Consider the following 163025-nt stretch of genomic DNA (forward strand, 5'->3'; position numbering starts at 1 on the left):
AAGCTTAGGTCCTATTCCCGTTACACTAGTTAATAGGTCAAAGGCATTTCTAGTTTCACTGTCTTTAAAACCATATAAAGTTGCAGCATCTTCTCTAAGAACAAGCCTAATATTTATAAAAACTTCTTCGTTTTTAAAAAAAGTGTGAAGCTCTCTTGAAATCATATTTACTATATAACCAATGCCATTGGCTTCAAGTACTAAATAACCTCTGTCAGTTGAGTGTACCCTTCCCTTTAAAAATTCTATCATTATATCATCCTAAAACTTTCTTTAAACTTAATAGAACTACCATGAGTAATTGCAACAGCTAGAGCGTCTGCCACATCGTCAGGTTTTGGAACTTCCTTTAAATTTAAAATCATCTTAACCATTTCTTGAACTTGTGTCTTTGTAGCTCTTCCATAACCCACAAGTGCTTGCTTAACTTGAAGTGGCGTGTACTCATATAAACCTGCACCACTTTTTTTAGCAGATAAAACTTCAACACCACGAGCCTGGGCAACAGTTATAGCCGTCTTAACATTTTTGTTGAAAAATAATTCTTCAAAAGCTATATCTTCAGGCTTATACTTTTCTATTAAATCATTCATTTCCATATAAATGGAATTTAATCTATCGGGAAGCGGAACTTTTGCCATAGTTGTTATGGCACCATAATCCAAAACTTTATAAGAATTGCCCTTGAGTTCTAAAATTCCATAACCAACTATTGCTATTCCAGGGTCAATGCCCATTATTACCAAATCATCACCACTTTAAAAAGGATAGTATAAAACTATCCTTACTTGTATCTCTTTAAAACTCTATCATTAACTCCATCCCAAAGACCGTTTCTAAAAATCCTAAAGCCATCTATGTATAGAAACTTAGAAATCTTATTGTTTAGAGTCTCAATTTCCTGTTCAGTCAAATAGGAATCCACTTCCTTAATTTTAACATTGTCATCTTCGCTCTTAAAAATAAGTTGCATGTCAAGATGATTGTTAATATTATTTATTTTATCGTTAAGTAATCTTTTCCTAACATCTGAAAGTGTACTTTTTATAAAAATCCTAATTTGCCTATCTTTTCTAATATCCTTAAAAATTAACTTCTTAAAAGACAAAACTTCTTCATTTTTAAATTCGTATTGAAAAAGTTTATTCCTGTTGTAAAGTTCATCAATAGTTAAATACTTTAGGGTTATTATTTCCAATAAATTAATGTGTTTCTTAGAGTTGAAACCAAGCCTATAGCCTTCCAAATATAAATAGAGCTCTAATCTATTGATGTCATCATGAATTAAGCAAGAAAGATTGCGAGCAATAAGCTCAATTCCTTCCTTTTGCCTATAAATTTTAATTATATCTTTTCTCAAATTTTCAAGAGTTACATACCTTGGATATATATTTTCAATTGATTCATAAACATTGTATAAATTTAAAAGAATGTTTATGCTATCCAAGTCACCCTTAAACAAGAAATTTGCAATTAGGTATTTTTTTATATCTTTAAAGGCAGGGCTTTTAAAATTTTCTTGATTTAATTTTTGTGCCAAATCCATAAAAAAATCCTCCGGTTTCGTATAAAAATATTATACTATATATTCCGGAGGATTTGTATCCAATTTGTAATTTTTTTACATTTTATAATAATTTTATTTTATTTTCTTTACAAAAGTTTAAACTTTTTTCGTCCCAAACTCCAACTTGTACTTCTCCTATGTGGCTCTTTTCAAGGAAAAACATACAAATTCTAGATTGACCAATACCTCCACCTATTGTATAAGGAAGTTTTGCATTTAAAACATCTTGATGATATTTTAACTTAAATCTGTCAGTGGTATTTGCAAGTTCACATTGAGTTTTTAAAGATTCTTCATCAACGCGGATGCCCATACTAGAAACTTCTAGAGAATTTCCCAAAACTTCATCCCAAAATAAGATGTCGCCATTTAAATTCCAATCGTCATAATCAGGACTTCTGTGGTCGTGAGGTTCTCCTGAATTTAAATCTGCACCAATTCCCATGATGAAAACTGCACCCTTGTCCTTGCAAATTAATTTTTCTCTTTCTTTTGAAGTCTTTCCTGGATATAAGTCTTCAAGTTCTTGTGAAGTTATAAAAAATATTTCATCTGGTAATTTTTTTGAAAGAATGTAAGGATAAGTTTGGTTAATATATTCTTCGCATCTTCTAAATACAGAATAAATTTCCTTAACAGTTAAATAAAGATATTCCTTATTTCTGTCACTTTTATCTATTATTTTTTCCCAGTCCCATTGATCAACATAGGAAGAATGAATTTCATCAAGCTCTTCTTCAGCTCTAATGGCATTCATATCAGCGTAAATTCCTTCATACATATTGAAGTTGTATTCCTTAAGAGCGTTTCTCTTCCACTTTGCAAGAGACTGAACAATTTCAACATTAATTCCATATTGTCTCAAATCAAAATCAACTGCTTTTTCGCCATTTAAATTGTCATTAAGACCAGTTTCAGGTCTAACAAAAAGAGGTGCTGAAACTCTTTGCAAGTTTAAAGTGTTTGCCAAATCTCTTTGAAAGTAATCCTTTACAGACTTAATTGCAATTTGTGTTTCTCTAAGGTCTAGTTTTGTAGCGCTAGAATTATTTCTCATCTTTTTCCTCCATAATTATAAAAATCTTTCACCCCTGAGAGTGAAAGAATTTTGTTTCTTAAATAAATTGTATATCAAATTCTCCATTATATTCAAGTATTGATTCAATAACAAGAATAGAAATATTTGTTGATAAATTTAAAGCAAAATTTAAATCATTGTCAAAACTGTGATTTGAATCTTTATATTCCTCTATAACTTTTATCAAGTAAGCCTTTACTTTTTTTTCAAGTTTTATATCAGAATTTTCAAAAAAGTTTATATCTTCACATGAAATGACATTTCTAAAATTTTCTTCTAAAAATTTATTTTCTCTGGCATATAAAGCTAAATCTTGCTCATATCTAACATGCTTTCTCAAATTTTCAATAAAAGTCATTCTATAAGCATGAGGATAACAGACAAAATCACATAGGTAATGCATAATTATGCCAAGCTTTTTGCTCATGTAATTTATAAATAGTTTGCTTTCGTTGCCTTCAGAATAGGAGTATCTGGAAAAATAAATAAGCTTACTTATTTCCCTTGCTATAAAATCTCCTGATTCGTCAAAGTAATGTCTTTTTGTCTTGTAATAAGGCAAAACATCAGGTGCAATGGAGCCCCAAAGCATTTTATCTAAATTTAAATTGACATTATATTTTTCTTTAATTCTATCGTGAACAATTTTAGCCACGATTTTATGTGTATCTGGTAAAATCTTAAACACATCCTAATAAAATTATAGTTAATTACTCTTTAATTTTATACTTAATATTTTAAATTGTCAATATTTTAGTTAGTTTTCTCTAATTCTTTTGAAATTATATCCCAAATATTTTGAGTCTCAAATCCAAGTCTCCAAGATCCAACACCTGCTAGATTATATTTGTTAACAAGAGAAACTTTTTTCTCTAAAGAATTTGCATCCTCTATCCAAATTTTATAAGTTGCTCCATTTTCTTGGTATTCCACATAATTTTGTTGTGAATCTTTATCCCAAGTTGGATTTAATCCCTTTGATGCAATTATATTGGCAACTTCTGTCATTGATATTGTCTTTGAAGTAACTTTTCCATTTGAATCTTTCCAAAGTCTCGTATAAAGAGGCACGCCTAGGATCATTTTTCTATTAGGAACATTTCTAAATAAAACATTAATGCTGCCTTCTACCCATTTATATTGAGCAACTGAACCCGCTTCATCAGATGAACCCCAATGTTGGTCATAAGCCATGACAACTACATAATCAGAAATTTCTGCCAAAGCTTTTCTGTCATAAGGTTCTTTAGTAACATCAGAAGAAATTTGTGGAGTTACATCAACTGTAAGTATAAAATCTTCTCCAGCACTTTTTCTAAACTCACTAACAAAAGCAGTAATATTATCTCTGTCTTCTGTTTTTGTATGTTCAAAGTCGATGTTTATTCCCTTCATATTGTATTTTCTACAAAGTTCAAGAGTTTTATCGATAATTTTTTTGCGAGTATTTTCATTTGATAGAGCCTCATGAGTTATCTCTGGGTCAAAGGAATTGTCCAAATAAGCCCATACTTCAATTCCTAAATCATTGTATTTCTTAATGTAATTTAAATTTCCCCTATCAATCATGTCTCCATTGCCATTTCTAATGGAAAACCAAGTAGGAATTATTACATCAAGCCCTTTTATAGCTTTTATTTGCTCAACTTTTTCATCAGAATGTTCAGCATAAGTATAGTCCCAGGTTAAATTAATTGGACTCTTTGATACATTTTTTGTTGAAGATGCTAAAGTGAATTTTTCAAAATTATTGTCAACATCGCTTTTTAAAACATAGCCAGCATATCCTTCAGGCATTCTAACAATATAGTACTTACCTTTTTCACCATAAACAAATAATTCTTGCCCTTCAGGAAGTTTTTTTATAATTGGACTTCTGCGAGAATTATCTTCTCTTAACAAAGTTTCTTTACTTGTCTTTGTTAAGTCATATTCCTTATTTCTATAGTCTAAAAGTAAAAGTCTTATATCTTTATTGTATCTCAAGCTTACATTATAGTCGTAGATAAAGGCTTCTATTGGAAGCATTATCTTGCCATTTTTTTCAATAACTGGTGCTCTTAAATCTATAGTACCACTGTTGAATTTTGCTTGATATTCATTTAATTTTAAAATTTTATTTGCGTGTTCGTTATTAATCTTTACTTCTCCACTTGCTTTATCATAAGAAATATTTTCATCAAGATATTTTTTTATGTAGTCAAGAGATAGGTAAATCATTCCATCTTCAATGGAAAAGTCTTCTTTATCGATATCCTTATCTTCTGTTATGAAGTTAAATTTATCGTATTTAGTTGAAATTTTAGTAGTTCCTCTATTTTCAACAAATAAAAAAGCGCCTGCTGCCAAAATAATAATTAATAAAATTCCAAAAAAAATCTTTTTCATATAATCACTCCTCTAATTTATTTGCTCAAAATAAAAGATACTAAAAATAGGACTTAAAGTCCCACTCTTAGTAATTAGTTTTTTCTTTAACTTTTGCAGCCTTACCTTGTCTATCTCTAAGATAGTAAAGTTTAGCACGTCTAACGCTACCTTTTCTTGTAACAACAAGATCGGCAATTCTAGGTGAATTAAGAAGGAAAGTTCTTTCAACACCAATACCATAAGAAATTCTTCTTACTGTAAAAGTTTTTCTAGAGCTTTTTCCTTGAATCTTTATGACAGTTCCATCAAAAACTTGAATTCTTTGTCTTTCGCCTTCAATAATCTTGTAGTGAACACTTACAGTATCCCCAACATTAAATTTAGGTAAATTTTCATTTATTTGTTCATCTTCAATAGCTTTAATATAATCCATTGTCTTTACCTCCTTCCAGTAAATCTTTCAATATATCTTTTTCTTCATCATTTAAATTTTTATTTTTTAATAAATCTGGCCTTTTCTGTAAAGTGTTTTTAATAGACTCTCTAAGTCTATACTTTCTAATTTTTTCATGATCTCCACTTAAAAGAATGTCAGGAACTTCAAGTCCTCTAAATTCTTTTGGTCTAGTGTACTGTGGATGTTCCAAAAGTCCATTATAGTGCGACTCATCTTTAAAAGATTCATCACTTGAAAGAACACCGTCAATTAGTCTTGCGACACCATCAATAATTACCATAGATGCCAACTCTCCACCAGTTAAAACATAGTCACCAATGGAAATTTCTTCATCTACATAATTTTCAATGACTCTATTGTCAATACCTTCGTAGTGACCATTTAAAAGTATTATGTGTTCTTCATTTTTAAGTTCTTTTAGTTTATCCTGAGTTAAAACTTTGCCCTGTGGTGACATGTAAAAAACTTTAGAATTTTCATCCTTTACAGATTCTATTGCCTCTACTATTGGTTTTATTTGCATTAGCATACCTGGCCCACCGCCATAGGGATAGTCGTCAACTTGTAGGTATTTATTGATTGCGAAATCTCTTATATCTACAGTTTCAAGTTCTAATTTTCCTTCGCCGATAGCCCTTCCAACAATAGAAAAATCTCTAATCTGATTTATGAATTCGGGAAATAATGTTAAAATACTTATTTTCACAAAATCATTCCTTCTATTAATTTGATAGTTATTGTTGAATCTATTTTTTTAATAAATTCCTTAACTGCAGGTATTTGATAAATACTTTTATCATCACTTTCAATTATAAAAATATCATTAGCAGGATACTCCACTACATCTTTAAGTACGCCAATATAATTGTTTTCAGTGTCATAGACTTTTTTTCCAATTATATCAGATACATAGTATTGATCTTCCTTTAAGGCTAACCTATCTTCATCTTTAATATAAATTTTACTTCCCTTTAAACTTAGGACAAGATTTATATCTTCAAAGCCTTCAAAAGTGATATATACAAAATCATTTACTCTAACTTTTTTAATAAAAAATTCTCGTAAATCATCGCCAATTAAGACGCTCTTTAACTTAGAAAATCTCTTTTTATCAAAAGTATAAGGCTCAACTTTAAGTTCACCCTTAATACCATGAGTATTTATAATTTTACCAATGCATGTAATTGAATCTTTAATATTCTTCAATTTCCAAATTAACCTTTACATCTTCTTTTAGTGAAACAGCTTTTAAGATTGCTCTTATTGCCTTGGCAATTCTACCTTGTTTGCCAATAACTTTTCCCATATCATTTGATGCAACTTTAAGAGTAATATCAATTGAATCATCATTCTTAGTCATTGTCACATCAACTGAAGAAGGGTCGTCAACTAAAGATTTAGCAATATATTCAATTAATTCAACCATTTTGGTCCTCCAAACATACTGTTATTCAGTAGCTTCTGATTCACTTTTTTCTGCTGTAACTTGTGAGCTCTTTTCAGTGTTATATACTGAATTTTCTCTGAAAAGTCTGTCAACTGTATCAGTAGGTTTTGCACCGTTTTTAATCCAGTTGTTAGCTTTTTCTGAATCTACAACAACTTCCTTAGGAGCTGTAAGTGGGTTGTAATAACCAATCTCCTCGATGAATTTTCCATCTCTAGGACTTCTAGAGTCTGCTACAACTATTCTATAAAAGGGTTTTTTCTTTGTACCCATTCTTCTAAGTCTAATTTTAACTGCCAAATTATTCACCTCCACAATAAAATTTATATATTAAAATATATAAGCTAGGTTAAAAGGAAAAAGGTAATTTAAATTTTCTCTTTCCCATATTTTTGGACATGTTTCCAAATTGTTTCATCATCTTTCTCATGTCCTTAAACTGTTTTATAAGTTTATTTACATCTGCTGGACTAGTTCCAGAACCCTGTGCAATTCTCTTCCTTCTGGAAGAATCTATAATTTCAGGTTTTTGTCTTTCCTTTTTTGTCATAGAAAGAATCATTGCTTCAACTTTTGCAAATTCATTATCAGGCATGCTAATACCCTTTAGAGCCTTACTATTCATGCCAGGAATCATTCCTATAATATCTTCTAGGGGACCCATATTTTTCATTTGTTGCATTTGGTCCAAGAAATCTTCAAAAGTAAAAGTTGATTTTCTAAGTTTCTCTTCAAGTTCTCTTGCCTTTTTATCATCAACCGCTGACTGTGCTTTTTCAATTAAGGAGAGCACATCTCCCATGCCAAGTATTCTTGAAGCCATTCTGTCTGGGTGGAAGACTTCAATATTATCCATCTTTTCTCCGCTGGCAATAAATTTTATAGGAACATCAGTAACTGATCTAATAGATAGAGCAGCACCACCTCTTGCATCACCATCAAGTTTAGTAAGTATTACACCCGTTAGCTTTAACATATCGTCAAAAGTATCGGCAACATTTACTGCATCTTGACCAGTCATTGCATCAAGGACAAGAAGAACTTCAGAAGGTTCAAGTGCCTCGTGAATATCTTGAAGCTCCTTCATAAGTTTTTCATCAATGTGAAGTCTACCAGCTGTATCTATGATTACTACATCATTTCCATTTTTCTTTGCGTGCTCAAGAGCAGCCTTAGATATATCCACTGGGGAAATTTTATCTCCCATAGTAAAGACAGGTGTATCAACAGACTTCCCAACAACTTGAAGTTGTTTTATCGCTGCTGGTCTATAAACATCACAAGCAACTAAAAGAGGCCTTTTTCCATCTTTTTTTAATCTATTGGCAAGCTTACCACTTGTAGTAGTTTTACCTGCACCTTGAAGACCACACATCATTATAACAGTTGGCTTCTTTGAAAAGTCAATTTTAACTTCACTAGTTCCCATTAAATTTGTGAGTTCTTCATTAACAATTTTAATAACTTGTTGGCCTGGAGTAAGAGATTCTAAAACTTCTTTTCCCAAAGCTCTTTCTTTAACTGTCTTTACAAAGTCTTTAACAACTTTGAAGTTTACATCAGCCTCAAGAAGTGCAAGTTTTACTTCACGCATAGCTGCGTCAATATCTTTTTCGGATAATTTACCTTTGCCTGTTAGTCTTTGCAAAGTATTTTGCAATTTATCGGATAAACTTTCGAATACCAAAAATCCACCTCCTAGTCAAAAAGTATTTTTCTAAGTTCTTTAACTTTCAAATTATTTTGATTTAAAGATTCTTTTTCCATACTTTCTAATATAGTTTCAATTTTTTTTCTTTTTATTTCTTTATTCTCTTCTTCTTTTTTAGCATTTTTTATTAGTTCAAGTTTTTTTTCAAAGTCTTCTAAATTATTTTCTGCCCTTTTTAAGTTGTCAAAGACTGCTTGCTTTGAGATGCTTAGTTCTGATGATATCTCATTTATTGTGCAGTCATAGACATAATACATATAGGCAGCTTTCTTTTGCTTTTCTGATAGAAGATTTCCATAAAAATCAAGTAAGCTGTTCATCCTAAAAAATTTTTCATTCATTTTTATCACCATTTTTCTAGCAAGGTCAACCTTTTTACTTGACCTTTATTATTGTAGCTAATACTTCCCAATAAGTCAACAAATTTTTTATTTTTTTTATCATTTTTTTTATTAAGTAAAATTGCAATAAAAAAGTAGGATTTCTCCTACTTTAAAAATTTAATAAATTTTATCCAAATATTGTTTCTAAGAAGGTGTCAATATTAAAATCTTGAAGATCCTCTATTCCTTCACCAACTCCGATTAATTTAATTGGTATTCCAAGTTCAGATTGTAGGGCAATTACAACTCCACCCTTAGCAGTTCCATCGAGTTTTGTAAGAGCAATTGCAGAAATGTCTGTAACTTCTTTAAAAGTTTTTGCCTGATTAATTGCGTTTTGACCAGTTGTTGAATCGAGAACCAACAAATTTTCGCGATTAGCTTCAGGATATTTTTGAGTAATAATTCTATTTATTTTTTCAAGTTCCTTCATTAGATTTGACTTGTTGTGAAGTCTTCCTGCAGTATCAACAATTAATACATCAGTATTTCTTGCCTTTGCAGCTTCAATTGCATCGAAGACAACCGCTGCCGGATCAGATCCTTCGTCGTGACTAATTACATCGACATTTGCCCTATTTCCCCATTCTTTTAATTGGTCAATAGCAGCAGCTCTAAAAGTATCTGCTGCACAAACTAAAACTGACTTGTTTTCATTTTTAAACCTTTGTGAAAGCTTTCCAATAGTTGTAGTTTTTCCTACGCCATTAACTCCCACTACCAAAATAATTACTGGTGGCTCTGAATTAATTTTTGTGTTTAATTCTGGGTTCATTAATTTTTTTGCTTCTTGCAACAATAAAGGTTTAACTTCTTTGGGGTCATTAACCTTTTCTCTTATAATAGTTTCTCGCAAATTGTCAATTAACTTCATTGTAGTTTCCATTCCCACATCTGCAGAAACTAAAATATCTTCAAGGTCTTCTAACATCTCATCGTCAATTTTTACATAAGCTCCAAGAACAGTGTTGATTTTTATGCCGACTTCTTTTCTTGTTTTGTCGAGACCATCCTTTAGTCTTTGAAAAAGTGAAGCTTTTTTTGGCTCTTCTGTTATTTCTTCAAGCTCTTCTTCGAGAATTTCGCTATTTTCTTCTAAATCACTTTTTTCTATTTCTTCTTCAATTACTTCCTTATCTTGTAATTCTTCATTAGTGTCTTCTATTTCTTCTGAAGTTTTTACTTCTTCTTTAGATAATTCTCCAGTTTCTTCAACTTTTTCAAACTTTTCATGGATTTCTTCTAAATCTTTTTCTTCTGTCTTCTTTTCTATTGCTTCTTCAATTACTTCCTTAGCTTGAAATTTTTCATTAGTGTCTTCTATTTTTTCAGAAGCTTCTAAATCTTCTTCTGATAGATTTCCTTCTTCTGAAACTTTTTCTAACTTTTCATGAATTTCTTCAATTTCTTTTTTTTCTTTTTCTTCAGAAATTTCTTCTTTAACTTCTTGAAGTTCTTCCTTAACTTCATCTTCTTTTTTCTTAAATTTATCCTTTAACCATTCAAACATTTTATTCTCCTAATCCTTTAACTTTACAGAGTACAATTTACTAATTCCCTTTTCTTCCATTGTAACACCATACATAGTCTTTGCAATTTCCATTGTAAGCTTCCTATGAGTAATTATAATAAACTGAATTCCCTCTAAAGTTAGAAGGTAGTCAGCATATCTTTTAATATTGGCATCATCAAGAGCTGCATCTATTTCGTCTAGGATACAAAAAGAAGCAGGTCTATATTTTAATAGTGCAAACAAAAGTGCCACAGCAGTAAGTGATTTTTCTCCACCTGATAAAAGTGAAAGAGCTTGAAGTCTCTTGCCTGGAGGAGAAGCCTTAATCTCTATTCCAGAATTTAATAAATCTCCTTCAATGCTTATTTCTGCACGACCACCATTAAATAAAATCTTAAAGATTTCTGCAAAATTCCCTGAGATTTCATCCATGGCTTCTTTGAATATTTTTTTCATTTCAAGGTCTAACTTACTTAAAATTGACTTAATTTCTTCCTTTGATTTAATTAAGTCGTCTCTTTGTGAGCTATAGAAGTCAAGCCTTTCCTTTACAAGTTTATATTCTTCAATGGAAGAAAGATTAACTTCTCCATAATCTCTCACCTTTTTTTTCAGCCTTTTAATTGAACTTTCCTTGATGTCATTGAGATTATCGTCAATGTATTTGTGAAAGTCTTCTATGTTATACTCATCGTTTAGCCTAATACTTTCATTAGATATTTTGCCTTTGTTCATATCAATTTTTAAATTGATTTTCTCTATTTCAGAGTTTATTATTAGTGATTTTTCCTTTAATTCACTTAATTTATCTTTGTTATTTAAGAATATTTTATTCTTTTCTTCTAAAAGACTTTTGAATTCATTAATGGAAATTTTTAAATTTTCAATAGATGAACATAAGTCCTCTAATTTAATTTTATTTTCATCATTAAAGCTTGTTTTATTGTTAATGTTAAGACTGGTGTCCTCTAAAGAAATTTTATTAGCCTTCAATTTTTCTTCAATATTTTGAATTTCATTTTTTATTCTTTCAGATTCTCTATTGTTATAAAAAAGTTTTTCGCGATTTTCTCTCTCCAATAGCTGGATTTCAATTCTTTCACTCTTTAAAGCTTCAATTGATTTTGATAATTCAGACAATTTTTCTCCGCTATCCACTTCTTTAAGTAGATCTTCTAAAAGTTTATTTTTATTTTCAATTTCTAAAGTATTTTTTTCTAAGTTTGAAGAGTCAACTTTGATGTTTTCTTCTAATTCATCTCTTTCTCTTTCATATTTACTTAAATAATTTGTATTTAAATCTCTGTCATTTTTGTTTTTATAAATATTTTTTTCAATATCAGAAATTTTCATTTTATAAGAGTTTTGTCTTTCGGTAAAATCTCTTGAAAAATTCTCTAAATCAAAGATTTCTTTTTCTATTTTGCTTTTATCCTGGCTAAGATTTTTTATCTCAGTATTAGTTTCCTTAGCTTTATTTTGAAGTTCATTTATTTCATTTTTACGCAAAATAAAACTGCTGCTTAAATTATTTAAGCTTCCGCCAGTAATTGCTCCTGAAGGATTAAATACCTCGCCCTTTAATGTTACAACTTTTAATTTGTGCTTTTTTGATATGCGACTTGCATTTTTAAAGTTATCAGCAATAATAACTCTTCCAAGTAAATTGTAAAAAATCCCGCTAAATACTTCGTCAAATTCAATTAAATCACAGGCTATTCCAATTATCCCATCTTCAGAATTTATTTTTACCTTGCTTCCCTTAACTCTATCAAGGGGCAAAAAGGTCGCTCTGCCCATTTTATTGTCTTCAAGAATTTTTAACATGTCTGATGTTTCCTTAGTTGAGGACACAATTATGTTTTGAGCCATGGAACCTAGAGCCACTGAAATTGCTCTTTCATATTTTTTCTCTACGGAAAACTTTTCTGCAACTGGTCCAAATAATGACTCTTTAAAGACATTATGCTTTGAAGAAAAATTCATAAAGGACTTTACAGTTCTGTTGTAGCCTTCATAATTTGACTCCATATTTTCAAGTATTTTTAATTTAGCCAAGATTTCATTTAAAGAATTTTTCTTTGAAATCAACTGATTTTCAAGATTTTTATTATTTTCATCTAGTTTTTTTAGTTTTTCCTCAGTTTTTTGAAAGTCTAATTCTTCTTTTTTAAGTAAGTCATTTAATCTATCTATTTCCTTAGAATCAGTATCAATAATTTTCACAAATTCAGCTTCATTATTTTTTAGACTTTCAATACTTTTCTCTAAACTGAGCTTTCTATTATTTTTTTCTTCAATAATATCCTTTAAGGTTTCATTTTTAAAATTAATATTTTCTATTTCATTTTTTATTTTATTTTTATTTTCAAAATTTAAATTGCCAATTTCTTCTAATTTTTTAAACTCTTCTTCAAGATTTTCAATAATTTTATTCTTGTCTTCTAATTTTTTTAGAATTCCATTTTTTGATTGTCTAAGCATTTCTTGATCCGTAGCAAGATTTTCTAAGTTTTTATTATTTAAAACTATGTTTTCTTTGAGAGATAAATTTTCAAATTCAATCCTCTCTGAATCTTTTTTTAGCGAATTTATCTTTTCACTTTGAAGATTAAGTTCTAAATTTATTTTGTCATATTCATCTTTTTGGCTATTTAAATTCTCATTGGCTTCATTATTTTTATCAGAAATATTAGAAATTTCACCTTCTAATGCTTCTAATTCATTATATAAATTATTGCGTTCTAGAGTAATTTTATCAGAATCTATTTTTAAATTTTCTGAAGTCTCTTCCAATTTTTTTATTTCTTCTTCTTTATTTTTTATCTCTTTACAGGAAAAATTGATGTCATTAATCTTTAAAACTTCAAAATCCTTTAGGTAAGCTTCAGCTTTTTCTGCTTGAGCCTTGAGATTTTCTTCTTGAAGAACTATTTCTGATAAAATATCTTCAATTCTTACTAAATTCTCTTCTGTCTTTAAAAGTTTATTAGTAGATTGAACTTTTTTGTACTTGTATTTTGAAATCCCTGCAGCCTCTTCAAAAATATTTCTCCTGTCCTCTGGCTTTGAACTTAAAACAGATTCAATTTTTCCTTGTCCAATTACAGAATAACCATCTTTTCCAATACCAGTATCCATAAAAAGTTCTTTGATGTCTTTGAGCCTGCACTTCTTATTGTTTATCAAAAATTCACTTTCAAGAGACCTATACATCCTTCTAGTTACAGAAACTTCATTATAAGGAAGATTTAGAGATTTGTCGCTGTTGTCAAAGACAATTGTAACTTCAGCAAGCCCCAAGGGTCTTTTGGCATCAGTTCCAGAAAAAATTACATCTTCCATCTTATTTCCACGAAGATTTTTCACTGAAGTTTCGCCAAGCACCCAGGTAATAGCATCAGTAATATTACTCTTTCCACTTCCATTGGGACCCACTATTGCCGTAGTAGTTTCATCTAATTCAATTTTTGTTCTATTTGCAAAGGACTTAAATCCCTGCATAGTAACGGATTTTAAAAACATCTACTCACCTATAATAATCCCTTATGTCCATAAGCTCACTAAATTTAGCTTGAATTTCAACTTGAAAACTTCCTAAATCTTTCTCTATCAATTTTATTTTTGAAATACCCAATTCTTTTATAATCTCGTTTTTATTTATTGATTTTTGCCCGCTAATATTTGAAATATTTTTCCCAATGGCAAAAATTAAAATTTCATGACTTATATTTTTTGATTTTTTAAAATAATTTAAAATACCAGTCTTAAAATAATATGCCTCAACTAACTGCCTGTAGGCTGGATGAAAGGCTCCTGCAACTACATCTTTATCATAGTTTATATTTTCTGTTGGTTGAAGTCCAACTCTTATTACATTAATGTCATTTTTATAATAAATATCAAGTATGTCTGCAACAAATTTAATAGAAGACTCTAAATCTAAGGCCTTGTACTTTCCAGCTATCAAGTTTTTATAAAGAGCAGTTTCCTTTATTACAAGGGTTGGATAAATCCTCACACAATCGGGTTTTAGTTTTACAAATTCCCTTGCTGTATAAATAGACTTGTCAATATTATCTCCTGGCAGTCCTACCATTTGTTGAAGCCCCAGTGAAAATCCATAATCCTTAATTTCTTCTGCAGACTTATAAACTGATGTTGCATTGTGCCCCCTATTGGAAAGCCTTAAAACCTCTTCATCTAGGCTTTGCACTCCCAGTTCAATTATATCAACGCCATATTTTTTCAAATTTTTTAAAATTTCATGGTCAATGGCATCTGGTCTTGTGGAGAGTCTAATAAATTTTACTAAGCCTTTTTCCTTATATCTATAGGCAACTTCTAAAAATTCACTCTGCTTATCTATAGGTATGGCTGTAAAACTTCCGCCATAGAAGGCAACTTCAACGATGTCCTTTCTTTTAAAATAAGAAAGATATTCCAAAATAGTATTTTCCACATCACTATTTGAAATATCTGTAGACATTCCCGTAATTTTTCTTTGGTTACAAAAAACACAATCATTGGGGCAACCATAGTGAGGAATGAAAATTGGTATAATATTTCTTTTAGACAATTTCCCCTCTCCTTTTAAATGCATCCTTGGCAGCCTCTTGTTGAGAGTCCTTCTTTGTTTTTCCCTTTCCACTTCCAACTAAAACTTCATCTAAATATAATTCAGTGAAGAAAGTCTTGTCGTTGTCGGGACCTTCTTCTCTAACTAATTTATATTCAGCTTTTTTGCCAGATTTTTGCACCAGCTCTTGAAATTTAGTTTTGAAATCAATATTAAATAACTTGTAGCCATCCTTTTCTAAAAAACTTTGAAATAAATCTAAAATAATTTTTTTGACGTTTTTGAAATTCGAATCTAAATAAATTGCTCCAAATAAAGCTTCAAGAGCATCAGCAGAAGTGGACTCTCTATTTTTTCCACCACTTTTTATTTCTCCCTTGCCAAACTTTATGTATTCGCCAAGATTTAACTTTTTGGAAATAAAAAATAAAACTTTCTCATTTACAGATTCTGCTCTCATCTTAGTTAGGGAGCCTTCATTGTCTTCTGGAAAATTTTTATAAAAATATTCTCCAATTACAAGACCAAGGACTGCATCGCCAAGATATTCCAGCCTTTCATTGCTCTCAAAGCTCTTCATATCATTCTCGTTGACAAAAGAGCTGTGAGTTAAGGCTTTTTCTAAAAGATCTCTCTTTTTAAAATTATAATTTAATTTTTTTTCAAGATTTTTTAGATTATCCATAGGCATGAAATCACTGATCCAAATCTTCTACATAGTCAATAACATCGCCAATAGTTTTTAATTTTTCCAGATCTTCTTCAGAAACTTCAGTCTCAAATTCTTCTTCAATAGTCATAACTAGTTCAACAAGTTCAATTGAATCAGCATTTAAGTCATCTTGAAAGTTCATATCTTCTGTAAGTTCACTTACATCCATGTTAAATTGTTCTGCAATAATTTCTAGAATTCTTTCTTTCATTTTCCTTCCACCTTATCTTTAATTTTTTTAACTATATTAGATTCTACTATACTTATAGCATATTTTGCAGCATTTTTTATTGCTCTTTTATCTGAATTTCCATGAGCCTTTATAATATTTCCGTCAATACCCAAAAGAATTGTGCCACCAACCTCCTTGGCATCTAAATTTTTAAATTTAGTCATTAAAAATTTACTAAAAGCACCTTTGCTTTCATTATCAAGTTCAGACTTTTCGATACTATTTAAAACATTTTTTACAGCAAATTCAACTACACCTTCAATTGACTTTAGTAAAATATTTCCATCAAAGCCATCACAGACAAGAAGGTCAACATCGTTATTCATTATGTCTCTTGCTTCAATATTTCCAGAAAAATTTATATTGCTATCTTTAAGGACCTTATATGTTTCTTTAGAAAGAGAGTTTCCCTTGCCTTCTTCACTACCTACATTTAATAAACCAACCTTTGGAGAATCTATTTTATAATATTCTTTAAGAAAAACTTCACCAAGAGTTGCGAACTCTAATAGGAGTTCTGGATTTGTGTCCATATTAGCACCAGAGTCAATTACCATAGTGTTTGATTTCATGCCAGGAATAGTTATAGGTAAAACTGCTCTTTTTATTCCCTTAATTCTTCCAACTATAAATAAGCCACCTGCTAAAAGTGCTCCCGTACTTCCTGCAGAAATTAAGGCGTCGCCTTTCTTTTCTTTTAATAAAGTCATAGCAATGACAATTGAAGAATCCTTTTTGCGTCTAAGTGCAAAGGCAGGGTCTTCATTGTTCTCAATATTTTCCTTTGCATCAACTATTTCAACTTTGTCTTTATTGTAGTCTAGTTCTTGTAGATTTTCTTTTATGAAATCTTCTCTTCCAACTAGAATAATATCTGTATCAAATTCATTAGAAGCTTCGATTGCTCCCTTAATAATTTCGGATTTATTATCTCCACCATTTATATCAAAAATTAATTTCATTTTGACCTCCAGTAATAATTTTAATATTATATCAAAAAATTAAAAAAATCAATGATTAAGGCATAAGTCTAATATCAACTTATAAAAAGTTTAACACATATAAAATAAAATTTACACAAAAAACTCGCCCAAGTTTCCTTGAGCGAGTCCAAATAATTATAAAATATATATTGAGTTACTTTCTTATATTATTCTTCTTCAGAAAGAGTTACATAGCTTGCGTATCTTTCTTTAGCATTTTCTTCTGCAACTTCATAAAGTTTTTCAGCTCTTTCAGGGAATAATTTCTTAAGTGAAGTGTATCTAACTTCTCCATCAAGGAAGTCTCTGAAAGGTTTTGTAGGTTCTTTAGAATCTAAGATGAATGGATTCTTTCCTTCAGCCTTAAGTTCAGGGTTGAATCTGTATAGGTGCCAATAGCCAGTTTCTACAGCTTTCTTTTCTTCTTCAACTGAGAAGCCCATACCTACTCTAATGCCGTGGTTGATACATGGTGCGTAAGCAATTACTAGTGATGGTCCATCATAAGCTTCTGCCTCTTTAATTGCCTTGAATGCTTGATTTTTGTCAGCACCTAGAGCAATTTGTGCAACATATACATAACCATAAGTTGTAGCCATAAGGCCTAAATCTTTCTTTTTAGTTAACTTACCAGCTGCTGCGAATTGTGCAATTGCTGCTGTTGGAGTTGACTTAGAAGCTTGGCCACCTGTATTAGAATATACCTCAGTATCAAGAACAAGAACATTGATGTTTTCACCAGATGCAAGAACATGGTCAAGTCCACCGTAACCGATGTCGTATGCCCAACCGTCTCCACCGATAATCCATTGACTCTTCTTGATTAGGAATCTTTCAAGACCTTTTAGAGTATCAATGATTTCATCTGCCTTGTCGTTGCCGAATTTTTTATCAAGAACTTTTAGAACTTTAGCACTTGCAGCCTTAGATGACTTGTAATCTTCTTTACCTTCAATCCAAGCATTAAATGCTTCATTAGCATCCTTATCTACATTAAGTTCAACAAATTCTTTCATTAGATTTTCAATTCTATTTCTAGTTTGTTCTTGAGATACTGCCATACCATAACCGTATTCAGCATTATCTTCGAATAATGAGTTAGCCCATGATGGTCCATTGCCACAGTCATCTGTGCAATATGGCATAGATGGTGCAGAACCGCCCCAAATTGATGAACAACCAGTTGCGTTAGCAATACTCATTCTATCTCCAAATAATTGTGTAACAAGTTTTACATATGGAGTTTCTCCACAACCTGCACAAGCTCCAGAGAATTCAAGATATGGAGTTTGGAATTGAGAGTTCTTGAAGTTGTTTGGCTCAATATTTTCTTCTTTAGATTTAATATGTTCAGAAGCATATTCCCAGTTAGAAGCTTGTACATCAATTTCATTTTCGAATGGTGACATAACAAGAGCTTTTTGTTTAGCTGGACATACTTGAGCACAGTTTCCACAACCAGTACAATCTAGTGGTGAAATTTGAATTCTATATTCATAATCTTCAAGTCCCTTGCCATTAGCTTTTTTAGTTTCAAATCCTTCAGGTGCATTAGCCTTTTCGTCTTTGTCAACTAAGAAAGGTCTAATAACAGCGTGAGGACATACTAGTGAACATTGGTTACATTGGATACAGTTTTCAATCTTCCAGTGAGGAACATTTACAGCTATACCTCTCTTTTCGTAACGGCTTGTTCCAGATGGGAATGTTCCATCAGGCATATCAACAAAAGTAGAAACTGGAAGATCGTTACCTTCTTGTCTATTCATTGGAATAAGAATGTTGTTGATAAAGTCAGGTGCTCCACTGATCTTGAAGTCCTTAGTAGTATCAGCATTTTTCCAAGAATCTTTTACTTCTACTTTTTTAAGTGCGCCAATTCCTTGATCTACAGCTGCGTAATTCATCTTTACAATATCGTCGCCCTTAGCGCCATAATCTTTTACAATAGCTTCTTTTAGAAGTTTAACAGCTTCTTCAATTGGAAGTACTTGAGAAAGATTAAAGAATGCAGCTTGCATTACCATGTTAGTTCTTCCGCCAAGTCCAACTTCAGCAGCTATTTTTGTAGCGTTAATTGTGTAGAATTCAATTTCATTGTCTGCAATATATTTCTTCATATAACCTGGAAGATGTTCTTCAAGTTCTTCTTCATTCCAAATAGTATTTAGTAAGAACTTTCCACCCTTTTTAAGTCCTCTCAATAGGTCATAAGAATATACATAGGATTGTTTTGAACAAGAAATAAAATCAGTTTCAGTTAATAGGTAAGTTGAAGTGATTCTGTTTTTTCCAAATCTCAAGTGAGACATTGTAACTCCACCAGATTTTTTGGAGTCATAGTCAAAGTATCCTTGAGCATACATATCAGTGTTATCACCAATAATTTTAATCGCTGATTTGTTTGCACCAACTGTACCGTCAGAACCAAATCCCCAGAATTTACATCTAATTGTTCCTTCAGGTTCTGTTGTGATTTCTTTTTTAATTGGAAGTGATTTATGAGTTACATCATCAATGATACCAATTGTGAAGTCATTTTTAGGTTCAGCTTCTTTAAGATTATCAAATACAGAAAGAATATCATTTGGGTTAGTGTCTTTAGAACCTAGTCCATAAATACCACCAACAATAAGTGGTTTTTTGTCAGATTCATAGAAGGCATCTCTTACATCTAAGTAAAGAGGTTGTCCTACCGCTCCCTTTTCCTTAGTTCTATCAAGAACTGCAATTCTTTCAACAGTTTCAGGAATTGCTTCCATTAAGTGTTTAATAGAGAAAGGTCTGTATAGGTGAACTTTAATAAGTCCTGTCTTTTCTCCCTTTGCATTTAGATAATCTACAACTTCTTCGATTGTTTCGGTTACAGAGCCCATTGCTACTATAATATCAGTTGCATCTTTAGCTCCATAATAGTTAAATAAGTTGTATTCTCTTCCAGTTAATTTAGAAATATCTTTCATGTAATCTTCAGTAATACCAACGATATCTGTGTAGTATTTATTTGAAGCTTCGATTTCTTGGAAGTAAATATCAGGGTTTTGAGCAGTACCTCTAACTTGTGGTCCATTTGGATTTAAAGCTCTTTCTTTAAAAGCTTTAATTGCATCATGATCAACAAGTTTTGCTAGGTCGTCGTAATTAAGTACTTCAATTTTTTGAACTTCGTGAGATGTTCTAAATCCATCAAAGAAGTGAACAAAAGGAACTCTACCTTTAATTGCAGATAAGTGAGCAACACCAGCTAAGTCCATTGCTTCTTGAACAGAACCTGATGCAAGAAGTGCAAATCCTGATGCTCTAGCAGCCATAACGTCTTGGTGGTCACCAAAGATTGATAGTGCGTGAGATGCTAATGCTCTAGCTGCAACATGGAATACTCCTGGAAGTAATTCCCCAGCTATCTTATACATGTTAGGTAGCATAAGTAATAAACCTTGAGACGCTGTGTAAGTTGATGTAAGTGAACCAGCTTGTAGTGCACCATGAACAGCTCCAGCAGCTCCTCCTTCTGATTGTAACTCCTTAACCAATACTTCTTGTCCGAAAATGTTTTTTCTTCCATGAGAAGCCCAAGCATCAATGTGCTCAGCCATTGGAGATGACGGAGTTATAGGGTAAATACAAGCAACGTCAGAGAACGCATAAGCGACGTGAGCGGCTGCTTCATTACCATCCATTGTTTTAAATGTTTTAGCCATATCTTCCTCCTATTATTAATAATATAAATATAAACTAACCATACTGTTTATATTATAGAACTTTGTTTAAAAAATTTCAATAATATTGTTAATAAAATGACTTTAAATATTTGAAAACAGCGAATTATGAAAGATGTTTCATAATGTGGAATTATATTTTTTTTGTAAATTTTTTGTTAATCATTTATAAAAATAAATAAAAGAGCACTTACTTGTGCTCTTATAATTTTTATTTTAATTTTTTTAACATTCTCTCGTTAAGAGCAGAAGCCGGATTGTAACCCAATTCCTTTTGCTTATAATTTTTTGTAGCTACTTCGATAATAAGTGCAGTATGTCTTCCTGGTTTTACTGGTATGTCAAACTTAACTACATCTATGCCTAGAATGTTTTCATAGATATTGTCAAGGCCAAGTCTTTCATATTCCTTGGACTCATCCCAATCTTCTAAGTTTACTACGATTTCTATTGCCTTTTCTTCCATGACAAAACCAACACCAAACATTTTTTGAATGTCAATAATTCCTACTCCCCTAATTTCCATAAAATATTTTGTAATATCAGGTGACTTTCCTATTAATTTTTTGTCAATATTTTTTATAATTACTGAATCGTCAGAGATGAGCCTTGCTCCATTGGAAATTAAATCAAGAGCTGTTTCACTCTTTCCTATTCCGCTTCTTCCTGTTATTAAGACGCCAATACCAGAGATGTCGAGTAAAACTCCGTGCATTCTAGTAGTTGGTGCTAAAGCTACATCAACAAAGGAAATTATTTTGCTAAAAATTTTTGAAGTAGTATCCGAACTTCTTATTACAGTGACATTATATTTTTCAGCTAAATATTTTGCTTGAGGAAAAATCATGTTATTTCTTGAAAATACAACTACTGGTATGTTGTACTTAAATAATTTTTCTAAAGTTGAAAATTTTTCCTCGTCATTCAATGAATTTATATAGTGCCACTCTTGTGTGCCAATAAGCTGTATTCTATCTTTGACAAATTTTGCATAATAGCCACAAAGTTGAAGTCCTGGTCTATTTATGTCGCTACTTTTTATTTCTATCTCATTGTAATCAGTTGACTTGTGAATAATTTCAAAATTTAATTCTTCTACTAAATATTTTAATTTAACTCCCATTATTTGCTCTCCTAAAATGTTCATAAAGTGACTCTGCACTTTTTTCGTTCATTGATTCAACTTCCATAAGCTCCTTAATGCTTGCTTTTTTTATTTTGTCAATGGATTTAAAGTGCTTCAACAAATTTTCCTTTCGCTTTGGTCCTATTAATTTTATATCGTCAAGCTCTGACTTAAACATTGTTTTGGACCTGAGATTTCTATGATAATTTATTGCAAACCTGTGAGCTTCTTCTTGGATCTTGTAAATCATTTTATAGGCTCTAGAATTTAAATCCACATTAAATTCTTCATTTTTGTAAATAATGCCACGAGTTCTGTGAAAGTCATCTTTGACAAGTCCGCAAATTTCAATATTTAACTTTAATTTATCGAGAATTTCCTTTGCTGCATTTACTTGACCCTTGCCACCATCCATCATTATAAGGTCTGGAAAATTTGAAAAGGAAGAATTTTTATCTTCTTTCTTTTCTTCTACTCCCCTTTTAAATCTTCTTTCTATGACTTCCTTTAAACTGGAATAATCGTCTGGTCCTATAACACTTTTTATTCTAAATTTTCTGTAGTCACTCTTTTTTGCATCTCCATCTTCAAATACAACCATAGACCCAACAGATTCAACACCTGAAATATTTGAAATGTCATAGGCTTCTATTCGCCTTGGTCTTTTATTTAAGCCAATTAAATCTTTTATCTCTTCTAGTGCCAACCTATTTGATTCAGCACGCTTTTTGTACTTATCGCCATACTTTTCAATCATGTCAAGGGCATTTCTCTTGACCATCCTAATTAATTCTTTTTTGTCGCCCTTTACTGGAACAGTGATTGTAACTTTATTGCCTCTCTTTTCACTTAGCCAATCTTCTAGCACCTTAATATCCATGGGCTTTTCTTCTATAATAATTTCCTTTGGAATATAAGATGCACCAATATAAAATTGTTTTAAAAATGAAGAAAAAATTTCCTCGTAGCTGTCATTGTAGTAATCCCTTATCATATAATGCTCTCTGCCAATAATTTTTCCATTTCTGAAAAAGAAAATTTGAATGAGAACTTCGTCTATTCCCTTGGCAAGGGCGATGATGTCTTTGTCATCGCGAGCTTCAGGGTCACTTATAAGTTGTCTTTCCTTTAAGTATTCTAAATTTTTAATTCTGTCGCGAAGGTCGGCTGCATTTTCATAGTCAAGATTTCTTGAGTAATCCATCATTTTTTCATGAAGCTTATCAATTAATTTGTTGTCAGAACTTGAAAGAAAACTTAAAACTTCATCTACCATTACATTGTAATCTTCGTCTTTTACATTTCCTATGCAGGGTCCCATGCATTTTCCAATGTAATAATTTAAACAAGGTCTATAGTTTTTTTCTTCAACATTTTCTAAATTCAAATTGCAGGTCCTTAGAGGGTAAAGTCTCTCAAAGGTTTCGATTGATTCATTTACTGCAAAGACATCAGGATAGGGCCCAAAATATTTTGCCCCATCCTTTAAAATCCTTCTTGTCTTCATGACTCTAGGAAATCTCTCGTTGACCTTTACCTTTATGTAAGGATACTGCTTGTCGTCACGCAAAAGAATATTGTATTTTGGGAGATTGTCCTTGATTAAATTGGACTCAAGGACAAGGGACTCCACTTCATTTTCTACAATAATATACTCAAAATCATGAATTTTTGAGACCATGCTGGCAACTTTTTTGGAAGACTTTCCATAAGAGCCAAAGTACTGTCTCACTCTCTTTCTAAGAGACTTGGCTTTACCAACATAAATTATCTCATCTAATTCATTTTTCATTATATAAACCCCAGGTTTATCTGGAAGCTTATCAAGCCTTTCTCTTAAATCTAACAATTATCTACTAACCTCTTTCGTTGCTTCTCTTAAATAATCTAAAACCTCTCCATGTAAATGTGGACTTAACTTATCAAAAACTTCTCTGTGGTAAGAATTTAAAACCTCTATCTGCCTATCTGTAAGTAAATTTACATCAATTGCATCAAGTTCAAAGGGACAAAAAGAAATTGTCTTAAATCTATTAAATACTGAGTCATGAGTTTCGCAGTCAAAGACTACCCTCATGATGTTTTCAATTCTTATGCCATGCTTATTTTCTTTGTAGACACCAGGTTCATTGGATACAATCATGTTTTCCTCCATCCTGACAGCAGGGTCTCTTGGAGAAATTCTGTGTGGTCCTTCGTGAACTGAAAGGACAAAGCCAATTCCGTGACCTGTACCGCACTTGTAGTCCATCCTGTCTTGCCACAAAGCATATCTGGCAATGCCATCTAATGCTAAATCATAAGTTCTCTTTAAAAATACAGCGTCCATTAAATCTATGTGACTCTTTAAAGTCATTGTGTAGTCGTGAATTTCTTCTTCTGTTAGTTCTCCCATGGCAATGGTTCTAGTGATGTCTGTGGTACCAGAATAGTATTGCCCACCTGAATCCACAAGATAAAATCCCCTTTGCTCAATTACAGCTTGGTCCTCTTCTCTGGCATGGTAGTGCATCATGGCTGCATTTTTTCCATAGGCAGAAATCGTATCAAAGGAATTTGAAATGTAAAGTGGATCTTCTGCACGCATAGAGTCAAGCATCATAGCTGCATCATATTCGCCAATTTTATTTTTTGCATTTTTCTTTAACCAATAGATAAACTTAAATAAAATTGCTCCATCCCTTATATAAGTATCTTCAAGATTTTTTATTTCAATTTCATTTTTTATTGCCTTTAAATTTTCTGAAATATTATTGCCAAAAATTATTTCATTTTTTTGGCAGATGCCCTTATAAATTTTTTCGTTAATTGAGTTTGGATCTAGATAAATTTTTTTATCTTTATAAGATTTTAAATAAGCATAAAATTCTGAGTAATTTTTTACTTCAACAAAATCTGCAATTTCTCTTTCAATCTTTTTAGTCTTTTCTCTGTCAGTAAATAAAATTACCTTTTTAGCTTCTATAATCATAAAGGAAATTAGAACTGGCGTATCCTTTATGTCCATGCCACGAATATTAAGAGTCCAGGCAATGTCCACAAGTGAAGAGACTATTGTCATGTCAGCTTTTTTATCCCTTAAAATTTTTCTAATTTCAGAAACTTTTTCTGTTGCAGACTTTCCTGCATACTTATCATCAAGCAAAAAAGCATCTTCACTTGGTAGAGGATACCTATTTTTCCAAAGGTCAGTAATTAAATCAGCATCAACAATTTTTACATTTTTCTCCTTTAATTTCTCTTCCAAAGATGAAAAAATTTGGTGAGAAAAATATTCTGCATTTAAACCAAGAGTCATGCCTTCTTTTATATTCTCGCTAATCCAATCACTGTAGTTTAAAACTCCAACTTGACCTTCTTTTTGAAGTTCAAAGCCAAATTCTTTAATTTCTTTTGCAGCTTGTATAAAATACCTGCCATCAGTCCAAAGATATGCCTCATCTCTTGTAATGACAGCAGTCCCCTGTGAACCAGTAAAGCCTGTGACAAATTCCCTTTCTTTGTAGTAATCAGGTAGGTATTCAGATCCATGGGGGTCCTTTGATGGGATAATATAAAAATCTATATTTTTTTCTCTCATTATATTTCTAATTTCATTTAAAATCACAAAATCACATCCTAAGTCATATATTATCACAAGGATAAATTTGAGCAAAGAAAAAAGTCCGGTGAAATAATTTTCCACTGAACTTTCTTGTCTTTATAAATTTTTTTATTTTATTAAACTTTTTCCGTCAATTAAATTAATAAATTTTTCATTGCCCTTAATTGGCAAATAAATTTCATCTTTTTTAAATTTTAATTGAACATATTTATTACCAAAAATATTAATATTTTTAAAATCCACAATATCCTTTATTTTATAAACTCTATTGTTAAAAATAATTTCCTCATCTTTTATTACAATTCTCTTGATCATTAAATCAAGGAAAACAAAACTAATTATTAATAAAAGACAACTTTTCAAAAAATTTTCATATGACATTAGTAGTGCTAATAATTCGTGAGAAATATCTTCATTGTTATTTTCTGCAAATTTTAGAACTATAGCTCTAATTTGTGAAAATAAAAATTTAAAAAAGTTCATTTTATAGCCATCTCTTAAAACATCAAATAGACAGCCCATAAATTTCATAGCAAAGTAAAGCCATATTAAAAGGCAAAATAATGCAAAAAACAAATAAAGTGGATTTAGATTGTTGTAAATTTTATCTTTATTAAATTTTTTCCTTCTCGTATTTGCTCTAAAATTTAAAAGCAAAATCATAAAGCAAATAAAAATAATAAATTCCATTATTTCGCCTCTTCTTATATCTATGAACTTAATTATTAAATAAAAAATTTATTCAAAATCACTTGATTCTCCGTAAAAAGTTATTGCATAGGATTCCTTTTCAAATTTAATTACTTTATCCTCTGATATGGCAAAATAAAAAGTCTTTCCATTTAAGAATATATATTTGTTAAAGTCATTGTCCTCTAGTTTGTATATCCTCTTGTCCTCATCTTCTTTAAAATTACCTTTCTCTATAAGACTTCCATTACAAAAGATATAATAGACCTTTTTCTCAGTATCAAAGGACAATGAATAAAAATCTTTATTAAAACACACATAAGTTCCTCTCAAGAGGGGAACCACTGGATTTTGTAGTTTTTGCTGGAAAATAATTGTAGAACACAAGAGAATAATATTAAGAACAATTGAAATTTTGAAAAGTAAGTTTTTTTTATTCATTAGAAAAATCCCCCTTTTTATTTTAGCAATTAGCTTATTATTACTTTATCAAATTATATAATTGACGTTTTATTTATTCGATTTCTTACCTTTTTCTTAATCAATCATAACAGTTTTTTCAACCTTATTATATAAAAATACTTTATCTTTATAAATCGTTAAAAAGTCCGGAGCAATGATTTCCCACCGAACTTTCTTATTTTTCAATTTTCTTATTTTTTTGATTCAGTATAAATTTGCGTAGGTCCATCGGCAGCGCCGATCATTTCCAATTCGCCATCTCGAGTCATTTTTTTCCACTCATCTTGTGAAATTTTTCTATTGATTAACTTTTCCGTTTGACTTTTTGTCAATCCTCGATTCTCTTTTGCAATTGTATTATTTACGAAAAACCCTGCAAAAAATGACAAACAAATAAGAAAAATAGCTAAAACTTTCTTCAAAATATCACCTCCCTTTATGGAATTCTTGCACTTGTTGTTATGCTAAATTGACTACTTTCTCCCATAATATTTTTAAAATAAAAAGTAATATACAATACCCCACCATGTGTAACTAATATATACAAAAAATATTAGTAGTAATATCAATATACTTTTAATTATAAAAGCTTGATTATTCTTGGAATTTTTCTTACTAACATAAAAATCTATAGTTTTATATCCACCAAATAAAATAGGTATATTAATTATAATGCACATTAAATTTAGATAACTGTTTATAAATTTATCAGAACCTAAAAAGTCAATATTATATTTTTTGCCTAAGAATTTAAGACTAGCAAATAATATTAAACTTATTATTGAAATTCCATACATAAATCTTTTTTTATTGGTACGTCTATTTAATAAATAAACTAAAATTAAGTATATTATTATACTTATTATATATATTAAAAGCTGTTTTGTCCTCAACTTGTATCTCCTTTAAATGATTAATAAATAAGTTTACACTTTCTTACCTATTAACTTTGAAATATAATTAATATTTTATTTTTTATTATTTATAAGTTTTTTAATCCTCTCGCCATAAACTTATATTAATTTTATAAGTTATAGGTTTTACTGATTGATTTAATATAGTCACTATATAATTAGATCCACGATCAAGTCTAATTTTTAAATTCTTTCCCTCATTAAATCTTGATTCATATATTTTTTCGCCATTTTCCACTATAAGCACAGTATAATCTATCCCTTTTTTAGAATGCATCTCACTTGTTTTAATTGTAAAGCCCTTTTGATCTTCCTCGTAAAAGGACTGGAAATTAAATTTATAATCTATATGTTCAAAGGCTGGTATTATTTCTTTTTTCTTTACATATTTTTCGCCAACATCATTTACTAATATTTCATCTAAATCTAAGTTTTTATACTCTTCATCTGTTATTTCTTCCACTCTATTGTCTACCTTTACATAAACTTCTTTTATTCCCTCTGTATCCGATATTACTTCATTTTCATCTACCTCTATGGCATTGGTAAATACTGGTATATACAAGAATAATAAAAATATTAAAGTAAAGGTTCCTGACAGCGTCTTTTTCCAATTTTTCATGGTCAACATCCTTTCCTTAGTTGGGCTTAAATTTAAGACAAATTTATCATTTTGCCTTTCCACTAATTTAAGCATTGACTGGCAATAATTTTTCCTATTTTCTAGGCTATCTCCTATTTTTTCTATAACTATTTTGTCACAGTTTATCTCTATATCTTTCTCAAAATATTGTAAGCTAAGTATTAAAAAGGGATTGTACCAATAAAGGCATATTATTAAATTTTTTAAGTGACTTAATAAAATATGATATCTTTCTATATGCACTAGCTCATGAGTTAATACATGGTCTAATAAATCCCAGTCTTTTAAAATGCTTTTTTGTAAAATTATTTTGGGTCTAAATATTCCATAAGTTATAGGAGTGTCTAATTCATCATTTATATAAATTTTTACTTCTCTTTTTATATTAAATTTTTTTAGAGAATTATTTAAATGAGTCCTGTCCTTTAGTTCAAGAGAATTACTTAAGGCTTTTTTAAATTTTATAAATTGATATAGCGTATAGATAATGACTAAGCTTGATCCCACTATCCTATTAAATCGTGATATTGATGGGAACTTATCGGTTATGTAAATTGCTGCTTGATTTATCAGAATTGAGGGTGCGAAAATTGTCTTTATAAATTTTGAAGCTTCATAGGTTTTTACACTAAATAAAATATCTTTTGGAAATATTAAATATACTAAAAGAAGAGTCCATAATATAATATTTGCTCCCTTAGTGCTTTTTAAGTTTAATCTCCTTCTAAAGAGTAAAATCAAAATTAATATTATAATTGACTTTAAACTTTTATAAAGGACTACTGAACTGGCTACACCTATTCTCATTTTTCTTCCTTATCAAAATCTTTAAGAAGATTTTTTATCTCTTGAACTTCTTCTTCGCTTATTTTTTTGTCCTTTAAAAAGGTCCTGCAAATACTTATAAAGGATCCTTGAAATAATTTGTCTATGGCTTCTTCCCTTTGTTTTTGCAAGGCTTCTTCTCTTGTTACTATGGGTTTTATTGTGTACTTAGGATACCTTCTTGTTATTGCACCCTTTTCTAAAAGCCTGCCAAAAAATGTGTAGCAAGATGTCTTGCCCAAGTCATATTTTTTCTTTAATACTTTGGATAATTCTAGGGCTTGGATTTCTCCATTTTCATCTAGACACTCACCGTCCCACAAAACTTCCATTACCATAAGTTCTCCATTTGATAGTTCCATTTTCTCACCTCTTGTTTTTTTATTATTGTTAATATTTATATTTTCATCTTGAGTATATGCTATCGCTTTAGCTTTGTCAAGTTAAAGAAAAAAGTCCGGTGAAATAATTTTCAACCGAACTTTCTTCTGCATTGTATTTTAAAATCCTTTTAAGCTTATTATTTTAAATCCTATAGAATTTTATTTTAAAATTCTATCCTAACCTTAAATAAATCTCCGTCAATTTCTATGTCAAAGCTTGCACCGTGAGCTCTCACAAAGGATGAGGCTATTGATAGTCCAAGCCCTGAGCCTGATGTTGTCCTTGACTTTTCTCCACGAGTAAATCTTTCCATAAGTTCTTCTGCAGAAATGTTAAGTGGATACTTGGAAATATTTTTAATAGTTAGTTTTACTCCATCTTCTTCAATTAAATCAACATAAACTCTTGAGTTTTCTAGGGCATATTTAGAGATATTTGAGAATAAGTTGTCTAAAACTCTTGAGAATTTTTGTCCATCAATGTTAAGCATTACTTTATCTTCAGGAAGATTTGAAATTATCTCAATATTATTTTCTTTAATTTTATCTTCCCACTCGCCTATTGACTGTTGAACAAGAGAATTAAAGTCAAGCTCTTGCCTATCTAGTTCAATATTATTTGATGTCGCCTTTGAAACTTCAAATAAGTCTTCTATTAGGACCTTTAACTTGTTGGACTTTTCATTTATTATTTTCGAATACTCCTTAACTTCATCTTCTGTATTATCATCTTTTGATAAGAGATCAGAATAATTAATTATAGATGTCAATGGAGTCTTTAAGTCGTGGCTTACATTTGTAATGAGTTCTGTCTTTAATCTTTCAGATTTAACTGCATCTTCAATGGCAAGGTCTAGGTTCTCTCCAATATTGTTAAAGTTGTCGACTATGCCATCATAAAGGCCACCCTTTTTTTCAATGTTCTTTTTATAATTTCCCTTAACAATTTCACTGGACTCCCTGGAGATTCTCGCCACTTCATTTATATTTTTCATCAATATATAATAAATGAATATGCCAAATAATATCATTGGAATTACTATTCCTTCAAGAGCAGAGGAATATAATGATGCAAAGAAGAGGAATACTATAAACAGCACAAAACAAATTCCAAAATAAACTAGAGTGAATTTAATTTTTGCATTTTTAATATTTTTATTTTCTTCATCTATATTTGAAAATTCTGAAATAGCACCAGTAAAAATTCTATAAATTAATGAATTTTTAAGAAGATAATTTTCTGTATTCTTGTTAAATATGCTCTTTAATAAAATTACCAAATAATTTACTGTTAGTGAAACAATTACAAGACCAATTAAATATAAGAAATAGAAAATATACAAATTACTGTAAATTTGATTCATGCTTGATATTCCTGCAGCAGAAAAAGCAAATATTACAAATAGAATAATCACAAGTTCTATTGGGAGTTTGAAAACTTTCCTCAAGCTTTCGCTGCCGTCAACTTTTTCCATATTCATAAATATTCCAAGAAGAAGAGATAATATTGCAACTATTAATACGCTTACTCCAATTTGCACAAAAACTTGGTCCTTAAATACATCTCTTTCAATATCTTTAAAAACTTCATCGTCTAATGATGTGTAATAAGCAAACTTTAGATTTTTAACATTATTATTACTATTTAATTTACTAAAGGTTTCATTTAGAGCCCCTTTAAAAGACTTGTCGATAAAATTATAGTCACTATCCATAAGTCTTTTACTTTTTTGAACTTTATCAATCACTATACTATCATCAATTACCGAACCAGTAATCAAAAAGTCATTATTTCCCATTTCAATTTCTAGGGGATCAAATTCGTTTTTTTCATATTCATTAGTTAGGTAAAAAGTTTTATATTCAGATTTTATTTCTGGTTGGTCTATCATGCCTTCATCCAAATAAAGTTTTGGGTCAAGTCCCTTTTCTTTTAGGGCATCTTTTTTCTTTTGAGCTTCTATTACTCCTCTATCTGTAACAACATTTCCGTTTTTGTCAAAATATTTTAACTTATAAGACTTTATAGCATAGTTAAATTCTTTATAATTACTATAAAAATCATCATTGTCATTTACTGACATATTTAGAGTGTTATAAATCCTATTTTCTGTCATATTTCTTTTATAAGATGAATCAGGATTCTTAGAAAAGAAAAACGATCCTGCCAAAAGTGATACTAGGGAAATTGCTAAAATTATTAAAGTATAATTGGATAATTTGTAAGAATTTTTTTTCATTATTTTCGCCTCAAATCTTCAAATTTGTATCCAAGTCCCCACTGTACCTTTAGGTACATTGGCTTCTTTGGATTTACTTCGATTTTTTCTCTTATTCGCCTAATGTGAACTGTAACAGTCTTTGCCTCCATGGCTGGCTCATTCCACACGCTCTCGTAAATTTCTTCAATGGAAAAAACTCTGTTGGGATTTCTCATGAGTAGCTCCAAAATTTTAAACTCAATAGATGTTAGGGCAACTGGTTTATCTTCAACATAGGCAATTTTCTGAGATAAATCTAATTTAACACTGCCTATCTCTATAAAGTTTCTGTCATTCTTTAAATCGTAGGCATAAAATCTTCTCAAATTGCTCTTAACACGAGCTATGAGCTCCATTGGATTGAAGGGCTTTTGAATATAATCATCAGCGCCAATATTTAGTCCGAAAATTTTGTCAGTGTCCTCTGATTTTGCAGATAAAATAATTATTGGGACTACAGAAATTTCTCTAAGCTTAATAATAGCCTCTTCTCCAGATAAATTTGGCATCATGAGGTCCATTATTATGAGGTCAATTTTTTCATTTTTAAAAATTTCTAGGGCTTCAAGTCCATCATAGGCGTAAAAAATATTAAAATTTTCATTTTTTAGATAAATTCCAATTGACCTTGCAATTTCCTTGTCATCCTCAGCAATTAAAATATTGTATTTATCCATTACATCCCTCCTCTGCCATTATAATAGCAAATAATAATTACAAAAAAGTCTACAAAATTCTTACAAATTTCTTAAATTCTAATTTTAAAATTTTTCTAGTATTAAAAACCTTGCAAAGTAAATTGCTATAAGCGATAAAATTATGCTAATTAAGGCGTAAAAAATTGAAAGGTTTAAATTCCCATTCTTTTCTAAATTAAATATTTCAAAGGCAAAAGTTGAGAAAGTAGTAAAACCTCCGCAGAATCCAACCTTTAAAAATAAAATTAATCTAGGATCCAATTTATTTTTCTCAGCGTAAAAGGCAATTATTGCTAGGAAAAAAGCTCCCACTACATTAATTATAAGGGTGGCAAGGGGAAAATCTCCACCACTATTTATCTTGTTACTTAAAAAATATCTGAGACTAGAACCCAATGCCCCACCTAGGGCTACAAATAAATACATTTTTTGCTCCTTTCTATTATTGTATGACAAATGCTTATGTGCTAAAATCATTTTGTTATAATTATATTAAAAAAGGAGTTTATTGTGAAGGAATACAATGTAATGAAACTTGAATACGAAGTTGATGACAAGCCTAATTTTTTAAAATCCTCCCTACTTGGATTTCAAAATATTTTGACTGCCTTTAGTGGAATTATTGCAGTTCCACTTAGTATTGCTGCTATAGCTGGCACAAATGTTGCCGAGACTTCTGTGCTTATCTCTGCTGCCCTACTTGCCTCTGGTATCTGTTCTTTTATTCAAACCAAGGGCATATTTAAGGGCAACGCCAAGGTTGGTATAGGGCTTCCAACAATTATGGGAACAGACTTTGGCTTTGTGCCACCTGCCAATGCTGTTATTAATACCATGGGCGGCGGACTTGCAGGTTATTTTGGTGCAACTATAATGGGTGCCCTTTTAGAATTGATCTTAAGCTTTTTTATTAAGCCCCTTCTTAGATTTTTCCCAGAAGTTGTAACAGGTACTGTTATTACCCTAATTGGAATTACAATGATGCCCGTTGCCTTTGACTGGGTTGGAGGAGGTTATGGTGCAGAAAATTATGGCGACCCACTCTTTATTGGGATTGCTGTCTTCACTTTCCTACTTATAATTTTTATAAATCACTATGGCAGAGGTTTTGTAACGACGGCATCAGTTTTTTTAGCCATGATTATTTCCTACATTATTTGTATTCCACTACATCTTGTAGATTTTTCACAAGTTGCAGCAGCTCCTTGGATAAGGATACCAGAAATTTTTCCCTTTGGAGTTAAATTTGATTTAAAATTTGTAGTTCCCTTTATTGCAGGCTATCTTGTAACAATAATTGAAACTGTAGGAGTTATGAAAACTTTAGGGACAGTATGCGAAGTAGACTTATCTGATGCTGACATTGCAAGTGGTGTCAGAGCTGATGCCATTGGATCAATGCTCTCTCCAGTCTTTGGTTCAGGTGCAGCTCAAACCTTCAGCCAAAATGTTGGGCTAATTCCACTTACTAAGTGTGCTTCAAAAAAGGTCGCTCTTTATTCTTCCTTTATCTTGATTATTATGAGTTTATGCCCTAAATTTGCAACTTTAGTTTCCATTATGCCTACACCAATTCTTGGTGGAGCTGGAATTCTTATGTTTGGTACAATTATAGGCTCTGGTATGCAAGCTCTTAGCAAGGCAAAATTTTCTACAAAAAATATTATGATAATCGCTGGTGGAATTGGTGTAGGAATTGGAATAACTATGAAACCAGATATAGTGGCAAAACTTCCAAGCTTAATAGCAGCTCTTTTCTCATCAGGTATCTCTGGTGGAACTATTGTAGCTGTATTATTAAACATTTTACTTGTAGACAAGGAATATTAAAATTAAACTGCTCTTGGAGCAGTTTTTTTATGCAAAAAATTTTCTAAAGCCATTTACTGTGCTATAATGTTAAAAGAAATTCTCTTTTGAAAGGATAATAAGATGAAGGATTTTTTGACAAGACCAGCTTGGATTGAAATTAATTTAGATAATTTTGAAAACAATATTAAAGAAATAAAAAGTATAATTACTCCAGGAACAGAAATTATGAGCGTTGTTAAAAGTGACGCCTATAGACTTGGTGCCATTCCCCTTTCCTATGTGTCAAGGGAACTTGGCATAAAGTTTTACGGTGTTGCAACTTTAAGTGAAGCTTTGAGATTTAAAAAAGAGTTCCCAGACACTTCTATTTTAATTCTTGGTTACACACCTGCTCATCTCTTTGAAGATGCAGTAAAAAATGAAATCACCCTAACTATTTATACCCTTGAAGATGCTCTAAAATTAGATGAGCTTGCAAGGGACTTAGGCAAAAAAGCTAAGATTCACCTTGCCGTTGACAGTGGAATGTCACGAATTGGTTTTATTCCTGGTGAAAATTCCTTAAAAGAAGTTAAAAAAATTTTTGAGCTTGAAAATATTTTTGTTGAAGGAATTTTTTCTCACTTTGCTGCCAGTGAATCCGATCCAGAATTTACAAAAAGACAATTTACAACTTTTACAAATTTTATAAAAGAAATTGAAGATCTTGGCTACAAATTTACATACAAACATATTGCAAATTCTTCTTCTGTTTTATATCACAGAGAATACGATTTAAATATGGTAAGACCTGGAATAATACAATTTGGATATACAGATAGTGAAAAGCTCCCTGAAGAATTTGGACTAAAGGAATTTCTTTCAATTAAGGCGCAAATTGCAGCTATAAGAGAAGTAAAATCTGGCGAAACTGTTGGCTATGAAAGATTTTATAAGTGCGACAAAGACACTAAGGTTGTCACTCTTCCCCTTGGATATGCCGATGCTTTTCCAAGAATTTTGTCAGAAAAAATTGAAGTTTTAATTAATGGAAAGAGATGCAAACAAATTGGCTTAATATGTATGGACCAAATGATGGTTGATGCCACTGGAGTGGATTGTAAAATTGGCGACGAAGTTGTATTAGTTGGAAGGCAAGGAGAAGAAGAGATAAAAATTAGAGATATTTGTCACTTTTCTGGCGACTGCGAAACTTCCTTTATCACACACTTTAATAGAAGGCTTCCAAAATATTATTACAGACATGGCGAACTTGTCCATGTAAGCAAAATGGATTAAAATTTATAAATTTCAAAAAAAATTAACCCCAAAACTATAAAAGTTTTCGGGGTTTTTTCATTAAAAAGAGAGCACAAAGCTCTCTTTTATTCTTCTTCAATTCTTTCTTCTGCTTCAGGTTTTTCACTTTCTTCTGAATCTAATTTTTCTTTTACTGCATAATATTCTTTGAATATTACATCTTCCAATTCTTTTCTTGCTTCGGCATTGATAGGGTGAGCAATGTCTCTGTATTCTCCATTAGATAGTCTTCTGCTTGGCATTGCTAAAAATAAAGATTCATTTCCTTCTATTATTTTTATATCATGAAGCACAAATTCATTATTAAAGGTTACAGATACTATTGCTTTAAGCTTTCCTTCTGTTGGTAATTTGCGAAGTCTTACATCAGTTATGTTCATACAAGTATCCCTCTCTTTCTTTACCATATTATAGCACAACTCTGGTGCATAATAAATAAATTAATTAAATTATTTTTTATAATTTATTTAAATGGGGCCTTATTATTTCTTTCTTTATAAAAATTTGTGTTATAATTAAAAAGAATTGGAGGAAGTAAATTGTTTGAAATTAATATAGATAATAGTAAGTATAAAAATATATTTTTCATAGGAATTGGCGGCATTAGTATGTCAGCCCTTGCAGAACTCATGCTTTATAAGGGCTATAAGGTTTATGGAAGCGATAGAATGCCTTCTATTAACACTGAAAAACTAGAAAAAAATGGTGCCACAATTTACTATGAACACAAGAAAGAACATATTAAAAACATGGATCTTGTAATTTTTACTGATGCAATTTCCTTTGACAACGAAGAATACATGGAAGCAGTTAAAGAAAAAATTGACTTAGTAGATAGGGCAACTTTTTTAGGCGCAATTATGAAAAATTATAAAAAATCAATTGCAGTTTCAGGAACGCACGGCAAGACAACTACAACTTCCATGATAACTGAAATAATTAAAGATTTAGACTTAAATCCAACTATTATGCTTGGCGGTCAATTAAAGGACATTGACGGAAACATTAAAATTGGCGACGAAAATTTATTTTTAACTGAAGCTTGCGAGTACAAGGCAAATATTTTAAAGTACTTCCCTACTACAGAAATTATTTTAAATATTGACGAAGACCACTTAGATTATTTTGACAACATCGACCACATAATAAGAACTTTTAAGGGTTATGTGGACAATCTACATCAAGATGATTATGTTATTTTAAATGTTGACGACGAAAATGTTGACACCCTATTTCCAATTGATAACTGCAAGGTCTTTACTTTTGGCATAAAAAATAATGCAGACTTAAGGGCAGAAAATATAGATTTTTCAGAAGATGGTTTCCCTACTTATGATTTATATTTAAAGGGCAAAAAATTATGTCATGTTGAGCTTTCTGTTCTTGGAAGACACAATGTTTTAAATTCTCTTGCTGCTATTGCTGCAACTTATGTTAATAATATTCCAATTGAAGATGCAGTGGTTGCACTTAAATCTTATAAAGGTGTGGAAAGAAGACTTGAAGAAAAGGGTTATTACAAGGGCACAAAAATTATGGACGACTATGCTCATCACCCAACAGAAATAAAATCATCAATTCACGCAATTAAAAATGCCTGCAAGGGAAAACTCTATACAATTTTTCAACCTCACACTTACACAAGGACTAAGCTTTTATTAGATGCCTTTGCCAATTCCTTTGACGAGTCTGATGTAATTATAATCACAGATATTTATGCTGCTCGTGAAAAAGATTATGGCGACATTCACTCCAAAACTTTAAGAGATGCCATTTCAGACCACAGAGACAATGCTTTTTACATTTCTGGCTTTGATGATATTGTAAAATTCATCAAGGAAAATATAAAAAAGGACGATGTAGTTGTAACAATGGGTGCTGGCGATGTCTATAAAATTGGAGAAATGATTTTAGAAAAATAATTTTATTAATAATGGAACTCTCAAAAGGAGTTCCTTTTTTATTGCAAAAAAAAGATCTCCCTAAGGAGACCTCTCTTAAATAAATTAGTTAAATAAATTTGTAGTATTTTCTTTTGCATTATTGGTAGTGCTTACATTTCCCTTATTTTTTTCTGCATTAGAATTATTTGCATTTGCATTTTTATTTTTATTGGCATTTGCATTGGAATTCACATTTTGAGAATTATTTGTATTCTTTTTATTATTTTGTCCCTTTTGTGAATTGTTATTTACTGCATTTTTTTCATCAAGAGCTGGTGTCATGTCAGTCTTATTCTCTACTTTTTTATCTTCAAAAGAAGAAATTTCAATTATGCGACTTTCATTAATGTAATTAACAACCATATCTAAATTTTCTGCAATAAATCTAATTGGCACGAAAGTCCTGTCGCCCTTAATTATGGCAGCTTGGTCAATATTTACATCTTTTCCATCGATTTTTATAGTTTTTGAATCAATTGGTAGCACAATAGTTTTTCCCTTACTATTGACAGTGACAAGTCTATTGTCATTATCCCAATTTACTTCTCCACCAATGGCTTCCACGATAAATCTTAGTGGCACTAAAGTTCTATCATTCTTGATAAAAGGTTTAGCATCCATTTTTTTGCCTTGGCCATTTATGCTGTAGTTCACATCATTAATTTTCATCTTAATTAACTTTGTATTTTCATCATAAAGTGATAGAGTTGAAGTCTTGTCGCCAAGCTTAGCAATTATTTTTGGATTTCTTCCATAATCTTCTATATTAATATTAAAAGTATTTGGGTCCACACTTGCTGTCATGTCTTCAAAGGAATAATTTATAACTCTTGGTGAAATTTTTATTTTTCTGCCATTGTATTCGCCCTTAGAATCAAGACTTAAAGTCATTCCTCTTTTGATAATTTTATTTTTTGTGTCAATATTAAATTTAGTGTAGGCTGAAAGGTCTGCAACATTAATTTCTTTATTAATATTTTCGCCCTTATCAGTAATTACAGATAAATTATATTTACCTGGTGAAAGAGAAAGATAGGACAAGCCATTTAAAATATTTGCTCCATTAGAATTATCAGTCACTGTATAAGTTCTATTTTTTATGTCAATTGGATTTAAAAATTCATCCCATCCTGATTTTAATTTTAAATTAAGTTGCTCTCCTACAATTGTATTTAAATCACTTTCGAATTTTACATCAGAAATTATGCCAGTATTAGTAGTTGTGTTGAAAACACCAAGTCCATTGACAACTTTTCTTTCGCCAGCATTTCTTTCTGGATTAGTAACTCTTGTTCTCTTTAAATCTCCTAAATTTCTAACTGCCATGGCAGTGGAACCGCCACCATCTAAATTCATCGCCTTATATGCACCAAGGTCCAACATAAACTGAGACAACTCATTTAGTGAAAGGCCAGGAGATCTATTAGTCCTACCTTCAGCAGAAACAATGTAGACAGTTTTTCCATCTTGGCTAATACCAACAGCAGTTCTTGCTCTAACTCCGCCAATTGAATTGACATCCTTAGTGTATTTTTTTATAGCACCATTTTCTACAAGAAGGGCGTGACCGCCAATCATCATTTTCCAATTTCTATTGGGTTCGATGTTTGTATTAATTTGAAGTTTGTCGCCAACTTTTACATTGGCACGCATAAATCTTTCAGAGCCACCGCTAACTTGTAAGATTTTCTTTCCTTCAGGAATTTTCATGTCTATATTTTTTCTGTAGACAATTTGCTCAACTACATTGTCCTCTGATAAAAGAACTTCGCCAGCAGTTTTATCTCCCCTAGATTTTGAAGCCCAGAAAGAATTATACATTTGAATTTTTGATTCATGAGAATATTCCTTAGATGGTTGGTACCAATAGAAGGTCTTATTTAGTCCATCAATTGGATAAGATTTCCCATTGGGAGCAGTTACGCTTCCTACAAATTTTGTGCTGTCAATAAAGGCAGTGTTATTTTCATCAATTCCAAAGGACCAAATATCTGTTAAAACTGCAGGAGATGACTTCATATCTCCATCAATTATAGATGCACCTAGTGGCACACCTTGTAGTTGCATTGTAAAGAAATCTCCATTTACAAGAGCAACAGCATTAGTTCTGTCAGCCATTTGAGAAACAGTTGCCTTATTTGTATAAGTTCCTCCACCTGCAACCGTATTAATTTTTATATGTGGATTATTTAAATCAACTGTAACTACATTTGTCTGTGCATTCTTTTTATCTCTAGAGACTTCATACTTGTACCTTACAACACCTGGAGCAATTGGCTCCTTAAATAATAATTTATTGGCTGCAAAGACATTAGATGTAATAGTCATTAAAAATAAAAGCATTACAAGACTAATTCTTTTTTTATTCATTTCATCAACCTCGCTTACATAAAAAGTATAAAGGAATAAAAGTATTTTCTCAAAGAATTTTTTCATTTGTAACAAAAACTTAATCATAAATCTAATTTTTAGGAAAATTTCTACAAAAAAATATCCTGCCTTAAGCAAGATATTTTATCATTTATTCAATTTACTTTTTTAAAATTTCATCAAAAACTTTAGTAAATTCCCTCATGTCATCTAAACTTGTGTCACCCATGTGTCCAACTCTGAAAGTTTTATCAGCCATAGGTCCATAACCATTGGAAATTACCATTCCTCTATCAAGAAATTCTTGATTTAACTTTTTGAATTCTAAATTTTTTGTATTTTTTACACAAGTAATTGTTGGTGACAAATACTTTTCATCGCCAAAAACTTCAAAATTTTTGTTTGCCCAAGCCTTGAAATAATTTGACATCTCTAAGTGTCTCTTAAATCTATTTTCAAGTCCCTCATCATTTACTATATAGTCAAGTTGATACTCTGCTGCAACCATATTAGAGATAGCAGGAGTTGATGGGTATTGGTATTCATGTTCCTTAGAATAATTATAAAGAAGTAGTAAGTCTAAATAGTGACCTCTGTTTTCTACAGTCTTTGCCTTTTCTACAGCCTTTTCAGAGAAAGATGCAAAGCTAAGACCTGGCACAAGACCTAAACACTTTTGCGAAGATGTAATAGCAATGTCTATTCCATATTTATCCTGATCAATTGGAGTACCTCCAGCTGAACTTACTGTATCAAGAGCCCAAATAATATCTGGATGTTTCTCAATTACTCCTTTAAGTTCAGAAAGGCCATTTAAGATACCAGATGATGTTTCGTTGTGAGTGATCCCAACAAAATCATATTCCTTTTTCTTTAAAAGATCTTCCAATTTATTTGGATCAGTAGCTTCCCCTGGCTCAGCCTTTAAAATGTCTGTCTCAATTCCATTTTCAAGACCAAGTCTTTGCCAAAGCTCACCAAAGGAGCCTAAAGAACAAATCAAAGCCCTCTTCTTTGTGCAAGACTTAATAGCACCTTCCATAAGTCCAGTGCCTGATGATGTTGAAGTTAAAATATATTCCTTAGTTCCAAAAACTTTTTGCATATTTATAAAAATTGACTTTTGAATTTCTGATGCGTCCTTAGTTCTGTGTCCTATAACAGGTTTTTCAAATTGTTTTAAAACTTCACTGCGAACTGACACAGGACCGGGTAAAAATAGCTTCATTTTTATTCCCCCTATCTATGCTAAAATAATAATATAAAATTTTAGTATAGTCAAATAAAAAAACTTTGTAAGCTTGCAAATAATTATTTTGTTTACATTCGCTTTACTAGTTTTACTAATTAAATTATTATTATATTTATTCAATCAATAAAAGAACTCTGCCCATGACAGAGTTCTTAAAATCAATATTTTATTTTGGCAAAAATCATTTTTCCTGCTGAAGTTTGAAGTGCACTTGTTACAATTACATTTACACTTTCGCCAATGAGTTCCTTTCCATTTTCAACGACAATCATAGTACCGTCGTCAAGATAGCCAAGACCTTGATTTTGTTCCTTGCCTTCCTTTACCAGTAAAATTTTCATCTCTTCGCCTGGAAGATAAAGTGGCTTAACTGCATTTGCAAGTTCATTGACATTTAAAACAGTTAGGTTTTGAACCTTTGCAACTTTGTTTAAGTTGTAATCATTTGTGACAATTTTGCCACCTATATCACTGGCAAGTTTTAAAAGTTTTGAATCAACTTCAGGAATTTCTTCAATTTTTCCCTTATAAATTATAACTTCAACATTTTTTAGTTCTTGAATTTCTGCTACAGTATCAAGACCACGCCTACCCCTGTTTCTCTTTAGGGAATCGGCAGAATCTGCAATGTGTTGAAGCTCTTCTAATACAAATACTGGAACTACAAGAGGTCCTTCAATAAAACCTATCTTTGCAATATCAAGTATTCTTCCGTCTATAATAACAGAAGTATCTAAGACTTTTGGAACGCCTTCACGAGCTTTAATATTTTCCTTTGGCTTTGCTGTTCTCTTAGCTGCCAAAGAAGTTAAATCTCTAACTTTTTCTGAAATAGTGTCCTTGTTTGACATTCCAATATTTAAACCTAAGTAACCAAGCATACCATAAAGTAAAATTGAAATTACAGAACCCACATAGGGAATTGGTATCTTGTAAATAGGTTGTGAAATTAAAAATGCTATTATAAGACCAAGAATAAGTCCCACAGCACCCAGTATTACCTCTGTAAAAGATTTTGTTTGGATTTCTCTTTCCCAAAAAGCCAAAAGATCCTCCAAAGTCCTAAAGGCCTTTGGTGAAAGTATAAAAAATATAAGTGCAAATAAAAGTACAATAATGACAGTAACAACTGTCACAATTTTTTGGCTTCCAATACCCTTTACAAATTTCATGTCTGATAATAGAGACACGATGAAAATACCGAATAGTGCACCTATTAAAGTGAATAGCACCTTAAAAATTTTGGACACAATTTTTCGGTTCTTACTAATAAAAATCCCTCCTTAACCAAAAATGGCATGATCAACTAATTTTGAAATTTCTTCCACTTTTTTATCAAAAACAAGAGCCATCTCTGAAATTATGATTTGTCTTGCTTCTGTCAATATTTTTCTCTCTCCTGTTGAAAGAGATTTTTTTCTGTCTAAATTTTCTAGACATTTTATCACATCGGCTATTTCTGTTAAATCGCCAGATTTTATTTTTTCCAAATTAAATCTATATCTTCTATTCCAATTTTTTGGCATAGTAATCTCTTTGTCTGAAGAAAGTGTTTCTAGGACATCTTCCATAGTCTTTGAATCAGAAATTTTTCTAACTCCAACTTCTTCAGCATTTTTAACAGGCACCATAACTTTAAGTTCGTTTATAGGTAGTCTCATTATGTAGTATTTGTGCACATTACCAAGGATTTCTCTCTCTTCTATTGCAACAATTTCGCCTGCTCCGTGCATAGGATATACAATTTTATCGCCAATATTAAACATATTTTACCTCCTATTGTCCCTATTATTAGTATAGCAGAGAATTTAAAAAAAGTAAAAACATTTTAATATACCATAGTTTATTGTTTTATGCAAAGATTTTTTATTGGTTTTTATTTTTATTTTATTTGGTTATTTACTAAAGTATAGAATTCTATTGTGATAAATAATTAAGTTTTATGTGAAATTTTTGTTGTATATTAATTAAAACCCTCTAACTATAAAGCTAGAGGGCAATAATTATATTTAAGTCAAATTATTTCTTGTTAGTTCTTCTCCAAATGTTCATTTTTTCTGCTTCTTTAATTAGTTCTTCTCTAAATTCTGGTGCAGCAAGATTAATTATTCCTTCAGCTCTTTGCCAAGTTGACTTACCCTTGCAGTTGAACTTTCCATATTCTGTTACAAGCCAGTGTGTGTTTGGTCTTGCAGCTGTAATTGCTGAGAAAGTTTCAAAATTTGGAACAATTCTTGATTCTTCCTTTCCAGTCTTCTTGTTCATAAATTTAGAAGATAGACAAATAAAGGATTTACCACCCTTAGATAAATAAGCTCCAAGTACAAAGTCAAGTTGTCCGCCTGCTCCTGAGATGTGACGAGATCCAGAAGATTCTGAAGAAACTTGTCCAAATAAATCTATATTAACGGCATTGTTAATTGAAACAAAATTATCTATTTGTGAGATTATACGAGCATCATTAGTATAAGAAACTGGAGCAGCCATTGCATCTGCATTAAAGTTTAAATATTCGTACATATCCTTTGAGCCAGCAGCAAAGCCATAAACTTGTCTAAATCTGTCTAAATTTTTCTTTGCTCCAGTGATTTTACCCTTTTTAGCCATATCTACAAAGGCATCTACATACATTTCTGTGTGAACACCAAGGTCCTTTAAGTCAGAATCTGCAATAAGAGAACCAACTGCATTTGGCATTCCACCAATTCCAAGTTGAAGAGTTGCTCCATTAGGAATTTCTTCTACAATTAGTTCGGCAACTTTCTTGTCAACTTCTCCAAAGCTTCCCTTAGGAAGAGCTGCAATTTCTGGATTTTCTCCTTCTACAATATAGTCAACATCTTTAATATTTATTTCGTGTTCAAAACCGCCAAGGCAAGTTGGCATATTTTCATTTATTTCAATAATTACTTTATCAGCAACTTCTGTAACTGCCCTAAGGTGAGATGCATTAAGTCCAAAGTTGAAGTTACCATGTTTATCCATTGGAGGAGTAACAATTACTGCTATATCAACTTTACAGTTTTCTCTATACCATCTAGGTAATTCAGAATATCTTAGTGGAGCGTAAAATCCACCAGGTGTCTTGTTTATTCTATTTCTATCAGGTCCACCTGCGTGCCAAGAATTCCATACAACTTTTTGTCCTTCAGGGTCTTTTTTAAATACTTCTGGTTCCCAAAGAAGTACGCCACCTCTTAAATAAATTTCATTTAATTCATCAAGCCTATTTGCAAGAGCCTTGTCAAAGGCAACAGGTGTACTTCCAGCCCATGCGTAGTCAATCCACATATTGTCTCTTACCATAGCTGCAGCTTCTTTAGCTGAAATTAATTTTTTTTGATAGTCCTTAGAATAATCCATAATTCCTCCTTAAAATTTTAAATAATCCTTATAGTTCCTATGAGATCTAATAAATTTAATATAATTTAAAAATTCTTCCATTATAATCTTATTTTTTTCATCATTAATCTCAATATTTATTTTCTTTTTACCCCTTAAGTCAAAAATATATGCAGATTTTACTTTAACTTTATATAATTTTTCATAAATTGCTGAATAAAGTATTAATTGATTCTCGTAAGATGACTTTATATAGTCTAGGTCCATGTCGCTAGTCTTTAAATCAACTATATAATAGTCTCCGTCAATTTTTATCACCTGGTCAATAAAACCCTTTACTAAAAATCCCTCCAAGTCGTAATAAAATAATAATTCCTTATCAATTATATTTTTCTCTTCCATTTCCAGATAGTTTAGTGAAAGTTCTCTTGAAATATTTAACTTATCCTCATTAATTTCTTCTTCGTAATATTCAAAAATTTCTTTTAAAAATTCATCAATATTATCTTTATTAGCATCTTTATTACTGTGAATTTGTGCAAATAAGTGAACTATGCTTCCAAGCCTTTTTGGATCCATGACTTGAATCTTACCCTGACCTAAGGTGTACTCGTCTATTCCTAAAAAATATTTTTTATAGAAATCTATGGGGCTTCTCTTGAAATTTAAAAAATCAGTGACAGTGTAATATTCTCTAATTCTATTTTCAAAATTATAATCTAAATCAAGTTCACTATAACTTTTTGCAGAAATTTCTTTTTCAATTTCATCAGATAATTCATATTCCTTAATTTTTATTTTCTTGTCTAGTAAATCAAAATAGGAATCACTTTTGTATTTCTTATAATTTCCATAGAGGATGAGCTCCTTCTTTGCCCTTGTCATAGCAACATATAAAACTCTCTTCTCCTCTTCCATATCTACAGCTCTTAGTTTCTCATTAATAGTTCTATACCTGTAGTCAGAAAAATCAGATTTAAGGGCAAGTCCAAGCTCTCTATCAACTATAATTCTTTTATTTTGTCCTAATTTTTTGCCCCTGTCCATGTGAGATATAATAACTACATCAAATTCTAAGCCCTTAGACTTGTGTATAGTTAAAAGATTTATTCCTTCTTCTAAATCATCAAAGCTCAAAGTCAAAATATATTTTTCAAAAGACCTATAATCTTTATCCTTGTCTTCTAAATAATCTCTTGCTCTTTCTTTAAATTTATACAAATATTCCCAGTCAATTTTCTTGAGAGTCTTTAAATCATAAAAATAATTCATAATTTCTTCTATCATTTCATCAAAAAGAAGAAGCTTTGATTCTTCCTTTAATTTATTAAGGAATTTTATAAATTTATTTATATTTGCATCATCACACTTCAAATCAAGAAGAGCTGAAACATTATCAAGACCTAAATTTAAAATTTTAACTAAATCTTTAAAATTGAAATTTAAAATTGGTGAATTAAAAAGAGCAAGTGTATTTAAAAAATCTTCTGGACTATAAATTGTAGAGAGAATATTTTTCGTAACTTTTAAAACTTCGATTTCTTCTAAGCTTCTCTCGCCCTTATTAAAGGAAATATTTCTAAGAGATAGGATTCTACTTATTTCATCAATTTGCGCATTGCTCCTAGATAAAATAGCAACTTCCTTTTCCTCGAATTTTTTTAATAGGTCTAAAACTAAATCTGCAATTTCATTATTATCTTCAGCGTCATACTTATATACATCGCCGCCACTTTCAAAATCGAAGTCCATTTCTTCGTAGGACTCAATTAGGTTTTCAAAGGTGGAATTGATGAAATTAATAATTTTTCCATCACTTCTATAATTTTTATTCATTACAAGGGAAATACCGCGATTCTTTATTTTATTAGAAAAGTTAAAATAACTCTTTAAGTCTGTCCCTCTAAAGGCATAAATGGACTGTTTTGGGTCGCCAACTATAAATAAGTTTGAATCTACAAAGGTATTTATAATTTCATTTTGAATTTCATTTGTATCTTGATATTCGTCAACTAATATGTATGAATACCTTTCTTTGAGACTCTTATTAAATTTATCATCACTTAGAATCAAATGAGTGTAAGAGATAATGTCGTCGTAATCCAGTGCCTTAAGTTCTCTCTTTTCCTTTGAATAATTTTTATCAAGTTCTTTTAAAATTTCAATAATAACTTGGTAATATTCCTTATTTTTTATTTCAAGATTTTTCTTTAAGTCATGAATTAAATCTACAATATTTTCAATTTTATCCTCGTACTTACTTGCGGAACCAAGATTTTCTTCTATTGAATTTAAGGCTTCAAGATCAAGCCTTTCAGTATTTTTAATTTCATCAATGTTTTCATCATAAAAATTTTTAAACTTACTTCCGCTAACTTTTCTAAAATCATCTAAAAGTAAAAATAATTCATCGGAATTTTTGCTGGACTTATTAAAATTTAAGCTCTTATTTAAAATATCTGAAAAATCTAAATCTTTATTTCGAAAATCTAAGTATAAATCTCTAAATACTTTTCTCTCCTCAAAGGGATTAGTCTTAAAGTCAATTAAATATCTTTGAAATTCTTCACTTGTAATATTATTTAAAGATACTTTGACAGCATTTTCTAGCATCTCCCCTGCTTTGCCATCATCTAAAATAGAGAAATTTGGATTTATTCCAATTAAATAAGAATAATTTTTTACAATTTCAAGGGCAAAAGAGTGAATAGTCATGATATTTAAATTTTTTTCTTCAAAGTCGATATTCTCATCTACAAGCTCCTTAGAAATTCTTCCCAGCATTTCTTCTGCAGCTTTTTTTGTAAAAGTTATAGCCAAAATTTTCTTTGGATCATGATTATTTTTAACTATATTTATGAATCTACTGGTAAGGACTCTAGTTTTTCCCGTACCTGCTCCTGCCATTAAAGTGACATCTTTATCTATTGAAGTCACAGCTTCAAGTTGGACTTTATTTAACTTCATAAAAACTCCATAAAAAAATCCCGCTAAGGGGATTAATTAAATATTGCTTCTGCAAGAGACAATATGAACTTACTATCAACTTTATAATAAATTTCAGTTCCATTTCTATCGCTATTTAGAACTCCAGCTCTCTTTAACTTGCCAAGATGAGATGAAACTGTTGGTTGAGGTATATTAAATTTCTCTTGTAATGAGCCAACATTACACGGACCATTGTCAATTAAATTTTTAATAATTTTAAGCCTAACGGGATGTGCCATTACTTTTAAAACTTCAGCTGTCTTTTCTAAATTATCAATTTTATTTTTCACTTCAAACCTCCAAATATGTATGTATTTTTATTTATTTATTTTTAATTTATTTACTATATTTAGATTATATAATTTTAACAACTTTGTCAATAGTTTTTTTATAATTCTTAATTATAAAAATATTTCTAATACCATAAATTAGCAAAAATTAATTGGATTTTATAAAAGTTAAAATATATCATCTTTATTTTTTTATTTATTTCATAATATATTAAAAGTAAATAAAGTTACAGCCTTTTAATATTTATCTTTCTTAATGGATAAAATACTTTCTCAAAATTTCCTCATAAAAAAACTCCCATAATAATTATTATTATGAGAGATCTATAAAAATTATTTACTTATCTTTACACTTCTTGTTGAAGATTCCCAATCTACCTTTGCACCTAAAATTTCTGAAATAGCCCTTAGTGGAACAAAAGTCCTTGAATCCTTAATTACTGCTGGAGAATCAATTGCAATTTTCTTTCCATTGGCATTTATTTCCTTATCTCCAATAACAAGACTTGCCTTGTTATCTCCAACAATAACAGTTTTTGTGTCAGCCTTCCAGTCAACCTTTTCGCCAAGAGCCTCAGAGATAAACCTTAGGGGAACCATTGTCCTTCCATTTTCAATGTATGCTGGAGTCTCAGGTTTGATTTCCTTGTCTGAAACGAAAATTTTAATCTCAGACTTAGCTAAAGATTTTTCAGACTTTAGGTCCTTTTTGCTTGCAGGTTTAGAATCCTTAGCTTCCATGGTCTTTGCATTAGCCCAGTCAAACTTTAGGTAAGCCTTTTGTTCTCCTGAACCCTTTCCACCACCAGCAATAGCATCCATAGCATCAACCCAAACTGCAACAAGAATTTGGTCTTCCTTTGGACTTGTTCTTACAAACTCGTGCTTCTTTATATATTCACCATTAATAGGGCTTTGCTTAGTTTCAACTCTCTTAGAGTCCTTATCGCCATCATAGATAAATAAATTTGTAAGTTCACCTTCCATATTCATAAATTCCATCTTCTTTAGAAAAATATTGTAAATAAATTTACCATCTTTTTCTTCAACTTGAGCAACTTGCTTTAAAGAAGGGTTGCCCATAGACTCCTTATCTGGTTCGCCATACTTAACTAATTTTACTGGTACTTCATATGAACTTGCAGCAAAAATAGAATTAGGTAATAAAACTAATACTAACAATAGTGATAAAATAATTTTTTTCATATTACACCTCATTTTTATATAAAGGGACTCTTAATTTAAAAGTCCCTTTAAATTTTTAAACTTAATTATGATCAATGTTGTAAAGAACTTGTGCAACTTGTGCCCTAGTAAATTGAGATTTTGGTGCGAAGCTTCCATCGCCCATGCCACTTACTACTCCAAGTCTTGCCATTTCCTTTACAGAATCCTTAGCCCAACTTTGAATCTTTTCTTCATCTTTAAAGCCATTAGTATTGCCTTTGGCATTGAGATTCTTGCCTGAAACCTTTAAGAACTTAGTCATCATTACAGCCATTTCTTCTCTTGTTAGTTCTTTATCAGGTGCAAAGTTTCCTTGACCTACTCCTGATACTATTCCAACTTTGTTTGCCCATGTGATGTATGGACTGTAATACATTCCTGACTTAACATCTTTGAAGTTTTGATCCTTGTAGTCATTTACATTGACATTTAACATTCTTCCTAGAACACTTACAAATTGTCCCCTTGTTATAGATTTGTTAGGACCAAATTCTGTATTGCTTAGGCCTGCAAAGTATCCCTTGCTTACAACATAATCAATTGCAGTCTTAGCCCAGTGGCCGCTTATGTCTGTAAAGTTATTTGATGCATTGTTATTTTGTGCTACTTGTGGTGCTTGCTTTTGTTGATTTTGTTGATTTTGATTTTGTTGGTTTTGGTTATTGTTGTTTCCACCAACTCTACCTACTTCTCTTGCATTGTTCCAGTTAAAGGATAGGATTGCCTTTTGTTCATTTACGGCAATTTGATCCATTACATCAACTTTAACGCTGACATTTACCTTGTCATATTTGCCATTCATAACCCATGACCATACATTTCCAGATGATTGTTCTGCTAAATATTTATTACCATCATGAATAAATAGATGAGTTAAATTACCAACAAGTTTTTGTCCATTAAATTCTCTTTCAAGAGGATTAAATTGAACGCTATACCTGAATTGACCATTCCTTTCCTCTACTCTTGCTATGTGGTTTATTGCTCCATTTGCCATAGAGTATCCATCTTGATAAGCGTGAAGAACTTCTACAGGTACCTCATATTGGATTGTTACTGGTCCATTGTTTTTATTGCTTTGGTTGTTTTGATTGTTTTGATTGTTTTGGTTGTTGTTATAAACTCCCCATGACGAATTGTTATTCCAACCTTGCTTGTTGTTACCATAACTTCCCCATGAAGAATTGTTGTTTCCCCATCCAGAGTTGTTGCCCCAGCCTTGGTTGTTGTTGCCCCAGCCTTGGTTATTGTTCCCCCAAGCTTGGTTGTTATTGCCCCAAGAACTATTATTGTTTTGCTTATTCATGCTACCTTTATTGTTAATAACTGCATTATTTAGGGCTTGTGTAGCACTTAATATTTCTTCTCTTGATGCGTATGGGTTATTAGCAATTGCACCTGCCCTTGCCATAGCTGCTACTAAGTTGGAGTCAGCTCCCTTACTCATAGATGCACTTGCACTTGCCATTGCAGATCCTAGTGCAGATCTTTCTATAGCTAAGTTTTGGAAGGAATATCCTGGAGTGCTTGGGTTACTTGGGTTGCTTGGGTTGCTTGGGTTAGATTGGCTGTCATCTCCCCATCCAGTCCATTCTTTTGCTTTAGACCCTGTTATTTTCAATTTTGCATTTTGTTCAGCTCCACCTAGTTTAGCCATAGCATCTACACTTACACGACAATAAATTTCTCCATCTTGAGTTTTAAACTTAGGATCTATTTCAAATTTGAATAAAGATGGAAATTCTTTTTCTTCATTTCCTAGTCCCTTATCTCTTTTATTCTCAATTATTGTAGATTCTATTTTTTCAGACTTAAAATCATTTTCTTTGTATGTCCAGAATTGTAATAAATGGCCACGCATACCCATAAAATCAAGACCCTTTAATTTTATTGTCATATAAGTCTTGCCATTTTCTTCTGTGATTTTTGCCTTTTGGACTAGGGCGCCATTGCCCATCGAAGCCTTGTCCTCATGTGAATGCCATAGTGCAATTGGTACTTCTAATTCCTTTACTTGTTTTGGTTCTACTGTTTCAGATTTATTAAACTCATCTATTGCTCCTTCTAATGTTTTTAATGCATTATTTATCTTTTCTTGATTTGCATTAGTATCATCTTTAACATTTTGTGCTTTTGCAATAGCTCCTTGTAGTTTTTTATAATCTTCTTCTGAATGCTTACCTTTTTCTATAGTTTTAGCATTCTCTATTGCCTCAGTTAATTTATCTTTATTAATTTCTTCAATTTTTTCTTCTAAAACCTTTTTGTTGATATCAAAATTATATATATCAAGCACTGGATCTACAAATCCTTCTTCAAGGTCAAAATCATCAGGATTTAATATAACTTCGGCATCGCCAGATGTTACCTTAATGCTTCTAGCGTTAAGTAAACTTATTTCTTCGTCAAGTTCAGTAGTAGCCAAAGGCACATCTTTAAGTTCTAATTTTGTTATCCTACTTGTATAAGTATTATTACTATTTTCTACTGTAAAATTCTTTTCCTCTAATATTTCAGCATCCTTTATTGTTCCATCAGATGACTTATATTGAATAGGCTTAGATTTATCAATTTTTACAATACCAGTTTCATAGTCTTTTCCATTTTCTTTTATTTTTTCTGGCCAATATAGGATTAAATCGGCTTTGTTTTCCTTTATTTGTAAATCATATATTGGAATGACTGCTATTTGACTATTAAAAGCTATCTCATCTTTTTTTCCTTGTAATAATTCATCATTATATTGTTCTCTTGTGTACTTAATTTTATTATTTCCCCATAATTTATTTAAGTCTTTGTCATCTTTTATTATTGGTAAAACCTTATATTTCCCACTTATTAGGTTTAACTTTTCTAATTGCATATCTTCCCATCTCATAAGAAGATTGAAATGTTCAAGTTGTTGACCCATTGCATCTACTTGCACTTTGAAAAGTTTTTGAGATTCATAATTTGTCGAACCATCTTGATATTCTAATGGTATTTCATAAATTTCAGGAAAACTATGTTCTATTCCACCGATGTTTTCAGAAAAATATCTTTTTAAGTTCTTTGGATTATTTAAGTAAATTTCATTTGCAGTATAGATTCTTGGCATTCTCATGAAATTATTAAAATCTTCTACGGAATTATATGTCCATAGTTGCTTAAGATGTCCTGTTATTACCTGTCCACCTGTATAAGCAGGGTCTGATAAGGTCATGGCCTTAAATTTTATTCTTAATTTAAGAGAGCCATCTTGTTCAACAATTAACTTGCCTTTATCCTCCACGGCACCCGCTGCCATAGAATATTTCCCAGGAGAGTTATCATATCTTATGGATAAGGGAATGCTGTATGTTCCAGGAAGTAAACCGTCAGGTATTGGCTTAGGCCAACCTTGAAAGATATATATTCTAAACTTGTCATGTTTACTCTTATAATAATTTACCGGTTCAAGGCTAAAACTTATTGAATATTTCCTTCCATCATGGCTTGATTTATAATCTTGTATTACGTAAAATCCTTTTCCTTGTTCGTCATAACTTCTTTTTTTATTTAATTTTTTAGGTTCACTCCATGAATTAGTGGATTCGTTATACGCTGATAGATACATTTCAACTTGTTCAGGCCAAATATTATACATACTTCCGTCATCTATTCCAGAACTATTTATAATAAAATTACCATAAACGCTGTACCCAACTTTATTCATTAAGTCTAATTCATAGGCATTCCATTGAGGCTCATCATGATGATTAGAAGCAGCTTCAGACTTGTGCTTTTCTCTAAATTCTTTAAAATTTTCATCATCATCAGAAATTTTTTTCCCTGACATTTTTAATCTACTTTCATCAAATTGCGGATGAGTTGCCGTTGCATCGGTAGATACATCTTTCCCTTGAGACCATCTTTTATATACTTCTGGATGAATTTCAAAGTGTGCTCTCTTATCTCCAGTAATTGGAATTTCAGCAGAATGTTCTGCTGCTAATACATTAGAACCACTTGTGAATAAAAATATCATTAAAAATAAAATAAAACTTATACTTTTTTTCAATTTATTTTCCTTTCTTTTTTTATATAGTTAATAGATGTATAGGTCTATTCGCTATACATCTATTACTATTCACAATAAACATCTTTTGAATTGTAAATTTTCAAGGATTAGTTATTTATAATAATTTATTTTACAAAAAATCTTGCATTAGGATTCATCATAGCTGCACCAATTTTTCCTAAAAATCCAGAGTCAGCTAGGTTAGTTGTAAATTTTATCCTAAAGTAATTTTTATAATCTTTTACTTTTTCATCTACAGATAAATCAGATTTTAATATAGTAAATTTAAATCCTTCAGGCACAGTCTTATTTTTATTATTTACAGCTTCTTTAGAACCAAAAGTTTCCACTTTAATTTCCTTGCCCTTTATTACAGGTGTAATACTTGTACAATCTGCTTTATATACATTGTTAAGCATTTCTTTACTAACTGGCTTTGTATATAAAGTTATTTCGTAGCTGTCGCCCTTATCTTCCACTTTTGATAAATCTTTATTAAATGCATCATCAGCCATAGAAAGTTTTGCTTCTTTTCTGTGATAAATTGCAAAATCAGCAACTGTCCTTACGGATCTATCAGAATATTTAAATCCATAAAGTTCTGAATCAGAGTAGTCTATAGTTTCTTTAATTTGCTCCTTTATGGCTTCTAGATTCATTTCTTGAGCAAATGTAAAAGTTGGAACCAACATCATTAATACTAATAGTAATAAACTAATTTTCTTTAAATATTTCATATTATTTATCCTTTCTTTATATTATTTATCTTTGCATAACTAATCCTTATAAAGCTATAAACGTACTTTCCTAATCCCACCCAAACACCCACTAATTTTTATAAATTAATTAATTTTTCAAAGAAGTATCTTGCTGCTCCTTCTAGTTCTTCTTCGCTTGCCTCTCTTGATGCAAGGCTTGTTTCTATCATTTTTTCTTTTATCTTTTTTGGAACTACTAGTCCTGTAATTCCTCTTAATTTTTCTATCATCTTGGGGTCTACTAGGCCTGGGCATATGTATTGTCCCAAGGAGTCCCTGTCTATTAAAAGATTCTCTAAGTTTTTTATCACCTTCCTTCCATGTTCTGAGTCTGGCATTGCTCCCAATGTCGCAAATAAGCCAAGTTTTTTATTTTTGATGGTCTTTAAGAATTTTAGGGTCTTGGTCTCTAAGGTCCCTCTATCTATCCAAGCACCCAAAAGTATAAAGTCAAATTGTTCTACTTGGGGTGCATCTCTTATGTCTTTTATTGTCATTTGTTGTTTATCTTTTAAGACTTCATAAATTTTTTCTGCCATCCTCTTGGTGTTTCCCGTCTTTGATGAATAAATTATTAGTCCTTTCACTTTTCCTCCTTAGTCTTCTGCAAATACATATTTTTTATTTTCTATATCTATTATTTTTAGTTTTGTGTCGTAGATCTTACTTATATTTTCTCCTGTCAAGACTTGGCTTGCCTTTCCTTGAAATTCGATTTTCCCCTTTATCATTCCTACTATGGTGTCCGAATACTCTAGGGACTGGTTGATGTCATGAAGGACCATGATTATTGTCTTTCCTAGATTTTTATTCAAATTTTTTATTAGTTTTAAAATTTCTATTTGGTATTTGATATCTAAGTAGGTTGTGGGTTCGTCTAAGAGAAGTATCTCGCTATCTTGTGCAATCGCCATGGCTATCCACGCCCTTTGGACTTGTCCACCTGATAGGGAATTGACTCTCTCTTTTCTTATTTCTTCTAAGCCACAAACTTCTATTGCCTCGTTTATTTTGTTTTTGTCTTCTATGCTTGGCTTCTGCATAAAGCCAACATATGGATTTCTTCCATAGGCAACAAGTTCTTCAACTTTAATGTCGCCTGCTATTTGATTTTTTTGTCTAACTATGGCAACTTTTTTTGCAAATTCTTTTCTCTCTATATTTTTTATGTTTTTGCCATCAAGACTTATAAAACCCATTTTCGGTTTTTCTACTCTTGTTATTAGTTTTAAAAGTGTTGACTTGCCACAGCCATTGGCACCTAGGAGGGTTGTAATCTTATTTTTTTCTATTTTTAGATTTAAGTCTTTTATAACCATGTTCTTGTCATAGGCGAAAAATAAGTGATTAATTTCCATAATTTTTCCCTCCTACTTTTAATAGGCCTATAAAGAATATTCCGCCCACTACTGTCATTACTACTGATGGTTTTATTTCGTAAGGGTAGGCTATCACTCTTCCCAAGGTATCTGATAGGAGGAGGGTTATTGCTCCCAGTATCATGGAATAGGGTATTAGGTTCTTGTGGTTTGAGCCAAGAATTATCCTTCCTATGTGCGGCACCACTAGGCCTAAGAATCCTATTACTCCAACTATGGCTGTGGATACTGATGCTAGTATTATTCCTATTAGGGCTAGGATAAATCTATCTCTATTTACATTTACTCCCAAGGCTTGTGCTGTTTGATCTTCCAGTTGAAGTAGGTTAGCTGTCCTTATTGTGAAGAGTGCTATTATTAGAAATAGGATTCCGTAAATTGCCATAATTTTTACATCTGCCCAAGTTTTTTGTGCTACATTGCCTTCGATTATTGATTGAACATTTGTGAGGTTGCCCCCCATCATGGATTTTATGCCTTCGTTTACTCCCATAAGTGTCATGTTGAGTGCCACACCTACAAGGATTAATTTTATTGGGTTGGATCCTCCGTTCCAGGCTAGCGAATATATTAAGAGGTAGGCGAGGAGTCCTCCCACAACTGAAAAAATTGGGCTAAAGGCATATAGGCCAGGGAATAATATCATTACAAGGCTTGCTGATAGACTAGCTGCTGATGATATACCTATTATGCCTGGATCTGTTAGAGGGTTTTGCATTACTGCTTGTAGGAGAACTCCTGATGTTGCAAGAGCCGCCCCAGCTAGTATTGATATTATTATTCTTGGAAACCTAAGGTCATATATTGTCGCTACGTCGGGATCATATTCTATGAACAAGCCTCTTAGCAATTTCCCAAAGGTCATTTCTATGGAGCCTGTTTTTGCTGAATAGAGGATGATTCCTATTAGGATAAGGATTGATATGGTGTAAACTAGGATGATTTTATTTTTCTTCATTTGTCTTATCACCTGTATTTCCTACTTCATTTGAGACTTTTCCATAGAAGAGTTTGTCTAAGTCATTTAAGGCTTCCTTGTAATTAAATTTCGCACTCATGCCAAATTTTTTGTAGTCAAGATCGTAAACCTTGCCTTCCTTAACTGCCCTAAAGTGTTTCCAAATGTCATTTTCTGCAAAGTCTTTTTTAAACATAGCCATTACTTGATCTGGTAGGGCATGGGCTGTTCTAAGTATCATGTCTGGGTCTTTTTTCAGCATATCTTCTGTGTTTATTGTTATGAATTGTTGGTCTGTCCCTTCATATACATTTTCTGCACCTGCAAGTTTTACAAGGCTTCCTGCATAGGAGTTTTCTGTTGCTACTACATAGGACCCTGGCAAACCCATTAAGATTAATACTCTAGGTGCTTTTTTGTCCTTGTGTTTTTCTCTATAGTCGTCTATAAATTTTTTGTATTCATCAATTAAGTCTTTGGCTTCTTTTTTTCTGTTAAGTAATTTCCCAAGATCCTCTATTGACTTATACATTCCATCTGTGTTGTTTAGGTTCAAAAATCCATAGTCAAGGTCTGCTGCCTTGTACTTTGGGAGTAGGTCTGAAATTAAAGACACTGGTGAAAAAACATAGTCTGGATTTATTTGTTTTAATTTTTCAATGTCTGGCGTCATTGCCATCCCTACCTTAGGAACATTCTTATATCTTTCTGGCATTGGATCGATTTCTGAGTCTGGTACTGCAACTAGGTCTATGTTTAATTTTTCCATTATATAAACTGTTGCCATTGATGTTGCTGCTATTCTCAGTTCGCCATTATTTTCTTTCTTGCCAGATTTTTGACTCACGCAAGATGTTAATAATAGACTTGCTAGAAGTATGGCTAGAATCTTTTTTATTCTATTCATAGATGTTTCTCCTTTTTTCTTCTAATTCATCTTCTACTTTTTTCTTGTAGTTATATGATAGAAGGGCTAGTATGACAAATCCTCCTGTTAATATTACAAAGAGTCCTATTAAGCCATAAATAAAAGCCAAGGTTATTTTGCCTAATTTTGTCTTAGATGTTTCTTTTTCATCTTGGTCATCTGAATAATATAATTTTTTAATTATTGGAGAATCCTTTGTTAAAAGTCCATGGTCATAACCTAAATCACCAGCAGAAAATTTTGAGTTAACTGGTTTTTGTTCTATTTTTTCTCCTTGGTTAGAAGCTTGTAAAACTTCTCCAACTTGTTCGTCATTTTCTAGTGGTTTTAAATTGCTTAGGTTAGGTGTATTGTTCTTTGTTTTTGTTTTAGGAATGTTTACTTGTGCCTGAGGGGCTTCCACTGCTACTTCTTGTTTATTAGTATTTCTTGATGAACTATTTTGAAGTGTTGCAAAGTCAGTGTTACCATTAACCAGATCTGATATTGTGTAGTAAAATATTACATCCCTTCCCATGGGCCCTACAAAAAATGTTGCCCTTACGATTACATTTTTGCTTGGTATCTCAAATCTGTAATCTCGTGTTTCTGCTGTCTTTCCTGTAACTTCTGCTGGTACTGAATAGAAACTATTGTCGCCATAATTTTGGACTGCGAAGGTTTCATTTTTTATATAGTTGGCTAGGTTATAACGGACTGACAAAAATATTCTTCCATCATCTGTTGTTTCTACCAAAGCTTGTGGACATACTACATTTTCTGTCATACCCTGTCCTATTCCTGGATTGTTACCTGGGTCTTCTATGACTCCTGTAACTGGATGGATATAGTATGGCGTTGTCTTTGCTATTTCTTGTGAATAGGCAAAGGTAACATTTATTAGACTTGCAAAAATGAGAGTCATAAGGCAAAGGCTATTTATTATTTTTTTCATTATCTTTTAGCCCTCCTATAAACATCATTTCATCTTTCATATCTTTTACTTCTTGCAAATTTTTTCTAATTACAACAAAGGCTATTGCATTTAATCCTATGAATATTAGTAGTATTAAAATAATAATGCCCTTTGATTCTTTTTCTTCAATTTCTTGTCCCTCTACCCCATTCTCTTTATCTTTATTTTGATTGGAGGATGATCCCTTGTTTTCTTGACTTGTAATTTTATTTTGTAGTGATCCTATAGAAGGTGGGCTTGTGTTTTGTGTTGTTGAACTAACTTGTGGTCCTTCTACTGGCATAGGGGATGAGGAATTTGAAGAGCTTGATATTTTTTGATTCTGTGGTTTTTTAACTGTCGCCATAAAGGCCTTTGCTTTTTCTTCCTTTGAACTACTAGTGTTTGTGCTTATATTGCTTAATGTAGGCAAATTTTTATTATCTAAGGTTTTATTTACTTGCACACCTGCACTAGCACTTTTTACAAGTATGAAGTTTGCTGAATCTTTTGTTTTAAATTCAATGTAGTCTCCATTGACTTTGTAATTTATCTTCTTTTTTTCTCCATTATTTACTTCATAAAGACTTAATTTGTCTTGTCCTTTGAATTTTAAAAGAGGTAATTTTAAATCAAATTCTTTATTTGCATAAATCTTTTTTCTCTTTGCTTGAATGCTTTCTTCCTTGCCTGTTATTTCATCTAGGGACCCTAAAAACTCAATCTTAAAAACATTCACTTGATCTAACTTATCAAAGTCCTTGGTGTAGTCTTCTGCTCCTTTCCCAGATAACTTATTACCATAAAAATAAAACTCTTCTTCAAAGGTGTCTGGTCCGTAGTTGACTATCAAGTTTTTATTTTGGACTTCTCCAGCTTCCTTTGAATTAAATTCTGGCTTCTTTGGTCCTTCTTTAAACTTCTTTATTAAAGTTGCTTCACTTTCATTTATTTTTTTTATTTTGTCAAAGTCTAATTTTATTCTCGCCCTTATTGGTTCGTCACCCATGGGCTCTACCTTTGGATCTACATAAACCTTTGTCATTTCATCCATATTAATTAGGTTTGTCTTAAATACTCTTGGCCTCTTGTCCTTTTCCTTAGGTACTTCTAGGTCATAGCAACCTGCTTCTGCCCTGTGATAAATTCCATCTTCCTTTTGGAAATATATATTTACTAAGGACGCTGTTATGGACATATATTCCATCTTGTCTGATCCTATGTATAAATTTGCTTCTTTATTATCTACTTCTATCTCGGCTCTTTGTATGAGGGCCTTGTTGCCCATACTAGGCTTTTCTTCTATGGCATGCCATAACTTAATTGGAATTTCATAGTAGCCATCTTCTAAATTTATTTCTTCTTTCTCTGGTGTGCTTTCATTGTCCGCAAATACAAAATTTGTTAAGAATAGTAAAGATAATAAAAATACTAGAGATATGTAAATTTTTTTATTTTTCATTATAAAGACCCCTTGTTATCAATTTATATTACTCAGGTAATTATATTACTTATCAATAAAATAAACTATAATAAATTCACGGAATTTTTGTTAACTCTGATTTACTTGCAGAAAAAATTTTATAAATATATTATTTTAATTTTTGTAATAAAAATAAACCCTAGTCCTTGACTAGAGTTTAAAATCTTTTTATCTATTTTACGGTGTAAAAATTTAAGTATTTAACTTAAACAAAGGTTAACTATGAATAAAAAATTTGCTTTTTTTTCATGAATTGTTATTCCCATTTGAGATTTAATTTTTAAAATCAAGGATGCTTCTAAAATTATTCCATCTGATGTTGACCAGTAATCAATTAAATTAAGAGGAATCTTAAAAATCCTGTCCTTAGAATTTATTTCTATTTCTTCTCCATCATCAAAATAAAATAGCTTTGTAGCAATTGCTTTTTTAATGTAACCTTGATAAGCCTTCTTTATTGCCTTAGCAGAAAGCTCTATATAGGCTTCTTCTCCAATTATCAAATATGCGTTATCATCAAAGCCCATAAGTGCCATTGAATTATCTACAAAGGAGTTTTTGCTATCTTCAGAAATTTTTTTTATTGAAAAATTAATTTCATGCCTTCCCTTTTCTAAATATTGGGAAATATCTTGGACCTTCTCTCTCCCCTTAATATCTTTAGCTAAAATCATACTTTTGTATCTTTTTTCTAGTGCCTCTTGGTAAGGAATAAGTCTCTTTGACAATATTTCAAGACTGATACTTTTAGCAAGATTATCGTCAATACCCAAAAATTTTTGTATTACAAAAAAATTCTTTTCAAGATTTTCATTATAAAATTCTGAAAGCTCCTGTCCTATTTTTGTCAACTTATACTCATTATCGTCTTTGTATAGAATGCCTGTAAGAATCATTTTATCTAGAATTTTTTTTGAGTTAGGCCGAGAACAACTAAAGAATTGACTTGCTTCTGTGATGGTCTTCCTTCCTTCATGATTTTTTATAAATAATAAATATTCAATTTGTATTTTTGTTATATCCAAATTTATCATTGAATTATGACTCCATTTCTCTCTTTACTTCTACTATTCTGTCACAAATCCTAAGAGAACTATCACGGTGAGATGAAATTATAATATTTTTATTTTTTCTCTCATTATATAGGGACTTTAAAATTATCCCTTCGTTTAATGCATCTATGTTAGCCGTTGGTTCATCAAGTAGATATAGCTTTGATTTTCTTAAAAAGATTCTTGCTAAAGCCAGCCTTTGAGCTTGTCCAGTGGAGATTTCATTATTTTCCTTTACTATCTCTGTGTCCAACCTCTTATCAAGTGTCATTATGAAATCATAAATATTTGCCTTCTTGCAAGCTTCTATTAATTCATCTTCACTTGCATCTTTTTTTGCAATTTTCAAGTTATCTCTAATGCTTCCTCTAAATAAATGGGTTTCTTGACTTAAGTAAGAAATGTTCTCTCTTAAATTTAATGTATTCAAGTCTTTTATGTTTTTTTCATTTAGGCAAATCTTACCACTCTTTGTATCGTAAAATCTCATCATTAATTTTATTAGTGTCGACTTGCCACAACCACTTTTTCCTTTAAGGCCTATTATCTCATTTAACTGAGCTTTAAAGTTAAAATCATTAATGAGTTTTGTTTCATCATAAGAAAAATTCACTTTCTCAAGACATATATTTTCATAATCAATTTCTTCTCCCTCGTAATTTATCGGTGTAAGGGGATCTTCTTCTAAAAGTTCCATGACTCTATTGCCACAGGCAAAGGTCAAAACTAAGTTATTTGCAAGAGATGAAAGGGCGCTTGTTGGTCCAAAAGAGGAAATGAAAACTCCCAAGGGGAATAATAAGCTACTAAGATCTAGGATAGAATTCTTGTAAAGATTAAAAGCTGCCAAAGTAAAAATTAAGTCTCCAAGTATTATGGTAAAAGATGTGAGGGCAAAATTACTAGATGACTTTTCTGTAAGAACCTTGGTAGACCTATTTAGCTTATTTGCTTCAAATTCAATCTCCTTATACCTATCTTCAAAATAAGAAAAATTAACAATTTCTTTTATTCCCTTAAAGCTTTCCAGGATTAGAGAATTTAAACTTGATATATTCTTCCTCTGCTTTCGTCCAATTTCTCCAGCAGATTTTTCTGTGATAATTGGGATAATTATAGCTAATATCAAGTGAAAAGTTAGAAGTATCCAAGAATAAATTGGATTAAATCTCCATAAAAGTATAAATAAAAATAAAGTGTGAACTAGGGCTATACAGACAGGTGAAATTGTGTGTGCGTAAAAGACCTCTAGTAGTTCTATATCTGATGTAATAATAGAAATTAATTCTCCCTTATTTTTCCCATTCATCTTGGCTGGTCCCAAGGATCTTAGTTTTTTGAAAATTTTGTCTCTTAATATTGCTAAAATTTTGAAGGCTATATAGTGATTTAAAAGCTGCTCTAAGTACTTAAATATTGCCCTTAGTATAGCTAAAGTAAATAAGATTCCAATTATTAATTTTAAATTTGCAGTTTGATTTAAAATTAGTTTACTTAGGTAGAACAAGCCTAATGATGGCAATAAAGTCGCAAATATGTGTCCACTTGCACCAAAAAATATGGCAAAAAACATTTGTAACTTCAGATCATCCACAAGGGATAGGAGTTTCCCTATTAAATTTTTATATTCAATTAATTTCTTCATTTAAACCCCACATTTCTAGTTCCCTTTGGTATCTATAAATACCAGAAAATAATTCTCCCTTACTTATTTCTTCAAAACTTCCTTCTTCAGCAACTTTCTTATTGTCAAGATAGTAAATATAATCTGCCTGAAGGACTGTATTGAGTCTATGAGTAATAAGAATTATGGTCATTTTTTCTTTTAATTTTTGTATAAGATTTAAAATCAAATCTTCTGATTCCTTATCTATATTTGAAATGGACTCATCTAAAATTAAAATCTTTGGTTCTTTCAAAAGTACCCTTCCTATTGCAAGCCTTTGTTTTTGTCCACCTGATAAGTTATTACCAGCACTTTCTAGGATGCTATCTAATCCGCCTATATTTTTAAAGTAGGAATACAGACCAACTTCTTCTAAAACTTCTATTAACTTATCATCATCTGCATTTTTATTTGCAATTTTAAGATTATATCTAAGGCTTTCCTTAAAGAAGTAAGGGTTATTGTCTACTAACATTATATTTTCATTTAAAGAATCATTTGAAATTTCACTTAAGCCATTGTAAAGTATTTCTCCATCATAATTCCTTTGAAATCCTGCAACTAATTTTGCAAGAGTAGACTTTCCACAACCACTTTCTCCTACTATAGCTGTTATTTTTTTAGATTTAATCTTCATATTTAAGTCTTTTAAAATTTCCTTTTCTCCGTAAGAAAAACTTAAATTTTTTACTTCTAAATCTACTTTCTCATCCTTTAGTACATCTTCAAAATCTTCTATACTTTCTATTTCTAAAATTTTAAAGAGAGAATTAGCTGCTGTAATCCCATTCATTGCCACATGAAAAAGTGCCCCTAGCCTTCTTAAGGGTAAGAAAAATTCTTGACTTAATAGTATAAAAGAAAAGGCTGCAAAGACAGAAAGCTGACCCTTGGAATAATAATAGATGGATAAGATAATTCCCAAGGCTGATCCTGCATAAGAAATTAAGTCTAAGACCGTAATATTATTTAGTTGCATCATGAGAAGCTTCATGGTTTTGACCCTAAAGTCTTCTGCCTTCTCATTTAGTAGGTCATTGTAATCTTCATCTGCATTAAAAACTTCTAAACTTGTTAAGCCATATAGGAAGTCTATAAAAACTTCTGACAGATTTGTATATGATTTCCAATAAGTTTTTACAACTTTTTTTGCAAGTTTTTGTACCATCATTATTGCAAGAGGTATTAGTGGTATTAATAAAAGCATTATTATTGCAATTTTGAAATCTAAAAAAGAAAGTATAAAAAATAAAATTAGAGGTCCTATTAAGGAAAATAGAAGTTGCGGCAATAGAGCAGAGTAAAATAAGTTGAGTTGTTCTATTCCCTCTACACCTAAATTTATAACTTCCGAAATAGAAATTTTGCTTCCATACTCCATCTTAAAAGAAAAAACCTTCTTAATTAGTCTTTCTCTTAAGGTGTTTTTAATCCTATAGGAAGCCTTGTAAGATATACTAGCTTCTATTTTTATTAAGAAAATATTTAGTCCAATTATTAGGAGCATAAATAAAATAAATTTGCTCCCACTAAAGCTTGAACTAATTAAAGCTTCTATAGACTTGCCTATTAAAAAAATCATGGCAACATTAGTTGTCATTTGTATAATTTTTATAAGTAAAAGCTTTAAAATTTGTATTTTCTCGCTCTTTAACTCATTAAATAATTTTTTGTTAAACATTTCTACTCCTTGATAGTCTTAATCTTAAAAATAAAATATATGTAGTGAAAAATTAACACTAATAAAAGTGTAATTCTCGCATGTAAGTTGTTCACTAAACAAAATGATATGCCAAGAAAAATAGTGATAGTCATAAGAATCTTTATCTTTCTCTCTTTTGTCATTCCACTCTTATTTTTTATTGGCTCAATATTATCCTTGTATAATTTAGTAGAAATAAAATACTCATTAAATTTTTTTGAACTTCTGGAAAAGCAATATGTTGCCAGTAACAAAAAGGGAGTTGCAGGTAATAAAGGCAAATATATACCAAATATTCCAATCCCCAAAAAAATAAATCCAAATATTAAAAATAAAATTTTCAATTATATCCTCCTTAATTTTGATTTTTGTATTTTTCAAAATAAATACTAACAAAGAAATTTTTATAAGTAAACAATATTGATATCGAATATCATTTTGTTTTTATTAAATATATTCATTTTTTTGTGATATATGTTGATTTATAGGGACTAGACCCTTGTTAACTACAGTTAATTTTTTATATAATTCAAGCCAAAAAAATAAGGCCCTGGTTTCCCAGAGCCCTACTTTAATTAAATTACATTTTTTCTATTGCAATTTTAATGTCGTGACCATTTAGGTTTTCTACTTCTGCATCAACATCAGCCTTTACTAATTCTTTTGCCAAGGTTTCTGTCTTTATAAATTCTTCTTCAGAAGCAAGAGCCTTTTCTACTTCTTCGTCAGACTTATAAGTTATCTTAATATTGTCTAAGATGTCTAAATCTTTTTTCTTTCTAAGTTGTTGAATCTTTGATACAAACTCTCTTACATATCCTTCATTTAGAAGTTCATCGTTTAGTTCAGTGTCTAAGATTACGAAAAGATTATTTTCCATAACCACATCAAAGCCTTCTTTTGCACTGATTTTTACTTCAACATAATCTTTTTTAATTTCAGTTTCTTCTCCACCGATTTCAAGCTTTACATCGCCATCATTTAATTTAGCAAGAAGTTCTTTTGCATCAGTTTCTCTTAAATATTTTCCAAAATCTTTAACCTTTGATCCTAAAATACTTCCGCAAACTCTAAAGTTTGGTTTAAGTTCAAATTCCATATATTCAGAAAGATTTTCTTCGAAGTCAACATCTTTTACATTTAGTTCTTCCTTCATTAAATCAGTTAAATCGCCAATAATTTCCTTGTACTTGCCGTCGATTATAACCTTTGAAAGTGGTTGTCTAACCTTGATTTTAGCTTCTTCTCTTGATGCCCTTCCTAGTGTTACAAGATCTCTTACTAAATCCATTTTTTCTTCAACCTTGTCGTTAATCATATTTTCGTCATAAGTTGGATAGTCTGTCAAGTGAACAGATTCTTCATCAGTTAGTGACTTAAATAATTCTTCTGAAATAAATGGAACTATTGGTGCAATTAATTTTGTAACGCCAAGTAAAACTTCGTAAGTTGTCTTATAAACTGCAAGCTTAGTGTTGTCCTTATCTGTTTTCCAAAATCTTCTTCTATTTCTTCTGATATACCAGTTAGAAACATCTTCTATTACAAATTCTTGGATTTCTCTTACAACCTTTGTAAGTTCAAAGACTTCCATGTCTTCTCTTACAGTTTTTACAAGTCTATTGTATTTTGAAAGTAACCATTTGTCGATTTCTTCTAAATCATCATAGCTTACCTTGTGATCTCTTGGGTCAATGTTATCTGTATTGGCATATAGACTAAAGAAGTTGTAAGTGTTTCTTAGTGACCTAAAGAATTTTGATTCAATTTCACGAAGTCCATCTTCGTCAAATTTTGTTGGAGTCCATGGTGGTGATACATAAAGTAGATACCACCTAACAACATCGGCACCATACTTGTCAAAGAGCTCAAAAGGTGCAACTGTGTTTCCTCTTGACTTTGACATCTTCTTTCCTTCTTTGTCTAGTATAAGGTCATTTACAAGAACATTTTTATAAGGACTTTTGCCAGTCATATAAGTTGAAATTGCAAGAAGTGAATAGAACCAACCTCTAGTTTGGTCAATACCTTCAGAAATAAAGTCAGCTGGGAATAATTCATCAAAGTTGTCCTTATTTTCAAATGGATAATGCCATTGAGCAAAAGGCATTGCTCCAGAGTCAAACCAAACGTCAATTACATCAGGTTCTCTTGTCATTTCTTTGCCACACTTAGGACATTTTAGGTGAATGTCATCTACATAAGGTCTGTGAAGTTCCACATCAGCTGGCACATCTTCAACAGCCTTATTTCTAAGATCTTCAATTGAGCCAACTGACTCAGTGTGACCACATTCACATCTCCAAATTGGAAGTGGTGTTCCCCAATATCTTGATCTTGAAATTGCCCAGTCATTTAAATTTTCTAGCCAGTTGCCAAATCTCTTTTCACCAACAAAGTCTGGGAACCAATTTACACCATTGTTGTTTTCAATTAATTTATCCTTAAACTTTGTAACTTCAATGTACCATGATGGATGAGCGTAATAAATTAATGGAGTGTGACATCTCCAGCAGTGTGGATAGTTGTGAACTACTTTTTGTTTTGAGAACATCAAGTCATTGTCCATTAAATAGTGAAGTACATCGTGGTCTGCATCAATTACAAATTGACCCTTCCAAGGTGTGTCTGTAAATTTACCTTCTTCATCAACTGGTTTTAACATTGGAAGGTCGTAACCCCTAGCAGTTTGGTAGTCATCTTCACCAAAGGCAGGTGCAATGTGAACAATTCCAGTACCATCTTCAGTTGTTACATAGTCAGCACAGATTACATAAAAGGCCTTCTTGTCTGGTTCTAAGAATTTAAGAAGTTGTTCATATTCCATGTACTCTAAATCTTTTCCAAGGAATTCTTCTATAACTTCAAATTCATCATCTTTAAATACAGCCTTAGCAAGTGGTTTAGCAAGATAATAAATATTGCCATCAGCGTGTTTTACTTTTATATATTCAACCTTTGGATTGACAGCAAGGGCAACATTTGATGGAAGAGTCCAAGGAGTAGTTGTCCATGCCAAGAAATATTCATTTTCTTTGTCCTTTAATTTAAATTTACAAGTTGCAGTAGTTGTCTTAATTTCTTCATAACCTTGTGCAACTTCGTGAGATGCAAGACCAGTTCCGCATCTTGGGCAGTAAGGAACTATTTTATGTCCTTCATAAATTAGTCCATCTTTAAACATCTTGTCTAGTATATGCCAAACTGATTCAATATAAGTATTTTCAAGAGTGATGTATGGGTGGTCTAAGTCGATAAGATAGCCCATTCTCCTAGTAAGTGTTCTCCATTCTTTTTCGTATTCAAAAACAGATTCCTTACATTTTTTGTTAAAATCTTCAACTCCATAGGACTCTATATCTTGCTTGTTATGAAGACCAAGTTTCTTTTCTACTTCAATTTCTACAGGAAGACCATGTGTATCCCAGCCTGCTTTTCTCTTAACCTTATATCCAAGCATTGTATGATATCTGCAAGTTAAGTCCTTTAAAGTTCTAGCCATGACATGGTGAATGCCTGGCTTACCATTTGCAGTTGGAGGTCCTTCGTAAAAGATATAACTTTCACCATCTTCTCTCGATTCTACAGATTTGTGTAAAAGGTCGATTTTATCCCAAAATTTTGAGATTTCTTCTTCCCTTACACTAACCTTATCCTTAGATAATTCTTTAAAATTTTTCATCTAAAACTCCTTATTCTTCCTAAATTTTTATAAAAAAAGTCCCCTCTCAAATGAGAAGGGACGAACTAGCCGCGGTACCACCCTAATTATAGGTAACTATCACTTAATTTTTTAACGCAAATACGCAAAGGCTTTTGACCTTTGAGCTCCGAGGTGATCTATAAATTTCTAAAACACAGTTTCGCACCAGACAACTGCTCTCTTAGTTTCTTAAAACTTACCGTCCTCATCAAAGCTTATATAAAATTGTCAATTGTTTGGTTTTTAAACATTTTAATGATGTTTGATTGCATCATAGCAAGTGTAGTGTGGAATTTGCAGTTTTTTACATCACTAACTTTGTTTTTGTTACAAAAGTTATCACCTTGCAAGCACCTATTGATAACAATAGGACCATCTACTGCTACAAGTACATCGTACAGTGTTACCTCTTCTTTTGGTTTTTTCAGATAGTATCCACCCTTAGAACCTCTTTTTGCATCAGTTATTCCTGCCAAATTTAATTTTCTAAGTATTCTAAGAGTAAATCTCTTTGTAACGCCTTCACTTTCAGCAATTTGTGGCGCTCCAACTACTTTACCCTCGTTCTTAGCAAGATAACTTACAATCCTAAAGGCATAATCTGTTTCTTGTGTTATTCTCATATCATCACCTATTGCGAATATTATATCAGATTTGTTTACTTTTTGAAATACTTATCTTGTTTTTTTCTCAATTTCACTATTTCTGCAGCCTCATTTAAGGACAAATCTTCATAAGTGAGAAGGCTTCCCTTTTTAATGTCTTTATTTGCATAGGCACCTTCAGTTACAATTCCTATTGGCACATGATTTCCCTCTACTTGTGCTTTTTTTGTTTCAAGAGTTCCAAAAATCATTTCTCCGCCAATAGAATCAAGTTTCTCGCCTTTTTTTATATCTCTTTTAGCAACTGCCACTGTTTCTGCATAGGGTTCTCCCATTGGTGCAATAGATGCATCTCTTAGGACAACAGCCTTTATTATAGAGACAATAGTCTCAATGCTAGTCAAGTGATAAGGTCTATATATTGTATAAGTTGGTCCTTGACCCATAGAAAGATATTTCATTTCTTCATCTATAATATTAGATTTTGCTTTTACAACAGCAAAGACTCCTGGAGCAATTCCTGTAGCAAAATCTACAACTCCGTAGGAATTTAAAATCCCGCCATCTTCTTTTAATTTGTAGTCATCTGCGATTTTCTTTGGACTAGTTTCTACAAAGTGGCATCCTCTAATGTCTGGCACAAAACCAAGGGCATTACATACAGAATTAAGTTCAATCATAGTATTAGTTCCATCAACAAAAGATGTGAGCATTCTTGGATTGATTCCCTTTTTTTCTGCAGCTTCCTTTAAACTTTCTGGACTTGCATAATTATTTAATTCATTATTTTTTCCCTTGCCAAGGACTAAAACATCAAAGCCACAATTTTTTGCAAATTCATAAATTTCTACAATTGCACCAGGTTCGTCACCCTTAGTTCCAGAGTAGACTAGTCCCTTTTCATCAGCCATAACCTTAAGAATTGGACCAACTGTAGCATCCATTTCCACATTTAGGCTTACTATATCAACACCATTTTCTATTGCAGCAAGAGATAATTTTGTTCCCGTTTCTGTGTCGCCTGTGCAATCTACTAGGCAATCTACAAGAGTCGCCGCAATTAAATTATTAGTAGTAGCTATATATTTTTTTTCTTTTAAAAGTTTTTTTGCATCTTCCAAATCATCTGTAAAGGCACAATCTCTTTCATCTATATTTGCTGAATCTATTGCATTTTTAAGTGTAACTTTATTTCTTGATGAAAAAACTATGGGATAAAAATTTTCATTTTGACTTAACAATGTAAATAGCGATGTGCCCATTATACCTGAGCCCACTATTCCAACAGAAATATTCCCATATTCCTTTAATTTTTTCTGTAAGTAAAACATTCTTCCTCCAAATTTTTATGAGTGATTAAAATTTTTTTACGCCAAAATTATTTTAATCTGAATTAACTTCTATTGCAAATATTTTGTTAGTTTTTTGCACTTAGGATTTTGCCAAGTCTAAAACCAGAGGCAAAGGCAAAGTGCAAATTATAACCTCCACAGTCTCCATCAATATTAAGTGCTTCGCCAATAATATATAAATTCTCATATTTTTTTGTTGAGTAGTCATGACAATTTATTTGGCTTAAATCCACACCGCCTCTTGTCACTTGAGAATTTTTAAAACCTGTTGTGCCAATTACCTTAAAGCGAGACTTCAATAAAATTTCTATGATTTTTTGAAAATCTGTCATAGAAATCATATTCATGGCAATTTTTTTGTCTAAATTTAAATAATCAAGGATGTAGTGAATAAACTTTTTATCTACAATTCCCATTAAATATTCTTCAAGAGAAAAATCTGGGAACATATAGTATCTGCTGTAAAGCATATCTGATGTCTTTTCATCTACATTATTTATAAGGGGAACTTCAATAAAGTTATCTTCAGAAATATTTACAGACAAGTCTAAAATTGGTGGCCCACTTATCCCATAATTGGTAAATAAAATTTCTCCCCTTCTTCTATCGATTTCTTTATTTCCCTTAAATAATTTTGCCTCTCCAAGGACCTTTGTGCCACTTAAATGTTTAAGGTACTTGGATTCTAATTTTACTTGAGTGAGAGCTGGCTTTAAGTCTGTTATCTTTAAGCCAAGTTTTTTTAGAATTTCAAAACTTCTCCCATCAGAGCCACTGGCTGGCATGGACTTTCCACCAAAGGCAGCTATGATTACATCAGCCTTAATTGTTTCACTATCAGTAATTACATCAAAGCCACTTTTGTTTTTTTTGATTTCTTTTACTTCAGTGCCAGTCCTAATGTCGATGCCTTTTTTTTCTAGCCAGTAGATTAAAATATTTAGGACAGAATTTGCTTTTAAGGTAAGAGGATAGACCCTATTGCCATCTGTGGTGGACTCAAGCCCCAAGACCTTAAAATAGTTTATCAAGTCTTCGTTGGAAAAATCCTTTAATGTCTCTTTCACAAAATCTTTTGAAGAATAATTTTCTTCTGACAAAACTAAATTTGTATAATTGCATCTGCCATTTCCTGTAGCCAAGAGTTTTTTTCCAATTCTTTCGTTTTTTTCTAATAATATTACCTTGTTATTTTCATTTTTTGCATTTATGGCAGCAACCATACCTGCTGGTCCTGCACCAATAATTATTATATTCATAGTATCACAGATAAATTATATCCTAAAATTATAGAAATTTACAATAATTTAGAAAAAAGTATGCTATAATATCAAAGAAATTTGGAGGAATTATGAAAAATAAAATTTATATAACAGGACATAAAAATCCTGACACTGATAGTATATGTTCCGCCATCGCCCTTGCAGAATTAAAAACAAAAATGGGCGAAGATGCTGAGGCAATTAGACTAGGAAACTTAAATAAAGAAACTGAATTTGTACTTAAACATTTTGACGTTCAAAAGCCAAGACTAAAGACTTCTATAAAGCCTCAAGTAAGAGATATAGAAATTGACGCTGCCTATTGCGTCAATCCAAGTCTTTCAATGGCATCAGCAATGGAATTGATTCAAAAAAACAATATCAATTCCTTGCCCGTTGTAGACGATGACGACAACTTAATTGGAATCGTAAGTCTATCTAACATTGCAGCAACTTATATGGAAATTTGGGACGACTCAATTATTGGAAGAAGTAATACAAGCTTTGAAAATATTTTAGATGTGCTTAGAGGAAAGGTCCTCTATCTTCCAGAAAATCCAAGAAAATTATCTGGCAAAATGGCAGTCAAAGCTATAAAAAATCAAGATTTAATTAATGAAGGTGACATTGTAATAGTTGGAGATGATGTAAAGGACCAAGAATCAGTAATAAAAAAGGGCATCTCCCTATTAATTTTAACTATTTCAAGTAAACTTGACGATAAACTTTTAGAGCTTGCCAAGGAAAATAATGTTGCCGTAATCTCAACTGGTCTTTCAACTTTTATGGTTGCAAGAATTTTGCCGCAAGCAGTTCCCGTTGAATATGTAATGACAAGAGATGACTTAGTTGTCTTTCACAAGGACGACTTAATCGACGATGTCAGAGAAAAAATGGCACAATCAAGATTTAGGTCTTATCCAGTTCTCGACAACAAGAATAAAGTAATTGGAAATATTTCCCGTTACCACTTAATTTCAAATTTGAGAAAAAAAATAATTTTAGTTGACCACAACGAAAGGAACCAATCCATTGACGATATTGATTCTGCAGAAATTGTGCAAATCGTAGACCATCACAGAGTTGCAAATATTTCTACATCATCACCAATATATTTTAGAAACGAACCTGTGGGCTCAACTGCCACTATAGTTTCAAAGATGTTTTTTGAAAATGGCATAAAACCATCTCGCGAAGTTGCAGGCCTTCTCTGTGCAGCAATTATTTCTGACACACTTTTATTTAGGTCTCCTACTTCAACTGCTACAGACAAATATGTTCTTAACAAAATGAAAAAAATTGCAGCTATTGATGTAGAAGAATTTGCCATGGAAATGTTTAAGGCAGGTACAAGTCTCGAAGGTAGAAAACCTGATGAACTTTTAAAATCTGATGTTAAAAACTTTTCAATTGAAGGAGTAAATGTTAGAGTCTGCCAAATTTTTACTATGGACTTGGAAAGCACTGTCTCTGTAGAAAAAGATTTAAAGGAAGCCATGGAACACTTCATAGAAACTTCTGATGCCGAAACTTTTGTCCTTATGATTACAGATATTTTTAAAGAAGTTTCAGAAATAATTTTAGCAGGAAGTTATAAAGAAGCTATTGCAAGAAAATTTGATAAAGAACTTGTTGACGACAAGTTTTTATCAGAAGGGCTTCTCTCAAGAAAAAAACAACTCCTTCCAAAAGTAAGCGCTGCAATTTCAGAAGAACTTTCATAATTTTAAATCAAAAAATAAGAGCCTATCAATTTGATAGACTCTTTTTTTATTTAGATCAGTCTCACTGACAGCCGCAAGAATTTTCATCTTCCTTATCAGGCTGGCAACTACAATCGTGGTTATGCTCATGGTGGTGGTCATGATGATGGGCTTCTTCCTTCTCATCATCTTCCCCATCCTCTATATAGACATTTAATTCCTTTATGCCATAGACTTTTTCTAGCTCTTCAGAAAAGGCTACTACAGATTTTTCGTCAAAGCCATAGAGATAAACTTCACTGCCATAATTTAAAATTTCTAGTTTTAAAATTCCATCGTCATAAAGGCTTATGCCCATAAAGTTTAGGGCAGACTCTCCAAGTAAATTTTCTAAAATCATTTTTTTGAAGTCGTCATCTACTATTCCTTGAAAAATATATTCATAGCCATCTTCATCTGAATAAACTGCAAATTCTTCAACTAATTTTTTTGATTTATTATCATCTTTTAAAATTTTTATTTGATAGGAATCGCATTTATTTAAATATATTTTCAAAATATCAGAAATTGGTCTAAGGTCAATTTTATCGTCGATAAAGACATCATTCTCAAAATTTATATAATACAAAAAATCACTCCTACTTAGTCAAAAGATAAAATTCGATATAGGCATCATCAAGATTATCTTCACTTCCAAAATAAATATTTGTAAATAAAACTTTATATCCATCTTTATTTATTTCTAAATCTTCAGGGGCAATGCGCTCCTTAGTCTTCTTCAGAAGTTTTAAGTTGTCTCGAAGTTTAGCCATGTCGATAGTTAAAATTATTTTGTAATCACTTTTTGATTTTTTATAAATTTTTATTTCTTTTTTATCTTTTTCAAATTTATAGTTTCCTGAAGTTACAACATCGTCAAGAGAATAAACATAAATTAAATGTTTGTAGCCTTCAATATCAATATCAAATCCAAGCTCGCTGTCCTTAGACAAATTATCAGTGTAAGAATAGCCAAGATAATTTTTGTTTTCAATAATATTGGAGAAGCCAAAAAGTTTTGTAAAGCTGTCTTCATTTAGCTTAAAATCCTTTGGCATATAGGAAAGTTTGTCCACCTTATCTGTCCTTACCATGTAGCTTACTATGTCCACAATTTGATTTTTTGCCTCAGTTCCAATATTAATATTTGGCTTTATTTCTTCTCCTTCAATCATCTTATTGTCCATTAGAAGTTTTTCAAATCTAGAATTTTGTGACCTAATACTTAGACTTATTGCTGAAGCTGGTCCAAGACCTGTGATTAAAATTATAACAGACAAAAATATTGGAATACTTATATTTGAATTGTCTCTGTAAAAAATATAGTAAATTAGAGAAAGTAAAATCCATACTCCTGCTGCAATTACTATATATCTATTTTCTGTCATTCCATATTCTTTGATTCTCAAATAAATGGCAAAAAACATCATTCCCAGTAGTGGAAAAAGCGTAAAAGGAAAGACAATTTTAAAATTATTTATAATTTTAATGCTATTTACTCTGGAAAGGAAAAATAAATATACAACTGAAAAACTTGCAAACCAAATAACTAAATTTACAATTAAATTATTTGGAATTTGCCAAAGAACTAAAATTTTTACAAAATAAGCAAGTAAAACTAGAGTATAAATAAATACAATTGGAGTAATTATATAGACTAAGAGAATTTTAAAAGCCTTAGGATATTTGTAGTCTGTGAAGGAATCTCTCACCTTTGGAAAATCAGAGAAGAATGTCACCACATTAAATAAAATAAAGGAAACAATTGCAACTCTCAAATAAACTGAAGATGGGAAATTAAATTTAAATAAGCTGTTAAGAGCAAAAATAATTCCACTTATGCCAACAAAGACAATAAAGCTATAAATATTTGAAATTATAAAGGCCCTCAAAATCTTTGCAACATAGACAACAAAATCCTTGTGATAATTAAATTTTCCCACAAATGATGTGCCAACTACTAAGGCTGCAATTAGTGCAAAATATATAAAATTATTGTCATATAATGACAAGACTTCCTTTTCTTGGTATACAAGCTCATAAACCCCATATAAAATTGGAATAGTTATTATATAAGATAGTATTTTAAATAAATTATTATTTTTTAAATTTTTTAGGTCGTAATAATTTCTAAGCCCTTCATTAAATAATTTGATAAAGGCGTAGAGAAAAATTCCAAAAACAAAAACTAGTCCTAGACTCATCATCTTGTTATTATATGCTTCTGCGTATTCATCAAAAGTTGACAAGATTAAAAATACTGTGGCAAGTGTTGCAGAAATTATTGTAAATGGAAATCTTTTAAAGGTGTTTTTAATACTATTAAAATTAAGTAAAGTGTAATTAAAAATTCTCATTACTACCTCCCTATTTTAATAATATATCAATCCTATGGAATTTTAAAGTAATTGGCTTAAATCTTTATCTTTGTATCCACTTTGACATATTTATTTTCTAAATACGACTTTTCCTTCAGATATTGTATAAAGAACCTCGCCCTTTAAAGTCTTATTTGCAAAGGGACTATTAGATGATTTTGATTTAAATTTTTCAATTTTATATTCACTTTCAAGGTCAATTATAGCCAAATCTGCAAGCTTACCTACTGCAATTTCTCCGCCTTCAAGTCCATAAATTTTTGCTGGATTTGTACTCATCACTTCAATTAATTTCATGAGAGAAATTTCTCCACTTAAGACTAAATTTTCATAGCAAATTGAAAAAGATGTCTCTAGTCCAATAATTCCTGATGGCGCTTTCGTCAATTCTTTTTCTTTTTCTTCAGGGCTGTGAGGAGCATGGTCTGTCGCAATAATTTCTATGGTGCCTTCCTTTATTCCCTCGATAATTCTCAACCTATCTTCTTCACTTCTTAGTGGTGGATTCATCTTTGCAAGAGTTCCATATTTTAAAAGAGCAGAATCATTTAAGGCAAGGTGATGTGGCGTAACCTCTGCAAAAATATTTGCCCCCATGGATTTTCCAAATTTAACAAGATCAACTCCAAGTCCAGTAGAAATATGCTGAATGGAAATCTTGGCTCCCGTATAAATTGCCATGGCAACATCTCTTGCTATAAAGGATGTCTCGGCAATAGTTGGCGAACCGTAAATATTTAATTTTTCAGAAACTTCTGAATGGTTTATTCCATTTTGTTCAATTAAATTTGGGTCTTCTTCGTGAAAAGAAATTATAGCCCCTAATTTTTTTGCACGATTCATGGCATCTACTATTAATTTAGAATTTCTATTGGGGATTCCATCGTCTGTAAAAGCTACTGCTCCGGTCTTAAAATTTTCTTCCATGTCAACAAGTTCTAGGTCACCAAAGTTTTTTGTAAGGGCTGAAACTGTAAATACTTTTAGAGGAAGATCTCGCGCCTTTTTGTAGTGGTCAATAATTTTTTCCTTGTCGTCAATTTTTGGGCTAGTGTTTGCCATTTGCACAACACTTGTAAAACCTCCAGCTATGGCAGCCTGACTTCCACTTTCTAAATCTTCCTTATAGGTTTGACCAGGGTCTCTAAAGTGAACATGAACATCAATAAGACCTGGAACAAGGACTTTTCCCCTAGCATCAATTATTTCTTCGTGGGGAAATTTTGTTTCATCAATATTTTTTTCTATTTCACTTACAATTCCCTTTTCAATTCTTATATCTAAAATTTCATCAGTTTTTGAAAGAGGATCTATTATTCTTCCGCCTTTTATAATCATATTTTCTCCTATTAAAATAAATTTATCCTAAAAAAGACGAGGAAACCCTCGCCTTTTAAAAAATTTAATTATTCTTCTTCGCTATCTTCTTTGTCTTCGTCATAGATTTCTAAATCATCAAAGTCAAAATCATCATCGTATAAATCAAAATCCATGTCTTCATTTTCATAAACATAATCTTCTAAATCTGAAAGGTCTTCTTCAATGATGTCAACATAATCTTCGATTTCTTCACGAGATTCTCTCATTTCATCAATAACATCGCTTAAGATATCTACAAGTTCAGATATAATTTTACCTTCATTAGTAGTTGTGTCCAAATCATATCCATCACAAAGTCCTTGTAAATATGATATTCTCTTTAATAAATATTCCATAGTACCTCCAAATTAAACTCTAGACATATATTCGCCATCTCTTGTGTCAATTCTTATAATGTCGCCTGTATTAATGAAAAGTGGTACATTAAGAGTGTAACCTGTTTCTACAGTTGCAGGTTTAGAGCCACCACTTGATGTATCTCCTTTGACACCTGGTTCAGTTTCTGTAACTTCTAGTTCTACAAAGTTTTGAGGTGTAACTCTAAATGGCTTGCCCTTGTAGAAGTTAATAGTTGCCATATCATTTTCTTTCATGAAATTAAGAGCGTCTTCAACCATGTCTTTTTCTAGTGGAATTTGTTCGTAAGTTTCTTGATCCATGAAGTAATAAAGTGCTCCATCAGAATATAAATATTGCATTTCTTTATTTTCAATTACAACTTTTTCAAATTTTTCTGATGGGTTAAAAGTTGTGTCTTTAATACCACCAGTAAGTACTGATTTAATTTTACTTCTTACAAAAGCTGCACCCTTACCTGGTTTAACGTGTTGAAAGTCTAATACAACCCAAACATCTCCGTCCCATTCAAATGTAAGTCCTTTTCTTAAATCTCCTGCAGTTATCATATTTTCCTCCATATTAAGTATTGTCTTCTAAATCATAATAGTTAAGTGAAATTGGCTGAAATTTTATATAATCAGGTAGCACTGAACTAAAATCTCTTAAGACTAGTGGATGATATTTAACAGCTATACTAGGATTTTTATCGTATAAATCAATTAAATATCCCTCTAATTTGCAATTATTAGAAATTTGCGCATTATTATTTACAATAATTATACCAGATATTGCATTATCATTAAACAAAACTTTGTCATTTAATAATAAAATTTGATTATTTATATCTGTTTCTATCTTTAGGCTACCACTTTTTTGAATAATTGCCTTCACACCTTCTAAAGAATAAAGTGGATTTCTCTTTATAATTTTTTCACCAGTCTTTTCATCTAAGTCTTCTACTTCTTCAAAAATAAATTTTTTGCCCTTCTCTTCTCCGTAAATAAAATCGCCATCTAAGTCTATAACTTTTTTGCCAGGCATAGACCAATTATTATCTTCAAAAGAATTTTTTAACTTTTCTAAATCATCTTTATTAATTTTTCCAGAATTTAAAATTCCATCCTCCTCTTTATAAATTTTATTTACAAAATTCGCCCTAATCCTTGCCCCAGCCAGTGAATTTTTATACTTCACTACTGTATTTAATTCTGCAAAATCAAAATAATTATTATACTTATCCAAAAAATCTTCATTGGATATTTTAAGCTTCTCTACTTTTGTATCCTTAGGCAAAGATTTTGCTATCAAATTTTTTGAATATTTTTCTGATAATATAAAATCTTTTAAGTCTTGATTAAAGTTTTCTTCAGAAATCTTCATGTTTAAAACAGATTCTGCTGCGTATTTTGACTGGATTCTCTCTACTCTATGTAAATTTATATAGGATGTATTTGCTGTGTAAGAATAAATAAAATAAAAGAAGAGAGCAAGTAGTGAAATTAAAATTATTGTGAAAATATAAATATAGCCTTCTTCTCTCTTATTCATAGAACTGTATCCTCTTCGCAATTTTAAAATTTATTTTATCAAGGTCATTATAATTTATATAAACCTTAAAATAATTTCCCTCATCACTTATTTTAAAAGCCACAATACTTTCTGTTAAAGCATTCTTTCCCTTTGCATGAAGCTTATCAAATTTTTTGAGTTTATTCTCTGTTGAGGCAAATCTATATAATTTTCCATTCATTTTGCCGTAATTTATATAAATATACTTTCCTTGAAATTTCTTTATAAAATAAATTTTTCCGTCAATATTTGTGTAGTAATCAGAACTTTCGATTTCGTCCTTGATATACTCAAGGGCATATGACAAGTCTGAATTTACATTTTGATTTATATAAGTTTTGTTGAGAGCCTTTTGAGAAATACCAAGAATAGAAGTAAGTACCATGGCTATAATTAAAAGCATGGCAATAGAAAGGACAAGCTCAATTAGTGAATAGCCCTTCTCTTGGGAGGTAAACCTCCATTTTAATTTCTTCATCACTATCTCGCCTCTTTCCACTGACAATTACATGATTTAAATTTCCTTCACTATTTTTTGTCACATCAATAATAAAATCTTGATTCTCCCCTTCTCCACTGTCAAAGTTTATATTTAAATCCCTATTGTTGTATGACTCACCAATTATTTCTTCCATTTTTGAATTTACAGCATAAATTAAAAGTTCTCTTTCCTTCAAATGATTTTGATTTTCCAAAAGAGTAATAATATTGGGCATAATTACAGAGGCTATTAGACCAATAAGAGCTATGGAAAATAAGACTTCAATCATTAAATGTCCCTTATTTTTAGTTTTTAAGTTCATAATAATTCACCTTGCCAGTGACAGGCTCCACTGTGATTTTAATTGATTTTTTATCCCCTATGGAGTAAATAATTGTGCCTGCAGAATTATTGCTAGCCACATAGGAGGGCTTGCCGCCACTTGTAAAATTAATATTTCTAACATTAGTTGACTTTAGCCTAAGTAATTTATTAAATTTTACAGTCTTAGTTTTGTCGCCAAAAATCATTTTGTAGCCATCATTTTCTATTTTTATACTAGTTTTACAATTATTCACTTGAGCGTAATTTTTTAGAAACTTTATATCTAGAGCCAGACTTTTAATTTCTTCCCTGGCTTCGATTTTGTCGCGAACATTAAAATTAATCATGCCTATAGACAAAAGGATCATTGTAATTGCAAGAGTTATAACTAGTTCGATTAAGGTAAAGCCTTTAAATGTCTTCATTATAGTCAACTTCTTTTACAAAAAAGAATAGGTCTTTATTATTTTTTGGCACTAAATAAACATGGCTGATGTTTTCTGCAAATAAATTTATCCTAAACCACTCACCCTGATATATGCTTCCTTTGTAAGGAATTATTTCTCCCTTAAGATTTACAAGTCCAATTTCTTTACAAGAATCATAGGGGAATAAAATGGAAAGAGAAATTTCCTGGCAATTTTTTTCCACTCCAAGTTTTATGTCGTCGTAAATATTTTCTGCCTTTGCATAAAAGGATGTGATGCCAGATTCGCTATAATAATTTGTCCTAATGCTGTCATCAACTAAAAATTTATTTTCCTTGGCATTTTTATTTTCAAAATCTAAATCATCAAAAATACTTTCAGCCTTATCTTTAGACTTATTATTTGAATTGTCATTTAAATCATCAAAAATTGATAAGGATACTTCCTGACCCTTTATTTTACTGTTCTTTTTTTCACTTGCTTTTGCAGAAACTTTTTCTGTTGCTGGAGCTTTACTAGGATTTATGGCTTTTGTATTTGTAATTTTTTGAACCTTGTTATTTTTTACTTCCTTAGCCCTCGTGTTTTTTATTTCTTCTGCCTTATTATTTTTATCTTCTTTAGGATTTAAAGTCTCTCCACTAGGATCTACATTATTTGTCTTATCTTCTTTATTTTCGTTAAAGTAAGCTTCCTTTAGATCTGAATAATAAATTGCCTTTGATGGTTTTTCTGCCTTAAATCTATATGTAAAAGTATTTTCGTCTCTTCTATTTAACTCAATATTTGAATATCCGTAATAATTTGTGAAGGTAGAAATTTTATTTATGTCGCTATTTTCAATTTTTCCAGAAATTGCAAGAGTTTCTATGTCAGTCTGCCCTTCCTTGGTAAAATTATCTCTATTTAAATTATTTTCAGCAGAAATTTTATCAATATTTTCCTTAGAAAAATCTTTAAGTCCACTGTACTTGTTGTCTTGCTCTTCACTTTTAAGGCTCTCGTTAAAGTCAACTTCTGAGACCTTTTGTGCCTCAGCTCTTATGAGAAAATTATAAAATAAAAATTCTATAAATAACAAAATTAAAACTACAAATAAAATCTTTTCTCGATTTGAAAATCGCCTATAACCAATTTTTTTGCTAAAAATATCAAATATATCCATTTAATTTTTCCTCTACAAATTCTGCCAACTTCTCATGAAGCCTTTCGTTTGGATGTATTCCATCTATTAAATCATCTTCAATGTAATTTTCTTTAGCATAGTCATAAAATGAAATGACTTTATAATCCTTGGCATTTTCTTTTAAAACTTTGTCAAGATTTTCTATATTTTTGTTCACTGAATTAAAGTTAATAAAACTTTCATAGGCCTCGTCTAAATTTTTAAAAGATGTGGGATAAGGTGTGATGACAATAATTTTGCCGCCTAAGCTCTTTAATTTTTCTATGATTTTATTTATATTTTTTGTGACATAGTCAAGAGATCTTCCGTTATAAAAATCGTTTAAGCCTATGAGAAGAAAATATAAATCATAAGTCATCAAATTATTTATTGCATATAGAACTTCATCAGTGGTTAAACCATTTACCCCGTAGTTGTCAATATCATAACCTTTTCCCTGCAAATAATAAATTAGAGATTTTCCTCCAACTAAATATCCTTCAAATATGGAGTCTCCAAGGGCACAAATTCTCATAAAACCTCCTAAATAAGTCCTTCTTCCAAGAAACTAAAATACTTATTATCTCCTATGATTATGTGGTCTAAAATATCAATTCCAATTATCTTTGATGCCTGAACTAATGTGTTAGTAAGGTCAATATCCTCCTTTGATGGCTTTGGATCCCCTGTTGGGTGATTATGTAACAAAATAATTGTGTGAGCATTATCAGAAATTGCAGCCCTAAAAACCTCTCTGGCATGAACGAGAGTCATGTTTATAGTTCCCTTAGAAATTTCTCTCACAAAATTAATTTCTTTTTTTGTATTTAAGGTTATAATCCTAAAATGTTCTTCTTCTAAGACGCTCATGTCGCTTAAAACATAGTTTGCAGCAACCGATGGCGATGTAACCCTAATTTTTGAATCATAAGAACTGACAGAAAGTCGCATGCCCAATTGCACAGCTGCAATTATCATGGCTGCCTTGGCTTCTCCAATGCCTTCCACTTGCATTAAGTTGGCAAAAGTTGCATTTTTAAGACTATTTAAACCGTTCCTATCATTTTCTGATTTTAAACTTCTAAGAACTTTATTTGCTGTATCAATGGCTGAATGGCCACTCTTGGACCCGGTCCTTATAATAAGAGCTAAAAGTTCAGCATTGGAGAGATAATTTGGTCCAAACTTTAAAAGTTTTTCCTGAGGTCTTTCCTCCTCTGGCATCTCCTTAATAGTGTATCTTTCAATTTCTCTTTCTTTCATAAAATCACCACAAGCTTAAATTAAATAATCTCACTAAATCTCTATTTATCTTTCCTATTGGAAGCCCTACAATATTAAAATAGTCTCCCTCTATTTTTTCAACTAAGAGAGACCCCTTGCCCTGGATTCCATAGGCACCAGCTTTGTCCTTGTATTCAAGAGTGTCCAAATATTTTTCTATTTCATCATCACTTAAATCATAAAATTTTACAGAAGATTCTTCGTAGTTTAGGTATTTAATTTTTTGAGATAATTTAAAAATTGCGTAGCCTGTAAAGACTCTGTGAGTCCTTCCTCTTAGGATTTTTATCATTTCTCTTGCATCTTCGCGATCCTTTGGCTTGCCAAGAAGCCTTCCCTCAAGTTCAACCAAGGTGTCTGCAGCTAAAACAATGGCATCTTCATTATCCCTTGCCACTGCTATTCCCTTCTCAAAGGCAAGTGCCATGACAGTAGTCCAGGGCGAATAAGAATCGTCCTTTTTCTCATTAATATCTTTCGAAACTACCTTAAAATCTATAAAATGCGATAAAATTTCTCTCCTTCTTGGAGAATTTGATGCCAAAATAATATTTTCCATTTCAAGCCCTCTCCTTTGATATATTTGTGTTGTCAACTATATAAATTGAAGCAAGTCCAACAAAAAATCCTGTGAAAATCCCTAAAATAACAAGCAGTGGTAGATAGGCAAGTATTGCCGTAGTCTTCATGATGTAGGATGCAACTAAAACTTGTCCTAAATTGTGAAAAAATGAGCCAATTTCACTTATTCCAATTAAAGATAAATATTTTCTCAAAAATTTATGAGAAATAATCATGGCAAGTGAACTTAAAATAGCGCCGCCCATGGAAAAAAAGAAGCTAGACACAGCGCCAGTGACCAGTGCCAAGATAACAGTCTTAAAAATTGAGACAAAAAAGCCCTCCTTATATCCAATGGCAACTATAGTTACAAGAACAACAATATTTGATAGACCTAGCCTAGCACCTGGAATGGCAACTGGAAGTGGAATTACACTTTCAAAGAGACCAAGGACAATTCCTAAGGCGCTAAGTAGAGATAAATAAATTAATTTTCTATTATTTCTCATTTTATTATCAAATCCAAACTATCATGGTTCTTTTTGTCAGAGACAATTTTTACCATGACTCTATTAGGTAGGCAGATGATTGAATCTCCAGGAATAGAAATTTTCCCCATCTTCATGCAAATTTTATCCTTGCAATTAGATTCATGCATGTGCACCTCACCCTTTTCAATTATTACTTCATTCTTACCGTAAACAGTATTTATATCGATTTTTTCATCTGTCTTTTTAGTTAAGGGAACTTCTTTATATATTTTCCCGTCCACAGTTATAACAACTTTTTTTGAAATATTTGCATCTTCCTTGGGAAGTTTGTTTGTAAAAAAATAAATTAAAAAAGAAAGAATAACTATTAAAATAATAACTAAAATATCAGCTTTTTTTAACTTTTTCATAATTTTATTATAGCACAAGATGAAGCTTATTTTTTCAATTAAATTTTATTATAGTTTAACTTTAACTTTCTTAAAAATTGCAATAAAAAACTCTATAATATTCTAGACATAAATCTAAAATGTTATAGAGTAAATTTACATAAAAAAAGCGAGACCTAAGTCTCACTTTATTATTCAGCTTCTGCAATAATTTCTTTGCCTGCATAGTGTCCACAAGAAGGACAAACTCTATGAGGTAATTTCATTTCATGGCAGTTAGGACATTCAACTACTGTTGCTTTATTTAATCTGTAAGAAGATGCTCTTCTCTTATTCTTTCTTTGTTTTGAAGTTTTTCTCTTAGGTACGGCCATTTCTACACCTCCTCATCTTTAAATAAATCTAATAACTTTCCAAATCTTGGATCCACTGTCTCTTCTGGTGATTCTTCTTCCTGACAATCACAAGGACCTTCGTTTAAGTTCTTGCCACAATGAGAGCAAAGTCCCTTGCAATCTTCGCTGCACAAATTTTTACCAGAAATTGAAGTAACAATTTGTGAGAAAATAATCTCTGAAAGATCTACTGAATCATCAATAATTTTAAAATATTCGTCTACAGAATCTTCATCATATAAACTTGTATCTTTAAAATTGTAAGCAATGTAAGATGTCTCTTTTTCCTTTATAAACTCTTTGAGGCATCTGTCACAGACTGCTTTGAACTTGTAGGAAATATCAAGACAAAGTTCTAATTCCCCTGTCAAATCATGAATATATCCCTTGTACTCTATTGGATAGATGAGATTTAGATCTTCTAAACTCAAATCCGTGTCATTTTCCTTTAAGCTGCCCTGAAAGTCAAGCCTAACATCATCAGATGACAAAAAAGTACTAAGATCTAATTTCATATACTCACCTCAAAAATACATACAAATCATTATAACTTTTTATTTTTCAAATGTCAACAAAAATCTTGAAAATTATGCCTCAACAAGTGCCTTTGTATCTCTTGCAATCATAAGCTCTTCATTAGTTGGGATTACAAAAATCTTAATAGAAGAATCGTCAGCAGAAATAAGTTTGTCTTCTCCTCTGACATTATTTCTTTCTGTGTCTATTTTAAGTCCAAGAGATTTTAAGCCATTAACTATTGATTCTCTCATTTCAATTGAGTTTTCGCCAACGCCTGCAGTAAATACAATTGCATCAACATGGTCAAGTTCAGTCATGTAAGAACCAATGTAGCCACGAACTCTTTTTTCGAAGATATCAAGGGCAAGTTTTGCTCTCTTGTTTCCTTCATCTCTAGCTGCTTCAATATCTCTAAAGTCACTAGATACTCCAGAAATTCCTAGTACACCAGATTTTTTATTGATTAAAGTGTTAATTTCATCAGTAGAAAGATTTTCTTTTTCCATTAAGAATGGAAGAATAGCTGGGTCTAAATCACCACATCTAGTTCCCATTGCAATTCCTTCAAGTGGAGTGAAGCCCATGGAAGTGTCAATGGATTTACCATTTTTAACTGCACAGATACTTGAACCATTGCCAAGGTGACAAGTGATTAAGTTAACTTCATTTACATCTTTTCCTAGCATTTCTGCAGCTCTATTAGTGATGTATTTGTGAGAAGTTCCGTGGAAACCAAATCTTCTGATTTTATATTTTTCATAGTATTCGTATGGAAGTGCATAGATGTAGCTTTCAGCTGGCATAGTTTGGTGGAAAGCTGTATCAAATACTGCAACTTGTTTAACATTAGGAAGAAGTCTTTGGCAAGCCTTGATTCCCATAATGTTTGGTGGATTGTGAAGAGGAGCTATTTCAACATTATCTTCAATTCCCTTTAAAACTTTTTCGTCGATTATAACAGATTGAGCAAAGTCTTCGCCACCGTGTACAACTCTGTGACCTACTGCATCAATTTCATCAAGAGATTTAATTGCACCGTATTCTTCATTTGTTAGGGATTCCATTACAAGTTCAAGAGCTCTCTTGTGGTCTTGCATTGGAGTTTCAATAGTTTTCTTTTCCTTTCCTATTGTCTCGTGTTTAATTCTTGAACCTTCAATTCCAATTCTTTCAACTAAACCCTTTGCCATCAATTCTTCAGTTTCCATATCAATTAGTTGATATTTTAGAGAAGAAGATCCGCAATTAATTACTAATATCTTCATGTTTCCTCCTCATGTTTTTTAAATTTATTAAATATAGTATAATAACTAATAATAAGTTTATAACAGATGTAAACATTAGTCAATAATTGGAGATTTAAAATATGAAAATTGCTTCTATAATTGCGGAGTATAATCCCTTCCATAGGGGTCACGCCTATCAGATTCAAAAAATAAAAAGTGAATACTCAGATTTTATTGTAGTCATTATGTCGGGAAATTTTGTCCAAAGGGGCGAACCTGCCATAATAAATAAATTTGAAAGGGCAAAGATAGCAGTAGATAATGGAGCAAGTCTCGTCCTAGAGCTTCCCCTTTACTATGCAACATCTAATGCAGAAATATTTGCTCGTGGCGGCATTACTATTTTAAATTCTATGGGAATTATTGATAGACTTTACTTTGGAAGTGAAGATGACGCATCTACTTTAAAAAATTTGTCAGAAAAAATTTATAAAAATTTAGATAATGAGAAAATAAAAAAATATTTAGCAGAGGGCAATTCTTATATAAAATCTCGCGAACTTGCCATGGATTTTTTAAGTCAAAAAGAAAAGGAAGTTTTAAAAAAACCAAATAACATTTTAGGCTTGGAATACATCAAAAACTTAGAAAAGTTAAATTCAAAAATAGAAGCCCACTCTATGGCGAGAAAAAATGTAAATCACAAGGACGATTTTGCCCTTGAAGGCTTTGCATCAGCATCACACATAAGAAGCCTTGCCTATAGGGGCGAAGATGTATCAAGCTTTTTGCCAGGCTATGACTTAGTGGTGGAAAATAAATTAGAAGATTATTTTGAAATCTTTAAATACAAAATGCTTGCAGGGAAAATAAATTTCACCGACTACTTTGACTATGAAGTTGGACTAGAAAATAGGATTATAGAAAATTTAGACTCCAAAAACTTTGAAGAACTAATAGAAAAAGTCCACTCAAAAAGGCACAGCAAGTCAAGAATAAAAAGATTAATCTTAGAAATTCTCTTAGACATAAAAAAAGATTCCATAAAAAAATCCTTTGAAGCTCCCTACACAAGAGTCCTTGCCTGCGACGAAAGAGGCATAGAAATCTTAAAAAAATCAAAAAATAAAAATAAAATTTATTCCTTTAAAAGCTTTTATGACAAATCAACTGGCATTACAAAAGAGATGCTTGATAAAGAAATCTTGGCAAGTGACCTCTACAATATAAAATCTGGAAAAATAAAGACAGACTTCACAAGAGAAGTCTATAAAAAATTATAAAATTATAAAAATCATTTTTTTAATTAAAGGCAAAAAGAAACTCTCATCCTAAGAAATTCTAAAATGGAAATCCTAGAATGAGAGATTTTTATTAGTCTTTAGTCTCACTTATTGACTTTTCATAAATATTTGTAAATTCTTTCATATCCTTGTTTCTCACGACTTCTGCTGGCACATCGTGGACGCTAATAGAACCTCCCCATGACTCAGCTTCCCCATCAGGCTTTTTATTTTCCTCTGGAATTAAAATAATAGAATATTTAGTCACCTTTAAAGAAGTTTTGTACATAATTTTTTGCAAATCGCAAAGAATATCTAAGCACTTTTCAAGGCTTGGCTTTTTAACATAAGCAAAAGCCTGAGCATTTACATCTTCCTTAAAATTATTAAAATCAAATTTTTGGTCTAGAAGAAGTTTTTCTTCAAGATCATCATTAACTGTTGTCAAAGAAATTTCATAAGGGAAATTATATTTTTTCTCAAGGCTTTTACCATAATCCCTTAATTCGTCAGAAAGTCTTATCCATGTGTTAAATAAAATGGAGTCGTAAGTATCTGCCTTTATCCCGCCAAAAGAATCAAAACCCAAATAAAACTTAGTGTCTTCGCTGTTTTTGTCGCGGAGCCTAACAATATAGTAGCCGTCCTTAAAATTATAATAGGCCCTGTCGCGATTTAGGTCCAAGTCCTTGTAGTTGGCTTCAATATATTTAGTGGCAGACTTTTCCGCCATAAGTCTTGAAATAGGATTGCCAAAAAATGCTAAACAAATGAAGGCAAAAATAATAGCTAAGAAAATAAATAAGCCAAGAAAAAATTTACTAAGCTTACCCTTACTCATAACAAAACCCTCCTTTATTGGAATTTATTATATAATAACACAGAATAAAAATCCACCGGCGTAGCCGGTGGTTTTGCTTATGCGGTCCAAAGGACCTTTATTACTAGCTGCTCATCAAGGGCGCCTGTGGTTTACCACTCGCAAGTTTTACTTGCTAACCCCTGAAGGGGTCTGTGTTATCCATTGTTATTTGACCACTTAATTCATCTTCTTTAAGTTGATTTTGTATATATTCTTTTATTGCTTTTGTATTCTTGCCTGCTGTGTCTACATAATATCCTCTACACCAGAATTGTCTTCCTCTATATTTGTATTTTAGACTTCCCCATTTTTCATATATCATTATGCTACTTTTTCCTTTTAAAAATCCCATAAAACTTGATATGCTCAATTTTGGGAGAATCTCTAGTAACATGTGCACATGATCTGGACATACTTCTGCTTATATTATATTTACTTCTTTCCAACTGCATAGTTCCCTAAAAATTGCTCCTATCTCTAATCTTTTACTTCCGTAAAATACTTTTCTTCTGTATTTTGGTGCAAATACTATATGATATTTACAATTCCATTTTGTGTGTGATAAACTATGCGTATGATTTAAATTCAAAAAAAACCTCCTGTTAATTTGTGTTTTGGTAAACCACAAATTTATTTTAACACGGAGGTATTTTTTTATTTGTTTTTCATCGCTAAAGCTAAATTGAACCCCCGGTCCAACCGGGGGTATTCTAATTACAAAAACCACCGGCTACGCGGTGGATTTTTATTCATGCTAAAGCGTACAAAAATAAGCTCAGCAGCTGATGTTAAAGACATTGCTGTCTGAGCTTATTTTGTTTTATTTGAGAATGTTTTATGGATCATATAATGATCATCAAGCTTCGATATTTATTTATAAATACAACTTCCTGCTACACTCTATTATCATCTGCAATCAACTATATTCCAATTTAAGAAGGCGTTCTTAGATTTTATGTATGTAGATTCTTGCACCGCTAAACATAGTAATTTACTTGGGCGGCTCATACCAACATAAACGCACTTACGACTACGTTCTACATCTGCTCCTTTACCTAATGTTCCAACTCCTAAATATGGCAATACACGTTTTATATCTGATGAACGATTTTTCTCGGTTTCCACATATAATGTTGCATCATGAGTTTCACCCTTAACACCATGAACTGTATCAAATACAATTTTTCTCTTGTAAACTTCATCAAAAATAATATTATCCTGTGACTTACAATCAGTCTTTAGAATTAATTTATCCATATAAAAAGAAGGAATTTTTGAAAACACATCCGTTTCATTGCATTCTTTACCTATAATTTCATTTGCTAAGTCAACTATTGCATAATTTATTTCATCAACATTACAATTTCGCATTATAGATAACTTAACCAAACAATCCGTATATAAATCATAATACTTATCAAGAAGAATCTTTCTTATAGAGATTATCGTATATTTAGAATCTGATTCAGAATCAATTATTCCCATAAACTCAAACAGTTTACATAAAATTATTCGAACTTCTTTTTCGACTAAATAGAGTTTCCCTTTTTCTAATTCGTTCGCAATCATATAAATATGATTCCAATATCTATTCAAATTTCTTATATTTTGTTTCGAATCAAATCCATCCCAATAATCTCCAATTTTCAATCCTTTTAATTCTTCACGTTTTACGAGACCTATAACTTTATAGACACCATTTGAATCATATAAATTGTATTGATTTAGTACATTAATAAATGACTCAATAACTTTATTCCTTGAATCATCATTAAAAACAATCAACGTTGGGATATATTTCAAGAACCCCTTTGATGATTTTATTTCTCGATTACCGGTTCTTAGATTTACCAAAAAATCAGCAATTTCTTGTCCATATCTATTAGAACAGAACATTTCAATACAATCTTCATCTGGAATCCATCCTATTTCTTGACTATTTTCAGAACTATATATAGCCTGATCAGGATCTCCTATATGAATTACACAAGTTTTGTTTTTATCAAACAGCTTATTCAAAACTTTTCGTTGTAATAAATCGCAATCCTGATATTCATCTACAAATACATATTGAAATCTTTGAGAAAATAAGTCTGTATATTGTGATGACAAATTCGAAATTGCTTCCGTTGCATATTTATAAGCGTCAGAATAAGTAATGATTCCTTCCTCTTTTAATAATGATTCTTTTGCTTGAATATATTGACTTGCAGAAGCAGAATTTTTCCCTGCAATAGCTCGATTTTGCCCTCTAACAAACAACCCATCATTATCAAAATATAAATTTTGAATATAGTCTACTTGTGTACCAACATTATTAGAACCATTTTTAACTTTATACTTTATGAAATAACGTAAGCTCTGATACGGGGACGTCCTACGTTTATCACTCCAAATCAAATTATAAAAATAATTTGCATATGTGCTATCATCAACCACTTGTATAGAAGTTTTTGTTATATTCCTTAAATATGGCTTTGTAACATATTGATCAATGAAAGATTGTATTGTTCCAACATAATTTGGATAGCTCATTAGCTTATCAGCATATCTATTTAATTTTGTTTTTATTTCATTAACCGCAACGTTTGTATGTGATAAAACGCATACCCCTATTCCGTCTGGAAAAGGCATTCTTTCAGCTAATATCTTGAGCTTTGCTAAAAGGACGGTTGTTTTACCACTCCCTGGACAAGCCACAATTTCAGATGAGTTCCAACAACGAATGACATTTATCGCATCTTCAGGAAAATAACATGATTTAGGAAGCAAAACTTTTTCTACATCTTTTATTTCATCGTCCGAGATATACATATCACCCATTCAATCATCATTCCTTTCCTTAATCACCATTATTAACTGAATATTTTATAGCATCCACTAAGTATTTAAGATAAGGATCATCTATGATTTTTTTCTTTAATGTTTGTTTTTTAATGCTATCAATTTCATGTTGGTATAAATCAAGATCAAACATATCTAATTCTGTAATACCTTCAGGAGAAATGGAAATACTTATTTTTATCAATGCTGCGAAGCATTGAGCAACAATTGCCTTTAAACCACTCTTACCTGAACCATCTAACATCAACTGGTACATTTCATATGCTTTCTTTGAAGGAGATAGCCCCTCCCATTTCTTTTGATCATTCGCAATCTCTTTTTCGATTTCCACTATCTTCTCTTTTGTAAGTGCATATTTATCACTATTTTTTATTTTTTTGCCACAGCGAATTGCTCTATGAAATACATCTTGAAGACAACTTAATGCCAAACAATATTCTAATGTCCATCTCGGTGTAATATAACCTCGTACAGAACCCTTAGTATATATGCTTTCTTTTCTGACTACCGTTTCTTTTGATTCTTCAATTTTTTCATCAAAAAACTCTTCTCCACCTTCATTTTTATATTCAGGTTTAATATCACAATCGGTAATAACTGATATAGGAACATTGATATTTTCGCCATTATTTCTTAAAAAAATCCTGGAAAATCTTAAAAAAGCCGTACTTCCCACATTTACTATAGAAACACCATGTTTTTCAAGTGGACAATCTATAACTTCAGCTAAAACAGGGAGCAAAAGATTTTCAGCATCGCCTTCAACCATTAAAATTCCTCTTGCAAAAAATAAGTTTGCTTTAGTAGCATCTAAAAATCTTTGTAAAAACAAATAATCTCCTTTTTCCAATTTAGTATTCTCGTATGACATATCGTAACCTGTTTTATTTTTAAGTAATATCACATTTTTTAGATTTATTTTTGAAGCAAGAATTGTACTATGAGTAGATATGATAATTTGTGTACCTGTTCTATCATATTCTTTCTGTAAATAATCTATTAATCTAAGTTGGGCTTGTGGATGCAGATGAGCTTCTAATTCTTCAATTAGAGCTAATCTTAATCCTCCCGAAGTGTCAGAATTTAACAACAATAACTCAGCTGCAATAAATAATAAATTCAGTTCTCCTAATCCCGGATTTATTTCTGAAACAACTAATGAAAGGCTCTCTAATATTTTTTTTAATTGAATATCAGCAACTTTTACCTGTGCTTCCGATGCAGTATCAGGAACATTGAAAGATGATAAACTATTTTTTATATTATTCAAAACAATTTTACCTTCTTCTTTAGTAAAATAGTATTCTATATCCTGATTAGCTTTTAAAAGAATGTCTTTTAGTTTATGTTCTTCCTTGTTAACAAATAAAGAATGCCCTGATAATATCTGTGCTAATCTTGAGTTTCTACCAGATCTCATTTCTCGTTCGGCATCTCTTAGTGGTTTTAAATACACGGTTTTAAGTAATTCTTTTGCTTTTCCGTCTAAAACAATACCGTCTTCAAGAGAACCTACTCTTAATTCAGAGTAGATTCTATTCTTATCTTTATATGCACGATAACAGAGATGCATAGAATAATTAGTTTTCTCTCCACAATGTTCAAAACATAAATATTCAATAAAGTTTTTTGCCTCATTTTGAGAAAAACTATCAATTACACATTTGACTCTAAATTCATTTACCTCATTTCCATTTTCATCTACATAAAAATCTTCATCTGTTGGGCGAACATATTCATTGCTCTGAGTAAGAAGAACAAGTTTAAGTGAATCAATAATAGCTGTTTTTCCCGAATCATTCTCGCCAATAAGAGCATTTAAACCTTTATGAAACGAAACTGACAACCCCGGCAAATCACCTTCCGACTTAAACTGTCTAAAATTGTAGAGCTCCAATTTTGAAACAATCATATGACTCCTCCTTCTATATGTTTTTTTAAGACGATTGATGTTTTACATTTCTATTTGTTCATATTGAACTCTATTATCAATTAAGTATTTAAAACTAGAATTCAAGCGTACTTCATCGTGTGAAATCAATACATAGCTCCAAGGCTTTCCTTCGTTTTCAGCATTCCATTCAGAAACGGCTTTGCAATATTCTTTTGCAGCCTTTGCTTTTTCAATGACATCTTTACTCTTAAGCTCATTACTTGCTTTTGTTTCGACCATAAAAATGCCCTCAGTAGTTTCTACAATGAAGTCAGGTTCATATCTACTCATACCACCCGGACCGTAATAAATATTAAACTGTTTTGGTGAAGGTCTCATCCATTTATCTACCGCAGTATCGTTTTCAAGTACGATTGCAAATCTACGTTCTGTATCACTATCAAATTTATATAATGTGTGACAAGCTTTCTTAAAGCCATTAAATACTTTCGAACGAACTTCACTTGCTGGCATAGTTGCTCTTAAATCGTATATTTCATCAGATTTAATTTTTCCACCAAAACCAGTTTCAATACGAGAGAATGGTCGCATTTCTGTAGCACGATATTTAACTTCATTCGTATAGAAATGCTGCATCATTTGAGCATAAATTAAATCAGCAATAGTTGTTTGACGCTGATACATAACCTCTACTGCATCTTCTTCTGATAAGTATGTACAGAAATGAGCCTTTGCTTCACCTACAAGTTTATAAAGTAAGTCAGCACAAGGTGAATAATCTACATTCTCATGGACGATGATATGTCTTACTATCTCGTTCTCAGCTGAATCCACTCTTGTTGTTGCTGCAATCTCAGGAGTATGTTCAAAAGTTTCTCCTCCTTCTCGAAGTTCAGTACCAAGCATAGCTTGACTTGATGGATGCCAATTCATGTTCCTTGTTTCCAAATCAAAATCCACAAAACCTCGTTTTACTTCATTAAAAGGCTGAACAACAGTTTGTGGTATCGGAATAACACAATTAGTTAACGCTTGAACACAGGTTTCAATTGCTTTTTCAACAACTGATGTTAATGTTTTCGGTTGCAAGTTCATATGTGGGAATTGCCTGATGGTTTCTGCCACAACAGTCTTATGAATAGCTTCTCGTATTTCCGGATCTTTCACAGCATTAAAAGTTTTAATCTGGCGATTTAACTCTGTAACACTCTTTGAAGTATATGAAGCAACAAACTGGGCAACTTCTTTTACCTGTTCTTCGACTTTTGTTCTTTCCTGTTCTGTAGTAGCTGCATAGGTAGGTGTTTCCATCAATGTAAAAGCTAATTGTTCTGTAAAACTTACATCTTCAACAATTTTGTCGTAAGTTGTAGGCATTTCAATTGTTTCTTTTGGACCTTCTGTTTGTGGATCAGTTTCGTCAATATAATATATTTTTCTAACAAGCGATTCCGGATCATTTGCTAAATTTATAATAGCTTCATATTTATCATGGCTCACAATAGATAGACGGTCAACTTGGTCAACACCAGTGCGTTCACCATATGGAAGACGAAGTCCACGTCCAATTGTTTGTTCAGTTAAAGTCTCAGAGGCTGATGCACGCAATGGGATAATAGTATAAAGGTTTGTTACATCCCAACCTTCTTTTAGCATATTAACATGGATAACAATTTCAATCTTATTCTCTGGATTTTCTAACGACAACAGCTGTTCAATGTTTTCGTCTTTTTCAGCACCTCGCTGTGCAGAGTTGATTTCCATAACTTTATCTGCATAGTAACCATTAAAGAAATCATTTGATTTTATATACTTCATTATTTCCTTAGAATGGTCAGTATCTCTAGCAACCACTAGAACAAAAGGCTTTACAACAGGTTTATTGAATGTACGAGCGTAAATTTCAAGCTTACTCTTAGTATCTTCATGCAAGCGAAGACCATCATTTAATTTCTCATGGTCAAGCTGTTCTGCTGTATATTCTTCTGGTCTAAAATCCTTACGAGTAAAGACAGCTGGAACTTTAACATATTTTTCATCATTCAATGCATGAGCAAGAGAATATTCGTAAATAACATTTTTAAATGGTATTTTCTTTGAACCTTTTTGAATCTGTGGTGTTGCTGTCAGTTCCACACCAAGAATAGGACGAAGTTCATTGATAACATCAAAGCTCTTGTCTGCATGATAGTGATGACTTTCATCCATGAATATACATAAATCAGGAAGAAATTTAAGATATGAAAAAAAAGATTCACCAAGCACTTCGCTTAATCTTTTAATTCTTGCAGGTTGTCCAGCTTTTACTTTACTATCTGAGTTCAGCTTTGAAATATTAAATACATTGATTGTAACATCATTAACAAATGACTTTATTTGTCTGAACTCATCATAGTTTTCACCATCTACAATACGTGGTGGAACAACAAATAAATCCAATCCTTTAAATACATACTTAGGATTCGATGGGTTTCCAAGGTCTGCCTTTAATTTTCTATAAATTGTAAGATTTGGTGCCATTACAAAAAAGTTTTTAATACCTTTTTCATAGCGAAGATATGCAATACAAGCACCCATAAGTCTTGTTTTACCAATCCCTGTCGCTAAAGCAAAACATACAGAAGGAAAATCTCTTTCAAAAGAACCTAGTGTTTTAAAATACTCTTGAGCGTTTCTTAAATCATCTGCATAAAAGTCTGAAGCCATCATCGACGCTTTGTCATGAAGAAACTTATCTTTCTTTTCAAGGGTTGGAAGTGCATTATATCCTTCTTTATTTTCTGCAATAATTTGCTGCATTGTTGTAGGATTTTTTTGCAAGCTGATAATATCACATAATTTCGCAAAGTAATCTAAGCTCTGCTCCTGTGGCGGACGCAGAGCAAGAACATTACTTATATACTTAGAATGATAAGTATAATATCTTTCGGTATAGGATTCTTTAATCATCTTCCCATTCCTCCTCATCAATTATTGGAATATCAACAACATTAAGGTTATAGTTATCTACTCCATATTCACATTTATCAAGGACAGATTGTGGAATCTTTTTCACTTGAATATTATCATAACGTTTATCAAGTCCAATATCAAAAGCCGGAGCACAAATAAGTAGCGTTTCCATCATTCCCAAGTCTGAATAAATGCTATCAAGCATCTTTGAATCCATATAATTTGTAGTTACATAGATATAGCTTTTGTCTTGACTATAACCTTGTTTCCAAAATACATCTGGATCAGGTGAGTAATTATATCCATTCAATTTTGCAATAGCTGCTATGAGCATATTTAAGTTATACTTACTTGAAATGACAGGATTACCGTATTTGTCTTTTTCAATAAGAGAAGGAGCAAGTTCATAAAACTTATATCCTCCACCACCTTGCCAATTCACATCTTTAGTAATACCACCATTATCTGTTCCATCAATCACAGCATTTAAACGTGGTATGCAATGTGTATAACAATGTTCTCCTAGCTCTATTCCAATCCATTTCCTATTTAATTTATGTGCTGTTGCCGATGTCGTTCCGGAACCCAAGAATGAATCTAGTACAATATCTCCGTCAACAGACAACATTTCTATAATTCTACCCACTAAACTTTCTGGTTTTTTACCATTAGGGAATTGGACATTACCCTCTTTTGTAAGGTTATTGTATTGAATATCATCCCAAAGATTACCTGAATTATCTAATTTATAGATAAGTTTACCATCGGTATCTACTACATCTTTAAGCCAAGCAACAAGGTTATTGTCTTTGTAGTAAAATCGAGTAAGTTTACCAGCATTTTTCCCTTTAATTGGCGTATACTCAATACTAAACATGCCTTTACCACCAAATTCTTCGGTTTCTTCTATTACTTTCGTTCTAATAGATGTCTGTGCATTCGTAGTTCTAAGTATTTTTTCAATATAAGAATAATAAGCCTTTTTTGTATTACCATCAAATTCGTCTTTGGCTATTTGATTAACTGACACAAATTCAAAATTTTCATGTTTGTAAAGCTTAATCATATCGCCATTTCCAGCTGGAAATTCTTTAACAAAGTCTCCATCATCTATTCTTTTAAGTACAGTTGTATATTTCCAACTTTTTCCTTGATCCTCATAACTTTGGATATAATCCATAAGCTCTTGCTTTTTCTGTGGAACAACATTGAGTTTAAATGACTCCAAATCTTTTGCGTAAAGAAGTATATATTCAACATTGTCTTGAAGGCTTTTTCCAAGGTTACTACCACTAACTCCCGCTACTTTTGTTTTAACAGAGATAGTATTAATATGATTTTTTCTTGTAAACACTTCATCCATCAAAACTTTTAAATAAGCCATTTCAACATTATCAATTTGTACACAAATTGCACCCTCTGGAGCTAGAAGATTTTTTAATATTTCCAAACGAGACTTCATCAACTTCAGCCAAATAGAGTGTTCTAAATTATCATCATAATGTTCAAAAGCTGCACCAGTATTATAGGGCGGATCTATATAAATACATTTTACTTTCCCTGTATATTGTTGTTCCAATGCTTTTAAAGCAAGTAAATTATCTCCATGAATGAGCATATTTTCCGTATTAGGATCTCCATAATCTTTTGAAGGCTCATGAAGTAATATACGAGGTTCTACAGCCGGTTCTTTGCCTTTTCCAATCCAAGTAATTTCTAATTTTTGCATTTGAAATTCCTCCGTTATTTAATCTTAAAACCAATGGTCATGATATGAGTAATTATACTATTACCTTTTAATTTCTCACGAATTTCATCTTGTAATCGTTCATTCATTTCATCAATTTCATCTTCACGCTTATTGATGTCACGTTCCATTGATCTACGTTTTTTCTTCATTTTTTCAAGTTCATCTTTTATTTCAAGCATTTCCGAAAGTGGTAAATTTGTGCTTGCTCTGAACTCTTTATTTTTTTCAGTAATGGCTTTTTTTAATTCTTTAAGTTCACGTTTAAGACCTTCTTTTAAATCTTCGCTATAAGCATCTAACTTATCACATTCTTCCAAATAATATTTTTTATTATTTTCTTCAACCTGATGCTGTTGATAAGCAATAAGCTCCTGTCTAAATCTAATGAAGCTATCAGATTCCGCCTGACAATCACCGACAACAGTTCCACGAAGTTCCATCATGGAATTGATAAGTTCTTCATCAAGCAAAGTTCCATCATCACATTTAACAGTAAATATCAAATGTTCTTCTTCTCCTATACCCTCATAGGATACTTTGTCAATTGACAACATGCCTTTTAATCCAATATGTGAATCAAAAAAAACTATATGCCTATTCTTATTACCAGAGTAATCAAACTCAATCGTTACCGGAGAAAGCTCAGTTTTATTTGCTTCATCTAACCAATCTGAATATAATTTATCATCTTTTCTAAGAAATATATCTCCCGATGTTTCTGCTGATTTCCAATCAAGATTGTATGTTTTAAAATTGCCATCGTTATCTACACGGAAACGAAGTTGATCAAGTGGCTCAACTCTTTTTGCTCCATGCATAAGGAAAAAGTAATAAAGCCAACGAGTATATTTATCCATACTAGTAACTGTACTTGTTTGACAATCTTTAAGTTTCGCAGCTACATCCTCATCAAAATTTTCTAAAATTGTTTGACGAGCTTGTGTCATTTTTTCATTAATTACTTCAGACATTTCTTCTTGCAATTCATCAAATTCTTTAGTGATTTCATCAGATGTTTTACATTTTTGATAGATACTAGCAATACGTTTTTCAAAGTCTACACCTGATTCAATAGATCCAAGAATTTCATCAGAAGAACCAAACACGCCACTAAACAATCTGAATTTTTGATCGAGCAATTGATATACCCTTACATCAGCTGCATTTTTTCTATTAAGGAAGTTAATAACTACAACATCATTTTTCTGACCATATCTATGGCAACGACCAATTCGCTGTTCTATTCTCTGTGGATTCCATGGAAGGTCATAGTTTACAAGTAAACTACAAAATTGAAGATTTATACCTTCAGCTGCTGCTTCTGTCCCAATTAAAATACTTGCTCTATCTCTAAATTCTTCAACAACAGCTGCCTTAATATCAGCGGTTCGAGAGCCTGAAACTCTTCCGTCGTTTTTATGACGTTCTTTCCATTCGTTAAGGATTCTTTTTGAATCAGCGTCACTATTAGAACCATTAAGGAAAACAATCTGACCCTCATATCCATTGTTTGATAACAGATTGTATAAATAATCTTGTGTTCTTCTTGATTCTGTAAAAATAACAGCTTTTCTTTGTCCGCCAAGTTTTTCTGTTTCATCAAAACCTTTATGTAATGCTGTTAGAAGATTTTCACCCTTAGAGTTTTCAGTAATGCTTTGTGCCAACTTAGCATACTCTTCAAGCTGTGCAAGTTCCTGCATGATACCTTCACGTTCTAGAATCAATTCAGCAGTTACATTTTCTTCATCATCAAGTGAATCTTTTAATTCATCAATAGTATCGTAATCTTCAATATCCAATTCGCTTTCAACGCCTATCAAAAAATTGTTCAATCTTTCAATTAACGAATTAAGTGTTCCAGAAATTGCAAATGAAGAAGAAGCTAATAGTTTTCTAAGAACCATAGTGATAAGTGTACGCTGACCTTCTGGAAGTGCGTATAATTTATCAGTCTGCAAATAATCAGAAATAAAGTTATATAATTTTTCTTCATCAACTGAAGGTGTGTACTCTTGCAAAATTGGAATTCTATTTGTGTATCGGACATATTCTGTTACTTGTGAACGGAGTGTTCGTTGACAAAACGAATGCAATCTTTTCTTTAAGTTACGATTACGAATTTCCGTATTATTAACTGTAACATACATTTCTCTAAATGTTTTTGAATCTCCAAAAACATGATCATCAATAATACTTACTAAGCCATATAACTCCATAAGATTATTTTGTAATGGTGTAGCTGTTAACAACAATTTCTTTTTACCGTTTAAAGCGCTCTTGAGTCTATTACCGGTAACATTACTTGTTTTGTACACATTTCTAAGGCGGTGAGCTTCATCCATGATTACCAAATCCCAATTTACTGCTTTTAATTCAGCCGCCTTTCGAGATGCGAAATCATAAGAACAAATAACTACCTTATTAGAAACTTCAAATGGATTTATTGAATCATTTTTCCTAAGTCGATTAAATTCTTTTGACTCCATCAGAATAGAATCAATGTAAAATTTATCTTCAAGTTCCTGTCTCCACTGCATTCTAAGAGACGCAGGTACAATTAGAATTATTCGCCTTTTTCTTTCTGCCCAATACTGTGATAATACAAGACCTGCTTCAATAGTCTTTCCAAGTCCAACTTCATCAGCTAAAATAACACCATTACTTAATGGTGATTTTACAGCAAACATTGCAGCATCTACTTGGTGTGGGTTTAAGTCAACTTTTACACCAGACATAGCTGAAGCTATAGATTCAAAACTTGACTGTGGTCTTTTTAATTGAATTTGTTCAGCAAAATATCTTGATTGATGTGGAGTATAATTAACCATAAATTCATTTCACTCCTTTATTCGTCTTCTGTTATCTCTAAAATATCTGAAACATCACACTTCAATGCAATACATATTTTTTCGATAATATCCATATTTACATTTTCGTTTTTCCCGAGTTTAGTTATAGATGCAGCACTAATTCCCGCAAGAGACTGCAAATCTTTTTTCTTCATATCTTTATCAATTAATAACTTCCAAAGTTTCTTATATGTAACTGCCATCTTATCCACCTCTCGAAACATTATCTTTATTTTTTCATTTCTATTCACTATTTTAGCATATTATTTTTCTATTTTCAATTGTTATTCCTTTAATAGAAGTAATATTCTTGTGAACGCTCGATTTAATTATGATGACATATCTAATCGTGTTTATAAATACCCTTTCACAAACTGGCAAGCAGTGTAAACCAATAGTGGTTTACTGTTTTTTCAACTTTCCGCTTTCGCAGAAACTTTCAAAATTGCTTGTTGGGGAATACCCCAATCCCCTTAAAACACCAACTTTCAGTCGGTAGCTACGCATTCATTCTGAACGCTTTTACTTTTTTACAAAAAGAAATTTAGCAGGACTCACGCTAATGAATCCTGCCTATTTTTATCGAGAAGTTCTTTCTCTCTCTTCTGTTTTTTCTTCCATATCTAGGATTTTTTCCAGGATTTTCTTTTCTTCACAAACTTCTAAAAAAATTTTATATAAATTATGGCAAATTAAATTACAAGCAAGGCTGGAATCATTTTTTATTGTGTTTACAAAGTGTCTAACTGCCATTTCATCTTCTGGATCATAACAAAAAATTCTTATGTTTACTTCATTGCTCAATCCTTTGCCAGTTAAAAACTCTTCGTCTCCAAGTAAACTTTTTAATCTATCTAGTTTTTCATTTATTTTACTCATTTATATCATCCTTGTTCAAAATAATTAAAGGCTGGTAAACAAATAGCATCTCCATTTTCTATTATCTTGTCCCTTAATTTATAATCTAATAGGACTAAATTTAATCTACTAGACTTGTTGTTATCTATGTAATCATTTTCTCTTAACAAACTTCCAAGCACAGATCTTAGTTTTTTAAAAGTTTCATCGCTCCACTTAGATACTTTTTTATTTTGTTCCTTTAATCTTGTTAGAAATATATTTATATCTGAAGAGCTATAGGAATAGTTGAGAGTTCGATATTTTTCACCAATTATTGTAACCATAAATTCCCATATTAATCTTGAATCTTTCATAAAGGCATAAAGGCATATTTGTTTAGAAACTTCTGTAGGTCTTTCTGCTATCCATTTTATTAGATCATCGTCTTCTAAAGAATTTAATCTTCTTAGACATGCTCTTGATCTAATTTTTAGACTTCTATTAGTTGGATACTGATATAAGTTTTCGTGAAATATTTTTTCTATAATTTCCTCATCACTTAGCCCCTCTGATTTTAATTTAGCTGTAACCTTCATTTCATAATACATAAAGGGCTCTCTAGTAATTGAAGCTATGTACTCTTTATTTCTATCCATGATTGGCTCCTTTTTATTCAAAATTTTTATTAAAAATTCATAATTAAATCTAAGTTCTCATAGTAAATTATACTATAACTTTGCCAATTGTTTAATTAGATTTTGTAGTATGTTTTTCTAATAATTATATTGAGTCTTATTAAATAATAAAATTATTAGCACTTATTGTTTTTATTTCCATTCAATCCTAATTTCTTTATTCTGCTTTTTTATATGTTTTTATATTTTTTGAACTTGTGTTTCTCGCTCAAATGTTCTACAATATAGTTAAATAAACTTGTGTTTAAATATATTTTTATTTCTTTTTAGGAGGTGGCTTATGGGTTTTATTGATTATTCTTTGGAGCCAAGGTCTGATATTGCTTTTGTGGATATTAAGTCATTCTACGCCAGTGTGGAGTGCGTCAAGAGAAAGCTTAACCCTCTAACTACTTCTCTTTGCGTCATGAGTAGGTCTGAAAATTCTAGTGGTTTAATCCTAGCCAGCTCTCCCCTCTTTAAAAGGGTTTTTGGCAAGAATAATGTTGGCAGAGCCAGGGACCTTCCCTTTGATATTGAGACTCGGAAGTTTAGTTTTGAAAAGGCTAGACATCAAAATGTTGATATCACTAAGTCTTATATTGATTATATTGAGAAGTGGGCGAAGAACACTCTCATCGTGCCGCCAAGGATGGCTCTTTATATCGAGGAAAATTTAAAAATTCAAAGGGTTTTTCAAAATTATGCTGCCAAGGAAGAGATTCTCCCCTACTCTATTGATGAGGGCTTTATCGACCTCACTAAGAGCCTTTCTTATTTTGTCCCCAACAAAAGTATTTCTCGTCGCGACAAGCTGGACCTTGTGTCTTCCATGATTCAAAGGGAAACTTGGGAGTCCATGGGTCTTTATTCTACTGTGGGCATGAGTAATGCCAATCCTCTTCTCGCCAAGCTTGCCCTTGACAATGAGGCGAAAAAGACTAGGACTATGCGTGCCAATTGGTCCTACGAAGATGTGGAGACTAAGCTTTGGGGGATTAATGAGCTCACAGATTTTTGGGGCATTGGGTCGAGGATGAAGAAGAGGTTAAATGATCTCTATATTTTTTCTGTCAAGGACCTTGCCAATTACAATCCTGATATTTTAAAGAAGGAACTTGGCGTCATTGGTCTTCAGCTTTGGTTTCATGCCAATGGTGTTGATGAGTCCAAGGTTACTCTGCCCTACAAGCCTAAGTCCAAGGGCCTTGGCAATTCTCAAGTTCTTCCTCGCGACTATTCTAGTCAATATGAAATTGAAATTGTTTTATGTGAAATTGCTGAGCAGGTCGCCATTAGAATCAGAAGAATCAAGAAGAAGGCTACTGTTATTTCTATTCATGTTGGTTTTTCTTACAGTGAGAATAAAAAATCCATCAACGCTAGGAGGACTATTTCTCCAAGTCAGTCCACTCGAGTTTTGTGTGGCGAGGTTTTGAAGCTTTTCCGTGAAAGGTATAAGGGCGGCGCTGTGAGAAATCTTAGCGTTACTTATGATAATTTAGTGGACGAGTCTTCTACGATTTTTAATTTTTTTGATGATTATAGGAAAATTGAGCGTGAGGAAAATCTCGACAAGGCTATTGATTCTATTCGCGATAGGTTTGGTTTTACTTCTGTTCAAAGGGCGACTTGTCTTTTGGAAGGCTCTCGCGTTATTGAAAGAAGTAATTTAATTGGCGGTCACTGTGGCGGCATGGACGGCGCTATTTGATTTGTGAGGTGATTTTATGGTTGATAGGTCTTATTTGCCCTATAAGTCTGCAAGGGCTTATGTGGACAGGGGCATGGCAAAGTGGATGGGATTTTTTATTTCTGAACACACTTCTGCCCTTTCCCACATGGGCGATGTCATTGACCTTTCTGAAGAGATGAGCCGCGATGATATTGTTCTCGCTCTTAGTCAAGTTTATGTAAATGGGCTTTCTGTTCTGGTCTACACAAGGCTTAGGCTAGAGCCCTTTGTAGGTAAGGTCAATGAAATTTTTCAGGGAAGTATTTATTTATGTGGAGATGAAGGTCTTATTATTTCTTTTGGAGATATTATTAAGATTATTCTTTTGGAGGAAGTATGAAGGATTTAGAAAAAAGTTGTATTCAGTTTGATTATTTCTCTAGCAATTATAAGCGTTTTGAGGAAGATTTTTATAGGTTTGCCACTATTAACATTCCTCTAACTTTTTTAACTGATGATCTCTTGCTGCACATGGTTTCTACTGGGCACAATTATTTTAGACTCAATGCAAAAAATTCTGTGGACGAGAGGGACCATTATTTTGTTTTCAAAAAATTAAATAACAAGGATAATATTTATATCAGCCAATTTGAGTATCTTGGAAATTTATCTACTGCCGAATTTTTTAATTTGTATTTTGGCAAATAGTTTTCAGCCCTTGGCTGATTTTTTTTGCAATTTTTTTACATAAAAATTTCTGTTAGAGATTTACTCCCCAACAGACATTTTAGAGCCAATAAATTTTATATTTATACATAAAAAAAGAGACTCGAATCAAGGAGTCTCGAAAATATTTAACATATTGCCAATATTTGACATAAATCCTATTTTACATAAACAAAAAATTTGGCTATATCAAATGATATAGCCAAACTGAATATCCACACCGCTTTGGTATTATTGGTTAGCGGATTTTTCTTTAACTTCTCTAATTTTTGCCATAGATTCAATAATAGAATCTGCAAGAGCTTCCATGTCATTTTCGTTAGCTTTGTTAAGAGCAGAGTTAAGTGTAACTCTTTCAGGAAGAACGTCGAACATCTTAAGATTTTCGTCAATGTATTCTTCAATCTTATCGCCAACTGTACAAGCCCAAGTACCATTTTCAATGATACCAACTGTTCTGTTTTGAACATTAAGAGCTTCAAGATCCATTAAGAAGTTCTTCATTACAGGATAAATACCTAAGTTGTAAGTTACTGATGCAATTACAATGTGAGAGTATTTAAATGTGTCTGCAATTAGATAAGACATGTGAGTGTTACTTACATCGTGAACTACTACATTAGTCATTCCCTTGTCACAAAGTCTTGATGCAAGGGCTTGTGCAGCTCTTTCAGTATTTCCATACATTGATGCGTAAACAATCATTACGCCTTCTTCTTCTGGTTCGTATCTTGACCATTTGTCATATTTTCCAATGAACCAACCAAGATTATCTCTCCAAACTGGTCCGTGAAGTGGACAAATCATTTTAATGTCAACAGTTGATGCTTTTTTAAGAACATCTTGTACAAATGGTCCATATTTTCCTACGATATTAGTTAAATATCTTCTTGCACTGTCAAGGTAATCTCTTTCGAAATTAACTTCGTCAGCAAATAGTTTTCCATCAAGTGTTCCGAAAGTACCAAAGGCATCAGCAGCAAATAGTACTCCGTCAGTTGTATCAAAAGATACAAGAACTTCTGGCCAGTGAACCATTGGTGCTTCTAAGAATACAAATTCGTGTTTACCAAAGGAAATTGTGTCTCCTTCAGCAACTATCATTGATTGTTCTTCATTTACATGGAATCCATATTGACGCATGAATTCAAAGCCTTGTTCACTTGCAATAACCTTAACATCAGGATATCTTAAAGTGATTTCATCAATAGCAGCTGCATGGTCTGGTTCTAAGTGGTGGATTACAAGATAATCAAGATCTTCTCCATCAAGAACTTCAGAAACATTTTCTAAATAATCTTTTACAATTGACCAGTCAACTGTATCGAATAATACATTTTTTTCGTCTTTTAATAAATATGAATTATATGTTACTCCTTCAGGAATAGGAAATATATTTTCAAATAATTCTAGTCTATGATCATTGCCACCAACATAGTAAAGATCATCTGTAACTTTTCTAACAGTATACATTATATCCTCCTTTATTTTCTATCAGAAGGGAAATCAGCTTCAATGAAGTTTTGCTTCTCTTCTTGACATTCTGGACAAGTCCAGTCATCTGGTAATTTATCGAAATCTGTACCAGGATCAATTTCACCTTCTGGATCTCCATAGTTTGGATCATATTCATATCCGCATCCTGGACATACCATAACTTTATAATTTGGAGCTAATTTTCTAGGTTTAGATCTTCTAACTTTCTTCATTGGAGGTGCTTGTTCTTTTTCACCAGTTCCAAGAGCTTCTGCAAGAAGTGGCATAATTTCGAACATATCTCCAACAATACCATAGTCACAGTTCTTGAAGATTGGAGCACCTGCATTTTTGTTGATTGCAACAATTGTTGATGCGTTTTTAATACCCTTTAAGTGTTGGCTTGCTCCAGAAATACCACATGCAATGTATAGGTTGCCATTGAATTTTTGTCCAGACATACCAACGTATCTTTCAAGTGGTACAAGTTTTAATGTTTCAGCAACTGGTCTTGAAGAACCTAGTGCAGCGCCTGCAGCGTGAGCAAGTTCTCTTGCAAGATCCATGTTTTCTTCTCCGCCAATTCCTTTACCAACTGAAACAACCCTTTCAGCATCGTAAACAGGAGTGTCTATATCAATTCCAACAGAGAAATCATATCCATCTTTCTTTAAGTTTTTAACTAAAATGTCAACAGCTTCTTTTGCTGTGTCAGCTTTAATTATTTCTCTCTTTCTATCTCCAGTGATAGGACCTGCCTTCTTATCTATTGCAGCAGCTCTACCTTTCTTCTTAGGAGCCTTTCCTACAAGGTGACTTGCAACTACTACTCTTTGGATTTCAGAAGTACCTTCGTAGATAGTAGTAATCTTAGCATCTCTGAAGAATCTTTCTACATCCATTCCCTTTAGGTATCCGTTACCTCCGTGGATTTGAAGAGCTTCATTTACAACCCACATTGCAACTTCAGATGCAACAGTTTTTGCCATTGCAGCTTCCATTGAATAATTTTCATGATTTTGTTTCATTTCAGCAGCTGAATAAATCATAAGTCTTGCAGCTCTAATCTTAGTAGCCATATCTGCAAGCTTGAATGCAACAGCTTGTTGTTGAGCAATTGGTCTACCAAATTGGATTCTTTCTTTTGCATAAGAAAGTGCAGCTTCGAAAGCACCTTGTGCAATACCAAGAGCTTGTGATGCAATACCAATTCTACCACCGTCAAGAGTTTGCATTGCAATTCTAAATCCTTGACCTTCTTTACCAAGTAAGTTTTCCTTTGGAATCTTAACATTGTTAAATTGAAGTTCAGCAGTAGTTGAAGATCTAATACCTAATTTGTCATAGTGATCTCCGAAAGTAAATCCTTCCCAACCTTTTTCTACTATGAAAGCAGAAATTCCGTGAGTACCTATACCTGGTGTAGTAACTGCATATACAACATAAGTATCTGCAGCAGGAGCATTAGTAATAAAGATTTTATTACCATTTAAAATATAATAATCGCCATCAAGTACAGCAGTTGTTTCTGTGCCGCCAGCATCAGAGCCTGCATTAGGTTCTGTTAAACCAAAAGCTCCAAGTTTTTTACCTTGTGCAAGTGGTTTTAAATATTTTTCTTTTTGTTCCTTTGTACCAAAAGCTTGGATAGGATAAGAACCTAGTGATGTATGTGCTGATAAAACAACGCCGACACCTGCATCAACTCTTGATAATTCTTCAACAGCGATAGCATAAGAAATAACATCCTTACCTGCGCCACCTTCTTCTTCAGGATAAGGTAGACCCATCCAACCGTTTTCGCCAATTTTCTTAATGATTTCTTCTGGAAATTCATTGTTTTGATCAAGTCCAAATGATAATGGCTTAATTTCTGCTTCTGCAAACTCTCTAATAGCTTTACGAAGAGCTTCATGTTCAGCAGTAGTCTTATACAAATTTGACATATTTTCCTCCTTTTTAAATTAAAGAATACTTGAAATATTTTTCACTTTAATTGTGAAAAACAAAAGATACACCAAAGCGGTATACAATAATTAAAGTATACAACAACTTACCTAAAGTGTCAAAACATTTTCATCAAATTTGAGTTAAAATTTTTAAAATTTTTTTCTCGAATTATTATATTCTTTGACTAGATTATATATACCCCTTTTTAGTAAATAAAACATTAAATTAGTTAATTTTAATAATTTATTGTAAAATAATTTTTTTGCTATAAAATATAAAGTTAATAAGACTAAAATCATTAAAAAAGGAGGAAAAAATGAATTTAGAAAATTTATTAGAATGGAGACGAAGCTATAGGAAGTTTGACGAAACTAGGTTAATTTCAAAGAATGATATTGATGAAATTTTATCTTCTATTAAATTTTCATCTTGCGCCAACAACAGACAGTACCTTAGATTTATTTCTGTTGAAAGTAAAGAAAAGGTTTTAGAAATTTTCGAAAACACAAGATGGGCTGCTTCCCTACCTAACAATATGGGAAAACCCAAAGAAGGCGAAAGACCAGTTTATTTTATTGCTATTTTAAGTGACGATGACAAAAAGCTTAGGTTTAACGGCATTGATGAGGGTCTAGTTATTTCTAATTTAACTCTTACCGCTGCAGAAAAAGGTATTGGCTCTTGCATTATTGGAAGTGTAAACGACAAAAAAATGCGTGAGATTTTAAATTATGAGGACAATTATTCCTGCGAAGTAGTAATTGCCTTTGGCTATCCAAAGGTTAAGTCAACTATAAAGGAAATAGAAATAGGTGAAGACCAGTCTTATTATTTAGACGAAGATGGCAACTACATAGTGCCAAAGTATAAATTAAAGGACATCCTTAGGAGAATATAATGACAAAAGAAAAATTTAGCGAAAAATTAAAGAAGAAGGCAAAATTATATTTTATTGACGCTCTTGGCGCCATGGCATTTGGTCTTTTTGCCACCCTACTTGTAGGCACAATTTTAAATACTATTGGCAAAAGTTTTAACATTGCCTTTTTGACAGATGTGCTTTGGCCCTTGGCTCAAAAGGCTACAGGACCTGCCATAGCAGTAGCTATTGCAACGGCAATGTATGCACCAAGTCTTGTGGTCTATGCTGCAACTGTTGTGGGTATTGCAGGCAATGAACTTGGCGGACCTATGGGGGTTTACATTGCAACAATTTTTGCTGTTGAATTTGGAAAACTTGTTAGCAGAAAAACAAAAATCGACATCATAATCACTCCTGCTGTTACAGTTTTAGTTGGTGTCTTTATAGCAAACTTCGTTGGACCATACATAGGTGCCTTTATGAACCTTCTCGGTGCAATTATTATTAATGCTACAGATAAGGCTCCTTTCTTTATGGGAATTATTGTATCAGTTATTGTTGGAATAGTTTTAACTCTTCCAATTTCGTCTGCTGCCCTCTGCATGATGCTTTCCCTTTCATCTCTAGCTGGTGGAGCTGCAACTATTGGCTGTTGTTGTCAAATGGTTGGCTTTGCAGTAATTTCTTATAGGGACAATAAAATGGAAGGACTTGTGGCACAAGGTCTTGGTACTTCTATGCTACAGATGCCAAATATTGTGAGAAAGCCAATAATTATTATTCCGCCAATTATTTCATCTGCAATCTTAGGACCAGTTTCTACTATGGTTTTTAAACTTGAAAACACACCACTAGGCTCTGGCATGGGCACAAGTGGACTTGTTGGACAAATCTCTACCTTCACAGCAATGCCAGATGTCCCCTTCATGAAACTTCTTGGCATAGTTTTACTAATGCACATAATCTTGCCAGCACTTGTAACCTTTGCAATTTATGAAATATTTTACCGCAAGGGACTAATCCAAGAAGGCGACATGAAATTATATTTTAAATAAAAATTACGAGCTCAAGGCTCGTTTTTTTTTGCAAAAAAATTGGCTCATCAACTTGATGAACCAAAATTTTTTATGAAATATAAAGATAAAAGGCAATAAAGTGAATTATTGATGCTGCTAGGACAAAGAAGTGCCAAATTATATGATTGTATTTGAACTTCTTTGACTTGTAAAAATAAGTCCCTGCAGTGTATACAACTCCACCTAAGACTAATAGAAGCATAAACTTCCAAGTTGTGTTTGCTACAATTGGCTTAATTAAAAATACAGAAAGCCAACCCATGGCAATATAAATAATAACAGAAATAGTCTTTAACTTGTCATAATTTTTGTATGTAGCAATTTTAAAAACTGTACCAAAGAGAGCTATTGCCCAAATTAATATTATAAAAAATAATCTAAATCTTCCCCTTGTAAGTAAAAGTATAATTGGCGTAAAACTTCCTGCTATAAAATAATAAATGGAAACATGGTCGAAAATCCTAAGAATTTTCTTTACCTTTTCCTTTTGAACTGCGTGATAAATTGTGCTCATTAAAAATAAAAAAATGAAACATCCACCATAAATAGAAAAGGCAACTGTTTTTAAGACATCACCACTATTCACACTTGGAATAATTAGCATCAATAGAAAAATAATTCCAAGTAAAACTCCTAGGGCGTGACTAATTGCATTTGCCATTTCTATTCTAAAAAATTCTCTAGAATTTGTTTTTGATAACATATCTTCACTCCTTTTGCCAATTATACAACTTTTAATGTTTTTGGTAAATAACTTTTTAGCCCTTTAAACTAAAAAAAAGATGGGCATTACCCATCTTAATTTAAAAAAATTATGCTCTTACATCATCAAATTCGCTTGATTCAAGTTTTTTCTCAACATAGGAACAAGTTCCCTTTATTTTTTTATTTTCACTTCTTGCATCTTCTACAAGTTTTTTTACAAGCTCACCTGCAAGACCTTGTCCACCAAATTCTGGCTTAACAATTGTGTGTTGGGCATCTATTACATTGCCCTCTTCAACATATTGTAAAATTCCCTTGTAGTTAAACTCGTCATCGCCTATATAATAACAGTTTCTACCTTTTTTAACTTCCATAATGACCCCCTCAAATTAGTATTACTTTTGTAATACCCAAATTTTAGGATTTGTCACATTATTTTATTTTTTCGATTATTCTATACTTAGTGTCAAAACCTTCAGAAGTTCCTGTAAAGGATGAATCTTCTTTAGAGAGTTCAGACATAGTGTCAACAATTTCTTTAAACTCAGGAAGTTCTTGTGTCTTCTTGTCTAGTTCATCAATTCCCTTTTGTTTAAATTCTTCTAATTTTTCTGCAAAAATTTTCATGTTGTCGCCTATTAAAACTCCGCCATCTTTTAATTCAATAGCTCCAGAGTTTAAGTCGATGATTCCGTCATCTAACTTCTTAATTCCATCTCTCAAAGGAACTACACCTTCAGTCTTAAGTCTTGGAAAATCTTTAAATAATACAGACTTGTCGCGAAATTCTAATAGTCCCTCAGTAAGTTCATTTGCTCCTGAATTTAGTTTAGGTGAATTTGAGTCAAGCTCAGTAATTGCATCTGTAAATTTATTTACTGCATCCTCACTCTTTTCTGTTCCTTCTCTTAATTTTGATGAGCCGTCCTTTAATTTTCCTGCTGCATCATCAAGTTTGACAAGAGAATCTGAGAGCTTCATTAGTTGTGAAGTGTCTAGTTTTGATGCTGCTTCTGACATAGCCTTTTCAAGAGCAGAATTAATTTGGTTTGCTCCATTAGAAAGTTCTGTTGTTCCACCTTTTAACTCTTCAAGGCCTGCAGGAAGTTGACTTGCTCCAGCATTTATTTGTTCTGATGCTTGTGCAAGTTGATTCATTCCACCTTTTAACTCATCTAGACCTTTTAATTTGTCAGTCATACCTGTTAAAGCTTTTAATCCTTGGAGATCAGCTCCAACTTTTTTTGCTGATCCACCAATACTTTGTGCATTTTCTCCAATATTACCTGCAGTTTGACCTAAATTTGCTGCCGCACCCTGTAATATTCCAATAGCTTGTTGAGCTGCAGGGTCCTCACTTTGACTTAGGATGGCTATAGCTTTTCCAATTTCAGCAGCTGATGCTCCAATGAACTTTGAATTTCCACCAATAGCCAGTGCCTTTGCACCAATATCTTGAAGATTATCTTCAACATTAATATTTCCAAGTCCTGATAGATCTGGCGCCTTCATGGCTTGAACTTCATTATTTAAGGCTTGAAAATTAGAATTAAATTCACTTTCACCTGCTGCAAGTTTATTTGCACCTTCATAAGCCTTTGCTGCTCCTGCCTCAAGTTTTTGGGCGCCGGCAGAAAGCTGTCCTATTCCAGATTTTAATTCTGCCAACTTCTTTAAAGCTTCTTCCTTCATTTCGTCAATCTTACTTAATTTACTTGAACCTTCTCTTAATTGTACTGTGGCATCCTTTAACTTTCCAAGTCCATTGTCTAGTTCAACTGAACCATCGTGAAGTTTTTTGGCTCCATCTTTCATTTCTCCAGTTTTTTCATTCATCTTGCCCACTGCAGAAGTGTAGTCGCTAATTCCAGAAGTTAATTTGCTACCACCTTCATACATTTCTTCTGCTGCACCTGGAATTGGCTCAACCTTTTCAATTACTTCGTCTATTTTTTCTTCGAAGTCTCCAGATTTATCGTAAAGCTCCTTGGAACCATCCTTAAGTTTAACAGTTCCATCGCCAAGTTCACTTAGACCATCATTTAATTTGCCTTGGGCTTCAGATAGTTTTGTAGAAGCGTCAACTAATTTTTGTGAATTGTCTTCAAGCTCTCTAACGCCGTCACGAAGCTTGTCAATTGTCTCTAAATCTGCTTCGTTTTGGAATAACTCATTAGAAATTACCACATAAGCTTCCACAGGATCGTAATCTTTTACATCCATTTCAACCACTGCTTCACTTCTAAATTCTTCCATTTGCCTATCTTCTAAAATACTTTCAAAGTTTCCTCTAAGACCTGGAGTCAATACTGAAGTTACAACTTCATTTTTGCCATCCTTTGCGATTTTTGCATCATCAGACTCAATGTTTGATGCAACTTCTTGTGGGAAGGATAGGGCTGCTATAACTGTATAAGGTGCATAGACCTTAGTTTTTTTGCCAGCAATGTTCTTTATAACATACTTATTGTTTTCAGTTGAAATAACTAATTTAAGGTGGCCAGACTTGCCCTTTAATTCACTATTTTCCATTTTTTCGCCGTCAAGATAATAATCAATTTTTACATCAATTGGAATATTTTCTTCACTTTTGCCTTGGTAGTAAATGTCCTTTACATTTTCATCCCAATAAATATAACCATTTTTATTTTCAACTTCTTCATCAGTCTTCAAATTTTTAACATTTTTTAAATTGGACTTGTCCTTGCCCTTAATATTTTCTTCTGAATTTAACCAAACTGAAACAGTTTTATCTTTAATGTTGTCATTTTCTTTTAAGACATAAACAGTTTCACTCTTATTTATGACTTCTGATGCAGCAAAAGCTGTGTTTGTCAAAATCATTGAAGATAATACAACTGTTATTACACCTTTTTGAACTTTTTTATTCATATTCTTCTCCTTAAAATAATATTAATCTAAACCCTTAGTAGTTTTCTTTATCAGTGGAAAACTTACAGAAATAATTGCTGGCAATAATAGTATGATTACGCACATACTTATAATTGCACCCCTAGCTAAAAATGTACAAATTGTCGATACAATTTCCATTTTTGAATAAATACCTACACCAATTGTGGCTGCCATAAAGGAAAGTGCAGATGTAACAATTGATTTAGAAGTTTCTTTTACAGACACTTTAAGAGAACCATCTACATCCTTTGACTTTTTATATTCTGCCAAAAATCTATCTGTCATTAAAATTGAGTAGTCAATAGTAGATCCAAGCTGTATTACCCCAATTATTATTGAAGTTATAAAAGGAATAGTGTGATTTAAATAAAATGGGATTCCCATATTTATTTGGATTGCAAGTTCAATTGCTCCAATTAAAACTATTGGTATTCCAATTGACTTAAACACAAGAGCAATAATTAAAAATACAACAGCAATTGAAATTATATTTACAATTTGAAAGTCTCTATCTGAAATAACTGTTAAATCATCTGTTAAAACTGCTTCTCCAGTTAAATATCCCTCATCGTCATATTTATTTATAAGACTTTTCATTTCACTAACTTGTTTTTTAACTTCAGGCGATGCAGTTTGATACTTAGAATTTGCCATGATCATCTGATAACCATTTTTTGAAAAGTTATCTTGAAGTTTTTCAGGCAAAAATTCACTTGGGATAGTGTATCCTGTGACAGAACTTGCACTTAAGACAGAATTTATTCCGTCTACGCCCTTTATATCGCTTATAAGACCATCTAAGTCTGAATTTGAAAGATCATCTTTAACAACAATAAAATGAGTACTTGCCATATCATAATCTTTTTTCATTTTATTTAAAGCTACTATTGAATCTAAATCCTGTGGAAGGGATCTGTCCAAATTGTAATAAAGTTTTGTATTTACTGAACCAAAAATTGCTGGAATAAAAAGCAATACAAAAGCTAAAAACAAAGTCTTTTTGTGCTTTATAGTAAATTCAGATAATTTATTAAATTCCGGAAGCATGACTTTGTGATTGTATTTATTGACTAACTTTTCCACAACAAGTAACATTGCTGGAAGAACTGTAACTGTTGCTATTAAACCTATTAAAACTCCCTTACTCATTACAAGACCAATGTCTTTTCCTAGACCAAGTCTCATAAAAATTAAAACTATAAAACCAGCAAAAGTTGTAAGTGATGATGCAAATAAGGAAGAAATAGTTTCTTGAACTGCCTTATCCATAGCATCATTTTTATTGTCAAAGTTTTTCTTTTCTTCAACATATCTGTGATACAAAAATATTGAATAGTCCATAGTAACAGCAAGTTGTAAAACAGCCGCTATAGCTTTTGTTATATAGGATATCTCACCTAAAAATACATTGGATCCAAAATTATACAAAACTGCATAACCAATAGTTAGCATAAAGACAAAGGGTACAATAGTAGATTCATTTGTTAGAGATAAAATAATTAATCCCAAAACTACGGCAAGAGCAACATAGATTGGTGTTTCTTTGTCGATTAAATCCTTCGTATCCTTTACAAGAGATGAAATTCCACTTAAATATTTTTGATTTGATTCTATTTTTCTAATTTCATCTATAGCATTCATTGTCTTTAAAGAAGATGATGAATCGCTAAACTTTACAATCATTAAAGTAGAGTCTTCTGCATAGAAAACATCTTTTATCTCGTCAGGCAAAAATTCACTGGGAATCATATCTCCAACAGTTGATGATTTAGAAATCACATCTTCTACTCCATCAATTTCTAGAATTTTCTCTCTCAAAACTTCTGCTTCATGGTCAGTTCCCTCAAGAATTAACATTCCTGTTGCAGCATTTTTAAAATCTTTATCCAAAATCTCTTGACCCTGGGTTGACTTTAAATCTTTAGGCAAATAAGACAAAATATCATAATTAACTTTAGTAAGTTTATAGCCTAGTAATGAAGGAATTAGAAGTAAGGTCATGACAAAAAGCACAAATTTGGGCTTGTGAGAAATAAATTTTGTAAATTTTTTCATCCAACCACTACCTAAATATCCTATCTACAATTTTATAAAGAACTGGTTTCATATCTTCTAAACTTAGAATTGAATCTTCCATTAATGCCGATTCGCAAGTAGAAAGCACAATATTAATTGAAAGAGATAAAATAAATAATTTTTCTTGATCAGATAAAATTGCTGGGAATAAATCTTCAAATTTATTTAAAATAAAATTAAGAGAATTTTCCGCCTCTTTAAATCTATTGTCATTTTCAACTTTTGCATAAAGAGCCCAATTTAAATTATTTGAAATAATTTTTAACTCTAATGGATTTTTTATTAAGTGATCAATTATATAATCAAAAAAGGAAATCAACCTCTTTTTAGAATCCTCACCTTTACACTTAGCTTCGGCACTAACAATTAATTCTGTCATAATATCTAAAACAATTTTTTCTTCAAGATCTTTTTTGTCCCTGAAGTAGAGATAAAAAGTTCCAAGTCCTAAATTCGTTCTATTCATTATATCCCTAATTGAAGTTGCCTCTATTCCCTTTTCTTCAAAAGAAGAAAGAGCAGCAATAGTGATTTTCTTTTCTTTTTCTTTTTTTCTTTCTTCAGACTTTATCATATATACTCCTTACTTTTGAACATTGTTCATCTTCGTAAAAATATGATAACTCTTTTGTGAACAAAGTTCAACTTTTTTTTATTTTTATTTAAAAAAGACTTTGCATTACACAAAGTCTAAAATTATAAATTTTATTCAATTTAAAAAATAATCAAAAGCAAAAATAACAATTTAGCTTATTTTTCTCCACAAATAATTTCTTTATAAGATTTTTTATCAGTGTCTCCTTCTGTGGAAATACAAAGCACAACAGAATCTTTATCTAGACCAATTTTTTCTCTATAATTTCTTAAACTATCATCAGTCATAAGGCTATAAACTATACCACTTGTTACAGCACCAGATTCTCCAGAAATAATTTTTTTATCATCAGAAATATTATTAGCCAAAACTCTCATTCCAATTTTAGTAAAAATATCATCAACTGACAAAAAATAATCGGCATAAGATTCTAAAATTGGCCATCCAATTGTTACAGGTTCACCACAATTTAGTCCAGCCATTATTGAATCTAAATCACCTTTAACAAAATGAAGCTTTCCGTCATTTGCATCAGCAGTTCTATAGAGACAATTTGCCTTATTTGGTTCAACAATTATAATTTTTGGAGGATTGTCCTTCATCACATTTCTAAAAAAAGCAGTAACAGATGCTGCCATAGAACCAACTCCTGCTTGTAAGAAAATATAACTAGGAAAAATTCCTTTTTCCCTAAAATCATTATAAACTTCATAAGCCATTGTCATATAGCCCTTCATAATATTTCTTGGAACATCAGTATAGCCTTCCCAAGAAGTATCTTGAATTAAGACTCCCTTATTTTCTTCAGCAAATTTTGCAGCTAGCCTCACACAGTCATCATAATTTACTTCCATAATATTTGCATCAGAATTTTCTCTTCTAATATTTTCTAGTCTCTCAAGAGAACTACCCTTTGGCATAAAAACTTTTGATTTTTGACCAAGTTTATTAGCTGTCCATGCAACAGCACGTCCATGATTTCCATCAGTTGCTGTAGAAAAAATTATATCGCCAAGTTTTTTTCTTGTTTCACCCGAAGTAATTTCATCAAAAGTAAATTTATTTTCATCTAAGCCAATTTTCTCTCTTATAAAATTAGCAATTGCATAACTTGCGCCAAGAACCTTAAAAGCATTTAAGCCAAATCTATAAGACTCATCTTTTACAAAAAAATTTTTAAGTCCAATTTCTTTAGCCAAATTTTTCAGATCTACTAGGGGAGTCTTTTCGTAAATATCAAAAGACTTGTGAAAATTATTTACAGTTTTTGCCGATTCATAATCAAAATCAGAAATATCTGCCTTAGACTTTTTATTTTTAACATATGTTAAATTAAATTTTTCCATGTCCCACCTGCTTTCATCTTATGATATTAGCTTATCATTTTAATAATGTAAAAGATATGTTTTTATTATTTTGATTTTTTATTGTATAATCTATTTTGATAATTTAAATCTTGGAGGAAAGATGAAGAGAAAAATTTTAATTTTAATTTTAATTGCTTGCCTTGCTCTTATTACATCAGCCTGTGCAAAAAATAATTTAGTAAATAAAAACATTGATGAAACCGAAAAAATTGTTGAAGAAAAAATTGGAGAGCCAAAAATTTCTAATTTAAATGATGAAAAGACTTTAGATTTTGTTAAAAATTCCCTTGATGGAAGTGTGAATAGCCAAAGCCTTGAAAAGTTTATTAATCTTGTAAGAGATTATAACAAAGGCATTTCAAAAGACTTGCTTATTGGCGATTTTAAAAGTTTATCTAATATAAATACTGACACAGGAAAAATTATTGATGAGAGAAGTAAGGTCAAACACGAATTTCCTGACACAAATTGTAGAATTAATTCCTTTTTACTCTTAAAAGATGGAATGAAATTTAATACAGATAAAAAAATTGATGACGATTTTCTTTTTATGGACGAAGAAGCCATAAAAAATTCAAATTTATTTACTGATGAGGAATTTAAAAATTTTAAAAGTTTATTTTCAAGAGTTGCCACAAATAGTAGCAAAAATTCAAGGGATCAAGGTGAAGTCATGGCAAAATTCTTATCAAATTTTACCTTTTCAGAAAAAGTTAAGATGATTTCTGTAGTTCTTCACGACAATTTAGACGGCGATTATCTTTTTATTGGTCATGTTGGAGTTCTTCTTCCCCTTGAAAAAGGATATTTGTTTATAGAAAAAATATCCTTTGAAGAGCCCTATCAGGCAATAAAATTTCCTAATAAAGAATCCTGCTACAAGTACTTAAAGAAAAAGTTTGAGGACTACAAGGACCCCAATGTAGCGCCACCCTTTATCATGGAAAATAATGAGTATATAGATATTTAATTCCAATTTTCATTTAAAATTCTTTGTAGTTTTAAGCAAGAAAATTATTTTTAGAAAACATTAATTATAACTCTATAAAACGCAAAAAAATTGCCCAAGTATTCTTGAGCAATTTTTTATTTTTATGAAGTTTTGAAATTATGATCAATTTAATTTTCTACAGCTTCTTTACTTTTGCCACCATTAATTCTATCTTCTCTCATCTTCAACCTATTAGCTTCAAGTTCTCTCTTTCTTTCGAAAGCGTGAAGAATAAGTGCAAGAGTTACAACGCCGTAAGAGATAAATGTTCTGAAATATTCACCCATCATGGCATCTCCTGTCATTACTCTTCCTGCTTGTGGAAGAACGATAAACATCAAGTGGAATAGTGCAGTACCTAAGATTACATTTGGAATAGATGCCTTAGATACAGATGCACCACCTACAAGGATTGATGCTGCAGCATAAAGTGCTGCTTGGTCTTGACCTGCATAAGTTGCAAGTGTACCAATGTTTTGAAGATAAATAATTTGTCCGTAGCAAGCAAGTACAGTAGACATTACTATTGATGCAATTCTGATTTTATCAGAGTTCATACCTGCGTTGGAAGATACAAATTGATCTTGTCCTACTGCCTTCATGTCGTGACCAAGTTTAGTGTTTCTAAACCATACGATAAATAAGCAAAGTAGAGCAATAATTATAATTGTAACTACTGGCACATCAAATAAGATTTGATGCTTTGCAGTAATAGGAATATTAATTCTGAATTTTAAAATATTGTCAAAACCTTGAGCAGATGCAAGGGTAATGGAGTTTTTAATACCATAACCAGCTGATAATACCATGGCTCTTGTTCTCATTGGAATTAAAGTTCCGCAGAAGTACAATAGGAAAAGCATGTACCAACCTAGAATAAAGAAGGCAAGCATCATTGACGTAATCATTTCTCTTCCTCTAGCTCTATTTAAAACTCTTCCTGAAAATTGTCCAAGTAAAACTGCAATTGGAGTACCAATAAGAGCGGCTATTAAAAGTCCAGTTGCTCCAGTAAAGCCCCAATCTTGTGCAAAAATTATTCCAATTTGTCCTGCCATTGCTCCTAGTGGAATACCAAAGTTGATACCCATACCAGCAATAATCGGTATGATAAGAGAAAGTACTAAAAATGTATTTCTTACCATTCTCTTGGAAAGTTCATTTGTTATATAAGATAGTGGTGGTTTAGCTATTATAAGTCCTGCCACAACTATGATTATAAACAAAATAGGAACCATAAATCTGTATAAAAATTCTTTAAAATTAAATTTCTTATTCATCTTTACTCCTCCTTGTTAGTGCGTAAATTATCATTCCATTTGTGATTATCATTCTTAATATTTCTGAAATATCAATATTTAATGCACCATTTATTACAGTAGGAGTAAGTGTAATTACACCTTGGAATAAAAATGTACCAATTATAACATTTGGAATTGATGCCTTGTTAATACTTGCACCACCAATTAATAGTGCTGCTACTGTTTGGAATGTAAAGGAAAGTGGTGCTTGGTAAAGTTGTATAAAACCATAGGATTGTTGATAAATAACAATACCAATGGCAGCAATAACTGTTGAAAGAATTACAGAAACAAGTCTTACTCTGTTAATGTGAATACCAGCAGCCTTTGCATATTCTGAGTTAGAACCTACAGCTGTCATTGCAGTACCAGTTTTTGTCTTGAAAAATGCCCATACAATAAATGCCATAAGTGCAAATAATAAAAACATGCCCACAGGAATTTTAACGCCAAGTATATTAATACTTAAAAAGTTATTTAATACACCAACAGTTACCTTTGTTCCATCTTCCAAAATTCTTGACTTCATCCAATAATCTGCAACTGGAATTTGTTGGGATAGCCCCTTTCCTCCATAACTTAAAACAGATACTGGATTCTTGTAAGGAAGAATTAAGTAGGCAATACACATAAAAGCTGTGAAAGAATATCCAACATAAGTTGCAATAAGCATTTCATCGCCCTTAATTCTATTTAAAAGTAATCCGTAGAAAAATCCAAATACAACTGCTATAAGAGATGCAAATAGCATTGCTATGAAAATTCCCTTAAAACCTGTAAAACCAAATTCAATTGAAGTTACCCCACCAAGAATACCTGCTACAACTCCAATTGGGATACCAAAGTTAAGTCCACAACCAGATTGTACCATTGGCACAAGGGATAAAACTAAAACTGAAAACATACCAAATCTTGAAAGAACATTGTCAATAGAATCCACTAAGGAAACACCAGCCATTGGAGCTGCAATAAAAAGAATTAATAAGAAAACTCCAATGATAAGTCGTGGAATTCCAATTCTGTTAATTAAACTTTTCTTTTTAGTCATTTACAGCCTCCACTTCTCCACTCATTAGAAGTCCAAATTCTGTTGCTTCAGCATCTGCTGGTAAAATACCTGCGATTTTTCCTTCGCAAATAACAGCAATTCTATTACATATACTTCTAAGTTCTTCAAGCTCTGATGAAACCATGACAATAGTTGTATTGTCCTTTTCATTGCTTTCTTTCAAGGCATCAAGTACTAGTTCCTTTGCACCTATATCAATTCCTCTAGTAGGCTCAGAAACAAATAGAAGTTCTGGTTCCATGGCAAAAGCTTTGGCAAGACAAATCTTTTGTTGGTTACCACCAGATAAATTTCCTGCCTTTTGTTCTGGTCCAGTTGTCTTTATGTGAAGAGATTCAATGTATTCATTAGATAGCTCTTTCATCTTAGCTTCATCTCTAAACTTAAATCCAAGAACTCTTTTTATAAATTTTTCTTGAACTTGCATAGCATTAAAAGCTATATTCCAGAAAATTGGCTCTTCCAATAAAAGACCTACACCTCTTCTGTCTTCTGAAACAAAGGCAATTTTATTCTTTAAAATATCTAAAGTATTGCCAAGTTTTAATTCCTTGCCATTATAAATTAGCTTGCCACCTACAGGATAAGTGCCCAAAATTCCATTTGGAATACCAAGCTTACCTTGACCAGCAAGTCCAGCAATACCTAAAATTTCTCCTCTGATAACAGAAAGACTTACATCATAGACAGCTTCTCCAGGCATATCAACCCAGAGATCTTCGATTTCAAGAATGTGGTCATTTTCATCTAAATTCTTATCCACCTTCTCTACAGCTATCTTATTTGATTCATCATCTCTACCAACCATCCATTTAGCAATTTGTTCGATTGATAGATTTTCATTCTTTTTGTCTTCAATTATTTCACCATCTCTAAGGACAACTACTTGATCACATACGCTTATGATTTCACGGAGTCTATGAGTGATGAAAATAATAGAAATGCCAAGATCTGCAAGAGTCCTAAGTGAAGCAATAAGGTTATTGGCCTCAGTTTCTGTAAGTACAGCAGTTGGCTCATCCATAATTATTAACTTAACATCTTTTCTTGTCATTTCCCTAGCAATTTCAATAAATTGCTTGTGACCAACAGGCATTTCGGAAACTAAAGCACCAGTATCAATGCTAACTTCCAAAGTGTCAAGAGACTTGCCTGCTATTCTAATATTTTCTTTAGCATCTATACTCTCTAGTTTTTTACCAAAAATTTTAGAAATTACAGAGGAATTTGTCTTCTCCATATCGAGAGTAATATTTTCTGCAACTGTAAATCCAGGGATTAAACTAAATTCTTGATGTACCATGCCTATGCCTGCATTTAAGGCGTCAATTGGGTTTTTGAAGTCAATTAATTTTCCGTCAAAATAAATTTCACCGTTATAACCGCCTGTGTCTTTAATAACTTCCATTCCGAAAATTATATTCATAAGAGTGGACTTACCAGCACCATTTTCACCAACAAGTCCCAAAATTTCTCCCTTTTGAAGATTGAAATTAACATCCTTTAAGACGGCGTTTTCGCCAAAACTCTTGCTGACATTCTTGACTTCAAGTAAACTGTTTGTCAACAAAATCCCTCCATCTTCTTAAAATAAAATTAAAATCAACGGTAGCCCGTTGACTTTAATTTCTTTTATAAAATAATTATTTAGCTTGTCCTTCAGCTTTTTCTTGAGCTGCTTCAATAGCATCTAAATCAACATTAAGATTTAAATATTTTTCAGGAACTTTAATCTTATCCATACCTAGGTAACCTTTACCATATACATAAGTGTCTTGAGATAGTAAGAAGTGATTTGCCTTAGTTTCTCCAGAAGCTCTATCTATATAGTTTTCAACCATCCATTTAGCACCTTCAGTGTATTTTTCAATAGAAGATACGATTTGTTCTTGGTTAAGAAGTTCGCCTTGTCCCTTTAGAACATCCATTACATGATCAAGAGCACCAAGAGTTAGTGAATAACCTAGTGAATAAGCCCAAGTACCCATTCTCTTGTCGCCGCCTTTTTCAATAACAGCTTTTTCAACAGCAGCGTTGATTGCTTGCCAATCTCCTGCCATATCTTTAATATCAACTGAGAATGCCTTTGGATAACCCATGATTGGAGATGGTAAATCTTGTTCTACAAAGATAGCTCCACCAGCTGCAACACCTCTAAGAAGTGGTTCAGTATGTGCATCGTTTGTACAGAAGAAAGCTGTGTCTTTACCATACTTATCGATCCAAGGTTGAATATTTTCAGCTACATATTGTTGTGCTCCTGGGATACCAATATCAGTTGTTGGATCAGGTGCGTTAAGTGAAATAAATTCAAGTCCTAGGTCCTTACAAGCTTCTTCCATGATAGCTCTTCTAAGGGCTAAAAGTTCAATAGACATGTGTCTAGGGAAAGTGATGTGAGCAAATTTAGTTGCTCCCATTTCCTTAGCTGCAGCAATAATTCTGTAACCTCTGGAAACATTATCAGCATCCATTACTAGGTCAGCTGCTTTTTCTACCATTACTGTATCTTCTTGTGCAACTAAGTTAACAAGAATGATATCAGGTCTTTTTTCTCTAATTTGATTAAAGGCTGCTACAGTTCCTGGAACTGATTGATTTACAATTACAGCTTTCATTAGAGGGTCATCTGCCATAGCTACAATCTTTGAAATTGTAGTTTCTTGTTCAGCTTCAAATCTGTCTGGATAAGTGTCGTGTTTAATAATTCCGCCTTCATCAGCAGAACCATAAAGTTCAATAGCTTTTTGAGCAGCACGGAACTCATCTTCACCTTGTGATACTGTACCAGTTATAATTCCAATGTGGAATTCTTCGCCATCTTTAAGAGTTTCAAATTTAGCTTTTACGCCATCATCTTTAACTTCAGTTGAAGTGCTGGCTTCTTTGCTTTCCTCTTTTTTAGCTCCATTGTCAACTTTTTGACAACCGCTAAAAGCGATAACTGCTAATAATAGCATCATAATACCCATAAACCTTTTAAATTTTACATTCATTTTTTACACCTCTTCTAATTTATTTAATATTGGTTTATAAATTAAAGAGATTTTATCACATTAAATAGCAAAGGTCAATGTTATTCTCAATATATGAACATACAAAGAAATTTTTTAAATACAAAAATTTTACTTAATATTTACACAAAGTAAAATTTAATTTTGATATATTTCTGACAAATAATCTTTTGAAAAAATACAAGTTTTTGATAATATTTTTCAACAATTTAAATAGAGAATTTTTAAAATACTAATTATTACATAATATAAATAGTGATGTTAAAAAGATAATACTTTTTTCTTTTTTTCCTTTACATCAATAAATAATCTTGCAAAAAAAAAGTCTGAGCTATTTGTGCTCAGACCTTGATATAGGTTAAAATAATAGTTTTTTTAAAAACTTGTGAAAAAATTATATTTGACTTTTCTTAAATTTAGGAAAATATTTTTCTAACAAAATCAAGACTATTATATTAAACTTACTATCATAGAAATTTTAACTTGTAAGTGTAAAAATCAATTTAAATGCAAATTTAAAACGCTTTCACCTTTTCTTGTTTAAAAAATAAAAATTAAAAAATTAAAAATTTTTTCTTATGTAAAAATTTAAGATAATTACATATTCTATTAATTTAAAGTATAATTTTATTTTCCTCTATCTTCAAAAAATAAAATTATAAAAGAAATTGTTAGGAAAGCTGCTGCAATTAGTATGGACTTAATTCCAAAAAAATCTGATGTAATGTAGCCAAGAGCTGCGCCCATGCCAAAAATTACAATTACTTTATAATATTTTTTTGATTTTTCAAGATATTCCCTATCTCTTGTTATGTGGTACTTGGAAAGATTTTCTGTGGCGCTCCTAAGATTTCCTATACACATTGTAGTTGCAAAGTTTAGTCCATAAATTTTCTTAAAGGAATAAACTTGCATAGCACAGGAAAAAGAGAGAAGAGCATTGGCGAGATTGTTTAAATTTTCAGGAATAAATGCAACAATTACCATAATAATTATTTCAAAGGCAACTATGTATTGACGCCAATGTAGAATTTTCTTTTCGATAGCATATTCAAAACGAACTGCAACATATACGCCAAAAGCAAAGGCTATGACAGGTATTAAATATGAAATTGATGCCTTAAAATTTAAGTCAACAATATTCTTGAAGAGAAGTACAATGTTTCCTGTCTGTGCATTTGCAAAGACCTTCCCCCTCATTAGATAGGAGTAAGCATCTTGAAAGCCACCTGCAATTGTTATAAAAAATAAAACTAAAAAGGTCTCGTGCAAATTTTCATAGGTTTTTATTTTCAAATTAATCACCTCTTATAGTTTAATACAAAAATTTTTTTCTGCAAGAAAAAAAGATGCTATGAATTTCTATCACAGCATCCTAAATATTTTTATTTTATTTCGTGCCAATATCTTTTCTAAAGTAGGCGCCATCAAAATTTATTTTTGCTACATTTTCGTAGGCTTTTTTTCGAGCTTCCTCTAAGTTTTTTCCTAAAGCTGTCACTGATAAGACTCTGCCTCCATTAGTGTAGATAGCATCAGATTTTTTTGTCCCATTGTGGAAAACTATTATGTCACTATCTACATCATCAAGTCCAGAAATTTCTTTGCCCTTTTCATAGGAACCTGGATAGCCACCTGAACACATAATAACTGTTAGGCAAGTTTCATCCTTCCACTTGATGTCATCTTCTTCAAGTTTTCCATCAATTGTCTTATTTAAAAGTTCAAATAAGTCACAGTCAAGTCTTGGCATTAGGACTTCTGTCTCTGGATCGCCAAAGCGCACATTAAATTCCAAAACCTTTGGCTTGTCTTCTTCAATCATAAATCCTATAAATAAAATTCCTGAGTAAGATAATTTTTCTTTATCTAGTCCATCTTCTATTTGCCTATATATTACTTGAAGGTTTTTTTCCAGTTCAGGACTTGCAGCTACTGGTGAATAAGTTCCTACTCCGCCAGTGTTTGGGCCCTTGTCGCCATCATAAATTTGCTTGTGGTCCTTGGCTCTTTCCAGTGGAAATAATTTGTTGTCTGATACAAGGCAAAGTACAGAAGCTTCTTCTCCTGTCAAAAATTCTTCGATGACTACAGTACTTCCTTCGTCGCCAAAAATTCTATCCTTAAAAATTTTATGAAGAGCGTCCTTTGCTTCGTCTAAGTTTTGACAAATTATTACGCCCTTACCTAGACAAAGTCCGTCAGCTTTTACAACAAGTGGATAAGAAAATTCCCTTAGACCTTCAATTGCCTCATCATAACTCTCAAAACTTCTATATTTTGCAGTTGGAATTGAATATTTTTCCAAAAATTTCTTTGTAAATTCCTTTGACTTTTCAAATCTTGCACAGTCTTTGTTTGGTCCAAAAACTTTTAATCCCTTTTCTTTAAAGGCATCTACTATTCCCATGCAAAGTGGATCTTCTGGACCGACTACTGTTAAATCAATTTTTTCTTCATGGGCAAACTTTAAAAGTCCATGAATATCCTTTGGGTCAAGGTCGAGATTTTCGCAAAAATCTTCTGTGCCACCATTGCCCCTTGCCATGAATATTTTATCAACGCTTTTACTTTCACTAAGTTTCCATGCAAGTGCGTGTTCTCTTCCGCCATTTCCAATTACAAGTACTTTCATTTATCCTCCTAGTGTCTAAAATGTCTTATATTAGTAAAGACAAGACAAATATCATGTTCATTTGCATAATCAATAACTTCTTGATCCTTTACAGAGCCGCCCGGCTGAACTATTACATCAATGCCAGCCTTATAAAGAAGTTCAATAGTATCTCTAAAGAAAAATCCATCAGATGCAAGAACTGCTCCCTTTGCCTTTTCTCCAGCCCTATCAATTGCTTCTTCTACAGCCCAAGCTCTCTTTGTTTCACCTTGACCAAGGGCAAGAGTTCCGCCATTTTTTGCAATGACAACTGAATTTGAGAAAGTTGTCTTGCAGCAAGTAAAGGCAAATTTTAATTCCTCAAGTTCTTTTTCACTTGGTTTTCTATTAGATACAAAGGAAAGCTTTTCTTCATCCCAAACTATGTCGTCTGAATCTTGGATGATAATTCCGTTTAAAACTTGCTTAAATCTCTTTCCACCTTCATAAAGTCTTTGGAATTCAGGAATTTCTACAAGCCTTATATTTTTCTTTTGAGTCAAAATTTCAAAAGCTTCCTTAGAAAAACTTGGTGCCACAACAATTTCAAGGAAAATCTTTGAAAGGTGTTCTGCAGTTTTTCCGTCAACTTCTCTATTAAGGGCAATGATTCCACCAAAAATTGATTCGTCGTCACATTCATAGGCCTTAAGGAAAGCTTCTTCCAGATTTTCACCTGTACCAATTCCACATGGGTCAGTGTGTTTAATTGCAACTGCAGCTGGCTTTTCAAAATTTACAACTGCATTAAGGGCAGAATACATATCATTTAAGTTGTTGTAGGAAATTTGTTTTCCATGAAGAACCTTATATTCAACCTTATCTGGTGTGTAAGAATCTTCATAAAAAGCTGCCTTTTGATGTGGGTTCTCACCATATCTCAATTCTTCAACAAGTTTAAAGCTCTTGTTAATATATTTAGGAAATTCTTCAGGAAGTCTCTTTAAGAAATAATTTGAAATGACAGCATCATAGTGAGCTGTGTAGTTAAAGGCCTTCTTTGCAAGATATTCTTTAAATTCTAAATTATCTCCCTCTAAATTATTAAGTACATGGCTATAATCACTTGGATCAGTTACAATAAAAACATCTCTATAATTTTTGGCAGCAGCCCTAATCATAGATGGACCACCGATATCTATGTTTTCAATCATAGTTTCGTGTTGAGCCTTTTCAAGTAGCTTTTCTTCAAAAGGATAGAGATTATTTACAACCATATCAATTGGTATAATTTCTTCATCCTTTAAAGTTTCCATGTGTTCTTTTATGTCGCGTCTAGCAAGGATTCCGCCGTGAATTTTTGGATTAAGTGTTTTAACTCTTCCATCTAAAATTTCTGGAAAACCTGTTACGCTATCCACAGATATTATATCAATTCCTGCATCCTTTAACTTTTTGAACGTTCCGCCAGTAGAAATGATTTCCCAATTTCTATTTGCAAGTTCCTTTGCAAATTCAACAATTCCTTCTTTGTCAAAAACTGAAATAAGTGCTCTCATACTAACCTCCAATCACAACTTTTCCATTAACAACTTTTAACTTATCTTCGCAAAAATATTTTACAGAAAGAGGCAAAATTTCGTGCTCAATCTTTAAGACCTTTGCTTGAAGTTCTTCAGGAGTTTCGTCTCCCACTTCAGTAATTTTTTGCATGATAATAGGACCTTCATCTGCACCTTCATTTACAAAATGAGTAGTGGCACCAGTGTATTTTACACCTTTTTTGATGACGGCCTCATGAACCTTTAATCCATAATAACCCCTGCCACAAAAGGCAGGGATTAATGATGGATGAATATTTATTATTTTATTTTCATAAATTTTAGTAATTTTTTCTGGCAAGATTTTTAAATATCCTGCGAGAACAATTAAGTCAATTTTATTTTCAGATAAAGTGCTTATAAGTTTTTCGTCGTCTTTTATTACAAGGCCCTTTATGCCTGCATTTTTTGCACGAGTAAGTCCATAAGCATCTTCTCTATTAGAAATGACAATTTTTATATTTCCATTGATATAATTATTTTTTGTATTGTCAATGATGGCTTGAAGATTTGTGCCACCACCTGAAATTAAAACTGCAATATTTTTAGAAGCTAAGTTCAATTTTATCTTCTCCAGCTACAACTTTTCCAAGTTCATAAAGCTTTAAGTCGCTATCTTTAAAGAAATCAAGGACTTTATCTCTATCATCTTCTTTAACAACAAAAGTAAGTCCAACTCCCATGTTAAAAGTAGAATACATATCTTTATCTTTAAGATCTGCCCACTTCTTTAGAAGTTTAAAAATTTCTGGAGTTTCTACAACAGATACGTCAACTTTTGCACAAAGTCCATCTGGAATCATTCTTGGAATGTTTTCGTAAAAACCGCCGCCAGTTATGTGGCTCATGCCCTTGATGTCAACAACTTTTAGTAGTTCGAGAATTTCCTTTACATAAATTCTAGTTGGCTTTAAAAGTTCTTCTCCAAGTGTTGAGTCTAGTTCATCAAATTTTTCGCTTAAATCAAATTTGCAGTGGTCAAAAACAATTTTTCTTACAAGAGAATATCCATTGGAGTGAATTCCATTAGAAGAAAGTCCAAAAATTAGGTCTCCCTCTTTTATGCCTGAGCCGTCAATAATTTTATCTTTATCAACAATACCAACTGCAAAGCCTGCAAGGTCATATTGGTCTTCTTGATAAACTCCTGGCATTTCTGCAGTTTCCCCACCAATAAGTGAAGCAGAAGACTGAATACAACCTTCAGCAACACCCTTTACGATTTCTTCCATTTTTTCAGGAACTAATTTGCCTGTAGCAATGTAGTCCAGGAAGAAAAGTGGTCTTGCACCTTGACACAAAATGTCATTTACACACATAGCAACACAGTCAATACCAATAGTATCGTGCTTGTTAAGCTTGTGAGCCAAAATAACCTTTGTGCCAACTCCATCAGTTCCACTTACAAGAACTGGATTCTTAATTTCACTTAAATCTAAATTGAAAAGACCTGAAAAACCGCCAAGGGATGATAAAACATCCTTTGACTGAGTTTTCGCAACAATACTTTTAATTAATTCAACTTCTCTTTGACCGGCATCAACATCTACGCCTGCGTCCTTATAATTAATTGCCATCTCCGCTCCTTTTATCCTTCGTAAACATAATCGGTGTTTGCAATTTTTTCTGACATGTCAGATCTAAATTTCTTTAACTTTTCCTTTAAATTATCATTGGAAATAGCTAAAATTTCTGCTGCTAAAATTGCAGCATTTTCTCCACCATTTATTGCAACAGTAGCAACTGGTACTCCGCTTGGCATTTGAACAGTGGAAAGAAGTGCATCAAGTCCGTCAAGAGTAGAACTCTTAACAGGAACTCCAATGACTGGTCTAGTTGTAAGAGCTGCAATTACACCACCAAGGTGAGCAGCTTTTCCTGCAATTGAGATGAAAACTTGGCTTTCATCTTCAGCATTTTTAACATATTCTTGCAACTGATTTAAGGCTCTGTGAGCAGAAATTACTTTGGCGTCATACTCAATTCCAAATTCCATTAATTTTGCAACGATTTTATCTGCAATTTCTCTGTCAGAAATTGAACCCATAATAATTGATACTCTCATTTTTACTCCTTAAATATTTAAATATTTTGAAACATCAAGTGGTTTTACATATTCGCCATCTTTATAAGCTCTCATGTTTCCACCACTAACTTCGTCAATTAATACGATTTCGTCAGAACCTTCAAGTCTACCATATTCAAATTTGATATCGTAAAGATCAAGTCCACTTTCAGCTAAAATATCTTTAACAACTTTAGCAATTTTCTTATTCATTTCAACAATCTTGTCATAATCTTCAACTTTTAAAATACCTAGAACAGCAAGACCTTCTCTTGTAATTAGAGGATCATCTCTTCCATCATCCTTTAATGTTATTTCTGTATATTCAGGAAGATCTTGACCTTCTTCAACATATAGACCATATCTCTTGTAGAAAGAACCTACTGCTTTGAATCTTGTAATAACTTCAAGACCCTTACCAAAAACTTTTGCTCTTTTTACTTCCATTAAATTATTATCAACATCTGCAGAAATGTAGTGAGTGTTAATACCAGCTTCTTTAATTCTTTCGAAGAAGTATTTTGTAACTTTTAAGCACTCTTTTCCTGCACCTTCAATACTACCAGCTACTTGGTTTCCACCAGTATCAAAAACTCCGTCAGTTCCTGTCATATCATCCTTAAATTGTAGATAACATCTTCCATTTTCTTCTAAAACATTCTTAGTTTTTCCTTGGTAAATAGTCTTCATAATTTCCTCCAGTAAAATAAAATAAAGCCCAAAGAGGCAGATTTTGTAAAACCTACCCCTCTGGGCTTTTTTCCCTAAGGTGTGATACTTAAAAAAGTACCCGTGCCGCTCGGTCCTTGGCAAAGCCCGGATCCCTAGGCACACTTTCACTCAAAATATGAGCCTCTTAGATATTATCAATTTAATATTTAATTGTCAATAGTTTTTCAAAACTAATTAAGCTACTGACACCTTTTAATGTAACAAATAGAATTGCCTTAATTTTAATGAAAAACTGTATATTTTATAAAAATTTTGAGTAATATAATTGTAAAAAAGATTTTTGCAAGCTTTTTATTAGGTAAGAAATTTTGCTAGAGAAAAATATAAATATATACAATATTTTTAGGCATCACAAAAAAAACTCCCAGAAATTAAATCCTAGGAGTTTTTTAGAGTAAATTTTACTAAGTTTATTTTATGTCTTTTAAAGTTATTGACCTTTCAAGATTATTCCACTCAATATTTTGTTCCATTCCATCTTCTGTATTTCCATTAGTAAGATTAAAGGCTTTGGAAATATTTGTAAGAGGAAGAAGAATTCTATCATTTACAATTTTAACCTTTGCATAAAGTTCTTCCTTCTCTCCATTTACTTCTATTTCTGATGAATCGATATAAACTTTAACTAATCTTCCTTCCTTAATGAATGTAGCAAGCCTTGCATCTTCATCCCACTTAACTTCTGCTCCCAAAATTTCAGCAATTACTCTCATAGGAAGAAGTGTCCTGTCATTTTCAATTATTGGTGCCACATCAATTTTTATTTCATTGTCGTCACTTCCACTAATAACTAGATAGAAATCTTTGTTAATAAAGAACTTGTATTGCTTTTCATGAATATTTTTATTTTTCTTTTCTTCAATAGATTTTTTCTCTTGAGTAAAACTTCTTATTACTGGATAATTTTTTTCCCTGTGATCTCTAAAAATTAAATTATCAAAGTTTTCATTATTTAAATGAGCATTATCTTCGATTCTTGTCCAAGGAATTTCAATCTTATCATTACCTTTATTTTCATCTTCTTGATAATCAAACTCAATCACCTGTACTGTGCCTGAAACTTCATTTGCCACTAAGACTAGAGGTTTACCCGTTGGAGAGTCCTCTTTTTCTATGGCACAAAGACCTTCAGGTCCAATATTTCCTCTTTCTTCAAGTCCAACTTCTTCTCCATCTTCTACAGACTTCACAAAAATTCTGTTGTTAAAATAATCTTTATAAACTGGATTTGTTGGGTCTGTGATGTCGTAAATCATAATGCCAGAAATTCTTTCAAGACCGATTATTGCATAAGTCTTATCTTTTATTTTTAGGACTTCAACATTTTCTGGTTCAGGACCCTTTTTATTTGACCTTGCATCTAATTCATCTGGACCTTTATCCTCGTCGTTACTTGTATTAAAGAAATCAGGAAATTTTCTCGCTGTGATTTTTTCAAAGTCTGAGCCAGAGTTGTAAACTCTTGTCAAATCACTTGCATCATAAATTGAAAAAGATCTGCCACCTAGAAGATAAATTTTATTTTCGTCTAGTCCATCCGTCTTATCATTATCGAGGTATTCAGTTTTCTTGTCAGCCTTTTTGTCAAACTTTTTAGATTTTGTGTTTTCGTATTTATTTTTCTTTTTGCCCCATTCCCTTGCATCGCCTTCATTGGCAGTTAATATATAATCTTTTCCATTCTTTGATAGAAAGGCAATTCCATCTGGCATTGGAGTTCCTAGGAAATTATCATTTTTTATGTCAATTTTTGCATTTTTACCCTTTCCCCTAACTGCATCTATTTCATTGCCCTCTGCACTGTGATCAATAAAGCCAAGACCCTTTACATAATTAATATTTCCACTTTCAATATCAATTGAAGCTATGGCATTATTTTCTTGAAGTGATACAAAAGCAGTCTTATTATCATCAGAAATAGCAATATATTCTGGCTCAAGGTCTTCTACTGGATTTGAATCTTTCTTTAAAAGAAGACCGTCTTTTAAAGCTTTATCTCTAGTAATATTAAATTCAACTTTATTTGTACTTTTACCTTCAACATTAATAATTGTTACGCTGCCCTTGGGGTCAATTCCATTATCATAACCTTCTCTTGGCTCACCTTCATCTGCAGATAAAACATACCTTCCGTCCTTATTGAAGGTTACCATGTCTGGTTGAACTCCACACTCATAAGCTTCCTTATAATTTCCATCTTTATCTAGTATTACTATGTGACCATTATTTTTGTAATCTTCATCTTGCACTGCAACAGCAAGAAGTTTTTTTTCATCGGAATAAGAAACTGAGGTCATATCTCCTACATTTATATCTTGACCTTTTAAGACATCTCCTATATTTATTCTCTTCTTACACTCTGTACTTCCATCACTATTAATTTTTACAAGGTCAATGCTTTGTGTCACACCACTTACTACATAAAAAATTTTATCATCTTTATTGTAAGTCACAATTTCAGCAACTCCACCATCTGCATTTGCTCTTCCCACTGAATAAGAAGAAAGCTCTCTTACAAATCCTCTGTCGCTATCATTTTTTTGATAAGTTTCTGCAGCAAAGGCAGGTACAAATAAGGACATACATGTTAGAGAAATAAGTCCTAACTTTAAAATAATTTTTTTCATAAATGCCTCCAATACTAATACCTAAATGGTATAAGAGAAATGTATAAAGTTTTATAAAAGATAGTAAATTATTAGTAAAAAAACTTCTAGGATGTGCCTAGAAGTCCAATATTAATTTATGAATTTTTATTTTTTAAAAATTTTTAATAATTTGCCAAAGAAAGATTCTTCTTTCTTTTCTTTATTTACAACTTTTTCTTTTTCTTCAACTATTTTTTCGACCTTACTTTTTGCAGCAAAATTTTTCTCTTCAGCTTCCATTACAAAATATTTTTGAGACGAAAATTCTTCCTCATCTTTTTTTATTTTTTCGTATTCACCACTGCTATTCATAAGTCTTTCACTGACATTGTCCTCCATTTGGACTTGCAAATATTTTAAAATTCTTTCTTTAATTTCTGAATCTAGGATTGGGGTAGCTATTTCCACCCTGTTCTCTGTATTTCTAGTCATCAAGTCTGCTGAAGAAATATACATCACTGGATTTTCTTTTCCAAAGACATATACCCTTGGATGTTCCAAGAACCTTCCAACGATTGATCTAATCCTTATGTTTTCGCTTTGACCTTTAATGCCAGGAAGTAGACAAGAAATTCCCCTGATTATTAAATCTACTTTGACTCCCTTTTGTGAAGCTTCGATAAATTTATCGATAAAGTCCTTATCAGTTAGGGAATTAAATTTGCAGAGGATGTATCCATCTTCCCCTTTTGCAATTTCGCTTTCCACATGATGCATTAAGCCAGTCTTTAATGTAGTTGGGGACTGCAAGAGGTGCATATACTTGCCGTCTAGATTTCCTATGGACATATTTTTGAAAAAGTCTGTAGCATCAAGACCAATCTCTGGGCTTGCAGTCATTAGTGAAAAGTCAGTGTATTGTTTTGCAGTTGACTCGTTATAATTTCCTGTGCCAATTTGTGTGATGTAAGTCAAATTTTCTGTCTTAGGATTCCTAAAGGTTATTAGGCAAATTTTTGAGTGCATCTTGTACTTGTTAAAGCCATAAATAATATTGCAGCCTTCTTCATAGAGTATATTGGCATAATTTATATTTGATTCTTCATCAAACCTTGCCTTTAATTCTACAAAAACTGTAACTTCCTTGCCATTCTGTGCCGCTTCTGTCAAGTATCTTACAACTTTTGAATTTTTTGCAAGCCTATAAATTGTAATTTTTATAGATTTACAGTCAGGATCATTGGCTGCTTCCTTTAATAGGCTTAAAAAAGTATCCATGCTTTCATAAGGATAGGATAAAATTCTATCTTTATGCCTTACATCATCAATAACACTTATCGTAAAGTCAGCTGGATTAAATTGAATAAAATCTTCATACAAGAGTTTAGACTTTATTGCCTGTGGAATTTCATCAATTAAGCTAAAAACATATTTCATATTGAGAGGTGACTCAAGAGGAAAGTAAGCATCTTCAGTCAGTTCAATTTTTTCTAGCAAAAAGCTGAGAGCCTGCTTGGAAAGCTTTCCTTCTGATTCAAGTCTTACAACATTAAGTCTCTTTCTCTTCTTTAATATGCTCTTCATGTATTCTGTGTAGTCGTCAAACTCTTCCCAAGTGTCTCTGTCATCGACAAAGTCAGTGTTTCTAGTTGCCTTAATTATGTTCTTTGATAAAATTTTATATTCTTTAAAAATTTGATCAATTTGATTTAAAATAATTTCTTCCATCAAAATATATTCTACATTTTCACCAGGAAGAAGTAAGTATTTTGGATAAGTATTCCTTACAGGAACTATTCCAAAGACCTTTTCTTTGTTCTTTTCAAGATGAGCAAAGGCATATAACTTAGTGTTTTCTAAAAAAGGAAAGGGATGATTTAAGTCAACAATTTGAGGAGACACCAATTGGTCAATTCTCTTCATGTAAAAATCTTCCACAAACTTTTTTTGCTCTAAATTTAAATCACTGTATTTTAACTTTTTGATGTTGGACTTTTCTAAACTTTCGCTTACATTTTTAAAAATTTCATCTTTTTCTCTGTACATTTCTGGCAAGGCCTTTAAAATTGCATTAATTTGCTCTTCTGCACTCATGCCAGTTTTGTTGTCTTTAACCTCTTTTTTTAGAGAAGAGAGATCGTGAAGAGAGCCCACCCTCACCATGAAAAATTCATCTAAATTTGAAACAAAAATGCTGACGAATTTTAATTTTTCAAGGTCTGGTACCCTTTCTTCAGTTGCTTCCAATAAAACTCTCTCGTTAAATCTGAGCCAGGACAGCTCTCTATTTTGAAAATAAGATTTCATTATTACCTTCCAATACTTTATAAATTAAATAACCTTCTCTAAGACCATTGTCAGAAACTTGGATTTCATTTATTCCAAGTTTTTCCATTACAGTTTTTAAAATAATGATGCCAGGTATTAAGGTGTGTATTCGGGCAGGATTAATCCTAATAATGGACCTAATAGTCTCAGTGTTCCTATCATTAATTAGATCAAGGAGCTTGTAGATATCCTTTAGAGTAAAATGTTCTTCATCTGAAGACCACAAATCTGCAATTACCTTACCAGTTGTTCTTATAGTTCCACCTATTCCTATTAACTTATTTGATTTAGCAGAAAAATGTGAAGAATTAATTTCTCTTATTACAGCCTTTTCAATTGAACGAATTTCACTTTTCTTTGGCAAAATTCTTGATACATTTTCTCCAAAAAGAAGCAGTGAGCCTGTCTTTAAGTTGATAAACTCTTGAGGTCCATCTACTTCGAAATAAACTATTTCTGTGCTGGCACCACCAATATCAATAGTAACTCCTCTATCTACTCTAATTTCACTTCTTATGCCCACATTGCCAAGGAAGGCTTCGTCAACTTGCTCCAAGACATCAATGTCAATATCTAAATCCTTTTTTACTTCTTCTAGGACTTCTTCAGTGTTTTCCAAATTTCTAAGTGAAGCCGTTGCAAAGGGCGAAAAAGTGTCCACATTTAGTTCTAGGACAATATTTTTTATGCTGGAAAGAGTCTTAATAAGTTTTTTTATTCCCTTGCCAGAAAGCTCGCCATCGTGCACATAACTTATAAGTCCTGCAGTGTACTTCTTGTTTAAAACCTTTTTAAAGTTTTTGCTATTTTCTTTAATATCAAAGACAATAAGCCTTATTGTATTTGAACCTATATCTACTATTGCGTGTCTCATAAATCCCCTCTCAAATATCTTAATCTTAGATTGTAAAATTTTTGTAAAATTAATTTTTATTGTATGTAAATTTTCTTAATTTAATTATATCCACTTTTTTGTCTTTTAAAAAGTAAAAAACACGGCATAAGCCGTGTTATCAATATATAAATCTTTTCAGTTCTTCCACTGCCAGTCTGTTGCCACAAATTATGCCTCCCTGTCTCTCACAGTTTACTTCTTCGCCATGCATATTTATGACAAGACCACCTGCTTCTCTAACTATTAAGCTGCCAGCAGCATAGTCCCAAAGATTTAGGGCATCATCAATAAAGGCATCGTACCTGCCGCAAGCTGCATAACACATCTCTAAGGCAGCAGTCCCAAGCCTTCTTATGCCATTGGTCCTATCAAAAATAAACCTAAGCATTTCAAAGGTCTCATCGGAACGATTCACCCTGCCTCCTCCAGTGCCAGCTCCAATTAAGGTGTCAGAAAAATTTTTATCGCAAGAAACTTTTATTTCCTCTCCATTTAATTTTGCACCTTGACCCTTAATTGCAGAGAAAAATTCATCTCTAAAGGGATCATAAATTGCTCCAATTACTATTTCAAAATTTACCACAAGAGCAAGGCTTATAACAGAGTGATTAAAGCCGTGGACTAAATTTGTTGTGCCATCTACGGGGTCCAAGACCCAGGTGTATTCCTTTAAGTCTTCACTGGACTTGTCCTTTTCTTCTGCCAGAAGGTTGGAGCCTTCAATTAAATTTAAAAGATTTTTTTCTAAAAATTCTTGCACTTCAAAATCAACTTCAGTGACGAAATCATTTCTGCCCTTCATTTCAAAATTATTTTTTGGGTCCAAGTCAAAGAAAATTTTCGATGCCTCTTTCATTAATTTTTCAATTTTTTCTAATATTTTAGGATAATTTAGCATAAATCCTCCAACTATTTAATTGATTTTATTTCCTTAAATAGGTCTCCCTCTTCTCTAATAATACTTTCACTGCCAAAGGCTGCTAGATAATTTTTCTTCATGGCTTCATTAAATATTTTTCCATAGGAATTTAATTTTTCTACCTTAGTTTCCAAGGCTTCCTTTTTAGATTTTTCTATATCTTCTGTTTTGAGACCAGTTATAAATCTTGATAAATTTATATCTCCAATTTGTTCTGGTGATAGGAGTGGGTCAAAGGCATTCATAGAGCCGATGATAAAGTCCTTTAAGTCGACCTCTGACATTTTTAAATTCTCTACAAATTTTCCTATGCTGTCATAAACTTCTACAGTGTTTTTCAAATTTGGGTCTCTGTAAGAGTAGGTTGCCATGTCGCCATTTCTTCCAATGGTAATACCTGCACCGTAGGCTCCTCCCTTTGCCCTAATTTCGTTGTGAAGGTAGGATGAATTTAATATGTTGGCAAGAACTGTAAGGTCTCCTGTGTATTTTATGCCCAGTTCTTCAAGGTCGTAGCCCTTTGACACATAGACTACATTGGAAGTTGTGTAGAATCCCTCATTTTTATTGTCACTTTTAAATTTATATGGGCAAGGCTTTACATTCTTAACTTTTAATTTTTCTATATAATTTTTTAAGTCATACTTAATTTTATTTAAGTCAGAAATATTCCCCGTTGTTGAAATTATTAGATTATCTCTTACAAATAATTTCTTATAAATTTTTTCAGATTCGTTTTCAAATTCTTTCCATCTGTCTTCAAAGTTTTCCACTAAATCTCTCATGAAGTCATAATAATCAAGTCCCCCTAGGTGAGATTGGAGGTCTGCAACCCTTGAGTAGTATGATTTTAAAATTGAAATTATAAATTGATGTCCATTTTGTAACATTGTGGACTCAACTCTTGACTTCAACATGTTTAAAAGTTCCTTAATTCTCTTTTTTGAATCAAGAATTGAATTATTCATTATTTCCTCAACTATTTCAAGGCCTCTCTTTACATTATCTGCAGTAGATTTCATCTTGATGTTCATTCTAAGAGAATATTTTTCCTTGTCCTTTGAGTCAACATAGACAGTTGGATTAAAGGTAATGCCACCTGTTGATTTATAAATTTCGTTATTTAATTTTTCGTAAGAATAATTTTTCGTGTCAATTAGTCCGATTAAGGATAGAAGAAGAGACATTGTTTCAATTTCATCTTTTTCAATAAAAGAAATATCGTGAGAAATTGTTGTGTAGACAATGCCATTTGTCTCTTGATTAGACTTTAAGTAAAAGACATCTCCAATTTTATCTTCTTCCAATTCATAGTCTGTGACTTTTTCGTCAATGTCAGAAAGTTCAAGAGATGGAATAGTCTTTTTTGCTTCAAGAGAGTCTTCTTGGCTTTGATATTTTTCTAGCTCAAGGCTTTTTTTAATGACTTCTTCCCTTTCTTCCTTAGTCATTTTTTCCTTTAAAGATTTTAGTTTTTCCCTTAATTCTTTTTCTTCTCTTTCATTTTTATCAAGTTCAGGTCTTGCTGATAAATTTACAGAATAATTGTTGTCGATTAACTTTTCCTTGATGTAATTTTCCACGAACTTGTCATCAAGTTTTTCCTTAACTTCAGATAAAACATCGTTGTAATACAAGGCGTCAAGTGGTGACTGGTCGTAAAGCCATGAGTTTAGGGCCCTTATATAATAAATTATTGCCTTTTGTGTGCCGCCGCCTTCTCTAAAGATAAATTCAAATTTATTTAAAGTTGCTTCAAGTAAATCTCTGTCGATTCCATTTTTTACTAAATCTCTTAAAGTTTCCTCTAAAATTTTTAAAAATTCATCTTTTTTATCTGCGTCAGTGTTTTTTAGAACAATGGAAAGGTCAAGTGGAAGTGAAGATGAAGTTTCTGAATAGACATCTTCTGCAAGTCCTGCTTCAAGGATTGCCTTTTTAAGTGGTCCAGCTTGAGCATCAATTAAAAGTTCAGCCAATAAATCGCGCATGAAGACATCCATCTTTGAATCAGCATAGCCAATAGTCCAGCCCTTGGAAAGATAGTCGATTTTTTCCTTCATCTCTTCCTTTGATGCAGAAAAAGTTATCTCAACATCCTCAGTTGCCTTTAATTCATCATTTAAAATTATTTTTGAATTTATTTCTTGTCTATCAAAGTCAGCTAAATAATTTTTGTCTATGAAATCAAGAGCTTCTTCCATATTTTGATTTCCGTAAAGGTAGATGTAAGAATTTGATGGATGATAATATTTTTTGTGATAATTTTTAAATTCTTCATAGGAAAGGCTTGGAATAAGTTTTGGATCGCCACCAGAGTCCACACCATAGGATGAATTTTCGTGTAGATTAAATATCATGGCATCAGATACAATATTTTCTGATGAAGAATAAACTCCCTTCATTTCGTTATAGACAACGCCATTGTATTTTAACTCATCATCTTCACTTTTTAAATCGTAATGCCATCCTTCTTGTAGAAATATTTTTTCTTCTTCATAGATGCTTGGATAAAAAACTGCATCTAAATAGACATCCATTAAGTTATAAAAGTCCTTTTCATTTCTACTTGATACAGGATAAATTGTCTTGTCTGGAAAAGTCATGGCATTTAAAAAAGTTTGTAGTGATGACTTTATTAAATCCATAAAGGGCTCTTTAGTCTTAAACTTTCTTGAACCAGAAAGTACGCAGTGTTCAACAATGTGACAAACTCCATTGCCCCTTTCAGGTGGTGTCCTAAAACCAATACCAAAGGCCTTGTTCTCGTCATTATTTTCCAGTGTCAACACTTTTGCGCCAGTTTTTATATGAGAATAGACTTTGCAATTTGATGCAACTTCGTCTATATATTTTTCTTCGATTAATTTATAATTTTTCAAGTTAATCCCTCCAGTCCTTATTATACTTGTAAAAAAACAATTTAACAAATTGAATTAAGTCTTGTAAAAATTGGGTAAAACTAAAAAGAGGTGAGATTATGTCAAGAAAAGATGACATCAAAAAACTAGCTATTGCAGCTGCAACAATTTCTGCTGCCATTTTTGCTGCAAAAAAAGTTTCCGATGATGAAGTAAAAGTCTTAATGCCTAATCGCGATGAAAACTCAAAAGCTTACTTACTTGGCGACGGCTTTGGAAATTTAGCCCTTGCCTACGCCCTTATAAATCATGCAAACTTAGAGCCACTTAATATAAATATTTACACTAAAAACTTTAATGAATTTGTAAAAATAAAGGAAGGCGAAAATAATTATCCAACCTTTGACAATAGATTTTCAGAATTTAATTTTAAAAACACCTATGAGGTTTTGAAAAATATTTTAGATGAAGGTGAGGTAAATAAAATCTCTGAAAAAATTGCAAAAAAAGAAAAGCCCATGCTTTTAGACTTGTCATTAAATAAATTTTCTAAAGTTTTAGAAGTTGATGAAGCAAGCAAAAAGAAATTATACAAGCTAATGCTAGCTCCCATGAACTTAGATGATAAAACTTCCCTTGAACAATATTTTTTATTCACTGACTTTTTAAATTCAAATTTATTTTATTATTTGGCTAGCATCTACAACCTAAAATCAACTTCTCCTAGTCATGAATTAAAGGAAGCTTTATTAGATTTTATAGGCTCAGAATCTTATTTTGATATGGATACAGATAGAATTTATAAATTTTTAAGGGACTATTTAATTGAGCTTGGCGTAAACTTTTATGACGAGTATAAGTTTATAGACTTCAATGCTAAAGATAATTATGTAGATAAACTAACTTTTGAAAAGAATGAGCAAGTTGAAGAAGTTTTAACTGATTTAAAGGACATTATTTCCATTGAATCTCCAACTTATCTGTCAAATTTGGCACTGGGAAACACAACAAAGATTCCAGAGAAAATTTTATCTAGCTATATTTCAAAAAATAATTTTTCTTCACAAAATATTTACAAGGAAATCCAAGGAAAGACCACTGACTCTTCAATTTTATTTGTCAATTTAGAATTTTCTGATGACTCCTTTATAAAGAAGTTAAAGAAAAATTTGCAAGATAATGATTTTTTCATCTTCAAAGTAAAGTCTGGCATCTCTGCAAAAATTATTGGCAATGAGGTCATTTTAAAAATTTTAAATCCAAATAAAAATTCCATTTTCGTAGGTGATGCCTTTAAGGCTTTAAATGGCGAGGATTTCTTCTTCGAAGTAATTAAAATGTTTAACTTAGAAGAGAATTACGCAGATTTAAGATTTAATTTAAAAAATGTAGGCATTTCAGTTTTTGAAAACTACAAAAAAATCCCTGGAGAAAGTTACAAGAGAAATGTAAATAAAATTTGCAATTTATTCTTCATCTCTTCAAAAAATTCTGACTTTGGAGAACTTTATTCTGTAGAAAAACTAGTGCAAGAGGGCATAAAAAATGCCCACGACATCATGGGCATTGACCACTTAGAAGTTTTTGAAAATAATCTTTCTAAGATGGAAATTTTAAAATTTATAAATAATTTATAAAGAGTGCAGAGATGCACTTTTTATTTTTTTGCAAAATTACTTTAAACCTAAGTTAGGATTTGCAAAATTTTCTTCATCGACTTTTCCTGCCATATATTCGTAATAAGCAGCTGATGCAATCATGGCTGCATTGTCCGTGCAAAGTTTAAGTTCAGGATAGGAAATTTTTATATTTTCTTCTCTTCCCCTTTCTTCAAAGGCCTCTCTAATTCTTGAGTTGGCAGAAACTCCGCCGCAGAGAACAATTTTATCCATATCCTTTTCCCTTGCAAGTCTAAAGGATTTTTCAAGAAGGACATCAACTACTGCCTCTTGGAAGGACTTGCACACATCTTCTGTGACAATTTTTTCGCCACGAAGCCTTGTGCTATTCAAATAATTTAGGACGGCTGTCTTAAGTCCGCTAAAGGAAAAATTGTAATTGTCTTCCTTAATCATAACTCTTGGAAATTCTATAGTCTCTTTTCCATTTTTTGCAAGAGCATCAATTAGTGGCCCTCCTGGATAGGCAAGTCCAAGGGATCTTGCAACCTTATCAAAGGCTTCTCCCACTGCATCGTCAACAGTTCTTCCATGAAGCCTAAAGTCAACATAGTCCTTAACTTCAATTAAATAAGTGTGACCACCAGAAATAATTAGGCCAATAAAGGGCGGCTCTAAATCCTTAAAGGAAATATAATTGGCACATACATGACCAACTATGTGGTTAACTCCAACAAAGGGCTTGCCTGTAGCAAGTGCAAGAGCCTTCCCTGCACTAAGTCCAACTAAAAGTGCACCAATAAGACCTGGTCCCTTTGTAGCTGCAATAATATCTATATCTTCTAGCTTTACGCCCGCCTGGTCAAGTCCTTCCTTTAAGACTGTATTTATAGCCTCAACATGTTGTCTTGATGCAATTTCAGGCACAACTCCGCCAAATTTTTTGTGAGTGTCAATTTGGGATGCAATTACATTTGAATAAACTTCGCGACCATCTTTCACGACGGCAACTGAAGTTTCATCGCATGATGATTCCACTGCCAAAACTTTCATCTCATCACTCCCTCCACATTATATAGGCATCTCTGTCAATGCCGTAATAATTTTTTCTAATTCCTGATATTTTAAAATTATATTTTCTGTATAAATTAATTGCAATTTTATTTTTCTCTGCAACTTCTAAAGTTATTTTTAATTTCTCCTCGTCTGCTTTTTTTGTCAAAAAATCAAAAAGGTCAAGAGAAATTTTTTGTCCCCTGTATTCACTTCTCACAGCAACATTTGCTATGTGAATCTCATCGAAGACTATCATGTAGCTTATGTAGCCTACTATGATTCCATCGACTTCAGTTATTACTATGTCCTGCAAGTCATCATTGATAATGGAATTTTCTATGGCATTTTTTGACCAAGGAAAGTCGAAGTTTGCTGCTTCAATTTCATAGATTCCATCTACATCATTTTTATTTGCCAGTTTCGTTATTCTTTTCATATTGTGCTTCTGCCTGAGAAATTTTCAAATAATTAGGAACTAAATTAAAGGCGTCCATAGGACCATTTTTTTTGTAATCTATTAGACCCAGCCTTGCAATGTTTGAGCCCCTCATTGCCTTATTTTTTGACAATTTGCCATTACTAATTTCTCCAATAAATTTATCTCCATCAAGTCCTGCAATAGTTATTTCTTGGTATTTTTTGAGTTCATCTTTGAATTTTTCAAAGGATAAAATTTCATCTTCAAATAGAACCTCTGGCTCATCCTCATTTTTTATTATTGAAGCATATACATTGCCACGCCTTGCATCAACTATTGTTGACACAATGCCATAATCTGACATGGAATTTGCAAGAAGAGATGAAACTCCAATTACATCTACATCAAGGGCAAAAGCCATGACCTTGGCTATAGTAATGCCAATTCTTAAACCTGTAAAAGACCCTGGACCTAGACCCACAGCAATTAAATCTATGTCTTCTAGGGTAAATTCAAATTTTTTAAAAATTTCATGAATCATATCTGTTACAGATTCAGAGTGGGCCACGCGACCTGTTAAATTGTAATCGCAAAGGACTTCCTCGTCTTCAATAAGTCCTATTGCCGTTGTCTTTGTAGAAGTGTCAATTCCCAAAACTTTCATTTAATTTCTCCTTCAGCCTTTCAAATCTATTGCCAATAAAAATAATTTCAAGCTCTCTAGTTTCTCCACTTGATGAAATATTTATCTCAATATATTCCTCTGGAAGAGCCTCCTTAATTTTTTCTGCCCATTCCACTATTGTCACGCCATCAGAATAAAAGTATTCATCAAAGCCAAGATAAGCCACATCAACTTTGTCGTCAAGGCGATAGGTATCAATGTGATAGAGGTTAATCTTGCCATAGTATTCATTAACTATGGTAAAAGTTGGGCTAGTTACATAATCATCAATGCCAAGTCCAAGGGCAATGCTCTTCGTGAGAGTAGTCTTTCCTGCTCCCAAGTCTCCGTTGAGGCAAAGAACATCTCCTGACCTTAGGTTTTCTCCCAAAAACCTTCCAAATTTTTCTGTTTCTTTTAAATTATTTAACTTTATCATTGAGATCCTCAAATACATTTTCAGAATATTCAAAGGGAACTTTTTCTGACTTTTCTTCTGCGGGATGACCTATGCCAATTATACATTCCACATCAAACTTGTCCTCTAAGTCAAAAAATTTGTGTAAAAATTCTTGAGCAGAAATTCCTGATTCATGTCTTGCATCAACTACATTAGCCCAAGTTGCACCAAGATCTAAGTCAGCTGCGGCAAGTAAAATAAAAGTTGCAGCTATAGATGCATCTTGATGGTTGGTATTTGCTGCAATTTCTTTGTCTGTAACGACAGCAATGGCAAGATTTGCATTTGCAAGAAACTTAGCCGAATTTTTCTTAAAGTTAGAAAGTTCTTCTAGCCTTTTTTTATCTCGAATTACAATATACCTCACTGGATTTCTATTTTTTGCCGTTGGGGCATGAAGTGCAATAGTTAAAATTTCCCTTAAGTCCTCATCAGAAACTTTTTCGTCAGTAAATTTTCTTATACTTCTTCTCTTTTCAACTAATTCTAAAAGCATATTATCACCTCAAAACATTATAACACATGTTAATTTCAAAATTAAAATTTTGCAAGAAAAAAGAGGGACTAGCCCTCTTTAACTATTCTTTATACAAGCTTTCTTCATAATCTGGTCCATAGCTATCAAATTCTATAGCTTCCTTTTCTTCTGTCACAAGGTCCTTATACCAAGTTGGAAAATCAGTGGCTTCATCATAAACCATCTTTTGCCAATCTTCATCAGTAAGTCTTTCCTTATTTAAAAATTCGTAGTAAGAGAAGGTTGCTCCCCTACCCATGTAAAGTTTTCCTTCATGAGGATAGATTACAAAAATTTCCATTGGCTTGCCTGTTCCAATGCTAAATATTTCATCCTTAGGAAGACCAACGCTATTTTCTACAACTCTCATTAAGTCAACTACTACTGGCATCCTCCTGTCAGTTGCATTTTGGATTTCATACCAATTAGAAATTTGATTTTCGTCAGAAGACTCCACGAAGTCAACCATTAGACTTTCCATTTCTCCGCCAATATATAATAAGTATGATATTTCTTCTCCTGTTAGCGGCTCGTTTTGAAGTTCCTTAATAGAAAAGTCTCTAAACTTCACTACCATAGCTTGGAACTTATTTATTTTTTCTTCATACTTTTCACTTAACATTTGACGATCCTTTAAATTGACCTTTGTAAATTCAAGTAGCCAATTTAATTTTTCGTAAAGCTCAACATTTGGTTCCACATAGGATTTTGGAATTTCTACATCTCCTCCGCCACCCATTTCTGCCATGACAGCCTTGCCATAGAGGACAGTGTCATGTTTTAATTCTGCAAAAGAACCGAGAGCTGATACTAAATCTTTTCTTTCCCAGGCATCATTTCTCATAAACATAGGATAGCCTTCCCCAAATTTTTGGTCATAGGACTTTAACATCCATAGCCAGCCACGATACATATTCTTTTGCCAATCTAAGTCTTCCATTTTTTTCACAGTAGAAATATTTTCTTCTGTCCTTTCCTTGTACTTATCCCAGTGAGAATTATAAGGATCTTCCTTTTGAATTTCCAATGCCTTTTCATTACCAAAGGCAGTCATAAGGTCAAGACCAGAATAAATTGGTCTATCAGATGGCTTGTCATCCCTTGCTATGTCAACTACATTTTGCATAAGGACGCTATCCATAACGGCTCTTTGTGGCATAAATCTAAAAGACTTGCCCAAAAAACCAGCAACTTGTGGGTCTGGATACTCACTTAAAACTTTATAGGCACTACTTAAATTTTTCTCATCATCTAATTTATTGATGTCAAAATCTTTTCCGTAGACTCCATAAAGCGTCCTTGCATACTCTCTTATAGAAAGGTCATCAGCAGATTCAACTAAGAAGTCAATTGGCTCAACTAAATCTTCCCAAGTCTTTAAAATTTCAGGATTTTTATAAATTGAGTGAGTTAAAAGTAGTCCTTGCAAAATACTGTCTTCATCAGGCTTATCATCCTTATCAATAAATAGTCCAACTTGACCAAAGTACATTGTGCCTGAAAAATATTTTTTTAATTCTTCGCTGCGAGTGTAGTGTCCTCTTGGTTTTAGTTGTGAAAAGTCAACGTCCCTTCCACTTATAACAGATTTAGTGACTCCCTCTTGAGATACATTTTTCATTTCTTCGTCAAGAAGAGTCTTTGCTTCTTCTGGCAAATTTTCAGGCTCTTCTCCCAAAAGTTTTAGTCCACTAGCAATAAAGGCAACATTTTTTATTTGTATGTCCCTTAACCTTTCATTTTTTATTTCATTAAAAAGATTTATATTTTCAGCAAGTAATTTTTTATTTAGGTCAATAGATTTTGGATAGAGTTCATCTTTTTCCAAATTTCTCAAAAATCCATCATAAAAAATGTGGAAGATATGAGTTACTGAATCAGTTGTCACAAAACTTGCTAAGTTTTTATACTCGTTGTCTTCATAAATTTGGTGAATTTGGTCAAATTCATAGTTCCATGGTTCTTCCATGTACTCATTGTCTTCTAAATTTTTTGGCTTAGTAATTACAAAGCCATTTTTTAAAAGCATTTCTTTTTGTTTTTCTGTAAATTTTCCAAATTTAGAAAAATTTACAACATTGGAAAAATCTTCAGCTACTTTATAATCTTTCACACTTGGCCTAAAGTCAGAAAGCTTATAGTCAATGTATGTAGTTTTATTTTCCATTTCATCTAAAAATTTTGTATCCTTAAGTTCAATTTTTGCCGCTTCCTTTTCTGGCAAGTTCACTTTATTATTTTTACATCCTGTTAAAAGCGAAAGCCCTATAAGTGAAGCAATAATTATTTTTTTCCTTACTTCCATTTAATTTCATCTCCCTCTAAATATAATTCTCTCTCCCTGCCAGCTATTTCAACTTTTTTCTCCTTATCTAAAAACTTTGGCTCTTCCTTTAAAATCATGCTGCCGTGGTTTCTTTGAAAGGCGAAGTTAGTCCAGTCGTAGACGCCAAATAGAAAATTTCCATCAATATTTTTCTCGATTGAAATAATTTCGTCATAAGAGTCGCCATCAATATCGCACAAATTAAAATCCCTAATAGGATTATAGAGTCTCGAAATTCTAAGTTTTGGCTTTAACTTTCTATTTTTAAAGTCAATATTGTATAAGAAACATCTCTTTGCAAACTTTGGGTCAAAGGGCGTCTTTTTGTAAACGCCAAGTGCAAGCTCCATCTCACCTCCATCAACATTGCATAAATCAACTTTCCAAGGTTTAAGTTCCTCTACATCAATAATAAATTCATTGCCCTTAGCCTTTATTTTTAAATCCCTGCCAAATTTATGGTCCTGAGAAATAATTTCTGCACTTACATCATTAATCTCTATCCTATCTAAAACTATGTCCTTAGAGCAGGCAGACAAAAAAATTAATAATAAAAATATGTACTTCATGTCTTTATTATACCCCAGTAGATATTTTTTAATAAATAATTACTGGTCTTGATTAGTTTATCCTAATGCCTTAAAATAAATCGAGAGGTGTAAAATGAAATTATTAGAAGATAGAATTATAAATGATGGAAGAATTTTAGATGGAAATATAGTAAAGGTAGATTCATTTTTAAATCACCAACTTGACATAAAATTTTTGGATAAGCTTGCTGAAGAAATGGCATCTTATTTTAAAGATAAAAAGATAAATAAAATCCTAACAATTGAAGCAAGTGGCATTGCCCTTGCCACTGTTGCATCAAAACATTTTGACGATGCCATGGTTGTCTTTTGCAAAAAGCAAAAAACTTTAAATATTGGAAATGACGTATATGAATCAAAGGTTGAATCCTTCACTACAAAGAAAAATTATACAATTACAGTTTCTAAAAGATTTTTGTCTCCTGAAGACAACTTGCTTATAATTGATGACTTCTTGGCTGAGGGAAATGCCCTAAAGGGACTAATTGATGTTGCAAATCAAGCAGGGGCAACTATATCCGGAGTATCTGTTGCCATAGAAAAGGGCTTCCAAGAAGGCGGCAAAATTATTAGGGATATGGGCTACGATTTACTTTCCCTTGCCATTATTGATTCAATTGAAGATGGAAAAATAAGCTTTAGATAAATTTTTAAATTTTAAAAAAATTTTATGAAAAAAATTGCCGAGAAGATTTCTTCTCGGCTTTTATAATTTTATTAATTTTTATTTTCAAATTTAAAATTATTTATTGGCAATTTCTATTAGTGAAGACTTTAAGTTTTCTTCAATCTTTCTTAGCTCAAGTGATGCTTCTTCACGCTTCTTGTGGCCTTCAAGCTGAATTTGACGAACTTCATTTAGAGCTGATATAAGTTGGTCATTGGTGTGCTTAATTGTGTCTATGTCAACTATTCCTCTTTCAGAAAGTCTTGCAGTGTCAACTGTAGTTTGCTTTAGGGTCTCTGCATTCTTCTTTAAAAGTTTATTAGTTAAATCAGTTACTTCCTTGGTGCTCTTGGCAGCTTCCTTAGAATGATTTGCACCTAGGGCAATTACCATTTGAGACTTCCAAAGTGGAATGGTATTTACAATTGTTGATTGGATTTTTTCAACCATAACTGTGTTTGAAGATTGGACCATTCTAATTTGTGGCGCCATTTGAATTGAAACCATTCTAGTTAAGTCCAAATCGTGAAGCTTCTTTTCAAACCTACTAATCATATTTACATAATCATTTGCCACTTGTGCATCTACAGGTAGGTTTGTCTCTTGTGCCCTTGCTTGAAGTTTTGGAAGTTCAACATTTGTGGCTTCTTCCAATTTTTTTCTGCCTGCAAGTATGTACATGCTGAGTTCCTTATAATAATTTTCATTTAGCTCATACATTTGGTCTAGCATGGCAATGTCTTTCATTAAAGTTACTTGATGATCTTCAAGTGTCTTTATAATGTTATTTACATTTTTTTCTGCAGAATCATATTTAGTCTTTAAAGAAGTGACATTATTAAGTTGCTTTTTGAAAAATCCAACTAATTTGTTGTCATCTTCATCTACATCAAAGCTCTTTAATTCATTTACCACGCCAGAAAGCAAGTTTCCAACTTCGCCAAGGTCTTTAGTCTTGACACTTTCAAGAGTCTTTTCTGAAAAGTTAGAAATTTTTCTCTGTGCACCAACTCCATATTGGAGGACTATATTTGAATTTGTTATGTCAATGGTCTTTGCAAACTCTTCAACTTGTTTTTCTTCTTCAGGACTTAATCTCACTTCGTTTTTTTCGTCAACTAATTTTATTTCATGCACTTCATTATCCTTATTTAGATCCTCGAAATCATCTGTTAGGGATAATTTTATTTCTTTATCCATTTTATTTTCCTCCTAAATTAAAGTCTTCTTTGTCTAAAAGTCCTTCTTGTCTAAGCATTGATTTTAAAACGCTCATGTCACTTGATAAGTCCATAATTTTTTCTTGGTAAATATTATCTAACATTTTCATAAATCCATCATTTACTAAATCCATAGTTTGCTCCATTGATTTTAAAGATGATTTTACTGAATCTGTTGGTTTTTCACTTAGGTCGATGTAATTATCCATGAGTTTTACTGTAGTTGGCAAGTAAAAATTTATGACCTTGTCTAAATCCTTTGCTGTATTTGGATTTTCCTTTAAAAGTTCAAAAATTTTTCCAACTATTTGTAAAAATTCACTTATCTTACTTTTCATTGGCTCTCTAAGTTTTGGAGTCATTTCTGTTAAAGTTGTAACATCTCTTTTTGCCTTAGCTGAATATTCTTCTACAAGAGCACTGTTTTCCTTTTCCTCTAACTCCTCATACCTTTCTTTGGGGTCCCGAAGCATTTCTTCCTTGTAGAGCTTATAGGTATTGGAGTCTAGTATAAAAAGTTCTCCATTTTCCACGATGCGAGCTTGTCTATAATAATCCTTTTCAATCATATTTAAGAGGTCATTTATTGTAAAATCTATAGGCTTTGCAGTTATAGCTGCAAGGTCTGCTGTTGGAATTACAGTGTTATTTCCAATTTCACGATTGTACTTTCTAAACCTAATTATTTGATTCTTATCTTTTTTTACTCTGTAATTTATATAGAAAGAAATAACAAGGGCAGGTAGAACCCAAAAAATTAAAGCTGGGAGATCTTCTCTTATAGACCCGTAAGTATCAAACATATCCATGAGAAAACCAAATAAAGCAAAAATATGTCCCACTATTGAGACTTTTGCGACAAAGCCCCAAGTCTTAACTCTATCTACAGTTTTTGGCTTTTGATTTATAATTCTGTCATCACTTTGCACGCTATAGGGCAAATTTCTCTTGTTTTTATTTATAAATTTGCTAATAGAAGACTTTGTAACATCAATAGCCGTGTCAATTCCCTCGCCTATTAAATCGCCAATCTCTTTAAAATTCTCTTCTCTAAAAGCAGTATTAATTCTTTCTTCAAAATTTTTTTCATTTTCGCTTTTTCTCATAATTCACCTCAAAAACCTATGACAATACCTCCGATGTCTGCGTATCCAGAAGATAGACCATTTGTATGTCTAATGTGAACTATTACTCCATCATAAAGTTCTTCAATTTTTTCCTTCATTTTTTCTGCACGTTCTTTGTTCTTGACATAGGAAATTGTAACAAGATTTGGTGTGCCTGCTTTGCATTCAGTACCTATAGCCTTTATCATTTTATCTAAAGATTTTTTTATACCTCTATTGATCTCAAATAGTTCAATATCTCCATCCCTTGAAATCATAATAGGTCTAATATTTAAGACATTGGCAATAAGACCTGCAGACTTTTTTATTCTTCCATTTTTTATTAAATTTTTCATGCTTTCAAGGACAAACATAGTTGTAGATTTGTTGACTTCACTTTCAATGGCAGGTACAACTTCTTCAAAGCTTTTATCCTTAACTAAATCTAAAAGTTTTAAGACAACTCTTGTGTGCCCAGCTGAAGCAGCCTTTGTGTCAATTACATGAATTTTTATGTCTTTAAACTTTTCCCTTGCTTCCTGTTCTGCAATTTTGGCAGAATTGTAAGATCCAGATAATTTTGAGGAAATTGTAAGAATATACAGGTCCTTGTCGGAATTTTCTTCAATAATTTTTAAATAATCATAGGGAGATGGACAAGCTGTCTTAATTGCATTTTCTGTCTTTTCCATTTTATCCAAATAGTCTTCCATGTTTAAATTGTCATCATCTTCATACTCAACGCCATCAATTGCAATTTTAAAGGGTACATACTCAATTCCCAATTCTTTTACTTCTTCTTTTGATAAATCACAACTTGTGTCTGATATTATTTTGTACATTATATGCTCCTAATTCAATTTTTCTTCAATAATTTTTACTAGTTTATCAGCATCTTGTGAAAGTTTATTTCTGTCTTCTCCTTCAATCATCACACGAACAAGAGCTTCTGTACCAGATGGTCTAATTACAACTCTTCCACTTCCGTGATAAGCTTCTTCCACTTCTTTTATTGCCTTAATTATATCAGGAAATTCTTGGAATTTATTTTTTAAATCATCGCGAACCCTTGCATTTTTTAAAACTTGTGGATAGTCCTTCATAAGACCATTTAATTCTGACAATTTTTTGCCAGTTTTTTTCATGATTTCCAAAAGATGTATCCCCGTTGCAAGTCCGTCACCAGTTGTATTGTAGTCAAGGAAGATGACATGACCAGATTGTTCTGCACCAATTATATAGTCCTCCTTTAACATCCTTTCCAAAATGTATCTGTCGCCAACTTTTGTCTCGATAAAGTCCACGTCTATGCTTTCAAGATATTTTTTGAGGCCCATATTTGACATTATAGTACCTACAGCTGCATTATTATTAAGTTTATTATTTTCCTTTAAATAAGTTGCAACAATTGCCAAGATGTGGTCTCCATCGACAACTTTTCCCTCTTCGTCAACGGCAATAATCCTGTCAGCATCTCCGTCAAAACTCATGCCAATATTAGATTTATCTTTTTTTACAAGTTCTTCAATTAATTTTGGGTTTGTTGAGCCGCACTTGTCGTTAATATTTTTGCCGTTGGGCTCATTATTTATAATTTTTACCCTTGCTCCATAAGATTTTAAGACTTCTTCTGCTATAAAGGATTGAGCGCCATTTCCTGCATCTACTGCAACTTCAAATTCCTCAAATCTCTCATCAGTTAGTCCCTTTAAGTAAGAAATATATTTTTCTGTAAATTCATGAGACCTATTTACTCTTCCCACTTGGTCTCCCGTTACATCTTTATAAATTTTTGTTGTGGAAAGAACTTTTTCTTCAATGTCATCTTCCACACTGTCGTCAAGTTTAAGCCCCTGACTGGAGAAAAATTTTATGCCATTGTATTCGTAGGGATTATGTGAGGCAGAAATAGAAACTCCACAAAGGTAGTCACCAGTCCTAGTGAGGTATGCAACTCCTGGTGTAGGAATTACTCCAGCCACATCTACATCAAGTCCAAGGCTCATAAAACCTGCAATAAGAGCAGATTCTACTAAGTCGCCTGAAAGTCTTGTGTCTCTTCCAACTAAAACTTTTCCCTTTTTGTTTTTTGTAAGTACAAAGGCAGCTGCCCTTCCAATATCGTAGCATAGTTTTGGAGTTAGTTTTTGATTGGCAATGCCACGAACTCCGTCTGTTCCAAATAATCTTGTCATTTTATCACCTGTAATTTTTATCTATATAATCTATTAAGTAATCTCTCTTGTTTTTCTCTGGGTCATCTAAAACTAAATTTTCAAGATCTTTTAAAATTTTTCCAATAATCTTGCCTTCGCTAAAACCCAAAGCTTTAATGTCATTTCCATTTATCTCTAAAAACTTTTCAGTTTTCATTTCTTTTTCGTCTAATAATTCTTTTACCCTATTTTTTCTCTTTATAATAAAGCTTGCATCTCTATCAATTCTAGTGCACTTGCAATCGGCAATTAAAAGGTCGTAGAGGTCCAATACATTATCTCTTCCCACTCTTTTTATCTGCCTTCTCAGTGCCTTATCTGTCATTTCGCTGTGAACTTTCATGTGGTCTAGAATTAAAATTTTTACCTTATCAATAATTTTGTTGGAAACTCTGTATCTCTTTAAAATTTCAGAAACTAAATCTGCTCCCAAAACTTCGTGACCGTAAAAGTGTCCCCTGCCATCTTCCCCAATGGAAAGTGTGTCAACCTTTGATATGTCGTGAAAAAGTGCCGCAAGTCTAAGAGCTAAGTCCGGTTTTACTTCGTCCATTACACAAACTAAGTGGTCAAAGAGTGTTTTGTCGTGGTAGGGAGAAAATTGTGAAAATCCTACTGTCCTCTTAAGCTCTGGAAAAATTACATCGAGAACTCCTGTCTCATCCATTAAAAGTAAATAGTAAGAAGGTCTTTCTGATGTTATCATCTTTGAAAACTCATCAAAAATTCTCTCTGGAGAAATTTTTTTGAGAAGTTTTCTTTCAAAGGAAATTGCATCGAAAAGTTCATCTTCAATGTATAAGTTGAGCCTTCCTGCAAACCTAATTGCCCTCAAAATCCTTATGGCATCTTCTCTAATTCTTTCCGCGGGATTTCCCACTGCCCTTAAAATTTTATCATCTAAATCTTTTTTTCCGCCAAAGGGATCATAAAGCTTTCCACTTGAATCCATAGCCATGGCATTTATTGTGAAGTCTCGCCTCTTTAAATCTTCTCTTAAGCTTTTTGAAAAAGTTACATTTTCTGGCTTTCTAAAATTTAAATACTTGCCATCAATCCTAAAAGTCGTGACTTCATAAAGAGTTTCACCAATGAGAACGCCAACTGTGCCAAATTCTAAGCCAACTAATACAGTTTTAAAATCTTTAAAAACTCTTTTAATTTCCTTAGGCTCAGCAGAAGTTGTTATGTCATAATCGTGTGGATGAAGGCCCAAAAGTTTGTCCCTGACGCAACCTCCTACAATGTAGGCGTCAAAACCTTCTTCCTTTAGTTTATTTAAAATAAATAGCACTTCTTTTGGCATTCTATCACCCTTTTTATTATATCATATTGTCCTTAATTTAAAATTATATAATTATTCTTCAGCTTATTTATGGTATAATGAACTAAATTGGAGGTAGCTATGAAAAAATTATTAATTGTTTTAATATCTTTTACTTTGGCACTTAGCCTAGCAGGCTGTGGTAAAAAAAGTGCTAAGGCAGAAAAAACAAATGACGCAAAAATATCTTCTGTTGCTGTAGAAAAAGAAGCTAGCGAAGAAGAAATTACTACATCAAACTTTGACAAGGAAGCTGTTAATGAACTGATTAAAAACTCTGATTACATATCAAGAGTTAGAATTTCAACTTCAACAGCAGAAGGCATGAACACTTCTTTTTTAAAGGACTATAAGGGCGACTTATCACAAATAGAAGTAAGCCTTCCTAAGACTCTAACACCAAACAAGGAATACATTGTCTTCTTTAAGGACGATGACAAGGGCGAAGTTTCTCCTACAGAAAGAGATGGAGCTTTTATTGAACTTCAAGGCGACAAGGATTCTAACTTAATTTATATTGAAAAGCAATTTGACCCAAATTCTTACACATCTTCAGTGAAAAGTAAATAAGGAGGAAGAATAAAATGAAAAAATTTAAATCACTTATATTCTCACTAGTAATCTTAATTTTTATTAGCGCAAATGTATTTGCAGCTAGAACTCCAGTAATTGAGTACAATGGAAAAATTATTAAATCAGACGTTTCACCCTTTATTCAAAATGAGAGAACCATGGTTCCCCTTAGATTTATTTCTGAAACACTAGGTTATGAGGTAGGCTGGAATAATGATGCAAGGCTTGCCACTGTTAAGGGCAAAGACACTTCTATTGAATTAAAAATTGATTCAAAAAAGGCAAAGGTCAATGGAAAAGATCTTGAACTTGATGCACCTGCTATGATAAAAAGTGACCGCACTTTTGTTCCCCTAAGATTTGTTGCTGAAAACTTAAAAGCTGAAGTTAAGTGGGACAATGACAACTTTAAAGTAATTATTAAAGACTTAGCAAAGTCTTCAATATTAAGTTTATCTTCTGATGAAGAAGTTTATGTAAAGGAAATTAAAAATTTGCAAAATGATTTGACTAAATCTATTGTCAATTTAAAATCAAGCTTCTTTGAAAATGCAGCTAAGCTTTCTGATGCAGACTTAAATGCTGCCTATGACAGAGCAGATTCTGAAATTAGAAATATTGTAGATAAGATTAAAAATATGAATGTGCCAGATAAATTTAAAAATTCTCACGATTACACTGTAAGGGCAAGCCAAAAGGCCCTAGAAATTTTGCCTGGCCTTAAGGAATCTATTATGACTAAAAATGAAGATTCTGCCAAAAAATTTATTATTGAACTAAATGATTTCCAAGTTAAGATGCAAGAAGCTAAGGATGCCTTTGAGGCAGGTCTAAAGGGTCAAACTTATAACCCACAAAAGGACATCCAAGTTTACAACGACGAAAAGAAAAAACAAGACAGCACAAATAATTTATTGCAAGATGAAACTTTAAAAAATATTTTTAAGAAAATCTAATTTTTTTATAAGTTTATTTCATAATTAAGACAAGAAAAATCCCCTCATATTGAGGGGAAATTTTTTGTCCTTTTTTATCAAATTAAATATTTTTAATTTTTCAAACTTGCAGCTCTCTTTAAATAGCCTCTGTTGTATTTATCTTCGCCTTGTTCCATATTTCTCTTAGCTTGTGAAAGCATTAGTTTAATTCTGTTAAATTGATTTACTTCTGATGCTGATGCGTCATAGTCAATTGGAATAATATTTGCCCTTTCGTAGGAATTTCTTATTGCCTTTATGACGCCCTTGCCTGTGATGTGATTTGGAAGACATCCAAAGGGTTGGACGCAGACAATATTTTCCACGCCTGACTCAATTAATTCCACCATTTCGCCAGTCAAAAGCCATCCTTCACCATATTGGTTGCCAAGGTCAACATACTTTTCTGCATAGTCAATTATCTCTTCAATTTTTTCAGGAACTATAAACCTTGTAGGTTCAAGTGCCAATCTAATATGCTTTCTGTAGGATTCAATGTAGGAAATTCCCATTTCACATACAAAGGCAGTAAGTCTTGACTTTGAAAGTTTATCAGCCTTTGCCCTTGCGTTCTTAAAGGAGTACATCATAAAGTCTGTCAAATCAGGAATAACAACTTCTGCCCCTTCCTTTTCAAGAAGTTCTGCCACATGATTATTGGCAGCTGGGTCATACTTAACTAGGATTTCTCCAACTATTCCAACTTTTGGCTTCTTTTCCTTTGTTATTTCAAGTCTATTAAATTCTCCAATCATCTTGTTAATGTTGGATATAAAAGTTTTCTTGCTGTAATTTAAGTCTTCTGATGTTGTAATGTCAATCCATCTGTCTCGCAAAATATTTGCTGAACCCTTTATAACTTCATAAGGTCTTGTTGCTTGAGTAAGTCTCATAATGAGGTCAGCGTAAAGCATTCCTTGAATTAATTTTCTGCCAATTCTAACTAATTGTTTTTTATCAAATTCAAAACCTGTGTGCTTTTCAATTCCTTGGAAGGATAAGCCAATTACTGGCACATGACCGTAACCTGCATCCTTTAGTGCCTTTCTAATAAAGCCAACATAGTTTGAAGCCCTGCAAGCACCACCAGTTTGACTCATGAGAAGAGCCAGGCGATTTGTGTCATATTTGCCAGACTTTACTGCATCCATAAATTGTCCTACTACAAAAATTGAAGGATAACAAGCGTCGTTATTTACATATTTTAAGCCTTCATTTACAACTTTATGACCAGAATCTTTTAGGAGTTCAATGTTTATCCCCTCATGTCTTAGGATTGGCTCAAAAATGCTGAAGTGAAGAGGAGACATTTGCGGCATTAATATTGTGTAGTCTTCCTTCATTTCCTTTGTGAACATTACTGGATCATCGTCTAGTAGTCCTTCAAGTTCAGCGTCAATTTTTTCAAATTCTCTCTTTTCTGCTGCTTCAATTAAGGATCTAATTCTAATCTTTACGGCACCTAAATTTGAAACTTCATCAATTTTTAGGGCTGTATAAATTTTGTTGTAGGACTCTAAGATATGTTGAACTTGGTCAGTTGTAACTGCATCAATTCCGCAGCCAAAGGAGTTAAGTTGAACAAGTTCTAAGTTTTCATGTTCGCCCACAAATTTTGCCGCCCTGTAAAGTCTTGAGTGATAATTCCATTGATCTAGGACTCTAAGTCTAGAGTCGATTTCAACATTTCTTGCAATTCCATCTTCAGAAATTACAGCTAGGCCTAGGCTTGTAATAAGTTCTGGTATGCCGTGATTTATTTCTGGGTCAATGTGATAAGGTCTACCTGATAAAACTATTGCCCTTTGATTTTTTTTAGTCACTTCTTCTAAGATCCTGTTGCCTTCATTTAAGACATCAAGTCTATACCTATCTTGCTCTTCATAGGCTGCACGGACAGCTTTTTTAACTTCGTCTTTAGGTATGAAGTCGAAGACATCGGAAAGTCTCTTTTCAAGTTTTTTTCTGTCGTCAAAGGAAATAAAGGGATTCATAAACTTTACTTTTCCATCAATTATGGCATCCACATTGTTCTTTATAACTTCAGAATAACCTGCCACCACAGGACAGTTTAATGTATTGTCTGCCCTTTCAAATTGTCTTTCTTCATAAAAGACTGCTGGGTAAAATATAAAGTCAAGTCCCTTTTCTATTAGGTCTTCTATATGACCATGAGAAATTTTTGCAGGATAGCAGGCAGTTTCGCTGGTTATTGTCTCTATTCCCTTTTCGTAAATTTCTCTTGATGATTTACTTGAAAGGATTACTGAATATCCAAGCTCTGTGAAAAATGTATGCCAGAAGGGATAATTTTCATAAATATTTAGAACTCTAGGTATGCCAACTATGCCACGCTTTGCTTCCCTTTCTGGAAGTGATTTGTAGTCAAAGACTCTTTCATATTTGTAGCGGAACATATTTGGCAGTTCCTCTTCTTTATTTCTTACGCGACCTGCTCCCTTTTCACACCTATTTCCTGTGATGTATCTCTTTCCATTGGGAAATACATTTACAGAAAGGGCACAATTATTTGTGCATTGTCTACAATTTGTTGAAATAGATTTATATTCAAATTTTTCTAATTCTTCCTCAGATATTAAATTAGATTTACCTGTAGATTTTTCTTTTGAAATAAGTGCCATTCCAAGTGCACCCATAAGGCCTGCAATGTCAGGTCTTGTAACATCAACGCCAGTTAAATTTTCAAAAGCTCTTAAGACTGCATCAGACAAAAAAGTTCCACCTTGAACTACTATATGTTCGCCCAAGTCCTTAGGATCTCTAATTTTTATTACCTTTTGAATGGCATTTCTAATTACAGAGTAGGCAAGTCCTGCAGAAATATCTGGCACTGATGCCCCTTCCTTTTGAGCTTGCTTTACATTGGAATTCATAAAGACTGTGCAGCGTGAACCTAAATCTACTGGTTCTCTTGATAGTGTTGCTTCTTTGGCAAATTCCTCTGCCGTCATATTTACTGAATGAGCAAAAGTTTCAAGGAAGGATCCACAGCCAGCAGAGCAAGCTTCATTTAGAAGTATTGATTCAATTACACCATTTCTAATTTTCATGGACTTCATATCTTGTCCGCCAATGTCTAAAATAAAGTCCACTTCTGGGTCAAAGTATTTGGCAGCAGTAAAGTGAGCTATGGTTTCAACTTCTCCAAAGTCTAAGTTAAGTGCAGCCTTTAAAAATTCTTCACCATAACCAGTTGTGCCGCAGCCAGCAAAGTATGCCTTGTCATTTTTTTCTTTATAAATTTCTTTTAAGTTTTCAATGGCTATATCAAGTGGATTGCCCTTATTTGAACCATAAAAACTGTAAAGAAGTTCATTTTTATCAGATATTGCCACAAGTTTTGATGTCGTTGAGCCTGAGTCTATACCCAAATAAATTGGTCCTTCATAAGATTTTAAATCTACTTTTTTAAGTGACTTGGTCTTATGTCTTTCACGAAAGGCTTTGACTTCTTCATCACTTGTGAAAAGTGGTGGCATTACATCACTTTCCTTGATGTTTATGTCGGCACTTTTATTTACGCGATTAAATAGTTCCACAAAGGAAATTGGCTTTGAATCAAAACTAGAAAGAGCTGCTCCCAGTGCTACGAATATTTGTGAATTTTCTGGAGAAATTATTTCATCTTCACTTAAAGATAAAGTTTCAACAAACCTTTCCTTTAACATTGGCAAAAAGTGAAGGGGTCCACCTAAAAAGGCAACATTTCCTCTAATTGGTCTGCCACAAGCAAGGTTTGAAATAGTTTGGTTGACAACTGATTGGAAGACAGAAATTGCTATATCAGATTTGCTAGCACCTTGATTAATAAGTGCTTGCACATCAGTCTTGGCAAAGACACCACAGCGGGATGCAATGGGATATATTTTTTTATAATCCCTTGCCATTTCATTTAAACCTGATGCATCAGTTTGAAGAAGAGAAGCCATTTGGTCTATAAAGGCACCGGTGCCCCCAGCACAAATACTATTCATTCTCTGTTCAACAGACCCTCTTAGGTAAGTAATTTTAGAATCTTCGCCACCAAGTTCAATGGCAACATCAGTCTTTGGAATGAAACAAGATATTGCCTCTCTGCCTGCCACAACTTCTTGAATAAAATCTATATCCAAAAATTTGTGAACAGAAAGTCCACCACTTCCAGTTACATTTACACTAACTGTCTCATATTTGAAGTCCCTATAAACTTCATTGATTACATCTTTTACAGTTTTCCTAACATCAGAAAAATGCCTTCTATAAGTCTTATACAAAATATTTAATTTTTCATCTAATATTACAAGTTTTACAGTAGTAGAACCAACATCTAATCCCATATGAATTAGCATACTCCACTTCTCCTTTCAAAATAAAAACAACCCAGTATAATTTCTAATGCTTTATTTAAAATAATTTATTTTGCTTTTATTCATCTTTTATTCACTAAAGTTTAATGAAAAATAATTATTGCACTTTCAAAGCCTTAATTCAATATATTTTTTAAATAAAGTTTGATATTTATTATAAAAATATTAAACATTTCTTAACTTTTCGTTTATATCCATTATAACCTAAATTGTGATTTTATAGTGAAATATTTATTTTATTTCAAAAATTTTACAATAAAAAAAAGAGAGAATTTACTCTCTCTTTAAAAATAAATATAATTTAATAATAAAAAAAGATAGGTGCGAAACCTATCTTTCTTTTAAATAATTAGTCTTCAGGATTTGGAGCACCAACTGGGCAAACAGCTGCACAGCTACCGCAATCGATACATTGAGCTTCGTCAATTGTATAGATATCTCCTTCAGAAATACATCCTACTGGACATTCTGGTTGACATGCACCACAAGCGATGCAAGAATCGTTAATTACATATGCCATTTAATTTACCTCCATAAAATTATACCAAAATTTATGAATTTTTATATTCATAATGTTCTTACATAATATTAACATAATAGTTTTAATATTTCAATAATTATTGTTATTATTTTATGATAAAATTTTATGGAATTTATTGAAAATAATAAAATTTATCTATTTTATAAGCTTTTGTAGGGTTTTCAAACTCATAAAACTCATGAAAATTATTTTTAAAATTATCCAACTATTTATTAAAACTAATAATTCATAGCATTTTACTATGTTTTATTTCTCCTTAAAAACTCTAAGAGAATTTAATATACAGATAAGGGCAACTCCCACATCGGCAAAAACAGCAAGAGGCATGGAAACATATCCTATTGCGCCAAGAACTAGGACTACTACCTTTAAAATTAGGGCTATAAAAATATTTTGATAGGCAATCTTTTTTACTTTTTTTGCAATATCAATTCCTCTTACTACAGAAGAAATGTCATTTTTTAATAAAACTATATCTGAAGTTTCAATGGCGATGTCAGATCCGCTACCCATGCTTATGCCAAGGTAGGCGCTTGCTAGAGAAGGCGCGTCATTAGTTCCATCTCCAACAAAGGCAATCTTTTTATTTTTTTCAATTTCCCTTATTTCCCTAACCTTGTCATCAGGAAGAAGTGAACCCTTATAATAATCTATTCCAACTTCAGTTGCTATGTCCTTAACTACATTTTCCTTGTCGCCAGAGAACATATAAGTCTTTACGCCTCTCTTGTGAAGATTATCTACACTTTCCTTTACTCCTTCTTTTATCTCATCTTTTAGTCTTATAATTCCCAAAATTTCATTTTTATCTGCCACAAATACATCTACAAAATTTGAACTTCCTTCCTTTTCAAGTTTTAAAGAAAAATCGTCCATTAATTTTTTATTTCCAACTAAATAAGATTTGCCATCTAATTCAAATTCAATTCCCTTACCACCAATATTGTTTAGGTGTTCAGGCGTCTTTGCAGTTTTAAAGCTTTTTACAATTGCCTTTGCAATTGGATGTGTTGAGTACATCTCTCCCACTGCTGCAATTTCCAAAATTTCATCTCTTTTAGCCTTTATTTCTTCAACTTCTGCAAGAGTAAATTCACCCTTTGTAACTGTTCCTGTCTTATCAAAGGCAACTCCATCAATATCTGTCAAAGCTTCAATAGAATTTCCTCCCTTTACAAAAATTGATCTTCTTGAAAGAGAGCCAATTCCTGCAAAAATTGTAAGAGGAACAGAAATCGCTAGAGCACAAGGACAGGATATTACCAAAAATATGGCAGCCCTATAAATTGATTCTTTAAAAGTTAGTGAACTTGCAAAATTTAAAACTAGGAAAAGTAAGATTGCAAGTCCTATGACAATTGGTGTGTAAATTTTTGCAAATCTTGTGATGAATTTCTCAACTTTTGCCTTGTTTGTACTGGCATTTTTCACCATGTCAATAATTTTTGCAATTGTCCCCTCTTTATATTCCTTTGTTACTTCAATTTCAAGAGATGAATCTAAGTTGACAAAACCTGAAGTGATTTCGTCGCCAACTTCAAGAGAAATTGGTGCAAACTCACCAGAGATATTTGAAGTATCAAGGTTTGATGCACCCTTAATTATTTTTCCATCAAGAGGCACTTTTTCTCCAGGCATAATTACAATTACTTCGCCAACAGAAACTTCCGTTGGATCAACTTTTTTTATATCTTGGCCCTTCTTTAAATTTGCAAAATCAGGTTTTAATTTTAAGGCTTCTTTAATTGATTTTTTGGAGCTATCTACAGCCTTATCTTGGATTATTTCTCCAACAGTATAAAATAGCATTACAGCAACAGCTTCTGCGTATTCTCCAGAAATAATAGCTGCAATAGATGCCACAGTCATTAGAAATTTCTCATCCATAAAATTACCAGTGACAATTTTTGAAACTGAAGCTTTAACTACATCATAGCCAATAATTACATATAAAACTATGTAAGAGACAAATCTAATTTTTTCATCTAGATTTAAAAAATGTAGAATTATTATACCAAGGAAGGTAATGATACACTTGTAAATAGAAAAATTTTCTTCCTCCTCTTCTTCCTCAATCTCCTCATTTAAATCTTCTGTAACTGTTACGCCATCTTCTATGGAGTCAACTATTTCTTGAATCTCACTTTTTAAATCTTTAGATTCTTTTTCAGATTCAAAAGTAAGCTCATCATTTAAAAAATCATAGTTGAGATTTATCATGCCAGGCGTCACTTTAAGTTTTTCTTCAATTTTTCCTGCGCAGTTTGCACAAGTAAGTCCCTTTAAGTGAAAAATATATTTATTCATAATTACCTCCCGCTAAAATAACATAAATTAAAATTCGATACATGTTCATACATTCATTATAAATCAATTTGATATTATGTCAACATTAATTTATAAATTTTATTTTTTAAAAAAATATGAGATAATACTTTTGCATTAATAAATAATCAGTGACCCTTTATAAAAACTTTTTTATATTTTTGTAAAAAATAGTTGACAAAAAACATCTAGTCCGTTAGAATAGATAAAGTAAGTTGCTAAAGAGTGACCTTCGATTTGGAGAAATACTCAAGTGGCTGAAGAGGCTCCCCTGCTAAGGGAGTAGGTCCCGATTAGGGTCGCGAGGGTTCAAATCCCTCTTTCTCCGCCAATGGTGAGGGCCTTTAGCTCAGTT

General features: G+C 32.0%; 137 protein-coding genes, 1 tRNA gene, 1 pseudogene and 1 other annotated feature. Of the genes and pseudogenes, 16 read left to right on the top strand and 123 right to left on the bottom strand.

Annotated features, from left to right (window positions below; translation table 11 throughout):
- From Q0U74_RS01285 to crcB, 31 genes are all read right to left on the bottom strand, one after another.
- A partial coding sequence (locus Q0U74_RS01285; RefSeq protein WP_297392192.1) for an OB-fold domain-containing protein occupies positions 1 to 252 on the bottom strand: 252 nt, incomplete at its 3' end.
- Complete coding sequence (ruvC, locus tag Q0U74_RS01290) at positions 252 to 746, bottom strand: crossover junction endodeoxyribonuclease RuvC (RefSeq protein ID WP_297392194.1); 495 nt, start codon at positions 744 to 746, stop codon at positions 252 to 254. The genes Q0U74_RS01285 and ruvC, both read right to left, overlap by 1 nt.
- Before the next feature lie 38 nt (positions 747 to 784).
- Positions 785 to 1546, bottom strand: coding sequence for a hypothetical protein (locus Q0U74_RS01295; RefSeq protein WP_297392196.1), 762 nt, complete (start codon positions 1544 to 1546; stop codon positions 785 to 787).
- An 82-nt stretch (positions 1547 to 1628) separates the two neighbouring features.
- A complete protein-coding gene (gene asnA, locus Q0U74_RS01300) occupies positions 1629 to 2624 on the bottom strand; it encodes an aspartate--ammonia ligase (protein WP_297392198.1) in 996 nt (331 codons plus the stop codon).
- 58 nt (positions 2625 to 2682) lie between these two features.
- A complete protein-coding gene (locus tag Q0U74_RS01305; RefSeq protein WP_297392200.1) occupies positions 2683 to 3333 on the bottom strand; it encodes a zinc dependent phospholipase C family protein in 651 nt (216 codons plus the stop codon).
- A 65-nt stretch (positions 3334 to 3398) separates the two neighbouring features.
- Entirely contained in the window at positions 3399 to 5033 is a 1635-nt protein-coding gene (locus Q0U74_RS01310; protein ID WP_297392202.1) for a glycosyl hydrolase family 18 protein, read from the bottom strand.
- A gap of 67 nt (positions 5034 to 5100) precedes the next feature.
- Entirely contained in the window at positions 5101 to 5448 is a 348-nt protein-coding gene (gene rplS / locus Q0U74_RS01315) for a 50S ribosomal protein L19 (protein WP_019124479.1), read from the bottom strand.
- A complete protein-coding gene (trmD, locus tag Q0U74_RS01320; protein WP_297392205.1) occupies positions 5435 to 6178 on the bottom strand; it encodes a tRNA (guanosine(37)-N1)-methyltransferase TrmD in 744 nt (247 codons plus the stop codon). Before trmD ends, rplS begins: the two co-directional genes overlap by 14 nt.
- Positions 6175 to 6678, bottom strand: coding sequence for a ribosome maturation factor RimM (gene rimM, locus Q0U74_RS01325; RefSeq protein WP_297392207.1), 504 nt, complete (start codon positions 6676 to 6678; stop codon positions 6175 to 6177). Before rimM ends, trmD begins: the two co-directional genes overlap by 4 nt.
- Complete coding sequence (locus Q0U74_RS01330; RefSeq protein ID WP_019124482.1) at positions 6665 to 6898, bottom strand: KH domain-containing protein; 234 nt, start codon at positions 6896 to 6898, stop codon at positions 6665 to 6667. Before Q0U74_RS01330 ends, rimM begins: the two co-directional genes overlap by 14 nt.
- 21 nt (positions 6899 to 6919) lie before the next feature.
- Positions 6920 to 7219, bottom strand: a complete 300-nt coding sequence (gene rpsP, locus Q0U74_RS01335; RefSeq protein ID WP_297392210.1) for a 30S ribosomal protein S16 — start codon at positions 7217 to 7219, stop codon at positions 6920 to 6922.
- Positions 7220 to 7268: 49 nt separating this feature from the next.
- Positions 7269 to 8606: a signal recognition particle protein gene (gene ffh / locus Q0U74_RS01340; RefSeq protein WP_297392212.1), complete on the bottom strand. Its 1338-nt coding sequence runs from the start codon at positions 8604 to 8606 to the stop codon at positions 7269 to 7271.
- Between the two features lie 11 nt (positions 8607 to 8617).
- Positions 8618 to 8971: a YlxM family DNA-binding protein gene (gene ylxM / locus Q0U74_RS01345; protein ID WP_297392214.1), complete on the bottom strand. Its 354-nt coding sequence runs from the start codon at positions 8969 to 8971 to the stop codon at positions 8618 to 8620.
- Positions 8972 to 9140: 169 nt separating this feature from the next.
- Positions 9141 to 10523 (bottom strand): signal recognition particle-docking protein FtsY, encoded by a 1383-nt coding sequence (gene ftsY, locus Q0U74_RS01350; RefSeq protein WP_297392216.1) that lies wholly within the window; start codon positions 10521 to 10523, stop codon positions 9141 to 9143.
- 9 nt (positions 10524 to 10532) lie between these two features.
- On the bottom strand, positions 10533 to 14051 hold the full coding sequence (smc, locus tag Q0U74_RS01355) for a chromosome segregation protein SMC (protein ID WP_297392218.1): 3519 nt from the start codon (positions 14049 to 14051) through the stop codon (positions 10533 to 10535).
- Between the two features lie 4 nt (positions 14052 to 14055).
- Positions 14056 to 15105, bottom strand: a complete 1050-nt coding sequence (locus Q0U74_RS01360; RefSeq protein ID WP_297392220.1) for an elongator complex protein 3 — start codon at positions 15103 to 15105, stop codon at positions 14056 to 14058.
- Positions 15098 to 15796, bottom strand: a complete 699-nt coding sequence (gene rnc / locus Q0U74_RS01365) for a ribonuclease III (RefSeq protein ID WP_297392222.1) — start codon at positions 15794 to 15796, stop codon at positions 15098 to 15100. The genes Q0U74_RS01360 and rnc overlap by 8 nt, the downstream gene beginning before the upstream one ends.
- Before the next feature lie 4 nt (positions 15797 to 15800).
- The gene (gene acpP / locus Q0U74_RS01370; RefSeq protein WP_297392224.1) at positions 15801 to 16028 is read right to left on the bottom strand and encodes an acyl carrier protein; all 228 of its coding nucleotides are present in this window, start codon (positions 16026 to 16028) and stop codon (positions 15801 to 15803) included.
- Positions 16025 to 17011 (bottom strand): phosphate acyltransferase PlsX, encoded by a 987-nt coding sequence (gene plsX / locus Q0U74_RS01375; protein ID WP_297392226.1) that lies wholly within the window; start codon positions 17009 to 17011, stop codon positions 16025 to 16027. The genes acpP and plsX overlap by 4 nt, the downstream gene beginning before the upstream one ends.
- 188 nt (positions 17012 to 17199) lie before the next feature.
- Positions 17200 to 20733 (bottom strand): pyruvate:ferredoxin (flavodoxin) oxidoreductase, encoded by a 3534-nt coding sequence (gene nifJ, locus Q0U74_RS01380; RefSeq protein WP_297392227.1) that lies wholly within the window; start codon positions 20731 to 20733, stop codon positions 17200 to 17202.
- Between the two features lie 229 nt (positions 20734 to 20962).
- Positions 20963 to 21874, bottom strand: a complete 912-nt coding sequence (gene hprK, locus Q0U74_RS01385) for an HPr(Ser) kinase/phosphatase (RefSeq protein WP_297392229.1) — start codon at positions 21872 to 21874, stop codon at positions 20963 to 20965.
- A complete protein-coding gene (gene uvrC, locus Q0U74_RS01390) occupies positions 21864 to 23726 on the bottom strand; it encodes an excinuclease ABC subunit UvrC (protein ID WP_297392231.1) in 1863 nt (620 codons plus the stop codon). Before uvrC ends, hprK begins: the two co-directional genes overlap by 11 nt.
- Positions 23727 to 25484: an aminopeptidase P family protein gene (locus tag Q0U74_RS01395; protein WP_297392233.1), complete on the bottom strand. Its 1758-nt coding sequence runs from the start codon at positions 25482 to 25484 to the stop codon at positions 23727 to 23729.
- Between the two features lie 105 nt (positions 25485 to 25589).
- On the bottom strand, positions 25590 to 26171 hold the full coding sequence (locus Q0U74_RS01400; protein WP_297392235.1) for a hypothetical protein: 582 nt from the start codon (positions 26169 to 26171) through the stop codon (positions 25590 to 25592).
- 48 nt (positions 26172 to 26219) lie between these two features.
- Positions 26220 to 26612, bottom strand: a complete 393-nt coding sequence (locus Q0U74_RS01405; protein ID WP_297392237.1) for a hypothetical protein — start codon at positions 26610 to 26612, stop codon at positions 26220 to 26222.
- A gap of 212 nt (positions 26613 to 26824) precedes the next feature.
- Complete coding sequence (locus Q0U74_RS01410) at positions 26825 to 27055, bottom strand: hypothetical protein (protein ID WP_297392239.1); 231 nt, start codon at positions 27053 to 27055, stop codon at positions 26825 to 26827.
- A 571-nt stretch (positions 27056 to 27626) separates the two neighbouring features.
- Positions 27627 to 28997, bottom strand: coding sequence for a M56 family metallopeptidase (locus tag Q0U74_RS01415; protein ID WP_297392242.1), 1371 nt, complete (start codon positions 28995 to 28997; stop codon positions 27627 to 27629).
- Positions 28994 to 29377 (bottom strand): BlaI/MecI/CopY family transcriptional regulator, encoded by a 384-nt coding sequence (locus tag Q0U74_RS01420; protein WP_297392243.1) that lies wholly within the window; start codon positions 29375 to 29377, stop codon positions 28994 to 28996. Before Q0U74_RS01420 ends, Q0U74_RS01415 begins: the two co-directional genes overlap by 4 nt.
- Positions 29378 to 29562: 185 nt before the next feature.
- Positions 29563 to 31638 carry a sensor histidine kinase KdpD gene (locus Q0U74_RS01425; RefSeq protein ID WP_297392245.1) on the bottom strand — a complete coding sequence of 692 codons (2076 nt, stop codon included), beginning with the start codon at positions 31636 to 31638 and terminating at the stop codon, positions 29563 to 29565.
- Positions 31638 to 32336: a response regulator transcription factor gene (locus tag Q0U74_RS01430; RefSeq protein ID WP_297392247.1), complete on the bottom strand. Its 699-nt coding sequence runs from the start codon at positions 32334 to 32336 to the stop codon at positions 31638 to 31640. The genes Q0U74_RS01425 and Q0U74_RS01430 overlap by 1 nt, the downstream gene beginning before the upstream one ends.
- A gap of 84 nt (positions 32337 to 32420) precedes the next feature.
- Entirely contained in the window at positions 32421 to 32783 is a 363-nt protein-coding gene (crcB, locus tag Q0U74_RS01435; RefSeq protein WP_297392248.1) for a fluoride efflux transporter CrcB, read from the bottom strand.
- Positions 32784 to 32867: 84 nt separating this feature from the next.
- Between crcB and Q0U74_RS01440 the strand changes: the two genes are divergently transcribed.
- Together Q0U74_RS01440 and alr are read left to right on the top strand one after the other, a co-directional pair.
- Positions 32868 to 34187 (top strand): uracil-xanthine permease family protein, encoded by a 1320-nt coding sequence (locus tag Q0U74_RS01440; RefSeq protein ID WP_297392251.1) that lies wholly within the window; start codon positions 32868 to 32870, stop codon positions 34185 to 34187.
- A 102-nt stretch (positions 34188 to 34289) separates the two neighbouring features.
- Positions 34290 to 35447, top strand: a complete 1158-nt coding sequence (alr, locus tag Q0U74_RS01445; protein WP_297392253.1) for an alanine racemase — start codon at positions 34290 to 34292, stop codon at positions 35445 to 35447.
- Positions 35448 to 35533: 86 nt separating this feature from the next.
- On the opposite strand, the gene spoVG is transcribed toward alr, so the two are convergent.
- Positions 35534 to 35848 (bottom strand): septation regulator SpoVG, encoded by a 315-nt coding sequence (spoVG, locus tag Q0U74_RS01450; protein ID WP_297392432.1) that lies wholly within the window; start codon positions 35846 to 35848, stop codon positions 35534 to 35536.
- A 159-nt stretch (positions 35849 to 36007) separates the two neighbouring features.
- On the opposite strand from spoVG, the gene murC reads away from it, so the two are divergent.
- On the top strand, positions 36008 to 37390 hold the full coding sequence (gene murC / locus Q0U74_RS01455; RefSeq protein WP_297392255.1) for a UDP-N-acetylmuramate--L-alanine ligase: 1383 nt from the start codon (positions 36008 to 36010) through the stop codon (positions 37388 to 37390).
- Between the two features lie 84 nt (positions 37391 to 37474).
- On the opposite strand, the gene Q0U74_RS01460 is transcribed toward murC, so the two are convergent.
- The 24 genes from Q0U74_RS01460 to Q0U74_RS01575 all read right to left on the bottom strand — a co-directional run bounded on the left by Q0U74_RS01460 (position 37475) and on the right by Q0U74_RS01575 (position 70698).
- Positions 37475 to 39781, bottom strand: coding sequence for a stalk domain-containing protein (locus Q0U74_RS01460; RefSeq protein WP_297392257.1), 2307 nt, complete (start codon positions 39779 to 39781; stop codon positions 37475 to 37477).
- A 160-nt stretch (positions 39782 to 39941) separates the two neighbouring features.
- Entirely contained in the window at positions 39942 to 41009 is a 1068-nt protein-coding gene (locus Q0U74_RS01465; protein ID WP_297392259.1) for an alanine--glyoxylate aminotransferase family protein, read from the bottom strand.
- Positions 41010 to 41191: 182 nt separating this feature from the next.
- Positions 41192 to 42283 carry a PIN/TRAM domain-containing protein gene (locus Q0U74_RS01470; RefSeq protein ID WP_297392262.1) on the bottom strand — a complete coding sequence of 364 codons (1092 nt, stop codon included), beginning with the start codon at positions 42281 to 42283 and terminating at the stop codon, positions 41192 to 41194.
- A gap of 33 nt (positions 42284 to 42316) precedes the next feature.
- Positions 42317 to 42799 (bottom strand): CarD family transcriptional regulator, encoded by a 483-nt coding sequence (locus Q0U74_RS01475; protein ID WP_297392265.1) that lies wholly within the window; start codon positions 42797 to 42799, stop codon positions 42317 to 42319.
- A gap of 253 nt (positions 42800 to 43052) precedes the next feature.
- On the bottom strand, positions 43053 to 44396 hold the full coding sequence (locus Q0U74_RS01480) for a butyryl-CoA:acetate CoA-transferase (RefSeq protein ID WP_297392267.1): 1344 nt from the start codon (positions 44394 to 44396) through the stop codon (positions 43053 to 43055).
- A gap of 9 nt (positions 44397 to 44405) precedes the next feature.
- Positions 44406 to 47342 carry an exodeoxyribonuclease V subunit beta gene (locus Q0U74_RS01485; protein ID WP_297392269.1) on the bottom strand — a complete coding sequence of 979 codons (2937 nt, stop codon included), beginning with the start codon at positions 47340 to 47342 and terminating at the stop codon, positions 44406 to 44408.
- 32 nt (positions 47343 to 47374) lie between these two features.
- Complete coding sequence (locus Q0U74_RS01490; protein WP_297392271.1) at positions 47375 to 47653, bottom strand: helix-turn-helix transcriptional regulator; 279 nt, start codon at positions 47651 to 47653, stop codon at positions 47375 to 47377.
- Between the two features lie 333 nt (positions 47654 to 47986).
- Positions 47987 to 48859 carry a copper amine oxidase N-terminal domain-containing protein gene (locus Q0U74_RS01495; RefSeq protein ID WP_297392273.1) on the bottom strand — a complete coding sequence of 291 codons (873 nt, stop codon included), beginning with the start codon at positions 48857 to 48859 and terminating at the stop codon, positions 47987 to 47989.
- Positions 48860 to 48920: 61 nt separating this feature from the next.
- Positions 48921 to 52919: an S-layer homology domain-containing protein gene (locus tag Q0U74_RS01500; RefSeq protein WP_297392275.1), complete on the bottom strand. Its 3999-nt coding sequence runs from the start codon at positions 52917 to 52919 to the stop codon at positions 48921 to 48923.
- A gap of 125 nt (positions 52920 to 53044) precedes the next feature.
- Positions 53045 to 53656, bottom strand: a complete 612-nt coding sequence (locus tag Q0U74_RS01505) for a hypothetical protein (protein ID WP_297392277.1) — start codon at positions 53654 to 53656, stop codon at positions 53045 to 53047.
- Between the two features lie 98 nt (positions 53657 to 53754).
- The gene (locus Q0U74_RS01510; RefSeq protein WP_297392279.1) at positions 53755 to 54264 is read right to left on the bottom strand and encodes a flavodoxin family protein; all 510 of its coding nucleotides are present in this window, start codon (positions 54262 to 54264) and stop codon (positions 53755 to 53757) included.
- A 9-nt stretch (positions 54265 to 54273) separates the two neighbouring features.
- Positions 54274 to 55035, bottom strand: a complete 762-nt coding sequence (locus Q0U74_RS01515) for an ABC transporter ATP-binding protein (protein ID WP_297392281.1) — start codon at positions 55033 to 55035, stop codon at positions 54274 to 54276.
- On the bottom strand, positions 55025 to 56014 hold the full coding sequence (locus Q0U74_RS01520; protein WP_297392283.1) for an iron ABC transporter permease: 990 nt from the start codon (positions 56012 to 56014) through the stop codon (positions 55025 to 55027). Before Q0U74_RS01520 ends, Q0U74_RS01515 begins: the two co-directional genes overlap by 11 nt.
- The gene (gene isdE / locus Q0U74_RS01525) at positions 56001 to 56921 is read right to left on the bottom strand and encodes a heme ABC transporter substrate-binding protein IsdE (RefSeq protein ID WP_297392285.1); all 921 of its coding nucleotides are present in this window, start codon (positions 56919 to 56921) and stop codon (positions 56001 to 56003) included. The genes Q0U74_RS01520 and isdE overlap by 14 nt, the downstream gene beginning before the upstream one ends.
- Positions 56914 to 57876, bottom strand: a complete 963-nt coding sequence (locus Q0U74_RS01530) for a heme-binding Shp domain-containing protein (RefSeq protein WP_297392286.1) — start codon at positions 57874 to 57876, stop codon at positions 56914 to 56916. Before Q0U74_RS01530 ends, isdE begins: the two co-directional genes overlap by 8 nt.
- Positions 57857 to 59338 carry an NEAT domain-containing protein gene (locus Q0U74_RS01535; RefSeq protein ID WP_297392288.1) on the bottom strand — a complete coding sequence of 494 codons (1482 nt, stop codon included), beginning with the start codon at positions 59336 to 59338 and terminating at the stop codon, positions 57857 to 57859. The genes Q0U74_RS01530 and Q0U74_RS01535 overlap by 20 nt, the downstream gene beginning before the upstream one ends.
- Positions 59339 to 59559: 221 nt before the next feature.
- Entirely contained in the window at positions 59560 to 60393 is an 834-nt protein-coding gene (locus tag Q0U74_RS01540; protein ID WP_297392290.1) for a hypothetical protein, read from the bottom strand.
- A gap of 4 nt (positions 60394 to 60397) precedes the next feature.
- A complete protein-coding gene (locus tag Q0U74_RS01545; protein ID WP_297392292.1) occupies positions 60398 to 62056 on the bottom strand; it encodes an ABC transporter ATP-binding protein in 1659 nt (552 codons plus the stop codon).
- On the bottom strand, positions 62040 to 63758 hold the full coding sequence (locus Q0U74_RS01550) for an ABC transporter ATP-binding protein/permease (RefSeq protein WP_297392294.1): 1719 nt from the start codon (positions 63756 to 63758) through the stop codon (positions 62040 to 62042). The genes Q0U74_RS01545 and Q0U74_RS01550 overlap by 17 nt, the downstream gene beginning before the upstream one ends.
- A gap of 2 nt (positions 63759 to 63760) precedes the next feature.
- On the bottom strand, positions 63761 to 64123 hold the full coding sequence (locus Q0U74_RS01555; protein ID WP_297392296.1) for a YbaN family protein: 363 nt from the start codon (positions 64121 to 64123) through the stop codon (positions 63761 to 63763).
- Positions 64124 to 64359: 236 nt separating this feature from the next.
- Positions 64360 to 67461: an isoleucine--tRNA ligase gene (gene ileS / locus Q0U74_RS01560; protein WP_297392299.1), complete on the bottom strand. Its 3102-nt coding sequence runs from the start codon at positions 67459 to 67461 to the stop codon at positions 64360 to 64362.
- A 53-nt stretch (positions 67462 to 67514) separates the two neighbouring features.
- Positions 67515 to 67703, bottom strand: a binding site (T-box leader).
- Complete coding sequence (locus Q0U74_RS01565) at positions 67698 to 68105, bottom strand: Rrf2 family transcriptional regulator (RefSeq protein ID WP_297392301.1); 408 nt, start codon at positions 68103 to 68105, stop codon at positions 67698 to 67700. (Overlaps the previous feature by 6 nt.)
- Before the next feature lie 35 nt (positions 68106 to 68140).
- A complete protein-coding gene (locus Q0U74_RS01570; RefSeq protein WP_297392303.1) occupies positions 68141 to 69418 on the bottom strand; it encodes an NAD(P)H-dependent oxidoreductase in 1278 nt (425 codons plus the stop codon).
- A gap of 86 nt (positions 69419 to 69504) precedes the next feature.
- Positions 69505 to 70698 (bottom strand): aminoacetone oxidase family FAD-binding enzyme, encoded by a 1194-nt coding sequence (locus Q0U74_RS01575; RefSeq protein ID WP_297392304.1) that lies wholly within the window; start codon positions 70696 to 70698, stop codon positions 69505 to 69507.
- 92 nt (positions 70699 to 70790) lie between these two features.
- On the opposite strand from Q0U74_RS01575, the gene Q0U74_RS01580 reads away from it, so the two are divergent.
- A complete protein-coding gene (locus Q0U74_RS01580; RefSeq protein ID WP_297392306.1) occupies positions 70791 to 72425 on the top strand; it encodes a putative manganese-dependent inorganic diphosphatase in 1635 nt (544 codons plus the stop codon).
- Between the two features lie 61 nt (positions 72426 to 72486).
- Here Q0U74_RS01580 and Q0U74_RS01585 read toward each other — a convergent pair whose 3' ends face one another.
- The 18 genes from Q0U74_RS01585 to Q0U74_RS01670 form a co-directional block, all read right to left on the bottom strand.
- Positions 72487 to 73032 carry a hypothetical protein gene (locus tag Q0U74_RS01585; RefSeq protein WP_297392308.1) on the bottom strand — a complete coding sequence of 182 codons (546 nt, stop codon included), beginning with the start codon at positions 73030 to 73032 and terminating at the stop codon, positions 72487 to 72489.
- A gap of 10 nt (positions 73033 to 73042) precedes the next feature.
- Positions 73043 to 74800 (bottom strand): DUF4153 domain-containing protein, encoded by a 1758-nt coding sequence (locus tag Q0U74_RS01590; protein ID WP_297392310.1) that lies wholly within the window; start codon positions 74798 to 74800, stop codon positions 73043 to 73045.
- Between the two features lie 90 nt (positions 74801 to 74890).
- Positions 74891 to 76159, bottom strand: coding sequence for a dihydroorotase (locus tag Q0U74_RS01595; protein ID WP_297392312.1), 1269 nt, complete (start codon positions 76157 to 76159; stop codon positions 74891 to 74893).
- 68 nt (positions 76160 to 76227) lie between these two features.
- Positions 76228 to 76536 (bottom strand): CD1247 N-terminal domain-containing protein, encoded by a 309-nt coding sequence (locus Q0U74_RS01600; protein WP_297392313.1) that lies wholly within the window; start codon positions 76534 to 76536, stop codon positions 76228 to 76230.
- A 12-nt stretch (positions 76537 to 76548) separates the two neighbouring features.
- On the bottom strand, positions 76549 to 77106 hold the full coding sequence (efp, locus tag Q0U74_RS01605; protein WP_297392315.1) for an elongation factor P: 558 nt from the start codon (positions 77104 to 77106) through the stop codon (positions 76549 to 76551).
- Positions 77107 to 77119: 13 nt separating this feature from the next.
- Positions 77120 to 78088 carry a hypothetical protein gene (locus Q0U74_RS01610; RefSeq protein ID WP_297392317.1) on the bottom strand — a complete coding sequence of 323 codons (969 nt, stop codon included), beginning with the start codon at positions 78086 to 78088 and terminating at the stop codon, positions 77120 to 77122.
- The gene (locus tag Q0U74_RS01615; RefSeq protein WP_297392319.1) at positions 78081 to 78587 is read right to left on the bottom strand and encodes a PilW family protein; all 507 of its coding nucleotides are present in this window, start codon (positions 78585 to 78587) and stop codon (positions 78081 to 78083) included. Before Q0U74_RS01615 ends, Q0U74_RS01610 begins: the two co-directional genes overlap by 8 nt.
- Positions 78532 to 78912 carry a type II secretion system protein gene (locus Q0U74_RS01620; protein ID WP_297392320.1) on the bottom strand — a complete coding sequence of 127 codons (381 nt, stop codon included), beginning with the start codon at positions 78910 to 78912 and terminating at the stop codon, positions 78532 to 78534. Before Q0U74_RS01620 ends, Q0U74_RS01615 begins: the two co-directional genes overlap by 56 nt.
- On the bottom strand, positions 78896 to 79339 hold the full coding sequence (locus Q0U74_RS01625; protein WP_297392323.1) for a type II secretion system protein: 444 nt from the start codon (positions 79337 to 79339) through the stop codon (positions 78896 to 78898). The genes Q0U74_RS01620 and Q0U74_RS01625 overlap by 17 nt, the downstream gene beginning before the upstream one ends.
- On the bottom strand, positions 79326 to 80507 hold the full coding sequence (locus Q0U74_RS01630) for a hypothetical protein (protein ID WP_297392325.1): 1182 nt from the start codon (positions 80505 to 80507) through the stop codon (positions 79326 to 79328). Before Q0U74_RS01630 ends, Q0U74_RS01625 begins: the two co-directional genes overlap by 14 nt.
- Positions 80494 to 81042 carry an SGNH/GDSL hydrolase family protein gene (locus Q0U74_RS01635; protein WP_019124545.1) on the bottom strand — a complete coding sequence of 183 codons (549 nt, stop codon included), beginning with the start codon at positions 81040 to 81042 and terminating at the stop codon, positions 80494 to 80496. Before Q0U74_RS01635 ends, Q0U74_RS01630 begins: the two co-directional genes overlap by 14 nt.
- A gap of 8 nt (positions 81043 to 81050) precedes the next feature.
- On the bottom strand, positions 81051 to 81770 hold the full coding sequence (gene radC / locus Q0U74_RS01640; protein WP_297392327.1) for a DNA repair protein RadC: 720 nt from the start codon (positions 81768 to 81770) through the stop codon (positions 81051 to 81053).
- 4 nt (positions 81771 to 81774) lie between these two features.
- Positions 81775 to 82350 carry a nucleoside triphosphate pyrophosphatase gene (locus Q0U74_RS01645; RefSeq protein ID WP_297392328.1) on the bottom strand — a complete coding sequence of 192 codons (576 nt, stop codon included), beginning with the start codon at positions 82348 to 82350 and terminating at the stop codon, positions 81775 to 81777.
- A 1-nt stretch (position 82351) separates the two neighbouring features.
- Positions 82352 to 82861 (bottom strand): Gx transporter family protein, encoded by a 510-nt coding sequence (locus tag Q0U74_RS01650; protein ID WP_297392330.1) that lies wholly within the window; start codon positions 82859 to 82861, stop codon positions 82352 to 82354.
- The gene (locus Q0U74_RS01655; RefSeq protein WP_297392332.1) at positions 82858 to 83253 is read right to left on the bottom strand and encodes a NusG domain II-containing protein; all 396 of its coding nucleotides are present in this window, start codon (positions 83251 to 83253) and stop codon (positions 82858 to 82860) included. Before Q0U74_RS01655 ends, Q0U74_RS01650 begins: the two co-directional genes overlap by 4 nt.
- Positions 83254 to 83423: 170 nt before the next feature.
- Positions 83424 to 83606: a 50S ribosomal protein L32 gene (rpmF, locus tag Q0U74_RS01660; protein WP_019124550.1), complete on the bottom strand. Its 183-nt coding sequence runs from the start codon at positions 83604 to 83606 to the stop codon at positions 83424 to 83426.
- Between the two features lie 2 nt (positions 83607 to 83608).
- Positions 83609 to 84142: a DUF177 domain-containing protein gene (locus Q0U74_RS01665; RefSeq protein ID WP_297392335.1), complete on the bottom strand. Its 534-nt coding sequence runs from the start codon at positions 84140 to 84142 to the stop codon at positions 83609 to 83611.
- Positions 84143 to 84214: 72 nt separating this feature from the next.
- Positions 84215 to 85411 carry an acetate kinase gene (locus tag Q0U74_RS01670; RefSeq protein ID WP_297392337.1) on the bottom strand — a complete coding sequence of 399 codons (1197 nt, stop codon included), beginning with the start codon at positions 85409 to 85411 and terminating at the stop codon, positions 84215 to 84217.
- Positions 85412 to 85512: 101 nt separating this feature from the next.
- On the opposite strand from Q0U74_RS01670, the gene Q0U74_RS01675 reads away from it, so the two are divergent.
- Entirely contained in the window at positions 85513 to 86655 is a 1143-nt protein-coding gene (locus tag Q0U74_RS01675) for a nucleotidyltransferase family protein (protein WP_297392339.1), read from the top strand.
- Positions 86656 to 86746: 91 nt separating this feature from the next.
- Here Q0U74_RS01675 and Q0U74_RS01680 read toward each other — a convergent pair whose 3' ends face one another.
- From Q0U74_RS01680 to Q0U74_RS01725, 10 genes and pseudogenes are all read right to left on the bottom strand, one after another.
- Complete coding sequence (locus tag Q0U74_RS01680) at positions 86747 to 87496, bottom strand: hypothetical protein (protein WP_297392341.1); 750 nt, start codon at positions 87494 to 87496, stop codon at positions 86747 to 86749.
- A gap of 154 nt (positions 87497 to 87650) precedes the next feature.
- Positions 87651 to 88106, bottom strand: a pseudogene (tnpA, locus tag Q0U74_RS01685) (IS200/IS605 family transposase).
- A 317-nt stretch (positions 88107 to 88423) separates the two neighbouring features.
- Positions 88424 to 90340, bottom strand: a complete 1917-nt coding sequence (locus Q0U74_RS01690; protein WP_297392343.1) for a UvrD-helicase domain-containing protein — start codon at positions 90338 to 90340, stop codon at positions 88424 to 88426.
- Positions 90341 to 90359: 19 nt separating this feature from the next.
- Positions 90360 to 92273: an ATP-dependent endonuclease gene (locus tag Q0U74_RS01695; RefSeq protein ID WP_297392344.1), complete on the bottom strand. Its 1914-nt coding sequence runs from the start codon at positions 92271 to 92273 to the stop codon at positions 90360 to 90362.
- Positions 92274 to 92315: 42 nt separating this feature from the next.
- On the bottom strand, positions 92316 to 95204 hold the full coding sequence (locus Q0U74_RS01700; protein ID WP_297392346.1) for a DEAD/DEAH box helicase family protein: 2889 nt from the start codon (positions 95202 to 95204) through the stop codon (positions 92316 to 92318).
- A complete protein-coding gene (locus Q0U74_RS01705) occupies positions 95197 to 96936 on the bottom strand; it encodes a site-specific DNA-methyltransferase (RefSeq protein ID WP_297392349.1) in 1740 nt (579 codons plus the stop codon). Before Q0U74_RS01705 ends, Q0U74_RS01700 begins: the two co-directional genes overlap by 8 nt.
- Before the next feature lie 14 nt (positions 96937 to 96950).
- Entirely contained in the window at positions 96951 to 99788 is a 2838-nt protein-coding gene (locus Q0U74_RS01710; RefSeq protein WP_297392351.1) for an SNF2-related protein, read from the bottom strand.
- A gap of 17 nt (positions 99789 to 99805) precedes the next feature.
- Entirely contained in the window at positions 99806 to 100012 is a 207-nt protein-coding gene (locus Q0U74_RS01715) for a helix-turn-helix transcriptional regulator (protein ID WP_060692057.1), read from the bottom strand.
- A 376-nt stretch (positions 100013 to 100388) separates the two neighbouring features.
- On the bottom strand, positions 100389 to 100688 hold the full coding sequence (locus Q0U74_RS01720; RefSeq protein ID WP_297392354.1) for a hypothetical protein: 300 nt from the start codon (positions 100686 to 100688) through the stop codon (positions 100389 to 100391).
- Positions 100689 to 100693: 5 nt separating this feature from the next.
- On the bottom strand, positions 100694 to 101305 hold the full coding sequence (locus Q0U74_RS01725) for a DUF1819 family protein (protein WP_297392356.1): 612 nt from the start codon (positions 101303 to 101305) through the stop codon (positions 100694 to 100696).
- 319 nt (positions 101306 to 101624) lie between these two features.
- Between Q0U74_RS01725 and Q0U74_RS01730 the strand changes: the two genes are divergently transcribed.
- The 3 genes from Q0U74_RS01730 to Q0U74_RS01740 are packed head-to-tail and all read left to right on the top strand — an operon-like array spanning position 101625 to position 103706.
- Positions 101625 to 103037 carry a Y-family DNA polymerase gene (locus tag Q0U74_RS01730; protein ID WP_297392358.1) on the top strand — a complete coding sequence of 471 codons (1413 nt, stop codon included), beginning with the start codon at positions 101625 to 101627 and terminating at the stop codon, positions 103035 to 103037.
- A gap of 16 nt (positions 103038 to 103053) precedes the next feature.
- Positions 103054 to 103398 carry a hypothetical protein gene (locus Q0U74_RS01735; RefSeq protein ID WP_297392360.1) on the top strand — a complete coding sequence of 115 codons (345 nt, stop codon included), beginning with the start codon at positions 103054 to 103056 and terminating at the stop codon, positions 103396 to 103398.
- Positions 103395 to 103706, top strand: a complete 312-nt coding sequence (locus Q0U74_RS01740; RefSeq protein WP_297392362.1) for a DUF5960 family protein — start codon at positions 103395 to 103397, stop codon at positions 103704 to 103706. Before Q0U74_RS01735 ends, Q0U74_RS01740 begins: the two co-directional genes overlap by 4 nt.
- Positions 103707 to 103955: 249 nt before the next feature.
- Here Q0U74_RS01740 and Q0U74_RS01745 read toward each other — a convergent pair whose 3' ends face one another.
- Together Q0U74_RS01745 and Q0U74_RS01750 are read right to left on the bottom strand one after the other, a co-directional pair.
- On the bottom strand, positions 103956 to 105197 hold the full coding sequence (locus Q0U74_RS01745) for an FprA family A-type flavoprotein (RefSeq protein WP_297392365.1): 1242 nt from the start codon (positions 105195 to 105197) through the stop codon (positions 103956 to 103958).
- 11 nt (positions 105198 to 105208) lie between these two features.
- Positions 105209 to 107146, bottom strand: coding sequence for an acyl-CoA dehydrogenase family protein (locus Q0U74_RS01750; RefSeq protein WP_297392366.1), 1938 nt, complete (start codon positions 107144 to 107146; stop codon positions 105209 to 105211).
- A gap of 320 nt (positions 107147 to 107466) precedes the next feature.
- Between Q0U74_RS01750 and Q0U74_RS01755 the strand changes: the two genes are divergently transcribed.
- Both Q0U74_RS01755 and Q0U74_RS01760 read left to right on the top strand, forming a co-directional pair.
- Positions 107467 to 108048: a nitroreductase family protein gene (locus tag Q0U74_RS01755; RefSeq protein WP_297392368.1), complete on the top strand. Its 582-nt coding sequence runs from the start codon at positions 107467 to 107469 to the stop codon at positions 108046 to 108048.
- The gene (locus Q0U74_RS01760) at positions 108048 to 109067 is read left to right on the top strand and encodes a PTS transporter subunit IIC (protein ID WP_297392370.1); all 1020 of its coding nucleotides are present in this window, start codon (positions 108048 to 108050) and stop codon (positions 109065 to 109067) included. Before Q0U74_RS01755 ends, Q0U74_RS01760 begins: the two co-directional genes overlap by 1 nt.
- Before the next feature lie 70 nt (positions 109068 to 109137).
- Here Q0U74_RS01760 and Q0U74_RS01765 read toward each other — a convergent pair whose 3' ends face one another.
- The 6 genes from Q0U74_RS01765 to dpaL all read right to left on the bottom strand — a co-directional run bounded on the left by Q0U74_RS01765 (position 109138) and on the right by dpaL (position 116723).
- A complete protein-coding gene (locus Q0U74_RS01765) occupies positions 109138 to 109791 on the bottom strand; it encodes a hemolysin III family protein (protein WP_297392372.1) in 654 nt (217 codons plus the stop codon).
- Between the two features lie 109 nt (positions 109792 to 109900).
- Positions 109901 to 110167, bottom strand: a complete 267-nt coding sequence (locus Q0U74_RS01770) for a GNAT family N-acetyltransferase (RefSeq protein ID WP_297392374.1) — start codon at positions 110165 to 110167, stop codon at positions 109901 to 109903.
- A 58-nt stretch (positions 110168 to 110225) separates the two neighbouring features.
- Entirely contained in the window at positions 110226 to 112685 is a 2460-nt protein-coding gene (locus tag Q0U74_RS01775; protein ID WP_297392376.1) for a hypothetical protein, read from the bottom strand.
- Positions 112686 to 112706: 21 nt separating this feature from the next.
- Entirely contained in the window at positions 112707 to 114761 is a 2055-nt protein-coding gene (locus Q0U74_RS01780) for an RND family transporter (RefSeq protein ID WP_297392378.1), read from the bottom strand.
- Between the two features lie 7 nt (positions 114762 to 114768).
- On the bottom strand, positions 114769 to 115356 hold the full coding sequence (locus tag Q0U74_RS01785) for a TetR/AcrR family transcriptional regulator (protein ID WP_297392380.1): 588 nt from the start codon (positions 115354 to 115356) through the stop codon (positions 114769 to 114771).
- 176 nt (positions 115357 to 115532) lie between these two features.
- Positions 115533 to 116723: a diaminopropionate ammonia-lyase gene (gene dpaL / locus Q0U74_RS01790; RefSeq protein ID WP_297392382.1), complete on the bottom strand. Its 1191-nt coding sequence runs from the start codon at positions 116721 to 116723 to the stop codon at positions 115533 to 115535.
- Positions 116724 to 116844: 121 nt separating this feature from the next.
- On the opposite strand from dpaL, the gene Q0U74_RS01795 reads away from it, so the two are divergent.
- Positions 116845 to 117714 (top strand): DUF4300 family protein, encoded by an 870-nt coding sequence (locus Q0U74_RS01795; protein ID WP_297392384.1) that lies wholly within the window; start codon positions 116845 to 116847, stop codon positions 117712 to 117714.
- 149 nt (positions 117715 to 117863) lie between these two features.
- On the opposite strand, the gene Q0U74_RS01800 is transcribed toward Q0U74_RS01795, so the two are convergent.
- From Q0U74_RS01800 to Q0U74_RS01875, 16 genes are all read right to left on the bottom strand, one after another.
- Positions 117864 to 119015 carry an ABC transporter permease subunit gene (locus tag Q0U74_RS01800; RefSeq protein WP_297392385.1) on the bottom strand — a complete coding sequence of 384 codons (1152 nt, stop codon included), beginning with the start codon at positions 119013 to 119015 and terminating at the stop codon, positions 117864 to 117866.
- Complete coding sequence (locus Q0U74_RS01805) at positions 119008 to 120084, bottom strand: ABC transporter permease subunit (protein WP_297392386.1); 1077 nt, start codon at positions 120082 to 120084, stop codon at positions 119008 to 119010. Before Q0U74_RS01805 ends, Q0U74_RS01800 begins: the two co-directional genes overlap by 8 nt.
- Positions 120077 to 121672 (bottom strand): sugar ABC transporter ATP-binding protein, encoded by a 1596-nt coding sequence (locus Q0U74_RS01810; RefSeq protein ID WP_297392388.1) that lies wholly within the window; start codon positions 121670 to 121672, stop codon positions 120077 to 120079. Before Q0U74_RS01810 ends, Q0U74_RS01805 begins: the two co-directional genes overlap by 8 nt.
- Before the next feature lie 76 nt (positions 121673 to 121748).
- Positions 121749 to 123101 carry a DUF3798 domain-containing protein gene (locus tag Q0U74_RS01815; RefSeq protein WP_297392389.1) on the bottom strand — a complete coding sequence of 451 codons (1353 nt, stop codon included), beginning with the start codon at positions 123099 to 123101 and terminating at the stop codon, positions 121749 to 121751.
- Between the two features lie 645 nt (positions 123102 to 123746).
- Positions 123747 to 124415 carry a YoaK family protein gene (locus Q0U74_RS01820; protein ID WP_297392390.1) on the bottom strand — a complete coding sequence of 223 codons (669 nt, stop codon included), beginning with the start codon at positions 124413 to 124415 and terminating at the stop codon, positions 123747 to 123749.
- A 94-nt stretch (positions 124416 to 124509) separates the two neighbouring features.
- On the bottom strand, positions 124510 to 125754 hold the full coding sequence (gene purD / locus Q0U74_RS01825; RefSeq protein ID WP_297392392.1) for a phosphoribosylamine--glycine ligase: 1245 nt from the start codon (positions 125752 to 125754) through the stop codon (positions 124510 to 124512).
- A gap of 8 nt (positions 125755 to 125762) precedes the next feature.
- Positions 125763 to 127274: a bifunctional phosphoribosylaminoimidazolecarboxamide formyltransferase/IMP cyclohydrolase gene (gene purH, locus Q0U74_RS01830; RefSeq protein WP_297392394.1), complete on the bottom strand. Its 1512-nt coding sequence runs from the start codon at positions 127272 to 127274 to the stop codon at positions 125763 to 125765.
- A 1-nt stretch (position 127275) separates the two neighbouring features.
- On the bottom strand, positions 127276 to 127878 hold the full coding sequence (gene purN / locus Q0U74_RS01835) for a phosphoribosylglycinamide formyltransferase (RefSeq protein ID WP_297392396.1): 603 nt from the start codon (positions 127876 to 127878) through the stop codon (positions 127276 to 127278).
- Positions 127862 to 128893 (bottom strand): phosphoribosylformylglycinamidine cyclo-ligase, encoded by a 1032-nt coding sequence (gene purM, locus Q0U74_RS01840; RefSeq protein ID WP_297392398.1) that lies wholly within the window; start codon positions 128891 to 128893, stop codon positions 127862 to 127864. Before purM ends, purN begins: the two co-directional genes overlap by 17 nt.
- A gap of 11 nt (positions 128894 to 128904) precedes the next feature.
- Positions 128905 to 129381 carry a 5-(carboxyamino)imidazole ribonucleotide mutase gene (gene purE / locus Q0U74_RS01845; protein ID WP_297392399.1) on the bottom strand — a complete coding sequence of 159 codons (477 nt, stop codon included), beginning with the start codon at positions 129379 to 129381 and terminating at the stop codon, positions 128905 to 128907.
- Between the two features lie 9 nt (positions 129382 to 129390).
- Complete coding sequence (locus tag Q0U74_RS01850; RefSeq protein ID WP_297392401.1) at positions 129391 to 130071, bottom strand: phosphoribosylaminoimidazolesuccinocarboxamide synthase; 681 nt, start codon at positions 130069 to 130071, stop codon at positions 129391 to 129393.
- 452 nt (positions 130072 to 130523) lie between these two features.
- A complete protein-coding gene (locus Q0U74_RS01855) occupies positions 130524 to 132740 on the bottom strand; it encodes a choice-of-anchor I family protein (protein WP_297392403.1) in 2217 nt (738 codons plus the stop codon).
- A gap of 126 nt (positions 132741 to 132866) precedes the next feature.
- Positions 132867 to 135008 (bottom strand): polyphosphate kinase 1, encoded by a 2142-nt coding sequence (gene ppk1, locus Q0U74_RS01860; RefSeq protein ID WP_297392405.1) that lies wholly within the window; start codon positions 135006 to 135008, stop codon positions 132867 to 132869.
- The gene (locus Q0U74_RS01865; protein WP_297392408.1) at positions 134986 to 135903 is read right to left on the bottom strand and encodes a phosphatase; all 918 of its coding nucleotides are present in this window, start codon (positions 135901 to 135903) and stop codon (positions 134986 to 134988) included. Before Q0U74_RS01865 ends, ppk1 begins: the two co-directional genes overlap by 23 nt.
- A 139-nt stretch (positions 135904 to 136042) precedes the next feature.
- Positions 136043 to 136822: an inositol monophosphatase family protein gene (locus Q0U74_RS01870; RefSeq protein WP_297392410.1), complete on the bottom strand. Its 780-nt coding sequence runs from the start codon at positions 136820 to 136822 to the stop codon at positions 136043 to 136045.
- An 11-nt stretch (positions 136823 to 136833) separates the two neighbouring features.
- A complete protein-coding gene (locus tag Q0U74_RS01875) occupies positions 136834 to 139725 on the bottom strand; it encodes an insulinase family protein (RefSeq protein ID WP_297392412.1) in 2892 nt (963 codons plus the stop codon).
- Positions 139726 to 139823: 98 nt separating this feature from the next.
- On the opposite strand from Q0U74_RS01875, the gene Q0U74_RS01880 reads away from it, so the two are divergent.
- Positions 139824 to 141341: an oleate hydratase gene (locus Q0U74_RS01880; protein ID WP_297392414.1), complete on the top strand. Its 1518-nt coding sequence runs from the start codon at positions 139824 to 139826 to the stop codon at positions 141339 to 141341.
- 36 nt (positions 141342 to 141377) lie between these two features.
- On the opposite strand, the gene tsaD is transcribed toward Q0U74_RS01880, so the two are convergent.
- From tsaD to Q0U74_RS01915, 7 genes are all read right to left on the bottom strand, one after another.
- On the bottom strand, positions 141378 to 142376 hold the full coding sequence (gene tsaD / locus Q0U74_RS01885) for a tRNA (adenosine(37)-N6)-threonylcarbamoyltransferase complex transferase subunit TsaD (RefSeq protein ID WP_297392415.1): 999 nt from the start codon (positions 142374 to 142376) through the stop codon (positions 141378 to 141380).
- Between the two features lie 4 nt (positions 142377 to 142380).
- On the bottom strand, positions 142381 to 142815 hold the full coding sequence (rimI, locus tag Q0U74_RS01890; protein WP_297392416.1) for a ribosomal protein S18-alanine N-acetyltransferase: 435 nt from the start codon (positions 142813 to 142815) through the stop codon (positions 142381 to 142383).
- A complete protein-coding gene (tsaB, locus tag Q0U74_RS01895; RefSeq protein WP_297392417.1) occupies positions 142787 to 143461 on the bottom strand; it encodes a tRNA (adenosine(37)-N6)-threonylcarbamoyltransferase complex dimerization subunit type 1 TsaB in 675 nt (224 codons plus the stop codon). The genes rimI and tsaB overlap by 29 nt, the downstream gene beginning before the upstream one ends.
- Positions 143442 to 143900: a tRNA (adenosine(37)-N6)-threonylcarbamoyltransferase complex ATPase subunit type 1 TsaE gene (tsaE, locus tag Q0U74_RS01900; protein ID WP_297392418.1), complete on the bottom strand. Its 459-nt coding sequence runs from the start codon at positions 143898 to 143900 to the stop codon at positions 143442 to 143444. The genes tsaB and tsaE overlap by 20 nt, the downstream gene beginning before the upstream one ends.
- Positions 143884 to 144417 (bottom strand): nitroreductase family protein, encoded by a 534-nt coding sequence (locus Q0U74_RS01905; RefSeq protein ID WP_297392419.1) that lies wholly within the window; start codon positions 144415 to 144417, stop codon positions 143884 to 143886. The genes tsaE and Q0U74_RS01905 overlap by 17 nt, the downstream gene beginning before the upstream one ends.
- An 82-nt stretch (positions 144418 to 144499) precedes the next feature.
- Positions 144500 to 146743: a DUF3160 domain-containing protein gene (locus Q0U74_RS01910; protein ID WP_297392420.1), complete on the bottom strand. Its 2244-nt coding sequence runs from the start codon at positions 146741 to 146743 to the stop codon at positions 144500 to 144502.
- Entirely contained in the window at positions 146734 to 147333 is a 600-nt protein-coding gene (locus Q0U74_RS01915) for a hypothetical protein (protein WP_297392421.1), read from the bottom strand. Before Q0U74_RS01915 ends, Q0U74_RS01910 begins: the two co-directional genes overlap by 10 nt.
- 94 nt (positions 147334 to 147427) lie before the next feature.
- Between Q0U74_RS01915 and Q0U74_RS01920 the strand changes: the two genes are divergently transcribed.
- Positions 147428 to 148000 carry a xanthine phosphoribosyltransferase gene (locus tag Q0U74_RS01920; RefSeq protein WP_297392422.1) on the top strand — a complete coding sequence of 191 codons (573 nt, stop codon included), beginning with the start codon at positions 147428 to 147430 and terminating at the stop codon, positions 147998 to 148000.
- A 96-nt stretch (positions 148001 to 148096) separates the two neighbouring features.
- Here Q0U74_RS01920 and Q0U74_RS01925 read toward each other — a convergent pair whose 3' ends face one another.
- Genes Q0U74_RS01925 through Q0U74_RS01945 form a run of 5 tightly spaced genes read right to left on the bottom strand, consistent with a single transcriptional unit; the run spans position 148097 to position 153869 of the window.
- The gene (locus Q0U74_RS01925) at positions 148097 to 149221 is read right to left on the bottom strand and encodes a toxic anion resistance protein (protein ID WP_297392423.1); all 1125 of its coding nucleotides are present in this window, start codon (positions 149219 to 149221) and stop codon (positions 148097 to 148099) included.
- A 1-nt stretch (position 149222) separates the two neighbouring features.
- Positions 149223 to 150347 carry a 5-bromo-4-chloroindolyl phosphate hydrolysis family protein gene (locus Q0U74_RS01930; protein ID WP_297392424.1) on the bottom strand — a complete coding sequence of 375 codons (1125 nt, stop codon included), beginning with the start codon at positions 150345 to 150347 and terminating at the stop codon, positions 149223 to 149225.
- An 8-nt stretch (positions 150348 to 150355) separates the two neighbouring features.
- Positions 150356 to 151189: a DegV family protein gene (locus Q0U74_RS01935; protein WP_297392425.1), complete on the bottom strand. Its 834-nt coding sequence runs from the start codon at positions 151187 to 151189 to the stop codon at positions 150356 to 150358.
- Positions 151190 to 151198: 9 nt separating this feature from the next.
- Positions 151199 to 152542 carry a phosphoglucosamine mutase gene (glmM, locus tag Q0U74_RS01940; RefSeq protein ID WP_297392426.1) on the bottom strand — a complete coding sequence of 448 codons (1344 nt, stop codon included), beginning with the start codon at positions 152540 to 152542 and terminating at the stop codon, positions 151199 to 151201.
- 4 nt (positions 152543 to 152546) lie between these two features.
- Positions 152547 to 153869 carry a CCA tRNA nucleotidyltransferase gene (locus Q0U74_RS01945; protein WP_297392427.1) on the bottom strand — a complete coding sequence of 441 codons (1323 nt, stop codon included), beginning with the start codon at positions 153867 to 153869 and terminating at the stop codon, positions 152547 to 152549.
- Between the two features lie 99 nt (positions 153870 to 153968).
- On the opposite strand from Q0U74_RS01945, the gene Q0U74_RS01950 reads away from it, so the two are divergent.
- Both Q0U74_RS01950 and Q0U74_RS01955 read left to right on the top strand, forming a co-directional pair.
- On the top strand, positions 153969 to 154457 hold the full coding sequence (locus Q0U74_RS01950; protein WP_297392428.1) for a hypothetical protein: 489 nt from the start codon (positions 153969 to 153971) through the stop codon (positions 154455 to 154457).
- 14 nt (positions 154458 to 154471) lie between these two features.
- Positions 154472 to 155416 carry a copper amine oxidase N-terminal domain-containing protein gene (locus tag Q0U74_RS01955; RefSeq protein WP_297392429.1) on the top strand — a complete coding sequence of 315 codons (945 nt, stop codon included), beginning with the start codon at positions 154472 to 154474 and terminating at the stop codon, positions 155414 to 155416.
- A 92-nt stretch (positions 155417 to 155508) separates the two neighbouring features.
- Here Q0U74_RS01955 and Q0U74_RS01960 read toward each other — a convergent pair whose 3' ends face one another.
- The 3 genes from Q0U74_RS01960 to Q0U74_RS01970 all read right to left on the bottom strand — a co-directional run bounded on the left by Q0U74_RS01960 (position 155509) and on the right by Q0U74_RS01970 (position 162652).
- Positions 155509 to 159786: a 2-hydroxyacyl-CoA dehydratase gene (locus Q0U74_RS01960; RefSeq protein WP_297392430.1), complete on the bottom strand. Its 4278-nt coding sequence runs from the start codon at positions 159784 to 159786 to the stop codon at positions 155509 to 155511.
- 367 nt (positions 159787 to 160153) lie between these two features.
- Entirely contained in the window at positions 160154 to 160324 is a 171-nt protein-coding gene (locus tag Q0U74_RS01965; protein WP_019124611.1) for a DUF362 domain-containing protein, read from the bottom strand.
- A 267-nt stretch (positions 160325 to 160591) separates the two neighbouring features.
- Positions 160592 to 162652 carry a heavy metal translocating P-type ATPase gene (locus Q0U74_RS01970; RefSeq protein WP_297392431.1) on the bottom strand — a complete coding sequence of 687 codons (2061 nt, stop codon included), beginning with the start codon at positions 162650 to 162652 and terminating at the stop codon, positions 160592 to 160594.
- 257 nt (positions 162653 to 162909) lie between these two features.
- Here Q0U74_RS01970 and Q0U74_RS01975 point away from each other — a divergent pair.
- A tRNA-Ser gene (locus tag Q0U74_RS01975) sits at positions 162910 to 163001 on the top strand.
- The last annotated feature ends 24 nt before the right edge of the window (positions 163002 to 163025 follow it).

The sequence above is a fragment of the uncultured Peptoniphilus sp. genome (genome assembly GCF_946998875.1).
In the GTDB taxonomy this organism is placed as follows: Bacteria; Bacillota; Clostridia; order Tissierellales; family Peptoniphilaceae; genus Peptoniphilus_A.

Excerpts from the sequence above, each read along its gene's own strand:
- Q0U74_RS01545 (WP_297392292.1), bottom strand. The coding sequence starts at position 62,056 with ATGAAGAAATTAATTGAATATAAAAATTTAATAGGGAAACTCCTATCC.
- purH (WP_297392394.1), bottom strand. The coding sequence starts at position 127,274 with ATGAGAGCACTTATTTCAGTTTTTGACAAAGAAGGAATTGTTGAATTT.
- Q0U74_RS01920 (WP_297392422.1), top strand. The coding sequence starts at position 147,428 with ATGAAATTATTAGAAGATAGAATTATAAATGATGGAAGAATTTTAGAT.
- Q0U74_RS01675 (WP_297392339.1), top strand. The coding sequence starts at position 85,513 with ATGAAAATTGCTTCTATAATTGCGGAGTATAATCCCTTCCATAGGGGT.
- Q0U74_RS01405 (WP_297392237.1), bottom strand. The coding sequence starts at position 26,612 with ATGAATAAAAAAAACTTACTTTTCAAAATTTCAATTGTTCTTAATATT.
- Q0U74_RS01705 (WP_297392349.1), bottom strand. The coding sequence starts at position 96,936 with ATGCAAAAATTAGAAATTACTTGGATTGGAAAAGGCAAAGAACCGGCT.
- Q0U74_RS01630 (WP_297392325.1), bottom strand. The coding sequence starts at position 80,507 with ATGGATATATTTGATATTTTTAGCAAAAAAATTGGTTATAGGCGATTT.
- Q0U74_RS01880 (WP_297392414.1), top strand. The coding sequence starts at position 139,824 with ATGTCAAGAAAAGATGACATCAAAAAACTAGCTATTGCAGCTGCAACA.
- Q0U74_RS01745 (WP_297392365.1), bottom strand. The coding sequence starts at position 105,197 with ATGTATACTGTTAGAAAAGTTACAGATGATCTTTACTATGTTGGTGGC.
- Q0U74_RS01960 (WP_297392430.1), bottom strand. The coding sequence starts at position 159,786 with ATGCTAATTCATATGGGATTAGATGTTGGTTCTACTACTGTAAAACTT.
- Q0U74_RS01520 (WP_297392283.1), bottom strand. The coding sequence starts at position 56,014 with ATGAAGAAAAATAAAATCATCCTAGTTTACACCATATCAATCCTTATC.
- Q0U74_RS01400 (WP_297392235.1), bottom strand. The coding sequence starts at position 26,171 with ATGGAATTTATTATTTTTATTTGCTTTATGATTTTGCTTTTAAATTTT.
- Q0U74_RS01670 (WP_297392337.1), bottom strand. The coding sequence starts at position 85,411 with ATGAAGATATTAGTAATTAATTGCGGATCTTCTTCTCTAAAATATCAA.
- Q0U74_RS01740 (WP_297392362.1), top strand. The coding sequence starts at position 103,395 with ATGAAGGATTTAGAAAAAAGTTGTATTCAGTTTGATTATTTCTCTAGC.
- rpmF (WP_019124550.1), bottom strand. The coding sequence starts at position 83,606 with ATGGCCGTACCTAAGAGAAAAACTTCAAAACAAAGAAAGAATAAGAGA.
- Q0U74_RS01945 (WP_297392427.1), bottom strand. The coding sequence starts at position 153,869 with ATGCCAAAAGAAGTGCTATTTATTTTAAATAAACTAAAGGAAGAAGGT.
- Q0U74_RS01635 (WP_019124545.1), bottom strand. The coding sequence starts at position 81,042 with ATGAGAATTTGTGCCCTTGGAGACTCCATATTTGAAGGATATTTAGTT.
- Q0U74_RS01815 (WP_297392389.1), bottom strand. The coding sequence starts at position 123,101 with ATGAATGTAAAATTTAAAAGGTTTATGGGTATTATGATGCTATTATTA.
- radC (WP_297392327.1), bottom strand. The coding sequence starts at position 81,770 with ATGAAAGAAAGAGAAATTGAAAGATACACTATTAAGGAGATGCCAGAG.
- Q0U74_RS01970 (WP_297392431.1), bottom strand. The coding sequence starts at position 162,652 with ATGAATAAATATATTTTTCACTTAAAGGGACTTACTTGTGCAAACTGC.
- Q0U74_RS01925 (WP_297392423.1), bottom strand. The coding sequence starts at position 149,221 with ATGGATAAAGAAATAAAATTATCCCTAACAGATGATTTCGAGGATCTA.
- Q0U74_RS01915 (WP_297392421.1), bottom strand. The coding sequence starts at position 147,333 with ATGAAGTACATATTTTTATTATTAATTTTTTTGTCTGCCTGCTCTAAG.
- Q0U74_RS01715 (WP_060692057.1), bottom strand. The coding sequence starts at position 100,012 with ATGGCAGTTACATATAAGAAACTTTGGAAGTTATTAATTGATAAAGAT.
- Q0U74_RS01535 (WP_297392288.1), bottom strand. The coding sequence starts at position 59,338 with ATGAAAAATAAAAAAATTTACATATCTCTAGTATTTTTATTATCTTTA.
- Q0U74_RS01615 (WP_297392319.1), bottom strand. The coding sequence starts at position 78,587 with ATGAAGAAATTAAAATGGAGGTTTACCTCCCAAGAGAAGGGCTATTCA.
- ylxM (WP_297392214.1), bottom strand. The coding sequence starts at position 8,971 with ATGAATGAAAAATTTTTTAGGATGAACAGCTTACTTGATTTTTATGGA.
- smc (WP_297392218.1), bottom strand. The coding sequence starts at position 14,051 with ATGTTTTTAAAATCCGTTACTATGCAGGGATTTAAGTCCTTTGCAAAT.
- Q0U74_RS01765 (WP_297392372.1), bottom strand. The coding sequence starts at position 109,791 with ATGTTATCAAAAACAAATTCTAGAGAATTTTTTAGAATAGAAATGGCA.
- tsaE (WP_297392418.1), bottom strand. The coding sequence starts at position 143,900 with ATGATAAAGTTAAATAATTTAAAAGAAACAGAAAAATTTGGAAGGTTT.
- Q0U74_RS01515 (WP_297392281.1), bottom strand. The coding sequence starts at position 55,035 with ATGGAAATTAATCACTTATTTTTCGCCTATGACAAGAACATGGTTATA.
- Q0U74_RS01955 (WP_297392429.1), top strand. The coding sequence starts at position 154,472 with ATGAAAAAATTTAAATCACTTATATTCTCACTAGTAATCTTAATTTTT.
- Q0U74_RS01480 (WP_297392267.1), bottom strand. The coding sequence starts at position 44,396 with ATGGATTATTCTAAGGACTATCAAAAAAAATTAATTTCAGCTAAAGAA.
- Q0U74_RS01855 (WP_297392403.1), bottom strand. The coding sequence starts at position 132,740 with ATGAAAAAAATTATTTTAAAGTTAGGACTTATTTCTCTAACATGTATG.
- Q0U74_RS01530 (WP_297392286.1), bottom strand. The coding sequence starts at position 57,876 with ATGAAAAAAATAATAAATAGCCTTTGCCTTATGACTCTCATTTTTGCA.
- Q0U74_RS01575 (WP_297392304.1), bottom strand. The coding sequence starts at position 70,698 with ATGAATATAATAATTATTGGTGCAGGACCAGCAGGTATGGTTGCTGCC.
- glmM (WP_297392426.1), bottom strand. The coding sequence starts at position 152,542 with ATGACAAGATTATTTGGAACAGACGGAGTTCGTGGCATTGCCAATCAA.
- Q0U74_RS01735 (WP_297392360.1), top strand. The coding sequence starts at position 103,054 with ATGGTTGATAGGTCTTATTTGCCCTATAAGTCTGCAAGGGCTTATGTG.
- Q0U74_RS01565 (WP_297392301.1), bottom strand. The coding sequence starts at position 68,105 with ATGAGAATAACACAAGAAACAGATTATGCCTTTAGGATTGTAAGTTAT.
- hprK (WP_297392229.1), bottom strand. The coding sequence starts at position 21,874 with ATGGGAGTTAAATTAAAATATTTAGTAGAAGAATTAAATTTTGAAATT.
- Q0U74_RS01935 (WP_297392425.1), bottom strand. The coding sequence starts at position 151,189 with ATGTACAAAATAATATCAGACACAAGTTGTGATTTATCAAAAGAAGAA.
- isdE (WP_297392285.1), bottom strand. The coding sequence starts at position 56,921 with ATGAATAGAATAAAAAAGATTCTAGCCATACTTCTAGCAAGTCTATTA.
- Q0U74_RS01610 (WP_297392317.1), bottom strand. The coding sequence starts at position 78,088 with ATGAATAAGAGAGAAGAAGGCTATATTTATATTTTCACAATAATTTTA.
- Q0U74_RS01965 (WP_019124611.1), bottom strand. The coding sequence starts at position 160,324 with ATGGCATATGTAATTAACGATTCTTGCATCGCTTGTGGTGCATGTCAA.
- Q0U74_RS01870 (WP_297392410.1), bottom strand. The coding sequence starts at position 136,822 with ATGCTAAATTATCCTAAAATATTAGAAAAAATTGAAAAATTAATGAAA.
- Q0U74_RS01540 (WP_297392290.1), bottom strand. The coding sequence starts at position 60,393 with ATGATAAATTTGGATATAACAAAAATACAAATTGAATATTTATTATTT.
- Q0U74_RS01460 (WP_297392257.1), bottom strand. The coding sequence starts at position 39,781 with ATGAATAAAAAAAGAATTAGTCTTGTAATGCTTTTATTTTTAATGACT.
- Q0U74_RS01645 (WP_297392328.1), bottom strand. The coding sequence starts at position 82,350 with ATGGAAAATATTATTTTGGCATCAAATTCTCCAAGAAGGAGAGAAATT.
- Q0U74_RS01930 (WP_297392424.1), bottom strand. The coding sequence starts at position 150,347 with ATGAGAAAAAGCGAAAATGAAAAAAATTTTGAAGAAAGAATTAATACT.
- Q0U74_RS01850 (WP_297392401.1), bottom strand. The coding sequence starts at position 130,071 with ATGAAGACTATTTACCAAGGAAAAACTAAGAATGTTTTAGAAGAAAAT.
- Q0U74_RS01625 (WP_297392323.1), bottom strand. The coding sequence starts at position 79,339 with ATGAAGACATTTAAAGGCTTTACCTTAATCGAACTAGTTATAACTCTT.
- Q0U74_RS01730 (WP_297392358.1), top strand. The coding sequence starts at position 101,625 with ATGGGTTTTATTGATTATTCTTTGGAGCCAAGGTCTGATATTGCTTTT.
- plsX (WP_297392226.1), bottom strand. The coding sequence starts at position 17,011 with ATGAAATTAATTTTTGATATAAATGGTGGAGATAATAAATCCGAAATT.
- acpP (WP_297392224.1), bottom strand. The coding sequence starts at position 16,028 with ATGAAAGAAAGAATTCTAGAAATTATTGCAGAACAATTTAACATGGAT.
- Q0U74_RS01785 (WP_297392380.1), bottom strand. The coding sequence starts at position 115,356 with ATGATAAAGTCTGAAGAAAGAAAAAAAGAAAAAGAAAAGAAAATCACT.
- spoVG (WP_297392432.1), bottom strand. The coding sequence starts at position 35,848 with ATGAACATAACTGATGTAAGACTTCGCAAATTACCAACAGAAGGAAAG.
- Q0U74_RS01330 (WP_019124482.1), bottom strand. The coding sequence starts at position 6,898 with ATGGTTGAATTAATTGAATATATTGCTAAATCTTTAGTTGACGACCCT.
- ileS (WP_297392299.1), bottom strand. The coding sequence starts at position 67,461 with ATGAAAAATTTTAAAGAATTATCTAAGGATAAGGTTAGTGTAAGGGAA.
- Q0U74_RS01950 (WP_297392428.1), top strand. The coding sequence starts at position 153,969 with ATGAAAAAATTATTAATTGTTTTAATATCTTTTACTTTGGCACTTAGC.
- Q0U74_RS01420 (WP_297392243.1), bottom strand. The coding sequence starts at position 29,377 with ATGGAACTATCAAATGGAGAACTTATGGTAATGGAAGTTTTGTGGGAC.
- Q0U74_RS01580 (WP_297392306.1), top strand. The coding sequence starts at position 70,791 with ATGAAAAATAAAATTTATATAACAGGACATAAAAATCCTGACACTGAT.
- Q0U74_RS01805 (WP_297392386.1), bottom strand. The coding sequence starts at position 120,084 with ATGACTAAAAAGAAAAGTTTAATTAACAGAATTGGAATTCCACGACTT.
- asnA (WP_297392198.1), bottom strand. The coding sequence starts at position 2,624 with ATGAGAAATAATTCTAGCGCTACAAAACTAGACCTTAGAGAAACACAA.
- Q0U74_RS01485 (WP_297392269.1), bottom strand. The coding sequence starts at position 47,342 with ATGAAGTTAAATAAAGTCCAACTTGAAGCTGTGACTTCAATAGATAAA.
- Q0U74_RS01910 (WP_297392420.1), bottom strand. The coding sequence starts at position 146,743 with ATGGAAGTAAGGAAAAAAATAATTATTGCTTCACTTATAGGGCTTTCG.
- nifJ (WP_297392227.1), bottom strand. The coding sequence starts at position 20,733 with ATGGCTAAAACATTTAAAACAATGGATGGTAATGAAGCAGCCGCTCAC.
- purE (WP_297392399.1), bottom strand. The coding sequence starts at position 129,381 with ATGAGAGTATCAATTATTATGGGTTCAATTTCTGACAGAGAAATTGCA.
- tsaB (WP_297392417.1), bottom strand. The coding sequence starts at position 143,461 with ATGAAAGTTTTGGGAATTGACACTTCTACAAAGACAACGGCAATAGGA.
- Q0U74_RS01570 (WP_297392303.1), bottom strand. The coding sequence starts at position 69,418 with ATGTTTTACTTACAGAAAAAATTAAAGGAATATGGGAATATTTCTGTT.
- Q0U74_RS01650 (WP_297392330.1), bottom strand. The coding sequence starts at position 82,861 with ATGAGAAATAATAGAAAATTAATTTATTTATCTCTACTTAGCGCCTTA.
- Q0U74_RS01695 (WP_297392344.1), bottom strand. The coding sequence starts at position 92,273 with ATGATTGTTTCAAAATTGGAGCTCTACAATTTTAGACAGTTTAAGTCG.
- crcB (WP_297392248.1), bottom strand. The coding sequence starts at position 32,783 with ATGTATTTATTTGTAGCCCTAGGTGGGGCATTGGGTTCTAGTCTCAGA.
- Q0U74_RS01800 (WP_297392385.1), bottom strand. The coding sequence starts at position 119,015 with ATGAATAAGAAATTTAATTTTAAAGAATTTTTATACAGATTTATGGTT.
- Q0U74_RS01770 (WP_297392374.1), bottom strand. The coding sequence starts at position 110,167 with ATGGAAGTTAAAAAAGGTAGAAACTGTTATTATATAGGCGATGACGAG.
- Q0U74_RS01430 (WP_297392247.1), bottom strand. The coding sequence starts at position 32,336 with ATGGATAAATACAATATTTTAATTGCTGAGGATGACAAGGAAATTGCA.
- Q0U74_RS01760 (WP_297392370.1), top strand. The coding sequence starts at position 108,048 with ATGACAAAAGAAAAATTTAGCGAAAAATTAAAGAAGAAGGCAAAATTA.
- Q0U74_RS01690 (WP_297392343.1), bottom strand. The coding sequence starts at position 90,340 with ATGGGTGATATGTATATCTCGGACGATGAAATAAAAGATGTAGAAAAA.
- Q0U74_RS01475 (WP_297392265.1), bottom strand. The coding sequence starts at position 42,799 with ATGTTTAATATTGGCGATAAAATTGTATATCCTATGCACGGAGCAGGC.
- Q0U74_RS01595 (WP_297392312.1), bottom strand. The coding sequence starts at position 76,159 with ATGATTATAAAAGGCGGAAGAATAATAGATCCTCTTTCAAAAACTGAT.
- Q0U74_RS01600 (WP_297392313.1), bottom strand. The coding sequence starts at position 76,536 with ATGGAATATTTATTAAAGAGAATATCATATTTACAAGGACTTTGTGAT.
- Q0U74_RS01795 (WP_297392384.1), top strand. The coding sequence starts at position 116,845 with ATGAAGAGAAAAATTTTAATTTTAATTTTAATTGCTTGCCTTGCTCTT.
- purM (WP_297392398.1), bottom strand. The coding sequence starts at position 128,893 with ATGGCAATTAATTATAAGGACGCAGGCGTAGATGTTGATGCCGGTCAA.
- Q0U74_RS01665 (WP_297392335.1), bottom strand. The coding sequence starts at position 84,142 with ATGAAATTAGATCTTAGTACTTTTTTGTCATCTGATGATGTTAGGCTT.
- efp (WP_297392315.1), bottom strand. The coding sequence starts at position 77,106 with ATGATAACTGCAGGAGATTTAAGAAAAGGACTTACATTTGAATGGGAC.
- Q0U74_RS01495 (WP_297392273.1), bottom strand. The coding sequence starts at position 48,859 with ATGAAAAAAATTATTTTATCACTATTGTTAGTATTAGTTTTATTACCT.
- Q0U74_RS01865 (WP_297392408.1), bottom strand. The coding sequence starts at position 135,903 with ATGAGACACGCAATAGTAGATATAGGTTCAAATACAATAAGGCTTATT.
- rimI (WP_297392416.1), bottom strand. The coding sequence starts at position 142,815 with ATGAAAAGAATAACGAAACTGGCAAATAAAAATGATGTAGATGGAATC.
- Q0U74_RS01750 (WP_297392366.1), bottom strand. The coding sequence starts at position 107,146 with ATGTCAAATTTGTATAAGACTACTGCTGAACATGAAGCTCTTCGTAAA.
- Q0U74_RS01725 (WP_297392356.1), bottom strand. The coding sequence starts at position 101,305 with ATGGATAGAAATAAAGAGTACATAGCTTCAATTACTAGAGAGCCCTTT.
- Q0U74_RS01655 (WP_297392332.1), bottom strand. The coding sequence starts at position 83,253 with ATGAAAAAGTTAAAAAAAGCTGATATTTTAGTTATTATTTTAATAGTT.
- Q0U74_RS01710 (WP_297392351.1), bottom strand. The coding sequence starts at position 99,788 with ATGGTTAATTATACTCCACATCAATCAAGATATTTTGCTGAACAAATT.
- Q0U74_RS01700 (WP_297392346.1), bottom strand. The coding sequence starts at position 95,204 with ATGATTAAAGAATCCTATACCGAAAGATATTATACTTATCATTCTAAG.
- tsaD (WP_297392415.1), bottom strand. The coding sequence starts at position 142,376 with ATGAAAGTTTTGGCAGTGGAATCATCATGCGATGAAACTTCAGTTGCC.
- Q0U74_RS01550 (WP_297392294.1), bottom strand. The coding sequence starts at position 63,758 with ATGTTTAACAAAAAATTATTTAATGAGTTAAAGAGCGAGAAAATACAA.
- Q0U74_RS01780 (WP_297392378.1), bottom strand. The coding sequence starts at position 114,761 with ATGAAAAAATTTACAAAATTTATTTCTCACAAGCCCAAATTTGTGCTT.
- rnc (WP_297392222.1), bottom strand. The coding sequence starts at position 15,796 with ATGCCTATGGATAATCTAAAAAATCTTGAAAAAAAATTAAATTATAAT.
- Q0U74_RS01425 (WP_297392245.1), bottom strand. The coding sequence starts at position 31,638 with ATGAAAAAAAATTCTTACAAATTATCCAATTATACTTTAATAATTTTA.
- rplS (WP_019124479.1), bottom strand. The coding sequence starts at position 5,448 with ATGGATTATATTAAAGCTATTGAAGATGAACAAATAAATGAAAATTTA.
- Q0U74_RS01905 (WP_297392419.1), bottom strand. The coding sequence starts at position 144,417 with ATGCTTTTAGAATTAGTTGAAAAGAGAAGAAGTATAAGAAAATTTACT.
- Q0U74_RS01415 (WP_297392242.1), bottom strand. The coding sequence starts at position 28,997 with ATGAGAATAGGTGTAGCCAGTTCAGTAGTCCTTTATAAAAGTTTAAAG.
- alr (WP_297392253.1), top strand. The coding sequence starts at position 34,290 with ATGAAGGATTTTTTGACAAGACCAGCTTGGATTGAAATTAATTTAGAT.
- Q0U74_RS01295 (WP_297392196.1), bottom strand. The coding sequence starts at position 1,546 with ATGGATTTGGCACAAAAATTAAATCAAGAAAATTTTAAAAGCCCTGCC.
- purD (WP_297392392.1), bottom strand. The coding sequence starts at position 125,754 with ATGAAAGTACTTGTAATTGGAAATGGCGGAAGAGAACACGCACTTGCA.
- dpaL (WP_297392382.1), bottom strand. The coding sequence starts at position 116,723 with ATGGAAAAATTTAATTTAACATATGTTAAAAATAAAAAGTCTAAGGCA.
- Q0U74_RS01465 (WP_297392259.1), bottom strand. The coding sequence starts at position 41,009 with ATGAAGCTATTTTTACCCGGTCCTGTGTCAGTTCGCAGTGAAGTTTTA.
- Q0U74_RS01310 (WP_297392202.1), bottom strand. The coding sequence starts at position 5,033 with ATGAAAAAGATTTTTTTTGGAATTTTATTAATTATTATTTTGGCAGCA.
- Q0U74_RS01620 (WP_297392320.1), bottom strand. The coding sequence starts at position 78,912 with ATGAACTTAAAAACTAAAAATAAGGGACATTTAATGATTGAAGTCTTA.
- Q0U74_RS01755 (WP_297392368.1), top strand. The coding sequence starts at position 107,467 with ATGAATTTAGAAAATTTATTAGAATGGAGACGAAGCTATAGGAAGTTT.
- ftsY (WP_297392216.1), bottom strand. The coding sequence starts at position 10,523 with ATGTTTGAATGGTTAAAGGATAAATTTAAGAAAAAAGAAGATGAAGTT.
- Q0U74_RS01505 (WP_297392277.1), bottom strand. The coding sequence starts at position 53,656 with ATGAAATATTTAAAGAAAATTAGTTTATTACTATTAGTATTAATGATG.
- Q0U74_RS01680 (WP_297392341.1), bottom strand. The coding sequence starts at position 87,496 with ATGAGTAAGGGTAAGCTTAGTAAATTTTTTCTTGGCTTATTTATTTTC.
- Q0U74_RS01720 (WP_297392354.1), bottom strand. The coding sequence starts at position 100,688 with ATGAGTAAAATAAATGAAAAACTAGATAGATTAAAAAGTTTACTTGGA.
- Q0U74_RS01775 (WP_297392376.1), bottom strand. The coding sequence starts at position 112,685 with ATGAATAAAAAAGTTCAAAAAGGTGTAATAACAGTTGTATTATCTTCA.
- ppk1 (WP_297392405.1), bottom strand. The coding sequence starts at position 135,008 with ATGAAATCTTATTTTCAAAATAGAGAGCTGTCCTGGCTCAGATTTAAC.
- Q0U74_RS01590 (WP_297392310.1), bottom strand. The coding sequence starts at position 74,800 with ATGAGAATTTTTAATTACACTTTACTTAATTTTAATAGTATTAAAAAC.